General features: G+C 69.2%; 181 protein-coding genes, 1 tRNA gene, 1 other RNA gene and 1 pseudogene (2 of these 184 only partly in view). 79 read left to right on the forward strand and 105 right to left on the reverse strand.

Features of this window, described 5'->3' with window-relative positions:
- On the reverse strand, window positions 1-2,238 hold the 5' portion of the coding sequence (locus tag GGR64_RS11855; RefSeq protein ID WP_260303012.1) for a methyl-accepting chemotaxis protein. Its footprint begins 27 nt before the window's first position; the window shows 2,238 of its 2,265 coding nt (coding positions 1-2,238); it begins with the start codon at window positions 2,236-2,238; its stop codon lies off the left edge, out of view.
- A gap of 134 nt (window positions 2,239-2,372) precedes the next feature.
- The gene (locus tag GGR64_RS11860) at window positions 2,373-3,176 is read right to left on the reverse strand and encodes a YiiX/YebB-like N1pC/P60 family cysteine hydrolase (RefSeq protein WP_160966064.1); all 804 of its coding nucleotides are present in this window, start codon (window positions 3,174-3,176) and stop codon (window positions 2,373-2,375) included.
- 171 nt (window positions 3,177-3,347) lie between these two features.
- Here GGR64_RS11860 and GGR64_RS11865 point away from each other — a divergent pair, with 171 nt between their 5' ends.
- The gene (locus tag GGR64_RS11865; RefSeq protein WP_184646035.1) at window positions 3,348-3,662 is read left to right on the forward strand and encodes a hypothetical protein; all 315 of its coding nucleotides are present in this window, start codon (window positions 3,348-3,350) and stop codon (window positions 3,660-3,662) included.
- 70 nt (window positions 3,663-3,732) lie between these two features.
- On the opposite strand, the gene GGR64_RS11870 is transcribed toward GGR64_RS11865, so the two are convergent.
- Window positions 3,733-4,203: a hypothetical protein gene (locus GGR64_RS11870; protein ID WP_184646037.1), complete on the reverse strand. Its 471-nt coding sequence runs from the start codon at window positions 4,201-4,203 to the stop codon at window positions 3,733-3,735.
- A gap of 398 nt (window positions 4,204-4,601) precedes the next feature.
- Between GGR64_RS11870 and GGR64_RS11875 the strand changes: the two genes are divergently transcribed.
- The 6 genes from GGR64_RS11875 to GGR64_RS11900 all read left to right on the forward strand — a co-directional run bounded on the left by GGR64_RS11875 (window position 4,602) and on the right by GGR64_RS11900 (window position 13,679).
- Complete coding sequence (locus GGR64_RS11875) at window positions 4,602-5,453, forward strand: IclR family transcriptional regulator (protein WP_184646039.1); 852 nt, start codon at window positions 4,602-4,604, stop codon at window positions 5,451-5,453.
- A gap of 104 nt (window positions 5,454-5,557) precedes the next feature.
- The gene (locus GGR64_RS11880; RefSeq protein ID WP_184646041.1) at window positions 5,558-6,964 is read left to right on the forward strand and encodes an MFS transporter; all 1,407 of its coding nucleotides are present in this window, start codon (window positions 5,558-5,560) and stop codon (window positions 6,962-6,964) included.
- Between the two features lie 109 nt (window positions 6,965-7,073).
- Window positions 7,074-8,003, forward strand: coding sequence for a dihydrodipicolinate synthase family protein (locus GGR64_RS11885; protein ID WP_184646043.1), 930 nt, complete (start codon window positions 7,074-7,076; stop codon window positions 8,001-8,003).
- Window positions 8,004-8,286: 283 nt separating this feature from the next.
- Window positions 8,287-9,585, forward strand: coding sequence for a carbohydrate porin (locus GGR64_RS11890; RefSeq protein WP_184646045.1), 1,299 nt, complete (start codon window positions 8,287-8,289; stop codon window positions 9,583-9,585).
- A gap of 288 nt (window positions 9,586-9,873) precedes the next feature.
- On the forward strand, window positions 9,874-10,509 hold the full coding sequence (locus GGR64_RS11895) for a TetR/AcrR family transcriptional regulator (RefSeq protein ID WP_221236192.1): 636 nt from the start codon (window positions 9,874-9,876) through the stop codon (window positions 10,507-10,509).
- Window positions 10,506-13,679 (forward strand): cytochrome P450, encoded by a 3,174-nt coding sequence (locus tag GGR64_RS11900; RefSeq protein ID WP_184646047.1) that lies wholly within the window; start codon window positions 10,506-10,508, stop codon window positions 13,677-13,679. The genes GGR64_RS11895 and GGR64_RS11900 overlap by 4 nt, the downstream gene beginning before the upstream one ends.
- Before the next feature lie 192 nt (window positions 13,680-13,871).
- Here GGR64_RS11900 and GGR64_RS11905 read toward each other — a convergent pair whose 3' ends face one another.
- Window positions 13,872-14,249: a MerR family transcriptional regulator gene (locus GGR64_RS11905; RefSeq protein ID WP_221236193.1), complete on the reverse strand. Its 378-nt coding sequence runs from the start codon at window positions 14,247-14,249 to the stop codon at window positions 13,872-13,874.
- Window positions 14,250-14,346: 97 nt separating this feature from the next.
- Between GGR64_RS11905 and GGR64_RS11910 the strand changes: the two genes are divergently transcribed.
- The 5 genes from GGR64_RS11910 (at window position 14,347) to GGR64_RS11930 (ending at window position 18,061) form a co-directional block, all read left to right on the forward strand.
- The gene (locus GGR64_RS11910; protein ID WP_184646051.1) at window positions 14,347-15,258 is read left to right on the forward strand and encodes an alpha/beta hydrolase; all 912 of its coding nucleotides are present in this window, start codon (window positions 14,347-14,349) and stop codon (window positions 15,256-15,258) included.
- Between the two features lie 21 nt (window positions 15,259-15,279).
- Window positions 15,280-16,179, forward strand: a complete 900-nt coding sequence (locus GGR64_RS11915; RefSeq protein WP_184646053.1) for an alpha/beta hydrolase — start codon at window positions 15,280-15,282, stop codon at window positions 16,177-16,179.
- 81 nt (window positions 16,180-16,260) lie between these two features.
- Window positions 16,261-16,647, forward strand: a complete 387-nt coding sequence (locus GGR64_RS11920) for a hypothetical protein (RefSeq protein WP_184646054.1) — start codon at window positions 16,261-16,263, stop codon at window positions 16,645-16,647.
- A 65-nt stretch (window positions 16,648-16,712) separates the two neighbouring features.
- Window positions 16,713-17,702: an MBL fold metallo-hydrolase gene (locus GGR64_RS11925; RefSeq protein ID WP_184646057.1), complete on the forward strand. Its 990-nt coding sequence runs from the start codon at window positions 16,713-16,715 to the stop codon at window positions 17,700-17,702.
- A gap of 119 nt (window positions 17,703-17,821) precedes the next feature.
- Window positions 17,822-18,061, forward strand: coding sequence for a DUF1653 domain-containing protein (locus GGR64_RS11930; RefSeq protein WP_184447256.1), 240 nt, complete (start codon window positions 17,822-17,824; stop codon window positions 18,059-18,061).
- A gap of 30 nt (window positions 18,062-18,091) precedes the next feature.
- On the opposite strand, the gene GGR64_RS11935 is transcribed toward GGR64_RS11930, so the two are convergent.
- Window positions 18,092-18,247, reverse strand: a complete 156-nt coding sequence (locus tag GGR64_RS11935; protein WP_019796750.1) for a hypothetical protein — start codon at window positions 18,245-18,247, stop codon at window positions 18,092-18,094.
- A gap of 424 nt (window positions 18,248-18,671) precedes the next feature.
- Here GGR64_RS11935 and GGR64_RS11940 point away from each other — a divergent pair, with 424 nt between their 5' ends.
- Both GGR64_RS11940 and GGR64_RS11945 read left to right on the forward strand, forming a co-directional pair.
- Window positions 18,672-19,265 carry a helix-turn-helix domain-containing protein gene (locus tag GGR64_RS11940; protein ID WP_326520329.1) on the forward strand — a complete coding sequence of 198 codons (594 nt, stop codon included), beginning with the start codon at window positions 18,672-18,674 and terminating at the stop codon, window positions 19,263-19,265.
- Window positions 19,266-19,308: 43 nt separating this feature from the next.
- Window positions 19,309-19,935 carry a cytochrome b gene (locus tag GGR64_RS11945; RefSeq protein WP_184646059.1) on the forward strand — a complete coding sequence of 209 codons (627 nt, stop codon included), beginning with the start codon at window positions 19,309-19,311 and terminating at the stop codon, window positions 19,933-19,935.
- Here GGR64_RS11945 and GGR64_RS11950 read toward each other — a convergent pair.
- Window positions 19,932-21,035: an ATP-binding protein gene (locus tag GGR64_RS11950; RefSeq protein WP_184646061.1), complete on the reverse strand. Its 1,104-nt coding sequence runs from the start codon at window positions 21,033-21,035 to the stop codon at window positions 19,932-19,934. The two genes, GGR64_RS11945 and GGR64_RS11950, sit on opposite strands and share 4 nt — an antisense overlap.
- Entirely contained in the window at window positions 21,032-21,763 is a 732-nt protein-coding gene (locus GGR64_RS11955; protein ID WP_160966036.1) for a response regulator, read from the reverse strand. Before GGR64_RS11955 ends, GGR64_RS11950 begins: the two co-directional genes overlap by 4 nt.
- Window positions 21,764-21,911: 148 nt before the next feature.
- Between GGR64_RS11955 and GGR64_RS11960 the strand changes: the two genes are divergently transcribed.
- Together GGR64_RS11960 and GGR64_RS11965 are read left to right on the forward strand one after the other, a co-directional pair.
- The gene (locus GGR64_RS11960) at window positions 21,912-23,066 is read left to right on the forward strand and encodes an efflux RND transporter periplasmic adaptor subunit (protein ID WP_184646063.1); all 1,155 of its coding nucleotides are present in this window, start codon (window positions 21,912-21,914) and stop codon (window positions 23,064-23,066) included.
- 15 nt (window positions 23,067-23,081) lie between these two features.
- A complete protein-coding gene (locus GGR64_RS11965; RefSeq protein ID WP_184646065.1) occupies window positions 23,082-26,213 on the forward strand; it encodes a multidrug efflux RND transporter permease subunit in 3,132 nt (1,043 codons plus the stop codon).
- A gap of 245 nt (window positions 26,214-26,458) precedes the next feature.
- Here GGR64_RS11965 and map read toward each other — a convergent pair whose 3' ends face one another.
- Together map and GGR64_RS11975 are read right to left on the reverse strand one after the other, a co-directional pair.
- Window positions 26,459-27,235 carry a type I methionyl aminopeptidase gene (gene map, locus GGR64_RS11970; RefSeq protein ID WP_184646067.1) on the reverse strand — a complete coding sequence of 259 codons (777 nt, stop codon included), beginning with the start codon at window positions 27,233-27,235 and terminating at the stop codon, window positions 26,459-26,461.
- Complete coding sequence (locus GGR64_RS11975) at window positions 27,232-27,444, reverse strand: ParD-like family protein (protein WP_010340731.1); 213 nt, start codon at window positions 27,442-27,444, stop codon at window positions 27,232-27,234. The genes map and GGR64_RS11975 overlap by 4 nt, the downstream gene beginning before the upstream one ends.
- Before the next feature lie 524 nt (window positions 27,445-27,968).
- Here GGR64_RS11975 and GGR64_RS11980 point away from each other — a divergent pair.
- The 3 genes from GGR64_RS11980 (at window position 27,969) to GGR64_RS11990 (ending at window position 33,276) form a co-directional block, all read left to right on the forward strand.
- Window positions 27,969-29,051 (forward strand): macro domain-containing protein, encoded by a 1,083-nt coding sequence (locus GGR64_RS11980; RefSeq protein WP_260303013.1) that lies wholly within the window; start codon window positions 27,969-27,971, stop codon window positions 29,049-29,051.
- Window positions 29,052-29,306: 255 nt separating this feature from the next.
- Window positions 29,307-30,707 carry a 3' terminal RNA ribose 2'-O-methyltransferase Hen1 gene (locus GGR64_RS11985; protein ID WP_184646069.1) on the forward strand — a complete coding sequence of 467 codons (1,401 nt, stop codon included), beginning with the start codon at window positions 29,307-29,309 and terminating at the stop codon, window positions 30,705-30,707.
- Between the two features lie 16 nt (window positions 30,708-30,723).
- Window positions 30,724-33,276, forward strand: a complete 2,553-nt coding sequence (locus tag GGR64_RS11990) for a polynucleotide kinase-phosphatase (protein ID WP_184646071.1) — start codon at window positions 30,724-30,726, stop codon at window positions 33,274-33,276.
- A gap of 152 nt (window positions 33,277-33,428) precedes the next feature.
- Here GGR64_RS11990 and GGR64_RS11995 read toward each other — a convergent pair whose 3' ends face one another.
- From GGR64_RS11995 to GGR64_RS12025, 7 genes are all read right to left on the reverse strand, one after another.
- A complete protein-coding gene (locus tag GGR64_RS11995) occupies window positions 33,429-34,733 on the reverse strand; it encodes a sorbosone dehydrogenase family protein (RefSeq protein ID WP_184646073.1) in 1,305 nt (434 codons plus the stop codon).
- The gene (locus tag GGR64_RS12000) at window positions 34,726-35,175 is read right to left on the reverse strand and encodes a DUF2231 domain-containing protein (RefSeq protein WP_184447263.1); all 450 of its coding nucleotides are present in this window, start codon (window positions 35,173-35,175) and stop codon (window positions 34,726-34,728) included. Before GGR64_RS12000 ends, GGR64_RS11995 begins: the two co-directional genes overlap by 8 nt.
- Before the next feature lie 125 nt (window positions 35,176-35,300).
- Window positions 35,301-36,476 carry a LacI family DNA-binding transcriptional regulator gene (locus GGR64_RS12005; protein ID WP_221236194.1) on the reverse strand — a complete coding sequence of 392 codons (1,176 nt, stop codon included), beginning with the start codon at window positions 36,474-36,476 and terminating at the stop codon, window positions 35,301-35,303.
- Window positions 36,477-36,551: 75 nt separating this feature from the next.
- A complete protein-coding gene (locus tag GGR64_RS12010; protein WP_184646074.1) occupies window positions 36,552-38,996 on the reverse strand; it encodes a GH92 family glycosyl hydrolase in 2,445 nt (814 codons plus the stop codon).
- Between the two features lie 139 nt (window positions 38,997-39,135).
- Window positions 39,136-42,297 (reverse strand): TonB-dependent receptor, encoded by a 3,162-nt coding sequence (locus tag GGR64_RS12015; RefSeq protein ID WP_184646342.1) that lies wholly within the window; start codon window positions 42,295-42,297, stop codon window positions 39,136-39,138.
- 236 nt (window positions 42,298-42,533) lie between these two features.
- Complete coding sequence (locus GGR64_RS12020; protein ID WP_260303001.1) at window positions 42,534-45,926, reverse strand: GH92 family glycosyl hydrolase; 3,393 nt, start codon at window positions 45,924-45,926, stop codon at window positions 42,534-42,536.
- A 609-nt stretch (window positions 45,927-46,535) separates the two neighbouring features.
- The gene (locus GGR64_RS12025) at window positions 46,536-47,570 is read right to left on the reverse strand and encodes an NADP-dependent oxidoreductase (RefSeq protein ID WP_184646076.1); all 1,035 of its coding nucleotides are present in this window, start codon (window positions 47,568-47,570) and stop codon (window positions 46,536-46,538) included.
- On the opposite strand from GGR64_RS12025, the gene GGR64_RS12030 reads away from it, so the two are divergent.
- Entirely contained in the window at window positions 47,539-48,219 is a 681-nt protein-coding gene (locus GGR64_RS12030; RefSeq protein WP_260303002.1) for a TetR/AcrR family transcriptional regulator, read from the forward strand. The two genes, GGR64_RS12025 and GGR64_RS12030, sit on opposite strands and share 32 nt — an antisense overlap.
- A gap of 83 nt (window positions 48,220-48,302) precedes the next feature.
- Here the strand turns inward: GGR64_RS12030 and GGR64_RS12035 are convergent, their stop codons facing one another.
- From GGR64_RS12035 to GGR64_RS12050, 4 genes are all read right to left on the reverse strand, one after another.
- Entirely contained in the window at window positions 48,303-48,752 is a 450-nt protein-coding gene (locus tag GGR64_RS12035; protein ID WP_160966014.1) for a VOC family protein, read from the reverse strand.
- An 82-nt stretch (window positions 48,753-48,834) separates the two neighbouring features.
- On the reverse strand, window positions 48,835-49,665 hold the full coding sequence (locus GGR64_RS12040; protein WP_160966012.1) for an AraC family transcriptional regulator: 831 nt from the start codon (window positions 49,663-49,665) through the stop codon (window positions 48,835-48,837).
- Window positions 49,666-50,426: 761 nt separating this feature from the next.
- Window positions 50,427-51,110 carry a glutathione S-transferase family protein gene (locus GGR64_RS12045; protein ID WP_184646078.1) on the reverse strand — a complete coding sequence of 228 codons (684 nt, stop codon included), beginning with the start codon at window positions 51,108-51,110 and terminating at the stop codon, window positions 50,427-50,429.
- Window positions 51,111-51,198: 88 nt separating this feature from the next.
- A complete protein-coding gene (locus tag GGR64_RS12050) occupies window positions 51,199-51,945 on the reverse strand; it encodes an SDR family oxidoreductase (RefSeq protein ID WP_184646080.1) in 747 nt (248 codons plus the stop codon).
- A 141-nt stretch (window positions 51,946-52,086) separates the two neighbouring features.
- Between GGR64_RS12050 and GGR64_RS12055 the strand changes: the two genes are divergently transcribed.
- The gene (locus GGR64_RS12055) at window positions 52,087-52,974 is read left to right on the forward strand and encodes a LysR family transcriptional regulator (protein ID WP_326520330.1); all 888 of its coding nucleotides are present in this window, start codon (window positions 52,087-52,089) and stop codon (window positions 52,972-52,974) included.
- 214 nt (window positions 52,975-53,188) lie between these two features.
- On the opposite strand, the gene GGR64_RS12060 is transcribed toward GGR64_RS12055, so the two are convergent.
- Window positions 53,189-54,139, reverse strand: a complete 951-nt coding sequence (locus GGR64_RS12060) for an AraC family transcriptional regulator (protein ID WP_184646082.1) — start codon at window positions 54,137-54,139, stop codon at window positions 53,189-53,191.
- Window positions 54,140-54,236: 97 nt separating this feature from the next.
- Between GGR64_RS12060 and GGR64_RS12065 the strand changes: the two genes are divergently transcribed.
- From GGR64_RS12065 to GGR64_RS12075, 3 genes are all read left to right on the forward strand, one after another.
- On the forward strand, window positions 54,237-54,986 hold the full coding sequence (locus GGR64_RS12065) for an SDR family oxidoreductase (RefSeq protein WP_184646084.1): 750 nt from the start codon (window positions 54,237-54,239) through the stop codon (window positions 54,984-54,986).
- 233 nt (window positions 54,987-55,219) lie between these two features.
- A complete protein-coding gene (locus tag GGR64_RS12070) occupies window positions 55,220-55,723 on the forward strand; it encodes a sigma-70 family RNA polymerase sigma factor (protein ID WP_184646349.1) in 504 nt (167 codons plus the stop codon).
- A 19-nt stretch (window positions 55,724-55,742) separates the two neighbouring features.
- Complete coding sequence (locus GGR64_RS12075) at window positions 55,743-56,399, forward strand: serine/threonine protein kinase (RefSeq protein WP_184646086.1); 657 nt, start codon at window positions 55,743-55,745, stop codon at window positions 56,397-56,399.
- A 495-nt stretch (window positions 56,400-56,894) separates the two neighbouring features.
- On the opposite strand, the gene GGR64_RS12080 is transcribed toward GGR64_RS12075, so the two are convergent.
- From GGR64_RS12080 to GGR64_RS12135, 12 genes are all read right to left on the reverse strand, one after another.
- Window positions 56,895-58,094, reverse strand: coding sequence for a Fic family protein (locus GGR64_RS12080; RefSeq protein WP_221236195.1), 1,200 nt, complete (start codon window positions 58,092-58,094; stop codon window positions 56,895-56,897).
- A gap of 233 nt (window positions 58,095-58,327) precedes the next feature.
- Entirely contained in the window at window positions 58,328-58,780 is a 453-nt protein-coding gene (locus tag GGR64_RS20725) for a SymE family type I addiction module toxin (protein ID WP_221236196.1), read from the reverse strand.
- Window positions 58,781-58,965: 185 nt separating this feature from the next.
- The gene (locus tag GGR64_RS12090; protein WP_184646088.1) at window positions 58,966-60,294 is read right to left on the reverse strand and encodes a hypothetical protein; all 1,329 of its coding nucleotides are present in this window, start codon (window positions 60,292-60,294) and stop codon (window positions 58,966-58,968) included.
- A gap of 666 nt (window positions 60,295-60,960) precedes the next feature.
- Window positions 60,961-61,809, reverse strand: a complete 849-nt coding sequence (locus GGR64_RS12095) for a hypothetical protein (RefSeq protein WP_184646090.1) — start codon at window positions 61,807-61,809, stop codon at window positions 60,961-60,963.
- Entirely contained in the window at window positions 61,806-62,756 is a 951-nt protein-coding gene (locus GGR64_RS12100) for a hypothetical protein (RefSeq protein WP_184646091.1), read from the reverse strand. Before GGR64_RS12100 ends, GGR64_RS12095 begins: the two co-directional genes overlap by 4 nt.
- Window positions 62,753-63,847, reverse strand: a complete 1,095-nt coding sequence (locus GGR64_RS12105) for a GTPase-associated system all-helical protein GASH (RefSeq protein ID WP_184646093.1) — start codon at window positions 63,845-63,847, stop codon at window positions 62,753-62,755. The genes GGR64_RS12100 and GGR64_RS12105 overlap by 4 nt, the downstream gene beginning before the upstream one ends.
- A gap of 13 nt (window positions 63,848-63,860) precedes the next feature.
- Entirely contained in the window at window positions 63,861-65,177 is a 1,317-nt protein-coding gene (locus tag GGR64_RS12110) for a metallophosphoesterase (RefSeq protein ID WP_184646095.1), read from the reverse strand.
- Window positions 65,178-65,289: 112 nt separating this feature from the next.
- A tRNA-Ile gene (locus GGR64_RS12115) sits at window positions 65,290-65,362 on the reverse strand.
- Between the two features lie 363 nt (window positions 65,363-65,725).
- Entirely contained in the window at window positions 65,726-67,909 is a 2,184-nt protein-coding gene (glgB, locus tag GGR64_RS12120) for a 1,4-alpha-glucan branching protein GlgB (protein WP_184646097.1), read from the reverse strand.
- A complete protein-coding gene (treS, locus tag GGR64_RS12125) occupies window positions 67,906-71,259 on the reverse strand; it encodes a maltose alpha-D-glucosyltransferase (protein WP_184646099.1) in 3,354 nt (1,117 codons plus the stop codon). The genes glgB and treS overlap by 4 nt, the downstream gene beginning before the upstream one ends.
- Complete coding sequence (locus GGR64_RS12130; RefSeq protein ID WP_260303014.1) at window positions 71,256-74,357, reverse strand: maltotransferase domain-containing protein; 3,102 nt, start codon at window positions 74,355-74,357, stop codon at window positions 71,256-71,258. Before GGR64_RS12130 ends, treS begins: the two co-directional genes overlap by 4 nt.
- Window positions 74,358-74,990: 633 nt before the next feature.
- The gene (locus tag GGR64_RS12135; RefSeq protein WP_184646103.1) at window positions 74,991-77,342 is read right to left on the reverse strand and encodes a GH92 family glycosyl hydrolase; all 2,352 of its coding nucleotides are present in this window, start codon (window positions 77,340-77,342) and stop codon (window positions 74,991-74,993) included.
- Between the two features lie 131 nt (window positions 77,343-77,473).
- Here GGR64_RS12135 and GGR64_RS12140 point away from each other — a divergent pair, with 131 nt between their 5' ends.
- The 3 genes from GGR64_RS12140 (at window position 77,474) to GGR64_RS12150 (ending at window position 81,202) form a co-directional block, all read left to right on the forward strand.
- Complete coding sequence (locus tag GGR64_RS12140; RefSeq protein WP_184646105.1) at window positions 77,474-78,523, forward strand: LacI family DNA-binding transcriptional regulator; 1,050 nt, start codon at window positions 77,474-77,476, stop codon at window positions 78,521-78,523.
- On the forward strand, window positions 78,520-79,824 hold the full coding sequence (locus GGR64_RS12145) for a sugar MFS transporter (RefSeq protein WP_184646107.1): 1,305 nt from the start codon (window positions 78,520-78,522) through the stop codon (window positions 79,822-79,824). The genes GGR64_RS12140 and GGR64_RS12145 overlap by 4 nt, the downstream gene beginning before the upstream one ends.
- A 91-nt stretch (window positions 79,825-79,915) precedes the next feature.
- Window positions 79,916-81,202 (forward strand): AGE family epimerase/isomerase, encoded by a 1,287-nt coding sequence (locus GGR64_RS12150; RefSeq protein WP_184646109.1) that lies wholly within the window; start codon window positions 79,916-79,918, stop codon window positions 81,200-81,202.
- A 173-nt stretch (window positions 81,203-81,375) separates the two neighbouring features.
- On the opposite strand, the gene rpoD is transcribed toward GGR64_RS12150, so the two are convergent.
- Both rpoD and dtd read right to left on the reverse strand, forming a co-directional pair.
- On the reverse strand, window positions 81,376-83,238 hold the full coding sequence (rpoD, locus tag GGR64_RS12155; protein WP_160965976.1) for an RNA polymerase sigma factor RpoD: 1,863 nt from the start codon (window positions 83,236-83,238) through the stop codon (window positions 81,376-81,378).
- A 114-nt stretch (window positions 83,239-83,352) separates the two neighbouring features.
- Entirely contained in the window at window positions 83,353-83,793 is a 441-nt protein-coding gene (gene dtd / locus GGR64_RS12160; protein ID WP_160966102.1) for a D-aminoacyl-tRNA deacylase, read from the reverse strand.
- A 178-nt stretch (window positions 83,794-83,971) separates the two neighbouring features.
- Between dtd and GGR64_RS12165 the strand changes: the two genes are divergently transcribed.
- Window positions 83,972-84,886 carry a lauroyl acyltransferase gene (locus GGR64_RS12165; protein ID WP_160965974.1) on the forward strand — a complete coding sequence of 305 codons (915 nt, stop codon included), beginning with the start codon at window positions 83,972-83,974 and terminating at the stop codon, window positions 84,884-84,886.
- A 104-nt stretch (window positions 84,887-84,990) separates the two neighbouring features.
- Here the strand turns inward: GGR64_RS12165 and GGR64_RS12170 are convergent, their stop codons facing one another.
- Complete coding sequence (locus GGR64_RS12170) at window positions 84,991-85,512, reverse strand: GNAT family N-acetyltransferase (RefSeq protein ID WP_184646111.1); 522 nt, start codon at window positions 85,510-85,512, stop codon at window positions 84,991-84,993.
- Between the two features lie 283 nt (window positions 85,513-85,795).
- On the opposite strand from GGR64_RS12170, the gene ribA reads away from it, so the two are divergent.
- The 3 genes from ribA (at window position 85,796) to GGR64_RS12185 (ending at window position 89,149) form a co-directional block, all read left to right on the forward strand.
- On the forward strand, window positions 85,796-86,920 hold the full coding sequence (ribA, locus tag GGR64_RS12175) for a GTP cyclohydrolase II RibA (RefSeq protein ID WP_184646113.1): 1,125 nt from the start codon (window positions 85,796-85,798) through the stop codon (window positions 86,918-86,920).
- A gap of 160 nt (window positions 86,921-87,080) precedes the next feature.
- Window positions 87,081-87,620, forward strand: coding sequence for a PH domain-containing protein (locus tag GGR64_RS12180; RefSeq protein WP_221236198.1), 540 nt, complete (start codon window positions 87,081-87,083; stop codon window positions 87,618-87,620).
- A complete protein-coding gene (locus GGR64_RS12185) occupies window positions 87,617-89,149 on the forward strand; it encodes a PH domain-containing protein (RefSeq protein WP_184646117.1) in 1,533 nt (510 codons plus the stop codon). Before GGR64_RS12180 ends, GGR64_RS12185 begins: the two co-directional genes overlap by 4 nt.
- A 22-nt stretch (window positions 89,150-89,171) precedes the next feature.
- On the opposite strand, the gene GGR64_RS12190 is transcribed toward GGR64_RS12185, so the two are convergent.
- The 8 genes from GGR64_RS12190 to def all read right to left on the reverse strand — a co-directional run bounded on the left by GGR64_RS12190 (window position 89,172) and on the right by def (window position 98,339).
- Window positions 89,172-90,206, reverse strand: a complete 1,035-nt coding sequence (locus GGR64_RS12190) for a CDP-glycerol glycerophosphotransferase family protein (protein WP_184646119.1) — start codon at window positions 90,204-90,206, stop codon at window positions 89,172-89,174.
- Window positions 90,206-91,039 (reverse strand): glycosyltransferase family 2 protein, encoded by an 834-nt coding sequence (locus GGR64_RS12195; RefSeq protein WP_184646122.1) that lies wholly within the window; start codon window positions 91,037-91,039, stop codon window positions 90,206-90,208. The genes GGR64_RS12190 and GGR64_RS12195 overlap by 1 nt, the downstream gene beginning before the upstream one ends.
- An 82-nt stretch (window positions 91,040-91,121) precedes the next feature.
- A complete protein-coding gene (locus GGR64_RS12200; RefSeq protein ID WP_184646124.1) occupies window positions 91,122-92,396 on the reverse strand; it encodes an O-antigen ligase in 1,275 nt (424 codons plus the stop codon).
- 54 nt (window positions 92,397-92,450) lie between these two features.
- Window positions 92,451-93,485, reverse strand: coding sequence for a glycosyltransferase (locus tag GGR64_RS12205; RefSeq protein WP_184646126.1), 1,035 nt, complete (start codon window positions 93,483-93,485; stop codon window positions 92,451-92,453).
- 76 nt (window positions 93,486-93,561) lie between these two features.
- Window positions 93,562-95,277 carry a glycosyltransferase family 39 protein gene (locus tag GGR64_RS12210; protein WP_184646128.1) on the reverse strand — a complete coding sequence of 572 codons (1,716 nt, stop codon included), beginning with the start codon at window positions 95,275-95,277 and terminating at the stop codon, window positions 93,562-93,564.
- Between the two features lie 25 nt (window positions 95,278-95,302).
- Complete coding sequence (gene rsmB, locus GGR64_RS12215; protein ID WP_184646131.1) at window positions 95,303-96,622, reverse strand: 16S rRNA (cytosine(967)-C(5))-methyltransferase RsmB; 1,320 nt, start codon at window positions 96,620-96,622, stop codon at window positions 95,303-95,305.
- 168 nt (window positions 96,623-96,790) lie between these two features.
- Complete coding sequence (fmt, locus tag GGR64_RS12220) at window positions 96,791-97,714, reverse strand: methionyl-tRNA formyltransferase (RefSeq protein ID WP_184646133.1); 924 nt, start codon at window positions 97,712-97,714, stop codon at window positions 96,791-96,793.
- 112 nt (window positions 97,715-97,826) lie between these two features.
- Window positions 97,827-98,339: a peptide deformylase gene (gene def, locus GGR64_RS12225; RefSeq protein ID WP_184646135.1), complete on the reverse strand. Its 513-nt coding sequence runs from the start codon at window positions 98,337-98,339 to the stop codon at window positions 97,827-97,829.
- A gap of 138 nt (window positions 98,340-98,477) precedes the next feature.
- Between def and GGR64_RS12230 the strand changes: the two genes are divergently transcribed.
- From GGR64_RS12230 to GGR64_RS12270, 9 genes are all read left to right on the forward strand, one after another.
- On the forward strand, window positions 98,478-99,614 hold the full coding sequence (locus GGR64_RS12230; protein WP_184646137.1) for a LysM peptidoglycan-binding domain-containing protein: 1,137 nt from the start codon (window positions 98,478-98,480) through the stop codon (window positions 99,612-99,614).
- 81 nt (window positions 99,615-99,695) lie between these two features.
- Entirely contained in the window at window positions 99,696-100,850 is a 1,155-nt protein-coding gene (gene dprA / locus GGR64_RS12235; RefSeq protein WP_184646139.1) for a DNA-processing protein DprA, read from the forward strand.
- Between the two features lie 43 nt (window positions 100,851-100,893).
- The gene (locus tag GGR64_RS12240) at window positions 100,894-101,367 is read left to right on the forward strand and encodes a DUF494 family protein (protein ID WP_010340686.1); all 474 of its coding nucleotides are present in this window, start codon (window positions 100,894-100,896) and stop codon (window positions 101,365-101,367) included.
- A gap of 21 nt (window positions 101,368-101,388) precedes the next feature.
- Window positions 101,389-102,111 carry a pilin gene (locus GGR64_RS12245; protein WP_184646141.1) on the forward strand — a complete coding sequence of 241 codons (723 nt, stop codon included), beginning with the start codon at window positions 101,389-101,391 and terminating at the stop codon, window positions 102,109-102,111.
- A gap of 39 nt (window positions 102,112-102,150) precedes the next feature.
- On the forward strand, window positions 102,151-103,092 hold the full coding sequence (locus tag GGR64_RS12250) for an RDD family protein (RefSeq protein ID WP_184646143.1): 942 nt from the start codon (window positions 102,151-102,153) through the stop codon (window positions 103,090-103,092).
- Window positions 103,093-103,330: 238 nt separating this feature from the next.
- Window positions 103,331-105,814: a DNA topoisomerase I gene (locus tag GGR64_RS12255; protein WP_184646145.1), complete on the forward strand. Its 2,484-nt coding sequence runs from the start codon at window positions 103,331-103,333 to the stop codon at window positions 105,812-105,814.
- A gap of 287 nt (window positions 105,815-106,101) precedes the next feature.
- Window positions 106,102-106,662 (forward strand): Sua5/YciO/YrdC/YwlC family protein, encoded by a 561-nt coding sequence (locus GGR64_RS12260; protein ID WP_184646147.1) that lies wholly within the window; start codon window positions 106,102-106,104, stop codon window positions 106,660-106,662.
- 482 nt (window positions 106,663-107,144) lie between these two features.
- Window positions 107,145-107,900: a DUF4124 domain-containing protein gene (locus GGR64_RS12265; RefSeq protein WP_184646149.1), complete on the forward strand. Its 756-nt coding sequence runs from the start codon at window positions 107,145-107,147 to the stop codon at window positions 107,898-107,900.
- The gene (locus tag GGR64_RS12270; protein ID WP_184646151.1) at window positions 107,900-108,562 is read left to right on the forward strand and encodes a DUF4124 domain-containing protein; all 663 of its coding nucleotides are present in this window, start codon (window positions 107,900-107,902) and stop codon (window positions 108,560-108,562) included. Before GGR64_RS12265 ends, GGR64_RS12270 begins: the two co-directional genes overlap by 1 nt.
- A 184-nt stretch (window positions 108,563-108,746) precedes the next feature.
- Here the strand turns inward: GGR64_RS12270 and GGR64_RS12275 are convergent, their stop codons facing one another.
- Window positions 108,747-109,520, reverse strand: a complete 774-nt coding sequence (locus GGR64_RS12275; protein WP_184646153.1) for an SDR family oxidoreductase — start codon at window positions 109,518-109,520, stop codon at window positions 108,747-108,749.
- A 66-nt stretch (window positions 109,521-109,586) separates the two neighbouring features.
- On the opposite strand from GGR64_RS12275, the gene GGR64_RS12280 reads away from it, so the two are divergent.
- On the forward strand, window positions 109,587-109,814 hold the full coding sequence (locus GGR64_RS12280) for a hypothetical protein (protein ID WP_237475266.1): 228 nt from the start codon (window positions 109,587-109,589) through the stop codon (window positions 109,812-109,814).
- An 82-nt stretch (window positions 109,815-109,896) separates the two neighbouring features.
- Here GGR64_RS12280 and sppA read toward each other — a convergent pair whose 3' ends face one another.
- The 3 genes from sppA to GGR64_RS20865 form a co-directional block, all read right to left on the reverse strand.
- Entirely contained in the window at window positions 109,897-111,795 is a 1,899-nt protein-coding gene (gene sppA, locus GGR64_RS12285; RefSeq protein ID WP_160965934.1) for a signal peptide peptidase SppA, read from the reverse strand.
- A gap of 76 nt (window positions 111,796-111,871) precedes the next feature.
- Window positions 111,872-113,242 (reverse strand): MATE family efflux transporter, encoded by a 1,371-nt coding sequence (locus GGR64_RS12290; protein WP_184646155.1) that lies wholly within the window; start codon window positions 113,240-113,242, stop codon window positions 111,872-111,874.
- Window positions 113,243-113,404: 162 nt separating this feature from the next.
- Window positions 113,405-114,868 (reverse strand): hypothetical protein, encoded by a 1,464-nt coding sequence (locus tag GGR64_RS20865; RefSeq protein ID WP_260303003.1) that lies wholly within the window; start codon window positions 114,866-114,868, stop codon window positions 113,405-113,407.
- A 430-nt stretch (window positions 114,869-115,298) separates the two neighbouring features.
- Between GGR64_RS20865 and GGR64_RS12300 the strand changes: the two genes are divergently transcribed.
- On the forward strand, window positions 115,299-117,488 hold the full coding sequence (locus GGR64_RS12300; RefSeq protein ID WP_184646156.1) for a primosomal protein N': 2,190 nt from the start codon (window positions 115,299-115,301) through the stop codon (window positions 117,486-117,488).
- Window positions 117,489-117,607: 119 nt separating this feature from the next.
- Here GGR64_RS12300 and GGR64_RS12305 read toward each other — a convergent pair whose 3' ends face one another.
- The gene (locus GGR64_RS12305) at window positions 117,608-119,341 is read right to left on the reverse strand and encodes a VanW family protein (protein WP_221236199.1); all 1,734 of its coding nucleotides are present in this window, start codon (window positions 119,339-119,341) and stop codon (window positions 117,608-117,610) included.
- A 192-nt stretch (window positions 119,342-119,533) separates the two neighbouring features.
- Here GGR64_RS12305 and GGR64_RS12310 point away from each other — a divergent pair, with 192 nt between their 5' ends.
- Together GGR64_RS12310 and GGR64_RS12315 are read left to right on the forward strand one after the other, a co-directional pair.
- Entirely contained in the window at window positions 119,534-120,838 is a 1,305-nt protein-coding gene (locus GGR64_RS12310; protein WP_184646158.1) for an NAD(P)/FAD-dependent oxidoreductase, read from the forward strand.
- 58 nt (window positions 120,839-120,896) lie between these two features.
- The gene (locus tag GGR64_RS12315; RefSeq protein ID WP_160957604.1) at window positions 120,897-121,514 is read left to right on the forward strand and encodes a trimeric intracellular cation channel family protein; all 618 of its coding nucleotides are present in this window, start codon (window positions 120,897-120,899) and stop codon (window positions 121,512-121,514) included.
- 131 nt (window positions 121,515-121,645) lie between these two features.
- On the opposite strand, the gene rpoH is transcribed toward GGR64_RS12315, so the two are convergent.
- The 6 genes from rpoH to rhlB form a co-directional block, all read right to left on the reverse strand.
- A complete protein-coding gene (gene rpoH / locus GGR64_RS12320; protein ID WP_160965929.1) occupies window positions 121,646-122,524 on the reverse strand; it encodes an RNA polymerase sigma factor RpoH in 879 nt (292 codons plus the stop codon).
- A gap of 218 nt (window positions 122,525-122,742) precedes the next feature.
- Window positions 122,743-123,474, reverse strand: a complete 732-nt coding sequence (ung, locus tag GGR64_RS12325) for a uracil-DNA glycosylase (RefSeq protein ID WP_184646159.1) — start codon at window positions 123,472-123,474, stop codon at window positions 122,743-122,745.
- Between the two features lie 28 nt (window positions 123,475-123,502).
- A complete protein-coding gene (locus tag GGR64_RS12330; RefSeq protein WP_160965925.1) occupies window positions 123,503-124,345 on the reverse strand; it encodes a response regulator in 843 nt (280 codons plus the stop codon).
- 7 nt (window positions 124,346-124,352) lie between these two features.
- Complete coding sequence (gene ftsX / locus GGR64_RS12335; protein WP_184646162.1) at window positions 124,353-125,297, reverse strand: permease-like cell division protein FtsX; 945 nt, start codon at window positions 125,295-125,297, stop codon at window positions 124,353-124,355.
- Window positions 125,294-125,980: a cell division ATP-binding protein FtsE gene (gene ftsE, locus GGR64_RS12340; protein ID WP_160945586.1), complete on the reverse strand. Its 687-nt coding sequence runs from the start codon at window positions 125,978-125,980 to the stop codon at window positions 125,294-125,296. The genes ftsX and ftsE overlap by 4 nt, the downstream gene beginning before the upstream one ends.
- A 73-nt stretch (window positions 125,981-126,053) precedes the next feature.
- Window positions 126,054-127,817, reverse strand: a complete 1,764-nt coding sequence (gene rhlB, locus GGR64_RS12345; RefSeq protein ID WP_184646163.1) for an ATP-dependent RNA helicase RhlB — start codon at window positions 127,815-127,817, stop codon at window positions 126,054-126,056.
- 201 nt (window positions 127,818-128,018) lie between these two features.
- On the opposite strand from rhlB, the gene trxA reads away from it, so the two are divergent.
- From trxA to GGR64_RS12360, 3 genes are all read left to right on the forward strand, one after another.
- Window positions 128,019-128,360, forward strand: coding sequence for a thioredoxin TrxA (trxA, locus tag GGR64_RS12350; RefSeq protein WP_010341563.1), 342 nt, complete (start codon window positions 128,019-128,021; stop codon window positions 128,358-128,360).
- Window positions 128,361-128,600: 240 nt separating this feature from the next.
- Entirely contained in the window at window positions 128,601-130,385 is a 1,785-nt protein-coding gene (gene rho / locus GGR64_RS12355) for a transcription termination factor Rho (protein WP_184646165.1), read from the forward strand.
- Between the two features lie 128 nt (window positions 130,386-130,513).
- Window positions 130,514-131,314: a hypothetical protein gene (locus GGR64_RS12360; RefSeq protein ID WP_184646167.1), complete on the forward strand. Its 801-nt coding sequence runs from the start codon at window positions 130,514-130,516 to the stop codon at window positions 131,312-131,314.
- 67 nt (window positions 131,315-131,381) lie between these two features.
- Here GGR64_RS12360 and GGR64_RS12365 read toward each other — a convergent pair whose 3' ends face one another.
- Window positions 131,382-132,284, reverse strand: coding sequence for an energy transducer TonB (locus GGR64_RS12365; RefSeq protein ID WP_260303004.1), 903 nt, complete (start codon window positions 132,282-132,284; stop codon window positions 131,382-131,384).
- 60 nt (window positions 132,285-132,344) lie between these two features.
- The gene (aceK, locus tag GGR64_RS12370) at window positions 132,345-134,093 is read right to left on the reverse strand and encodes a bifunctional isocitrate dehydrogenase kinase/phosphatase (RefSeq protein WP_184447305.1); all 1,749 of its coding nucleotides are present in this window, start codon (window positions 134,091-134,093) and stop codon (window positions 132,345-132,347) included.
- A 224-nt stretch (window positions 134,094-134,317) separates the two neighbouring features.
- Here aceK and GGR64_RS12375 point away from each other — a divergent pair, with 224 nt between their 5' ends.
- Window positions 134,318-136,705 carry a TonB-dependent receptor gene (locus tag GGR64_RS12375; RefSeq protein ID WP_167087850.1) on the forward strand — a complete coding sequence of 796 codons (2,388 nt, stop codon included), beginning with the start codon at window positions 134,318-134,320 and terminating at the stop codon, window positions 136,703-136,705.
- Entirely contained in the window at window positions 136,680-138,014 is a 1,335-nt protein-coding gene (locus tag GGR64_RS12380; RefSeq protein ID WP_184646169.1) for an aminotransferase class V-fold PLP-dependent enzyme, read from the forward strand. The genes GGR64_RS12375 and GGR64_RS12380 overlap by 26 nt, the downstream gene beginning before the upstream one ends.
- Window positions 138,015-138,086: 72 nt before the next feature.
- Here GGR64_RS12380 and GGR64_RS12385 read toward each other — a convergent pair whose 3' ends face one another.
- The 5 genes from GGR64_RS12385 to GGR64_RS12405 form a co-directional block, all read right to left on the reverse strand.
- Window positions 138,087-140,318: an NADP-dependent isocitrate dehydrogenase gene (locus GGR64_RS12385; protein WP_184646171.1), complete on the reverse strand. Its 2,232-nt coding sequence runs from the start codon at window positions 140,316-140,318 to the stop codon at window positions 138,087-138,089.
- Window positions 140,319-140,769: 451 nt separating this feature from the next.
- Window positions 140,770-141,294, reverse strand: a complete 525-nt coding sequence (locus GGR64_RS12390; protein WP_184646173.1) for a hypothetical protein — start codon at window positions 141,292-141,294, stop codon at window positions 140,770-140,772.
- A 48-nt stretch (window positions 141,295-141,342) separates the two neighbouring features.
- Window positions 141,343-141,636 (reverse strand): LysM peptidoglycan-binding domain-containing protein, encoded by a 294-nt coding sequence (locus GGR64_RS12395; protein ID WP_160965905.1) that lies wholly within the window; start codon window positions 141,634-141,636, stop codon window positions 141,343-141,345.
- A 255-nt stretch (window positions 141,637-141,891) separates the two neighbouring features.
- Window positions 141,892-142,710, reverse strand: coding sequence for an NADPH-dependent 7-cyano-7-deazaguanine reductase QueF (queF, locus tag GGR64_RS12400; protein WP_160965903.1), 819 nt, complete (start codon window positions 142,708-142,710; stop codon window positions 141,892-141,894).
- A gap of 423 nt (window positions 142,711-143,133) precedes the next feature.
- A complete protein-coding gene (locus tag GGR64_RS12405; protein ID WP_184646175.1) occupies window positions 143,134-144,438 on the reverse strand; it encodes a M20 family metallopeptidase in 1,305 nt (434 codons plus the stop codon).
- A 286-nt stretch (window positions 144,439-144,724) separates the two neighbouring features.
- Here GGR64_RS12405 and GGR64_RS12410 point away from each other — a divergent pair, with 286 nt between their 5' ends.
- The 3 genes from GGR64_RS12410 to GGR64_RS12420 all read left to right on the forward strand — a co-directional run bounded on the left by GGR64_RS12410 (window position 144,725) and on the right by GGR64_RS12420 (window position 152,662).
- Window positions 144,725-145,969 (forward strand): efflux RND transporter periplasmic adaptor subunit, encoded by a 1,245-nt coding sequence (locus GGR64_RS12410; RefSeq protein ID WP_184646177.1) that lies wholly within the window; start codon window positions 144,725-144,727, stop codon window positions 145,967-145,969.
- Between the two features lie 191 nt (window positions 145,970-146,160).
- Entirely contained in the window at window positions 146,161-149,394 is a 3,234-nt protein-coding gene (locus tag GGR64_RS12415) for an efflux RND transporter permease subunit (protein WP_184646179.1), read from the forward strand.
- A 148-nt stretch (window positions 149,395-149,542) separates the two neighbouring features.
- The gene (locus tag GGR64_RS12420; protein ID WP_184646181.1) at window positions 149,543-152,662 is read left to right on the forward strand and encodes an efflux RND transporter permease subunit; all 3,120 of its coding nucleotides are present in this window, start codon (window positions 149,543-149,545) and stop codon (window positions 152,660-152,662) included.
- 124 nt (window positions 152,663-152,786) lie between these two features.
- Here GGR64_RS12420 and GGR64_RS12425 read toward each other — a convergent pair whose 3' ends face one another.
- Window positions 152,787-153,461, reverse strand: coding sequence for a lectin (locus tag GGR64_RS12425; RefSeq protein ID WP_260303005.1), 675 nt, complete (start codon window positions 153,459-153,461; stop codon window positions 152,787-152,789).
- Window positions 153,462-153,681: 220 nt separating this feature from the next.
- On the opposite strand from GGR64_RS12425, the gene GGR64_RS12430 reads away from it, so the two are divergent.
- Complete coding sequence (locus tag GGR64_RS12430) at window positions 153,682-154,158, forward strand: hypothetical protein (RefSeq protein ID WP_184646183.1); 477 nt, start codon at window positions 153,682-153,684, stop codon at window positions 154,156-154,158.
- A gap of 85 nt (window positions 154,159-154,243) precedes the next feature.
- Here the strand turns inward: GGR64_RS12430 and hmgA are convergent, their stop codons facing one another.
- The 3 genes from hmgA to hppD form a co-directional block, all read right to left on the reverse strand.
- Window positions 154,244-155,545: a homogentisate 1,2-dioxygenase gene (hmgA, locus tag GGR64_RS12435; RefSeq protein WP_184646185.1), complete on the reverse strand. Its 1,302-nt coding sequence runs from the start codon at window positions 155,543-155,545 to the stop codon at window positions 154,244-154,246.
- Window positions 155,542-155,955: an endonuclease domain-containing protein gene (locus tag GGR64_RS12440; RefSeq protein WP_184646187.1), complete on the reverse strand. Its 414-nt coding sequence runs from the start codon at window positions 155,953-155,955 to the stop codon at window positions 155,542-155,544. Before GGR64_RS12440 ends, hmgA begins: the two co-directional genes overlap by 4 nt.
- Window positions 155,956-156,118: 163 nt before the next feature.
- Window positions 156,119-157,186 carry a 4-hydroxyphenylpyruvate dioxygenase gene (gene hppD, locus GGR64_RS12445; protein ID WP_184646363.1) on the reverse strand — a complete coding sequence of 356 codons (1,068 nt, stop codon included), beginning with the start codon at window positions 157,184-157,186 and terminating at the stop codon, window positions 156,119-156,121.
- A gap of 181 nt (window positions 157,187-157,367) precedes the next feature.
- Between hppD and GGR64_RS12450 the strand changes: the two genes are divergently transcribed.
- On the forward strand, window positions 157,368-157,850 hold the full coding sequence (locus tag GGR64_RS12450) for a MarR family winged helix-turn-helix transcriptional regulator (RefSeq protein WP_160969329.1): 483 nt from the start codon (window positions 157,368-157,370) through the stop codon (window positions 157,848-157,850).
- A gap of 128 nt (window positions 157,851-157,978) precedes the next feature.
- Here the strand turns inward: GGR64_RS12450 and GGR64_RS12455 are convergent, their stop codons facing one another.
- From GGR64_RS12455 to GGR64_RS12465, 3 genes are all read right to left on the reverse strand, one after another.
- Window positions 157,979-158,581, reverse strand: a complete 603-nt coding sequence (locus tag GGR64_RS12455; protein ID WP_160969331.1) for a thioredoxin family protein — start codon at window positions 158,579-158,581, stop codon at window positions 157,979-157,981.
- Between the two features lie 10 nt (window positions 158,582-158,591).
- A complete protein-coding gene (locus GGR64_RS12460; protein ID WP_184646189.1) occupies window positions 158,592-160,115 on the reverse strand; it encodes an oligopeptide:H+ symporter in 1,524 nt (507 codons plus the stop codon).
- Between the two features lie 292 nt (window positions 160,116-160,407).
- The gene (locus GGR64_RS12465; protein ID WP_184646191.1) at window positions 160,408-161,319 is read right to left on the reverse strand and encodes a tryptophan 2,3-dioxygenase family protein; all 912 of its coding nucleotides are present in this window, start codon (window positions 161,317-161,319) and stop codon (window positions 160,408-160,410) included.
- 190 nt (window positions 161,320-161,509) lie between these two features.
- Between GGR64_RS12465 and GGR64_RS12470 the strand changes: the two genes are divergently transcribed.
- The 9 genes from GGR64_RS12470 to GGR64_RS12510 all read left to right on the forward strand — a co-directional run bounded on the left by GGR64_RS12470 (window position 161,510) and on the right by GGR64_RS12510 (window position 176,166).
- A non-coding RNA gene (locus GGR64_RS12470) (sX9 sRNA) lies at window positions 161,510-161,585 on the forward strand.
- A 42-nt stretch (window positions 161,586-161,627) separates the two neighbouring features.
- Window positions 161,628-165,209 (forward strand): lamin tail domain-containing protein, encoded by a 3,582-nt coding sequence (locus tag GGR64_RS12475; protein ID WP_184646193.1) that lies wholly within the window; start codon window positions 161,628-161,630, stop codon window positions 165,207-165,209.
- Between the two features lie 463 nt (window positions 165,210-165,672).
- Window positions 165,673-166,761 carry a pyruvate dehydrogenase (acetyl-transferring) E1 component subunit alpha gene (gene pdhA / locus GGR64_RS12480; RefSeq protein ID WP_184646195.1) on the forward strand — a complete coding sequence of 363 codons (1,089 nt, stop codon included), beginning with the start codon at window positions 165,673-165,675 and terminating at the stop codon, window positions 166,759-166,761.
- Window positions 166,754-167,833 (forward strand): alpha-ketoacid dehydrogenase subunit beta, encoded by a 1,080-nt coding sequence (locus GGR64_RS12485; RefSeq protein ID WP_043094489.1) that lies wholly within the window; start codon window positions 166,754-166,756, stop codon window positions 167,831-167,833. Before pdhA ends, GGR64_RS12485 begins: the two co-directional genes overlap by 8 nt.
- A gap of 1 nt (window position 167,834) precedes the next feature.
- Window positions 167,835-168,185: an SH3 domain-containing protein gene (locus GGR64_RS12490; protein ID WP_184646197.1), complete on the forward strand. Its 351-nt coding sequence runs from the start codon at window positions 167,835-167,837 to the stop codon at window positions 168,183-168,185.
- Entirely contained in the window at window positions 168,182-169,609 is a 1,428-nt protein-coding gene (locus tag GGR64_RS12495) for a dihydrolipoamide acetyltransferase family protein (RefSeq protein ID WP_184646199.1), read from the forward strand. The genes GGR64_RS12490 and GGR64_RS12495 overlap by 4 nt, the downstream gene beginning before the upstream one ends.
- 926 nt (window positions 169,610-170,535) lie before the next feature.
- Window positions 170,536-172,107: a M4 family metallopeptidase gene (locus tag GGR64_RS12500; protein WP_184646201.1), complete on the forward strand. Its 1,572-nt coding sequence runs from the start codon at window positions 170,536-170,538 to the stop codon at window positions 172,105-172,107.
- A 727-nt stretch (window positions 172,108-172,834) separates the two neighbouring features.
- Window positions 172,835-174,799 (forward strand): DUF4034 domain-containing protein, encoded by a 1,965-nt coding sequence (locus GGR64_RS12505; RefSeq protein WP_184646203.1) that lies wholly within the window; start codon window positions 172,835-172,837, stop codon window positions 174,797-174,799.
- An 80-nt stretch (window positions 174,800-174,879) separates the two neighbouring features.
- Window positions 174,880-176,166 carry a DEAD/DEAH box helicase gene (locus GGR64_RS12510; RefSeq protein WP_184646205.1) on the forward strand — a complete coding sequence of 429 codons (1,287 nt, stop codon included), beginning with the start codon at window positions 174,880-174,882 and terminating at the stop codon, window positions 176,164-176,166.
- A gap of 45 nt (window positions 176,167-176,211) precedes the next feature.
- Here the strand turns inward: GGR64_RS12510 and GGR64_RS12515 are convergent, their stop codons facing one another.
- Complete coding sequence (locus GGR64_RS12515) at window positions 176,212-176,541, reverse strand: DUF6172 family protein (protein ID WP_184646207.1); 330 nt, start codon at window positions 176,539-176,541, stop codon at window positions 176,212-176,214.
- A 161-nt stretch (window positions 176,542-176,702) separates the two neighbouring features.
- Here GGR64_RS12515 and GGR64_RS12520 point away from each other — a divergent pair, with 161 nt between their 5' ends.
- Complete coding sequence (locus GGR64_RS12520) at window positions 176,703-177,464, forward strand: SDR family oxidoreductase (RefSeq protein WP_184646209.1); 762 nt, start codon at window positions 176,703-176,705, stop codon at window positions 177,462-177,464.
- 211 nt (window positions 177,465-177,675) lie between these two features.
- Here the strand turns inward: GGR64_RS12520 and GGR64_RS12525 are convergent, their stop codons facing one another.
- The gene (locus tag GGR64_RS12525; protein ID WP_184646211.1) at window positions 177,676-178,308 is read right to left on the reverse strand and encodes an NAD-dependent dehydratase; all 633 of its coding nucleotides are present in this window, start codon (window positions 178,306-178,308) and stop codon (window positions 177,676-177,678) included.
- Between the two features lie 912 nt (window positions 178,309-179,220).
- Between GGR64_RS12525 and GGR64_RS12530 the strand changes: the two genes are divergently transcribed.
- Both GGR64_RS12530 and GGR64_RS12535 read left to right on the forward strand, forming a co-directional pair.
- Window positions 179,221-180,147 (forward strand): carbohydrate kinase, encoded by a 927-nt coding sequence (locus tag GGR64_RS12530; RefSeq protein WP_184646212.1) that lies wholly within the window; start codon window positions 179,221-179,223, stop codon window positions 180,145-180,147.
- Window positions 180,148-180,238: 91 nt separating this feature from the next.
- The gene (locus tag GGR64_RS12535) at window positions 180,239-180,739 is read left to right on the forward strand and encodes an MgtC/SapB family protein (protein ID WP_184447329.1); all 501 of its coding nucleotides are present in this window, start codon (window positions 180,239-180,241) and stop codon (window positions 180,737-180,739) included.
- Here the strand turns inward: GGR64_RS12535 and GGR64_RS12540 are convergent.
- A complete protein-coding gene (locus tag GGR64_RS12540) occupies window positions 180,700-181,326 on the reverse strand; it encodes a ParB-like protein (RefSeq protein ID WP_160969361.1) in 627 nt (208 codons plus the stop codon). The genes GGR64_RS12535 and GGR64_RS12540 overlap by 40 nt on opposite strands.
- Before the next feature lie 477 nt (window positions 181,327-181,803).
- On the opposite strand from GGR64_RS12540, the gene GGR64_RS12545 reads away from it, so the two are divergent.
- Window positions 181,804-183,408, forward strand: a complete 1,605-nt coding sequence (locus GGR64_RS12545) for a GGDEF domain-containing protein (RefSeq protein ID WP_184646214.1) — start codon at window positions 181,804-181,806, stop codon at window positions 183,406-183,408.
- Window positions 183,409-183,503: 95 nt separating this feature from the next.
- On the opposite strand, the gene GGR64_RS12550 is transcribed toward GGR64_RS12545, so the two are convergent.
- Window positions 183,504-184,400 carry a DUF808 domain-containing protein gene (locus tag GGR64_RS12550; protein WP_184646216.1) on the reverse strand — a complete coding sequence of 299 codons (897 nt, stop codon included), beginning with the start codon at window positions 184,398-184,400 and terminating at the stop codon, window positions 183,504-183,506.
- A gap of 129 nt (window positions 184,401-184,529) precedes the next feature.
- On the reverse strand, window positions 184,530-185,276 hold the full coding sequence (locus tag GGR64_RS12555; RefSeq protein WP_184646218.1) for a DUF808 family protein: 747 nt from the start codon (window positions 185,274-185,276) through the stop codon (window positions 184,530-184,532).
- 122 nt (window positions 185,277-185,398) lie between these two features.
- On the opposite strand from GGR64_RS12555, the gene GGR64_RS12560 reads away from it, so the two are divergent.
- On the forward strand, window positions 185,399-187,024 hold the full coding sequence (locus GGR64_RS12560) for a dihydroxyacetone kinase subunit DhaK (protein WP_184646220.1): 1,626 nt from the start codon (window positions 185,399-185,401) through the stop codon (window positions 187,022-187,024).
- Window positions 187,025-187,390: 366 nt separating this feature from the next.
- On the opposite strand, the gene GGR64_RS12565 is transcribed toward GGR64_RS12560, so the two are convergent.
- On the reverse strand, window positions 187,391-188,539 hold the full coding sequence (locus GGR64_RS12565) for a hypothetical protein (protein WP_184646222.1): 1,149 nt from the start codon (window positions 188,537-188,539) through the stop codon (window positions 187,391-187,393).
- An 85-nt stretch (window positions 188,540-188,624) separates the two neighbouring features.
- Window positions 188,625-188,765: a hypothetical protein gene (locus tag GGR64_RS12570; protein WP_184646223.1), complete on the reverse strand. Its 141-nt coding sequence runs from the start codon at window positions 188,763-188,765 to the stop codon at window positions 188,625-188,627.
- A gap of 423 nt (window positions 188,766-189,188) precedes the next feature.
- On the opposite strand from GGR64_RS12570, the gene GGR64_RS12575 reads away from it, so the two are divergent.
- On the forward strand, window positions 189,189-190,880 hold the full coding sequence (locus tag GGR64_RS12575) for an AarF/UbiB family protein (protein ID WP_184646225.1): 1,692 nt from the start codon (window positions 189,189-189,191) through the stop codon (window positions 190,878-190,880).
- Window positions 190,881-190,985: 105 nt separating this feature from the next.
- On the opposite strand, the gene GGR64_RS12580 is transcribed toward GGR64_RS12575, so the two are convergent.
- From GGR64_RS12580 to GGR64_RS12605, 6 genes are all read right to left on the reverse strand, one after another.
- Window positions 190,986-193,373 (reverse strand): DUF3772 domain-containing protein, encoded by a 2,388-nt coding sequence (locus GGR64_RS12580; protein ID WP_160969389.1) that lies wholly within the window; start codon window positions 193,371-193,373, stop codon window positions 190,986-190,988.
- Window positions 193,374-193,697: 324 nt separating this feature from the next.
- Window positions 193,698-194,717, reverse strand: coding sequence for an NAD(P)H-quinone oxidoreductase (locus tag GGR64_RS12585; protein ID WP_184646227.1), 1,020 nt, complete (start codon window positions 194,715-194,717; stop codon window positions 193,698-193,700).
- Between the two features lie 203 nt (window positions 194,718-194,920).
- Window positions 194,921-196,231, reverse strand: coding sequence for a histidine-type phosphatase (locus GGR64_RS12590; protein ID WP_184646228.1), 1,311 nt, complete (start codon window positions 196,229-196,231; stop codon window positions 194,921-194,923).
- 8 nt (window positions 196,232-196,239) lie between these two features.
- The gene (locus GGR64_RS12595) at window positions 196,240-198,744 is read right to left on the reverse strand and encodes a TonB-dependent receptor (RefSeq protein ID WP_184646230.1); all 2,505 of its coding nucleotides are present in this window, start codon (window positions 198,742-198,744) and stop codon (window positions 196,240-196,242) included.
- Between the two features lie 114 nt (window positions 198,745-198,858).
- A complete protein-coding gene (locus tag GGR64_RS12600) occupies window positions 198,859-199,941 on the reverse strand; it encodes a FecR domain-containing protein (protein WP_184646232.1) in 1,083 nt (360 codons plus the stop codon).
- Complete coding sequence (locus GGR64_RS12605) at window positions 199,934-200,449, reverse strand: sigma-70 family RNA polymerase sigma factor (RefSeq protein ID WP_184447340.1); 516 nt, start codon at window positions 200,447-200,449, stop codon at window positions 199,934-199,936. The genes GGR64_RS12600 and GGR64_RS12605 overlap by 8 nt, the downstream gene beginning before the upstream one ends.
- 359 nt (window positions 200,450-200,808) lie before the next feature.
- Here GGR64_RS12605 and GGR64_RS12610 point away from each other — a divergent pair, with 359 nt between their 5' ends.
- Window positions 200,809-201,879, forward strand: a complete 1,071-nt coding sequence (locus GGR64_RS12610) for a pirin family protein (RefSeq protein WP_184646234.1) — start codon at window positions 200,809-200,811, stop codon at window positions 201,877-201,879.
- A gap of 95 nt (window positions 201,880-201,974) precedes the next feature.
- On the opposite strand, the gene GGR64_RS12615 is transcribed toward GGR64_RS12610, so the two are convergent.
- The 5 genes from GGR64_RS12615 to GGR64_RS12635 all read right to left on the reverse strand — a co-directional run bounded on the left by GGR64_RS12615 (window position 201,975) and on the right by GGR64_RS12635 (window position 205,277).
- Window positions 201,975-202,577: a hypothetical protein gene (locus tag GGR64_RS12615; RefSeq protein ID WP_184646236.1), complete on the reverse strand. Its 603-nt coding sequence runs from the start codon at window positions 202,575-202,577 to the stop codon at window positions 201,975-201,977.
- Window positions 202,578-202,808: 231 nt separating this feature from the next.
- Entirely contained in the window at window positions 202,809-203,024 is a 216-nt protein-coding gene (locus GGR64_RS12620) for a hypothetical protein (protein ID WP_026143700.1), read from the reverse strand.
- Between the two features lie 3 nt (window positions 203,025-203,027).
- A complete protein-coding gene (locus GGR64_RS12625; RefSeq protein ID WP_184646365.1) occupies window positions 203,028-203,588 on the reverse strand; it encodes a TlpA disulfide reductase family protein in 561 nt (186 codons plus the stop codon).
- A 347-nt stretch (window positions 203,589-203,935) separates the two neighbouring features.
- Window positions 203,936-204,367 (reverse strand): hypothetical protein, encoded by a 432-nt coding sequence (locus GGR64_RS12630; protein WP_184646237.1) that lies wholly within the window; start codon window positions 204,365-204,367, stop codon window positions 203,936-203,938.
- Between the two features lie 157 nt (window positions 204,368-204,524).
- Window positions 204,525-205,277, reverse strand: a complete 753-nt coding sequence (locus GGR64_RS12635; RefSeq protein WP_160970209.1) for an IclR family transcriptional regulator — start codon at window positions 205,275-205,277, stop codon at window positions 204,525-204,527.
- A gap of 210 nt (window positions 205,278-205,487) precedes the next feature.
- Here GGR64_RS12635 and fucP point away from each other — a divergent pair, with 210 nt between their 5' ends.
- Both fucP and GGR64_RS12645 read left to right on the forward strand, forming a co-directional pair.
- Window positions 205,488-206,795 carry an L-fucose:H+ symporter permease gene (gene fucP / locus GGR64_RS12640; RefSeq protein WP_184646239.1) on the forward strand — a complete coding sequence of 436 codons (1,308 nt, stop codon included), beginning with the start codon at window positions 205,488-205,490 and terminating at the stop codon, window positions 206,793-206,795.
- Window positions 206,796-206,798: 3 nt separating this feature from the next.
- A complete protein-coding gene (locus tag GGR64_RS12645; RefSeq protein WP_184646242.1) occupies window positions 206,799-207,173 on the forward strand; it encodes an L-rhamnose mutarotase in 375 nt (124 codons plus the stop codon).
- Between the two features lie 197 nt (window positions 207,174-207,370).
- Here GGR64_RS12645 and GGR64_RS12650 read toward each other — a convergent pair whose 3' ends face one another.
- From GGR64_RS12650 to GGR64_RS12675, 6 genes are all read right to left on the reverse strand, one after another.
- Window positions 207,371-208,690, reverse strand: coding sequence for an L-fuconate dehydratase (locus tag GGR64_RS12650; RefSeq protein ID WP_184646244.1), 1,320 nt, complete (start codon window positions 208,688-208,690; stop codon window positions 207,371-207,373).
- 264 nt (window positions 208,691-208,954) lie between these two features.
- The gene (locus GGR64_RS12655) at window positions 208,955-209,812 is read right to left on the reverse strand and encodes a fumarylacetoacetate hydrolase family protein (RefSeq protein WP_184646246.1); all 858 of its coding nucleotides are present in this window, start codon (window positions 209,810-209,812) and stop codon (window positions 208,955-208,957) included.
- A gap of 34 nt (window positions 209,813-209,846) precedes the next feature.
- Window positions 209,847-210,593, reverse strand: coding sequence for an SDR family oxidoreductase (locus GGR64_RS12660; RefSeq protein WP_184447347.1), 747 nt, complete (start codon window positions 210,591-210,593; stop codon window positions 209,847-209,849).
- A 31-nt stretch (window positions 210,594-210,624) separates the two neighbouring features.
- Window positions 210,625-211,506, reverse strand: coding sequence for an amidohydrolase family protein (locus GGR64_RS12665; RefSeq protein ID WP_184646248.1), 882 nt, complete (start codon window positions 211,504-211,506; stop codon window positions 210,625-210,627).
- Window positions 211,503-212,534, reverse strand: a complete 1,032-nt coding sequence (locus tag GGR64_RS12670; RefSeq protein ID WP_184646250.1) for an aldo/keto reductase — start codon at window positions 212,532-212,534, stop codon at window positions 211,503-211,505. Before GGR64_RS12670 ends, GGR64_RS12665 begins: the two co-directional genes overlap by 4 nt.
- 192 nt (window positions 212,535-212,726) lie before the next feature.
- On the reverse strand, window positions 212,727-213,407 hold the full coding sequence (locus tag GGR64_RS12675; protein WP_255421567.1) for an HAD-IA family hydrolase: 681 nt from the start codon (window positions 213,405-213,407) through the stop codon (window positions 212,727-212,729).
- A gap of 154 nt (window positions 213,408-213,561) precedes the next feature.
- On the opposite strand from GGR64_RS12675, the gene GGR64_RS12680 reads away from it, so the two are divergent.
- A complete protein-coding gene (locus GGR64_RS12680) occupies window positions 213,562-213,780 on the forward strand; it encodes a hypothetical protein (protein WP_184646252.1) in 219 nt (72 codons plus the stop codon).
- 310 nt (window positions 213,781-214,090) lie between these two features.
- On the opposite strand, the gene glpK is transcribed toward GGR64_RS12680, so the two are convergent.
- The 4 genes from glpK to GGR64_RS12700 form a co-directional block, all read right to left on the reverse strand.
- Entirely contained in the window at window positions 214,091-215,590 is a 1,500-nt protein-coding gene (glpK, locus tag GGR64_RS12685; protein WP_160957681.1) for a glycerol kinase GlpK, read from the reverse strand.
- A gap of 100 nt (window positions 215,591-215,690) precedes the next feature.
- On the reverse strand, window positions 215,691-216,512 hold the full coding sequence (locus GGR64_RS12690; protein ID WP_184646254.1) for an MIP/aquaporin family protein: 822 nt from the start codon (window positions 216,510-216,512) through the stop codon (window positions 215,691-215,693).
- 160 nt (window positions 216,513-216,672) lie between these two features.
- Window positions 216,673-218,187: a glycerol-3-phosphate dehydrogenase gene (glpD, locus tag GGR64_RS12695; protein WP_184447350.1), complete on the reverse strand. Its 1,515-nt coding sequence runs from the start codon at window positions 218,185-218,187 to the stop codon at window positions 216,673-216,675.
- A gap of 292 nt (window positions 218,188-218,479) precedes the next feature.
- Window positions 218,480-219,340: a DeoR family transcriptional regulator gene (locus tag GGR64_RS12700; RefSeq protein ID WP_326520331.1), complete on the reverse strand. Its 861-nt coding sequence runs from the start codon at window positions 219,338-219,340 to the stop codon at window positions 218,480-218,482.
- Between the two features lie 165 nt (window positions 219,341-219,505).
- On the opposite strand from GGR64_RS12700, the gene GGR64_RS12705 reads away from it, so the two are divergent.
- Window positions 219,506-219,979, forward strand: coding sequence for a DUF1456 family protein (locus GGR64_RS12705; protein WP_160970189.1), 474 nt, complete (start codon window positions 219,506-219,508; stop codon window positions 219,977-219,979).
- 192 nt (window positions 219,980-220,171) lie between these two features.
- Entirely contained in the window at window positions 220,172-220,990 is an 819-nt protein-coding gene (locus GGR64_RS12710; RefSeq protein WP_184646258.1) for an HDOD domain-containing protein, read from the forward strand.
- A gap of 72 nt (window positions 220,991-221,062) precedes the next feature.
- Here the strand turns inward: GGR64_RS12710 and GGR64_RS12715 are convergent, their stop codons facing one another.
- Window positions 221,063-222,199 (reverse strand): exodeoxyribonuclease III, encoded by a 1,137-nt coding sequence (locus GGR64_RS12715; protein ID WP_184646260.1) that lies wholly within the window; start codon window positions 222,197-222,199, stop codon window positions 221,063-221,065.
- Window positions 222,200-222,273: 74 nt separating this feature from the next.
- Between GGR64_RS12715 and GGR64_RS12720 the strand changes: the two genes are divergently transcribed.
- Together GGR64_RS12720 and GGR64_RS12725 are read left to right on the forward strand one after the other, a co-directional pair.
- A complete protein-coding gene (locus GGR64_RS12720) occupies window positions 222,274-222,480 on the forward strand; it encodes a hypothetical protein (RefSeq protein ID WP_184646262.1) in 207 nt (68 codons plus the stop codon).
- Window positions 222,481-222,641: 161 nt separating this feature from the next.
- Window positions 222,642-223,070: a hypothetical protein gene (locus GGR64_RS12725; protein WP_184646264.1), complete on the forward strand. Its 429-nt coding sequence runs from the start codon at window positions 222,642-222,644 to the stop codon at window positions 223,068-223,070.
- 130 nt (window positions 223,071-223,200) lie between these two features.
- Here GGR64_RS12725 and GGR64_RS12730 read toward each other — a convergent pair whose 3' ends face one another.
- Window positions 223,201-223,428: a hypothetical protein gene (locus GGR64_RS12730; RefSeq protein ID WP_160970180.1), complete on the reverse strand. Its 228-nt coding sequence runs from the start codon at window positions 223,426-223,428 to the stop codon at window positions 223,201-223,203.
- 309 nt (window positions 223,429-223,737) lie between these two features.
- Here GGR64_RS12730 and GGR64_RS12735 point away from each other — a divergent pair, with 309 nt between their 5' ends.
- A complete protein-coding gene (locus GGR64_RS12735; protein WP_260303006.1) occupies window positions 223,738-224,574 on the forward strand; it encodes a lysophospholipid acyltransferase family protein in 837 nt (278 codons plus the stop codon).
- 47 nt (window positions 224,575-224,621) lie between these two features.
- Here the strand turns inward: GGR64_RS12735 and GGR64_RS12740 are convergent, their stop codons facing one another.
- The 3 genes from GGR64_RS12740 to GGR64_RS12750 form a co-directional block, all read right to left on the reverse strand.
- Window positions 224,622-225,284 carry a DUF6348 family protein gene (locus GGR64_RS12740; protein ID WP_326520332.1) on the reverse strand — a complete coding sequence of 221 codons (663 nt, stop codon included), beginning with the start codon at window positions 225,282-225,284 and terminating at the stop codon, window positions 224,622-224,624.
- 440 nt (window positions 225,285-225,724) lie between these two features.
- The gene (locus tag GGR64_RS12745) at window positions 225,725-226,459 is read right to left on the reverse strand and encodes a hypothetical protein (protein ID WP_184646268.1); all 735 of its coding nucleotides are present in this window, start codon (window positions 226,457-226,459) and stop codon (window positions 225,725-225,727) included.
- A 154-nt stretch (window positions 226,460-226,613) separates the two neighbouring features.
- On the reverse strand, window positions 226,614-227,534 hold the full coding sequence (locus GGR64_RS12750; RefSeq protein ID WP_184646270.1) for a LysR family transcriptional regulator: 921 nt from the start codon (window positions 227,532-227,534) through the stop codon (window positions 226,614-226,616).
- Window positions 227,535-227,689: 155 nt separating this feature from the next.
- Here GGR64_RS12750 and GGR64_RS12755 point away from each other — a divergent pair, with 155 nt between their 5' ends.
- On the forward strand, window positions 227,690-228,394 hold the full coding sequence (locus GGR64_RS12755) for an SDR family NAD(P)-dependent oxidoreductase (protein ID WP_160970174.1): 705 nt from the start codon (window positions 227,690-227,692) through the stop codon (window positions 228,392-228,394).
- A gap of 213 nt (window positions 228,395-228,607) precedes the next feature.
- Here GGR64_RS12755 and GGR64_RS21030 read toward each other — a convergent pair.
- The 3 genes and pseudogenes from GGR64_RS21030 to GGR64_RS20875 form a co-directional block, all read right to left on the reverse strand.
- Window positions 228,608-228,886, reverse strand: a pseudogene (locus GGR64_RS21030) (EAL domain-containing protein); the annotation flags it as partial.
- Window positions 228,887-228,909: 23 nt separating this feature from the next.
- Window positions 228,910-229,572 (reverse strand): CPBP family intramembrane glutamic endopeptidase, encoded by a 663-nt coding sequence (locus GGR64_RS12765; protein WP_184646272.1) that lies wholly within the window; start codon window positions 229,570-229,572, stop codon window positions 228,910-228,912.
- A gap of 183 nt (window positions 229,573-229,755) precedes the next feature.
- A protein-coding gene (locus GGR64_RS20875) for a pyridoxamine 5'-phosphate oxidase family protein (protein WP_260303007.1) crosses the window boundary here: on the reverse strand, window positions 229,756-230,686 show its 3' portion. The gene runs 398 nt beyond the window's last position; only the last 931 of its 1,329 coding nucleotides appear in the window; its start codon lies off the right edge, out of view; its stop codon occupies window positions 229,756-229,758.

The raw sequence follows: 230,686 nt of genomic DNA on the forward strand, positions 1-230,686 counted from the left end.
CGCCGGCACGCCCTGGATCGGGCGCGGCTTGGCCGCCGGTTGTCGCACGGGGGCCGCGGGCTTGGGCTTGGTGGCGGCAACGACCGCACGCACCGCCGGCCTGGCCGGCTGCGGCCTTGCCGCGGGAGCCGGTGCCGCGCTGATGGCGGCGCCGCCGGCGAGGCGGAACACCGCGACCGCGCGTGCCAGTTCCGCCGCCTGGTCTTCCATGCTCTTGGCCGCTGCGCTGGCTTCTTCCACCAGCGCCGCGTTCTGCTGGGTGCCCTCGTCCAGCTGCATCACCGTCTTGCTGACCTGGTCGATGCCGGCGCTCTGTTCGGCGCTGGCCGCGGAGATCTCGGCCATGATGTCGGTGACCCGCTTCACCGAGGCGACCACCTCGGCCATGGTGGTGCCGGCGCGATTGACCAGGGTCGAGCCCTGCTCCACTTCCTGCACGGAGTCGGAGATCAGGGTCTTGATCTCCTTGGCCGCCGCCGCCGAGCGCTGCGCCAGCGAGCGCACTTCCGAAGCCACCACGGCGAAGCCGCGGCCCTGTTCGCCGGCGCGCGCCGCTTCCACCGCCGCGTTCAAGGCCAGGATGTTGGTCTGGAAGGCGATGCCGTCGATCACGCCGATGATGTCGGCGATGCGCGCCGACGCGGCGCTGATCGAGGCCATGGTCGTCACCACTTCCTCGACCGCGCGGCCGCCGTTCTCGGCCACTTCGCCGGTGCTCAGCACCAACTGATTGGCCTGGCGCGCGCTGTCGGCGTTCTGCTTGACCGTGGAGGTCAGCTCCTCCATCGAGGCGGCGGTTTCTTCCAGGCTGGCCGCCTGCTGCTCGGTCCGCACCGACAGGTCGCTGTTGCCGCTGGCGATCTCGCTGGCGGCGGTGTTGATCGAGCCGACCGCGCGCTGGATGCCCTGCACGATGCCGGTCAGTTGTTCGGCGGTGCGGTTGGCGGCGTCGGCGAGCTTGCCGAACGCGCCTTCGTAGCGCACGTCCACGCGCTGCGACAGGTCGCCATCGGCGATCGCGCCCATGATCCGGCCGACGTCGGCCAGGCCGCTGTCGGCCTGCCGCATCAGCCGGTTCAGCGCTTCGACCATTTCCTTGAACGCGAACTCATAGCGCGCCTCGTCGCCGCGCGCGCTGAAGTCGCCGCGGGCCGCCGCATCGGCCAGGCGCGCGATGTCGCCGTTGACCGCCGACAGGTTGGCCTTGACCACGTCCAGCGCCTCGTGCAGCGCGGCGCGTTGCCCCGGCAGCCGACGCATGTCGCGGCGCAGGTCGCCGCGGCCGTACTCGTCCATGATCGCCATCGCCTCGACGATCGCGTCCAGGTGTTCGAACAGCGCGGTGTTCATGCCGTGCGCCAGCGTGCCGTAGTCGCCGGGGAAGTCTTCCGGCATGCGATGGCTGATGTCCTCGCCCTGCTGCAGCCGCACCAGGGTCTGCATCTCGCCGTTGAAACGCTGCAGCTGGGTCTGCATCTGCTGCATGCTGGCCATCAACTGCCCGGTCTCGTCGCGCGACTCCACCTTGATCGAATTGTCGAAGCGGCCGGAAGCGATCGCTTCGGCGGTCCGCGTGGCGCCGCGCAACGGCGCGACGATGGCGCCGGCGATCAACCAGCAAAGACCCACCACCAGCATCACCAGTGCTGCGCCGATCACGGTGAGGACCTTGGTGAAACCCAACGCCTCGGCCTGGATGTCTTCGGCGTACACGCCCATCGCCAGCACCCAGTTCCACTGCGGGTACAGCGCGGCATAGCTGATCTTCGGCAACTGCACCGACTTGCCGGGCTTGGGCGCCTTGTAGTAGGTGAATCCGTCGCCGCTGCGCACCGCGGTCTGGATGTCGCGGTAGACGTACTCGCCGGCATCGCTCTTGTAGCCGCTCATGTCGGTGCCGACCGCGCGCTTGGGATGCATGACGATGTGCATCTGCGGGTCGACGATGAAGAAGTAGTCCACGCCGCCGTTGGTCTTCATGTCGCCGAGCGCGCCCTTGGCGGCCGCCTGCGCCTGCGCCTCGGTCATCTCGCCGCGCTTGGCCAGGTCGGCATAGTGCTGCATCACGCTCAGGCCCATGTCGACCTGGGTCTTGACGGTCTGCTTGCGCGCGTCGATCAGGTTGAGATATTGCAGGCGCGCCGCAGCGACGGCCAGCAGGATCACGCCGAGCGCGATCAAAGCGCACAGCACGACGAACTTGCGGGCCATGGGCAGATTGGCGATACGGCGGCGCAGGAATTGGATCGGATTCATGGCGTCAAGAAAACAGAAACGGGATTTTGTATCGGCCAGCCTGCGGTCGAACTTGAACCGCGCGGCGTTCGTATAGATGAACGCGCACCACAGTTCCGGGCTGGAGACGGTTTCAGTCAGGCCAACGCGGCGTCCAGCGGCGCACTGGCAGGCAACGCGCTTGCGGCCGGCGGCTCCCACACCAGGCGATGGAAGTCGAAGCCGTGCTGCAGGCGCGGCTTGACCACGTTGAAGTACGGCGACACGTCGAAATCGCGCGGCAGTGTCAGGCTGTGATGGCGCGGATACAGGATTTCCGCGTCCTCCCCGGCATCGGCGCCCACCAGCGGCGTCTGGTCGATCTCCGGCAGGATCGGGTAGCGGATCGCGCCGAAGGCCTGCGCCAGCAGGGTCGAACAGATCGCCCGGGTCGGCTCGCCGCTGCCCAGCTCGAGGAAGCGCCGCTTCACCGACGACGGCAACGGCGGCGTACGCACCAGGTAGCGCGCCAGATCGAAGATGTTCTTCAGGTCGTAGCTGTTGCCAACCCGCGAGACCATGTACTCCACCACGGTCTCGATCTCCTGCGCGCTCAACCCGACCGGGCGGCAGATGCGCGTGTGCAGGCCGGCGAACTCGCTCATCCCGACCAGGCGCACGCCGACATTGATGTCGACATCGCAGAACAGCGGCGCTTCCTCGCCGGGAAGCGCGGCCACGTGGTCGCCGATGTACAGCGCCGCGTGCGACCAGGTGGATTGGCTCAGGTACTTGATGGCGGTGGAGAAGCGGCTGTTGCCCTCGACCAGCAGCACGTCGCCCTTGCGCAGCGTGGCGCGCAGCAGGTGCGGCGGGCTGGTCGGCAGCTGCGAACCGTGGCGGCGCGGCTTGGACAAAAACTTGGCCAGGTGACGGCCCAGCAAACGTGGCAAGGACAGCATGCGCGTTCCCCCGAGGGACGGCCGCTTCGGCGAAACGGCTCCGCTAACGTCAATGGCGGCTCTACCTGGGAATTCTTGAGTCGGCCAGATCCACCGCAGCGCCGGCTTGCATGTGGATCACCGCTTCCCGCACACCATCGCGATGGCGCTGCGCTGCGTTAGGATGCCCGCTTGCCCGGCACCACGCCGAGCCCCGGATCAAGGACGACGATGATCGCAATAGCGCTGACGACGATCGGCATCGGCTTCGTCATCGGGGTGCTTTTCGGCGCACGGCATCTGTTCTGGATCGTGCCGGCCGCCGTGGCGTGCCTGTTCGTCTGGGTAAAGCACGCCGGCGCCGAGGCGCGCAACCCCGAGATGGCGGGTTGGATATTTGGCCTGACCTTGATCGCGCTACCGGTGCTGGGGGTAGTGGCTTCCGTCGGGTGGCTCGGTGGCTACCTGCTACGTCGGCAGATTCTGCGGCGAATCGAAAGCAGATGAGCAGCAGCAGCACGCGCCGAACGACTGGCGCCGCGTTCTGGTTGCCGTGGCGGTCACCGGCGCCGCACGGTCAAGGTCGCCGCAGCACAGACAACTCCATCATCTCCGACGAGTTCCGATTCAGATAGATCACGTACGTGCGGTTGCCGCCCGCGTCCACCTCAAGACTGTCGCCAGGCGTGAGCCCAGCTTTCTCGACCACCGTCCCGCCACGTGGCGTAGCACGCAGATGCGCCGTGGCGCCGTCGGTACTCCGCGTCAGATTGGACACGGTCAAGGCGCCGTTCCAGATCGCGCGGCTCTCGCCCGGCAGCAGTGTCATGATCGCCGATGACGCGGCCGCTTCCGGCTTGCATGCCGCGGCCTGCGCCTCGGCCAACTGCCGCTGCAGCGGCTTGACCTCCACGTACTGCACGAAGCCGTAGGTCGCGCCGATCACCACCAACACCGCCGATACCTCGGCGGACGTGCGCTTGAACGAGAGTCCTTGCCACCATTTCTGCGCCGGCGGTGGCGGCGCCTGTCGGGTCGTTCGGGCCATGCATCACGGTATCGGCGCCGCCCCTGCGGTGTCTGCCAGCACGGCTGACAGCGTCGCGCACGGCGGCGTTCGTCTACCGGGCGATACAGCAGCGACGCCGCGTCACTCGCGACAGGCGCCACCTCGAGGTCCGGGCACGGCGCGACATGACGCCGCCGCGCTCACGCAACTCCAGCACGCGGCCTTGGCTTTCGGGGATCTTGGAATCAGGGAGCGGCGTCGGCAGCGCGTACAGCCCACGCAGCATGTTGCGCCGCAACTTGACGCTGTGCGCGTCCAGGCAGACTCTGGGCATGAAATTACGAAATAATTTTCGCAATCCGAAATTCACTTGTCAAGCGACAGGATCAGGTGGGTCGAGCAAGCTGGCGATTCCCCGGGTCCTCCAGGAACTGCAGATGATCAAGACGATTTCCCAGCGCGCGGCCAGCGCCGCGCCCGACGACGGCGACGAGGCCGGGGACAAGAAGCTGCGCAGTACCGTGCAGTCGCTGGCCAAGGGCTTTCGCGTGCTCGAGGCGTTCTCGTCCGAACACGAGGAACTGTCGCTGAGCCAGATCGCGGCGCTGGCCAGGCTCGATCCCGGCACCACCTTCCGCATGCTCAACACCCTGGTCGAGCTGGGCTACGTGCATCGCGTGCCGGAGAGCCGCCGCTTCCGCCTGACCCTGAAGGTGCTCGACCTCGGCTTCCACGCGATCGCCCGCCGCGATCTGCGCAGCGTGGTGCGGCCGTTGCTGCGCACGCTGGTCAGCGACGTCAACGAAGCGGCCAGCTTCGCGGTCCTGCAAGGCCCCGACGTGCTCTATATCGAACGCGTCCGCGCCGGCATCACCCGCCTGGGCGTGGACATCCGCATCGGCACCACGGTGCCCAGCACCCGCACCGCGATCGGCCTGGCGATGCTGGCGCACCTGGCACCGGCGGAAGTGACGCGCGTGACCGGCGTGGACGTGCAGGTGCAGACGCCTGAAATCGACGCGATGCGGCGCACCTTCGACTGCGTCCGCCGCGACCGCTACGTGATCCTGGAGTCGATGCTGACCGAAGGCTTGCGCGTGCTGGCGGTACCGGTGCTGGATGCGGACGACTATCCGCTCGGCGCGATCAGCGTCGCCGCGCCGTCGGTCCGCACCAGCCATGCCGAACTGCTCGACACCGCCCTCCAACCCACGCTGCTGGCCGCCAAGGACATCGCCTTCGCGATCCAGGCCAGCGGGAGTGTTGCCGTGACCGCCCCCAGCACCTGATCCACCCGGGCCGCCGCCCGGTCCTCCCTGTCCGTCTCGCTGCGTGGACGCTTCGGCGCCCGCGCCGGGGTTCCCTTGTCCTGCGAAAGGCAGCCACGATGCTCATGCCCACCACAGCCCCTGCCACCACCGCCAACGCCACCGCCCGCGCGCCGTCCATCGCCGAGGCGCAGGCGGAGATCGGCGCACGCCTCGAACGCCTGCCGATCACCCGCAACGTGTGGTGGGCGCGCAACATCGTCGGCGCCGCCACGTTCTTCGACGGCTACACGGTGATCGCCATCGCCTACGCGATGCCGGTGCTGACCAAGGAATGGCAGCTGTCGCCGGCGCAGATCGGCATGATCCTGTCGGCCGGCTACCTGGGCCAACTGCTGGGCTCGGTGTTCTTCGGCTGGCTGGCCGAGCGCATCGGCCGCCTGCACGTGCTGCTGTTCACCATCCTGCTGTTCGTGTCGATGGACGTGGCCTGCCTGTTCGCCGGCAGCGCCGCGGCGATGATCGCGTTCCGCTTCGTCCAGGGTATCGGCACCGGCGGCGAGGTGCCGGTGGCCAGCGCCTACATCAACGAACTGATCGGCTCGAAGAAGCGCGGGCGCTTCTTCCTGCTGTACGAAGTGATGTTCCTGCTCGGCCTGGTCGCGGCCGGCGGCATCGGCTACTTCCTGGTGCCGGCCTATGGCTGGAAGGCGATGTTCATGGTCGGGTTGATCCCGGCGGCGATCATGATTCCGCTGCGCTTCTTCATGTTCGAATCGCCGCGTTGGCTCGCCTCCAAGGGCCGCTACGACAAGGCCGACGCCATCGTGGCCGAGCTCGAGCGCAGCGCCGAGCGCCGCCATGGCCCGTTGCCGGCGCCGGTCTTCGACCGCACTGCGCTGCCCAAGGCGCAGCGCTCGGATTGGCGCGAACTGTTCGGCAGCGTCTATCGCAAGCGCACCTTGGTGATCTGGAGCCTGTGGTTCTGCTCGTATCTGGTGGCCAACGGCATCATCACCTGGCTGCCGACGCTGTACCGCACGCACTTCGGGTTGTCGTTGCAGCAGAGCATCGCCTATGGCTTCTTCACCTCGCTGGCGGGTGTCGCCGCCGCGGTGGTGTGCGCGCTGTCGATCGACAAGGTCGGACGCAAGCGCTGGTACGGCCTGGCCTTCGTTGCCGGCGGGGTGCCGCTGCTGGCGCTGGCGGCGCTCGGCGGCACCTCGGCGCCGCAGGTGCTGGTGTTCGCGGCGCTGGGCTATGCCGCGGTGCAGACCATCACCTTCTCGCTGTACCTGTACTCGGCCGAGCTCTACCCCACGCGCATCCGCGCCATCGGCACCGGACTGGGCAGCGCCTGGCTGCGCCTGGGCTCGGCCTGCGGGCCGTTGCTGGTCGGCGCGGTGATCGCCGGACTCGGCATCCGCTACGTGTTCGCGGCCTTCGCCGCCGTGCTGCTGGCCGGTGCCGCGGTGACCTGGCGTTTCGCCCTGGAAACCAAGGGCCAATCGCTGGAACAGCTGTCTCCCTGAGCGCATCGCCCGCGCCGCAGCCGGCGCATCACGCGTCGCTTCCGTACCACCCCCGTCGGACCCCGCGTTCGATTCCATCCCCCGTTGATCCAAAGAAGAGGAAATGAGCATGAGTCACATCGACCTGAAAGGCCTGGTTCCCGCGCCGGTCACCCCGTTCACCCGCGACGGCGCCGTCGACTATCCCGCGATCAAGCGCATCGGCGCCTGGCTCGGCGGCATCGATGGGGTCAAGGGCCTGACCGTGCTCGGCCACGCCGGCGAAGGCACGTTCCTGGAGCGCGACGAACAGGCCAAGGTGATCACCGCGTTCCGCGACGCCGTCGACGGCCGCATCCCGATCATCGCCGGCATCACCCTGGAAGGCACCCGCGTGGCGGCCGACGAGGCCAAGCGCGCGGTCGCCGCCGGCGCGTCCGCGGGACTGATCTATCCGTCGCACGGCTGGCTGCGCTTCGGCTACCAGAAGGGCGCGCCGCAGGATCGCTACAAGGCCATCCACGAGGCCAGCGGACTGCCGATGATCCTGTTCCAGTACCCGGACGTGACCAAGGCCACCTACGACCTGGAGACGTTGCTGGAGATCGCCGCGCTGCCGGGCGTGGTCGCGATGAAGAACGGTGTGCGCAACATGAAGCGCTGGGACACCGAGATCCCGGTGTTCCGCAAGGAGCGCCCGAACGTGCCGGTACTGACCTGCCACGACGAGTATCTGCTGCACACCATGTTCGACGTGGATGGCGCACTGGTGGGCTATGGCTGCATCGCCCCGGAACCGCTGCTGGAGATGATCGCCGCCGGCAAGGCCAAGGATTACGCCAAGGCGCGCGAAGTGCACGACCGCCTGCTGCCTGTGACCAAGAGCGTCTATCACCGCGGCTCGCACATGGAAGGCTCGGTGGCGCTGAAGTGGGCGCTGGTCGCGCGCGGCCTGCTCGACCACGCCACGGTGCGTTCGCCGCTGCTGCCACTGGCCGAGGGCGCCGACAAGGAGATCGCCGCGGCGATGGCCGCCGCCGGCCTCGGCAAGGTGGCCTGACCCGCTCGGGTCGAACAGAGGGCCGCGTACAGGCGCGGCCCTCGTCGCAGCGGCAGCCGGCGTGTCTGCACCGTGCCTGCCGCCTGCGTCGCATCGCGCTTGTCGTTGTTGCTCTCGCCGGCTCCCCCACAGGCGTTTCTGTCGACCGCGCGTCGGACGCGCCGAGCGGTCTTCGCGTCGCTGCGTGACTGCAAGCTCCCGCCCTCTCACGTCTTACCCGGTCCGGACCCGCGCCCCACCTGCGCGGGTCAGGTGCCTCCCTTCGTCCGTGGAATCCGCTCCCATGTCGCGCACCCTGTCGCTGCTCGCGTCGGCCGCACTGACGGCCGCCCTCCCCGTATCCGCCGTCGCCGCCGAGACCGGGCAGTGGCTGGACGAGCACGGCATCGCGCCGCGCTTCGTCTGGTCCAACGATTATGCGCGCAACGTCGACGGTGGCCTGTCGCGCGGCGATCGCAATGCCGGCGGCGTGGTCGCCGGCGCGGATCTGGATCTGCAACGCCTGTTCGGCATTCCCGGCGCCACGCTGCACGCCACCGGCGCCTGGTACTACGGCGACAGCCTGTCGCAGCGGCAGATCGGCAATGGCGTCAAGGTGCAGGGCTACTGGTATCCGCAGCAGCAGGCGCAACTGGCGCAGCTGACCTGGGAACAGGTGTTCGCCGACGGTCGCTGGCAACTCGTCGCCGGGCGCATGAACACCACCTGGCAGTTCGCGCGCAGCCGCTACGGCTGCCGCTTCGTCGGCGCCTCGGACTGCCCGTTCCAACTGAGCCAGGCCGATGGCGGTTTCGTCGGCTTTCCCTACGTGAACTGGGGCGCGAAGCTGCGCTACAAGCCCGACGCCAGCTATGTTTCGGTAGGTGCGTTCGAACTGAACCCGCAACGCAAGAACACCCATGGCTTGGACTGGAGCACCGCCGACAGCAACGGCGTGCTGGGCACGCTCGAGATCGGCTACGAACCCGATCCCGCGCGCGGCCAGGGTGCGCCGCGTTACCTCGCCGGCCTCTGGTACAACTCGGCCGACTACAGCGATCTGCGCTACAACCAGGCCGGCGGCTTGCGCGGGCTGGTCGGCGGCCCGGCGCGCCTGTACGACGGCGGTCGCTGGGGCGCGTATGCGATGGGCGAACGCGCGCTGTACCGGCCGCAGGGCATGGCGAGCAAGCGCATGCTGGTCGCCTTCGGCAACATCGCCGCACCGTTCGATGCGCACCAGGTCTACGACCTGCAGGTCACCGCCGGCTTGTACTACAGCGGCCCGTTCGCATCGCGGCCGGGCGACGGACTCGGCGTCATCGCGAATTACTACCGTTTCAGCGCCGACCAGCAAGGCTACATGAACGATCTGCTGCGCAAGCGCGGCGCGGCGCCGGACATCGCGCGCAACGAGGTCATGGTCGAACTCAACTACAGTTATCGCATCGCCCAGTCGCCGCTGTTCCTGGTGCCGAACGTGCAGTACATCGTCCGCCCCGACATCCTTGGCAATCCCGCCGCGCGCCGCGCGCCGGACGATGCACTGGTGATCGGTTTGCGGGTCATGCTCAACATCGGCGGCCTGGGCACGCCGAAGTGACGCCGCACGTGCGGCCCACCGACGCTGGCGCCCGCGACACCCGATCGCCGCGCGACCGAGGCACCGGCACGGCGCCTCGCATTCACCGCATCCGCATCTCCGCGTGATCCAGCCCCGCGCGCCAGGCGCAACTACGCGCTGAACGAGGGCACGAAGCTCGCGCGCAAGTTCATAAATGTACAGCTGGACATTTTTATCGTCGTCACCATGACGACGCCCAAGCCCCACCGCCCTCGTCCTCGTCCTCGCGGCCGCCCGACCAAGGACCAGCCCGATGGCCGCCAGGCCTTGCTGTCAGCCGCATCCGGCGCCTTTGCCCGGTATGGGTTCGACGGCGCCAACATCCGCAGCATCGCGGCCGCCGCGGGGGTGAGTCCGAACCTGGTGCGCGTGCATTTCGGCAGCAAGGCCGCGCTGTGGGACGCGTGCGTGGACCAGTTCGCGCAGGCCCTGCAGCCGCGGCTGGCGGCGATGGCGCAGCTGACCGCGGACGACACGCGCGCGCTGCCGGAGCGGCTGGCGGATGCGATCCTGCTCATGGCCACCTTCTACGACACCCATCCGGCGGTGCGCGACTTCGTGGCGCGGGTGGTCTCCGAACGCCCCGAGCGCGCTGCCGTGGTCACCGAGCGGTTGCTGCGCCCGGCCTATGCCGCCGGCCAGGCGTTGATCCTTGCCGGAATCCAGGCCGGCATCGTCAAGGCGACGCACCCGGCGCTGTTCTTCGTGCTGCTCAACAGCATGCTGAGCCAGCCGCCGGAGTTCCCGCAGCTGCTGGCACGGCTGGCGCCGGAAATCGGGCCCGGCGAGGCGCGGACGCGGCTGGTCGAGACCGTGCTCGCCACCCTGCTGCATGCCCCGCATCCCGGCGTCGATCCCGCACCGATCGCCCCATCGCACTCTCCCCAGGAAGGCGCCCCATGACGCAGGCCATCCCACAACCGCGTTCGCTGCCGCTGCTCGGCAATTTCCACCATCTCGATGCGGATGCACCGGTGCAGAGCCTGATGCGGCTGGCCCAGGTGCATGGCCCGATCTTTCGCCTGCACAGCGGCCCGCTGTCGCTGACCGTGCTGAGCGGACAGGACCTGGTGGACGAGGTCTGCGACGAAACCCGCTTCGCGAAGAAGCTGCACCGTCCGCTGCAGGCCTTGCGCGACCTCGGCGGCGACGGGCTGTTCACCGCCTACAACGACGAGCCCAATTGGGCCAAGGCGCACCGGCTGCTGATGCCCGCGTTCGGTCCGATCGGCGTGCGCTCAATGTTCGGGCACATGGAGGACATCGCCGAACAGATGCTGCAACGCTGGGAACGGTTCGGCCCGGACGCGGTGATCGACGTGGCCGACAACATGACCCGGCTGACCCTCGACACGATCGCGTTGTGCGCGTTCGACTACCGCTTCAACAGCTTCTACCAGAACGAGATGCATCCCTTCGTCGCAGCGATGGTGGGTGCCCTGGCCGAAGCCGGTGTGCGTGCGCGTCGGCCGGACCTGGCCAATCGCCTGCTGGCGCCGGGCCGGCGCCGCTACGAGGCCGACCTGGCGATGATCCGCGGCGTCGCCGACACCTTGATCGCCGAGCGCAGGGCCGACCCCGCCGCGGCCTCGCGCGACGACCTGCTGAACCTGATGCTGTACGGACGCGACCAGGCGACCGGGGACGGACTGTCGGACGAGAACATCCGCTATCAGTTGGTGACCTTCCTGATCGCCGGCCACGAAACGACCAGCGGCCTGCTGTCGTTCGCGCTGTACCTGCTGCTGCGCCATCCGACGGCGCTGGCGCAGGCGCGCCAGGCGGTGGACGCCGCGCTGGGCACGCAGCCGCCGCAGGTCGAGGACCTGGCCAGGCTGCGCTACATCGAACAGATCCTGCAGGAAACCCTGCGGCTGTGGCCGACCGCACCGGCGTTCGCGGTCGCCGCGCGCGAAGCGACCACCTTGGCCGGCCGCTATGCGGTGACGCCGCAGGACACGCTGCTGGTGCTGATTCCCACCCTGCATCGGGATCCGAAGGTATGGGAGGAACCGGAAGCCTTCCGCCCGGAGCGCTTCGCGCCCGAGGCGGCCGAACGGCTCCCGCCCAATGCCTGGAAACCGTTCGGCAACGGCGTGCGCGCCTGCATCGGGCGCGGCTTCGCGATGCAGGAAGCGCAGCTGGTGCTGACGATGATCCTGCAACGTTTCGACCTGGACATGGTCGATCCGAACTACCAACTCAAGGTCGCCGAAACCCTGACCCTGAAGCCGGACGGCTTCCGCATCCGCGCGCGCCGCCGCGCCGATGTCGCGGTGCGCGCGCGCAGCGCGCTGCCGACGGCGCCGCAGAAACCGCTGGCGCCTGCTGCGACGTCGGTCCCCGCCGGCACCGCATCGGGCACGCCGCTGCTGGTGCTGTACGGCGGCAATTCCGGTTCGTGCGAAGCCTTCGCGCAGCGCATCGGCGGCGATGCGGCCGCGCAAGGGTACGCACCGGTGGTCGCGCCGCTGGACGAGCATGTCGGGCGCCTGCCGCGCGACGGCGCGGTGGTGGTGGTCACCTCTTCCTACGAAGGCCAGCCGCCAGACAACGCGCGCCGCTTCGTGGACTGGATCGACACCCTGGCGGCCGGCGATCTGGCCGGCGTGCGCTACGCCGTGTTCGGATCGGGCAACCGGCAATGGGCGCGCACCTACCAGGCGATTCCGAAACGCGTCGATGCCGCACTGGAGGCGGCGGGCGCCACGCGCTTCAGGCCCCGCGGCGAAACCGACGCCGGCGGCGATTTCTTCGGCGGCTTCGATGCCTGGTACGCCGGGCTGTGGACGGATCTGGGCCAGGCACTGGGAAAGGCGGCGCTGGAGCAGACCGCGCACACGCTGGAGGTGGACATCGTCCCCTCCGCCCGACTCGACGCGTTGCGCCTGACCGAGCTCGACCAGGGACGCATCATCGACAATCGCGAACTGGTCGACATGTCCGCACCGTTCGCACGCTCCAAGCGTCACATCGAGATCGCGCTGCCCGACGGCATGCGCTATCGCACCGGCGACTATCTGGCGGTGCTGCCGCGCAACCCCGCCGCGCAGGTCGAGCGCGTGCTGCGTCGCTTCGGCCTCGCCAGCGATACGCAGGTCGTCATCGGCCAGCGTCCTGGCGCCGCCTCCAGCCTGCCCAGCGGCTATCCGGTCGCGCTGGCGCAGGTCCTCACCGACTACGTGGAACTGGCGCAACCGGCCACGCGCGCACAGGTCGCGCAACTGGCAGCCGCCACGCGCTGCCCGCCCGATCGCGACGCGCTGGAAACGCTGGCCGTCGAGCCGGCCTACACCGACGAGGTGCTCGCCAAGAAGACCAGCCTGCTCGATCTGCTGGAGCGTTTCCCCGCCTGTGAGCTGGCGCTGGGTGCGTTCCTCGGCGCGCTGCCGGCGATGCGCGCGCGGCAATACTCCATTTCCTCCTCGCCGCTGCGCGACCCGGCACAGTGCTCGCTGACCGTGGCCGTGCTCGACGCGCCGGCGTTGTCGGGCATGGGGCGACGCCGCGGCGTGGCCTCCACCTACCTGGCCGGCCTGGATGCGGGCGCGCTGGTGTCGGTTGCGGTGCGGCCGTCGCAGGCGAGCTTCCACCCGCCGGAAGATCCGGCCACGCCGATCATCCTGGTCTGTGCCGGCAGCGGCATCGCGCCGTTCCATGGCTTCCTGCAGGAGCGCGCGATCCAAAAGGCCGGCGGCCGCGCCGTCGGCGAGGCGTTGCTGTTCTTCGGCATCGACCACCCCGACGTCGACTGGCTGTACAAGGACGAATTGCGATGCTGGCAGGACATGGGCGTGGTCGATGTGCGCCTGACCTGCTCGCAAGCGCCGCAGGACGGCGTCGCCTATGTCCAGCACCGCATGTGGCAGGACCGCGAGCGCGTGTCGGCGTTGTTCCAGCAAGGCGCCACCGTGTTCGTCTGCGGCGACGGCGAGCACATGGCGCCGGCGGTGCGTGACACCTTCGTACGCATCTATCGCGACAGCATGGGCGTCGGCGCCGACGCGGCCAACGCCTGGGCCGACCGGATGGAACGCGAACACGGCCGCTACGTGGCGGATATCTTCTCGTGACGGCGAGAACGGCCAGGGTGACCTGGCGGACCGCGAGGCAGGCAGCCGCCCACGCATGCGCGCGGCCCGGGCGGCCTGGCTTGCGACCATGCGCCGACCGCGTTCGTGTGGGACAACGCATGCCGCCGAGGCCTTCGCATCGACATCGCAAGGAGGACGACGCGGGGGCTCATCCCGACCGTGTCGACGGGCCTATTCCAGCGGCGGAACGACCCCTTCGGCCAACGTCTTGAGCAGGCGTGCGCGGCGGCGCTCCAGGTCAGCGATCTGCCGCTCGATGGAGGCCAGCCGCTTGCGCTGCGCCGCACTGGTTTCGGGACAGGCGCTGGCGCCCTCGATCATGCGCATGCAATCGGGGAAGGCGCGGATCTCGGCCAGGCTGAATCCGGTGGCGATCATGCGCTGGATCTGCCGGACCTGGACAACCGCCGCCGGCGGAAACGCGCGATAGCCGTTGTCGCTGCGGAACGAGGTCAGCAGGCCGTGCGCGTCGTAGTGCCGCAGCGAGCGCACGCTCGCGCCGGTGTCGCGTGCCAGTTCGCCGATGCTCAGCGTGCGCTGCGAAGTCATGCTGCCCATGGGAAAAAGCATACCATCAGCGGCCATTGACCCTCACACCAGTGTGAGGGTGGAGGCTACCGGGACTCGTCCAACCCTGGAGCGTCCCATGCCCACCCGACCGTTGCACCACGTCCTGTTCGTCCTCGCCTTGGTCACGGCGCTCTGCCTGGCGCCCCTGGCCGCAAACGCCGAAACCAAGCGCTACACCGTCACCGCCGCCGATGGCGTCACCCTGGACGTGCAGGAAACGGGAAATCCCGACGGCCCCGGCATCGTCTTCGTGCACGGGTTGCTCGGCAGCCACCTCAACTGGGACGCGCAGGTGAACAGCCCGCAGCTGCAGCGCTACCGCATGATCACCTACGACCTGCGCGGCCACGGCCTGTCCGGCAAGCCGACCGATACCGCTGCCTACACCGACGGCACGCGCTGGGCGGACGACCTGCACGCGGTCATCGTCGCCAGTCAGGCACGCAAGCCGGTGCTGGTCGGCTGGTCGCTGGGCGGCGCGGTGATCTCCAACTATCTGGCGAAGTTCGGCGACAGCGGCATCGCTGGCGCGGTCTACGTGGATGGCGTGATCGAGCTGAAGCCGGAGCAGATCGTGGCGCATGCGCAGGTCTATCGCGACCTGAATTCGCCGGACCTGAAGACCCACCTGGATGCGGTGCGCGCGTTCCTCGGCCTGTGCTTCCACACGCCGCCGGATCAGGCCACGTTCGAGCGCCTGCTCGCCAATGCCGCGATGGCCTCCTGGGACCTGCAGCGCGCGGTCCAGTCGATGACGGTGCAGGCCGAGCAGGGGCTGGGCAAGGCGCAGGTGCCGGTGCTGTTGCTGTACGGCGAGCGCGACGCGCTGGTACAGGCCAAGCCGACGATCGCCCGGGCCAAGGCCTTGAATCCGCGCATCCGCAGCGTGCTCTATGCGCAGTCCGGGCACGCGCCGTTCCTGGAAGAATCGCAACGGTTCGACCGCGACCTGGCCGGCTTCGTCGACGCCACCACCACCGCGCCTTGAGCGCATAACCACGAGGCCGTCATGTCGATTCGCCACTGCCCGGCACCCAGCGCCGCGTTTCCCGGCTTCAGCCGCCTGCAAGTCGATGCCGGCGGCGTCGCGTTCGCCGGCGCGATCGGCGGTGCCGGCCCGCCGTTGCTGCTGTTGCACGGCTTTCCGCAGACGCACCTGGCCTGGCGGCGGGTGGCGCCGCAGCTCGCACAGGCGTTCACGGTGATCGTGCCGGACCTGCCCGGCTACGGCGCCAGCCGCACCCATAGCGACCAGCCGCGCTGGAGCAAGCGCCGCGTCGGCGAGGCGCTGGTCGCGCTGATGGCGCAACTTGGGCACACGCGCTTCGCCGTCGTCGGCCACGACCGCGGCGCGCGCGCCGGCTACCGCCTGGCGCTCGATCACCCGGACCGGGTCACGCACTATGCGTCGCTGACCGTGGTTCCCACCCAGGACGCCTGGGACGCGATGGACATGCGTCACGGTCTGGCCAGCTTCCACTGGTTCCTGCTCGCACAGCCGTTCGACCTGCCGGAGCGATTGCTGGCCGCCGATCCCGATGCGTTCATCGAGACGGTGCTGGCGCGAATGGCCGGCGGCCTGGATCGCCTCGACCCCGCGGTGCGCGCGGCGTACACGGCGGCATTTCGCGACCCTGCGGTTCGCCATGCGATCTGCGAGGACTACCGCGCCGCGGTAAACGAAGACCTGGAGCACGACGCCGCAGACCGGGCCGCCGGCAACATCCTGCACTGCCCGGTGCTGGTGCTGTGGCCGCAAGCGCAGGCCGCCGCGCCTTCCCCGCTCGCACTATGGCGCCGCTGGGCCAGCGACGTCAGCGGCAAGGCGATCTCCGGCGGGCATCTGCAGCCGGAGTATTCGTCGCAGGAAGTGCTGGCCGAGCTGTTGCCGTTTCTGTCGCGGCCTTAGGGCGTCGGCGTATCCGTTCGTGCTGGTGTATGAGCAGGACCAGCCAAGCGCTGGCCAATCGAACAACATGCCGCGCCGGGCGTGGCGGTCGAGCACGCCAGCGGATCGCTCGCCATCGTGGACCACGGGGATCGTGACGTCGCCGACGTCGCGCTCAGCGGCCTGCCGCCCACCGACCAGGCGCATATCGCCCTTGGCGAGGACCGCCACGTCCTCCTGGTGCTGGCCTACGGCGCCGCCGGCAACTCACTGAGCGCCGTGCTGGACGCATTCGTCGAGGGATTTGCCGAGACCAAGCTGGCGGATGTCGGCAAACCCACGCGGTACCTGTATCCGATGCTGATGGCGATGCTGTCGCACCAGGGATTCGGCAGCGAAACCACGCACGCGCTGGATGTGCACGCACCGACCCGGCAACAGGGGCGCTTGCTGCTGCACGACCTGAAGACCGGCGCCGGCGGCAACTGAGGCAAGCGCGCCTGCGCTGCTAGCGCGTAACCTTGCCCCTTCCACTCCGCCTGGATCGCGCCTCAATGGCCAACCCCTACTACCGCGGCCCCGTCAGCGACCATTTCGACGGCGTGCGCTTCTTCAACCCGGGCCAGCCCACCATCGACAACGCACTGAGCAAGGTCCTGCGCTGGAAAGGCGCCATGGGCGCCGTGCGCTGGCCCGCGCAGGTCCCGGTGACACCCGCGGTGCCGGCGCAGCGGCACGACGGCCTGCGCATCACCATGGTCGGCCACGCCACGCTGCTGATCCAGGCCGCCGGCCTCAATCTGCTCACCGATCCGGTGTGGTCGCAGCGTGCGAGCCCCTCGCAGATCGCCGGGCCCAAGCGGGTGACGGCACCAGGCATCCGCTTCGCAGACCTGCCCCCCATCGATGCGGTCCTGCTGAGCCACAACCACTACGACCACTTCGACCTGACGACCTTGCGCAAGCTGCACGACGCGCACCATCCCCTGTTCGTGATGCCGCTGGGCAACGACGTGCTGTTGCGCAAGCGCGTTCCCGATGCGCGCATCGCGACTGGCGACTGGCATGAGCGGCTGCCGATCGGCGACACCGCGACGGCGACGCTGACCCGCGCCAACCATTGGTCCAGCCGTGGCATCGCCGACCGCAGGATGGCGCTGTGGTCCGGCTTCTTCATCGAGACGTCGCGGGGGTCGGTGTGGTTCGCGGGGGACACCGGCTATGGCGATGGCGCCATCTTCCGCGAGATCCGCGACCGGCACGGCGCGCCCGACGTGGCGTTGATCCCGATCGGTGCCTACGCGCCGCGCTGGTTCATGGCGCCGCAGCACATCGACCCCACCGAAGCGGTGCGGATCTTCCAGGACACCGGCGCGCGGCACGCGCTCGGCATCCATTGGGGCACCTTCCAGCTCACCGACGAAGGCCGTGAGGCGCCGCGCGAGGCGCTGTCCGCGGCACTGCACCTGACGGGCATCGCCGCCGCCGACTTCGTCGCCGCCGAGCCCGGGCAGGCGTTCGACTTCGCCGATTCCGCGCCATAGGGTTCGCACACCGCCATCGCCCGGCGAGCGGCGCGACGCGACATTCGCTCGCCGCGCTACGCCAGTAGTCGCGCGTGGAGCCCGGCTACACTCCACGCCCCACTCTTCCGGAGACCCGCATGCGCGACCTCAGCCCCCTGCCTTCCATCGCCCTGGGCCGCTACCGCCACTTCAAGGGCGGCGAGTACGAGGTGCTGGGCGTGGTCCGCAGCAGCGAGACGCTGGAGCCGCTGGTGCTGTACCGCCCGCTCTACGGCGAAGGCGCGATGTGGGTGCGGCCGTACCCGATGTTCGTCGAGCAGGTGGAGGTCGATGGCGTGCGCCGCCCGCGCTTCGCGCCGATCGACGCGGAGGCCTGAGCACGCGGCCGCCACGTCTGACGCGACGCGCTAGCGCTTGGACGCGCTGTCCACGTCGCTCTTGGTCGCGGCGTGATCCTGCGCCGGGCGGTTGCGGTTCTTCTTGGCGCGCGTCACCAGATACAGCATCGCGGCGATAAGCAGGACGAACAGTCCGGCGACCCAGGGCATCAGCGTGGTGTCCATTCGACACTCCAATTCGGTTGCACAGCGGTCACCAGACCACACACGCAGTGAAGGCCTTGGCTAGCGCGCGAGCGGAGTCGGCACCACGCGCGCATCGCGTGCGCACGACGACCGGATTCATCGGTCGGTCCTGACCCGTTCGATCAGCGCCCCTGCGACGGCCTTCGCGCCAAGCGGCATTACTCCGGTCGCCGCCCATCGCACTCCACACGCCGCGACCGCCGCGCTGTCGGGGCCCGGAACCTGGCAGAGGCATTCGCGGCACACGGCGCACCACCCGAGCGGCACACGCCTTCGGGGCGCAATGGCGTGCCGGCTGGCGCGTCGCCATCCCTGTCGTGCGCGCATCGAACCCAATCGAGGCACATTGACATACGCCCTGTACGCAAATAACGTACACCGCGTATGTGAATGAGATATCCCCGTGCACCAGCGCCGCAGCCGCCGCGAGATGATCGAAACCACCCGCGCCAGCCTGCTGGCCGCGGCGCGGCAGGCGTTCGCCACGCACGGCTTCGCGCATACCTCGATGGACGTGTTGACCGCCGAGGCCGGCCTCACCCGCGGCGCGCTGTACCACCACTTCGGCAGCAAGGACGGCCTGCTCATCGCGGTCATCGAGCAGATCGAGGCCGAGGTGGGCCTGCGCCTGCAGGCGGTGTCCGACGCGGCGCCCACGCCGTGGGACGGCTTCCGCCGCCGTTGCCGCACCTACCTGGAACTGGCGCTGGAGCCGGAGATCCGCCGGATCATCCTGCAGGACGCGCGCGCCGCCTTCGGCGACGTGCCGCCAGCCGCACAGTCAGTGGGGATCGCCGCGCTGCAGGCGGCGCTGGAAGCCTTGATCGCCACCGGCACGGTGGCGCCGCTGCATGCCGGGGTGATGGCACGCATGCTCTACGGTGCGATCACCGAGGCGGCGTTCTGGATCGCCGAGCCCGACGCCGACCTGCATGTGCGGCTGGCCGATGCGCTGGACGCGCTGGACCGGCTGCTCGACAGCCTGCGCGCGCGCTGAGCGCGCCGCGTCTCTTCTTCGCCTCCCACCCAGGACCACGCACATGCACTGGCGCAACACGGCACAGCGCTTCGGCGCCCTCGCCAAGCTGTTCCACTGGACCACCGCCGCCGCCTTCATCGGTGCGTATGCGGTGGTGTACTACGTCATCTGGTTCATGGACGACACCTCGGACACGTCGCTGCCGGTACTCAACCTGCACTGGGTGCTGGGCCTGCTGGTCGGGTTCCTGGTGCTGCCGCGGCTGCTGTGGCGCTGGCTGGACGTGCAGCCGGACGATCCGCCGGGTTCGGCGATGGAACACCGGCTCGCGCACCTGGCACACGTGGGCCTGTACGCGCTGCTGATCGTGATGCCGCTGACCGGCTACATCGGCACCGGCGCGCCGACCGACCTCGGCCTGTTCCGCATCCCCGGCTTCAACGAGACCGCGCTGTTCGCCTGGATCAGCCGCACCTGGCACCTCAGCTGGGAGGCGTTCGAAGCGCCGATCGACGTGGTGCACCACTTCATCGGCAAATGGATCGCCTGGGTGGTGGTGCTGCTGCACGTCGCTGCGGCGCTGTTTCATCACTGGATGCGGCGCGACGATGTACTGACCCGCATGCTGCCGTGGCGCGTGGCGCGTGTGCGCGGCAACGTGTCGCCGCCTGAGGCAAAGCGCGCCTAGCGTCGCTCCGGCACCTGCGCCGCGCGGGCCACGGCCTCCCCTGACGCCAACGGCCAACGCACCTCGAACCGCGTCCCGCTGCCGGCGGGCAGGCACAGCGCATCGCCGCCGTGCGCTACCGCAATCGCCTTGACCACGGCCAGGCCCAGGCCGCTGCCGCCGCTCTTGCGCGAGCGCGACGGATCGCCGCGGCGGAACGCGTCGAACACGCGCGCGGCGATCTCCGGGGCGATGCCGGGGCCGGTGTCTTCCACGAACAGCACGCACTGGTCGGCCTGCGCCTGCACGCCGATCCGCAGCGGACCCGGCTCGGCGTAGTGCTGCGCGTTCTCCAGCAGCGCCATCAGCGCCTGGCGGATGCGCACCGCATCGCACAGCACCTGCGTGCGCAGCGCCAGCGTGGATTCCAACACTAGCCCGCGCGCGTCCAGGCTGGCGGCGAACGCATGCAGCACCGCCTCCACTTCCTGGACAAGATCGGCCGGTGCCGACTGCAATTCCAGATGCCCGCTGTCGGTGAGGCTGAGCACGCGCAGGTCCTCGATCAGCCGGTTCAGGCCTTCGACCTGCCGCAGCAGGCTCTCGAACGCGGCCACGTCCGGCGCGAACACGCCCTCGGCCAGGCCTTGCAGGCGCCCGCGCAAAATCGTCACCGGCGTACGCAGTTCGTGGGCGACGGCGGCATTCCAGAATGCACGCTCGCGGGTCATCGCCTGCAGGCGATCGGCCATGGCGTTGAAGTCGCGCACCAGTTGCGCGGTCTCGCCCAGCGCATGCGCGTCCATGCTCGCGCGCGCATGCAGATTGCCCTGGGCGACTTCGCGCAGGCTGTGCGCCACCGAGTTCAACGGGGTCAGGATGCGCCGCGACAGCCGCACCGCCACCGCCACCGCGATCGCCACGGCCAGCGCCGCGGTGGCGCCCATCCACATCATCTCGACGCGCGACGGCACCCAGGTGTCGGAGATGCTGTCCGGCTGGTAGGCCACCGCCACCGCGTAGAACACGTAGGAGCCGACCACCGACAGCAGGATGATCCACAGCGCCAGCGCGCCCAGCGACAGGATGACCTGGCGGCGCAGCCCGGTGGCGCGACTCATGCGCCGGTTCCGAACCGATAGCCGACGCCGCGCACGCTGGCCGGCGTGCCCTGCACGCCCAGCGCCTCCAGCTTCTTGCGCAGCTTGCTGATATGGCTGTCGATGGTGCGCTCCTGGGTGTCGCCTTCCGGCAGGCAGGCGTCGAGCAGTTCGGCGCGGCTGAACACCCGCTTCGGTGCACGCATCAGCCGCACCAGCAGCTTGAACTCGGTGAGCGTGAGGTCCAGCGTGTGCCGGTCTTCGCCCACGCGCACGCTGGCCTCGTGCTGGTCCAGGTCAACATGGAAAGCGCCCACGCGCAGGCTCCGCGCCTCCTCGGCGCCGTTGCCGCGGATGCGCCGCAGCACTGCCTGCACCCGCGCCACCACCTCGGCCGGATTGAACGGCTTGACCACGTAGTCGTCGGCGCCCAGGCGCAGGCCCATCAGCTTGTCGATGTCCTGGTCCAGCGCGGTGAGCATGATCACCGGCGTTTCGCCGCGGTGGCGCAGTTCGGCCAGCACCTTCCAGCCATCCACCGCCGGCAGTTGCACGTCCAGCAGGATCAGGTCCGGATCCAGCGCCAGGTGCAGTTCCAGCGCGGCGCGGCCGTCGGCGGCGTGGGCGGTGCGCAGCCCGCTGCGCGCCAGGTAGGCGATCAGGATCTCGGCGATCTCGCTCTCGTCTTCGGCGATCAGGACCAGCGGCGCGGACGCGGGCGCGGTGGCGCCCGGAGAGGAAACGGACATGGCGTGGCGGCGAAAGGCGCATCGGCCCGGACGGGCGCGGATCTCCATCATATCTCCACACAGCATCGAACGCCGCGCAACCCGCGGCCGCGACCATGCGCGGCTTTGGCGTCGCCGTATCCGCGGCGGCAGCGACGAGGCACGAGGCATGGGCATGCGGCAACAGGTACGGACTCTGGGAATCGGTGGCGCGCTGGCGTTGGCCCTGGCCGGCTGCGGCGGTGGCGCGCCGCCGCAGGCGGTGGCCGCGCCGGTGCAGGTCACTGCGATGACCCTGCGCCCTGCGCCGATGACGGTGAGCGTGGACCTGCCCGGGCGCGTGGCCGCGGTGCGCAGCGCGCAGATCCGTCCGCAGGTCGGCGGCATCGTGCAGCGCCGCTTCTTCGAGCAGGGCGCCGATGTGCGGCGCGGCGATGCGCTGTTCCAGATCAACCCGGCACCGTTCAAGGCCGAGATGGACACCGCCGCGGCCGCACTGCATCGCGCCCAGGCCGCGCAGGTGCTGGCCGACGTGCAGCATGCCCGGCTACAGCGGCTGGTCGAATCCAGCATGGTCAGCCGGCAGATGTACGACGATGCCGTCTCGCAGCGTACCCAAGCCGCCGCCGCGGTCGCCGAGGCCAAGGCGACGCTGTCACGGCGGCGCCTGGACCTGGCCTTCGCCACCGTCGATGCGCCCATCGACGGCCGCATCGACCAGGCGCTGCTCACCGAGGGCGCGCTGGTCTCGCCCAGCGACAGCGCACCGATGGCGGTGATCCAGCAGATCGACCAGGTCTACGTCGACGTGCGCCAGTCCGCCGCCGACCTGGACCCGCTGGACCCGGCCGCGCACGCGCAGGCCGCTGCCGGCGACGGCCTGCCGGCGCAGATCCTCGACCGTAGCGGCGTGCCCTCGGGGCTGAGCGGGCGCGTGCTGTTCTCCGGCATCAACGTCGATGCCGGCACCGGCGACGTGCTGCTGCGCATCCTGGTCGACAACCCGCAGCGGCGCCTGCTGCCGGGCATGTACGTGCGGGCGCGGGTGCCGCGCGCCCACTACGCGCAAGCGCTGCGCGTGCCGCAGCAGGCGGTCACCCATGTCGGCAAGCATGCGCAGGTGTGGGTGCTGGACGCCAACGCGCGCGTGCGCAACGCGACGGTGCAGCTGGGCGAACTGGTGCAGGGGCATTACCGTGTCGTCGCCGGCCTGCAGGCCGGGCAGCAGGTGGTGGTCGAAGGCATCGACCGGCTCGGCACCGGCACCCAGGTGAAGGCACGCGCGTGGCAGCCGCCGGCCGTCGCCACCGCGGCCGCGGACTGAGCAGGGGACGCCGCCATGCCGCAGTTCTTCATCGAGCGCCCGGTCTTCGCCTGGGTGATCGCGCTGTTCATCGTGCTGTTCGGCACCCTGGCTATCGGCCAGCTGCCGGTGGCGCGCTATCCCTCGGTGGCGCCGCCGTCGGTGTCGCTGATCGCGTCCTACCCCGGCGCCACGCCGCAGACCCTCAACGACTCGGTGGTGAGCCTGGTCGAGCGCGAGCTGTCGGGGGTCAAGAACCTGCTGTATTTCGAGTCCACGGTGGACACCTCCGGCAGCGCGCAGATCACCGCCACCTTCAAGCCCGGCACCAACGCGGAGCTGGCGCAGGTGGACGTGCAGAACCGCATCAAGGCGGTGGAGCCGCGCCTGCCGCAGGCGGTGCGGCAGAACGGCCTGCAGGTGGAATCGGCCGCTTCCGGCTTCCTGATGCTGGTCGGCCTGACCTCGCCCGACGGCCGCTACGACGAAGTGGCGCTCAACGACTACCTGGCGCGCAACATCGTGCAGGAACTGCGGCGTATCGACGGCGTCGGTCGCGTGCAGCTGTTCGGCGCCGAGCAGGCCATGCGCGTGTGGGTGGACCCGGACAAGCTCGTCGCCTACGGCCTAACCATGACCGAACTGGCGCAGGCGATCGAGCAGCAGAACGCGCAGATCGCGCCCGGCCGCCTCGGCGACGAGCCGGCCGTGCGCGGCCAACGCCTGACCGTGCCACTGACCGTGGCCGGGCAACTGACCACGCCCGCGCAGTTCGCTGCCATCGTGCTGCGTGCCGACAGCGGCGGCGCGCGGGTGACCCTGGGCGACGTGGCGCGGGTGGAACTGGGCGCGCAGTCCTATGGCTTCTCCAACCGCGAGAACGGCGCCGCCGCCACCAGCGCGGCGATCCAGCTCTCGCCCGGCGCCAATGCGGTGCGCACCGCGCAGGCGGTGAAGGAACGCCTGGCGGAACTGGCCGCGAGCATGCCAACGGGCATGACCTATTCGATCCCGTTCGACACTGCGCCGTTCGTGAAGCTCTCGATCAAGCAGGTGCTCAAGACCCTGCTCGAGGCGATGGTGCTGGTGTTCCTGGTGATGTACCTGTTCCTGCAGAACGTGCGCTACACACTGATCCCGGCCATCGTCGCGCCGATCGCGCTGCTGGGCACCTTCGCGGTGATGCTGCTGGCCGGCTTCTCCATCAACGTGCTGACCATGTTCGGCATGGTGCTGGCGATCGGCATCATCGTCGACGATGCCATCGTGGTGGTGGAGAACGTCGAACGGATCATGGCCGGCGAAGGCTTGCCGCCGCGGGAGGCGACGACCAAGGCGATGCGCGAGATCACCGGCGCGGTGGTCGGCATCACCCTGGTGCTGACCGCGGTGTTCATCCCCATGGCCTTCGCCAGCGGTTCGGTGGGCGTGATCTACCAGCAGTTCACCCTGGCGATGGCGGTGTCGATCCTGTTCTCGGCGTTCCTGGCGCTGACCCTGACCCCGGCGCTGTGCGCCACCCTGCTGCGTCCGGTCGCGCCCGGCCATCAAGCCAAGCGCGGATTCTTCGGCGCGTTCAACCGTGGCTTCGAGCGCCTGGCTGGCGGTTATGCCACGCGCGTGACCTGGCTGCTGCGACGCGGCGGGCGGGTGATGGCGGTGTTCGCGGCGCTGTGCGTGGCGCTGGTCTTGGCGATGCGCATGCTGCCCTCGGCGTTCCTGCCCGAAGAGGACCAGGGTTATTTCATGACCTCGATCCAATTGCCCACCGGCGCCACCAGCGAGCGCACCTTGGACGTGGTCAAGGCGTTCGAACGGCACGTCGCCACGTGCCCGGCGCTGGCCTCCAACTTGGTGATCCTGGGTTTCAGCTTCTCCGGCTCGGGCACCAACGCGGCCATGGCCTTCACCATGCTCAAGGATTGGGACCAGCGCCACGGCGCCAGCGCGCGCGACGAAGCCGAACGCGCGCAGCAGGCGATGGCCGCCTTGCCCGAAGGCACGGTGATGAGCCTGCTGCCGCCGGCCATCGACGAGCTCGGCACCTCCTCCGGCTTTACCGTGTACCTGCAGGACCGCGGCAACCGCGGCGAGGCGGCGTTGATGGCCGCGCAAGCACAACTGCTGGACCTGGCCGCGCGCAGCGACGTGGTCAGCGATGTCTATGCCGACGGCCTGCCGCCGGGCAAGAGCATTCACCTGGAGATCGATCGCCAGCAGGCCGAGACCATGGGCCTGTCGTTCGCTACGGTGAGCACTACGTTGTCGGCGGCGATGGGCTCGCTGTACGTCAACGACTTCCCCAACGCCGGGCGCATGCAGCAGGTGATCCTGCAGGCCGACGCCGCGTCGCGCATGCAACTGGACGACGTGCTGGGCCTGCGCGTGCGCAGCGACAGCGGAGGCATGGTGCCACTGCGCGAAGTGGTGCGCGCCAGCTGGACCGACGCCCCACAGCAGTTGATGCGCTTCCAGGGCTTCCCGGCCGTGCGCATCGCCGGCGGCGCCGCGCCCGGCGTGTCCAGCGGCGCGGCCATGGCCGAGATGGAACGGCTGGCTGCGCAACTGCCGCCCGGCTTCGCCGTGGCCTGGACCGGGCAATCGCTGCAGGAACGGCAGTCAGCCGCGCAGGCGCCGCTGCTGATGCTGCTGTCGGCGCTGGTGGTATTCCTGGTGCTGGCGGCGCTGTACGAGAGCTGGTCGATCCCGCTGTCGGTGCTGCTGGTGGTGCCGCTGGGCCTGCTCGGCGCGGTCGCCGCGGTGATGCTGCGCGGCCTGCCCAACGACGTGTTCTTCAAGGTCGGGCTGATCACCATCATCGGCCTGTCGGCAAAGAACGCCATCCTCATCGTCGAGTTCGCCCGGCAACTGCACCGCGACGGCCAGGGGCTGGTCGAGGCGGCGACCAATGCCGCACGGTTGCGCCTGCGCCCGATCCTGATGACCTCGCTCGCCTTCGCCCTGGGCGTGGTGCCGCTGATGCTGGCCAGCGGCGCCAGCGCCGAGACCCAGCACGCCATCGGCACCGGCGTGTTCGGCGGCATGGTCAGCGGCACCGTGCTGGCGATCTTCTTCGTGCCGGCGTTCTTCGTCTGCGTGGTGGGGCTGCAGGAGCGCGTGGCGCACTGGCGTGCGCGACGCGGCGGCGACGCGTCAGCCGAGAACTAGACCGGCGCTGCGGCTGCCATTGCGGCAGTCAACTGTCGTGCAGCCGCGACAAGCGAAGCCGAAAGCCGACTGACGCCCTCCGTCGTCGGGACTGAAGTCCCTCCCACAGTGCAGTCCTCCGACAAGGCTGGTGCCGCGCCTGTGGGAGCGGCTTCGGCCGCGACGCGACCAGGCATGACGAGAAGGTCGTCTCCCACCGTTGCGCAGCATCGTTCGCATCCACACCGCACCGTCGATCGCCGTCCTCACTCCACCTGGCACAACGGCACTTCGCCCGGCCGCAAGGTCAGCACCCGCACGCCGCTGGCGGTCACCGCGACGGTGTGCTCGAACTGCGCCGAGAGCTTGCCGTCGCGCGTATGCACCGGCCATTGCTCGGGCAATGCGCGGATCGCCGCGCGCCCCTGGTTGAGCATCGGCTCGATGGTGAACACCATGCCCTCGCGCAACTCCAGGCCGGTGCCGGCGTGCCCGTAGTGCAGGATCTGCGGTTCCTCGTGCATGGCGCGGCCGATGCCGTGGCCGCAGTACTCCTTGACCACGGTGTAGCCATGCGCGCGCGCATGCCGCGCGATGGCGTGACCGATGTCGCCCAGCCGCGCGCCCGGACGCACCGCGGCAATGCCCTTCCACATCGCCTGGTACGCGGCCTGCACCAGCCGCCGCGCCGGATAGCCCACCTCGCCCACCAGGTAGGTGGTGCTGGAGTCGGCGATGTAGCCGTGCTTCTCCAGGGTGATGTCCAGATTGACGATCTGCCCGTGGCGCAGCACATCGTCGGCCGACGGCACGCCATGGCAGACCACGTCGTCGATGGAGGCATTGAGCACGAACGGGAAACCGTACTGGCCCTTGCTCGCGGGCCGTGCGCCCAGTTCGTCCACGATCATTCGTTCGACGAGGTCGTTGAGCTCCAGCGTACTGCGACTCAGCAAGCACATCCCGTCCAGCCGTGCGAACACCTGCGCCAGCAGCCGCCCGGACTCGGCCAGCAGCGCCAGCTCGTCCGGCCGCTTGATCACGTGCGCCCCGGTGTCACCGCCTGCGGCCGCACCCCCGCCGCGCGCAGCTCGCGCGCCACGATGTCCTGGAACGACAGCTCTGGGTTCATCTCGCACAGCATGCCGACCTTGATCCAGAAATTGGCCTGCGCGTTGATCGAACGGCTGGTCACGGTGCAGGCGCGACGCAGTTGGTCGTGCAGGTCGTCGTCGATATTGACGATGCCCATGGTGGCTCCCGATGCGATGAATATATGCATCGTATACGTTTCATATATTACCGGCAAGCCAGCACTCCACTACCCGGCGCAATGCTCCGCATCACGATCGAGCAGCGTTGGCCACCCCGTAGGTCGCCTACCAGATACCAGGGAACCTTCAAGCGGGAGAGGAAGCGCATCTATGGGCGCGGCTTCGTCCGCGACGAGGCATCCCCTGTAACGCCCGTCGCCGAAGCCGCTCCCATGGCAGCGGATCGTTGCCGTTGATCGGCGCCGCCGCATGTTTCCTGGCGTCGCCCGATCTCAGGAAGTGAGACGCCGCAGCCGCATGCTTGCGCGCTCCCCGCTGCTGCCCTGGCCGCCCTGGCTGCAGGACAGCCAGAAGCGCACATGCGCTGACGTCAGCATCCGCCTCCTCGCCCGGCCTGCCTGGGCCAGGCCGTGAATGGCGCCATCCGCACACGCGGCGCCCGGCCCAGTGCGGACATGCGGTCGTCGTTGCCCACGGGATTTCTCCATCGATGGATCGCACCATGCTCAAGGCACGTATCGGCGACCTGTTCGCCAGCCACGCCCACGTCTACGCGAATGCGGTCAATTGCGCCGGCATCATGGGCAAGGGCATCGCGCAGGCGTTCAAGCGGCGCTACCCGGCCATGTTCGAGGACTATGCCGTGCGCTGCCGCGAGGGCCGCGTGCGCATCGGCGAACCCTATCTCTATGCGGAAGCCAGCGGCATCCGCATTCTCAACTTCCCGACCAAGCGCCATTGGCGCTCGCCATCGCGGCTCGAGGACATCGCCGCAGGGCTGGACTATCTCGCCGCGCATCTGCGTGCATGGGACGTGCGCAGTCTTGCCCTGCCGCCGCTCGGCTGCGGCAATGGTGGGCTGGCCTGGGACGATGTCGGTCCGCTGATCTACCGCACGCTGGCGCACCTGCCGGTCGACATCGAGGTCTACGCACCGTACGGCACGCCGCTGGCGCAGCTCGAGCCCGCCTTCCTGTCGCGGCCGGCAAACGCCTCGGCCGAGGGCACCGGCAAACGCACGGCGACCCAGCCGGGCTGGGTCGCGATCATGGAAGTGCTGCGACGGCTGCAAACCCGGCCGGAGGCGCGGCCGATCGGGCGCACGCTGTTCCAGAAGCTCTGCTGGGCCATGACCGAGCTGGGCGTGCCGACCGGGCTGACATTCGGCGATGCCGGTCGTGGACCGCGGCAGGGCGACGTCCGGCCGATCCTGACCGACCTGGCCAACCGCAACTGGCTGCACGAACAGCCGCAGGGACGGACGATGGCGCTGCGCGCGTCGCCGCAATATGACACCGAGCATGCCCGGTTCGCTGCGGCGTATGCGCCCTACGAGGCCGAGATCGCCAAGGCCGTGGACCTGTTCGCGCGCATCAGGAACACCGACCAGGCCGAGGACATCATGACGGTGTTCCAGGCCGCGCGCCGCCTGCAGGCGGCGCATGCCGGGCAACTACCCGATGCACAGCAGCTCCTTGCCCATCTGCGTCACGCACACACGATTGGGGAGTCGGGGGAAGAGCAGCGTGCGACGGCAGCGGCGATCGACACACTGCTGGCGCTGGACTGGATTCGCTTGCGTTGAGCACGGCGCTGCCAGGCGCGCCGCCAAGTGCCTAGTCCGGCGCGATTCGCAGCAAATGACGCCGCGTCGTCGCGGCGGCCACATGCCGACGACGGCCATCCACGGTCGACACGGCTGAGTCGCCGGAGCGCCGACACACCCGCCACCATGCAGGCCGCCGCGCCGGGCCGACAGTTGTCCGGCCACCTGCACGGTCGCCGTACAGCGGCCATGGTCGCACGGTAGACTCACGGCCTTTCTCGCGAAGCCATCACCGTGCTGCTGTCCCTGTCCACCACCACCCAGCCCGCCACCGATCTCGGCTACCTGCTGGTCAAGCATCCCGAGCGCGCCCACGAGGTCACCCTGCCATTCGGCACCGCACGGGTGTTCTACCCGCAGGCCGACGACACGCGCTGCACCGCGGTGCTGATGCTGGACATCGACCCAGTCGGGCTGGTGCGCGGCCGTGGCGAAGCCGAAGGCAGCCTGTCGCAGTACGTCAACGACCGTCCGTACGTCGCCAGTTCCTTCCTCTCGGTTGCGCTCAAGCGCGTGTTCGGCACCGCCATGGCCGGCACCAGCAAGAGCCGCCAGGCACTGGCGGACACGGCCATTGCGCTGGAAGCGGAGATTCCGGTGCTGCGGTGTCGCGGCGGCGAGCAATTGCTGCAGGCCTGGTTCGAGCCCCTCGGCTACACCGTGACGGTTGAACGCCTGCCGCTGGACCCGCGCTTTCCCGAGTGGGGCGACAGCCCGTATGTCCGCCTGCAGCTCGCCGGGACCGTGCGCCTGCAGGACCTGCTGACCCACCTGTACGTGCTGCTGCCAGCCATCGATGGCGACAAGCACTACTACGTCGGCCAGGACGAAATCGAGAAGCTGCTCGACAAGGGCAGCACCTGGCTATCGGCACACCCGCAACGCGAGGCGATCGTCGGCCGCTACCTGCGCCGCCACAAGCCGCTGGTGCGTGCGGCACTGGCGCGCCTGCTGGACGACGAGGAGGAGGCGATCGACGAACAGGAAGTGCGCAAGGAAGCGGTCGAGGACGCGATCGAGCGTCCGCTCAGCCTCAACGACCAGCGTATGCAGGCCGTGGTCGAGACGCTGCGCTCGCTTGGCGCGCGCCGTGTGGTTGACCTGGGCTGCGGCGAAGGCCGTCTGCTCGGCCTGCTGCTCAAGGAGCCGCAGATCGAGCACCTGCTGGGCGTCGACGTGTCGCTGCGCTCGCTGGACCACGCCGCCGAGCGGCTGCACTTGGAGCGCATGCCGCCGGCGCAGCGCCAACGCATTACCCTGGCCCACGGCGCACTGACCTACCGCGATCGCCGCATCGAGGGCTTCGATGCCGCCTGCGCGATCGAGGTGATCGAACACATGGATGCGCCGCGTCTGCCCGCGTTCGAGCGCGCCCTGTTCGGTTTCGGCAAGCCGCCAGCGGTGGTCATCACCACGCCGAACAGCGAATACAACGTGCGCTTCCCGACCCTTCCGGCCGGGCGTTTCCGCCACCCCGACCACCGCTTCGAGTGGACGCGCACGGAATTCCGCGCCTGGGCCGACGGCGTGGCGCAGCGCAACGGTTACCGCGTGCGCCATGCCCCCATCGGCCCAGACGATCCGGAGGTCGGCCCGCCGACCCAGATGGCGGTGTTCACCCGCGACGTGGCCTGACCCTTTCGGCATCCTCATGACAATACGCATTCCCAAGCTCAGCCTGGTCGCCCTGATCGGGCCGTCCGGCAGCGGCAAGTCCACCTTCGCCCGCACCCACTTCCTGCCAACCGAAGTAGTCTCCTCCGACGTCTGCCGCGGCCTGGTCGCCGACGACGAGAACGACCAGACCGCCACCGGCGACGCCTTCGAGGTGCTGTACTTCATCGCGCGCAAGCGGCTCGCCGCCGGACGCCTGACCGTCGTCGACGCCACCAACGTGCGTCCGGAAGACCGCAAGCGTCTGGTCGAACTGGCGCGCGAGTTCCATGTGCTGCCCTGCGCCATCGTGTTCGACCTGCCCGAGCGCGTGTGCCAGGACCGTAACAGCGTGCGCCCGGATCGCAACTTCGGCCCGCATGTCATCCGCAACCAGCAGCAGGCGCTGCGCAAGGGGCTGCGCGGCCTGGAGCGCGAAGGCTTCCGCCATGTCAGCGTGCTGCGCTCGGTAGAGGACGTCGCGTCCGCCGCGATCGAACGCATCAAGGTCTGGAACGACCGCCGCGAGGAGCACGGGCCATTCGACCTGATTGGCGACGTGCACGGCTGCCGCGACGAACTGGTTGCCCTGCTCGGTCGCCTGGGCTACACCGTCGGCGGCACCCGCGAGGCACCCGAGATCGCCGCACCGGAAGGGCGCAAGGCGGTCTTCGTCGGCGACCTGGTCGACCGCGGCCCGGATTCGCCCGGCGTGCTGCGCCTGGTCATGCACATGGTCGGCAACGGCACCGCGTTGTGCGTGCCCGGCAACCACGACGTGAAGCTGCAGCGCAAGCTGGCCGGACGCGACGTGCGCATCAGCCATGGCCTGGCCGAGACGCTGGAACAACTGCAGGCCGAGCCGGAGGAGTTCAGCCGCGAGGTCGCCGCCTTCATCGACAAGCTGGTCAGCCATTACGTGCTCGACGACGGCAAGCTGGTGGTCGCCCACGCCGGCCTCAAGCAGGAATTGCAGGGCCGCACCTCGCAGCGCGTGCGCGAATTCGCGCTGTACGGCGAGACCACCGGCGAGATCGACGCGTTCGGCCTGCCGGTCCGTTCCGACTGGGCGCGCGACTATCGCGGCCCGGCCATGGTGGTGTACGGCCACACGCCGACGCCGGAGCCGGAATGGGTCAACCGCACCATCTGCCTCGACACCGGCTGCGTGTTCGGCGGCAAGCTCACCGCGCTGCGCTATCCGGAGAAGGAACTGGTCTCGGTCGCGGCCGCGCGTGAGTACTACGCACCGGTCAAGCCGCTGCTCCCTGCCGAAGACGCGAGCGCCGCGGCCACCGCGCCGCGCGAGGCATTGCTGCTCGACCTGGACGATGTCGCCGGCAAGCGCGTGATCGAGACTCGCGCCTTCCGCAGCGTCACCATCCGCGAGGAGAACAGCATCGCCGCGCTGGAGGTGATGAGCCGCTTCGCCATCGACCCGCGCTGGCTTGTGTACCTGCCGCCGACGATGGCACCGCCGGAGACTGCCAAGTCCGGCGATCTGCTCGAACGTCCGCAGGAAGCGCTTGACTTCTATCGCCAGGAAGGCATCGCCACGCTGGTGTGCGAGGAAAAACACATGGGCTCGCGCGCGGTCGTCGTGCTGTGCCGCGATGCCGGTGTCGCGCAGCGCCGTTTCGGCATCGGCGACGACGGTCGCGGTGTCGTCTACACCCGCACCGGCCGCCGCTTCTTCGGCGAGCGCGAGCTGGAAAACGCCTTGCTGGACCGCCTCGACGCGGCACTGCAGCGCGCAGGCCTCTGGGAGGAACTGAACACCGATTGGATCGTGCTCGACGCGGAACTGCTGCCATGGTCGGCCAAGGCTCAGGAGCTGCTACGCGAGCAGTACGCGCCCACCGGTGCCGCCGCCACCGCGGCGCTTGCCACCGCGCGCACCTGGCTGGACGCGGCCGCCGCGCGTGGCGTCGATGTGCAGCCCTGGCAGCAGCAGGCGCAGGCCCGCCACGGCGATGCCAGCCGCTTCGTCGACGCCTACCGCCGCTACTGCTGGGAGGTGAACGGCCTGGAGGACCTGAAGATCGCGCCGTTCCACGTGCTGGCCTGCGAAGGCGTGGCCGGCCTGGAGCGCGACCATCGCTGGCACCTGGACGTCGCCCGTCGCCTGGCCGACGTCGAACCGCTGGTGCGCCTGACCCGGCATGTGTTCGTCGACCTTGCGGACGAGGCCAGCGTCGCCGACGCCGTCGCCTGGTGGGAGACACTGACCGCGCAGGGTGGCGAAGGCATGGTCATCAAGCCGGTCGAAGGCCTGGCGCGCAGCAAGCGCGGGCTGGTGCAACCGGCCATCAAGTGCCGCGGCCGCGAGTACCTGCGCATCATCTACGGGCCCGAGTACACCGAACCGCAGAACCTCGACCGGCTACGCCAGCGTGGCCTGCGCACCAAGCAATCGCTGGCCATCCGCGAGTTCGCGCTGGGCCTGGAGGCGCTGCAGCGTTTCGTCGCGCAGGAACCACTGTACCGCGTGCACGAATGCGTGTTCGGCGTATTGGCGCTGGAGAGCGAACCGGTGGACGTGCGGCTTTAACACCCATGTCCGTGCTTTTCCGCAATCCGGCCACGCGGCCGGGTTACCCGCATACCGCACCGCGGCGCCACGACCGGCGCCGCCCGCGATGAGGGCGGCATCGCGTCGGGACTGCGCCGCCCACGTACAGGTGGGCGGCGTCATGCGATCGGTCAGAAACTCACGCGCCACACACTGTTGCCGACATCGTCGGCAATCAGCAGCGCGCCGTCTTTGTCCTGCGCCAGGCCGACCGGGGCACCGAACAGCTGCGACTCGTCTTCCGAATGGAAGCCGCTGACCACGGTCTGCGGCGGACCGGCCGGACGGCCATGCTGGAACGGCACGTAGACCACCTGGTAGCCGCTGAGCGGCGAGCGGTTCCAACTGCCGTGCTCGGCGACGAACGCACCTTCGCGATACTTGGCCGGAAGCGTCTCGCCGCGGGTGAACCACAGGCCTAGCGCCGCCACATGCGAACCCAACGCATAGTCCGGCTTGATCGCCTTGGCGACCAGGTCGGGCCGCTGCTCTTTGACCCGCGTATCCACGTTCTGTCCGTAATAGCTGTAGGGCCAGCCATAGAAGCCACCTTCCTGCACCGAGGTCAGGTAATCGGGCACCAGGTCGGCGCCGATCTCATCGCGTTCGTTGGCGATCGCCCACAACCTCCCCGTCCGTGGCTCCCACTGCAGTCCGGTGGGATTGCGGATGCCCGAGGCGAAGATGCGGCTGCTGGCCGAGGCGACATCCACTTCCAGCACCGCCGCGCGGCGGTACTCCACGTCCAGTCCGTTCTCGCCGATGTTGCTGTTGGATCCGACGCCCACGTACAGCTTGCGTCCGTCCTGGCTCGCCAACAGCGCCTTGGTCCAATGGTGCTCGATGGTGCCGGGAAGATCGGTGAACAATGTGCCGGCCGCGCTGATCTGCGTCTGGCCGGCGACATAGGGAAACTTCATGATGGCGTCGGTGTTGGCGACGTACAGGCTATCGCCGATCAACTGGACACCGAACGGCGAGTGCAGGCCCTGCAGGAACACGTGCCGCTCCCATGTGCCGTCAGCGGCTCTGCGCAGCAGCGTGATGCGGTTGCCGCCCTTGGCGCTCTTGCCGGAGCGGCCCTGGATCAGGCCGGCGATCAGTTGCTTGGGCGTGGTGACCGGCTCCATGCCCGGCGAGTTGGATTCCACCACCAGCACATCGTCGTTGGGCAGCACGTACAGCTGGCGCGGATGCATCAGGCCGCCCGCGATCTTCTCGATCTTCAGCCCGGCCGCCACCTTGGGCGCTTGTCCCTCTTTCCAGCCCACACCCTCGGGAACCTGCATCGGCGGCAACAGGAAATTCCTGGCTTCCGGCAGCGGTGGCGCGTTGCCCGACTGCTGCGTCGGTTCGAGCGCGGCCTTGCCACCGCAAGCGGCCAGGGCGATCGCGCAGGCCAGGGCCACGGCGGACATACATAGGCGCTTAGCCATGGACATACTCCTCATGCAAGGGACGGCGAATGGCGATGAGGACATGCCCGATGGCAAGCAGCACCACCGTGACGACCGAGAGCCAGAGCCCCGCAGGCACCACGGCATACGCATCGCGGCTATGCACGAAGGAATTGAAGATGGCGACGACGATCGCCAGCAGGTTCAACCAGAAGTCGAGCCGCTCCACCGGCAGTGCAGAGCGTCGCGCGGTGATCCAGACCTGCACCAGATTGATCAGCCGCGGCACGATGGCGATGACCAGACCGATCGCGATCAGCCAGGCGGCCGCCTTGGTCCACAGGATCACGCCCGTGCGGGCGTAGACGACGTCGAAGATCAGCGCGGCGACGAAGCAGCCGAATGGAATGGGATTGAGTAGGCCATAAAGGGCATTGGCCACGACGGAACGGCGTGGTGCGGGTGCGGTCTGCGGATGCATGAGACAGCTCTCGACGAAAGGAGGGAGGAGGCGAATCGCCCAGTCACCGTGGGACCGCGGAACACTCCGCTCCGGTGACGCGACCCACTATCTGCCCCTCCACGTCTAGAGGGTGTCGCGATCGGCTAGCGCCTCTTCGGCGCGATCCGCACGCCGCTGCTCTCGCGTACGCACAACGTCACTGGCGCGATGGTGCTGCGTGGTGCGGCGCCTGCCTCCCGTTGTGCGAGCACCAGCTGCGCCGCCTGGCGGCCACGGGCGCGTGGTTGCGCAGCGAGCGTGGTCAGCGCCGGCGTGCTCACCGCGGCCTCGGGGATGTCGTCGAAACCGGTGATCGCGAAGTCCAGGCCCGGACGGATGCCGCGCGCGAGCAGGCCCAGCATCAGGCCCAGCGCGACCGTGTCGTTGTAGCAGACCGCCGCGGTGGGCGACGCGTCGTGGGCAAACAGGTCGCCGTGGCGTGCGGCCGCTTCAAGGCGATTGGGTGCCGACTCGATCAGCCACGCCGGGTCGACCGGCAGCTTGGCCTGCCGCATCGCCTGCGCGTGGCCGGCGCGGCGCTGCCGGCAGGAACTGGAATCGGCATGGCCGCCGTAGAACGCGATACGACGGTGGCCGAGCGCGATCAGATGCTCGGTGGCCAGTTGTGCGCCGCGCTGGTTGTCCAGGCCGAGAAAGCCCCAGTCGTCGGCACCGGCCAGTTCGCGATTGAACAGCAGCACGTTCGCGCGCGCATCCAGCACCGTGTGCAGTTCGGCGACGTCGCTGCCCTCGGCCGGCGACAGGATCACCCCGGCCGGGGTGTGTTCCATCAGCGAACCCAGCACCGCCTGCTGCCGCGCGGGCGATTCGCCGGTGCTGCCGAGCAGGGTCACGTAGCCCTGCTCGCCCAGTGCCTCGTCCACGCCAGCGGCGAATTCGGCGAAGAACGGATTGGCCAGGTCGTTGATGACCAGGGCCACGCAGGTCGAGGTGCGGCGGCGCAGGTTCGCGGCGCCGCGGTTGTAGACGTAGCGCTGCCGTTTCAGTTCCGCTTCCACCCGCGCGCGGGTGTCGGCATGCACCAGCGGGCTGCCGCGCAGCACCAGCGAGACGGTGGCGCGCGAGACGCCGACCGCCTCGGCGATGTCGGTGACGGTCACCACGCGCTGGCGGTCGCGCGCGGCGGCGACCGGTGCGGTCTTTGCGGCCTTTTTCGCCTTGTCCGCATGCTCCGCCGCAACCGGTGCCGCCTTGCGCGCGGCGACCTTGGCAGCGTTGGAGCCTGCGGATCCGGTTCCGGGTGGACGCTTCTGGCGCATCGGATCGATTCCCTTCGGGCGAGGCGCCCAGCCTAAACCATCGGCTGCGCGCGCCTGCCGCGAGACGGCACGGACTCAGCGCCAGCCCAGGCTGGCGGCGGACGGCGGCGCCGCGCACGGCGACATCGGCAGATCCTGCGGCTGCGTCCCCCAACCCTGCGGCTGCGGCGCATCGCGCAGGTCGAAACGCAGGCGGCCGCCTTGATGCAACTGCGCCCAGTCCAGCCACACCGGCGCGTGCGCGCGGCCATCCAGCGACACGCCACCGACGTAGCGCAGCTTGCCGTCACCGGCCTGCGGCGCGTCGATACGCAGCGTGCGGCCCGGCCCCACGTCCAGTTCGACACGCGAGAAGCGCGGCGCGTGCAGCAGGAACTGCCCGGTGCCCGGCACCGCCGGATACAGGCCCATGGCGCTGAACAGATACCACGCCGACATCGTGCCCAGGTCGTCGTTGCCGGTGACGCCGTTCGGCGCATTGGTGAACAACGTCTGCGCCGCATGCAGCACGGTGCTGGTCTTCCACGGCTGGCCGATCAGCGTGTACATCCACGGCGCGTGCAGGTCGGGCTCGTTGTTGGGGTTGTAGCGGAACTGGCTGTAGTAGCTGTACGGCCCCACCACCCATTCCTTGCGCGCAGCGCCGGCCGGGTCGGCCAGCAGCGCGTCGTAGGCGAAGAACGCGTCCAGGCGGCGCGCCGCCTGCTCGGGCCCGTGCATCGCCTGCACCAGGCCCGGCACGTCCTGCTGCGCCAGCCACTGGTACTGCCAGGCCGTGCCTTCGTGGAAGCCGTGCTGCGAGCGCGGATCGTAATGCCCATCCGACGGCGTGTACCACGCGCCATCTTCGGTGCGCGGCCGCGGGAAGCCGGTGAAACCGGTGTCCGTGTCGCGCACGGACGGATCCCACACCGTCCGCCAGTTGCGCCCGCGGCGGTTCAGCACCGCCGCGTCCTCGGCGTGGCCCAGTGCGCCGGCCATCGTCGACAGCGCGCAGTCGGCCAGCGCGTACTCCAGCGTCGCCGAGCCGCCATGGTGCGGGTCGACGTCCATGCCCTTGGACGGGAACGCGCGGTCGTACTGCACGAAACCCTGCGCCAGGTAGTTGGCGTTGCCGGACCGCCCGGCGTGCCGCGAATTCAACGGCGGCATCTCGAAGGCGTTGCGGCGCAGCGCGGCGTAGGCCTCGGCCTCGCGGCCCTGCAGCGCGCCGAAGCGCCACAGGTCGACCAGGAACGGCGTGACCGGATCGCCGGTCATCACGTTGCTCTCGAAGTTGGCATAGCCCCAGCGCGGCAGCCAACCGCCTTGCGCGTTGATCGCCAGGATCGAACGGCCGATGTCCGCGGCGCGCTGCGGCTTGAGCAGGGCCAGCAACTGATTCTGCGCGCGGTAGGTGTCCCACAGCGAGAAGAACTCGTGGTACGTCCAGCCGTCGGCGTGGTGGATGCCGTCGTCGTAGCCGCGGTAACGGCCATCGGCGTCGCTGCCGGTCAGCGGCTGCAACAGGGAGTGGTACAGCGCGGTGTAGAACACCACGCGGTCGTCGCCGCTGCCGCCGCGCACGCGCACGCTGGCCAGTTCCTTGTCCCAGGCCTGCTGCGCGCGGGCGCGCATGGCGTCGAAGCCGAGCAGGCGGCCATTGGCCATGCCCTCGCTGCGCAGGTTGTTGCGCGCGCCCTCGGCATCCACGTGCGAGATCGCCGAGATGGCGGTGACCGCACGGCCCTTGCCCAGGTCGAAAGTGAGCCACGCGCCGCTGGGCTTGCCCTCGCCCTCCATGCCATGGCGCGATCCCGGCACGCCACCGGCCTCGCCCCAGGTGCCGAAGGCCTTGAACGGGCGGTCGAATTCCAGGCGGAACCAGGTGGTGTACTGGTGGCCGCCGCAGAAGCTCTGGGTGACCAGCTTGCCTTCCACCACGCGGTCGCCGACCACGGTTAGCGTGCTGCCGGTGACCGTGTGGCGGGCGTTGGCCTGGCCGATGTTGACCAGCACGTGGCCGTCGCCCGAGGTGGAAAAGGTATAGCGCTCGGCCGCGGCGCGGGTCAGCGCAGTGGCTTCGGCGTCGATGCCGCCGTAATCGGTCAGCCGCACCTTGTAGTAGCCGGCCTGGCCGCGCTCGCCGTCGTGCTGGTAGCGCGCGCCGTAGCGGGTATGGTCGAACGCCTTCGGATCGGCCGTGTCGAAATCGCCGCCGGGACCGATGCGCCCGGTCACCGGCAGCACCGAGACCTGCCCGCCCTGCTCCCAGCAGCCGGCGCCGGACAGGAAGGAATGGCCGAAGCCGCGGATCTGCGGGTCGTCGTAGCGCCAGCCGGCGTAGTGCGCACCGATCGGGCTGACCTGGATCATCCCGAACGGGGCGGACGCACCGGGAAAGGTGTTGCCGTCGTCCTTGCTGCCGATGAAGGTGTTGACCTCGGCACTGGGCCGCGGCACGGCGGCAAGCGCCGGCGTGGCCAGCAGCAAAGACAGGGCGAACGTGCGCAGCACGCAAGGCAGCAGGGACGACGTCATGCGATGGGATCCTGTGGTGAACGGCTGCGTAAACGCGACGGCGCAGTCGTGGACGGCGAAAACGGTAGCCCGGCCGTCGCCGGACCGTCGCGCCCATGCTGTCCGCCGCGCGGCAGGCATGGGCACGACACAATGCAGCCTAGAACTTGTAGGTCAACCCAAGGTACGCCAGCCGGCCTGCGTAGCCACCTGTGTAGAAGCGTGCCCGGGTATCGTCGCCCAGGTGCTGGCGCGACTCCTGCTTGGTCAGATTCAGCACCGAGGCGGTGAGGCTGAGCGCCGGGGTGATGTTGTATGCCGCGTTCACATCGATCTGGTAGTACGGCTCCTCGTAGACGTTCAGCCCGTTGACCAGGCCCTGCACCAGCTCGCCGCGACGGTTGTACGAGGCGCGCAGCAGCAGGCGGTCGGTCTCGTAGAACACGGTGAGGTTGGTCTGGTTCTTGGCGCTGCCGGGCATGGAGGTCTTGCCGACCTCGGTGCCGTCCTCCAGTCGCACCGCCGCCTTGCTGGCATCGTTGTAGGTGTAGTTGAACTGCACGCCGAGCCCTGAGGGCAGCGTGTGCTGCGCGTACAGCTCCACGCCCTGCGACACCGCATCCTGGCCGCCGGCCTGGGTGCTGTAGTTCTGCACCGTGACCGCCTGCCCATTGATCATCATGTTCACGTCGCTGACCACGTCGACAGCGAAGTTCTCCACGTTCTTGCGGAACAGTCCCACGCCCGCCACCGAGCCCGGCTGGAAGTACCACTCCAGCCCCAGGTCGAACTGGGTGGCCTTGTATGGCTGCAGGTTCTTGTTGCTGCCCGAGCCGTACCAGCCCTGCTCGCTGGCGCCGCCGGTCAGGCGCCGGTCGGCCACGTACTCGGGGCTGTAGTACTCCAGGCTGCCCGGCGCGGCGATGTCGTTGTAGCTCGGCCGTGCGATCACCTTCGAGGCCGCCGCGCGCAGCAGCAGGTTCTCGGTCAGGTCATAGGCCAGGTTGAAGCTCGGCAGCACGTCGGTGTAGTTGCGGTCCAGGCCGCTGACCACGAACGACTCGTTGCGCTGCTGCGTGTCCGACAAGCGCCAGTAGCCCTCGGTGCCGCAGTAGGTATCGGCCGGCGCGCCTGTGGGCATGGCAGCGCCCTGCTGGCAGGCCAGCGGGTTGCCGTCGGCGCCGTCGAAGAAGTAGTCGTTGTAGGCGGTCACCTTGTCGGTGGAATCGGCATGCTGGCCGGTGCGCGCGACGCGCACGCCGACGTTGCCGCGCAGGCGCTCGGTGTGGAAGTTGAGCTGCAGGTAGGTCGAATAGATCTTCTCGTCGACGTTGTAGACGAAGTTGTCTTCGCTACGGGTCTGCATCGCGCCGTAGGTGTTGTTCAAGTAACCGATATAGCCGGGGAAGTTGATCGCCGGGAACGCGCTGGATCTCACCCCGCCGGCGAGGTTGTTCATGGAAAACAACAGATCCGGCGAGAACTGCGTGGCCAGCGCGTTGCAGCGCCCGTTCCAGTAACGGTTGTTGTAATCGCTGGGGTCGGTGCCCGGGCACACCCAATAATTGTTGCCGGTGTTGCGATGGACGCCGCCGTCGCGGCGCTTGAGGCCGAACTGCAGCGAGTCGAAGACCTCGCCGTCGATGTGCCAGGTGGTATCGATCTGCGCATACTGCTGCTGATTGGTGTTGCGGGTCCAGGACGAACTGGTCGAACCCAGATCGACCTGCAGGAGGCCATCGCGCAGGTTCTGCATCAGCTCCGGCGAGAACGTCATGGACGGCGTGCCGGTCAGGTCCCAGGCGCTGGCGAAGTTGCCGTTGCTCCAGCTGCCGTCGGCGTTCTGGCGGCGCGGCTTGATCGGCAGGGAGAACTGCAGCTCCGGCCCGCCCTTGGCCCAGGTGCGGCCGGCCTTGAACGCCACGTCCACCTTTTCGCCGCGCCATTCGCCGCCCAGGTCCACCGTCTGCGACAGCGACTTCTCGATGTTGTAACTGCCGGTGATCTGCGGCGTCGGTACCGTGCAGTCGTCCGAGCCCCAGCCGCCGGGCGGCAGGCCGGCCGCGGCGGCCTGGGCTTCGCTGCAGTAATACGCCTTGCCCGGATGCAGGCTGTAGTCGGCACCGGTGACGATGGTGCCGCTGGGATCGAAGCGCAGCCCGTCGAGGAGGCGGCCGCCGCGCCAGTTGCCGTCGCCGTAATAGCGGGCGATGTTCCACTCGGGAATCTTGATGGTGTTGGTCTGCGAGTTCTGCGACAGGTCGAAGCGGAAGTAGTTCGCGGTCAGGGTCAGGTCGTCGGTGGGCTTGAACTGGAAGGTCAGTTGGCCGCCCTTGCGTTCGCGCTCCTCCTGCTTGACGTCCAGGCTGACCGCCGTTGGCATCATGAAGCGGGTGTAGTACTTGCCGTTCTGGTCCCAGAAGCCGGTGCCGCCCCACCAGTTCGAATTGAAGTCCGACGGATTGCCATTCACGTCGACCGCCGGGCCGCCTTCGTCGCGGCCGTACCACTGCCAACTCTCGGTGCTGGCATTCAGCGTGCGCGCAGTGCGCTTCTGCTGCGTGTAGCCGACGAACACGCCGAAGCGGTTGTCCTTGTCGTGCCACGAGTACGAGCCGGAGAACTGGCCGTCGGTCTTCTTGCTGGTATCCGACCACACGCCCTCGGCGGAGACGAAGCCGGAATTGGGCTCCAGCTCCAAAGGACGCCGCGTCTGCAGGATCACCGTGCCACCGATGCCGCCTTCGTCGATACGCGCTTCCGGCGTCTTGTACAGTTCCGCGCTGCCCAGCAGGTTCGAGGGCAGCAGCGTGTAGTTGAACGAGCGCGTCGGGTCGCCGTTGGACTCGGCGGTGGCGATGTAGTTGCCGTTCAATTCGGTGAGCACCAGCTCCGAGGACAGGCCGCGCACGCTGACGTTCTTGCCCTCGCCGCCGTCGCGGCTGATGACCACACCGGGCACGCGCTGCAGCGCGTCGGCCACGTTCTTGTCGGGGAACTTGCCCACGTCCTCGGCGGTGATCACATCGACCACGGCATTGGCGTTGCGCTTCTGCTCCAGGCTCTTCTCGATCGCGTAGCGGTAGCCGGTCACCGTCACCGCATCCAGATTCTTGGCCTCCAGTTCGGCCTGACCGGAGGGCGCCGGCGCGGTGTCGGCCTGCTGGGCGAACGCGGTGGTGGAGGCAGCGGTCGCGCACAGCGCGATGGCGATACCGGCGGACAGCGTGCTGCGCTTGCGCGCGGATGGCATGCACTTCATTTCAATCATCCTCTCCCAAAGATTGATCGGCTGCGCGAGTACGGCCACCGCGCAATCCATGGATCGAGCAGCCTCCGCGTCGCTGTAGAAAACATCCGGCGCCATTGCGGCGAGCCGGCCTTGCGGTTGTTCCCCCCTCTGTCCTGCACCAACTGAATTGGATCGTTCTAATGCAGCGGAAAACTTAAGTACCACAGCGTTCCTCGCAACGCATGCTGCCGCGCAACAGGTCTAGGGCAGGACGTGTCCACCGCAACGTGCGCGCAACAGCACGCGTACGCTGCGTCGCCGCTGCCTCACGGCGCGGCCTGCCGCGTCACCGGCTTCAGCAGCTCGATCTCGGCCAGCGAAACGCCTTCGCCCGCATCCAGGCGCAGGCGGTACGCGCTGTAGGCGCCAGGCTTGGCAATGCGGAACGGCCGCAGTTGCCGCGCCCAGGCGAAGGCCTGCGCGCGTCGATGATCCAGCGTGGTCCATGCGCCGTCGGCGCCGCGGCCCTCCAGCGTCCATGCGAGGCCGGACAACGCGGCGTCGCCGCTGGTCAGCGTGTAGTGCGTGGCGCGCTGCGGCGTCGCGAAGCGCAGATCGACGCTGGCACCTACCGGCAGCGGCAGCGCCGTCGTCGCATCGTCGTCGATCAAGACCGTGGCCTTGGGCTGTCCCTCCAGCGACACCGCAACGGCCTGCGACGCCACATCCTCCAGTCCCTGCGGCGCGCTGCCCAACGGGGTCAACGATGGCGGCAACGTGTCCGCGCCGCTGCCCCAGCGCGACGGCGTCGCGCCCATCACGAACTCCAGCGTGGCGCCGCCGGCGATGTCCTGTTGGCGCAGCCAGGCCTTGTTCCACGGCTTGCCGTTGAGCGTGAGCGACTGCACGTACACGTTGCGCGCATTGTTGTTGCGCGCGATCACCACCAGCTTGCGGCCCTTGCCGAGATCGACCTCGGCCCGCGGGAACGCCGGCGAGCCGATCACGTACTCCGGCGCGCCCATCCGCAGCGGATACAGCCCGAGCATGGCGAACAGGTACCACGCCGACATCTCGCCGTTGTCCTCGTCGCCCGGATAGCCCTGGCCGATCTCGCTGCCCAGGTACAGCCGGCGCAGCACCTCGCGGGTGAGGCGCTGGGTCTTCCACGGCTGTCCCGCCGCCACGTACATCCACGGCAGATGGTGCGAGGGCTGGTTGCTGTGCGCGTACATGCCCATGCGCACGTCGCGCGCCTCGGTCATCTCGTGGATGACGCCGCTGTAGCTGCCGGCGAAGCGCTTCTCCGCGGTCTCCGGCGTGGCGAACAGCTCGTCCAGCCGCGCGGCCATGGCGTCCTCGCCGCCCAACAGCGTGGCCAGGCCCGCAGCGTCGTGCGGCGTGGTGAAGGCGAAGGTCCAGGCATTGGCCTCGGTGTAGTCGCCGCCCCACACGCGCGGATCGAACTTCGACGCAGGCGTGCTCCACTGGCCAGCCGGCGTGCGCCCGCGGAAGAAGCGGGTGGCGGGGTCGAACAGGAACACATAATCGGTGGCCCGCGCCCGGAAGTACTCGGATTCCTCGCGGTAACGCTGCGCCTGCTGCGGATCATTTTCCTGTTGCGCCAGCGCCTGCCCCATCTGCGCCAGGCCGAAATCGTTGAGCGCGCCCTCCAGCGTCCACGACAGCCCTTCGTGCACGTCGTTGGCCGCGTAGCCGCGGTACATCGAGTGGGCCAGGCCCTTGCGGCCGACATTCGACACCGGCGGCACCACCGTGGCATTGCGCAGCGCCGCCGCATAGGCCTCGTGGGCGTCGAACCCGTGCACGCCCTTCAGCCAGGCATCGGCGAAGGCCACATCGGAACTGGTGCCGACCATCAGGTCCGCATGGCCCGGCGAGGACCAGCGCGCCACCCAACCGCCGTCGCGGTACTGCTGAAGGAAGCCATCGATCATCGCTCCGGCCTGCTCCGGCGCGAACAACGCATACGCCGGCCAACTGGTGCGGAAGGTGTCCCAGAAGCCGTTGTTGACGTAGACCTTGCCCGGCACGATCGGCGCAGAGGTGCGCTCGGCATCGCCGCCCATGTTGTCCTTGGACCAACTGTTCTGGTCAGCATGCCGCCAATCGGGATGCGCCGCGTCGCCGACGTTCTCGTGGGCGATATTGGGATACAGGAACAGCCGGTACAGATTGGAGTACACCGTGACCCGCTGGTCGTGGCTGGCGCCTTGCACCTGCACGCGCCCCAGCACCGCGTCCCACGCGTCCTGCGCACGCGCCCGCACCAGCTCGAACCCGGCGTCGCCGATCTCCTGCTGCAGATTGCGTTGCGCCTGCTCCACCGAGATCAGCGAGGTGGCGATGCGCATCACCACGGTGCGATCGGCGCCCGGCGCGAACTTCACGTAGCCGGTCGGACGCCCAGTGGGGATCTTGCCACTGGCGGTCCAGGGACGGTCGAAGCGCGCATACACGAACAGCCGCGTGGCGCCGTTGGACAGCCCGCTGCGCGTGTCGGAGTAGCCACGCAACGTCTGCGTCGCCGCATCCAGTGTCAGCCCGCCGCGCGCGTCGACATTGTCGAACAGCAGATTGGCATCGCCGCCCTCGGGAAAGCGGAAGCGGAAGATCGCGGCACGCTCGCTCGGCGCCAGCTCCGCACGGATACCGTTGTCGAAGTCCACCCGGTACAGATGCGGGCGCGCCTCCTCGCGGTCGTGGCCGAACGACAACGCACGCTTCGCGCGGTCCGCCTCCGGCACGCCGCGCGTGGACGACGGCATCACCTGGAAGGTCTGGCGATCGCCCATCCACGGGCTGGGCTCATGGCTGATCGACAGCGCCTGCAGCCGCGGCCGGTTGTCGTCGCCGTTCTGCTCGTTCCAGCGGTACAGCCAACTCAGCGTCCCCGCATCGGTCGCCGGCACCCAGAAATTGAAGCCATGCGGCATCGCCGTGGCCGGAATATTGTTGCCGCGCGAGAACGTGCCATTGGATTGCGTCCCGCGCGTAGTCACCACCTCGTCGCTGGGCCGCCGCGCCGCCTGCGGTGCTGCCTCGCGGCGCACCGCGACATCGTCGATCCAGCCCGACGCCACCTTGCCGGCCCCAGGCTGTACCTGCAGCTCGATCGCGCGAACGCGCTTGCCGCGCAACGCCGCCACATCGCCCAGCCGCACCTGTTTGAACGCCCACTGCTGCGGATACAGCGTCTTCGACGCCGCCTGCCCCGCCGCACTGACCAGCGCACCGTGCTGATCCTCCACGCTCAACTCGGACAAGCGGCGGCCATCGTCGAACAGCAGATCCACCGCCACGCCGGTCGACGCCACCGTATCGCCATCGACGATCTCCGGCAGCACCATCCACGACAGCACCGTGTCCGGCTCCACCGGCAGATCCACCGCAAACAGCTGCACGTGCCCGGCCGCAGTGGCGCGATAGTGCAGCGCATGCAGCCCGGTGTAGCCCATGCCGGCCTTGGCCGCGTAAGGCTGTTCGGGTCCGTTGCCGATCGCAACCTGCACGCTCGCTTTGTCTGAATGCGTGGCCGATGCAGGCGCAGGTTCGCCCTGCTCGAACGAAGACGCGAAGCCAGCATCGGCCGCGCATGCCGCGCCGCTGCCCGCACACAACAGCGCCGACGCCGCGACGGACGCCAACCACCGGCGCGAAGACTCGGGCAGGTGCGCAAAGCGCGGGCGGATTGACATGGCAGGCTCCCCAAACTCTCTCGGTCGGCTGTGCCGCGACGCGTGGCGTCACGCACTTCCGGTGGCAACGGCGCGCAGTGAAGGCACGCAACGTGGACCGGATCGACCCGATGGATCGCCGCTCGAGTCCGCTCCCGACGCAGTGTCACGACCGCATCCGCACGCGGATACGACGACGACCATCAGCAAACTCGTAGCACGCGATCCCTACCCACCGTTTTCCCCAGGATGCGCTGCATCAACGGCTTTGGATCGATCCAACAACGTTAGATGTAACACGCCTCTTGTGGGGTTGCATGCTGCTTCGCAACAGTTCGTACGCGTATCGATGCTGGATCCGACGTGCCGCGCTAGGTCGGTGGACGGAACGTGCGTTGACGATCGTCATAAGCTTGCGGAAGCTGGTATCAGGGAAGCATGGGGCGGAAGACATCTCCCACTGCATAGGCCTTAGACGCTACCCGGTGGGGATTGATGCAAGGAGGTGCACTCTGGCCTCTGTTCTACTGCGACTGCGCGCGCGGCTCCCTTCAATGACCGAGTCAGCGATCGACGCGGCACCGAGCCGCTACCCCGCTCGATACGGCAGCAACGCCGCGATCGACGGTTTCATTCGACCGTCATCACGATCTTTCCCTGGATGTGCCCCTGCTCCGCGCGCTCGTGCGCTTGGCGCGCCTGCGACAGTGCGAAGGTGCTGTCGATGGCCACGCGCACCGTGCCGGCGTCCAGCAGTGCCGCGAGTTCACCGAGTTGCGCGCCGCTGGAACGCACCTGGGTGGTGGACACCGTCACGCCCAGCGCCGCCGCCGCATCGTGCCCATCGAAGCCGAGCGGGAAAATAGGGAACAGCGCACCGCCACGCTTGAGCGTGGGCAGGAACTTTCCGGCGCCGGCGCCGCCGACCGCGTCCACCACCAGGTCCACGTCGTGCAGCACGTCCTCCGGCGCCGTCTTGGTGTAGTCGATGAAGGTCTCCGCGCCCAACCCGCGCACGAACGCCTCGTGCTTGCCGGAAGCGACCGCGATCACGCGCGCACCTTGCCACCTGGCCAGTTGCAGCGCGAAGTGGCCGACGCCGCCGGCCGCCCCGTTGACCACCACGGTCTTGCCCTGCAATCGCACCGGCGCATGCGGCATGGGCTGCAGCGGATTGGCCACGTCGTGGCCCTGCGCGATCAGGAACTGCCACGCCGTCAGCAACGACATCGGCGCGCCCGCGGCGTGCACGTGGTCGATCCCCGTTGGCTTCAGTGCGACTTCGGACGCAGGCGCGGCGACGTATTGCGCATATGCCTGGCTGCCACCGGCCAAGCCGCTCGGAAAACGCACCATCGCGTACACAGCGTCGCCTGGCGAAAACCCGTCAACATCCTCCGCCACCGCCGCGATCACGCCCGAAACATCCGTGCCCAGGATCAGCGGGAACGTCACCGGCGGCCGCCATTCCGGCGGCAGGCGGCTGTAGCCCTCGCGCAGGTACAGGTCGGGCGGGTTCAGCCCGACCGCATGCACCCGGATCAGCACCTCGCCCGGCTGCAGCACGGGCGTGGGCGCGTCCTCGTAATGGAGCACCTCGGAGCCGCCGAACGCCCGCTGGCGGACCGCTTTCATGGTGCGCGGCGTTTCTTCGGAACTGTGCATGGCGTATCCTGATCGGAACAGTGCTCCGAATATACGGATCACCGCTCCACTTGTAAAGGACAGCATGCGCGCCGACGCCCAAAAAAACTACCAACGCCTGCTGGACGTGGCCCGCGAGGCCTTGTCCGAAGCCGGCGCAGACGCCTCATTGCGCGACATCGCCCGCCGCGCCGAAGTCGGCCTGGGTACCCTGTACCGCCACTTCCCCACCCGCGAAGCCCTGCTCGAGGCGCTGCTGCGCACCGACTTCGAGGACCTGGCGGCGAAGGCCGACACCCTGCGCACGGCAGCAGCCTCGGACCAGGCCCTGCTGGCCTGGCTGGAGGAAATCATCGCCTTCACCCATCGCCAGCGCGGCATCCTCGCCCCGATGATGTCCGCCATCGAAGACGAGTCCTCCGCACTGCACGCCTCCTGCGTGCGGCTACGCTCCGCAGGCGCCGCACTGCTGGCGCGCGCCCAGGCGGACGGCAAGGCGCGCGCCGACATGGACGGCGATGAGCTGTTCGACCTGATCGCCGCGCTGGCCTGGTTGCGGGAACAGCCGTCGCATGCGCAGCGGTCGGAGCGGCTGTTCGAGCTGGTGGCTGGGGCGATCCTTGCGCAACGCGCAACACCTCCGACGACGTCACCGGCTCGGAAGCGGTAAGCAACGCCGAGCGCCGACTCCACGCGCTCGACTTCTTCGCATTTATCGCCGTAGCGAGAACCGATGCCGCGCGGCAGAGACGATCAGGCTTTAGGCGCGGGGAACAGCGCGGTGTAGCGCCGCTGCATTTCCTCCGGCGTCACCGTCTCGATCGCATGGCCGATCAGCCAGCGGTGGCCGAACGGATCACGCACCGTCCCCGAGCGCTCGCCGTAGAAGTGGTCCTGCATGCCGCGCTCGAGCGTGGCGCCCGCGGCCACCGCGTGCGCCACCAGCGCGTCGGCATCGTCTACATGCAGGTGCAGCGTGACCGGGGTGGCGCCCAGGTGTTCCGGGCTGCGCACCCCCATCCCTGGATACTCTTCCGACAGCATCAGCGTGTGCCCGTCGAGATCCACCTCGGCATGGCCGATGCGGCCATCGGGCTCGGTGAGGCGGAACCGTTCGCGCGCGCCGAACGCGCGGGCGTAGAACGCCATCGCGGCGGCGGCATCGCGGACGCACAGATAGGCATAGAGCTCGTGGATGGCCATGGCGACTCCTGAGGTGGACGATGCGCTCCATTCTGGGTGCCGGCGCGCGCGGCGTCTTGTAGCCATTTGACCTGCGCCGCGATCAGCGCGGCACGTGGCGCGGCGCGGCGGGGTCAGCCCGCAGTCGCCAGGCGGACGGCGTCACCCCGGCCACGGCGCGAAAGGTGTTCGCCAGGTGCGCCTGGTCCGCGAAATCACTGGCGGCCGCGATCTCGGCCCAGCCCAGCACCCCGTCGCAGGCCAGTGCGAGCGCATGCGAGAAGCGCTGCAGCCGCAACCACTCGTTCGGCGCCAGCCCCGTTGCCTGGCGAAATAACGCAATGCAATGCCGATGGCTCAACCCGCTGGCGCGCACCATCGCGTCCACGCGCATGCCTGGATGCCAGGGACGCAGCACAACGCCCGCCAGCGCCGGGTGCAGCGCCGCAGGCCGGTCACCGGCACGCCCGGCCAGCCAGCGCTCGAAGACCGCGAGCCGCGCCGGGCCGTCATGGCAGGCATGCAGCGTCGCCAGCAGCGCATCGACCTCGCCGGCAGGCACCAGACATTCCAGCGGCGTGTGGTGCCCCGCCAGCGCGGATTCGGGTACGCCGAGCAGAACCGCGGCCGCCCCGGGCCGCAGCATGGCGCCGACCGAGACCGACGGTTGCGAGACATCGCGCACGTGGTACTCCGTGCGCACGCCACCGGCCACCGCATGGCCCAGGCGATGGCCGCACAGGTCGGCCGCATGGTCGAAGACCTGCAGCGGCGCGCCGCCAACGCGCACCGCGATATGCGTGGCCCCGGTCGGCAGCACGTGCTCGCGCGCAAGCGCCCGCACCACCGACGGGCCGGTCGCAGGGTCGTGCGCCCAGACCGAGGCGACTAGGCCGCGCAACGCCGGAATGGGAAGCCGATGAACCGAAGCCATGCGGTGATGCTACGCCTGGTTCGGCGTGGGTCGATAGCCCCTGCCGAACCGCACACCGCTGGTTGCGAATGCGCCGCGACACAACCCATCCGTTCGCGCGCATTGCATCGGCGAACCGATCTCTCACCGGGTCTCGTACAGCATCGCCATTGCAGTCGGCGCCCGCACCACTGGCCAGAAATGAATGCGGGCGCTGACGGCCCGACGCGCCTCTCTATTCGGCCGTCATCACGATCTGCCCTGGATATGTCCTTGCTCCGCGCGGTCGTACGCCTGTGCGCCTGCGGCAACGCGAAGGTGCTGTCGATGACCACGCGCACCGTGCTCGCATCCAGCAGTGCCGCGAGTGCGCCGAGTTGCGCGCCGCAGGAGCGCACGTGGAGGTGGCACCGTCACGCCCGGCGCGCCGCCGCAGGGTCGTCCATCGAAGCCGAGCGGAAAGATGGGTAACGGCGCGCCGCCGCATGTATGCGTACGCAGGAACCTGCCGGCGCCAGAGCCGCCGATTGCATCCAGCGGCGCATCGACCTCGCCGGCAGCGTGTCGTACCCTGCCAGCGCACCGTCAGCGCCCGGTGGCGACCGGCCTTCGTCCGCCGCTGTCGTGACTTAGTGGGCGGCTCTGCTTGCCTGGTTGCGCAGCAATCACGGCGTGATAGCACTGATTGCTGCGCCGCTGATCGGCAGCCAGCGGCCGATCCGACAGCCCGGTGCCGACAACGGGGGTAAAGACGCGCCTACAGCGCCGCGCGCAAGACATCCTCAGCGCAGCGCGCCCGCGAGCAAGGCGTGCTGGGCCACGAGATGCCGCTGGAATCGGTCGGCGTAATCGTCCGGCACCGCGGAGACGACGCTCGGCCTGTCCGCGAGCGCTGCCCGCCAGGAGGAGACCCGCGGCAGGCCTTCGAAGACCGACCGCGAAACCGGCGCGCGCAGCACGTCGAAATAGCGGAAGACTGGCGCGAACGCCGCATCGACCATGCAAAACGCCGGTCCCATAAAATACGGCCCGTCGTGCAGTTGGCGTTCCAGCCGCAGCAGCTTGTCGCGGAATGCGACGCGCGCGGCGTCGGCGGTCGCGGCATCCTTGGCATTGAGGAACTGCCACGCATTGCCGAGCGCCGCCGTCCCGAACTCCACCCAGGCGCGCTGCTGGGCGCGCGCCAGCGGGTCTCCCGAGAACATCGGAGCGCCCGGCTGCGTCTCTTCCAGGTATTCGCAGATCGGCATGCTTTCGAACAAGACTACTTCCGGGCCGCCCGGCAGCCGGACCTGCAACAGCGGCACCTTGCCGGTCGGCGACAGCGCCAGGAACCACTCCGGCTTGGCGGCCAGATCCACCTGCACGCGCTCGAACGCCACGCCCTTTTCGAGCAGAACGATCGCCGCGCGCTGCACGAACGGACACAGCGGATGACTGACGAGTTTCAAGGAAGGAAGCGACATGACGATCTCTGCAGGCAATGCGAAGAGGGCGACCCGGCCGGGCGCAGCGCGCCCGGCCAGGCCTGCCGGCGATCGGTGACCGCCGCGGTCACAGCGTGCGGCCGCCGTCGACGATGAGTTCCGTCCCCACCGTCCAGCGCGACTCGTCGGAGGCCAGGTACACCACCGCCTTGGCGATTTCCTCCGGCGTCCCGAAGCGGCCCATCGGGATGCTCGCGGCAATGTCCTTGTTGACCTGCTCGCGGTACGCCTCGGGAATGCCCAACTTGTCGTACAGCGGCGTCTCGACCGGGCCGGGACTGACCGCATTGAAGCGGATGCCGCGTCCGAGCAACTCGCTCGAAAGGGTCTTCGTCATGTTCAACAATGCCGCCTTGGTCGCGCCGTACACCGACGAGTTCGGCATGCCCACGTGGACGTTGACCGAGGCATTGAACACCACCGAGGCCGGCGCGGCGAACACCGGCAGCAGCGCCTGGACGAGGAAGTACGGGCCCTTGACGTTGACGGCGAAGGACGCATCGAACGCCTCCTCGGTCCAGCTCTCGGCCGGCGCCCAGACCGACACGCCCGCGTTGAGGAACGCGATGTCGAGCTGCCCGAAGTGCGCGCCGATCGTCTGCGCCAGCTCCTTCTGCGCCGCGACGCTGGCCGAGTCGGCGCGCAGCACCAACACTTCGTCGCCGAGCGCGGCCTTGGCCTTGGCGATGGAGTCGGGGTTCACCCCGGTGACGATGACGCGCGCGCCCTCGGCGAGAAACTGCCTGGCCGTTTCCAGGCCGATGCCGCTGGTGCCGCCGGTGATGAGGGTGCGCTTGCCTGCTAGACGGGACATGGTGTGCTCCTGTGGTTTGCGGTGGGTCGGCCACGTTGGCCGGCCCTCGAAGGGGACGCAGCATGCGCCTATGCCGCCATTGCCATAAGCCGACGTATGCGCATAGCATTCATGCCGATTGCGCATGATTAAGAGCAGACCGTGGACCGCTTCCTGCTGATGACCTGCTTTGCCCGCGCCGTGGAGACCGGGAGCTTTTCCGCGGCCGGCCGCGACCTGGGCATCGGCCAGCCCAATGTCAGCCGCCACGTCGCCGCGCTGGAGGACCACCTGCGCACGCGCCTGTTGCACCGCTCCACGCGCAAGCTCGCCCTGACCCCGGAGGGCGAGCGCTACTATGCCGAGGTCCGCCGCATCCTCGACGCGGTGGACGAGTCCGAGACCTCCCTGCGCGCGGACGTCAAGCCGACCGGGCTGCTGCGCGTGGCATGCCCCACGGCGTTGTCGCACACCTACGTCATGCCCCTCGTACCTGGCTTCCTGCAGCGCTTTCCGGACATGCAACTGGACCTGCAGATCAACGACCGCTTCGTCAACCTGCTCGACGAAGGCGCCGAGCTGGCCATCCGCATCGGCCACCTGGAGAGCAGCGCGCTGCGCGCACGGCGCATCGGCGCATTCAAGCGCGTGTGCGTCGCCAGCACCGACTATCTGGCCAGGCGCGGCGTCCCCCAGGTACCGCAGGACCTGGTCCATCACGAGTGCGTGCTCTACACCCTGCTCGCCTCCGGCGCCACCTGGCGCTTCAGGGACGCGGAGATTCCCGTCACCGGCCGCATCCGCGTCAATTCCCCCGAGGCCTCGCGCGCGTCCGTCAGCGCCGGGCTCGGCATCGGCATCGGCCCGGAGTGGCTGTTCGAGGACGGCCTGAAGTCCGGACGTCTCCAGACCGTGCTCGGCGCCTACGCCGCCCCCTCCGTGCCCATGCACATCGTCTACGCGGCCAATCGCCTGCTCCCGAAGCGCGCCGCCGTTTTCATGGACTTCATCGCCGAGGCGTTCTCGCAGATTCCGCAGCTCAACACATAGCGCGATTCTGCGGGCGCAGCTCTAGCTTCAACGCCTCGCGAGGGATGGCGCAGGGAGCCACGCTAACGGCACGCCCCATCCCTCACTCGCCCGTCGTCTGCTGGCCGTGGTCAGCGAGGTCCAGGCCGAAACCGGCCACCGGGGCGATCCTTGCGCAGCTCGCACCGCCTCCGACGAGAACGTCGGCGCGGAAGTGGTAAGCCGCGCCGAGTGCCTACTCCATGCCCTCGACTTGTTCGGAGACCAACAGCTCGCCGCGCGCAGCGCCGCGGCCGCTTGCGCGCGCGTACTGCGTCGGCGGCTGTCCGACGTGGCGGGCGAACGCGACGCTGAAGGTGCTCGCGGAGCTGTAGCCGACGCGCTCGGCGATCGCGGCGATACCGAACTCGTTGCGGCGCAGCAGGTCCTTGGCCAAGGCCATGCGCCAGGCGAGCAGGTATTCCATCGGCGCCACGCCCACCGTGCGACCGAAGCGCTCGAAGAACGCCGAGCGCGACAAGGCGGCTTCCTTCGCCAAGGCCGCCACCGTCCATGCGCGCGTGGGCTGCGCGTGCATCGCGCGGATCGCCGCGGCCAGGCGCGCATCGGCCAGCCCGCGCGCCAGGCCCGGCGACGCCGCCGTGCCCGCGGCCGAACGCAGCGCCTCGATGAGCAGCACTTCCAACAGGCGCGCGAGCACGACCTCGCGCGCGGGCCGCGCCTCGCGCGACTCCTCGCTCACCAACTGCACCAGCGTGGCGAGCCGTTGCTCGCCATGCACGTAGACCATCTGCGGCAGCAGCGAGACCAGCAGCGCCGCATCCGGCGAGCCGAAACTGCAGTGGCCGGCCAGGATGCGCAAGTCGGTCGGGCCTTCCTGCGTGCCGATCCGGAACACGCCGTTCCCCAGCGCGGCCGGCATGGTCTCGGCCACGTCCGCGTGCGGCGCAAGGCTGAACATCGTGATGCTGTAAGCCGCGGGCACCAGGACGAAATCGCCCGGCTGCAGCAGGATCGGCGCGCCGTCATCGAGCGCCATGTGGCAGCCGCCCTCCAGCACCGCGCAGTAGAAGGGTTGCCCGGCGTCGGAACGCCGGATGCGCCAGGCACCGGCACCGACCACGTACTTGGAGAACCGGGCCGCCGGCTGCAGCAGCGTGACCACCTCGGCCAGGGGATCCACCATCGCTGGACGCTCGCAAACGAATCAAGGACGCTGGATCGTAGCGAGTACGGGAGCCGCAATCTATCGTGGCTCCTCGTCCACGAGCAAAGGAATTCCCTTGAAGACCGTCCTGATCACTGGCTGCTCCTCCGGCTTCGGCCTGGAAACCGCGCGCTACTTCCTCGCCCGCGACTGGCGCGTGCTCGCCACCATGCGCACCCCGCGCGAAGACCTGTTTGCGCCGTCGCCACAGCTGCGTGTGCTGCCGCTGGACGTCACCGACGCGCAGAGCATCCGCGCGGCCGTCGCGGCGGCCGGCCCGATCGACGTGCTGGTCAACAACGCCGGCTTCGGCGCGCCCGCCCCGTTCGAGTTGATGGACATGGACACCGTGCGCGCCCTGTTCGACACCAACACCTTCGGCACGATGGCGCTCACCCAGGCGGTGTTGCCGCAGATGCGCGCACGCGGCGCCGGCGTCGTGGTCAACGTCACCTCCAGCGTCACCTACAAGCCCGTGCCGCTGGTCGGCGTCTACCGCGCGGCCAAGGCCGCGGTGAATGCCTTCACCGAATCGCTGGCAATCGAACTGGCGCCGTTCGGCGTGCAGGTGCGCATCGTGCTGCCAGGATCCTCGGGCGAGACCCGTTTCCGCGACACCGCCCGCACCCGCCTGCACGGCATGGACGATGCGGTCTATGGCGACTTCATGCGCCAGACCCTCGCGCGGATAGCCGACTCCACCGGCCCGGGAACGCGCATGCAGGACGTGGCCGAAGCCGTCTGGCGCGCGGCGACCGATCCGGCGGCGCCGTTGTATCTGCCGGCTGGGGCGGATGCGGTGCAGTGGGCGACGGAGGCGGGTTGAGTCGACGAACGCCTCAGGCGCGTCCGCATGACGCGCCTGGCGGTTGTGGCCCTGGAGGAAACCTCCAGTGGTATCGCCGACGTGCCGCAAGTGATCACCGAGGGCCTCGGGGCCGGGCATCTCCTTGAAATTTCTTGCTGGCGGGGTGTGAGATTCCGTGCGCTGGCGCGAATCATGGTTCCGAGGGGCGCGAAGATCGCGTCGGTGAACCAATGGATACCATCACAACCACCATGACCGCGAACGACGCCAAAGACGCCTTCAGCGCGCTGCTGCAGCGCCATTCCGGCATCGTGTTCAAGGTCGCCGGTAGCTATGCGCGCGGCGCCGAGGACCGCGCCGATCTGGCCCAGGAAATCGCGGCACAGCTCTGGCACGCCTGGCCGCAGTACGACCCGGCGCGCAGCGTCAGCACCTGGATGTACCGGATCGCGCTGAACGTGGCGATCAGCCACCTGCGCAACCGCGAACTGCGGCAGCGGCACGACGCGATGCCGCTGGACGAAACTCTGCACGACGTGGCCGACGGCAACGTCGCAGACCCGGAGAACGAACAGCGGCTTCGCCTGCTACGGGACTTCATCGCCCGCCAGCCGCCGCTCGATCGCGCGCTGTTGCTGCTCTACCTCGAAGACCGCCCGCAACGCGAGATCGCCCAGATCCTCGGCATCACCGAAAGCAATGTCTCCACCAAGATCGGACGCCTGAAACAGCGCATCCGCGACGAATTTCGATAGAGCCGACATGGAGACCACGATGGAACTCGATGACCTCAAATCCGCCTGGCAATCGCTGGACCGCCGGTTGCAACTGGACAACACGCTGAAACTTCACGAACTGCGCGAGCGCAAACTGGACAGGACGCGCGGCAGCCTGCGTCCGCTGTTCTGGGGCCAAATCGTGCAGATGCTGTTCGGCGTTCTCTTCATCCTGCTCGCTTCGCTGCTGTGGATGAGCCAGCCGGCGCACGCCTCGTCCATCGTCGCCGGCGTCTTGGTGCAGGCGTATGGCGTGCTGACGATCGTCGCCGCGGGCGTGGTGCTGGGGCAGATCGGCAACATCGACTATTCGCAGCCGGTGCTCGGCATCCAGAAACAATTGCTGCGAGCACGCACGCTGTACATCCGCAGCGGCATGGTCGCCGGTCTGCCGTGGTGGTTCCTGTGGATCGCGGTCCTGCAGACCTTGGCTGGCCTGAGCGATGTCGATTTGCTGGCCAAGGCGCCCGCGCTGGTGTGGAGCGGCTACGGCATCGGCATCGTCGGCCTGCTGGCGACCTGGTGGTTCCACCGCTGGGCACGCCGCCCTCAACGCGCCGAGTTCGGCCGGAAGATGGACGATTCCTTAAGCGGCGGCAGCCTGCGCCGGGCGCTGGCGCAACTGGACGAGCTACAGCGCTTCGAGCGCGAATGAGGGAGAAGCTGGGGTCAAAGGACATCTCACACTACATAGTTTGACCTTGCTCATTGGGAACTGATGCGAGCAAGCGCACTCTGCCCCCCTGTCTTTGCACGGCAGCGGGCGGCGGAGGCAGTCAGGCCGGCGCCCGCGCCAGGTGCGTCCGCATGATGCATTTGGCAATTCCGGATGCGCACTTTACCACCCACTTGCGCGCAGAAGCCGCATCCGGACTGCAACCGTCCGCTGGCGGTTTCTCGCCAGCTACGCGGCCATCCCTTCGAGCGCGGCGGCAGCCTGCTCGAGTCCGCCCAGGATGGCGTCGGCGACGCGCGGCGAGAAATCGTGCGGCAGGTCCGCGCGTCGGCATTGGGTGGTACCGGTTATCCAGCTAAATGCAAAACACCTGTAAAACAAATAAAGTTCAAATAGCTGATATTCGGGTAATTCGCTTGATGCGTGCGCGATCCTCCCGCGCTGACCCGTGTGCCGAATGGTCGAGCACATACATCACGATAGATCGGCCGGCCGTACTTCGATCGTCGCGCGCGGCGGCTCGAATTCGGTGTCCGCAGCAGCATGCCTCGCATCTGTCGGATCATTCGCCAATTCATAGCTGGTGCTTCTACCGCCCGCCTCCGATTTGCGCAGCACGCCTCGGCTCAGCAAGTCGTTGATGTCGCGCAGCGCGGTATCGCTCGACGCCTTTGTTAGCGCCGCCCACTTGCTGTTGGTCAACTTCCCCTCGAAACCGTCGAGCAGGCGGTTGAGCACCTTGATCTGCCGCGCGTTCATCGGGATGGCCGCCGCCCGCTGCCAGAAGCGCGTCTTGGCCAGCACACGGTCCAGCGTGTGGTGCGCGTCCTCGACGGCACGCTGCAACGTCTGCAGGAACCACAGAAGCCAGGCGGTGACATCAAGGTCACCCTTCTGCGTGCGCTCCAGCACCGCGTAGTACGCGCTGCGTTCGCGCTGGATCTGCGCCGACAGGCTGTAGAAGCGTTGCGGGCTGCCATCGGCACGCACCAGCAACAGATCGCCCACGGCACGCGCGATGCGGCCATTGCCGTCATCGAACGGGTGCAGGGTGACGAACCACAGGTGACCGAGTCCGGCCTTGAGCAGCGCCGGCACGTCCTGGCTGTCGTTGAGCCAGCGCAGGAAGACCGCCATCTCGCCATCGAGCCACGTCGCGGGCGGCGCCTGGTAGTGGACGCGCTGGCGCCCCACCGGACCGGACACAACCTGCATCGGCCCATTGGCGTCGTCGCGCCAGGCAGCCACCTTGAGCCGGCTCAGGCCGGAATAGCCGGTGGGAAACAGCGCGGCGTGCCAGCCGAACAGCCGTTCGGCGGTGAGGGGCTGCACGGCATTGGCGGTGGCGTCCAGCACCATGTCCACCACGCCCTCCACGTGCCGATCGACGGGTGCTAAGGCCGCCACCTCGACGCCCAGCCGGCGCGCCACGGACGACCGCACCGAGGCCACGTTCAACACCTCACCTTCGATGGCGCTGGTCTTGACCACGTCCTCGGTCAGCGCGGCCAGGCTGGCCTGGTCGCGCAAGGCCAGGCTGACATCGGCCAGGCGTCCCAACAGCAGGCCCTGAGCCCGGCTGACGGCCGCCAGCGGCTCGGCCAGCGTCGACAGGCTATAGCGCCAGGTCGGCCAGCCCTCGCGTTGCCAGATGTAGAGCGATTCGCCGCGCATGATGCGGCGATTATGGGAGCGATTCGCCGCAGGCACAATCACCGCAAATTCTGCGGTGATTGGGACAGCTAATCGCCGCACATGGCCAGCATCGCCTCTGGAGCGGACCTAACTGTCGGCCATAGCCGCAGGCGACTCCGCCGAGGGCCTGGCATGTAGCGACGACACGGCCAGACCGCGCCGCCATACACCCCAACGGATTCGGCGCGCGCCGAGCGCCCCGGCAAACCTGCTCAAAGGCCGCAAGGCGATGGCGCTGGCTTGGCCTTGCGCCGCGTCTTCGCCGCACGCGTCGGCTCCGCCGGCACGGCCGTGATCAGCAGGGCGCCCTTGGCCATAGTGATGCGCACCTTGTCGCCCACCGCAAAGCCCAGGCCTTCCAGCCACAGGCCATGCAAGCGCAGGCTGGGCACCTGCCGCCCAACCCGCATGCCATTGCGGTCCACGTCGTAGTGGCGATAGCCGATGGTGCATTGCGTGGGTCGGCGCGAGACCGAGCGCCTGGGCGCGGCGACCTTGTCGGCCTCGGGGCACAACGGCGGGGGCGACGCGGCACCGGGCAGCGGTTCGGCGGCAATCGCATCCAAGGGGTCAGGGGATTCGAGTTTGAGCCAGCAGGGTGGCGCTTTTTTGACGGCGCAGCGAGGGGACTTGGTCTTTGAAATAGCGGCAGCATTACCGGACATGACGTCCTCCATTTGAGTGGGAGTCGCCAAGTGATTTCGGGAGACCAAACCCGGCTGCGGGCTTTGCCGCAGCAAGCAGATAATTGCTCGGCCAAAATAAAATGTCAACAGATAAATCATAATGCCAGTAGACATTTGCAAAACATCTTGCCGGTCCTGGTTAAGTAAAACTGGCTCGATACTGATCAGTACCTCTCCAGTTTCCGGAGATAAGATTTTCCTTTTTTTGTTTCCGCTGCGATCTCGCGGAGTTCAAGGCACAACCGTCTATCGCTAGACAATCCAGAAAAAGCCTTGACTGATAGTCTATTTTCGACAAATCTAGATACGACTGCCAAGCGAAGCCTATAGCACAGATCCCACTGCCTCCACCAATGCACCCAGGGTAGTAATGCAGACAAATTCTCGAACGCTTTGGTAGGAAGTGCGCTGCGCTCCATATCAGAATGAACAGTCTCGAACGAAATCAAGAAAAGTGGTTCGCAGCCCGGGCTTGGTTGCGAGAGCGCAATCGCCATGAGAAGTGACATGAGTGAACTGCGAGAAATTTCTGGAAATCCATCGGAAATATTCTCTACAGCATGCGCCCAGGCGTGTGATCCAGCGGCGATTGCATAACTCAAATCATAGTCGAGCACAAACGCGTAAGCGCTAATTTCATGGCCGGTTCGCACCATGGATAGAACGTCGACGACTGCCATATCCTTAACGACGGAAATCCAAGATTCACCGATTTCGAGAGCTTTCGCAGAAGAACTCGATGCAATTAGATTAAGTACAGAATGAACCACCAAGGCAGGGAACTTAGAGCTGAGTACTAGCGCAGCTTCTGGCAGTTCAATGGAAAGCAGTTGGGGAATTACGCGCGCGGCCAGCTCCGGAGCATTTATGCGAGCTATGGCATCGCTCAGATCTTTAATACTAAGCGCAGATACGTTGCTACTATCGAGAAGCTCGGGGCGCCTTGACAAGAGCGCGGCGCGCGTTAAAGGCGCATTGCTCGTAACCTGAGAGAAATTCTCAGCATCAATCAGAGAACTCAAAGTCTCTAGCAGTCTCTCACCAATCGTAGCTTCATTGGAGACTGCAGCTTCGACGAGGCTGACAACGAACGACGATTTGCTTGGCCATACCGCGGCGATGGCATCGAAAACATCTTTTTCGGGTGCAGGGAATGCCGTACTTTCGACTTTGCGCGAAAAAAAATCAACCACAGTGATTGGATCTGCTTCCGTGACAAGGGAGTCGAATGGGCGGCGCGAGATTAAGTCAGTCTTTAGGACTTTTCCGTCTGCAGGATCTGGTAGCACTTGGCCAGCCCGTGACAAGACCTCAAGGTCCGCAGGGCGTCTGGTTTCATTGTATATTTCGGCTAGGAATTGGTAGCGCTGCCTACCACGGCGCTGGTCATTACCATAACGCCATAGGAAATCTCTAAATCGACCATCGGATGAGCTAAGATCGCGTAAAGCGGTCCACTCCCACTCCTTGATTGACTCATCGTCAAGCAGCAAGCGACCTTCCGTCTCGCTTGAGAATTGCCGAGTTAGCTGAAGGTCGAATTTGCTCTTCCCCGAGATGGAAGAGCGCGCAGGGAGTGCCTCAGAAACACGAGCAGTCCTAAAGGAAAAGCTGCGCCTCAATCTAGGCCACTGCTGGGACCATATAGAAAATATTGCGTCATCAATTCCCTCCGCCCCTGAACCGAGAACACCTCTAGAATCAGACGCATAAAGTGCTCTTAGTACGCGAAGTAATTGACCCTGAGAGGCCCGCTCACTCGACCAGTTGGTAGCATCCCAAAATATGGCACTAGAGTAGGAGCTGGGCGTCAATCCAACATCGGGGCGAGCGAAGAGTTTCCTTAGAGCGCCGAGATCATTAATGCGAGCAATGTCTGCGAAGCTAATCAGCAACGTGTGCGACCATACGCAGCCAGGACGCGGCATCTCTGGAGCTGGCCAAGTGCACATAAGCGCGTAGAGGCGTACAGCGGGTAGAGAAACCCCAGTCCAATAAGGCATGAATCCGCTGTGAGGAAGGCCCTGCACCAAATCGCTGTGCAGCAGCAGTGTGGACACTGCCTCTTGAGGTAGTTCCACAGAAGACGCAAGAAGGCGATGTCCTCCATCGTAGCCGAATAGGCACTGCGCCAATTCAATAGTGCTAGCGCGTGGCACTCAATTCTCCTCGCTCATCCAAATGATGGGCGCGGTCAAATCATGCTTAGTGCCTTCAGGACCCAAACAAAGTACGCGCCGGCTTGGAACCTCGACTTTTATTAAATCTCCCAAATTTCCCGCAAGATCACCACCTTGCGCAGATACACCATATATCCGCACCTCAAAGCTTTCTGAATTGTTTAATAGGAACTGATTCAATAGAGGTAGCTCACGCGCCAACCATGTTTCGGGCGTGATCCCTCCATCGATCAGGTCCCAGGCTGATACACAAACCGCCAACTTCCTTTGGCGACGCTGAAAAGGACGATGTTGTAGGAACTGTAGCAGGTCAACTAAGCGAACTTGAACTGGAACATCCTTATGACTCCATGCTGTGGCCGCAACTGCGTTGACATTAATATCAATTGCCGCATCCGCAACGAGTTCAGGGCCCAAATCTAAAAGCGTGACGCCATCTTGTTGTTTATCAGCTGTCACAAACAATAGAATTCCACCTTCCTCACTGAATCCATCGACATAACTGGTGGAACATGTTCGCGCTACGAACTGATCCTCATATGACTCTCCGGAAAGATCGGGAAAGTAAAGTTCGACTGTATTCCCCGTCAGAGTATCTCGCACGTGTATGCTGACTTTTGCATCCGCTCCACGCGAAGTGCGAGGCACCTCTTGAAATCCCCTCCAAGCCGTGGCGATATCATTGAGGTATGAGTGATCACCTACTAGCTTATCAAGAGTAAGGCGGGTAGAAATCTCGCCAGCTTCAAGCTGATGCCATAGCGCTGCGAGAAAGGTAGTCTTTCCGGATCGTGGCAAACCGATAATAGAGTGAAACAAAGCAGTCATTTTACGGCCTTTGTAGGGACACGCAGGACTAATTTGTCGAATTCGGTCCTAAGCAAAGGAAGCGGTGGAGTATTCGCTTGCTCCCTGCTCTGAGGCTTTGGCGTAAGCCAATCTCTCAGGAGCGTGTCAAGGCCAGATGCGGGTGTGGCTTGACCAGAAGGATCTCTTGCCGTCACAGACCAGAAGGTCAACTCCGACACTCGACTTTCAACGTCACGACGTAGCTCACGGGCGAAGCCGTCCAGATGAGACTGAATCGCCGCCGCATCCTTGGAGCCAGAGATTAGGTCCGCCTTCGTTGTCACAACCTGGACAATCGATCTCCTCCCAATCGCGTCGTTATCTAGGAGCGCGCGAATCATCTGCCTGACAGCATGGATTGCGTTCGAACGCTGCATAGGATTAGCGACTCGCTCGCCATCAAGCAACACTACTACTCTACATGCCTGAGGAATCTCGTGAAGTCTTGATACGAGCGTGGTATTAGCCCGCGCGGATTCATACGTTTCGCCCGCTCGATCGGAAAGAAAGATGTCTGTTCTACTAGTCTGATTTTCGTCAACGAGGGCGAGATGGAAGTAGTGAACATCCTCGTCAAGGGAGGTTCGTGCCGTGTCCGGAACTTCCAGCCCGGAGCTGGCTCTAGAGTAATGCGCGCGACGCTCAAACGCTATCAGCGACTTACTTCCTGCAAAACTGAAGCCACCAAAGGCACCACGAAGAAATCTATCGTAGAGTGCACATATGATAGTACTTTTTCCGCTATTTCTCTCGCCCACGATAGCAACAAAGGTCGCTGCCCTTGCCAGTAAAAATTCACTAACCTCCTTTAGGGTAAGTGCTTCACCTGGACAGAGATTGGCCATGGCCAGTTCTGCCACAGGCTTTAAAGTAATCTCTTCATCGTCGTCATTGTAGACGTCAAATTCTTTATCTTCCTGACTCATGTGCGCCTCGCCATTGCACAGAGCAGGCTTCGCTCTCTAAAGGCCTGAACGGCAAGCGAAATTAAATCAACTTCAGCTTCGGGATCTAGATGTACTGACTTTTTGTATAGATGCAGCCAATGTGCATCGCCTTCAGCCCGGAAGTATATGTTGAGAGCTGAAAGCAAAGGAAAAATATCTGGAAATTTATCAATCACCACATCCAGTTCGAGGAGGCTAGCTTTATCAACTTGCAACCCCTCAGCCACACTCTTGAGGTTCGTGGACGACGCCAGATTGATACCGGCATTACTAAGAGTTCTCTGCATCAACGACTGAGCTGCAAAGGGGCCTTCGGCTGTGAGGCTCATATCTGCCATATCTATACCGCACAAAACCGCCGCGAGACCAGGGGAAATTTCGGCAAAAGCCAAATCCAGGACCCGCGAGTAGCCGCCAATATGCCACCACAGGATATCCACCTCTTGTCTTAGATCCAAAATCTGATGTTCCAGCCCCTGAATTACTCGGCGTACCTGACTTGAAAGACCGCGAAGCGAAGTATGGCCCTCCTCGGCCACCTGCTTGATAAGATTTCCAGCCACTGCCCAATCTGGCTGTGCCTGGAGAGCTCCCGATGCCGTCGATGCTACATTGCTCTTGGCGGGAGGCTTGATTGTATCGAGAGCTCCTCGTGCGCGTTTTCGGTCAGCAATCGAAAGATTCCTAAGCGAAATCAAGGCGACTTGAACAACGTCCGTTGTGATATAGGGTTCTCGCGCACCATTAAATGAGCTGGTTAGCACGATTAACGCGGCCTCAGCATTACCGCTCAGAATCAGCGCCCGCAGAATAGCGGCCGCCAAAATAGCAAACTCCCGGGCATTATCAACAGAGGAAAAGGACGGATCTTCCGATCGAAACGCCTCCAAAAACCAATCTACTTGCTTGAGAGATGAAAGGTCGAAGCACATCCGCACAAGGTCCGGAAATTTATCTGGATCGACATTATCCACCAACGACTCAAAGACCTTAAGACGACGCTCAAATATTTCTGGCAAAACAATGATTCCAGCAGCTTTGTAGTGATCAGCCAAATCAAAGTTACTCATACCTTCCTCCCTTTCAAGCCGACCTCGATCGATCATCGCGCTGAATATCTGCAACCATCCTTGCAAGATTCTCTAGCTTGCCCCTTTCTTTAGCGCGAACAAGGACTCGACGAAACCGCTCAAAATCCGGAAGATTCGCGTCTTGCTCCTCAAAAAGATCTAAGCCACCTGCGATTGCGGACTTTTGACTAAATGTAAGCTTTAGAAAGTTAACGCTCACTTCTCTAATACTATCCATTTCGCCAAAACCTTCGAGTATGCTCGCTGCGTCAGACGCCGACTTGCCGTCACGAATACAAACAGACGTCGAGCCGGTCGGCTCTACAACCTTCGCCACCAGAGGACTCCATGCTTCTAGGGCGATCGACTGCTTAAAAACCGGAGACTGGCCTCTATCAAGCTTCGACCGAAAAAGCCCAGGCCGTTCTTGCCAAACCCGAACAGTGACTTCAATCTTCAAGGATCTATCCAAACCACTTCCGTGGATACTCAGGTCAATCAGGTTGTAGCCTGGCTCCCATCCCTGCTCAGCACGATCAGGATGAGCCGCGCTTGCCGCTATACGGACGCAGTCCCGAAGGACCTCTATTCGATTGGTATGCTCGTGACCAAAGAGCTGGATCTTCGCAATGTCCTGGAGGTTGTCCATCAACTTTGCTCCGTTTCGAAGCCATCGAAATGGATGATGACAAAGCGTCAGGTACTCCACACCCGGCACTCGCTCAAGTTGAAAGCAGGCCGGATCAACAAAAAGATCACCTTCTTTATCTGCTGAACTGGAAACAAACGCAGAATTAAATCCGCACAGTCTCAGTACCGACCCGTCCTCGAACTGCAAGTCCCGCTTTGCGATTGTCCGCTCGGGGGGAAGCAGGTCGCATAAAAAGCGGCCAGCGAACTGATTATATGTCTCAATTGATTCATAAAGAAGACGAGCTTGCTCTCCGTCAGTCAAGATACCGCGCAGGTGAGCATCGAGTCCGATTTGCTCTTGCCCTTTAATATCTCGATGAATTAACTGAACAAGGTTGCGAGCAGCGACTTTTCTGACGACGTCATGATTGCCGGGGATCACGAAGATCGATGACTCCGGAACATCGCATTGAGAGCAGAGAATCTCCAACCATTTCGCCGCGTAGTCGTATTCCTCGCGAGCACCCGCAAATGCAATGTCACCTGACACAAGAATTGCGTCCGGCTTCTTGCCAAGCCTCATACACTCATTGGCGGCATCCCGAAGTAGCTCATTCCGCAGGCTCGCATTCGGATCCATGGCTGTATCTACCTCGCCATGACGGAAATGAATGTCAGAGAGATGCAAAAGCAACATGTTGGCCCCCGTCCCTGATGGATGTCCCGCCTATTGTATGATAGCTCCGAGCCTGATCCACAGGCAGACAAATTATGTCTGCGATAAAAGCCGCCGAGGGGCTTCAACGTAGTGGGCCCACCAGGATTCGAACCTGGAACCAAAGGATTATGAGTCCTCTGCTCTAACCGTTGAGCTATAGGCCCGGACGCGTCCGGAGCGGGCGGGCGATGCGTCGGCCGCCGGCTTGGCGCCTCTGGCGTGCATGCAGAGGAAGGCGCCGAGGCGGGCGTGAGTTTAGCGTCCAGGGTGGTGCCGTGTCTTCTTGGGCTGTCGGTGCGTGTGCAACCGCCGGCTCGCATGCGTGCTGGTACCCAACCCAGGGCAAGGCAGGGCTGCGCCTGATTGGGACACCCCCCCGGCAATCCGCAATGGAAGAGCGTCAGCTCTGATGGTGAGCCGGGAAAGCCCGTCGGGACTGAAGTCCCTCCCACAACAGCCTGCTTTTTCCACAACAGCGCAGCATCGACGGCCGATGCGACGCCGCTAGCCGCTCAACCACCCTCCCCTCAATCCTCCGAGCCCAACACCAGCACCCCCAGCGGCGGGATGGTCAGCACCAGCGAGGCCGGATGCCCATGCGCCCCGACGTTCTCGTTGCGCACGCTGCCGCCGTTGCCGGTGTTGCTGCCGCCGTAGATCTCGCTGTCGGAGTTCAGCAGTTCGCGCCAGCGGCCGGCGCGGGGCACACCGATGCGGTAGCCGTGGTGCACCTGCGGGGTGAGGTTGGCCACCACCAGCAGCGGGGTGTCGCCGCTGCGGGCCTTGCGCAGGTAAGCGAACAGGCTGTTGCCGGCGTCGTCGCCGATGACCCAGGCGAAGCCTTCGGGTTCGTCGTCGCGGGCGTGCAGCGCGGGGTGTTCGGCGTAGAGGCGGTTGAGGTCGCGCACCAGGCGCTGGATGCCGCGGTGATTCGGCTGGTCGAGCAGGTGCCAGGGCAGCGCGGCGTCGTGGTTCCACTCGGTGGGCTGGGCGATTTCGCAACCCATGAACAGCAGTTTGCGCCCGGGGTGGGTGTACATGTAGCCGAGGTAGGCGCGCAGGTTGGCGAAGCGCTGCCAGTCGTCGCCGGGCATGCGGCCAAGCAGGGAGCGTTTGCCGTGCACCACTTCGTCGTGGGAGATGGGCAGCATGAAGCGCTCGGAATACGCGTAGACCATGCTGAAGGTCATCTCGCCGTGGTGGTAGCGGCGGTAGATCGGATCCAGTTCGATGTAGTGCAGGCTGTCGTGCATCCAGCCCATGTTCCACTTGTAGTTGAAACCCAAGCCGCCGTGGGCAAGGTCGGCGGTGACGCCCGGCCAGGCGGTGGATTCTTCGGCGATGGTCATGGCGCCGGGCGCTTGGTCGGCCACCACTTGGTTGAGCCGGCGCAGGAAGGCGATGGTCTCGTAGTTCTCGCGGCCGCCATGGATGTTGGGCACCCACTCGCCGGCGTTGCGGCTGTAGTCGCGGTAGAGCATGGAGGCGACGGCGTCCACGCGCAGGCCGTCGACGTGGTAGCGCTGCAGGAATTCCAGCGCGCTGGCGATCAGGAAGCCGGACACTTCGCGACGGCCGTGGTTGTAGATGAGGGTGTTCCAGTCGCGGTGGAAGCCTTCGCGCGGGTCGGCGTGTTCGTACAACGCGGTGCCGTCGAAATGGGCCAGGCCATGCGCATCGGTGGGGAAATGCGCCGGCACCCAGTCGACGATGACGCCGATGTCCTCGCGGTGGCAGCGATCGACGAAGCGGGCGAAGCCTTCCGGGCTGCCGAAGCGCGCGGTGGGCGCGAACAGGCCCAGCGGCTGGTAGCCCCAGGAGCCGCCGAATGGGTGCTCGGTGACCGGCAGCAGTTCGATGTGGGTGAAGCCCATGTCGGCCACGTAGGGAATCAGCCGTTCGGCCAGCGCGTCCCAGTCGAGCAGGCTGCCATCTTCGGCGTGCATCCACGAGCCGGCATGCACTTCGTACACGCTGATCGGGGCCTGCGGGGCGTGGCGGCGCGCGCGCGTGGCCATCCAGGCGTCGTCGCGCCACTGGAACGGCGCCGGGTCGGCGACGATGGAGGCGGTGCCGGGCGCCAGTTCGGCCTGGCGCGCGACCGGGTCGGCCTTGGGCGGCAGCTCTTCGCCGCGCGGGCCGCGCAGGGCGAACTTGTAGCGCGCGCCGGGACCGACGCCAGGCACGAACAGTTCCCACACGCCGGCCTGGTGACGCAGGCGCATCGGGTGGCGGCGCGCGTCCCAGCTGTTGAAGTCGCCGATCACCGCCACGCGCGAGGCATTGGGTGCCCACACCGCGAAGCGGGTGCCCTGCTCGCCGTCGACCTCGACCACATTGGCGCCCAGCGCATCGGCCAGGCGCAGGTGATGGCCTTCGCCGATCAGGTGCAGGTCGAAATCGCTGAGCTGCGGGCCGAACGCATACGCGTCGGCGGTGTCCTGCTCGCCGCCGGGCCAACGGATGCGCAGGCGGTAGCGGCCCTCGTGCGGCAGCTCGGCATGGAAGAAGCCCTCCGGTCCTTGCTGCAGCGGCACTTCGCTGCCGTCCTCCAGCACCGCGACCACCGCATCGGCACCCGGCTGGTAACTGCGCAGCACCCGCGCATTGCCGAGGCGATGCACGCCCAGCACGGCGAACGGGTCGCCGTGACGGGCAGTGGCGAAGGCGCGTTGCGTCGCGTCGTCCCAGACGTGGACGGCATCACTCATCGAATCGACTCCTGGGGCGCGGGAAAGCGGTCGAGTATGCGCAACAATCCCTGTATGGGCACCATGATCCATGCCGGGCGGTTGGCGGCCTCGTAGCGAATTTCATAGCAGGCCTTCTCGATCAGGAAGAGCAAGGTGGTGGCCTCGAACGCGGCCGGCGCCACCCACGGGTGCGGGCTGGCGTCGAGCACGCCGCGGTAGGCGGCGAGGAACGCAGCGCTGGCGCGACTGCGGAAGGCGGCCAGGAATGCTTCCTGCGCGGTGTCCAGGCCGGCACCCACGCGTGCGGCGGTGCCTTCCTCGCCGCGGGCGGAGACTTCGCTGGCGTAGTCGAGCGAGCGCAGGAAACCGGCGACGTCGTGCAGCGGGCTGGCCTTGGCGCGGCGTTCGTCCAGCGACTTGGCCGGCTCGCCTTCGAAGTCGATCAGTACCACGTCGTCGAAGGCGACCAGGATCTGGCCGAGATGGAAATCGCCGTGCACGCGGGTCAGCAGCGCGCCGGACAACAGCGACGGCGCCTGCTGCAGCCAGGCGTCCAGGCGCGCGCGCTCGGCCAGCAGGCTGTCGACTGCGGCGTGTTCGGCCGGATCGTCGTTGGCCTCGCGATGCGCCAGCAGCGTGTCCCACATTGCCTGCACCTCATGCACCACGCCGTCCACCACCTGCTGCGCGGCGGCCGCGTCCACCGGTTGCGGCACGAACGCGGGCGCGTCGGTGGGCTGCGCCAGCAAGGCATGCAGTTCCGCCAGGCGCCGCCCGACGATCGCCGCAAAGGCGTCGTAGCTCGCCACGATTTCCAGCCGCGCGGCATCGTCCTGCGCGGCATCGTATTCCTCGGCGCTGCGCGACAGGTGATCCAGGGTCCAGCGCCAGGCATCGCCCTGGTTGCGCACGAATCCCTGCAGCAGGGCCAGCGTGGTCTCGCTGCCGTCGGTCTCGACGCGGGCCACATGGCCCAGCAGCGGCGCGGCGTTGGCGTAGCCGAGCGCAGTGAGGCGTTCGCCGATCTCGATCTCCGGGTTGATGCCGGCCGACACGCGCCGCAGGAGCTTGAACACCGCCGCGTCGCCGACGATCAGCGAGCTGTTGCTCTGCTCGGCCGATAGCCAGCGGATCTCCGGGTCGTTCGGAATGTCCACGCGCTGCAGCGCCGGCGTCGGACAGAAGCGGATGCGCTCGGCGCCCGAGGCATTGCCGGCCTCGCCGTCCACGCGCAGTTCCGCGCGGTCGCGCAGCGCGGCGAGCATGCTCAGGGTGAAGGGTTTCAGCGCGAAGGCGTCAGTGAGGTAGCCGACCTCACGGCCATGGCGCACGCGCGCCAGCGCCAGCTGCTCGGCCAGCACGCTCGGCTGCTCGCGCTCCCACACGATGCCCAGCGGCAGGATGTAGTGCTCGTACGCGCCGTCGTCCAGTTCCGCCTCGATTTCCAGCAGGGTCAGGCCGTCGCCGCCGGACAGTGGCGTGCGCCGCGCAATGCGCACGCTGCGCAGGGCGCGATCCTTGGCCGCGAACCAGCGCCGGGTGGACAGCCACGCCGGCAGGATGTCGCGCTCCAGCGTCGGCAGATGCGGCTGCAGGCCGGCACTGTCGACCGTGCTGCGCAGCACCAGGGTCTGGTAGTCGGGCAGCGGCACCGGCGCCGGCACGTGCCAGTCCGGCAGGGTGGCATTGCCGACCAGTTGGAAGGCGTAGAAGCCGAACGCCGGCACAGTGAGCAGATAGGTCAGGCGCCCGATCGGCGGGAAGCTGCCGCCGCCGAGGATGTCCACCGGCACCCGACCCTCGAATTCGGACAGATCCAGCTCCACCGCCTGCAGCGTGTGCGAGAGGTTGGCCACGCACAGCACGGTCTCGTCCTCGTGGCAGCGCAGGTAAGCGAGCATGCGGCGGTTGCCGGGATACAGGAAGCGCAGCGCGCCGCGGCCGAAGGCGCGGTAGCGCTTGCGCACCGACAGGATGCGCCGGGTCCAGGTCAGCAGCGAGTACTGGTCGCGTTGCTGCGCCTCCACGTTCACCGCCTGGAAGCCGTACAGCGGGTCCATGATCGGCGGCAGTACCAGCGCGGCGGGATCGGCGCGCGAGAAACCGCCATTGCGGTCGATCGACCATTGCATCGGCGTACGCACGCCGTCGCGGTCGCCGAGATGGATGTTGTCGCCCATGCCGATCTCGTCGCCGTAGTACAGCACCGGCGTGCCGGGCATGGTCAGCAGCAGCGAGGTCATCAGCTCGATGCGGCGGCGGTCGCGCTCCAGCAGCGGCGCCAGGCGCCGGCGGATGCCGAGGTTGATGCGCGCGCGGCGGTCGGCGGCGTAGGTCTGCCACAGGTAGTCGCGCTCGGAGTCGGTGACCATCTCCAGGGTCAGCTCGTCGTGGTTGCGCAGGAAGATCGCCCACTGGCAGCTCTCCGGGATCTCCGGGGTCTGGCGCATGATGTCGGTGATCGGAAAGCGGTCCTCGCGCGCGATCGCCATGTACATGCGCGGCATCAGCGGAAAGTGGAACGCCATATGGCATTCGTCGGCGTTCTCGCCGAAGTACTGCTGGGTGTCCTCCGGCCACATGTTGGCCTCGGCCAGCAGCATGCGGTCCGGGTATTCGGCATCGAGCGTGGCGCGGATGCGGCGCAGGATGGCGTGGGTCTCGGGCAGGTTCTCGTTGGAGGTGCCGTCGCGCTCGATCAGGTACGGCACCGCGTCCAGACGCAGCCCGTCCACGCCCAGGTCCAGCCAGAAGCGCATCACTTCCAGCACCGCCTCCAGCACCGCCGGGTTGTCGAAGTTCAGGTCCGGCTGATGCGAGTAGAAGCGGTGCCAGAAGTATTGGCCAGCCTCCGGGTCCCAGGTCCAGTTGGACTTTTCGGTATCGCAGAAGATGATGCGGGTGCCGGCGTAGTCCTGGTCGCTGTCGGACCACACGTAGAACGCGCGCTCCGGCGAGCCGGCCGGTGCCATGCGCGCACGCTGGAACCAGGGGTGCTGGTCGGAGGTGTGGTTGATCACCAGTTCGGTGACGATGCGGATGCCGCGCGCGTGCGCCTGCTCCACGAAGCGCTGGAAGTCGGCGATGCTGCCGTAGTCCGGATGCACCGCCATGTACTCGGCGATGTCGTAGCCATCGTCGCGGCGCGGACTGGGATAGAACGGCAGCAGCCAGATCGTGTCCACGCCCAGGTCGGCGATGTAGTCGAGCTTGGAGATCAACCCGGGGAAGTCGCCGATGCCGTCGTCGTTGGAGTCGAAGAACGACTTGACGTGCACCTGGTAGATGATCGCGTCCTTGTACCAGCGCGCATCGCCGGCCGGTGCGCGCGGCTCGAGTTGGGGGGACGACGGCGCGGCGACATTCATGCAGAAACTCCGGCGCGGATGCGCCACAAGGCGAACGGCCGCGACGGATCGAGGCGGATGTGTTGGGTCTTGCCGTGCCAGGTGAAATCATGGCCGTCCCACAGATCGCGCACGGCGACGCTGGCGTGGTCGGGCAGGCCCAGTTCCCACAGCGGCACTTCGATCTGCGCGTTCTGCGGCGCGTACGGGTCCAGGCTCACCGCCACCAGCACCAGACTGCGGCCACGCGCCAAATGTGCGGCGTCGAGGAACTTGCCGAAGTACAGCACCTGGTCGTTGTGGGCGGTGTAAAAACGCGTGCCCAGGTGCGACTGCAGTTCCGGATGCTGGCGGCGCAGCAGGTTGAGGCGGGTGATCTCGTCGACGATGTCGCCCGGCGCGCGCTCGGGCCACACGCGCAACTGGTACTTCTCCGAGTCGAGGTATTCCTCCTTGCCCGGCAGCGGCGTGGCCTCGCACAGCTCGAAGCCTTGATACATGCCCCACAGCCCGGACAGCGTGGTCGCCAGCGAGGCGCGGATCAGATGCCCGCTGCGCCCGCTGTGCTGCAGGAACAACGGATTGATGTCCGGGGTGTTGACGAAGAAGTGCGGGCGGAAGCACTCGCTGGGCACGCCGCTGTTGAGTTCTTCGATGTAGGCCTGCAGCTCAGCCTTGTGCTGGCGCCAGGTGAAGTAGGTGTAGGACTGCGAGAAGCCCACCTTGGCCAGCCGGTACATCGGCTTGGGCCGGGTGAAGGCCTCGGACAGGAACACCACCTCCGGATGGCGCCCGCGCACCTCGGCGATCAGCCATTCCCAGAACGGGAACGGCTTGGTGTGCGGGTTGTCGACGCGGAACAAGGTGACGCCCTCGTTGACCCAGAACAGCACCGCATCGCGCAGCGCGTTCCACAGCGCGGGGACCGCGCCGCTGGCGTAGAAGTCGACGTTGACGATGTCCTGGTACTTCTTGGGCGGGTTCTCCGCGTACGGGATGGAACCGTCGGCGCGCCAGGTGAACCAGTCCGGGTGGTCGCGCAACCAGGGATGGTCCGGCGCGCACTGGATGGCAAAGTCCAGCGCCAATTCCAGGCCGTGCTCGGCCGCGGCCGCGCGCAGGCGGCGAAACCCTTCCAGCCCACCCAGGCCCGGATGCACCTCGGTATGTCCGCCCTCGGCCGAGCCGATCGCGTACGGGCTGCCCGGTTCGCCCGGCTCGGCGCTCACCGCGTTGTTGCGGCCCTTGCGGTTCTTCTCGCCGATGGGATGGATCGGCGGCATGTACAGCACGTCGAAACCCATCGCCTGGATGCGCGGCAGCCGCGCGATCACGTCGTCGAACGTGCCGTGACGCTGCGGATCGCCGCTCTGCGAGCGCGGAAACAGTTCGTACCAACTGGCGAAATGCGCGGCGCGGCGTTCGGCCTCGACCCGGAAGGTCATCGGGTACTCGGTGCGGAACGGCTTGGCATCGGCGCGCGCCATCGCCTCGGCGGTGTCGGGTTCGAGCAGCAGTTGCGCTTTCTCGGCCAGGTCGCTGGTGCGGGCGATGCGCGTGGTGATGGCCTTCAGCCGGGTGGCCAGCGCGCCGCGGCTGCGGCCGCGCGCGGCCTCGACCTGGGCCAGCGCTTCCTGCACGTCAACCGGCAGAAGCGTACCGGCGGCGCGCTTCTTTTCCAGGTCGGCATGGGTGGTGGCGTAGATATCGCGCCAGGCCTCGATGCGGAACTCGTAGCGGCCCAGGCGCTGCAGCGGGAACTCGCCACGCCAGCGGTCGTTGCCGAGCGCGCGCATCGGCGTGCTGGACCAGGTGCGTGCATCGGCGGCGCGCCACAGTAGCGCCACGGCGATGCGATCGTGGCCGTCGCAGAACGCATCGGCCTCCACACAGATCCGGTCGCCGACCGTGCGCTTGACCGGGAACCGGCCGTCGTCCACCGAGGGCGTCACCGACTCGATGCACACCCGCGCCTCGCCGGCGGCAACCTCGGCCGGGGTGCGGGCGCGCGCCGCGGTCAGCACCGGGCGCGCCGGCAGGCTGCGATAGATACGGACTTCGCCCGCTTCCAGGGTGCCGCCCTGCTCGCCCTGGATCGGTTCGCCGTGGTCGCTGAGCAGGCCCTCGCTGTCGCCGAGCAGGCGCAGCAGCGCCGGACCGGGCACCGGCAGCAGGTGATCGCGATCGCTGTTGAGCAGCACCAGCCACGGCGCGGCATCCAGCGGCTCCACCGCCACCGCGGTCAGGGCGCCGTCGCGCAGCAGCGGGCGCAAGCGCAGCGTCGTGTTGGCATCGGGCAGCGGCGCTGCCGGCGTGGACCCGTCGCTCTCGGACAGCGTGTGCTGCGCGTGCCCGGGCTGCGCGTGCTCCGTCAGGATGTCCTGCGCAGCGATCGCCCAGGCGCCGCCGAACGCGGCCGCCAGACGCTGCCGCTGCGCGCGCGGCAGGGGCAGCGCGGAGGCGACAGGCGCGTCGGCATCGACGGTGGCGACCACGCGGCGCGCCAGCGCGCGCAGCGCGCTGTCCTCGTCGAAGAACCAGTCGCCGCGGCCGTCCCACCAGGCCAGCGAGGAGAACGCGGCATCGAAGCCGGCACCGGCCAGGCTGCGCAAGGCGTCCAGGCCCAGCCCAGGCGTCCATGCCAGCAGCCGCGCGTGCGGTGCCTGCGCATGGACCTCGCCGATCAGCGTGCGCCACAGCGCAGCCGGTACGCGCTGCGGCTGCAGCACACGGAAACCGGCCACGCCGCCATGCAGCCAGTCGAGCAGGCGCGTACTCCACCACTTTGCCAAGCCCGCACCCTCCTCGGCGGAGGCGAAGCGGCCCTGGGCGATGTCCGGCGCGGCGCGTTCGGCGCGTGGGTCCGGCAGAGTCGAGCTGCGCGCGCGGAACCAGTGCGGATGTTCCTGCAGCAGACGGCTACCGCCGCCGATCTCGTCGATGCGCAGATCCAGCACGACCTTTAGGCCGTGCTGCTCGGCACGCTGGATCCACTTGCGCAACTGCGCCTGACCTGCCGCGTCGTCGGCCGCCGGATCGTGCAGGCGTCCGTCCGCGTCCTGCGCGAACGGACTGGGGAGGACGATGTGATCGCAGCCCTGCGCCTGCGCCGCCGCCATGGCCGCGTCCAGCACGGCCGCTTCGTGAGAGGGAAAGGGGGACAGCAGGCAGACATGCATTCGGAAGATCCCGTTCGACGAATGAGAAAGGACACGTCGCCTCTGCGCACCGTTGCCGGCAACGCGGATCGCGCCGTCGCATGGCAACGGCACCGGAACGGGATGGGCCTGCACGCTGTCGCGCTCCAGAGATCGCAACGGTGCCGGCGCACCCGGTCCGCGCGATGCGATGCAGCTGCGTCACAAGACCACGAACGCCGCAAATGGAATGTGTGGATGACATTAAATGCGCGTGCATGTGATGCGACGCGCTGTGCCGGGGTGTGGCGGCGCACGCTCCGCGCCGCCACGCACCCCGCTAGATGCAGCAAGAAATTCACGCGATGCTGACGCTCCCGCGTGAGTCGCGCACCGAATCTGCAGCAACGGACGCAGAGGGCTGGGCCATCATCCAAACGCAGATGCGCGCCGGCGCAGCTTCGAAGCACCTTTGAACCTGCTTCCACCACACTCAAGCCGGATGCCGGTGGCCCTGTAGGAGCGGCTTCAGCCGCGACCGAGCTTGACCGGGAACACCTCGTCGCGGCTGAAGCCGCTCCTACAGGACATCTCCCGGAATAGGTGGAGTGCCCTTCATTCGCTCATCGAATAGGCGCGCTCGGCGCCAGCCGCGGCCCAGGCCGTGTTGGGCGTGGCCTGCAGGGTGAAGCGCAGTTCGCCGCCGGCCATGAGTTCCTCGTGGCGCAGGAACGCGCGATTCAGCGGGCGCCCGTTGAGGGTGACGCCGCCGACGTAGGGATGCGCATCGTCCAGGCCGTCGGCGATCACCGTGAAGCGCTTGCCGTTGGGCAGCGCCAGCGTGGCGCGCGGCAGGAACGGGCGGCCGAGGATGTACTGGTTGCTGGCCGGCGCCACCGGGTAGAAGCCCAGCGCGGTGAACACGTACCAGGCCGACATCTGCCCCATGTCGTCGTTGCCGGCCAGGCCGTCCGGACGCGCCGCGTACTGGCTGCGCATGATCTGCTGCAGGCGCGCCTGGGTACGCCACGGCTGCCCGGCGTAGGCATACAGATAGGCGACGTGGTGGCTGGGCTCGTTGCCGTGCGCGTACCAGCCGATCAAGCCGGTGATGTCCTCCATGTGTGCGAACACCTTGGGATCGACCTTGGCGTCGAACACCTGGTCCAGCCGCGCCAGCAACTTGTCGTCGCCGCCATGCGCACGCGCCAGGCCGGCCACGTCCTGCGGCACGTACCAGGAGTACTGCCAGGCGTTGCCTTCAGTGTAGTCGGTGCCGTAGCCGCTGGCATCCGGATCGAACGGGGTGCGGAAGCTGCCGTCGCGCTTGCGCGCGCGCATGAAGCCGGTGCCCGGATCGAAGGCGTTGCGCCAGTTGCCGGCGCGCTTGGCGAAGGTGGCGGCGACCTCGGTGCGGCCCATGTCCTGCGCCATGCGCGCGATGGTCCAGTCGTCGAAGGCGTACTCCAGGGTCTTGGAGGCGGCCTCGCCTTCCTCGTCGATCGGCACATAGCCGAGTTGGCGATACTGGGCGATGCCGTCGTAGGGCCCGTAGTCGGCGCTGGCCACCATGGCCTTGAGCGCGGCATCGGTGTCGTAGCCGCGAATGCCCTTCATGTACGCGTCGGCGATCACCGGCACCGCGTGGTAGCCGATCATGCACCAGGTCTCCAGGCCGTGGAACGCCCACACCGGCAGCACGCCGTAAGGGCTTTCGCGCTGGTGCGCGAGCAGCGAGTTGACGATGTCGTTGGTGCGCTGCGGCGGCTGCACGATGGTCAGCAGCGGGTGCAGCGCACGATAGGTGTCCCACAGCGAGAACGTCGAATAGTGGGTGTAGCCCTGCGCCTGGTGCACGGCGTTGTCCGGCCCGCGGTAGCGGCCGTCGCTGTCCATGAACAGGGTCGGGCCGAGCAGGCTGTGGTACAGCGCGGTGTAGAACTGGGTGCGCTGGGTGGGCGGCGCCTCGACGTCCACCGCGCCCAACGCCTGCGCCCATTGCGCACGCGCGGCGCGACGCACGCCGTCGAAATCCCAGCCCGGCACTTCGGCGTCGAGGTTGGCGATGGCGCTGTCCTCGCTGACCGGCGAGATCGCCACCTTGACCAGCAGCGGCCCGCGCAATGCGTTGCCGAAGTCGAACGACCCCACCAGCTGCCGGCCTTCGATCTGCGCGCGCTGGGTGGGGTCGTTGTCGCCCGGCGGCGGGAAGCCCTTGTAGGGAATGTCCTGCTCGGTGTTGTGGAAGGCGTGGCCGCGCAGCGGCTGCGAGAAGCGCAGGGCGAAGTACAGCTGCCGCCCGGGCGCCCAGCCGCGGGTCTCGCGGAAGCCGGTGACGGTGCCGTCGGCGCGCAGGCGCAGCCGCGACCAGCTGATCTTGCCCGGGTAGTCGTACAGGCTGGTGCGCAGGTCCAGCAGCACGTGCGCCGGCTGGCCGGCCGGATAGGTGTAGCGATGCACGCCGACGCGGGCGCTGGCGGTGAGTTCGGCGCGGACCTTGTAGTCGTCCAGGGTCACCGCGTAGTAGCCCGGCTCGGCGCGCTCGTCATCGTGGCGGAAGCGCGCGCTGTAGCCGCTGCCGGGTGTGTCCGGGTCGCCGCGCTCCAGCCGCACCGCGCCACTGATCGGCATCAGCAGCACGTCGCCCAGGTCGGAGTGGCCGGTGCCGGAGAAATGCGTATGCGAGAAGCCGACCAGGCTGCGGTCGTCGTAGCGGTAGCCTGCCGCCCAGCCGTAGGCGTCCTTGCGCGGCTGGATGCGCGTGTCCGGGCTCAGCTGGACCATGCCGAACGGCACCGTGGCGCCGGGATAGGTGTGGCCCTCGCCGCCGGTGCCGATGAAGGGATCCACCGCCGCCACCGCACGCTCGCCCACCTTGGCGTCAGGTGCCGCGACGGCGGGCGCGGTCGGCCACAGCGCGGCCAGCAGCAGTGCGGCGGCGCCGCCCAGCATCCTCGAGCTGCGCATGGCAGGCTCCCCAGATCGAATCGATCCAAACCGATAGCACAAACCCGCTGCGATGCCTTGCTGCACTGCAAAATGCGGATCGAATCACGACGGCGCAGGATGAGCGACCTTTTGAACCGGTCTAATGCGCCGTGGCGCCGTCTCCTGCCGACAAACGCGTCACCGTGTCCGACATCGCCGCCGCCTGCGGCGTGTCGCGGGCGACCGTGTCGCTGGTGTTGCGCAACAGCCCGCTGGTGCACGCGGACACGCGCGCGCGGGTGGCGGCGGAGATCGCCCGCCAGGGCTACGTCTACCACCGCGGCGCGGCCAGCCTGCGCGGCCGCGCGTCCAATGCGGTGGCGCTGGTGGTCAACGACCTGGCCAATCCGTTCTTCGCCGAGTTCGCCGGCGGCGTGGACGCGGCGCTGGCCGAGGCCGGCTACGTGATGCTGATGGGCAGCACCGGCGAGTCGCCGGAGCGCCAGCAGACCGTACTGGGCTCGCTGATCGAGCACCACCCTGCGGCGATGATCCTCTCGCCCACCGAGAACACCGACGCGGCGCGGCTGCGCCAGTTGCTGGGGCCGCGCCTGCCGGTACTGCTGTTCAACCGCGCGCTGGATGGCGACTGGCCGCTGCTGGCGCTGGACAACCGCCGCGGCGCGCGCCTGGCCACCGAACACCTGCTGGCGCAGGGGCACCGCGCCATCGCCTTCTTCGGCGGCCACCGCCAGTCCAGTTCCTGCGCCGAGCGCCGCGCCGGCTACCGCGAGGCGCTGGCGGCCGCCGGCATCGCGGTCGACCCGGCATGGCTGATCGAATGCGCGCCGACCCGGCTGGAAGCGGCGCGCCAGGCCGGCGCGCTGTGCGCGCGCGACCCGCTGCCGACCGCGCTGGTCTGCTACAACGACGTGGTCGCGCTGGGCCTGGCCAGCGGCCTGGCCGAACGCGGCCGCGTGGCCGGCCGCGACTACGCGCTGATCGGCTTCGACGACATTCCCGAAGCCGCCGTCGCCACCCCGCCGCTGTCCACCGTCGCCGTCGCCCCGCGCGAGCGCGGCATGCAGGCCGCGCGCCTGGTGCTGGACGCGCTGCGCCACCGGCAGGCGTTGCCTGCGCTTACCATCGCCCCCGCCCGGCTGTGCTTGCGCGCCAGCAGCCGGGTCGCCCTCTCGCCCGTTCCCGGAGTCGCTGCATGAGCCGTCGCCCGCTGTCCAACACCGCCGCCATCGCGGTGGTCAGCATGATCTTCTTCACCTGGGGCGGCCTGACCAGCCTCAACGACGTGTTGATCCCGCATCTGAAAGCCGTGTTCCAGATGAACTACGCGCAGTCGATGCTGATCCAGTTCACCTTCTTCGGCGCGTACTTCCTGATGTCGGTGCCGGCCGGTGCGGTGGTGTCGCGGGTCGGCTACAAGGCCAGCATCGTCATCGGCCTGGTGGTGGCGGCGATCGGCGCGGCGATGTTCTACCCGGCCGCGCGCCTGCCCTCCTACCCACTGTTCCTGACCGCGCTGTTCGTGCTGGCTAGCGGCATCACCTTGCTGCAGGTCGCGGCCAACCCGTACATCAGCCTGATCGGCGCGCCGGAGAAGGCGCCGAGCCGGCTCAACTTCGCGCAGGCGCTGAACTCGCTGGGCACCACCGTGTTCCCGTGGCTGATCGGCCCGCTGATCCTGGCCGGCGCGGTGCTCGGCGCCGACCAGCTGGCGGCGATGAATCCCGCGCAGTTGTCCGCCTACCGCGTCGAGCAGGCGCGCTCGGTGGAAATCCCCTACCTGATGCTGGCCGGCGGCCTGCTGTTGCTGGCGGTGTTCGTGCTGGTGATGCGGGTACCGTCGCTGCGCGAGGACAGCGATTCCAGTGCCGAGTCGCATCACAGCTTCGCCGACGCGCTGCGCCACCCGCACCTGCTGTGGGGCGTGGTGGCGATCTTCATGTACGTGGGCGCGGAAGTGTCGATCGGCAGCTTCCTGATCAACTACATCTCCGGCCCCACCACCGGCGGCCTGACCGAAGCCGACGCCAGCGGCTACCTGCCGTTCTACTGGGGCGGCGCGATGATCGGCCGCTTCGCCGGCGCGGCGCTGCTGCAGTTCGTCCCGGCGCGCAAGCTGCTGGCGACCTTCGCCGGCATCGCCTCGCTGCTGCTGATCGCCACCATGCTCAGCACCGGCCATGTCGCGATGTGGAGCGTGATCGCCATCGGCCTGTTCAACTCGATCATGTTCCCGACCATCTTCACCGTGGCCATCGAGCGCCTGGGCGTGCTCACCAGCAAGGCCTCCAGCCTGCTGATCATGGGCATCGTCGGCGGCGCCATCGTGCCGCTGGCGCAGGGCGCGCTGGCCGACGCCATCGGCATCCAGCATGCCTTCGTGATCCCGCTGCTGTGCTACGCCTACATCGTCTGGTACGGCCTGCGCGGCTCGCGCCTGTCGCCCGAGCTGGCGGCGGCCGCGCCCACCACCGCGCCGACCGCGCGCGTGATGCATTGATCCGCCGATCCGTTCCCGGCACGGCGGCCGCCCACGCCGCCGCCGCGCGCCGCCGTCTTCTCCTCCCTCACACAGTTCGCCAGCCGACCGCATGAACCTGCCCGCCACGCCCCTGCCCGACTTCGCCGACGCCGCCGTCCTGCGCGCGCACATCGCCGACACCATGGCCTTCTACCATCCGCGCGCGATCGACCCGGCGGGCGGCTTCTTCCACTACTTCCGCGACGACGGCAGCGTGTACGACGCCGGCCATCGCCACCTGGTCAGCAGCACCCGCTTCGTCTTCAACTACGCGATGGCGGCGATCGAGTTCGCCGATTCGGCGCTGGCCGCCGAGTACCTGGACGCCGCGCGCCACGGCCTGCGCTACCTGCGCGAGGTGCACCGCGATACCGCCAGCGGCGGCTACGTGTGGACCCTGCGCGATGGCGTGGCCGAGGACCGCACCCAGCACGCCTACGGCGCCGCCTTCGTGCTGCTGGCCTACGCCACCGCGAAGAAGGCCGGCCTGGACACCGATGCGTGGATGGACGAGACCTGGCAACTGCTGGAAACCCGCTACTGGGATGCCGCCGCCGGCCTGTACCGCGACGAGGCCACCCCGGAGTGGACGTTCTCCAGCTACCGCGGCCAGAACGCCAACATGCACCTGTGCGAAGCGCTGATCGCCGCTTACGAGGCCAGCGCCGAGCCGCGCTACCTGCAGCGCGCGCTGCTGCTGGGCGACCACATCACCCGCCGCCAGGCGGCGCTGGCCGGCGGCCTGGTGTGGGAGCACTACGACGCGAACTGGCAGGTGGACTGGGACTACAACCGCGACAACCCCAAACATCTGTTCCGGCCGTGGGGCTTCCAGCCCGGCCACCAGGTCGAGTGGTCCAAGCTGCTGGTGCTGCTGCACGGGCACCTGCAGGCGGCCACCGGCACCGCGCCGGCGTGGCTGCTGCCGACCGCGCGCCACCTGTTCGATACCGCGCTGGCGCACGGCTGGGACGCGCAGCATGGCGGCATCGTCTACGGCTTCGCCTCCGGTACCGAGGAAGCGCCGGTGGTCGGCGTACCCGACGTGGCCGCGGCGCCGACCTACTTCTGCGACGACGACAAGTACTTCTGGGTGCAGGCCGAAGCCATCGCCGCCGCGTCGCGACTGCTTGCCGCCACGGGCGACGCCACGTATCGCGACGCTTACGACAAGCTGTGGGCGTATTCCTGGGAGCACCTGGTCGACCACCGCTACGGCGCCTGGTTCCGCATCCTCAGCCGCGACAACCGCAGCTACAGCGACGAGAAGAGCCCGGCCGGCAAGACCGATTACCACACCATGGGCGCTTGCCACGACGTGCTGGCGGTGATGCGCGGTAGCAAGGCGTTCGCGTAAGCGGATGCCGTTGTAGGAGCGGCTTCAGCCGCGACTCGGCGTTCCCGGTAAAGCCCGGTCGCGGCGGAAGCCGCTCCTACAAGGGATGCAGCGCACCGTTCGATCCGGCATCTGCGCCCACAAAAAAGCCCCGCACATGGCGGGGCTTTTTCGTTGTCGCGAACCGCGCTCGATCAGTCGATGTCGAGGAAGCTGCGCAGCTGCTCGGAGCGGCTCGGGTGACGCAGCTTGCGCAGCGCCTTGGCCTCTATCTGGCGGATGCGCTCGCGGGTCACGTCGAACTGCTTGCCGACTTCCTCGAGGGTGTGGTCGGTGTTCATGTCGATACCGAAGCGCATGCGCAGCACCTTGGCTTCCCGCGGGGTCAACCCGGCCAGCACGTCGCGCACGGTCTCGGACAGGTTGATGTTGGTGGTGTTCTCGATCGGGGACTCCACGTTGGTGTCCTCGATGAAGTCGCCCAGATGCGAATCCTCGTCGTCGCCGATCGGGGTTTCCATCGAGATCGGCTCCTTGGCGATCTTCATCACCTTGCGGATCTTGTCCTCGGGCATGTCCATTTCCTTGGCCAGTTCCTCCGGCGTGGCCTCGCGGCCGTACTGCTGGAGCATCTGCCGGGAAATGCGGTTCAACTTGTTGATCGTCTCGATCATGTGCACCGGGATGCGGATGGTGCGCGCCTGGTCGGCGATCGAGCGGGTGATCGCCTGGCGGATCCACCAGGTGGCATAGGTCGAGAACTTGTAGCCGCGGCGGTACTCGAACTTGTCCACCGCCTTCATCAGGCCGATGTTGCCTTCCTGGATCAGGTCGAGGAACTGCAGGCCGCGGTTGGTGTACTTCTTGGCGATCGAGATCACCAGGCGCAGGTTGGCCTCGACCATTTCCTTCTTGGCCTTGCGCGCCTTGGCTTCGCCATACGCCATGGCGCGGCTGATTTCCTTCAGCTCGGCCAGGCTCAGGTAGGTGGCCTGCTCCACCGCGACAGTGGCTTCCTGCTCGGCGATGATCTGGTCCTTGACGTCGCGCAGCGCCGACGACCACTTCTGCTTGCGCTTGAGCGCATCGTCGACCCAGGCCACGTTGGTCTGGTTGCCTTCCCAGGAACGGATGAAGTCCTTGCGCGGCATGCGTGCCACGTGGGTGGCCAGATGCAGCACGCGGCGCTCGTGATCCTTGACCTGGGCCATGGTGTCGCGCAGCTTGCGCACCAGCACGTCGGTCAGCGGCAGCGGCAGCTTCAGGGTGACGAACACCTCGGCGATGTCGTTGCGCAGCTTGGTGACGACCTTGTGCTCGGCGCCGTTCTTGGCGTGGGCCTTCTTGAACTTGGCGTATTCGGTGGCCAGCACTTCCATGCGCCGCGCGACTTCGGCCGGGTCCGGACCGGTCGGGCCGGCATCCTCTTCGGCGGTATCGACGTCGTCGTCGTCGTCATCGTCGGCATCGGCATCGGCGGCGCTGTCGTCGTCGGACACCGCAACCGGCGGCGCCGGCTCTTCCTCGACCAGGTCGTTGAAGCCGACCACGATCTCGGCCAGGCGCTTCTTGCCTTCCTTGTGCTGTTCGTAGTCCTCGAGCAGGGTCTCCACCGCCAGCGGGAACGCGCCCAGCGCGGCCTGCACCTGGCCGAGGCCTTCCTCGATGCGCTTGGCGATGGCGATCTCGCCTTCACGGGTCAGCAGTTCTACTGTGCCCATCTCGCGCATGTACATGCGCACCGGATCGGTGGTACGGCCACCCTCGGTGTCGAGCGCGGTCAGCGCCGCGGCGGCTTCTTCGGCCGCGGTGTCGTCGACTTCGCGGTTGCCGGTGTTGCCGTCGTTGAGCAACAGGGTTTCGGCATCGGGCGCAACTTCATGGACATCGATGCCCATGCCGTTGATCATGCCGATGATGTCTTCGATCTGTTCGGGATCGACCAGATCGTCGGGAAGGTGGTCGTTGACTTCCGCGTAGGTCAGATAGCCCTGTTCCAGGCCCTTGCTGATCAGTTGCTTGATGTCGGATTGCTGGGCAGGACGTTCGTTGGCCATGAGTGCTCGCGCCACCGGCAGGTAGGTGAATGAGTGAACCTAGCATTATAACAGCCCGGACCGCCGCTTGCCGGACGAGGAGCCTGAATGGCTCCGCCAGGAACGCGCCGGCGTCTACGGCCGGAGCAGGAAAGTGACCGGGCCGTCGTTGACCAGGCTGACGATCATATGGGCACCGAAGCGGCCGCTTTCCACCCCTGGCGGGTGTTGCGCGCGGCACAGCTCCAGCAATCGGTTGAAGCCGCGTTCAGCCTCGGCCGGCGGCGCCGCCGTGGTGAAACTGGGCCGCATCCCCGAGCGCGTATCGGCGGCCAGGGTGAACTGACTGACCAGCAGCAAGCCGCCACCGGTGTCGCGCAACGACTGGTTCATGCGCCCACTCGCATCTGAAAACACCCGGTAGCCGAGCAGGCGCTCGGCCATGCGCCGCAGCTTGGCCTCGTCGTCGCCCGGCTCCACCGCCACCAGCGCCAACAGGCCGGGCCCGATCTGGCCCACGACCTCGCCATCGACGCTGACCGAGGCCTGGGTGACGCGCTGGATCAGCGAGAGCATGGCGGTGGGGCCGGGATTGGGGATTGGGGATTTCGCATTGGTCGCGCCCGACGAACGGTTGCGATCGTGCGGCATCATCGCCGAACCGACGGGATTGAGAAAGCGACGAAGCCGCAGCCGGCGCGATCCTCGATGCCGTTCGGGCGGGTCCGACGCGCCGAGCGGATAAACTGGGTCGATGAAACCTGCGACGCTCGCTTCCCTGCTGTACCGCTGCGCCGCCGCCGTGGCGCGCCTGCCGTGGCCGTGGCTGCGCCGCCTGGCCGATGGCCTGGCCGGGCTGTGGCTGCGCCTGGACGCACGCGAGAGCCGGGTGGTCCGGCGCAACCTGGAACTGGCCTATCCGGACCTGCTGCCCAGCGAGCGCGTCGCCCTGCAGCGCGACGTGCTGCGCTCGACCGCGCGGCAGGCGGTCGAGACCCTGCTGCTGTGGACCCGGCCGCCGGAACAGAATCTGGCGCGGCTGCGCCTGCGCCATGGCCAGGAGCTGTACGACGCGGCACTGGCCGCTGGCCGCGGGGTGATCGTGGCCGCGCCGCATTTCGGCAACTGGGAGCTGCTCAACCAGTGGCTGGCCTCGCGCGGCGACATCGCCATCGTCTACCGCGCGCCGGAGTCGGCGGTCGGCGACGCCTTCCTGCAGTTGGTGCGCAGCGGCGAGCGGGTGCGCCAGGTGCGCGCCGAGGGCCCGGCGGTGCGGCAGCTGTTCAAGACGCTGAAGGACGGCGGCGCGGTCGGCATCCTGCCCGACCAGCAGCCCAAGGCCGGCGACGGCGTGTTCGCCCCGTTCTTCGGCGTGCCGGCGCTGACCATGACCCTGGTCAACCGCCTGGCCGAGCGCACCGGCGCGACCGTGCTGTTCGCCTGGTGCGAGCGGGTCGGCAACGACCTGGAGTTCGCCCTGCACGTGCAGCCCGCGCCAGCGGACATCGCCGATGCCGACCCGCTGCGCGCGGCCACCGCGCTCAACGAGGGCGTGGAGCGGGTGGCGCGGCGCGATCCGGCGCAGTACCAGTGGACCTACAAGCGCTACACGCTGCGCCCGGACCCGGCCGAACCCAATCCCTACGCCACCGAGCGCCATCCGCACTAGGGCGTAAGCCCCCCCGAGCATGCGCGGCGTGGGCGCGTTCCGGGAACCAAGACGCACGAGCGCGTGGCTACCTCCTGCCACGGATCGGCCGGACCGCGGTCGCGCTAATCGTCGTGCGGCTGCGCCGGGCCGGCGAGGATGCGCTGGTAGAACGCCAGGTCCAGCCAGCGCCCGAACTTGAAGCCGGCCTCGCGCACGGTGCCGGCGTGCACGAAGCCGAGTTGCTCGTGCAGGGCGATGCTGCCGGCATTGCTGGCGTCGATGCCGCCGACCAGCACATGCACGCCGCGCGCCTGCGCGGTGTCGATCAGCGCCTGCAGCAGTTGCCGGCCCGCGCCGCGGCCGCGATGGTCGCGGTGCACGTAGACCGAGTGCTCGACGCTGTACTTGAACGCCGGCCAGGCGCGGAAGGTGCCGTAGCTGGCGAAGCCGAGCAGGGTGCCGTCGGCGTCCTCCAGGCCCAGCACCGGGAAGTTGCCGGCGCGCTTGGTCGCGAACCAGACCGCCATGCTTTCCGGCGGACGCGGCCGGTAGTCGTACAGGGCGGTGGAGTGGACGATGGCGTCGTTGAAGATCTCCAGGATCGCCATGGCGTGGCGCGGTTCGGTGCAATCGACGAGCTGCATGCGGGGGCCGGAGCGGACGCGATGGCGCACAGTAGCAAGCAACCGGCGGCGCGTGCACACCCCACCCGCACCGGCGTGTTGCCGCAGACGGCGCATTCGGTTGCATCGGCGGCGCGCACACGCGGGCACAGTGCGTTCCATCGCCTGCGGGCTGGCGCGTCAGGCAAAGCGCGCGACAATGGCGCCCAGGCGCCATCAGCGCCCACCGGCACCGCGCCGGCGCCGCCGCGACCGGACGCGGCAGCCTTGAAGCGGCGCCGCCGATCCCCATCTGGAGTCGTGCATGACCAGCCCCACCGCCCCTTCCGCGCACGCCTTCGGCGATCCTGCCGCGATCCGCAGCGAACGCGCGGCATCGGAGTTGCGCGCCGGGCGCCCGGTGCTGCTCGAGGACCGTGCCGGCCACGTCCGTGCGGTCATGGCGCTGGACAGCAGCACCGAACCCTCCTATCGCAGCTTCGCCCAGGCCACCGGGCAGCGGCACTACCTGTTCGTGACCCCGGCGCGCGCGCAGGTGCTGGGCCTGGACGCGCCGCAGGGCGCGCGCATCGCCCTGGCCGGGCAGTCCTACGACGCGCTGGCGGCGCTGGCCTACCTGCGTGACGGCCCGCTGCCGGCGCACTGGCTGCCCGGCGACGCGCTCGATGCCGGCGCCGCCGAGATCGCGCGCCTGGGCCTGCTGCTGCCGGCGATGGTCGCCGCGGAACTGGACGCCGACAGCAGCGCCTTCCAGGGTTGCCAGGCGCTGCAGTTGGAGGACTTGGAGCACGGCTGCGCCCTCGCCGCCTCCGACAGCTACACCCTGGTTACCCGCACCCAGGTGCCGCTGCGCGACCTGGGACCTGGCGAATTCGTGGTGTTCCGCGGCGGCGTGGCGCAGCGCGACCAGGTCGCGATCGTGATCGGCCAGCCCGACCTCGGCGCGCCGGTGCCGGTGCGCGTGCATTCCTCCTGCCTCACCGGCGACCTGTTCGGCTCGCTCAAGTGCGACTGCGGCGACCAGCTGCGCCACGGCCTGGCCAAGCTCAAGGCGCTGGGCGGCGGCGTGCTGCTGTACCTGGACCAGGAAGGCCGCGGCACCGGCATCGCCACCAAGATGCGCGCCTACGGCTACCAGCACGACGGCCTGGATACCATCGACGCCGATGCGCAACTGGGCTTCGGCGCCGACGAACGCCGCTACGGCAGCGCCGTGGCGATGCTGCGCGGGCTCGGCATCGGCCGCGTGCGCCTGCTCACCAACAACCCGTCCAAGGCCGAGCGCCTGCGCGCGGCTGGTATCGAGGTGACCGAGCGCATCCCGGTCACCGGCACGATCACCGCCGAGAACGAAGGCTACCTGCGCACCAAGGCGGCCCGCGCCGGCCACGCGCTGGACGTGGACGCGCTGCTGCGCGCGGCGCGCTGACCCCACGGCGCGGAACGGCGCGCCACACCACACCCCTGGATCGCGCCGGGAACCGCGCGGCGGGCAGCGCACGTCCGCCAGCGGCGCGTTAGGATCGCAGGCCACGCCGCGCGCCCGCGCCCGCTCGCCCCGAGACCCCGACGTGACTGCACCGCCACCCATGGACGACTCCCCCACCGTGCCTGCGCCGAGCGCGGGCGCCACCATGCCGGCGCCCGCGGAGTGGCCGCCGGCGGACTGGCAGCCATTGCCGTTGCGCGGCGCCTGGCTGGCCGCGCTCGGCGGTGGCTGCATGCTCGGGCTCAGCCTGGTGGTCGCAGCCGCCATCGTCGGCCTCAGCCTGCATAGCCTGCATGCACTGGCCCTGGGCGCCGTCGCGGCGGCTGTGGGCAGTCTGTGCGGTGCATGGATCGGCTTCGTCCGACATCGGCGCATCCGCTGGCGGCTGAATGCCCAGGGCCTGGACGTGTTCCGCGGGCGCCTGTGGCAGAGCGAGACGCACGTGCCGATCTCGCGCGTGCAGCACCTGGACCTGCGCCGCGGCCCGCTGGAACGCGCACTGCGCCTGGCCACCCTGGTCGTGCACACCGCCGGCACCCGCCATACCGCGGTCGCCGTGCCCGGCCTGGACCACGCCGACGCCGAACGCCTGCGCGAGCGCCTGGCGCACCAGCTCGACCACGACGACGACGCGCTGTGAGCGGCGGCGCCGACTCCGAACACACGGCACCGGTGCGGCGCCTGCATCCGTGGTCGTGGCTGTTCGTGTTGCTGCAGCACCTCAGGCATTTCCTGCTGCCGTTGCTGGCGCTGCTGGTGTTTGGCAGCCGCGACGGCCACCGCGATCACGCCGATCACTTGGTGATGCTGGCGGTGTGCAGCGGACTGGTGGCGGTGTCGCTGCTGCGCTATCTCACCTACCAGTACCGCATCGGCCGCGACAGCCTGAGCATCCGCAGCGGCTGGCTGGAACGCAGCCTGCGCGAGATCCCGTTCGCGCGCATCCACAACGTGGTGGTGCACCAGTCGCTGCTGCACCGCCTGTTCGGCGTGGCCGAGGTGCGCCTGGAGTCGGCCGGCGGGACCAAGCCCGAGGCGCAGATGCGGGTGCTGCGGCTGGACCAGGCACTGGCGCTGGAACAGCAGATCCGCCACCGCGCGCCCGCCGCCGACACGACCGCCGCCACCGATACCGACGCTGCGCCCGCCGCCGCGCCGGACAGCGAACTGCTGCTGGCGCTGCCCACCGCCGAGGTGCTGCGCCAGGGGCTGATCTCCAACCGCGGCATGGTGGTGCTGCTCACCGCGTTCGGCGCCACCTACCACCTGTTCCCCGAGCGCATGATCTCCAACGCGATCGAGCACTACGGGCGGCAACTGTTCGGCTACGCCACGCACCTGCAACTGGGCTGGATGGCCGGCACGGTCACCTTCGCGCTGATGCTGGCGACGCTGTTGCTGCTGATGCGCGCGTTGTCGATGGGACTGGCGCTGGTGCAGTACCACGGCTTCCGGCTGAGCGAGAGCGAGCGCCGGCTGACCGTGGAACGCGGCCTGCTGACGCGGCTGCGCAGCAGCGTGGCGCGGCGCCGGATCCAGGCCTGGACCCTGCACGAGAGCGTGCTGCAACGGCTGCTGCGGCGGCGCAGCCTGCATATCGAGACGGCGGTGATCCAGGCGCACCACTGGCACGACCACGCCCTGACGGAACTGGCGCCCCTGGCCACCCCGGCCGCCTGCGATGCGCTGCTGCAGCGGCTGCTGCCGCAGATCGCCTGGCCGCCGGCGCACTGGCACGGCATCGCCACGCGCTGCTGGTGGCGGCTGTCGCTGCCGGCGCTGCTGCTGGTGCCGCTGCTGTGCGCGGGGCTGTGGCCCACGCTCGGCGTCTGGGCCGCGCTGCTGCTGCTGTGGCTGCCGTGGTCGGCGTTCAAGTCCTGGCGCCAGGCGCAGCGCATGGGTTACGCGCTGGATGCGCGCTACGTTGCGGTGCGCGGCGGCTGGTGGCGGCGCTGGTGGCGGCTGGCCGAACTGGACAAGTTGCAGGCGCTGCACCTGAGCCGTTCGCCGCTGGACCGCTGGTGCGGCACCGCGACGCTGTGGCTGGACACCGCCGGCGCCCGCCACGGCGAACCGCCACTGCGCATGCGGCTGCTGCCGGACGCGGAAGCACGGGCGCTGTACCGGCAACTGGGCGACGCGCTGGCGCAGCGGCGGCTGCGCTGGTGAACGCGCGCGGCGCTGCGGCGCGTCAGCGCGCGCCGCGGCCCCAGTAGCCGATGCGGCGACGGATCTTCAGCTTGCGCCACAGGTTCAACGGTTTGCGCCGCGGGTTGCGCGCGCCCTCGGCGACGAACTCGTCGATCGCGCGCAGCACGCGCTCGCTGGACTGGCCGTCGCGGTAGGGATGCAGGCCATCGGCGAACTCGCGGATCGCCGCCATCAGTTCCGGCGGCCGCTGCAGCGCGCGGCGGATCGCCGGCTCGAACTGCGCCGGATCGTCGATGTCGATGAGCTGCGGCCCCGGACGGCGGTTCTTGAAGGTCACCACCGGCTTGTAGGTGAGCAGGAACTCGTTGAGCGCGGACGAGGTGTCCGAGCACATCATGTCCACCTGCGGGAACAGCTCCAGGATGTTGTCGTTGTCGGCGAAGTGCAGGTACTCGCTCTCAAGTGCGCGGTAGCGGGCGACCATCGCCGGGTCCATCTTCGGATGGAAGGTGACGATCCAGCGCCATTCGCCGCTGCGCGAGAGCCGCGCGACTTCGTCGTAGAGGATGCCGGCCGCGCTCCACGACGGCGAGAACGTGGAGTGGTACAGGATCACCGGCGGCTGCCGCACCGGCGCTAGGTCCGCGCCGATCTCGCGCATGAACGGATCGATCTTGGGGAAGCCGGTCTCCTTGACCGCGAAGTGGCCGAGCTTGCGCGCCAGCGCGCCGAACGCCGCGGTGTCGCGCGGGCCGGTGGTGCAGTACAGGTCGAAGAAACCACGCACGTAGATGTGCCGCGGCTTGCCGGCGTCGAAGCCGTGGAAGGTCTCGACCTTCACGCCCGGGAAGAAATGCGGCACCGCGTTGCTGGAGGTGATCACCGCATACGGATTCCACGCCAGCACCTCTTCCACCGTCGCCAGGTGGCGCTCGTCGGCGCTCAGATCCTCGGCGCCGGGGCCGTCGAAGAACCACGCCGCCTCGTCGCCGCGCGCGCGGATCGCCGCCTGCAGCGGGCGCAGGATCGCCAGCGCGTAGCGCTCGGATCCGTACAGCAGATAGTGCTTGCTCATCAGTGCTCCAGATCGTGCCGTTGCAGTTGCGCCCGCGCCTGCTCCACCGAGGCCGGGTTGATCTGCATTTCGTAGTAGCGCATGCGCTTGTACAGCGCGTAGCTGGCCGCGGTCTGCGCCACCACCAAGCCGCGCCAGCCGTCGAGGAAGGCCAGCCGCAGCAGATAGTCCTTGAGGAAGGCGCCGGCGAACACGAACGGGCTCTGCCACATTCTCACCGGCTTGCGCTTGTCGCGCCAGCCGAGCGCCTTGAGTTCGGCGTAGCGCAGCACCTTGAGTTGCTTGTGCACCAGGGTCGGGTTGTGCAGATGGTTGAACGGCGGCGCGAACTCGGCGCTGACGCCGTCGAAGCGCAGCGATTCGTGCACCCGCGCATCGCTCCAGCGCGCGCGGCCGCGGTGGTACAGCCGCGCCAGGCGCTCGCCGACCATGGGTTTGTACCAGCGCATCGGCGCGCCCATGTACCAGGTGCTGCGGCGCAGCCACACCGCATCCACGCGGTCCTCGGCGAGCAGCTGCGGCAGCCGCGCCAAGCATTCGGCGCGCAGCGCGTCGGACAGGAATTCGTCCGCGTCCAGCACCAGGATCCAGTCGTGCGCGGCCTGGGTGGAGGCGAAGTTGCGCTGCGGGCCGAAACCCAACCAGGCCTGCTCGACCACGCGCGCGCCGTGCGCGCGGGCGATGGCCACGGTGTCGTCGGTGCTGCCGCAGTCCACCACCAGCTTGTCGGCGGCGAACGGCACGCTGTCCAGACAGCGCGCGATGTTGGCGGCCTCGTTGTAGGTCATCACCACCAGGCTCAGCGGCAGGGTGGTCGCGGCGGCGTCGGCCATGGCGCGCGGTATCCGGAAGTCAGGCGCGGTGCCGGCGGCCGGCGCCAGGCGCCGCGCCGCCCGGCGATGCGGGACCGGCAGTCTACCGGCTTCGCGCGGCGCCTTCAGCGCCCTGGGCCGGCTCCGCCTCGCGCGCGGCCAGCCCGATCAGCACGCCGACCAGCGATACATAGAAACCGGTACTCACCTGGTGCGCGAACATCGACTGGGTCATGCCGCACAGGACGTAGGCCGCCACCACCATGATCCCGGCCGCCGCGGCGCCATGGAAATGCGGCTGCGGCCGGCGCCGGTACAGGCGCAGCAGCAGCCACAGCGGCACGCCGTACACCAGCAGGATCAGCACGGTGCCGGGCAGGCCCTGGGTCGCGCTCCACTCGGCCAGATCGTTGTGCGCATGGCCCAGGTGGCAGCGCTCGACGAACGCCTTCCGGCAGTCAGGCAGGCGCAGCATGGCGTTGTCGAAACGGCCCACGCCGACCCCGACCACGGGGTGCTCGACGAAGGTCGCCGCCGCCACCTGCAAGCGTTCGATGCGCGCGCCGGCCGAGGAATCGCTGTCGCCGCGCTCGTAGCGCTGCACGTCGTGATGCAGCTCGGCCAGGCGGGTCTGCTTGGTCAGCGCCGGCACGCTCAGCACCAGCACCGCCGCCAGCGCGGTGCACGCGCCCAGGATCATCAGCCGCGTCGCGCTGTCGCGCCAGCGCAGGCACAGGGCGCTGACCACCAGCAGCAGCAGCACGCCCAGCCACACGCCGCGGCTGCCGCTGAGCAGGATGACGATGCCGCCCGCCACCACCGCGGCCACGGCCCACGGCCACTGTCCACGCGGCCGGCAGAACACCGCCAGCACCATCAGCATCAGCACCACGTCGGCCAGCACGATGGCGTTGGTCCAGCCCTCGGCGCGCGGCAGGCCCTGCAGCACCTGCACGCTGGCCAGCACCAGGGCGGCGAGGATCCCGAGCAGCGCGCCCCACCACAGCAGGCGCTGCGGCGGCCGCAGCGCATAGGTCCACAGCGCCGCCCACGGCAGCACCAGGAAGCGGGTGCGGTTGTCGATGTCCTTCAGCGGCTGGCCGAAGTACAGCACCGAGCACAGCGACAGCCCGATCACCAGCAGCGCCAGGATCCACAACCAGCGCACCGACGGCTGCATCGGCGCCACCGCCTGGCGCAGTTGCGGCAGTGCCAGCAGGCTGGTCACCAGCAGCAGCAGGCCGAACGGCAACAACCCGCTGGGCATGCTGATCACCAGCGCCGGCAGGCACAGCAGCGCAAGCGCCGCGCCACGCTCGGCCAGGGCCTGGCGGGAGGACGCGGAAACGGCGTGGCGTGGCGCGATGGGCTGGGACATCAAGGAGGGAAGGCCGTGGGGATGGGGTGGTCGGCGATGATCCGGGGCGCTTCCCTAACCCGGCCTGACCTGTTCGCGATCGGCGCCGCGGCTGGCTGGCAAGGCCGGCGGTGGCGTCTCCCCGAGCAAGTCGGCCACGGCCGCGCGCAGGCGCTCGCCGAACTCGCGCCGGCGCGCCTCGAAGAAGCCGCGCGCGGCGGTGCCCAGCGCGTCGCACTGCATCGGCGACAGCGCCAGCGCCTGCGCCATTGCCCGCTCGAGGCCGGCGGCCTCGATCCGGTAGCGCACGCCGAAATTGTCCGGGCCCTCGCCGACCGGATCGATCAGCACGCCGCGCTCGGCGCTCACCAGCTCGTTCATCGGCGCGCCGTCGGTGGTCACCACCACCGCGCCGACGCTCAGCGCTTCCATGATGTAGTGGCCGAAGCCCTCCACCTCGGACGGGCACAGGTGGAAGCGGTGCGCGTTCTGCAGCCGCCGCAGTTCCTGCTGGTCCAGGTAACCGGTCAGGTAGTCGATGTTCTCGGCCTCGATCGGGTGGGACTTTTTCGCGCTCTGCACCACGGTCAGCCGCGGCCACTCGGGGTGCCGCGCCCAGGTCTGCAGCAGCAGCGCGGTGCCCTTGGCCGAACTGCGCCCGGCCACGTGCAGGCAGGCGCGTTCGCGCGGTACCTCAGGACGGTAGCAATCGTCGCTGCAAAAGCCGATGAAGGCGGTCGGCGCCATCGTGGAAAAACGCTGCTCGGCCTGGCGGGTCTTGCACAGCACCTGCGCGAAACGCGGCAGGCGGCGCAGCCACTTGTGCCGGAACCATTCCGGGTTGGGGATCAAGGCATTGCGCAGGCCACTGCCCAGGCAGCGCGGATACACCCGTTCCAGGAAGATCTGCAGGTCGGCGCGCCCGAACAGCAGGCTGCGCAGGAACAGGCGCAGTTCGCGCAGGCGGTTGGCGATGCGCACGGTGCCGAAACCCAGCACCTCGACGCGGTAGCGGCCGGTCTCCCGCAGCAGGTCGGCGACCACCTGCAGGTCGCGGCTGAGGCCGCCGCCGTTGTCGCGGCTGATGACCCGGATCAGGCGTGGCGGCACGCGTGCCCCCCGGCCCGCGCGGCACGCTGGCCTTCAGCGGCACCCGCGCCACGCAGCCGCAACGCGCGGGCGTGGCTCATTCGAGGCGATCCTTGTCCTGCTCGCGCAGGCGATCGAAGTCTTCCTGAGTGGCCACGCAACGGCCATGCACGGCATTGGCCGGGACCAGCCACCAGTTGCGTCGGTTGGATACGCCGGCCAGGACACTGGCGTGACGGTCGACGCAGCCCAGCATCGCCGCCTCCTGCACCAGCAGCCAGCGCCGCTGCGGCGCTTGCGCCTGCCAGGCGATGCCACGGCGCAGTTGCTCTTCCCACGGCACCACGAAACCGAAGGTCGTCGCGGGGCGGTCGGCCATCAGCAGGTTCTGCTCCTTCCAGGCGACCAGGCCGAGTTCGGCATCCGGGCCGATGCGACGCCCGACCGACTCCATCACCCCGCGCGCGGAGCTGGACATGTTGATCAATGGGTACACCAGCAAGCCGGCCATCACCCAGACCATGGTCAGGGTCGAGACCGTCGCCAGTTCCGGGCGGCGCCGCGCGAACATGGCCAGGCTGGCCACGCCCCACAGGCCGATCGCCAGCAGGACCCAGGCCAGCACCTGCACCGTGGCCAGGTCGATGCCGCGGTCTTCCATCATCCGCGCGCGGAAACCATGTCCCAGCAGGATCGCCGCACCGACGCCGCCGAGCGCCAGCGTCAGCAGCGCGGTGAACGCCAGCAGCAGGCGCTTGACCCCGGTCTTGCGCAGCAGCCCGGGGATCAGCGGCCCCATCGCCAAGCACAGCATCGGCAGCGCCGGCAGCACGTAGACGTCGCGCTTGCCGGTCGGGATCGAGAAGAACAGCACCACCAGCGCCCACCAGGCCAGCGGCAGCAGATAGCGCGCATCGCGCCGGCGCAGGCGCCGCGCCCAGGCGGGGATCGCCCACGGCAGCGCCAGCAGCACCGGCAGCCACATGCTCGGCATCACCCCGAAGAAGTACAGCGGCCCGTGCGCGTGGTCCCAGGACTTGGCGTAGCGCCCGGCGGTCTGCCGGAACAGGATGTCGTTGAGGTAGGCGTGGTACTCGGGCGCGTTGCTCGACAGCGCGGTGACCACCATCGGCACCAGCCAGATCGACACCGCCGCCAGGAACGCCAGCGGCCCCAGCCAGAAGCGCGCATCGCGCAGGCCGACCCGCACACCGCGCCAGTGCGCCAGCGACGCCGCCGCGGCCGGCAGCAGCATCAGCAGCGCCAGCACGCCCACGCCCTTGGTGATGGTGCCCAGCCCGGCGGCAAACCAGCCCAGCGCCCACAGCCGCCAGTCCGGCCCGCGCAACAAGTGGCGTAGCAGCGCGTAGTTGGCCAGGGTGATGAAGAACACCACCAGCGGGTCGATCTGCGCCTTCTTCGCCTGGTAGGTGAAGTGGAAGGCGAACAGCAACGCATAGGCCGCGTACATGCCGACGCGACGCGTCCACAGGCGCCGGCCGAGGTCGTAGACGCAGGCCAGCGTGCCCAGCCCGGCCAGCAGCGACGGCAGCAGGAACGCGACCCGCCAATTGCCGAACAGCGTGTAGAAGCTGGCCTGCAACCACATCAGCATCGGCGGCTTGTCCGAGTACAGCTCGGTGCCGCGGTGCGGGAACAGCCAGTTGCCGCTCTCCACCATCTGCTTGGCGACCAGCGCGAAGCGCGGTTCGTCGGCCGGGTGCGGATCGCGCAGGCCCAGGCCGGCGCCGAGCACCAGCACGGCCAGGATGGCCAACAACCAGAACTCTCGGGAGGCGCGGGTCTTCAGCATGGGAAGCGATGATAGCGGGGCCGGTTCATGCCGTCTTGCGGAACCGCGCGTAGTAGAAACCATCGCAGTCCTGTTCGCCGGGGAAGCGCTGGCGGCCACCGCCGGAGGCATGCCCGCAGGCCACGCCCGGGTCCTCCAGCGCCGCGCCGGGTTGCCGCGCCAGCAATGCCTGCACCTGCCGAGCATTCTCGTCCTGCAGCAGCGAACAGGTGGCGTAGACCAACACCCCGCCCGGCCGCAGCACCTGCCAGGCGGCGTCGAGCAGGCGCGCCTGCAGCGCCTGCAGCGCGATCACGTCCTCGCGTCGGCGATGCAGCAGCACGTCCGGCTGGCGGCGCACGATGCCGGTGGCCGAACACGGCGCGTCGAGCAGCACCGCGTCGAACGGCTCGCCATCCCACCAGTCCTGCGGCTGCGCCGCGTCGGCGACCTGCAGGTGCGCCTGCGCACCGGCACCGGTGCGCGCGAAGGTCTCGCCGACCCGCGCCAGACGGCGCGCATCCACGTCCAGCGCGGTCAGGCGCAGGCTCGGGTCGCGTTCGAGCAGGTGCGCGGACTTGCCGCCGGGCGCCGCGCAGGCGTCGAGCACGCGCGCGCCCGGCGTCGGCGCCAGCACGTCGGCGACCTGCTGCGCCGCGCCGTCCTGTACCGAGACGCGCCCGTCGGCAAAGCCCGGCAGGGCGCTCACCGCCATCGGCGTGTCCAGGCGGATGGCATCGGCCAGCAGCGGCGACGCCTGTGCGGCGATGCCGGCCGCGGCCAATTCCTGCAGATAGGCGTCGCGGGTGCCGCGTTGGCGGTTGACCCGCAGCCACAGCGGCGCCGGCTGCTGGCTGGCGGCGAAGATCGCCTCGGCCTGCTGCGGCCAGTCGGCGTGCAACGCGTCGCGCAGCCACAGCGGCCAGCCCGCGTCGGCGGCCACCGCCGGCAGCCCGTCGCGCAGCGCGCGCCGCAGCAGCGCGTTGACTAAGCCGGCCTGGCGTGGCCGATCCAGCGCGCGCGTCGCCTCCACCGTCGCCGACAGCGCCGCGTGCGGCGCCAGGCCCAGCGCATCGAGCTGGGCGAAGCCGGCAAGCAGCAGCCCGCGCAGTTCGGCGTCGCGCTGCGGCAACTGCTTCTGCAGCCACATCCGCAGCGCCGCCTCGTAGGCCGGGCGGCGGCGCAGCACGGCAAAGCAGATCGCCTCCACCAGCGCGCGGTCGCGCGAATCCGGCAGGGCCGGCAATGCCGCGGCCAGCTCGGCCTTGAGCGAGCGGCCGCGGTCGATCACCGCCGTCAGCACGCGGGCGGCGACCACCCGCGGGGCCACGCCCGGCGGCCACGCAGCGGCGGGCGTCATGGTCATCGGCAGACGCTCCAGGACGCGTCATCCGTTCGCGCGCGTGCCGCTTCGTGGTTGCGCGCGGGGAGGGCGGAGATGCGCGAAGCGGTGGCCCGCCCGCACCTCAGCGAGGACGCGGCCAAGGCCGCGCCCGCCTGGCCCAACGCGGCGTACGCAGGCATGGCCGACGCCTCAGGCCAGGACCGGCAGGTCGCGGCGTGCGTTGAGGTAGTCGGCGGCGGTGATCGCCTTGCCGCCTTCGCGCTGCAGCACGCGCAGGCGCAGCGCGCCCTGGCCGCAGGCGATGTCGATGCCCTGCTTGGACGCGGTCAGCACCGTGCCCGGCGGCTGCCCGTGCGCCAGGTCCAGCGCGATCGCGCCGCGCACCCGCACCCGCTCGCCGGCCAGCACTGCCTCGGCGACCGGCCACGGATCGAAGGCGCGCACCTGCCGCGCCAACTGCGCCGCCGGCTGCTGCCAGTCCAGTCGCGCCTGCGCCTTGTCCAGCTTGTGCGCATAGGTGACGCCGTCCTGCGGCTGCGGCTGCGCCACCGGGCGCAGGCCGGCGCGCAGCAGGCCCAGGCCGTCGGCCAACACCTGCGCGCCGAGCGCGGCCAGGCGGTCGTGCAATTGGCCGCCGGTCTCGTCGGCACCGATCGGGGTGCGCTGCGACAGCAGCACCGGGCCGGTGTCCAGCCCCGCTTCCATCTGCATCAGGCATACCCCGGTCTCGGTGTCGCCGGCTTCGATCGCGCGCTGGATCGGCGCGGCGCCGCGCCAGCGCGGCAGCAGCGAGGCATGCACGTTCCAGCAGCCATGGGTCGGGATCGCCAGCACCGCCTTGGGCAGGATCAGCCCGTAGGCCACCACCACGATCAGGTCCGGCTGCAGCGCGCGCAGCGCCTGCAGCGTCTCCGGCGCGCGCAGCGTCTGCGGCTGCAGCACCGGGATGCCGCGCGCCACCGCTTCCAGCTTGACCGGCGACGGGGTCAGCCCGCGGCCGCGCCCGGCGGGCCGGTCCGGCTGGGTGTAGACCGCGACCACTTCATGGCGCTGCGCAGCCGCGCGCAACGACGGCACGGCGAAGTCCGGCGTACCGGCGAAGACGAGTTTCATTGGGCAGGGATTCGGGATTGGGGAGTGGGGATTCGCAACGACGGGGCTCGGCGACCGGAAGGGATCCGATCGCTCTGACGAATCCCCAATTCCGAATGCCGAATCCCGGCCGTCAGGCCACGTGCTTGCGCGCCTTGGCCAGCTTCTTGCGCACCATTTCGCGCTTGAGCGGAGACAGGTAGTCGACGAACAGCTTGCCGTCGAGGTGGTCCATCTCGTGCTGCACGCACACCGCCAGCAGGCCGTCGGTGCTCAGTTCCTGCGGCTGGCCCTGGCGGTCCAGGTAGCGCACCGTGATGGTGTCGGCGCGGGTCACGTCGGCGTAGATGCCGGGGACCGACAGGCAGCCTTCCTGGTACACCTGTTCGCCATCGTGCTGCACGATCTGCGGATTGATGAACACCTGCGGGGCGTTCTTCTCCTCGCTGACGTCGATGACCATGAAGCGCTTGTGCACGTCCACCTGGCTGGCCGCCAGGCCGATGCCCGGCGCGTCGTACATGGTCTCGAACATGTCGTCGAGCAGGCGTTGGAAGGCTGCGGAGGTGACCTCGGCGGCGTCGACCGGCACCGCCTTGGTACGCAGGCGCGGATCGGGGAATTCGAGAATGGGGAGCAGGGCCATAGCGGTACCCAAGATGGGGGCGCCGGACGATTCGGCAAGACCTGCGGATTCTACCCGTTTCTGCGCCCGGCGCTTGCGCCCGCACCAGGGTTCTGCACTATAGTGCGCGAACCTGTTGGGGAATCAGGCTCCGCGCTCATGTTCAATCGACTCCGTACGGTCGTCGCCGTGGCGATGCTCACCGTGGCGACCTACGCTGCTTCCGCCAGCATGGCTGCCGAACACCCCGACACCTACGTGGTGCGCAAGGGCGATACGCTGTGGGACATCGCCGGGCGCTTCCTCGGCAAGCCCTGGCTGTGGCCGGAGATCTGGCAGGCCAATCCGCAGGTGCACAACCCGCACCTGATCTACCCCGGCGACGTGCTCAGCCTGGCCTACCTGGACCGGGTGGCGCACGCCGAGGTCAAGCCGGGCCCGCGCCAGGACGCGCCGATCGACGCGATCCCGCTGGCGCAGGTGGAGCCGTTCCTGAAGAACCTGCGCGTGGTCGACCGCATCGACAACCTGCCCTACGTGGTCGGCACCGAAGACAACCGGCTGCGCGCCACCGACGGGCAACTGGTCTACGCGGTCGGCCTCGGCCAGGCCCAGACCGGGCAGCGCTACGCCGTGGTCCGCCCGACCGTGCGTTACCTGCTGCCCAAGCTCAGCGACGACCTCGACGCCGAAGGCCGCAGCATCCCCGGCAGCGGCAACCTGTGGCAGACCTTCGTGCCGCCGGACAAGCGCCGCGAGTCTCTCGGCTACGAACTGGCCCAGGTTAATATCGGCACCGTCGCCCGCGTGTCCGCCGACGGCCGCCAGGCCACCGGCTTGCTGCTGCAGGACAACGCCCGCGAAGTGCGCGCCGGCGACCGCCTGATCCCGGTCGAGGCGCAGCCCTACGACCTGCAGTTCGTGCCGCATCCGCCGTCCGAGCAGGCGATGGCAGCCGGCCTGCGGGTGCTGGCGGTGGCCGACGCCTTCAGTGCGGCCGGCCCGCGCGACGTGATCGCCATCTCCGGCGGCCGCCGCGAAGGCATCGACAACGGCACCGTGGTGTCGCTGTGGCGCCATGGCACCCGGGTCAACGACCGCGTGCGCCACCCCAACACCTCGCGCGCCGACGACGGCTTCACCGGCGGCAGCGGTACCACCGTGGCGCTGCCGGACGAGTACGCCGCGCACGCGATGGTGTTCCGCACCTTCGACAAGGTCAGCTACGCGCTGGTGATGGACGGCATCAAGCCGACCCGGATCGGCTACGACGTCAAGCACCCGGACGCACGCTGACCCGTCGCCGAGGCATCCCCCTACAGCGATTGCAGACGGCGCCCGAGGGCGCCGTCTGCGTGTGCGGCCTAGGCTGGGCGCATGTCCAGTCCGGCCACCGCCCCCGTCCACACACCCACCGATCCGGCGCTGCTGCGCCTGTCGCTGGCCGGCGGCGCCAGCGCCCCACGCCGGCTGCTGCTGGAACAGCACGGCAGCCCGGCCGCGGCGCTGGCCGCCGGTCCTGCAGGCTGGCATGCCGCCGGCCTGGATACAGCGCAGATCGCCGCCCTGCAGCGGCCCGACCGCACCGCGCTGGAAACCGCCGAGCGCTGGCTGGCGCAGCCAGGTCGGCACCTGCTCGGCTGCCACGATGCCGACTACCCCGCCCTGCTGCGGCGTACGCCCAACCCGCCGCTGGCGTTGTACGTGGACGGCGACCCCTCGGTGCTGTGGCACCCGGCCGTGGCCGTGGTCGGCAGCCGCGCGCCCAGCGCCGGCGGCCGCGACAACGCCTATGGCTTCGCCCTGGCCCTGGCCGCGGCCGGCTTCGCGGTGACCAGCGGCATGGCCAGCGGCGTGGATGCCGCCGCGCACCGGGCAGCGCTGTCGCGCGCGGACGGGCTGACCGTGGCGGTGGTCGGCACCGGTCCCGACCTGGCCTACCCGCGCCAGCACGCCACCCTGCGCAGCCAGATCGCCGAACGCGGCGCGGTGGTCAGCGAGCATCCGCCCGGCACGCCGGCGCGGGCGGGCCATTTCCCGGCACGCAACCGGATCATCGCCGGGCTGAGCCTGGCGACCCTGGTGATCGAGGCCGCCACCCGCTCCGGCGCGCTGATCACCGCGCGGCTGGCCGCCGAGGCCGGGCGCGAGGTGTTCGCCCTGCCCGGCTCGATCCACAACCCGCTGGCGCGCGGCTGCCATCGGCTGATCCGCGACGGCGCCGGGCTGGTGGAAAGCGCCGACGAAATACTGGCAGGCGTTGCGCCCCTGGCCGCCGAACTCGCCGACGCCTTGCGCGGGCGCCTGAACGCCCCCACACAGGGAACCAGCATCGCGCGCGCCGCCGCACCGGCCTTTCCCCATCCCGACTACCAGCGCTTGTGGCAGGCGCTGGGCCACGACCCCATCTGTATGGATTCAGTGATCGCACGCAGCGGATTGACGGCCGCAGCGGCGTCCTCCATGCTGCTGGCCATGGAACTGGATGGCTACGTGGCGGTCGAACGCGGTCGTTACACCCGCAAACCCTAGTTTCTTCACCTCCACAGCGTCTCGCGACGCAGGCCGAGGGGCAATGAAAGAGAGCATTCTGGATGTCCTGCTGTACCTGTTCGAACACTATTTCAGCGAAGACGCGGATCCGGTCCGCGACCGCGACTCCCTCCAGAATGGCCTGATCCAGGCCGGTTTCAGCCCCACCGAGATCAGCAAGGCGTTCGACTGGCTCGACGCCCTGGCCGACCAGCGCCCGGCCGTGGCGCAGCCGCGCATCGATGGCCCGATCCGCATCTACCACGGTCCGGAGCTGGACAAGCTCGACGTGGAATGCCGCGGCTTCCTGCTGTTTCTGGAGCAGCACGGCATCCTCGACAGCGACCAGCGCGAACTGGTGCTGGACCGGGCCATGGCCCTGGACCAGGACGAGCTGGACCTGGACGACCTGAAGTGGGTCGTGCTGATGGTGCTGTTCAACCAGCCCGGTGCCGAGGCGGCGTACGCGTGGATGGAAACGCAGATGTTCGTCGACGAGCCGGAGCCGGTTCACTGAGCCGCTGACGGTCGCGCACGGATGCACGAAGACACCCCCTCCCCGACGCTCTGGTACTACGTCGATGCCGCACGCGAGCGGCACGGCCCGCTGCCGGCGCCCGCCTTGCTGGAACGCCTGCACGACGGTCGCCTGCAGCGCGAGACCCTGGTCTGGCGCGAAGGCCTGCCGGAGTGGCGGCCACTGCACGCGGTCGCCGCCGAGCTGGGCCTGCCCGACGCGCCCGCTCCGCCCCCCTTGCCGCCGCCGCTCCAGGCAGCCGCTCCCGCGGGCCCGGCTGCCGTCGCTGCGCCACGCAGCGGCCTGTCCGGCTGCGCGATCATGGCCATCGTCGGCGCGGTCGGCGGCGTGCTGCTGGTCGCGTTCCTGGGCATCGCCGCCGCGATCGCCCTGCCCGCCTACCAGGACTATCTGGCCCGCGCGAAGGTCGCGCAGGCGCTTGGCGACCTGGCGCCGCTGAAGGACCAGATCGCCGCGTTCGCCGCGCAGGAGCACCGCTGCGCGGTGAACGGCGACACCGGCTTCGGCACCCCGCAGAGCTATGCCGGTACGTCCATCGCGCAGGTGCGGATCGGCCGCTTCGACAACGGCCACTGCGGCCTGGAAGCCACGCTGCGCCTGCCCGAGCACAAGCGCCTGGATGGCAAAGCGCTGTGGCTGGACTACGATGAGCGCACGTCCGCCTGGAACTGCAGTTCCGATCTGGACGACCGCGACCTGCCGGTCCACTGCCGCGGCGGCTGACCGGCGCACCGTTTTCGACTGCAATTCCCGGGGAAAAGAATGACTGAGTGGTACTACGCCGATGCGGCGCAGCAGCGCCATGGGCCGCTTGCGGCCGCCGACCTGCAACAGCGCTTCCAACGCGGCGAGATCGGGCTGTCCACCCTGGTCTGGCGCGAAGGCCTGAGCGAATGGCGCACCCTGGCCGAGTTCGTCGACGAACTCGGCCTGACCCAGGCGCCAGCCCCGGCCCCTGCGCCGGTCCTCTCGGAGGCCGGCGCAGAAGTGCCGCCGCCCGCCCCGACCCCGGCCGTGCCCGACGCCTGGACCGCCCCCGCCGCGGCGACATCGCCCTACGCAGCGCCCAGCGCCGTGCTCGACGGCGGTGTGCGGGTGGTCGGCGGCGGCGAGGTGGTGCAGGCCGGTTTCTGGAAGCGCGTGGCCGCCTACCTGATCGACGCGTTCCTGGTCGGCATCGTCGCCAACGTGATCCAGTTCGTGGTGATGCTGGGCTTCTTCGGGATCAGCGGCTTCGGCAAGCAGCCCGACTTAGCCACCGCCGCCGGCATCGTCATGCTGCTCCTGCTGTACCTGCTGCCGATGGCGATCTCGGCGCTGTACTACGGCCTGTTCCACGCCTCCACCAAGCAGGCCACGCTGGGCAAGATGGCGGTCGGCATCAAGGTGGTGCGCACCGACGGCAGCCGCATCACCGTGGCTCGCGGCGTCGGCCGCTATTTCGGCTTCATGCTGAGCAGCCTGACCCTGGGCATCGGCCTGTTGATGGCGGCCTTCACCGAGCGCAAGCAGGCCCTGCACGACATGCTCTGCGACACCCTCGTGGTGGACAAGTGGGCCTACACCGACCACCCGGAATGGCAGCAGCGCAAGCTGGGCACGGTCACCGTGGTGATCCTGTCGCTGTTCGGCCTGCTGATGGCGGGTGTGGTGCTGCTGGTGGCGCTGGCGATCGGCATGGCCGCCAAGGGCGGCTGGCACTGAGTCCGGCAGGCTCCGGGAGCCGCACTGCCACCTGCACGGCGACCCGGCCGGCCGGCACCGGCTTGACAGTGGGCGCCGGACATGCCCACTAATAAATAAGCGCCGTAGCTGAACGCCCGGGGGTTGCGCCCCGGGCGTCGGCTTCTCTGCAAGACCGCAACGCTTCACTAACCGGAGCAATTGCGCCACCCTACCGCCCCCAGGGCGTCCGCCCACGCCCATCGAAGCCCAACCCGCCATGTCCAAGCACCTGCTCATCGTCGAATCGCCCGCCAAGGCCAAGACGATCAACAAATACCTCGGCAAGGATTTCCACGTCCTGGCCTCGTATGGGCACGTGCGCGACCTGATCCCGAAGGAAGGCGCGGTGGATCCGGACGACGGCTTCGCGATGCGCTACGCGCTGATCGACAAGAACGAGAAGCACGTGGAGGCCATCGCCAAGGCGGCCAAGGCGGCCGAAGACATCTACCTGGCGACCGACCCGGACCGCGAGGGCGAGGCGATCAGCTGGCACATCGCCGAGATCCTGCAGGAGCGCGGGCTGCTCAAGGGCAAGCCGCTGCACCGGGTGGTGTTCACCGAGATCACCCCGCGCGCGATCAAGGAAGCGATGGCGCAGCCGCGGCAGATCGCCGGCGATCTGGTCGACGCGCAGCAGGCGCGCCGCGCGCTGGACTACCTGGTCGGCTTCAACCTGTCGCCGGTGCTGTGGCGCAAGGTGCAGCGCGGCCTGTCCGCCGGCCGCGTGCAGTCGCCGGCGCTGCGCATGATCGTCGAACGCGAGGAGGAGATCGAAGCCTTCATCGCCCGCGAGTACTGGTCCATCGCCGCCGACTGCGCGCATCCCTCGCAGCACTTCAACGCCAAGCTGATCAAGCTCGACGGGCAGAAGTTCGAGCAGTTCACGATCACCGACGGCGACACCGCCGAGTCCGCGCGCCTGCGCATCCAGCAGGCCGCGCAGGGCGCGCTGCATGTCACCGACGTGGCCAGCAAGGAGCGCAAGCGCCGCCCGGCGCCGCCGTTCACCACCTCCACCCTGCAGCAGGAAGCCTCGCGCAAGCTCGGCTTCACCACCCGCAAGACCATGCAGGTCGCGCAGAAGCTGTACGAAGGCGTGGCGATCGGCGACGAAGGCACGGTCGGCCTGATCTCGTACATGCGTACCGACTCGGTCAACCTGTCGCAGGACGCGCTGGCCGAGATCCGCGACGTGATCGCCCGCGACTACGGCATCGCCTCGCTGCCGGACCAGCCCAACACCTACCAGACCAAGTCCAAGAACGCCCAGGAAGCGCATGAAGCGGTGCGCCCGACCTCGGCGCTGCGCACCCCGTCGCAGGTGGCGCGCTTCCTGACCGACGACGAGCGCAAGCTGTACGAGCTGATCTGGAAGCGTGCGGTGGCCTGCCAGATGATCCCGGCCACGCTCAACACCGTCAGCGTCGACCTGTCGGCCGGAAGCGAACACGTGTTCCGCGCCAGCGGCACCACCGTGGTCGTCGCCGGTTTCCTGGCCGTGTACGAGGAAGGCAAGGACAACAAGAGCGCCGAGGACGAGGACGAGGGCCGCAAGCTGCCGGCGATGAAGCCCGGCGACCGCGTGCCGCTGGAACGCATCCTGGCCGAGCAGCACTTCACCCAGCCGCCGCCGCGCTTCACCGAAGCGGCGCTGGTGAAGGCGCTGGAAGAGTACGGCATCGGCCGTCCCTCGACCTACGCCTCGATCATCCAGACCCTGCTGTTCCGCAAGTACGTGGAGATGGAAGGCCGCAGCTTCCGCCCGTCCGACGTCGGCCGCGCGGTATCCAAGTTCCTGTCCAGCCACTTCACCCAGTACGTGGACTACGACTTCACCGCCAAGCTCGAGGACGAGCTCGACGCGGTCTCGCGCGGCGAGGAGGAATGGATCCCGCTGATGTCGCGCTTCTGGGAACCGTTCAAGGAACTGGTCGAGGACAAGAAGGAATCGGTCGATCGCGCCGAAGCCAGTGGCGCGCGCGAGCTCGGCACCGACCCCAAGACCGGCAAGCCGGTGAGCGTGCGCCTGGGCCGCTTCGGGCCGTACGCGGCGATCGGCAGCACCGCCGAGGACGCCGAGGACAAGCCCAAGTTCGCCTCGCTGCGTCCGGGCCAGAGCATGCACACCATCACCCTGGAGGAGGCGCTGGAGCTGTTCCTGATGCCGCGCAGCCTCGGCCAGGACAAGGGCGAGGAGGTCAGCGTTGGCATCGGCCGCTTCGGCCCGTTCGCCAAGCGCGGCAGCGTCTACGCCTCGCTGAAGAAGGAAGACGATCCCTACACCATCGATCTGGCCCGTGCGGTGTTCCTGATCGAGGAGAAGGAAGAGATCGCGCGCAACCGCATCATCAAGGAGTTCCCCGGCAGCGACATTCAGGTGCTCAACGGCCGCTTCGGCCCGTACATCAGCGACGGCAAGCTCAACGGCAAGATTCCCAAGGATCGCGAGCCGGCCTCGCTGAGCCTGGACGAAGTGCAGAAGCTGCTGGAGGAAACCGGCAAGCCGGTGCGCAAGGGCTTCGGCGCCAAGAAGGCCGCCGCCAAGAAGGAAGCTGCGCCGAAGAAGAGCGCAGCGAAAAAGGCCGCCGCCGACACTGCAGCCAAGCCGGCAGCGAAGAAGGCAGTCAAGAAAGCCGCGAAAACCGCCAAGAAAGCGGTGAAGAAGGCAGCGAAGAAGACCGTGGTCAAGGGCAGCTGAGCCGCTCTGCGGATGGCCCAGGGCGGCCCGATGCGCCCCCTCGGATAGGACGAGCGCGGCCTCCGAGCCGCCTTCTCGCGGTGCCCACGGCGTCTCTCAGCGCCTGAAGAACCGCGACACCGCGTTTTTCCGTGGGAGGGACTTCAGCCCCGACGCCTTACCGATAACGCGTCGGGGCTGAAGCCCCTCCCACAGAAAAGCGGCGGGCCGGAGACTTGCGAAAATCCCGAGTCCCGCCCAACCGACCCTCATTGTCCTTAGACGAGGAGGTGCCGCATGATGCGCGCATGACCGACCTGTCCCTGAGCCATGCCGTCGCCGTCCTGCGCAAGGGCGGCGTGATCGCCTATCCCACCGAAGCCGTGTGGGGCCTGGGCTGCGATCCGCACGACGAGACCGCCGTGACCCGCCTGCTGCGGATCAAGCAGCGGCCCGTGGACAAGGGCCTGATCGTGGTCGCTGCCGAACTGGATCCGCTGCGCCCGCTGCTCGACCTGTCGGCCTTGCCGGCGGACCGGCTGGCCGCGGTGCTGGCCAGCTGGCCGGGACCGCACACCTGGATTCTGCCTGCCGCCGCGCACGCGCCGCCCTGGATCACCGGCGCGCACCAGGGCATCGCCGTGCGGATCAGCGCGCATCCGCTGGTGGCCGCCCTGTGCCGGGCCTGGGGCGGCGCCCTGGTGTCGACCAGCGCCAACCGCGCCGGCGAGCCGCCGGCGCGGCAGCGCAGCGAGCTGGATCCACAGTTGCTGACCGCTATCGACGGCCTGATCGATGGCGAGACCGGCGGCCTGGCCCAGCCCACCCCGATCCGCGACGCGGCCAGCGGCGAGATCCTGCGCGCCTGAGGCGCTGGCCTCCGGCGCGGAACGCCGCCGTCCCCTGCATTGACGCCTTGCGGCAATGGCGCGTTCGATCGACCTGAGCGCTTCGCGCATCCGGACCCTCACCCCAACCCCTCTCCCGGTGGGAGAGGGGCTTCGGCTTCTCCCTTCTCCCCTGGGGACCATGGCCCCCTTCTCGGGGGAAGGTGCCCCGCAGGGGCGGATGAGGGTACGGGCGCAGCCTCGGATAGACAGCTCGGCGTGGCGCTTCGCGCCCGGACCCTCACCCCAACCCCTCTCCCGGCGGGAGAGGGGCTTCGGCTTCTCCCTTCTCCCCTCGGGACCATGGCCCCCTCTCGGGGGAAGGTGCCCCACGGAGCGGATGAGGGTACGGGCGCAGCCTCGGATAGACAGATCAACGCGTCGGCACTTCGCGACGCCATGAGTCCCGAATCCCAACACCCACCGCCCTTTCCCTGGCCGCCCAAGGCGCGCAAGATGCGCGCATGCGCCTCCTTCTCCGCCCGTTGCTGCTGCTGAGCCTGTCGCCCTGGATCGGCGCCGGCTGGGCGCAACAGACGCAGACGGTCAGCAGCGATGGCGGCAACACGTCGGTGCGTATCTACCGCTGCATCGCAGCCTCCGGCGCGGTCAGCCTGCAGAACGCCCCCTGCGAGAACGCGCGCCAGCAGCAGGTGCTGGACATGCAGCGGCCGCGCGACCCGCCGCCGCGGCCGACCACCACCATCAGCACCGATCCGGCACGCGCGGAGGCCTCCCCGGCGCCGCTGCCGCAGCGCGAACTCCGCATCGTCACCGTGCAGCCGCCGCAGCCGATGTACGAGTGCGTGACCCCGGAAGGCGCGCGCTACACCAGCGACGACAACGCCGGCAATCCGCGCTGGGTGCCACTGTGGGCCTATGGCTACGCCGAGGGCCCGTACGCGCGGCCGTCCGGGCGTGGCCCCGATGGCCGTCCGCCCGGCCCGCCGGGACCGCCTCCGCACGGTGGCCCGCGCCCGCCCGGACCACCGCCGCCGGGGGTGGCCGCCGGCGCCGGCGTGATCGTGCCGGCCGGCAGCACGATGATTCGCGACACCTGCTCGGCACTGCCCGAGCAGGAAGTCTGCGCACGCCTGAGCGACCGCCGCTGGGAACTGATCCGTCGCTACAACAGCGCGCTGCAGAGCGAGCGCCGTGCGATGGAAACCGAACAGCGCGGCATCGATGCGCGCCTGGCGCGCGACTGCGGCGGCAGCTGATGCGCCGCGCCCTCTGCCTCGCCGTGGCGCTGAGCTGCGCCGGCGCCGCGTACGCCGAACCGGTGGTGTTCTATCGCTGCACCGACGCGCAGGACAACCTGACCATCCAGAACGCACCCTGCCCCAAGGGCATGCGCCAGCAGAAGAAGGTCATGCAAGGCGTCAGCAGCGCCGCGCTGCCGAGCACGCTCGCCGCTAAGCCTGCTTCATCGTCGCCTCCAAACACCAAGAGTGCCGCCACGCCTGCAGACGCATCGGCCCCGGCCGACACCACGGCTGCTGTACCGCCACCGCCACCAATGCTGCCACCGCCGCCGCTGTACACCTGCACCACGCGCGAGCAGCAGTCCTACATCGGCGAGGTCGCCGAACCACCGCCACGTTGCGTGCCGCTGAGCACGACCGACCTGGACGGCGGCCCCAACCAAGCCGGTGGCAGCGCCTGCGAAGTGCTGCGCGACCAGTGCCAGCCACTGCCCACCGAACAGCTATGCGAGGCCTGGAAGAGTTACGTGGCCGAAGCCGAAACACACTGGCGCTTCGCCGTGCCGGACCATGCCGAGGCGCTGCACACGGAGTTCGAACGTCGCCAGCACCTGCTCGAGGGCAGCAACTGCGGTGCGCCGGATCAGCCTGCGCCGGAGCGGACGACCTCGCCCTGACGCGGTTCAGTCGCATCCGCCGCGGATGGGCGCCGGCGCTCGCCGCCATGGCCGGTCCACCACCATGAGCGCGCACATCTTTGTGGGAGGGACTTCAGTCCCGACGACGTATCGCCCGAACGAACTGTGCAGCGCCTTTCGCCTGGCACACCGCGCACGCAGCCGCCATGCAGCGACTGAACCGCTAGAACCCGTAGCGCAAGAAGCCGCCGTCCACCGCGATGCATTCGCCGGTGATGTAGCTGGCCGCCGGCAGGCACAGGAAGCCGACCGCCGCCGCCACTTCCTCCGGTTCGCCGATGCGGCGCATCGGCGTGCGCTCGATCACCTGGTCGTAGTAGTCCGGGTCCGACAGCGGACCGGAGGTACGGCGGGTGCGGATGTACCACGGCGCCACCGCATTGACCCGGATGCCGTCCTCGGCCCATTCGGCGGCGAGGTTGCGGGTGAGCTGATGCAGCGCCGCCTTGGTCATGCCGTAGGGCGCGCCGCTGCGCACATGGGTCAGCCCGGACACGCTGCCGACGTTGACGATCGCCGAGGCCGCATGCTGCGCCAGCAGCGGGTGCGCGTAACGCGACAGTTCGAACGCGGAGAACAGGTTGGTCTCGAAGATGCCGCGCCACTCGTCCTCGATGTAGTCCACCGCCGCCTTGCTGACGTTGCCGCCGGCGTTGTTGATCAGCAGGTGCAGGCCGTCGGCATGGTCCTCGACCCAGTCCAGGATCTCGCGGCGGTCCTCGTCGTCGGCGACGTCGGCGGCCAGTGCCAGGATCTCGCGCTCGGGAAAGGCCTCGCGCAACTCGTCGCGCGCCGCTTCCAGCGCATCGAGGTCGCGCGCCACCAGCAGCAGGTCGGCGCCGAACCCGAGCAGTTCGCGTGCGATCGCCAGGCCGATGCCGGCACTGGCGCCAGTGATCAGCGCGGTCTGTCCGTCCAGCCGCCAACGGTGCTGCATGTGCGTGCCTGTGTGCTCACATGGGAGGCGTAGGATGATACCTCCACCCTCGAGGAGGTCGCCGCCATGTCCGCACCACTGCGCAGGATGACGTTGGCATTGCCGCTGCTCGCAGTGCTGGCCGCATGCAAGCCGACGCCGCCGCAACCGCCCGATGCACCGCCACCGCCGAAGGCCAGCGCGTTGCGCACCGCCATCGCCCAGCCGCTGGACCGCGCCAAGCAGACCCAGGCCACGCTCGACCGCGCCGCGGCGGCGCAGAACGCCGCGCTCGACGCCGCCACGGCGCAATGAAAAACGCCGGCCACTGGGGCCGGCGTTGCAGGGATCAGGCGACGCGCCCGCGAGGGCGCGCCGCCATCGGCTCAGTGCCGGCTCACAGACCGCAGAAGCAGTAGGCCAGCGCCTTCACCGGCGCGCCCGGACGGGTGTCGGCCGCGTCCTTGACGAAGCGCAGCTGGGTGTCCAGCTCCGGCATGCTGCGCGCCAGCAGGGCATGGCCCAGCGCCGAGTCGCTCAGCATCCACACGCCCAGGCGGCTGCCGGCGAACCCGCCGACGAACTGCGCGAACGGCGTGGCCGGCTTCTCCACATAGCGCACCCGGTACTTGTCCGGACCGCCCAGCTTGGCGCGCGCGGCCGCATCGGCCACCGCGTCCTTGAAGCCGCCGAACGCGTCCACCAGCCCGCGCTCCTTGGCCTGCGCACCGCTCCACACGCGGCCACGCGCCACTTGGTCGATGGCCTCGACCGACTTGCCGCGCGCCTGCGCGACCTTGCCGGTGAAGTCGGCATAGCCCTTGTTGATCACCGACTGGATCAGTTGGCCCACTGCCGGATCCATCGGCCGGGTCACGTCGAACGCGCCGGCGAAGCGGGTGGTGCCCACGCCGTCGGTATGCACGCCGATCTTGTCCAGGGTGCGGGTGATGTTGGGGATCATGCCGAAGATGCCGATCGAGCCGGTGATCGTCGACGGGTCGGCGTAGATGCGATCGGCGTTCATGCTGATCCAGTAGCCGCCGGACGCGGCCAGGTCGCCCATCGACACCACCACCGGCTTGCCGGCGGCCTTCAGCGCCACCACCTCGCGGCGGATCTGCTCGGAGGCGAACACTTCGCCGCCGGGCGAATCCACCCGCAGCACCACCGCCTTGACCTCGTCGTCGTCGCGCGCCTGGCGCAGCAGCGCCGCGGTCGACTCGCCGCCGATGCGGCCGGCCGGCTGTTCGCCGCCGCTGATCTCGCCCGCGGCGACCACCACCGCCACCTGCGGCCGCGAATCCACCGGCGAGCGGCGCAAGTCCAACTGCTGCAGGTAGCCGTCCAGGTCGACGTTGCGGTAGCCGGTGTCGGCATCGTCGTCGGCCACGCCGCGCTTGGTCAGCAATTGCTCGACGTCCTCGCGGGTCTTCAGGCCGTCCACCAGCTTCTGCTGCAGGGCGAACTTGGCCAGGTCGCCACCGGCGGCGGCCACGCCCTCGGGCATGGTGTCGATGCCGGCGGTGATCTGCTCGGCGCTGAGCTTGCGCGCCTTGGCGATGTCGGCCACGTAGCGCTGCCACACGTCGTTCATCCAGAACAGGTCGGCTTCCTTGGACGCCGGCGAGGCCGCGTCGAGCACATAGGGCTCGGCGGCGGATTTGTACTCGCCGACCTTGAACAGGTGCACGTCCACGCCGAGCTTGTCCTGCAGGCCCTCGCGGAAGTACTGGCGGTAGCGGCCCAGGCCTTCCAGGGTCATCGAGCCCATCGGGTCCAGGTAGACCTCGTTGGCCTGCGCGGCCAGCAGGTACTGCCACTGGTTCAGATTGTCGCTGTAGGCAACGATCTGCTTGCCGGAGCTGCGCAGGTCCTGCAGCGCGCGCTCCACCTCGCGCATCGAGGCGAAGCCGCTGGGCTGCAGCTTGTCCAGACGCAGCGCCACGCGCTCGATCTTCGGATCGGTCTTGGCCGCCTCGATCGCGCGCACCAGGTCGCGCAACTGGATCTCCTGCGCGCCCTTGTCGTTCATCGCCTTGGCCAGCGCGCGGCTGACCGGGTCGGCGCTGAACTGCTCGACCAGCTTGCCTTCCGGCGCGATCAGCAGCGTGGTGCGGTCGCGCAGCGTCTTGGCGCCGTCGCCGCGCGCCATGGCGAACACCATCACCAGCAGGATCAGCAACAGGAAGCCGAAGAACACCAGGTTGAGGATCAACCGGCGGGTGAAGTTCATCACATCCCACAGGCCGACGAAGAAGTTGGCGACGGGGCTGCGACGCACGGGTTGGTTCATGGAAAACTCCGAAGGGAAGGCGTCTTGCGCCTGCGCAGCATACCGGCTGCGTCAGGCGCCGCACATGCGTCTGAAGTCAGGGGGTCGCCGACGCGGCCAGCAACCGCGCGCTGCTCCAGCGGAAGCGCGCGCCCATCATCACCGCGGCCGCGGTCAGGCCCAGGATCAGGCCGATCCACATGCCCTGCGGTCCCCAGCCCAGCCACAGGCCGAGGCCGGCACCCAGCGGCATGCCCAGGCCCCAGTAGGAACACAGCGCCAGCAGCATCGGCACGCGGGTGTCCTTGAGGCCGCGCAGCGCGCCGGCCGACAGCACCTGCAGGCCATCGGGGAACTGGAACGTGGCCGCGTACAGCAGCAGCGTGGAGGCCAGCGCGGCGACCGCGAGGTCGCTGGTGTACACGCCGACGATGGCGTCGTGGCCGAACAGCAGCACCAGCGCCGACAGCGCCTGGGTGCCGAGCACGATCGCATAGCCGGCCCAGGCCGCGCCGCGCACGCCGACCGCGTCGCCGGCACCGGCGGCGCGGCCGACCCGCACCGTGGTCGCCTCGGCCACGCCCATCGGCACCATGAAGCACAGCTGCGCGACGTTGATCGCGATCTGATGCGCGGCCGCCGGCACCTCGCCGAGCCGCGCGATCAGCAATGCGGTGACGATGAACAGGCCGCCTTCCATCAGGATGGTCACGCCGATCGGCAAGCCGGTCTTCAGCAGCCCGACGATCGCGCGCAGGTCCGGCGCATCGAACTGCGCGAACAGGCGCAACGGCGCAAAGCGCTTGGAACGCGCCAGGTAGATCGCGAAGCACAGCGCCTGCGCCCACATCATGATCGCCGAGGCCATGCCCAGGCCGCCGGCGCCGTGCTCGCGCAGGCCCCACAGGCCGAAGGTCAGCGCATAGCCGAGCGGCGCCAGCAGCAGCAGGCCGCCGAAGCCGAGCAGCATGGTCGGCAGGGTCCAGTGCATGCCTTCGCTGAGGTAGCGCATGCAGAAGTACAGCACCAGCGCCGGCACGCCCCAGCGGATCGCAAGCAGGAAGTCGCGCGCGCCGGGCACGATCTCCGGGGCGATGCCCAGTTGCGGCAGCGCCATCGGCATCACGCTCAGGAACGCGAACATCAGCAGGCCCAGGCCCAGCGACAGCCACAGCGCCTGGCGGAACAACGGCCCGATCTGCACCTGCCGCTTGGCGCCGTCCAGCTGCGACACCGAGGCGGTCAGGGCGATCAGGGTGCCGATCGGGATCATCATCGGCAGCCACAGCAGGGCCGTGCCGACCGTCACCGAGGCCAGCGTGCGGGTGCCGTGGTGGCCGGCGATCACATTGTCGACGAAGCTGATCAGCCCGGTGGAGACGTGCCCCAGGACCAGCGGCAGGGCGAGCTGCGCGGTGCTGCGCAGTTCGCGGCCCCGGACCGTGGCCGGGGTGGAAGACGAAAACATTGCAAGACTCTGGCGATCTCGCCACTGCGGCCGCGCAGACAGCGCCGGACACCGGGTGGCGGAGGCCGCGCATTCTACCCGCTGCGGCGGATCACTGCAGAAGAGCCGGGACCCGGGGCCCGGGACCGGGGACCCGGAAAGCCCAAGCGCCGAACGCGCGGCTCAGCGCGCGGCGCGCTGCTTCAACCAGGCCCCGCGGCTGTCGGTGCCCTGCGCCAGCAGGTCGCGGCGCAAGGCCGCGCGGTCCTGCGGCGGGGTGCGTTGCGACAGCAGCGCCAGATGCTCGCGCTGGTCCGCCGGCAGGCCGCGCAGCAGCCCCAGCAACGCCTGCCGCTGCGCCGCGGGTACGTAGCCCAGCAGCGGCTGCAGCGCCCAGAACTCGGCGCCCAGTTCCGGCCCGAGCAACCAGCCGTGGCGCTCCAGCGCGTCCATCTCGGCGAACTGCGCATGCAGGCTGTGCTGCTGCTCGATCGGCAGGCCGGCGAAGGCCGTGGCGACCTGGCGCAGGCGCGCCTGCGCCGCCGCTGGCAGCGCGTCCCAGGCGGCCTGGCGCGCGCGCAACTGCGCCGGGGTCAGCGCCGGTGGCGTGTTCGCCGCTGCGGCGGGCGCAATGGCCGGGGCCATGGCAGCGGCCGGCGGGTTTTCGGCAGCCTCGGCCAGCTCGGCGGCGCTGGGGGCGCTGCGCTCGATCCGCGGCGGTGGCGCGCCGGCCGCGTACCACGCGTAGAAATCCAGGTCGTAGATCGCCGGCTCCGGCAGCGGCGCCGGCGGTTCGGCCGGCAGCGGCGGCGCGCTGGCGGTGTCCGATTCCGGCGGCAGCACTTCCACCTGCACCGGGCCGGTATCGCCCAGCGCCAGGCTCGCGTCGCTGCCACCGGCCGCGGCGGCGGCACGGGAACGGTGCCACGGCAGGCGGTCCCAGAACACGGTACCGACCAGGGCCAGGACCACGACGGCGATCACCGCTCCGGCCAGGCGCGTGCGCAGGGCCGAGCGCGCCCCGCGGCGGCGCGGACGTGCCGCGGCGGCAGCAGGGGCAGCGGCCTTGGCCGGCGCCGGCGCCGGCGAGGCGGTGCTGCCGGCGATCGCCGCATCGCGCAGTTGCGCCAGGGCCTGCAGCCGCGCCGGCGGCAGGTCGCGCAGGCACTGTTGCGCCGCATCGGCCAGCGCGCGCCAGCCCGCCGCATCCGGACGCCCACCGGCGTCGCGCGGGCAAGCCCGCGCCAGCGCCTGCTGGTAGTCCTCGGTGGACAGCTGCAGCACCTGCGCGGCGAGCGGCTCGTCCAGCCCGGCAACGATGCGCAGCAGCAGCGCCAGGCGGTCGGCCGGCTGCAGGGTGCGCAGATGCGCCAACGGCGCCGGCCAGGCGCCCTCTGCGGCATCGGCCTGGCGCAGGGTCGGCACCGCGCCGAGCAGTTTCCAGAATCGCAGCGGCCAGTCGGCCATCGGCAGCGCCGCGGCGTGGCTGCGGAACGCCCGCATCGCCGCCGCGAGGGCCGGCGTGCCGCGTTCGGGCCGGCCGCTCTGCAGGTCGGCCAGGACCGCGGCGCGGCGTTCGATCCCGCGCAGGAACGCGGCCAAGGCGGGCGGTGCGGCCACGCCGTCGGAAGGGGACGTGGCGGTCATCGGAACTCCATCATCGGCGCGATGATAGCGAGACAGCCGCCACACCGCGCGCTTGACAGCAGCGCCCCGATCGGCTCATCCACGGCCACGGCGGCGGCAGGTTGTGCACAGCGCCAGGATTGGCCTGGGACAGGTCTTGTCAAGCCCCCCGGCAAACCATGTTGCATTCGTGTTTCACGGCCAACTCGTTGTTTTATAAAGAACAAATGCGATTGGCGCTTTTTTGTCCAACTCGTTGCAGAGGCTTGTGAGTCCGTCTTCACGGCGTGGAGCATGCCGGTCATGCACAGCTTTATCCACAGCACGTGTGGATAAATTCGATTCTCCAAGCGGGGCAGCTATTTACGACCGGTTTATCAGTTTGCGGGCAGCAATCGCACGCAACTCCTGGCGCCCGGGACGCGCTTGCGGCGACCGCTAGACTAGGTGGATGCCCTCCCCCGTCGCCACGCTCCGCGTCGCCCTGCCCGTGCCGCTGCCGCAGCTGTTCGACTACCTGCCACCGCCCGGCGGCACGGTCGCCGACGGCGATGTCGGCCGCCGCGTGCAGGTGCCGTTCGGCAACCGCGAACTGAGCGGCGTGGTGGCGGCGATCGGCCAGGTCGAGGACACGGAGGGCCTGCGCGCGGCACTGGCCTGGCTGGACCCGGCGCCGCTGCTGCACGGCGAACTGGCCGAGTCGCTGCGCTGGCTGGCGCGCTACAGCCACGCGCCACTGGGCGAGGTGCTGGCCACGGCGCTGCCGGTACCGCTGCGCCGCGGCGAACCGCTGCCCGACACCCACGCCTGGGCCTGGCGCCTGACCGAGGCCGGCGCCAGCCACCGTGCCCGGCCCGGCACCCGCCCGCACCGCTTCGCCGCGCTGCTGGCGGACGGCGCCATGGACGAGGACCGGCTGGACCAGGCGATGGACGACTGGCGCAGCGCCGCGCGGGCGCTGGCCAAGCGCGGGCATGCCGAACGCATCGCCGTGCCGGCCAGCATGGCGGCGCCGCAACCGCAGCCCGGACCGGTGCCCAATGCCGAACAACAGGACGCGATCGACGCGGTGGTCGCCGCCGCCGGGTTCGCCCCGTTCCTGCTCGACGGCGTCACCGGCAGCGGCAAGACCGAGGTCTACCTGCAGGCCATCGCCGCCTGCCTGGCGCGCGGCCGCCAGGCGCTGGTGCTGGTGCCGGAGATCGGCCTGACCCCGCAGACCCTGGCCCGCTTCCGCGCCCGCCTGGGGGTGCCGGTGCATGCGCTGCATTCCGGCCTCAACGACAACGAACGCGCCCGCGTCTGGGCCGCCGCGTGGCGCGGCGAGGCGCAGGTGGTGGTCGGCACCCGCTCGGCGGTGTTCGTGCCGCTGCCGCAGGCCGGGCTGATCGTGGTCGACGAGGAACACGACGGCAGCTACAAGCAGCAGGACGGCATCCGCTACCACGCCCGCGATTTCGCCCTGGTCCGCGGCAAGGCGCTGGACGTGCCGGTACTGCTGGGCAGCGCCACGCCGTCGCTGGAGAGCCTGCACAACGCCGCCGGCGGCCGCTACGCGCACCTGCGCCTGACCCGCCGCGCCGGCGACGCCAAACCGCCGACGGTGCGCGTGCTCGACGTGCGCAAGCGCCCGCTGCAGGACGGGCTGTCGCCGGAGGTGCTGGCCGGCATAGGCACGGCACTGGCCGAGGGCGGCCAGGTGCTGGTGTTCAAGAACCGCCGCGGCTATGCGCCGGTGCTGCTGTGCCACGACTGCGGCTGGACCGCACCGTGCCAGCGCTGCAGCACCCCGCTGCACGCCACGCCGATGACCGTGCACGCCGGCGGCCGGCGCCTGCAATGCCACCACTGCGGCGCGCGCCAGCCAGCGCCGCTGGCCTGCCCGGACTGCGGCAGCCTGGCCCTGCAGCCGCAGGGCATCGGCACCGAACGCCTCGAAGAGCGCCTGGTGCAGGCGTTCCCGGACGTCCCGGTGCTGCGCATCGACCGCGGCACCACCCAGCGCCGCGATGCGCTGGAGACGCAGCTGGCCACGCTCGGCAGCGCCCCCGGCATCCTGGTCGGCACGCAGATCCTGGCCAAGGGCCACGACCTGCCGCAGCTGAGCCGGGTGGTGGTGGTGGGCATCGACGAAGGCCTGTTCTCGGCCGATTTCCGCGCCAGCGAGAAGCTGGCGCAGCAGTTGATCCAGGTCGCCGGGCGCGCCGGCCGCGCCGCGCGCCCGGGCGAGGTCTGGCTGCAGACCCACCACCCCGCGCATCCGTTGCTGCAGACCCTGGTGCACGGCGGCTACCACGCCTTCGCCGCCGCCGAGCTGGAGCAACGCGAGGCCGCGGGTTTCCCGCCCTTCGCGCACCTGGCGCTGCTGCGCGCCGAGGCCAAGCAGGTCGAACACGCCAACGCCTTCCTCGCCGCGGTGCGCGCGCTGCTGCCGGTGCAGGACGAGGTGCAGCGCTTCGGCCCGATGCCGGCGCCGATGCCGCGCCGTGCCGGTTTCCAGCGCACCCAGTTGCTGCTCTCGGCGAGCACGCGGCGCGCACTGCACGCATTGCTGGACGCGGCGGTGCCGGCGATCCACGCACTGCCGCAGGCACGGCGCGTGCGCTGGTCGCTGGATGTGGATCCGCAGGATCTGTACTGAGGCGGCGACGCGTCCTGCAAGACACCGCTAGAGCAACGACGCGTCGCCGAGCAATTGATGTGACCGACATGCATGGCAGACCCTGGCCTGCAGGCACCCGCAACGCCCTCGGGTTTCGCTCAACCCGCCAGGCCCAAGGCGTCGACCACCTGCGCACGCAGCGCGGCGCTGTCGCCTGCTTCCACGCAACGCCACGCGCCGTCGTCCGCGGACAGGCCGCAGGCGGCGGTGGCGATCACCGGCTTGCCCAGCGCCATGGCCAGCAACAGGCCGCGCGGCTGCTGTTCGATCCAGGCCGGCAGCAGCACCAGCGTGGCCGCGCGTACGCCCTCGGCCATCGAAGCAACCCGCTGCACCGCAATGCCGTTCCAGAAATCCGGCGTCTCCTGCGCGCCGGGCGGCAGCAGCAACAGCACCGGCAGGCCACGCACCGCCTCGCGCAGTTCGTAGGCGCCCTTACGCGCCAGCGCCGAGGCCGCCAGCAGCACCCGCGGTACGGTGTCCGCGTTGACGGCCGCGTGCTCCGCCGCGGCCGCCGTTAGCGCCGGCCGTCGCCATTCCAGCGCGAGACCGCGGCTGCCGGCCAGCGCCAGCAGTGCGCGGTGCGGCGTGATCCAGTGCCGCGCCTGTGCCAGTGCCGCACGCTCGGCCTCGACCAGCGCCGGATCGGCGCGGAAATCGCGCAGGGTGGGACTGTGCGGATGCCGCTGCGCGGCCACGTCCAGGCGCGCCTGCAGCAGGTGCATCGGCAAGGCGGTCATGCACACGTCCCAGCGCCGCCCCTGCAACTCGCCGGCCAGCCACAGCTCCGGCAACAGACTCTGCGGGACCACCAGATCGACGTCGCGCGCTGCCAACCGGCGCCGCAGCGCCTGCAGACGGATGCGCTGCGCACGCAGGCGCGCCTGCGGCAACGGCATGCCGCGCCACAGCCACCAGCGACGCACCAGCGCCGCGTGCAAGGTCGCGACGCTGGTGCGCGGCAGCGCCAGCACACGGTCGCCGGGCTGCTGCCGGCGTCGGCGGTCCTCGGCGAACTCCGGCCAGTCTTCGTCGACCAGCCAGGTGCGGTGCAGGCCGTCGGGGACCGCCGGCGAGTGGCGATGGCAGGCGCTGCGGCCGCAGCGGGTGCAGTCGTTGGCGGCGTCGATGCCGGCCGGCGCGGTGCGTCGCTGCAGCGGCGGCAACGGCAACGCTGCCGGCATCGCGGCACCGCCGCGGATGCGCACGTGCAACGCCTCGCCGTCCAGCCATACCTCCAGCCGCCACGGCGCGACGGCGCGCAGGCGCAGGTCCACGTAGTTCCAGAACACCACCGCGTCACGGTCGCGCTCGGCCAAGGATCCGGCAATCACCTGGGTGTGGCGGTGCCGCTCGACGATCTCCAGGCCCTGCCGCAGCGCCGCGTCGTAGATCGCATTGGACAACTGGCACAGGCCGCCGCCGATCGACGGCACCAGGCAGCCCTCGCGCAGTTCGCGGCCGGCGACGAAGCCGCGGCGGCGGGTGGCGCGGCCGAGCTGGCGCCAGAAGCTGAAGGTCGCACCGGCCGGCACCTCCACGCCATGCAGCGCACGCGCGGCCAGCCGCAGGTTGTGGATCTTGCCGGCCACCAGTTGCGGCGCGGTCTCCTCGCTGGCGGGCCACAGCGCAGTGACCGATTCGGCGGAGGTGCCATCGGCGATCGCCAGGCCGCCATCGCGGCGATGCTTGCGTGGTCCGTCGCGCAGATCGCGCAGCGCGCGGCGTCCTTGCAGCGCGCGGGTCTTGGCCCAGAACAACAGGCTGCGCCAGCGCGACGGCAACGGCGCCTGCGGCGACACCGACACACGCGATTTCACTGTCGCTGACATGACCGTGCGTCCTCCGTGTCGCTGACCGCGCTTTGCATCGCGCTACTATACGAGCATGCAGGTCCGGCCCTCGACGATCGCGCAGCGCCCCACTGGCCGCGCGCGTTTCCGCGGATCGGTGCGCCACGCGCGCCCACGACCGCCACGCCGACATCGGACACCTCCGCTCCCCTCCCCCTCCTGGAGTCCTGCATGGACGACACACGCGTGCCGCACCTGATCGTGGTCGGCGGTGGCTTCGCCGGCTTGTGGGCCACCCGCGCCCTGGCCAAGACGCCGCTGCGCATCACCCTGATCGACCGCCGCAACCATCACCTGTTCCAGCCGCTGCTGTACCAGGTCGCCACCGCCGGCCTGTCGGCGCCGGACATCGCCGCGCCGCTGCGGCAGATCCTGCGCCACCAGGACAATGTCGAAGTACGGCTGGGCGAAGTCGTCCACATCGACAAGCAGGCGCGGCAGGTGCGCCTGGCCGACGGCCAGGCGCTGGACTACGACTATGTGCTGGTCGCCACCGGCGCCACCCACGCCTATTTCGGCCACGACGACTGGGCAGCGCATGCGCCGGGCCTGAAGACCCTGGACGACGCGCTGCAGCTGCGCCGGCACCTGCTGCTGGCGTTCGAGCGCGCCGAAGCGGAAACCGACCCGGCCGCGCGCGCGGCCTGGCTGAGCTTTGCCATCGTCGGCGGCGGCCCCACCGGCGTCGAGCTGGCCGGCACCCTGGCCGAGATCGCCCGGCACACGCTCAAACACGAGTTCCGCCGCATCGACCCGGCCGAAGCGCGGGTGCGGCTGATCGAGGCCGGGCCGCGGGTGCTGTCCTCGTTCCCCGAACACCTGTCGGCCAAGGCGCAGAAGCAGTTGGAAAAGCTCGGCGTGGAAGTGCTGACCGGGGTGCCGGTCGCCGAGATCGACGCCCATGGCTATCGTCTCGGCAGCACCTTCGTGCCGGCGCGCACCGTGGTCTGGGCCGCCGGCGTGGCCGCCTCGCCGCTGGCGAAGACACTGCAGACGCCGCTGGATCGCAGCGGCCGCGTGCAGGTGCAGCCGGACCTGAGCGTGCCCGGCCATCCGGAACTGTTCGTCGCCGGCGACCTGGCCGCGGTGCAGCAGGCCGACGGCCGTCCGGTTCCCGGCGTGGCACCGGCGGCCAAGCAGATGGGCCGGCACGTCGCCGACACCCTGCGCCGACGGCTGCGCGGCGACACCGCCAGCGTGCCGTTCCGCTATGCCGACTACGGCAACCTGGCCACCATCGGGCGCATGGCCGCGATCGTGCACCTGGGCCGGCTGCAGCTCTCTGGCGTGCTGGCCTGGTGGTTCTGGCTGGCCGCGCACGTGTTCTTCCTGATCGGCTTCCGCAACCGCGTGGTGGTGCTGCTCAACTGGGCCTGGGCGTACTGGAGCTACCAGCGCGCCGCGCGGATCATCCTCGGCGATCCGCCGGCAGCGGAGGAAACGCAGGCGCAGGCCGCGCCGCCCGCGGACAGGTGACACTGCACGGTCGGGCTGCGATCCTAGCCGGCCTTTTTGCTGCAGCGCAGTGCCCGTCTTGGCGACCTTCCTGTTCCTGCTCGACCTGCTGGGCACCTTCGTGTTCGCGATCAGCGGCGCCACCGTCGGCGTGCGCCATCGCCTGGACCTGTTCGGCGTGCTGGTGCTGTCGTGCGCGGCCGCGGTCTCCGGCGGCATCGCCCGCGACGTGCTGATCGGCGCCACCCCGCCGGCAGCGCTGGCCGACGTGCGCTACCTCGGCGTCGCCTGCCTGGCCGGGTTGCTGGCCTTCTACCGTCACCACACGGTCGAGCGCCTGCGCAATCCGGTGCAGATCTTCGACGCGATGGGCCTGGCGCTGTTCGCGGTGTACGGCACCAGCAAGGCATTGGCGTTCGGCCTGGGCCCGCTCAGCGCGCCACTGCTGGGCATGCTCAGCGGCATCGGCGGCGGCATCGTCCGCGACCTGCTGGTGGCGCGTACGCCGGTGGTGCTGCAGGCCGAGCTGTACGCGGTGGCGGCCCTGCTCGGCGGCGGCGTGGTCGCCGCCGCGCAAGTGCTGCACCTCCCGCAGCCCTGGGGCCTGGCGGTGGGCGCGGTGCTGTGCTTCGGCCTGCGCTTCATGGCGATCCGCTACGGCTGGCACCTGCCGGTGGCGCGTCCGCCGGAGTCCTAGCCCAGCGTCACGCGCGCGCAGTTGCGCTTGCGCACTCGGCAGTCGCCGCTCCACGGTGCCGCCCAGAGACAAAAGAAAAGGCCCGGCAGTGCCGGGCCTTTCGTGCGTTGCTACTGACCGCCGCAGGCGACTCAGGCGACGAACAGCGCCTTCATCTTCTTCAGCGCATTCGCCTCGATCTGGCGGATGCGCTCGGCCGACACGCCGTACTCGTCGGCCAGCTCCTGCAGGGTGATCTTGCTGTCGGCATCCAGCCAGCGGCGCTTGATGATGTCGCGCGAACGCGCATCCAGTTCCGCCAGGCCTTCGCGTAGCAGCTGCAGCTGGTTGTCCTCGCTGTCGGCGCGTTCGTAGGCCTGCGAGGGATCTTCCTCGTTGGCCATCAGATACGCAGCCGGCGACGGCGGCGCGTGGTCGTCGTCCTCGTCGGACGGCGCATCGAAGCCGATATCGCGACCGGACAGGCGCGACTCCATCTCCATCACCTCGCGCTCGGACACGTTGAGATCCTTGGCCACGGCGGTGACCTCGGCCGCGTTCATCCAGCCCAGGCGGGTCTTGGACTTGCGCAGGTTGAAGAACAGCTTGCGCTGCGCCTTGGTCGTGGCGACCTTGACGATGCGCCAGTTCTTCAGGATGTACTCGTGCATCTCGGCACGGATCCAGTGCACCGCGAAGCTGACCAGGCGCACGCCCATCTCCGGGTCGAAACGCTTGACCGCCTTCATCAGGCCGATGTTGCCTTCCTGGATCAGGTCGCCCAGCGGCAGGCCGTAGCCGTTGTAGCCGCGGGCCACGTGCACCACGAAGCGCAGGTGGGAATGGACCAGTTCGCGGGCCGCGTCCAGGTCTTCCTGGTCGCGATAGCGCACCGCCAGTGCGTGTTCCTCGTCGGACGTCAGCACCGGGATCTGGTGCACGGCGCCGATATAGGCATCCAGCGAACCGAGCGGACTGGGGATCGGGAGGTTGTTGGCAACCAATGCGTTGGAAGTAAGAGTCTGGCTCATAGGGCTCATCTTAGCAGTCTACTAATTGGACTGCTGGGTACAGTAAAAAGTTCCTGTGTTCTATTTACGCAACATATGAATCAGGAATGACACTGCATCACAAGCCGTTGAAACAATCGGGACGCATCGTCATCCCGTTCTCTGACCGCCAAAGTAGCAGCCGGTTCGCGAAAATGGCGTCCACGCCAGGCGACAGCGGCGTGCCGTCCAACCGGGGTTCAGGCGCCGCGCAGCGCCGCCTCCAGCTCCGCGCGCGGCGGCAGGCTCCAGTCGATCGGGGTCGCGCCGCGCCGCCGCAGGTACTCGTTGGCAGCGGAGAAATTCTTGCAGCCGAGGAAGCCGCGGTGCGCCGAGAGCGGCGAGGGGTGCGGGGCCTTGAGCACACGGTGGCGGCGGGTGTCGATGACCTTGCCCTTGGCCTGGGCGTAGCTACCCCAGAGCAGGAACACCAGGCCCTCGCGCTCGCGGTTGAGGGTTTCCACGACGTGGTCGGTGAAGCCCTCCCAGCCCTTGCCCTGGTGCGCGCCGGCACGGCCTTCCTCCACCGTCAGCACCGCGTTGAGCAGCAGTACGCCGCGCTGCGCCCACGGCAGCAGACAGCCGTGGTCGGGCCGGCGGATGCCGAGGTCGTCCTCGATCTCCTTGTAGATGTTCAGCAGCGACGGCGGCACCGGCACCCCCGGCAGCACCGAGAAGCACAGCCCGTGCGCCTGGCCGTAGCCGTGGTACGGGTCCTGGCCGAGGATCACCACTTCCACCCGCTCGAACGGGGTCGCATCGAAGGCGGCGAAGATCTGCCGCCCCGGCGGGAACACCCGCGCGCCGGCGGCCTTGCGCTGGCGCAGGAACGCGGCCAGTTCGCGCATCTCCGGGCGCAGCAGCCAGTCGCCGACCTGCGCCTTCCAGGACGGTTCCAGCTGGATCCGGCTTTCGTCTTCGTTGTTGCTCATCGCTTCCAGGCTCGGGACATCACATCGGTCAGAAGGTCACGGCGATCTCGTCGAGCCGCGCCAGGCGCAACTGGAACAGCACCTTGGTGACCAGCAGGCGCTCTTCGATCGGTTTCTGCACCAGGTCGTTGGCGCCGGCGCGCAGCAGCTCGGACTGGGTGTGCGGATTGCTGTCGCCGGTCATCACCAGCACCGGCATGCGCCGCTTGCCGTAGGCGAAGTCGACGCGGATGCGCTGGACCACGTCGCGGCCGTTGAGCTCGCCCTTGAGGGTGACGTCGGTCAGCACCAGGTCGATGCGGCGGGTGGTGCGGCCCAGCGACTCGGCGGTGAGCAGGGCGAACGCGTCCTCGGCGCTGAGCACGTGCACCACGTGCAGGTGCTGGCGTTCGAGCATGCGCTTGGTCGCCTCGGCCACCACCCGGCTGTCCTCGACGTAGAGGACGGTGGCGCCGGCCACCGGCTGCGGCTGCACGTAGCCGCGGATGAAGGTGGCCAGCGCCTCGTGGCCGAGCGCCTTGTCGAAGTAGTCGGTGACGTACTCGGTGAAGCGGCGTTCGACCAGGTGCTGCTGGGCGTCGCCGGAGACCACGATCACCGGCACGTAGGCCTGCCCGGCGGCTTCGCGCACGCTGCGCGCCAGGGTCAGGCCGTCGCCGTCGGGCAGCCCCAGCGAGGTGGTGACCAGATCGACCGGACCGGCCTCCAGCGCGGCGCGCGCCTCGGCGATGCTGGCGCAGCCGACCACGGTCACGTCGGGCAGTTCGCGGTGCAGCACGTCGGCGATCAGCTTGCGCACCAGCTTGGAGCCATCGACCACCATCACCCGGGGGGCGGCGCTGATCAGATGCTTGAGCTCGTGCCCGGCCATGTGCGCCTCAGGTGTCGGTGGGCCGCGTCTGGCGCAGGAAATGGCCGGTCACCAGCCAGGCGCCGAGCCAGCCCAGCAGCAGGGTGCCGAGCAGGACGAAGCCGGCATGCAGCGCGTCCAGCCCATGCAGCATGAAATGGCTGCCGTAGCTGTCGGCCAGCGCCGCCAGCGGCTGGCCCAGCGCCATCCCCGAGGCGGCGAGCAGGCCCAGCGCCAGCACCCCGGCGCCGAACCCGTACCAGGCGCCCAGGTACAGGAACGGGCGGCGGATGAAGCCGTCGCTGGCGCCGAGCAGCTGCAGCACGCCGATCTCCTCGCGCCGCGACTGGATGTCCAGGCGCACGGTGTTGCCGACCACCAGCACCGCACCGGCGCCGAGCAGCAGCGACAGCACCTGCACCAGGCGTTCGCCGAAATGCAGCCAGCCGTCCAGGCGCTTGCGCCACAGCGCGTCGTGCTGGACCAGATCGGCCTGCGGCAGCGCGGTCAGCGCGGTCGCCAGCGGCGTGTCGTCGGCCGCGGCCGGGGTGACGATCAGCAGCGTCGGCAGCGGGTTGTCCTGCAGCGCGTCCAGCGCCTCGCCGAGGCCGGCGCTGTCGCGCAGCTCGGCCATGCCCTCGGCGGGCGTGCGCAGCGTTACCGCCGCCACGTCGGCGCGGCCGCGCAAGGTCTGCGCCAGCGTCTGCGCCGCGGCGGCGTCGACGTCGGTCTTCAGGAACACGTTGATGTCGCGCGACTGCTGCACGCTGCCGGCGAACTGCTTGAGGTTGTCCAGGGCGATCGACAGGCCCAGCGGCAGGGTCAGCGCCAGCGCCATCACCGCCATGGTCAGCAGCGTCGCCCACGGCTTGCGCATGGCGCGGCCAAGGCTGTAGACGATGCTGTGCAGATGGTGGTCCCACCACACGCCCAACCGCGAGGGCGCCGCGGCGCCGGCATTGCGTGCGCTCATTCGGCCAGGTCCTGCGGGGAGATGTCGTCGATCAGGCGGCCGTGGTCCAGGATCAGCACGCGCTTGCGCATCTGCTTGAGCAGCGCCAGGTCGTGGCTGACCACCAGCACGCTGGTGCCGCGCGCCGGCAGTTCAGCGAACAGTTGCATGATTTCCGCGGCCAGGGTCGGATCGAGGTTGCCGGTGGGCTCGTCGGCGACCAGCAGCCGCGGTTCGCCGACCATCGCCCGGGCGATGCCGACGCGCTGCTGCTCGCCGGCCGACAGCTGCGACGGCAGCGCCTTCTCGCGGTGGCCCAGGCCCATGCGCTCGAGCACCGAGCGCACGCGCTTGCCGATCTCGGCACGGCGGGTGCCGCGCAGGATCAGCGGCAGCGCCACGTTCTCGGCGATGCTGCGGTCGGTGAGCAGGCGGTGGTCCTGGTAGACCACGCCGACCTCGCGCCGATGCAGCGGCACGCGGCGGCCGCGCACCTTCAGCAGGTTGCGCTCGCCGAACAGGACGGCGCCGCGCGAGGGCCGCTCGCTCAGGTGGATCAGCTTGAGCAGGGTGCTCTTGCCCGCACCGGAATGGCCGGTGACGAACAGCATCTCGCCCTCCTCGACCTCGAAGCTGACGTCCACCAGCGCCGCGTGGCCGCCGGCGTACTGTTTGCTGACATTGTCGAACCGCAGAACGCTCATCCGGCGATTATGCCGGAGCGGCCCGGGTGTTCGTCCACCGCGCGCGTCGCACGCGGCGGACGGCCGGTCCGGATCAGGAGCTGGAGACCAGCGAGCGCAGCTTGCGGCCCAGGCGGGTCAGGAACGAATCGTTCTTCGCCGCCGCACTGCGATCGGCCTGGCGCGCGGCCTTGACCGGGGTGGCCACGACCTGCACCGGCTTGGCCGGGGCGGCGGTCGCCGGCGCGGCGCTGCCGTTGCCGGCCGGTGCGCCCTCGGCGCCTTCCAGCGGACGTCCGCCGCGACGGCGGCGGCGCTTGCGCGGCGCACGCTCGCCCTCGACCGCCGGCACAGCACCCTCGGCTGGCGCAGCACGCGGCGGCTTGGGAGCGGGCGCCGGCGCGGCGGCGGCCGGCGCGCTGCCGTCCGCGGCGGCGGGGCTGGCGTCGGCCGGACGCGGCGTGCGCGGACGCCGCGGCTTGCCGTCGGCGCTGCGCGAGGACTCGCCACGGCCGCCCGGGCCGCTGCGGCTGCCGCCGGGCTTGCCGCGACCGCCGCCACGCCGTTGTTCGTCGGCCTCGCGCTGGGCGCGGGCCTCGCGGAAGATCTCGCCGATGCTCTGGTCGTCGTCATCGGCCTCGGCGGCCTCGCCCTCCACCACCGCACGCGGGGTGCGCGGCAGCGCCACCAGCAGCTCGGCGGTGACCGGCTCGACCGGGATCTTCTGCTCGATGTAGGCCTCGATGTCCGGCAGGCTCATCGCGTAGCGCTCGCAGGCGAAGCTGATCGCGTCGCCCTCCTCGCCCAGCCGCGCGGTGCGGCCGATGCGGTGCACGTAGTCCTCGGCGTCGAACGGCAGGTCGTAGTTGTAGACGTACTTGACCCCGTCGATGTGCAGGCCGCGCGCGGCCACGTCGGTGGCCACCAGGATCTCCAACTGGCCCTTCTGGAAGCGGTTGAGCAGGGTCTCGCGCTTCTTCTGCGGCACGTCGCCGGACAGCACGCCGACCCGGTAGCCGTTGCGCTCCAGCGAACGCGCCACCCGCTCGACGAACGCCTTGGTGTTGACGAACACCATGGTGCGCGCGCCCTCGCTGCGCGACAGCAGGCCCAGCAGCAGGGTCAGCTTCTCCTCGTCGGAGGGGAAGTAGATGCGCTGGCGCACCCGCGCGGCGGTGATGCTCTCGGTCTCGACCACGAGCTTTTCCGGCTCGTTCATGTGTTCGTAGGCCAGCTCCAGCACGCGATGGCTGAGGGTGGCCGAGAACAGCAGGGTCTGCCGGGTGCCGCGCTCGGGCATGCGCCGCAGCAGGAAGCGGATGTCCTTGATGAAGCCAAGGTCGAACATGCGGTCGGCTTCGTCGAGCACGCAGATCTCGCAGGCGTGCAGCGACACCACCTTGTGCTGCTTGACGTAGTCGATCAGGCGGCCGGGGGTGGCGATGATCACGTCCACGCCCTGCTGCAGCAGTTCGCGCTGCTTGTCGTAGTCCACGCCGCCGTAGACCAGGGCGAAGCGCAGGCCCAGCTCGGAGCCGAACTTCACCGCATCCTTGTGGATCTGGATGGCCAGTTCGCGGGTCGGGGCCAGGATCAGCGCGCGCGGATCCTCCGGTTTGCGGTCGGCCAGCGCCGGGCGGCTGAGCAGGCGGTTCATCACCGCCACCAGGAACGCCAGGGTCTTGCCGGTGCCGGTCTGGGCCTGGCCGGCCACGTCGCGGCCGGGAAGGGCCACCGGCAGGGTCAGCGCCTGGATCGGGGTACAGCGGGTGAAGCCGGCGCTTTCGAGGCCTGCGAGCAGCGCGGGCTGCAGTTCGAACGCGGAAAAAGTCACATCGGTCAGCGGTTTGTCGCTCATCATTCCATCTTCGTGAGGCCACCCCGCCCGAAGCGTAAGGTCGCGGCTTGCATCGGTCCCGGCAGCGTCGCACACTGGCGTCTTCCATGCCGGGTCGCGCGACAGGGGGAATCCCTTGAGTTCGCCGCGCAATGCCCCAGTTTACCGCAATGCGGCGGCCACCCGGTCCGGCCAGTCGCATTGGCCCAGGAGATACCCCAAGTGAGCGACAAGGTCCTTTACGTCGGCGACGCCGATTTCGATGCCACGGTGCTGCAGTCCGACGAGCCGGTCCTGGTGGACTTCTGGGCCGAGTGGTGCGGCCCGTGCAAGATGATCGCGCCGGTGCTGGACGACCTCGCCGACGCCTACGACGGCCGTCTCAAGGTCGCCAAGGTCAACGTGGACGAGAACCGCGCCACCGCGATCAAGTACCACGTGCGCTCGATCCCGATGCTGCTGCTGTTCAAGAACGGCCAGATCCAGGCCACCCAGATCGGCGCCGTCGGCAAGGGCCAGCTGACCCAGATGATCGACAAGACCCTGGGCAGCAGCGCCGCCTGACGCCCGCTGCCGGCACCGCTCCGCAACCGGAGCGGCGCCGCGGCAGTCCCGTCGGCGTTCATCGCCGGCGGCTGAATCGCCCACAAACGCCTGCTTGCCGTGCTTGCGTGGCGGTGATAGTGTCGATGCATCCGGTGGCATTCGCACACCGCACCCCCTCTGGAAGATTCTCTCCCAGACCTCCTCCCAACCCCGTATGCCCCCACGCTGGGCGCTCGCACTCTTAGCGAGGAACACCACTTGTCCGATCACACCATGTCCGAACCCGGGAGCGCCGACGCCCCCGCCGAGAAGCGCGTGCGCAAGCCGCGCGTCAGCAAGGCCGTGAGCGGCGCGGAAGGCGCCGCCGAGCACGGCGCGCCGGCGCAGCCGAACTTGCCGCTGAACCCCGCGCCCGTCCAGGCCGAAGCACCGCGTCCCGCAGCGCCGGAGTCGGCCCCGGCCGCGAGCGGCGGCCAGAGCCACGGCGGCGGCGACGCGCCGGCCCACCAGGGCGGCGGCCAGGCGTCCGAAGGCGGCGAACCGCGCGAAGGCCGTGAGCCGCGCGACGGCGGCGGCAACCGCTTCAACAACCAGAATCAGAACCAGAACAACCAGAACAACCAGCAGGGCAACCGCCGCGATCGCTTCCGCAATCGCCGCGACCGCGACCGCAACCAGCGCGGCGGCGACCGCTTCCAGGACAACGGCCTGCCCAGCGACAACGGTGCCAACGAGCCGTTCGTGCCGCGCCCGCACGCCAACGTGCCGGAAGGCTTCCCGATCTACTCGCTGAGCGACCTGAAGAAGATGCCGGCGCAGAAGCTGCTGGACATCGCCGAGCAGCTCAACATCCAGGACGGCGTGGCCCGCGCGCGCAAGCAGGACGTGATCTTCGCCCTGCTGAAGGTGCTGACCCGCCACGGCGAAGGCGTCGCCGCCGACGGCGTGCTGGAAATCCTGCCGGACGGTTTCGGCTTCCTGCGCGCGGCCGAGGCCAGCTACCTGGCCGGCCCGGACGATACCTACATCTCGCCCAGCCAGATCCGCCGCTTCAACCTGCGCACCGGCGACCACCTGTCCGGCCGCATCCGCTTCCCGAAGGACGGCGAGCGCTACTTCGCGCTGTCGATCGTCGACACCATCAACGGCGAGCCGCTGGAAGCGAGCAAGAACAAGGTCCTGTTCGAGAACCTGACCGCGCTGTTCCCGCGCAAGCGCTTCACCCTGGAGCGCGGCAACGGCTCCTCGGAAGACATCTCCGGCCGCATCCTCGACCTGATGGCGCCGCAGGGCAAGGGCCAGCGTGCGCTGATCGTGTCCCCGCCCAAGGCCGGCAAGACCATGCTGATGCAGCAGGTGGCCACGGCGATCACCACCAACCATCCGGACGTGCACCTGATCGTGCTGCTGATCGACGAGCGCCCGGAAGAAGTGACCGAAATGCAGCGCACCGTGCGCGGCGAGGTCATCTCCTCGACCTTCGACGAGCCGGCCGCGCGCCACGTGCAGGTCGCCGAAATGGTGATCGAGCGTGCCAAGCGCCTGGTCGAACACAAGAAGGACGTGGTGATCCTGCTCGACTCGATCACCCGCCTGGCCCGCGCCTACAACAACGTGGTGCCGTCCTCCGGCAAGGTGCTCAGCGGCGGCGTCGACGCCAACGCCCTGCACCGCCCGAAGCGCTTCTTCGGCGCGGCGCGCAACGTCGAGGAAGGCGGCTCGCTGACCATCATCGCCACCGCGCTGGTGGAAACCGGCAGCAAGATGGACGAGGTGATCTACGAAGAGTTCAAGGGCACCGGCAACAGCGAAGTGCACCTGAACCGCCGTATCGCCGAGAAGCGCGTGTACCCGGCCATCGACATCAACCGCTCCGGCACCCGCCGCGAGGACCTGCTGATCGAGCCGGAACTGCTGCAGAAGATCTGGATCCTGCGCAAGCTGCTGCATCCGATGGACGAGATCGCGGCGATGGAGTTCCTGCTGGACAAAATGAAGAACACCAAGTCCAACGACGAGTTCTTCGGTTCGATGAAGCGCTGAGTCCAGGCGCCGGTTCGACCGCAACGCCCCGCTTCGGCGGGGCGTTCGCGTTTGTGGCGCCGGCACTGCGCCGCCCCGCGCCTGACGGGCGCGGGGTCCGACGGTCTTTCGACGTGGACGCGGGTGAGATGGGCGCCATTCGCCCCGCCGCGTCCGCCGCCATGCCCACCACTGCCAATAGCGCCGCCAGCAAGGTCGCCCCGGTCACCCTCGGCTTCTGGGTGATGAAGAGTTGCGCCACCACCCTGGGCGAGACCGGCGGCGACCTGCTGTCGATGACCCTGGACATCGGCTATGCGCTGAGCAGCGTGCTGCTGCTGGCGGTGTTCCTGGTCTCGCTGTGGGCGCAGCTGCGCGCACGCCGGTTCCAGCCGTGGCGGTACTGGTGGGTGATCCTGACCACCAGCACCGCCGGCACCACGCTGTCGGATTACATGGACCGCAGCCTGGGCCTGGGTTACGCGCAGGGCGCGCTGCTGCTGGTCAGCCTGCTGGTCGCGGTACTGGCGAGCTGGTGGCTGTGCGAACGCAGCCTGTCGGTCGAGCGGATCGGCAGTGGCCGCGCCGAGGTCTTCTACTGGCTGGCGATCCTGGTCTCCAACACGCTGGGCACCGCGCTGGGCGACTACCTGGCCGACAGCTCGGGGCTGGGCTTCGCCGGCGGCGCATCGCTGATCGCCGCGCTGTTGGCGGCGATCGCCCTCGCCTATGCGTTCACCCGCGTCTCGCGCACGGCGTTGTTCTGGGCGGCGTTCGTGCTGACCCGACCGTTCGGCGCCACCCTCGGCGACTTGCTGAGCAAGCCGGCCGGCAAGGGCGGGCTGGATCTGGGCACGGTCGGCGCGTCGGTGCTGCTGGCCGCACTGTTGCTGGCGGTGCTGGTCGTGTCGACCCGGCGCCGCGGCGGCGATCGCCGCGCGGCGCGCTAGCGTCGGCCGGTCGTTGCCAACGCGGCCAGCTTTGCCGTGCCTGCGTCCAAGCGCACCTGGCCGCCGCTCAGCCGCCCTGCAGCGGCTGCAGCGGCGTCAGCAGGCGCGGGCCGGTGCCGTCGGCCATGTACACGCCGCCGGCCGGCAGCAGGTCCGGCGAGAAGCCGGCCGCATCCTGGCCGGTGATCCACGGCGCACGCTGGCGCGGGCCGGGCACGTAGCTCATCCAGCGGCCATACGCCGACGCTGCGCCCTGGCGGGGCTGGTCGCGCAACGCGTAGTCGACCGGCACGCGCACGGTCCAATAGGGCGCATCCACGTCCTTGCCTTCGCTCGGCGGCCGGAAGGTCCATTTATGGGCCGCGCCCAGCGCGCTCTTGCCCAGCACATCGCGCAGTCGCTGCATTTGCTGTTCGGACGCCACCACACGCAGGTTGACCTGCTCCACCGCGGCATCGGCGACGCGGCCATCGCGGCCCACCTTGAGCACCAGGTACGCCGAACCCGCGGCACCGACGCTGTAGGCCGCTTGCGGATAGGCCGGCGGCTTCATCTGAATCGAGGTCACCACACTGCGATCGTTGGGATCGTAGTGGCTGAAATCGGCGCCACGGATCTCGACCTGGTAGTCATCGCCCTGCAGGCGCTTGGCGATCAGCCGCAGGGTCATCGGCGTGCGCGCCGGCACTGGCTTGCCATCGCGCAGGCCCGGCGCGAACGTCCACTGCATCACGGTGCTGCGGACGAAGTCGACCACGCCCTTGGGCAGGCGCTCCTGCTGGTCCAACGCCAGCGCCGACACCTTGCCGCTGGGCTCGATGTCGATCGTGCCGCTCACCAGCATGCTGCTTTCGATCTGCTTGCGTACCGCGCCGGGCCCGACCCCGTCGGCGGCGACGGCGGCGAACGCCAGCAGCAGCGAGACCATGGCGCTCCAGCGCCACCACGAACGGAGGGATCGGCGGTGCATCGTGCATTCCTTGCTTGAGATGAGGCGCCGATTACAGCGCACTGGCGGCTGGGCGGCAACTCAGGCCAGGCGCAGCGCGTCCGGGTAGGGCGGCGCGTCCGGATAGTCGTCCTCGCGCAGGCGCGTCTGCAGGTCGCGCCACCACTGCGGATCGAACAGTTCGCCATGGGCATGGCGCACCGCCTCCAGCGAGGCCGCGGGCAGGCCCATGAACATCGCGAAGCGCTCCGGGAACACGTCGCGCGGGGCGACATGGAACCAGGGTTCGGCGGCCATCGCCTCTTCCTCGTTGCGCGGCTGCGGCCAGTCGCGGAAGTTGCAGTCGGTGACCAGGCACAGCTCGTCGTAGTCGTAGAACACCGCGCGGCCCTGCCGCGACACGCCGAAGTTCTTCAGCAGCATGTCGCCGGGGAAGATGTTGTTGCGGGCCATGTCCTTGATCGCCTGGGCATAGTCCAGCGCGGCCTCGCGCGCGGCCTCGGCGCCCTGCTCGCGCAAGTACAGGTTCAGCGGGCGCAGGCGCCGCTGCACGTAGCACAACTCGACGATCAGGTCGTCGCCATCCTCGCGCAGGCTGCGTGCGCAACCCTCCATCAGTTCCTGCAGCAGCGCCGGCGCGAAGCGCGCACGCGGGAAGCGCAGCGAACGGTACGGCTGCGCGTCGAGCAGGCGGCCGACGCGATCGAGGTTGAACACCAGCGCGTATTTCTCTTCGACCTCTTCGCGGCTCATCGTCTTCGGATAGGCGAAGCGGTCGCGGATCAGCTTGAACACCAGCGGATAGCTGGGCAGGGTGAACACCGCCATGACCATGCCCGGCGTGCCCTCGGCATGCACCAGCTGTTCGTTGGGATGCGCCTGGAAGTGCCGGAAGAAGGTGCGGAAGCGTTCGGTCTTGCCCTGCTTGGCGCGGCCGAGCATGGTGTACAACTCGTCGATCGGCTTGTGCGGCAGCAGGCTGCGCAGGAACACCACCGCATCACCGACAGTGGACAGATCGGCCTGGAAATAGCTGCGCGAAATGCCGAACAGTTGCGCCACGTCGTTGCGCTTGGTCAGCACCGCTTCGGCGCGGAGGCCCTGCGCGTCGTTGACCAGGGCGATCACGCACGGCGAGAAGCGGTGTTCGCCGAACACGCGGCCGATCAGGTAGGCGCGGCGTTCGCGGTAGAACACGGTCTCCAGCAGTTCGATGCCGCGCACCGGGTTCTCGCCCCAATGCGCCAGATCGTCCTGTAGCCGCACCGCGATGGCCGCCGCGCAGCGCGTGCGGTGCGCGTACGGCACATCGAACCGGTAGTCGCCGAGCACGCGCACGAACGCGTCCACGGGCCGCGCCTCGGACACCACGTAGTTGTGCCGCGCCACCGGGTGGGTGATGGCGTCGGTGGGCTCGATGTCCAGCGCCACGAACTCGATCTGCGCATCCACGCCCTGGGTACGGAAGAAGCGCCGGGTCAGGGTGTTGTAGAAGGTCTTGTACAGCTCCTGGTCGATCAACCCATGCAGTTGCGCGGCGAAGCTGTCGCGAACCTGCGCCCACAGCGTGCGGTCGTGGGCCTGGCCGAGCAGCAGCGCGCGCAGGCGCAGCATGCACTCGCCGATGCACTGGTCGTACAGGGCGATGCGTTCGACCGCATCGTTGCGCGCAGCGTTCCAGTCGCGCGTCTCGAAGCGGCGCCGCGCGCGCCGGGTGATCTCGGCGAAACGCGCATGGTAGTCCTCGAATGCGTCGTGGATGCCGCGTGCCACCGCGATAGCGGCGGGTTGGGGGCATGGGGAGACGGGCGCGTCGTGGGTCTCGGTCATGGGCCGCAGTCTACCCGCAGCGCCCCACCGCTCCCCGGCGCGCCCCGGCGCGCACGGCGCTGCCGCGCCCGCGGTGCCAGCACGATCTGTCGCACGAACCGTCATCGGCACGCAACACACGCGTCAATGGCACGTCGTCATCGGCCGCCAGACTATGCCGATTTCGTCATCCCTGCCGCTCGCCGACCCGGCTCCCATCGCCCCCTCTTTCGTCCGGAGTTCCTTTGAATCGCCTCACTCACCGCCACCTGGCGACCGCCATTCTGGCCCTTTGCGCCGGCGATGCCGCCGCCGCGACGTCCATGCCGGCGGAACCTGCCGACACCCCCAGCACGACCCTGGACAGCGTGGTGGTCACCGGCACCCGCGGCGCCAACCGTACCCAGTTCGGCACGCTGGCGCCGGTGGACGTGATCGACGCGCAGGAGATCCGCGCGGTCGGCAGCGCCGACCTCAACACCGTGCTGGCGGCGCTGGTTCCGTCCTTCGTGGTGCAGCGCCTGCCGCTGGCCGACGGCCAGATCTTCGTGCGTCCGGCCACATTGCGCGGGCTCTCGCCGGACCAGACCCTGGTGCTGGTCAACGGCCACCGCTTCCACCGTTCGGCCCTGCTCGGCGCACGCGGCGCGCAGGCGCCGGACCTGGCGCAGATCCCGGTCACGGCGATCAAGCGCATCGAAGTGCTGCGCGACGGCGCCGCCGCACAATACGGCTCGGACGCCATCGCCGGCGTCATCAACATCATCCTCGACGATCGCATCGGCACCGAGATGGGCGCGGACATCTCCAGGTACAGCGCAGGCGATGGCCTCGCCCGCACCTATTCGCTCAAACGCGGCTGGGATCTCCGCGATGGCAGCCTGGTGGCGTTCGCCGAACACAGCGCCTCCGATCCCACCGACCGCGGCGTGCAGCGCGCCGACGCGATCGCGTTCCAGGCCGCACACCCGGGCGTTGCCGTCCCCGACCCGGTGCAGCGCTGGGGCAAGCCGGAACAGCACAGCACGCATCTGGGGATGAACCTGGATGTGGCGCTCGACGACAGCGTCAACCTCTACGGCTATGCGCTGTTCAACGACGGCAGCGGCGTCTCCGACTTCAACTGGCGCAACCCCGATACCAACGCGTCCATCTACAAGACCACCCCGGCGTTTCCCGGTTTCGACCTGCGCCGCGTGTACCCGGCCGGTTTCACCCCGCGTTACGGCAGCGACTACCGCGACGCGCAGACGCTGGGCGGCCTCAAGGGCGCCTTCAACGAGCGTTTCAGCTGGGACGTCAGCGCCGCCTACGGCATGAACCGGATCGCCTATTCGCTGGGCGATTCGATCAACGCCTCGATGGGACCGGGCAGCCCGACCGCCTTCCACCTGGGCTCTCTGCAGCAGCGCGAGGTCAACCTCAACGCCGACTTCGTCTATGCGCTGCCGCTGGCGATGCTGCAGGACCCGGTGAACATCGCCTTCGGCGCCGAGCGCCGCAACGAAGCCTATTCCATCGGCGCCGGCGATCCCGCCTCCTACGCCATCGGTGCCGGCGCGCGCTACGGGCTGGCGCCGAACGCCAATGGCGCCCCCGGCTTCAGCCCCCAGCAATCGGGCAGCTGGGACCAGACCAGCTACGCCGCCTACGTGGACGTGGAAGCGCCGCTGACCGCGCGCCTGAGCGTCGGTGGCGCGGTGCGCTATGAAGACTTCTCCAGCTTCGGCAGCACCCTCAACGGCAAGCTGTCCGCGCGCATGGAACTCACCTCGTGGCTGGCGCTGCGCGGCGCCTGGTCCAACGGTTTCCGCGCGCCCACGCCGGCGCAGTTGTACAGCACCCAGATCACCCAGGGCCTGGACACGGTGAGCCTGCAGGTCTTCAATGCGGGGCGGCTGTCGCCGCAGGACCCGATCGCCGTGGCGCTGGGCGCCAAGCCGCTGAAGCCCGAGGAATCCGATTCGCTGAGCCTGGGGCTGGCCTGGCAGGCGCCGATCGGGCTGTACGGATCGCTGGATCTCTACCGGATCGCGGTCAACGACCGCTTCAGCACCTCGGCCAGCTTCGCGGTGCCGGCCAATCTGCCCAACCCGATGCACTACACGTCGGTCAACTATTTCACCAACGACTTCGACACCACCACCGAAGGCGCGGACCTGGTGTTCGGCTACCAGCATGCGCTCGGGCCCGGTCGCCTCGGCGCCACCGTGGCCTACAACTACAACCGCACCAAGGTCGACGGCGGCAACACCGCCGTGGCGGCCAATCCGACCCAGCGCATCCTGTTCGAGCAACTGTTGCCGCAGCACAAGGGCAGCGTCGGCCTGACCTGGGACCAGGGACCGCTGCAAGGCCTGTTGCGGGTTCGCTACTACGGCGCCTGGACCGACAGCAGCGGCAACAGCACCGGCGACATCTTCCAGCGCTTCGGCGCGATCGCCCTGCTCGACCTCTCGGCCACCTATGCGCTGAGCGAACGTCTGTCGCTGCGGATCGGTGCGGACAACGTGCTCGACACGTATCCGGACAAGGCCACCTTCCAGGCCAGCCGCGGCCTGGTGTATTCGCGCAACGCGCCCTACGACACCGACGGACGCAACGTCTATGCACAACTCCGCCTGCGCTTCTGATCGGCCCGACCCGCGGCGGCGCGCCCTGCTCGCCGCCGCGCCGATGCTGCCGCTGCAGGACATGCTGCGCCAGGTCGGCAGCCAGGCGCTCGCTGCGCCGGGCGCGATACCGGCAGCACCGACAGGCATCGCGCCGCGGCGCCTGGCGCAGGACGAGGGCTACTGGGCGCAGGTCGCCGCCGCCTACGACGTGGACCGGAACGTCGTCGCGCTGGAGAACGGCTATTGGGGCGCGATGTCGCAACCGGTGCTGCGCACCTACCTGCAGCGCGTGCAACAGGTGAACCGCGACAACGCGCATTACGCGCGCCTGCAGTTCCCCGACGACTACCGAGCCTTGCGCGGGCGCGCCGCCACGGTGCTGGGGGTGGCGCCGGGCGAGCTGGCGCTGACCCGCAACGCCACCGAATCGCTGCAACTGCTGATCGGCGGCTACAACCGCCTGCGGCAGGGCGATGCGGTGCTGTTCGCCGACCTGGACTACGACGCGATGATTGCGGCGATGAAGTGGCTGCGGCAGCGCCGCGGCGTCGAGGCGATCGGCATCGACCTGCCGGAACCGGCCACCCGCCAGAACCTGATCGACGCCTATGCGCAGGCGCTGCAACGCCATCCGCAGGTGCGGTTGATGCTCGTCACCTGCATCAGCCATCGCACCGGCCTGGCGCTGCCGGTCGCCGAGATCGTCGCCATGGCACGGCAGCGCGGCGTGGACTGCATCGTCGATGCCACCCAGGCAGTCGGCCAACGCGATCTGCGCCTGCCGGACCTCGGCGCGGACTTCGTCGGCTTCAATTTCCACAAGTGGATCGGCGCGCCGCTCGGCGTCGGCGGGTTCTACATTCGCCACGACCGCATCCCCGACATCGACCCGCAGATGGGCCAGGAGGGCCCGGCCGACAGCATCGACACCCGAGTGCATACCGGCACCGTGGATTTCGCGGCCCTGCTCGCCCTGCCGCCAGCGCTGGATGTGCACGAGCGCATCGGCGCGGCCAACAAGCAGGCACGGCTGCAATTCCTGCGCGACCGCTGGGTGCATCGCGTGGCCGACCTTCCCGGCCTGCAGATCCTCACCCCCGAGGATCCGCAACTGTACGGGGCGATGACCTCGTTTCGCCTGCGCGGGCAGAACAGCGAACAGCAGAACGCCGCCCTCGCACAGCGCCTGCTGCAGCAGTTCGGGATCATGACCACGATGCGCAGCGGCGCGGCCAGTGGGGCCTGCGTGCGGGCCACACCGGCCCTGTTCACCCGTGTGGAGGAACTGGACCGCTTCGCGCAAGCCCTGCGCCGCATCGCCGGCTAAAGCGGCCGCGGCGCGACCCGGCGCCATGCACCCGCCACCGCGCGCGGCGGTGGCGGGTGCGATCCGGGCGCGTCAGGCCGTCAACGTCGCCAGCGCGTCGTTGAGCGTCTTGCTCGGCCGCATCGCCTTGCCGACCAGTTCCAGGTTCGGGCGGTAATAACCCTGGATGTCGACCGGCTGGCCCTGAACGCCGTTGAGCTCGGCGACGATGGTCGCTTCCTGCTCGGCCAGCTGCTTGGCCAGCGGGGCGAAGCGCGCCTTCAGCGCGGCGTCCTCGTCCTGCGCGGCCAGCGCCTGCGCCCAGTACAGGGCCAGGTAGAAGTGGCTGCCGCGGTTGTCCAGCCCGCCGACCTTGCGCGAAGGCGACTTGTCGTTGTCCAGGAACTGGCCGTTGGCCTGGTCCAGGGTGCGCGCCAGCACGCCGATGGCGGCGTTGTGGTGGCGTTGGCCCAGGTGCTCCAGCGACGCGGCCAGCGCCAGGAACTCGCCCAGCGAATCCCAGCGCAGGTAGTTCTCTTCGACGAACTGCTGCACGTGCTTGGGCGCCGAGCCGCCGGCGCCGGTCTCGAACAGGCCGCCGCCGGCCATCAGCGGCACGATCGACAGCATCTTGGCGCTGGTGCCCAGCTCCATGATCGGGAACAGATCGGTGAGGTAGTCGCGCAGCACGTTGCCGGTGACCGAGATGGTGTCCTCGCCCTTGCGGATGCGCTGCAGCGAGAACGCGGTGGCTTCCACCGGCGGCAGGATGCGGATGTCCAGGCCGTTGAGGTCGTGGTCCTGCAGGTAGCGCTCCACCTTCTGGATCATCAGCGCATCGTGGGCGCGCTGCGGATCCAGCCAGAACACCGCCGGGGTGCTGCTCAGGCGCGCGCGCTCGACCGCCAGCTTGACCCAGTCCTGGATCGGCGCGTCCTTGGTCTGGCACATGCGCCAGATGTCGCCGGCTTCCACCGCGTGCTCCAGCAGCACCGTGCCACCGGCATCGGTGACGCGCACGGTGCCGTCGCTGGCGATCTGGAAGGTCTTGTCGTGGGAACCGTATTCCTCGGCCTTCTGCGCCATCAGGCCGACGTTGGGCACGCTGCCCATGGTCGCCGGGTCGAACGCACCGTGCAGTTTGCAGTCCTCGATCACCGCCTGGTACACGCCGGCGTAGCAGCGGTCCGGGATCACCGCCTTGGTGTCCTGCAGCTTGCCCTCGGCGTTCCACATCTTGCCGGAGTCGCGGATCATCGCCGGCATCGACGCATCGACGATCACGTCGCTGGGCACGTGCAGGTTGGTGATGCCCTTGTCGGAATTGACCATCGCCAGCGCCGGGCGCTGCGCGTACAGCGCCTGCAGGTCGGCCTCGATCGGCGCGCGCTGCGCCTCGGGCAGGCTGGCGATGCGCGCGTACAGGTCGCCGATGCCGTTGTTGGCATCGAAGCCCACCTGCTTGAGCGTGGCGGCGTGCTTGTCCAGCACATCGCGGTAGAACGCCTCGACCACCACGCCGAACATGATGGGGTCGGAGACCTTCATCATCGTCGCCTTCAGGTGCAGCGAGAACAGCACGCCCTGCTGCTTGGCATCGGCGATCTGCGCCTGCACGAAGGCGGCCAGCGCGCGCTTGCTCATCACCGCCGCGTCGATCAGCTCACCGGCCTGCACCGCGGTCTTTTCCTTCAGCACCGACACCGTGCCGTCCTTGCCGACCAGCTCGATCTTGACGCTGCCGGCCTGCGCGATCAGCGCCGAGCGCTCGCTGCCGTAGAAATCGCCGGCGTCCATGTGCGCCACGTGCGACTTGGAGTCGGCACTCCACGCGCCCATGCGGTGCGGGTGCTTGCGTGCGTAGTGCTTCACCGAGGCCGGCGCGCGGCGATCGGAATTGCCCTCGCGCAGCACCGGATTGACCGCGCTGCCCTTGACCTTGTCGTAGCGCGCCTTGGCGTCCTTCTCTTTCTCGTCCTTCGGTTCGTCCACGTAGTCCGGCAGCGCGTACCCCTGCTGCTGCAGTTCCTTGATCGCGGCCTTGAGCTGCGGCACCGAGGCGCTGATGTTGGGCAGCTTGATGATGTTGGCTTCCGGCGTGGTCGCCAGCTGACCCAGTTCGGCCAGGTCGTCGGCGATGCGCTGCTCCTCGCGCAGGTAGTCGGGGAACTGCGAGATCAGGCGGCCGGCCAGCGAAATGTCGCGGGTCTCCACGGCGATGCCAGCGGTGCCGGCGAACGCGGAAACGATCGGCAGCAGCGACTGCGTCGCCAGGTACGGGGCTTCATCGGTGAGCGTGTACAGGATCTTGGGCGTATTCGACATGACGCGACGGATGACCTCTGGCAGGGGGAAATAGGCAGCACCGACAGTACGGCGGCGTATGTTTTCTTGTAGGTTTCGCGATGCCGCCAAACGCGGACATCGGCCGTCCATTGTCGCGTGTCTGCCGGCTGTGGGCAAAGCGCGGGGTGTGATGTGCCGTCGGCAAGCGCTACGCAACTCGGCATCCGTCGGGCGACCGATCTGGCGCCGAATCCGCGCGGGCGTGCATGCCCGATGGCTGTCCTGCGCGACAGCACAGGACATCGCGCAACACACCGTGCTGTACACGACATCAGCCAAGCCGCTATGCAGCGGTCGATGGGCAGCCTGCGCTGGGACGTTCCCATCGCACCATGCATAAAAAAGGCGCAGCCTCGCGGCTGCGCCAGCGTGCCGCACGTGCCGGGAGAGAGGCGGCACGTGCGACGCGTGACCGGGACTCAGCCCAGGATCACTTCACCTGGAACGTCTGCGGCGTTCCCGCCGCCTGGCCGTTGACGGTGACCTCGGCCTTGTACTGGCCGGCCGGCCAGCCCTTGGGATTGGTGAACTCGAAGTTGGTGGTGTCCGCACCGCTGGTATTGAGCGTTTCGGTGCGCTCGCCAGCGGTCTGGCCGTCCTGGAACACCAGCTTGGCGCCGACGTTGGCATTGGTGGCCGAGCCCTCGGTCTTCACCGAGACGATGATCTTGTCCTTGCTGGCGAGCGTGGTCAGCGGCGCGACCGACTTGTCCGCGGCGGCGGCGTTGCCGACCGCGACAGCAGCGACATTCACCGCATTGGCACCCGCAGCGGCCGGCGCCGGCTGTTCCGCCGGGGCCGCGGCCGGACCCGGCATCTGCTCGGTGGGTGCGGACGAGGTGGGATCGGACGACACGTGCTGTTCCTGCTCCTGCTTCTTGCAGCCGGCCAGCGCCAGTGCGCCCACCAGGGCGATCAGCAGCGGCGAGAACGAGGACATCGAACGGGTTTTCATCGGGTCGGGACTCCTGTCGGAAGAGCGGGAATTGGCAATGAGGGCGGGTCAGGCGCCGGCGGGCAGCTTGAGCGTCTGACCGGGATAGATCTTGTCGGGGTCGACGAGCACGTCGCGGTTGGCCTCGAAGATGCGCGTCCAGGCATTGCCGTCGCCGTAATGCAATTTGGCGATCTTGGATAGCGAATCGCCGGGCTTGACCACATACACCTGCTGCACCTGCTCGGCCGTGCTGTCGACCTTGCTCTGCACGTCGGAGAAATCCGCCTTCTGCACGACGTCGGCGGTGGTATCCACCTTGGCGGTGACTGCCGAGAAGTCGGCGCGCTTGTCGCTGTTCATCGCGTGGCTCCCTGCGTGATCGGACGCTGCCACGGTGTCACAGGATTTGTTAAAAAAAGATAGCGCGGCCGTGAACCGCGCGGACGCGGTTCAGGCGCGTAGTGCGCATCGCATGTGGCGACACGTATTGTCGTTCGAGCGATTCGGGACACATGCGCGGCACGCGCGTCGCAGGCACGCTCAGCAATCCGATCGCATGCGGACCGCAGACACAGCATGAGCCGTGCCATGCGGCGAGTACGTCGCCGTGCCTGCCTACTGGCGCAGATCGCGCAGGAAGCTCAGCGGTTCGGCCACATCCGGAGTGGCGCGCCAGGGATTGATGTCCAGGCCGCCGCGGCGGGTATAGCGCGCCTCCACCTGCAGCGACTGCGGGCGGCAGCGCGTCATCAGGTCGTGGAAGATGCGCTCGACGCACTGCTCGTGGAAGCCGGCATGCTCGCGGAAACTGATCAGGTAGCGCAGCAGGCCTTCGCGATCGATGCGGCCGCCGCGATAGCGCAGATGCAGCGAAGCCCAGTCCGGCTGGCCGGTGACCGGGCAATTGGACTTGAGCAAGGCGCTGGTGAGGGTTTCCTCGACCACGTCGCCGGCGGTAGCGGACAGGAAGTCCGGACGCGGCGGGCCGTAGCAATCGATGGCGATGTCCAGCGCGTCCAGCGACTCGCCCTCGCCCAGCGTGTCCATCGGCGGCAGGCCGAACTCCATCGCCACGTCGGCGCCGGCGCGCGCCGACAGGTCGGTGACGATGCAACTGCGCAGCGCTTCGGCGCTGTTGAAGCGCATCGCGTTGAGCGAGTTGAGATAGAGCTTGAGCGACTTGGATTCGATCAGGTTGGGCGAGGCGCACGGCACCTGCAGGGTCGCGGTGGCGACACAGGGCTTGCCCTGCGCATCGAGCCAGCTCAGTTCGTAGGCATGCCAGCGGTCCACGCCGAAAAACGGCAGCGCCGCGGGGTCGAGACCGATCTCGCTACGTGCCGCGGCACGCGGGATGGGAAACAGCAACGCGGGATCGTACTGCGACGGGTAGGCGACCTCGCGGCCGAGGCTGGAATCCTGGGGGGTGTTCATGCGCTGCAGTGTAGCGGGAGCGTTCTGGCTGGGAGGTGTATGGGGCGGGGATTCGGGATTCGGGATTGGCAGAAGCGAAATCGCGCCTACTGGTATCGAGGTGCTTGCGTCGATTCGGTGCTTCGCGCGTCGCGGCGGAAGCCGCTCCTACAGCTGCAGGGCTCGCAGCAGGCGCGATGAGCGTTGTGGGAGGGACTTCAGTCCCGACTGCTGCCGAAGCAGCACCTCGGTTCAGGGCTTCATGCGTCGCGACTGAAGTCGCCCCTCTGTTGTAGGAGCGGCTTCAGCCGCGACAGCCTTCCCGGTAAAGCCTGTCGCGGCTGAAGCCGCTCCTACGGGTGTCCATCCATGCCGGACATGTGAGCGATTCCGCCTACGCCGCTGCACCCACGCCCTTGCGAATCCCCACTCCCCACTCCCCAATCACTGCTTCAAGTAATCCAACGTCACCTGCAGCATGGCGCGCAGGCCGACGTCCAGGGCGGTCTCGTCGAGCAGGAACTGCGGCGAGTGGTTGCTGGGCGCGGTCGCCGGGTCGATGCCGGGGGCGGTGGCGCCGACGAAGAAGAACATCGACGGCACCTGCTGCGCGTAGTACGAGAAATCCTCCGCGCCCATCTGCAGCGGCGGTTCGTAGACGTTGCCGGCGCCCACCACCGCCTGCAGGCTGGGCAGCATGCGCGCGGTCAGTGCCGGGTCGTTGACCGTGGCCGGGTTGCCGTCCTGGTCGGGCACGTGCGCTTCGGCCTTGGCGCCGTGCGCGGCGGCGGTGTGCTCGGCCACGGTCTTCAGGTCGGCGAAGATCTGCTGGCGCATGCCCTCGTCGAAGGTGCGGATGGTGCCGACCATCTCCACGTCGTCGGGAATGATGTTGTAGCGGATGCCGCCCTTGATCGCGCCGAAGCTGAGCACCGCCGGTTGCTTGGACAGGTTGGCGCGGCGGCTGATCACCGTCTGCGCGGCGCCGATCAGGTCGGCGCTGGTCACGATCGGGTCGATGCCGTTCCACGGCGCCGAGCCGTGGGTCTGGCGGCCGATCACCTTAATGCTGAAGCGATCCGAGGCGGCCATCAGCGGGCCGCCGCGCACCGCGATCTTGCCGGCCTGGACGCTGGAGAACACGTGCAGGCCGAACATCGCCTGCGGCTTGAAGTCGCGGAACAGGCCTTCCTTGAGCATCAGCGAGGCGCCGCCCTCCTCGTTGCCCGGCGCGCCCTCCTCCGAGGGCTGGAACACCAGCATGACCTCGCCCGGCAGCTGCGCGCGCATCGCCACCAGCGCCTCGGCGACACCGAGCAGGATCGCGGTATGCGCGTCGTGGCCGCAGGCGTGCATCACCCCCACGGTCTCGCCGCGGTACTCGCCGGTGGCCTTGGAGGCGAACGGCAGGCCGGTCTGCTCGGTCACCGGCAGCGCGTCCATGTCCGCGCGCAGGGCGATCTTCGGCCCGGGCAGCGCGCCTTTGACGATCGCCACCACGCCGTGGTGGGCGATGCCGGTCTGCGGCTTCAGGCCCAGCGCGCGCAGCCGCTCGGCGACCTTGGCGGCGGTGCGCTCCTCGCGGTTGGACAGCTCCGGGTGCTGGTGGAAGTCGCGCCGCCACTCCACCACCTTGGCCTGCAACTTGGCCGCGGCGGCCGTCACCTCCGGGCGCTCGGCGCTCTGCGCCCAGGCCAGGGCGGGGACGGCGAACAGCATCGCGGACAGCAGGCGGGACAGGCGCGGCATGGCAGGTCTCCAGGTCGGGACGTAACGGGCGTTCAGTCAATGTAGTGCATCGGCGGCCGGCCGGGGGCGGCCGTGGATCCCGCCGCGGGGAAAAAACCCTTGCGAATCCGTGTCAACCGATGCACCGCCGGTGCGTTGCGAGAGCGGACGACCGGCTTTGCCCACCCGCGGGGCCTGTCCCTTCAGTCATGGTCCAATCGCAACGCGCCGGCGATATGCTTCCTCGCTCGTCACCAGCCACTGCGGGAGGGCCCTCCACCCCGCCTCGCCACAGGAGTTTCCCCGGATGTCGCGTTTCTGGAAGATTGCGCTGCTGATCCTCGCAGCGGTGGCCCTGGTGGTGGTGGGCACGCGCTTCATGCGCGGCGGTGGGCATCACAAGGGCGGCGGCGCCGGCGACGGCATGGGCGACGACAGCGATGCCACGCCGGTTCCGGTAACGGTGGTCGCCGCGACCAGCCAGACGGTGCCGATCTACGCCACCGCCACCGGCACGGTGACCGCGCTGAGCACCGTCACCGTCAACCCGCAGGTCAGCGGCCAGCTGATGAGCCTGAATTTCCGCGAAGGCCAGGAAGTGAAGAAGGGCGAGCTGCTCGCGCAGATCGACCCGCGCTCGCTGCAGGCCAGCTACGACCAGGCCGCGGCGAGCAAGCGCCAGAACCAGGCGCTGCTGGCCACCGCGCGTTCCACCTTCCAGCGCTCCGACTCGCCGGCCTACCGCCAGTACGTGGCCAAGACCGACCTGGACACCCAGCGCAACCAGGTGGCGCAGTACGAAGCGGCGGTCGCCGCCAACGACGCGCAGATGCGCGCGGCGCAGGTGGAGCTGCAGTACACCCGCATCCTCGCCCCCAGCGACGGCATCGCCGGCATCCGCGGGGTGGACGTGGGCAACATCGTCAGCACCAGCAGCACCATCGTCACCATCACCCAGGTGCACCCGATCTACGTGACCTTCAACCTGCCGGAGATCCAGCTGCAGGACGTGCGCCAGGCGCAGGCGGCGGCGCCGCTGCCGGTGGCCGCGCTGGACCGCACCGATGCGCATCCGATCGCCAGCGACGGCCAGGTCGACGTGATCGACAACCAGATCAGCGCCGACACCGGCACCTTCAAGGTCCGCGCGGTGTTCCCGAACGACGACCGCGCGCTGTGGCCGGGCCAGTTCGTCAACGTGCGCCTGACCCTGCGCACCGTGGCAGACGGCGTGGTGGTGCCGACCCAGGCGGTGCAGCGCGGCCCCAACGGCGACTACGTGTACGTGGTGCAGCCCGACAACACGGTCAAGATGCAGACGGTCAAGCAGGGGGCGGAAGTGGGCGACAGCCAGGTGCAACTGACCGAAGGCCTGAAGGCCGGCGAGCGGGTGGTCACCGAGGGCCAGTTCCGGCTCAAGCCCGGCACCAAGGTGACCGCGCTGAAGCCGGGCGAGGCGCCGCCGGAGCCGACCGAGGCCGAGCTGAAGGCCGCCGAAGGCAAGCAGCAGCAGCGCGGCGGCGGACGCCGCGGCGGCGGCGGGCCGCGCTGAGCGCGTCGCGCCAGCAGGCGACGGTAGCCGTGCCGAGCCCGCGTGGCCGGCACGCGCCGGGTCGCCCGCTGGCGGTGGCGTTCCCGTCCCACGTCGCGATCGCGACGCAGGGTCACGGCCGCCGCTGATTCCGCCGTCTTTCCCGGCGCCGGCACGGCCGCACCGGACTCTCACCAGCAAGGATCTTCCCCGTGGGCTTTTCGACGATCTTCATCCGCCGCCCGATCGCCACCACCTTGCTGATGGCAGGCGTGCTGCTGCTCGGCATCCTCGGCTACCGGCAGCTGCCGGTGTCGGCGCTGCCGGAAATCGACGCGCCCAGCCTGGTGGTGACCACGCAGTACCCCGGCGCCAACGCCAGCACCATGGCCTCGCTGGTGACCACGCCGCTGGAGCGGCAGCTCGGGCAGATCTCCGGGCTGCAGATGATGACCTCCGACTCGTCGGCCGGCCTGTCCACGATCGTGCTGCAGTTCGCGATGGACCGCGACATCGATATCGCCGCGCAGGACGTGCAGGCGGCGATCCGCCAGTCCACCCTGCCCTCCTCGCTGCCCTACCAGCCGGTCTACAACCGGGTGAACCCGGCCGACGCCGCGATCCTCACCCTCAAGCTCAGTTCCGACACGCTGCCGCTGCGCGACGTCAACAACTACGCCGACTCGATCCTGGCCCAGCGCCTGTCGCAGGTGCCGGGCGTGGGCCTGGTGTCGATCGCCGGCAACGTGCGCCCGGCGGTGCGCATCCAGGTCAATCCGGCGCAGCTGTCGAACATGGGCCTGACCATGGAGGCGCTGCGCAGCGCGCTGACCCAGACCAACGTCAACGCGCCGAAGGGCTCGCTCAACGGCAAGACCCAGTCCTACAGCATCGGCACCAACGACCAGCTGTCCAGCGCCGCCGAGTACCGCGACACCGTCATCAGCTACAAGAACGGCGCGCCGGTGCGGCTGTCGGACGTGGCCAAGGTGGTGGACGGGGTGGAGAACGACCAGCTCGCCGCCTGGGCCGACGGCAAGCCGGCAGTGCTGCTGGAAGTGCGCCGCCAGCCCGGCGCCAACATCGTGCAGACGGTGGAGCAGATCCGCGCGATCCTGCCGCAGCTGCAAGGCGTGTTGCCGGCCGGCGTACACCTGGACGTGTTCTCCGACCGCACCGAGACCATCCGCGCCTCGGTGCACGAGGTCAAGTTCACCCTGATCCTGACCATCGGCCTGGTGGTGGCGGTGATCTTCGTGTTCCTGCGCCGGCTGTGGGCCACGGTGATCCCGTCGGTGGCGGTGCCGCTGTCGCTGGCCGGCACCTTCGCGGTGATGGCCTTCGCCGGCATGTCGCTGGACAACCTGTCGCTGATGGCGCTGGTGGTGGCCACCGGCTTCGTGGTCGACGATGCGATCGTGATGATCGAGAACATCGTGCGCTACATCGAACAGGGCAAGAGCGGCCGCGAGGCCGCGGAGATCGGCGCACGCCAGATCGGCTTCACCGTGCTGTCGCTGACCGTGTCGCTGGTGGCGGTGTTCCTGCCGCTGATCCTGATGCCAGGCGTCACCGGCCGCCTGTTCCACGAGTTCGCCTGGGTGCTGAGCATCGCGGTGGTGATCTCGATGCTGGTGTCGCTGACGCTCACGCCGATGATGTGCGCCTACCTGCTCAAGCCCGATGCCCTGCCCGAGGGCGAGGACGCGCACGAGCGGGCGGCGGCGGCCGGCAAGACCACGCTGTGGTCGCGCACCGTGGCGCTGTACGAGCGCAGCCTGGACTGGGTGCTGGGCCACCAGAAGCTGACCCTGCTGGTGGCGCTGGCGACCATGGTGCTGACCGTGCTGCTGTACGTGGTGATCCCCAAGGGCCTGCTGCCCGAGCAGGACACCGGGCTGATCACCGGCGTGGTCCAGGCCGACCAGAACGTGGCGTTCCCGCAGATGGAGCAGCGCACCCAGGCGGTGGCCGAGGCGCTGCGCCGCGACCCGGCGGTGACCGGCGTGGCCGCCTTCATCGGCGCCGGCTCGATGAACCCCACCCTCAACCAGGGCCAGCTCAGCATCGTGCTGAAGCCGCGCAGCGACCGCGACAGCCTGGAAGACGTGATGCCGCGGCTGCAGAAGGCGGTGGCCGGGCTGCCCGGCGTGGCGCTGTACCTGAAGCCGGTGCAGGACGTGACCCTGGACACCCGCGTGGCCGCCACCGAGTACCAGTACTCGCTCTCCGACGTGGACAGCGCCGAACTGGCGACCGAGGCCACGCGCCTGACCGAGGCGCTGCGCAAGCGCCCGGAACTGGCCGACGTGGACAACAACCTGGCCAACCAGGGCCGCGCGCTGGAACTGCGCGTGGACCGCGACAAGGCCAGCGCCCTCGGCGTGCCGATGCAGACCATCGACGACACGCTGTACGACGCTTTCGGCCAGCGCCAGATCTCCACCATCTTCACCCAGCTCAACCAGTACCGCGTGGTGCTGGAAGTGGCGCCGGAATTCCGCACCAGCACCGCGCTGCTGAACCAGCTGGCGGTGGCCAGCAACGGCAGCGGCGCGCTGACCGCCAGCAACGCCACCAGCTTCGGCCAGACCACCTCCAGCAACTCCTCCACCGCCACCGGCATCGGCGCGCAGAACACCGGCATCACCGTCGGCAGCGGCGGCACGGTACCGCTGGCGGCGGTGGCCGAGGCCAAGCAGTCGACCACGCCGCTGGTGGTCAGCCACCAGCAGCAGCTGCCGGCGGTGACGGTGTCGTTCAACCTGGCGCCGGGCTACTCGCTGTCGCAGGCGGTGTCGGCGATCGAGGAGACCCGCGCGCAGTTGCAACTGCCGCCGCAGCTGCATGCCGAATTCATCGGCAAGGCCGCCGAGTTCACCGGCAGCCAGACCGACGTGGTGTGGCTGCTGCTGGCCTCGGTGGTGCTGATCTACATCGTGCTGGGCGTGCTCTACGAGAGCTACATCCACCCGCTGACCATCATCTCCACGCTGCCGCCGGCCGGCGTCGGCGCGCTGCTGGCGCTGATGCTGTGCGGACTGAGCCTGTCGGTGGACGGCATCGTCGGCATCGTGCTGCTGATCGGCATCGTCAAGAAGAACGCGATCATGATGATCGACTTCGCGATCGACGCGCGCCGCGAGGGCGCCAGCGCCCACGACGCGATCCGCCGCGCCTGCCTGCTGCGCTTCCGCCCGATCATGATGACCACCGCCGCGGCGATGCTCGGCGCGCTGCCACTGGCGCTGGGCGACGGCATCGGCTCGGAACTGCGCCGCCCGCTGGGCATCTCCATCGTCGGCGGCCTGCTGCTGTCGCAGCTGGTCACCCTGTACACCACGCCGGTGATCTACCTGTACATGGAACGCGCCTCCGAGCGCGTGCGCGCCTGGCGCGAGCGGCGAGCGGCGCGGCATGCGACGGCGGCGGAGGGGCGGGCGTGAAGCGCCGGGATTTGGGATTGGGGAGTGGCGCATCGTGGCGCGCGTGCGGCGTCGGGTTTCCGGGCATCCCACATGGAGTCACTGAGCCAGTAGCGCGCGGGAATGCCGCTTCCCGAATCCCCAATCCCGAATCCCCAATCCCGGCCCCATGAATATCTCCGCGCCCTTCATCCGCCGCCCCATCGGCACCGCGCTGCTGGCCATCGGCCTGTTCGTGATCGGCATGATGTGCTACCTGCGCCTGGGCGTGGCGGCACTGCCGAACATCTCGATCCCGGTGATCTTCGTGCAGGCCAGCCAGGCCGGCGCCGACGCCTCGACCATGGCCGCCACGGTCACCGCGCCCTTGGAGCGGCACCTGGGCCAGGTGCCCGGCATCGACACCATGCGCTCCTCCAGCTCGGAGGGGAACAGCCAGGTGTTCATGGTGTTCCAGAGCAGCCGCAACATCGACTCGGCGGCGCAGGACGTGCAGACCGCGATCAACGCCGCGCAGGCCGACCTGCCCTCCGGCCTGGCCACGCCGCGCTACCAGAAGGCCAATCCCAACGACGATCCGGTCATCGCCATCGCCCTGACCTCCGAGACGCAATCGGCCGACGAGCTGTACAACGTCGCCGATTCGCTGCTGGCGCAGCGCCTGCGGCAGATCAGCGGCGTGGCCTCGGTGGACATCGGCGGCGCCTCCACGCCGGCGGTGCGGGTGGACGTGAACCTGCGCGCGCTCAACGCCATGGGCCTGACCCCGGACGACCTGCGCAATGCGGTGCGCGCGGCCAACGTCACCTCGCCCACCGGCTTCCTCAGCGACGGCGCCACCACCACCGCCATCGTCGCCAACGATGCGGTGGCCAAGGCCGCCGACTTCGGCCAGGTGGTGATCAGCCAGCAGCAGGGCCGCACGGTGCGTCTGCGCGACATCGCCAACGTCTACGACGGCCAGCAGGACGCCTACCAGGCGGCCTGGTTCGGCGGCAAGCCGGCGGTGGTGATGTATGTGTTCACCCGTGCCGGCGCCAACATCGTGGAGACGGTGGATCGGGTCAAGGCCGAGATCCCGATGCTGCGCACCTATCTGCAGCCCGGCACCAAGATGACGGCGTACTTCGACCGTACCCCGACCATCCGCGCCTCGCTCAACGAGGTGCAGGCCACGCTGATGATCAGCCTGGCGATGGTGGTGCTGACCATGGCGCTGTTCCTGCGCCGCCTGGCGCCCACGCTGATCGCTGCGGCCACCGTGCCGCTGTCGCTGGCCGGCGCGGCGCTGGCGATGCACGTGATGGGCTTCACCCTCAACAACCTGAGCCTGCTGGCGCTGGTGATCGCGATCGGCTTCGTCGTCGACGATGCGATCGTAGTCATCGAGAACATCATGCGCCACCTCGACGAGGGCATGTCGCGGCTGGATGCGGCGCTGGCCGGCGCGCGCGAGATCGGCTTCACTATCGTCTCGATCACCGCCTCGCTGGTGGCGGTGTTCATTCCGATCCTGTTCGCCAGCGGCATGATCGGAGTGTTCTTCCGCGAGTTCACCGTCACCCTGGTCGCGGCGATCTGCGTCTCGGCAGTGGTCTCGCTCACACTGACCCCGGCGTTGTGCAGCCGCTTCCTGTCCGCGCACGCCGAGCCGGAACAACCCGGCCGCTTCGGCGCCTGGCTGGAGCGCATGCACGAGCGCATGCTGCGCGTGTACACCGTGGCCCTGGACTTCTCGCTGCGCCACGCGCTGCTGCTGGCGCTGACCCCGCTGCTGCTGATCGTGGCCACGGTGTTCCTGGCCGGCGCGGTCAAGAAGGGCTCGTTCCCGGCGCAGGACACCGGCCTGATCTGGGGCCGCGCCACCTCCAGCGCCACCGTGTCCTTCGCCGACATGGTCAGTCGCCAGCGCCGCATCACCGACATGCTGATGTCCGACCCGGCGGTGAAGATCGTCGGCGCGCGCCTGGGCAGCAGCCGCCAGGGCTCCAGCGCCAGCTTCAACATCGAACTCAAGCGCCGCGACGAAGGCCGCACCGAGACCACCGCCGAGGTCCTGGCGCGGCTCAGCGCCAAGGCCGACCGCTACCCGGACCTGCAACTGCGCCTGCGCGCGATCCAGGACCTGCCCAGCGACGGCGGCGGCGGCACCAGCCAGGGCGCGCAGTACCGCGTCTCGCTGCAGGGCAACGACAACGCGCAATTGCAGGAGTGGCTGCCCAAGCTGCAGGCCGCGCTGAAGCAGAACCCGAAGCTGCGCGATGTCGGCACCGACGTGGACAACGCCGGCCTGCGCCAGAACATCGTCATCGACCGCGCTCTGGCCGCACGCCTGGGCGTATCGGTCGGCGCCATCGACGGCGCGCTGTACGGTGCGTTCGGCCAGCGCCAGATCTCCACCATCTACTCCGATCTCAACCAGTACAGCGTGGTGGTCAACGCGCTGCCGGACCAGACCGCCACGCCGGCCGCGCTGGACCGCATCTACGTGCCCACCCGCAACGGCACGATGATCCCGCTGACCGCGGTGGCGCACCAGGTGCCGGGCCTGGCGCCGTCGCAGATCACGCACATGAACCAATACACGACGATGGATCTGAGCTACAACCTGGCGCCGGGCGTGAGCACCGGCGAGGGCGATGCGATCATCAAGGCCACCGTCGACGGGCTGCGCATGCCCGGCGACATCCGCATCGCCGACGGCGGCGGCTTCGGTGTGCAGCTGCAGCCGAACTCCATGCTGGTGCTGGTGCTGGCCGCGATCGTGGTGGTCTACATCGTGCTGGGCATGCTCTACGAGAGCCTGGTGCACCCGGTGACCATCCTGTCCACGCTACCGGCGGCGGGCATGGGCGCGTTGCTGGCGCTGTGGGTCACCGGCACCGAGCTGTCGGTGATCTCGATGATCGCGCTGGTGCTGCTGATCGGCATCGTCAAGAAGAACGCGATCATGATGATCGACTTCGCCCTGGTCGCCGAGCGCGAGCACGGCAAGACCCCGCTGGAGGCTGCGCGCGAAGCCTGCATCGTGCGCTTCCGCCCGATCATGATGACCACCATGGTGGCGATCCTGGCCGCGGTCCCGCTGGCGGTGGGCCTGGGCGAAGGCTCGGAACTGCGCCGCCCGCTCGGCATCGCGATGATCGGCGGCCTGCTGATCTCGCAGAGCCTGACCCTGCTCAGCACCCCGGCGCTGTACGTGATCTTCTCCTGCCTGCGCGAACGCTGGTACGCGCGCCGTGCGCGCCGACGCGAGCGCCGCCAGCTTGCTGCGGGGATTCGGAATTAGGGATTCGGGATTCGCAAAAGCGGGTGTCCGTACGGCGTTAGGGCTGGCGTGATCCGCTGTGCCTCAAGCGCTCGATAGAGCCGCCTTTACGAATCCCCAATCCCGACTCCCCAATCCCCGCACCTCAACCACAACCCTCCACGTAATCCACCTGCGGCGGCAGGCCCACGCGCCAGGCGACGGCCTTGCCGGCCGCGTCGGTCTCGAACACCAGCACACCGGGCTGGCTGGCCTCGCCGCGCACGCGCAGCACCTTGGCGCCCTCCACGTACTTGTGCGGCTGCTCCTCCAGGCGGCCGGCGTACAGCGCGCGCAGTTGCGCCAGGTCCATGCCGACCTTGCCGCCACCGGGTGCGGTTTCCTTGGCGGTGCGCACGTCGTAGCGCACCAGCTTGTCGCCTTCGACCATCAGGCCGAACTGGTTGTTGTCCTTGGCCCAGCGCGGACGCAGCACGTAGCAACTGCTGCCGGCACTGGGCTGGCCATCGAGTTCGCCGCCCCAGGCGGCGCGCGCCTGCGCCACTGGCATGCCCAGGCGCAGATCGCCGTAGCCGTCGATGCGCGCCAGTTGCCGGTCGCCCGCGGCCAGGTCCGGCGGAAGCGCCGAGGCCGGCGCCTGCGCCGGCGGCACGTCGCCGTCGGGCTGGTCGATGTCCGGCGGCGGCAAGGCGCCATCGTCGGCCGCGGCGGGCGCCGGCGCGGATGGTGCAGGAGGCGTGGCCGGCGGCGCGGGCGGCTGCCGGTCGCAGGCCACGAGCGCGAGCAGCAACACCGCCACGCCTGGTTGAATCGGCTTCATCGCACTTCCTCGCTGGACCAGCGCATAGGCTAGCGTGCATGCCATCGCGCTGCACGGCATCACTGCCGCGATGCGCTACCGCGCAGGCGCAGCATCCCGGAAAAAGCGTCGATCAAGTCGATGGCAAGGCGGCTACCGGGACCGACACGCCAGCGCATCGCACCTGTCATCGGCATTTCACCGCCGCGAGCCAAACTGCGCGCCTACCGACCCCGCCGCCATGCATCCGCGCAAGACCGCCCTCGCCCTTGCGGCACTGCAATCGCACGATGCGCCGCTGGACATGCGCCAGCGACGCGTACTGATCCTGGCCGACGGCCAGCGCAGCATCGAGGAACTGGTCACGCTGGGCGGACGCGGTGCCGATGCGATCGTGCAAGCGCTGCTGCAGCAGGGCTACCTAGACGACGGCCGCAGCGTCGCCGCCGCGCCGGTGGCGGCGAGCGCGCTGCTCAATGCGCGCATGTATCTGCTGGACCTGCTGCAACTGCAGCGCCATCCGGCCTCGCCTGCCCTGCAGTCGCAATTGCGCGCCGCGCGTGAGGAATACGACACCCTGCGCGCGATCGCGCTGGTGCTACGCACGATGCCGGAGATGACCTCCGAGCGCTACGCGCAGCGCATCCGCGAGCGCGTGCTGGAGATCCTGCCGGCATCGCTGCACGGCGCGCTGACGGCCGCGGCGGAGGCCGCCTGAGCGCAGCGCCGCCGTCCATGGCGGTGCCAGCGTCGGAACGGCAACAGCCTGAGCGGCGCCGCCGCGCCGCCGCGCCGGCGCGTGCTCAGGGCGCGCGGAAGTGCCGGCGCAGGCCCTGCCAGCACTGCTGGTAGTCGCGCTGGCGGTGCGCGGCGTCCAGCGCCTGCGCGGTCGGGCGCAGCACCGCGCGCGTCTCGAACATGAAGGCCATGGTGTCGGCGATGACGTCCGGCCGCGACAGGTCGGCCTGCGAGGCCTTGTCGAAGGTGGCCGCGTCCGGCCCGTGTCCGCTCATGCAGTTGTGCAGCGACGCGCCGCCCGGGGCGAAGCCGTCGGCCTTGGCATCGTAGACGCCGTGCACCAGGCCCATGAACTCGCTGGCCACGTTGCGGTGGAACCACGGCGGCCGGAAGGTGTGCTGCGCCACCAGCCAGCGCGGCGGGAAGATCGCGAAATCCATGTTGGCGGTCCCGGGCGTGTCGCTGGGCGCGGTCAGCACGGTGAAGATGCTCGGATCGGGATGATCGAAGCTGATCGAGCCGATGGTGTTGAAGCGGCGCAGGTCGTACTTGTACGGGGCGTAGTTGCCGTGCCAGGCGACCACGTCCAGCGGCGAATGCCCGATCGGCGCGCGCCACAGGTGGCCCTGGAACTTGGCGATCAGTTCGAACTCACCCTCGTCTTCCTCGTAGGCGGCCACCGGGGTCAGGAAGTCGCGAGGGTTGGCCAGGCCGTTGGCGCCGATCGGCCCCAGGTCCGGCAACCGCAGCAGGCCACCGAAGTTCTCGCACACGTAGCCGCGCGAAGTACCATCGGGCAGCTCCACGCGGAAGCGCACGCCGCGCGGGATCACCGCGATCTCCTGCGGCGCGACCTCCAGCGTGCCCAGTTCGGTGCACAGGCGCAGTTGGCCGAGTTGCGGCACCAACAGCATTTCCGCGTCGGCGTTGTAGAAGAAACGTCCCTGCATCGAGGCGTTGGCCGCATACAGGTGCACCGCCACGCCGTGCTGCGCTTCGGCCGAGCCGTTGCCGGCCATGGCGTACAGACCATCGACGAAGTCCACCGGCGTTTCCGGCAGCGGCAACGGGCTCCAGCGCAACTGGTCCGGCGGCACCGGCCCGCGCTGGAAATCGTTGTGGAACGCGCCGGCGCGCTCGTAGGCGACGAAGCCGCCATGCAGTACCGCCGGGCGGATGCGATACAGCCAGCTGCGGCGGTTGACCCCGCGCGGCGCGGTGAACGCGGTGCCCGACAACTGCTCGGCGTACAGGCCGTGGGCCACGCGCTGCGGCGAGTTCTGCCCGACCGGCAACGCGCCGGGCACCGCTTCGGTGGCGAATTCGTTGCCGAAGCCGGACATGTAGCCGCTGGGTTGGATGTTCATGGCGAGGACTCTTCTGCTTGAAGCCCCTCTCCCACCGGGAGAGGGGTTGGGGTGAGGGTACGGGCACCGACGAAGTACAAAATCGCCTCCAGGACCGCATCAGCTTGCAGCATCACATCGTTGTTCCAGAAACGCAGTACATGCATCCCTTGCGATTGCAGGTAACGAGTTCGCTCGGCGTCGGCCGCTTCCGAATGTTGCGAGCCATCCAGTTCAACGACAAGCCTCAACGCCTCGCAATAGAAATCGACGACGTAAGGCGGCATTGGATGCTGCCTGCGGAATTTCAAGCCAAGCAGGCCTCCGTTTCGCAGGTGGCGCCAGAGCTTTCTTTCCGCATCGGTCATGTCACGGCGCAAACCGCGGGCGTTTCTCAATGTGGTTGTAGGTAATGGCGGATTGAGTTCCATGACTCCACCGTACCCTCACCCCAACCCCTCTCCCGGTGGGAGAGGGGCTACACCGGCTGTCGGAAGTCTCCGCGATGCGCTGTCAGCGTCTCCTAGCTTTGAGCATCCACTGGCCTTGAGCATCCGCTAGCCGCAGCCTCCACCCGCTGCCAGCATTCCGCCGTCAGAGCACGCCGCGCTTCATCTGGTCGCGCTCGATGCTCTCGAACAGCGCCTTGAAGTTGCCTTCGCCGAAGCCTTCGTTGCCCTTGCGCTGGATGATCTCGAAGAAGATCGGGCCGATGCAGTTCTGGGTGAAGATCTGCAGCAGCTTGCGCTGCTTGGTCTCCGGGTCGGCGTCGATCAGGATCTTGTTGCGCGCCAGCCGCGGCACGTCCTCGCCATGGTTGGGAATGCGCTGGTCGATCACCTCGAAATAGGTGTCCGGCGTATCCAGGAACGCGACGCCGGCCGCGCGCATGCGCTCGACCGTTTCGTAGATGTCGTCGGTGAAACAGGCGATGTGCTGGATGCCTTCGCCGCGATAGGCGTCCAGGTACTCGTTGATCTGGCTCTTCGGATCCGACGATTCGTTGAGCGGGATGCGTACCACGCCGTCCGGCGCGGTCATCGCCTTGGACACCAGGCCGGTCTTGGCGCCCTTGATGTCGAAGTAGCGGATCTCGCGGAAGTTGAACAAGCGCTCGTAGTAATCCGACCAGCGCTGCATGTTGCCGAAGTACAGGTTGTGGGTCAGGTGGTCGATGAAGGTCAGGCCGAAGCCGGCCGGGTGCTGGTCGGCGCCGGGCACCGGCTCGAACTCGGTATACACCGAGCCCTTCTCGCCGTACTGGTCGACCAGGTACAGCATGCAGTCGCCGATGCCCTTGACCACCGGTGCCGGCACCGCGCGGGTGTCGGCCTTGTCGGCGATGGCTTCGCCGCCGTTCTCCAGCACCTTGGCGAACACTTCGTCGGCCGGGTGTTGGAAGCGGATCGCGAAGCCGCAGGCACAGGGGCCATGCGCGGCGGCGAAATCGGCAGCGAACGAATCCGGGTCCTCGTTGACCAGGAAGTTGACCCCGCCCTGGCGGTACACGGTGATCGCACGCTGGCGATGACGCAGCACCGCGGTGAAACCCATGCTGCGGAAGTACGCGTGCAACTGCTCGCCCTGCCCGGCCGGCGCGGCGAATTCCACGAACTCGAAACCGTCGATGCCCATCGGGTTCTCGAAGGTGGTGACCTGCATGCCGAGGTTGGCGGGCTGCGACGGATGTTGCGGTTGTGCACTCATGACGCGTCTCCTGGAGGACGGGGGTCGCGGCGGCCGGCCGAAATTTCGGGTGCGGACGGACGCCAGACTCGCGAGAATGGCCGTAGTATCCTCCGTTGTAGTTACAAGTGAAACCACCAGCAAGGTGCAATGCAGCATGACGATCGCCACGCCCGCTCCCACGCCCGACTCGCCCTCCCTGGATCTGGAACGGTTCCTGCCGTACCGGATCAGCGTGCTGTCCAACCGGATCAGCAGCAACATCGCCCGCGTCTACGGCGAGCGCTACGGCATGGCGGTGACCGAGTGGCGGGTGATGGCGGTGCTGGCGCTGTACCCGGGGCTGTCGGCCGGTGAGGTCTCCGAGCGCACCGCGATGGACAAGGTGGCGGTGAGCCGGGCGGTGGCGCGGCAGCTGGAGCGCGGATTCATCCAGCGCGAGACCCATGGCGACGACCGCCGCCGCTCGGTGCTGCACCTGACCCCGGCCGGGGTGGAGGTGTACCAGGTGGTGGCGCCGATGGTGCTGGAGTGCGAACGGCGCCTGCTGGCACCCTTCAGCGAGGACGAGCAGCGGTTGCTGAACCGGCTGATCGACCGCCTGGCGGCCGAGGGCCTGCCGAGCATGACCGGGCGCTGAGGCGCCGGGGCGCGCGGACTGCGCGCCTTTAAACGCTGTAGGAGCGGCTTCTAGCCGCGACTTGGCATTACTGGGAAAGCCCGGTCGCGGCTGAAGCCGCTCCTACGAAAAGCGCGTGCTGCCGCCGCTCAGGGCTTCGGCGGCGCCCACTGCTTGAGGAAGTCCGAGAACTTCTTGCGGTCGTAGCCCTTGTCCTTCTGCAGGTCGCCTACCACCTGCGAATGCAGCAGCTTGCCGTCGGCGTCGAGCACCAGCAGGTGCGGGAAGTCGACGATCTTCGGGTACTGCGCCATGAACGCCTCGTTCTTGTTGGCGTCGCTGACGTTGACCTTGACCCAGACGAAGTTGGCGTCGCGGAAGCTGCGCAGTTCCGCATCGCCCTCGATGAAGGTGTCCAGGGTGTGGCACCAGTCGCAGGCCTCGTTGCCCACGTCGAGCAGGATGCGCTTGCCGCCGCGCTTGGCCTCGACCATGGCGGTGTCCAGGTCGTCGGCCGGGTTGCGCTGCGGATCGAACTGCGCGCCCAGCGCCTTGGCCGCGGCGATGTCGGCGGCGGCCGGCGTATTGCCCGAGGCCACCGGCTGGTTGGGATCGGCCACCGGCGGCTTCTGCACCGAGGTATCCAGCGGCTTGGCCGGCGCCGGCGCATCGGGCGGTGCCGCCGTCTGGCCACAACCGCTCAGCGCCAGCACCGCCACCAGGGCAGCGCACATCGTCTTGTTCATCAGCATTGCCACGTCCTCACTTCACACCATGCATCAGCTTGCTGATCAACGGCGCGATCAGGAACAGCACCACGCCGGCGCCCAGCAGCGCCCAGAATCCGAAGGTATACCCGCCCAGCGCGGAAGACACGGTCATGCCGCCTTCGCCGCTGACATGGCTGGCGAAGATGCCGGACAGGTTGTTGCCGATGCCGGTGGACAGGAACCAGCCGCCCATGCCGAAGCCGACCAGCCGCAGCGGCGCCAGCTTGGTCACCATCGACAACCCGATCGGCGACAGGCACAGCTCGCCCACCGACTGGATGACGTAGACCATGAACAGCGTCCAGAACGGGATCTTGCCGGCGTCGTTGACCAGGCTCGACAGCGCGAACATCAGCAACAGGAAGGCCAGGCCGTTGAACATCAGGCCGAGCGCGAACTTGCGCGAGATCGACGGATTGAAGCGGCCGGCCTTGACCCAGATCCAGGCGATGAGCGGCGCCAGGGTGATGATCGCCAGCGAGTTGACCGATTGGAACCACGCAGTCGGGAAGGTCCAGTCGCCGAACTGGCGGTTGACGATCTCGTCGGCGAGGAAGGTGAAGGAGCTGCCGGCCTGCTCGAAGAACATCCAGAACAGCACGTTGAAGGCGAAGATGATCAGCATCGCGATGACCTTGTCGCGCGCCACCTTGCCGTTGCGGATGCCCTCCACCAGCAGCATGACCGCCAGCGCCACGAACATGGTGCTGAGGATCCACTGCAGCACTTCGGCGCCGGCGGCCAGCGCCAGGTACACCGCCGGGATCGCCACCAGCATGCCCAGCAACACGTAGACCACGCGCATGCCGCCGGCACCGCCCGGCAACGGCGCGCCGATGCCCTTGAGCTGGCGGCGGCCGAACCAGAACCACACCAGGCTGATCAGCATGCCGATGCCCGAGGCGATGAACACCATCTTGTAGGACGGCATCGCCTCGGTGCCGAACACCTTCTCGGCCAGCTGCTGGGTCAGCCACGGCGCGATCATCGCGCCCAGGTTGATGCCCATGTAGAAGATGGTGAACCCGCTGTCGCGGCGCGGATCGGCGACGCTGTACAGCTTGCCGACCATGGTCGAGATATTGGGTTTGAACAGGCCGTTGCCGACCACCACGGTGGCCAGGCCCAGTTCGAAGATCTGCGGGTTGGGCACGGAGATCAGGAACAGGCCGGCGGCCATGACCGCGGCGCCGACCAGGATCGAGCGCTGGTAGCCGAGCACCCGGTCGGCGATGTAGCCGCCGAAGATCGCCGCCGCGTACACCAGCGCCAGGTAGGCGCCGTAGGTGGCGCTGGCCGAGGCCTGGCCCTTTCCCTGGCCGCCATGGAACTGCGCCACGATGTACAGCACCAGCGCCCAGCGAATGCCGTAGAACGCGAAGCGCTCCCAGAACTCGGTCATGAACAGCATCCACAGGGGACGCGGATGACCCAGCAGGGTCTTGAATTCGGGCGGTTGCGCTGACGGCGGCTGCGGTGAGGCGGGGTGGTTCGACGCGACGACGTCAACGCTCATGCGGTGTTCCCTTGCGTATTCAGGATGGGCTGGGGCGGTGCGTCCGGCCAGGCCGGGCAACGCGCGAGGATCACCGAGCGACGCCGTGGCGTCAAATGCGTGGAGAAGCCGGGACGCGGGACCCGGGGCCCGGGACCCGGAAAAAGCGGGACCTCGACGACCAGGGATTCCGGGCGAGAAGGCGATGTCCGCATGCGGTAAGCCAACGTCCACGCGGCACGCCACACGGAAAGACGAAAGCCTCCGACGACGCAGCGCAGCAAGGCCGGGCGGCGTCTGACAGCGCGCTCCATTACGGAGCTTGCGACGCCCCACCCGGGTCCCGGGTCCCGAGTTCCGGGCCCCGGCTCTCCAGCCCCACCGAGGTGCGCACTTCGAACAGTTCCGGGAAGAAGGTCAGCGCCAGCGCCTGCTGCAGGAAGCCGACGCCGCTGGAGCCGCCGGTGCCGCGCTTGAAGCCGATCACCCGCATCACCGTGCGCATGTGGCGGAAGCGCCACAGCTGGAACTGGGTCTCCAGGTCCACCAGGTCCTCGCACAGAGAGTACTCGCGCCAGTAGCGGTCGGTGTTCTCGTAGATGCGCTCGAACACCGGGCGCAGCAGCGGGTCGCTGACGTGCGGCTGTCGCCAGTCGCGGGCGTGGTACGGCGCCGGCACCGCATGGCCGAAGCGGGCCAGGTAGCGCAGGAACTCCTCGTACAGGCTGGGCGCCTCCAGCACCGCCTGCAGTGCCGCCTGGCCCTGCGGGTCGTGGTCGAACACCGGCAGCATCTGCACGTTCTTGTTGCCGAGCATGAATTCGATGGTGCGGTACTGCAGCGACTGGAACCCGGAGGACGGGCCAAGCACGTCGCGAAAGCCCATGTACTCGGACGGGGTCAGGGTCTCCAGCACCGACCACTGCTCGGTCAGCAGGCGCAGCACCTGCTTGCTGCGCGCCAGCACCTTGCGGCACTGCCAGACCTGATCGCGCTGCAGGTGCGCGATCGCCGCGCCCAGCTCGTGCGCCAGCAGCTTCAGCCACAGCTCGGAGGTCTGGTGCTGGACGATGAACAGCAGTTCGTCGTGGTGCGGCGGGTTCGACAGCGGTTGCTGCGCCGACAGCAGCCGGTCCAGGCGCAGATAGCCGCCATAGGTCAGGCGGCCTTCCAGGTCGGTATGGATGCCGGCTTCGAGCGGGCGCTGGTTCTGTTCGACGGGCATGGGCGGCAGGGGCGTTCCGGGCCGGCAAGGGTACCGCAGCGACGAATGTCACACATTGGTCAGCACCCGTTGTCAAACTCCGGCACAATCGTCGGCGGCGCTGGGGGCGCCGTCGGTTCATCTGCGTAAGAGCGGCTGACAAAAGGACTGCGCAGCCACCAGGCAGGCGCGGACGGTGCTCGGAATCCTCATGTGCCACTTGCACACTGCGGTTCCTCCGTGCCGTCCGCCCCCGCCTGGCGACTGCTCGCGACGTTTCGTTAGCCACTCTTACGTCCACGTCTTCAAGGATTGGGGAGATCTTGTTCATGCGAACCATGCTGCTTCGAGCTGCAGTGTTGTCGTGCGCGTTGGGGTGTGCCGGGTACGCCCAGGCGCAGGTGGTCATCAGCCAGGTCTATGGCGGTGGCGGCAACAGCGGCGCCACCTACAAGAGCGATTTCGTCGAATTGCACAACAACGGCAGCGAGGCGGTGAGCCTGGCCGGCTGGTCGGTGCAGTACGCCTCGGCCGCCGGCAGCAGCTGGCAGGTCACTACGCTGAGCGGCAGCATTGCGCCGGGCGGCTACTACCTGGTCAAGCAGGCCGACGGCAGCGGCGGCAGCGCCGCGCTGCCCACGCCCGATGCCACCGGCACCATCGCCATGAGCGGCACCGCCGGCAAGATCGCGCTGAGCAAGAGCAGCGCCGCGCTGAGCGGCGCCTGTCCGGCCAGCAACGCCGACTTCGTCGGCTACGGCAGCAGCGCCAGCTGCGCCGAAGGCAGCGCCCCGACCGCCGCGCCCAGCAACACCCTGGCGGTGCTGCGCGGCAACGGCGGCTGCAGCGACAGCGACAACAACAACGCCGACTTCGCCACCGGCGCGCCGACCCCGCGTAATAGCGCCGCGCCGGTCAGCCTGTGCGGCGGCGGCAACCAGCCGGTGGCCAGCGTGGCCAACGTCAGCCGCGCCGAGGGCGACAGCGGCAGCACCGCGTTCGTGTTCACGGTGACGCTGAGCCAGCCGGCCGGCAGCGCCGGCGTGAACTTCACCGTCGCCACCCGCGACGGCACCGCCACCGCCGGCAGCGACTACCAGGCGCTGGCCGCGACCCAGGTGACCATCCCGGCCGGCGAGAGCAGCGCCGAGGTGCGCGTGCTGGTCAACGGCGACACCAGCAACGAACCCGACGAGACCTTCTACCTGGACATCAGCGGGATCAGCGGCGCGCTGCCGTCCACGCTGACCGCCAGCGGGGTGATCCTCAACGACGACTTCAACCTGGTGCCGATCCACAGCATCCAGGGCAGCGGCGCGCGCTCGCCGCTGGTCGGCCAGGTGGTCGCCACCAGCGGCGTCGTCACCGCGCGGCGCAGCGCCGGCTTCTTCCTGCAGACGCCCGACGCCCAGGCCGACGCCGACCCGCTGACCTCCGAAGGCATCTACGTCTACACCGGCAGCGCGCCGCCGGCCGAGGCCGCGGTGGGCAACGCGGTGCGGGTGCAGGCCACGGTGGTCGAATACGTGCCCAGCACCGACCCCAGCCAGCCGCCGCTGACCGAACTGAGCGCGCCGACGGTGCTGCTGCAGTCCACCGGCAATCCGCTGCCGGCCGCGGTCGAGCTGACCACCCGCTTCCCCGACCCGAACGGCGCCTACGACCAGCTCGAGCGCTTGGAAGGCATGCGCGTCAGCGTGCCCAGCCTGACCGTCAACACCCCGACCCTGGGCAACGTCAACGAGACCAACGCCAGCGCGACCAGCAACGGCGTGTTCCATGCCGTGGTCACCGGCCTGCCGCGCGCCTGGCGCAGCGCCGGCGTGCAGCAGCCCGACGCACTGCCGGACGGCTCGCCGGCGGACGTGCCGCGCTGGAACACCAGCCCGCAGGTGATCGCGGTCGGCAGCGCCGGCCTCGGCGGCGAGCGCATCGACGTGGCCGCCGGCTGCACCGTGCTCGGCGTCAGCGGCCCGCTGGACTACAGCTTCCGCCGCTACACGATCTACCCGGAAACCGCGCCCAGCGTGCAGTGCGACGGCGCCGACCAGCCCAAGCCGGCCCCGGCGCCGCAGGCCGACGACGTCAACATCGCCACCTACAACATGGAGCGCTTCTTCGACGACCAGAACGATCCGGCGATCGGCGAACCGGTGCTGACCGCGGCCGCCTACCAGGCGCGCCTCAACAAGGCCTCGCTGGCGATCCGCAACTACCTCAACACGCCCGACATCCTCGGCACCGTGGAGATCGAGAACCTGAGCGTGCTGCAGACCCTGGCCGAGCGCGTCAACCGCGACGCGGTGGCCGCCGGCCAGCCCGATCCGCAGTACGTGGCCTACCTGCAGGAAGGCAACGACGTGGGCGGCATCGACGTCGGCTTCCTGGTCAAGACCGCGCAGGTCGGCGCCGGCATCGCCCGCGTCGAAGTGGTTTCGGTGAGCCAGGAAGGCAAGGCCGCCACCTGGACCGAGCCCGGCGGCACGGTCAGCCTGCTCAACGACCGTCCGCCGCTGCTGCTGAAGGCGGTGGTGCATTTCGCCGACGGCCGCGCGCTGCCGCTGACCGTGGTCGAGGTGCACCAGCGTTCGCTCAACGGCGCCGAAACCGACGACGCCAGCGGCCAGCGCATCCGCGCCAAGCGCCAGGCGCAGGCGGTGTTCCTGGCCAACCTGTTGCAGGCGCGCCAGGCCGCCGATCCCACCGAGCAGGTGCTGGTGATGGGCGACTTCAACGCCTTCGAGTTCAACGACGGCTACGTCGATGCGATGGGCACCATCACCGGCCTGCCGGCGCCCGACGCGCAGACCGTGGTCGCCGGCGACGGCGCCACCCTGGTCGATCCGGCGCTGTACAACCTCACCCTGCTGTCGACCCCGGACCAGAGCTACTCCTACGCCTACGACGGCAATGTGCAGTCGCTGGATCACATCCTGGCCAACCGCGCGCTGATGCGCTCGGCGCAGATCGCCGGCCTCAGCGAAGCCCATGCGCGGCTCAATGCCGACTTCCCGGCCGTGGCCCGCAACGACGCTAACTCGCCGGCGCGGCTGTCCGACCACGACCCGGCGGTGGTGCTGATCAAGCTCAAGCCGCTGGAGCGCGCCGACCTGAGCCTGCGCGTGAGCGCCGCCAACGCGTCGGTCTACGCCGGCGACACCATCCGCTACAGCATCACCCTGGCCAATGCCGGTCCGGACGCGGCGCGCGCCGCCGCGGTCGCCTTCGCCCTGGATGCAGCAGTGGTCCCGAGCGTCACCGCCGCCCCGGGCTGGGACTGCGCCGCGCCGGAGGTGGCCGCGCAGACCGTGGTGACCTGCAGCACCGCGCAGTTCGCTGCCGGCACCACGCCGCGCTTCGACGTGGCGGTGCCGGCCGGCACCGCCCTGGTCGGGCGCAGCCTGAGCCTGGCCGCGTCGGTGGCCTCGCAGACCGAGGATCCCAACCCCGGCGACAACGGCGGCAGCGCCACGGTGGCGGTGCAGGCGCGTCCGGCCGGCGACCTGGCGGTGTCGATCGACGGCCCGGCCACCCTGCCGTTCCTGGCCTTCTTCGCCGACTACCGCATCGACGTACGCAACCACGGCAATGCGCCGGTGCAGGGCGCCAGCCTGGAGATCGACGGCAGCACCCTGTCCGCCCTGACCGCGCTGGTACCGCCGCGCGGCTGGCAGTGCGTGCGGCAGAACCACGGCCTGCGCAGCGCGCGCTTCCAGTGCCACAGCGGCGCCGACCTGGCGCCGGGCGCCAGCGCCGCGTTCCGCCTGAGCCTGGCGACGCGGCCGCTGCCGGCCGACCGCCAGATCGTGATCGGCGCCAGCGCCGGCTCGACCTCGGCCGATGCCGATCCCAGCGACAACAGCGCGCGCTTCAGCACGCGCGTGGAGGGGCTGCGCCTGTTCGGCCGCTGATCGCGGCGACGGGTGTGCACCAGGAAGGGCGTGGCCTCGCGGCCACGCCCTTTTTTGTTTTTGTTGTAGGAGCGGCTTCAGCCGCGACGGCGTTCCCGGTAAAGCCCGTCGCGGCTGAAGCCGCTCCTACGAGATGACGGCGTAAAGCGATGGGAGGCGCCTCGCGCCGCGCGTACACGTGTGCGCTTTCCGTGCTTGCCCGATGGTCTCCTCGCCGACACGCGCAGCGCACCGCGGACATTGACCACCGCCACCGGTGGACACCTACGCGCACATGAACGGCATGCATCGCAGTGCAACATCCTCGATACCCAACGCCATCAATCCGCAACGCGGCGCGACCACGCTTTTCTTGTGCGGTACGGCATTGCCACGTGCTGCGGTGCACGACGGCTTTTGTGCACGGCTTCCTTAACATGCCGACTCATATCATTTGAAACTTGTTGTCGAGAGCGCCATCGCCATGAGCATCGCCGCCCAGTTCGAAATTGAGTTCCTGCAGTACCTCGACGCGGGCGGCCAGCCGGTCCGCGACGCGCTTCCGGCCGATTCGGCCAACCCGCAGACGCTGCTGGCGCTGTTCAAGCAGATGCTCTACGTGCGCACCTTCGACAGCAAGGCGGTGGCCCTGCAGCGCACCGGCAAGCTGGGCACCTACGCCTCCTGCCTTGGCCACGAGGCCACCCACATCGGCATCGGTGCGTCGATGCGCCGCGGCGACGTGCTGGCGCCCAGCTACCGCGAGTACGGCGCCATGTTCATGCGCGGCGTGCGCCCGCGCGAGATCCTGCTGTACTGGGGCGGCGACGAGCGCGGCAGCGACTTCCAGCGCGATTCCGACGCCGCCCGCGACTTCCCGATCTGCGTGCCGATCTCCACCCAGTGCCTGCACGCCGCCGGCGCCGCGCTGGCGTTCAAGCTGCGCGGCGAGGCGCAGGTGGCGGTGGCCACCTGCGGCGACGGCGGCTCGTCCAAGACCGATTTCTATGCCGCGCTCAACTCCGCCGGTGCCTACCAACTGCCGCTGATCCTGTGCGTGATCAACAACGGCTGGGCGATCTCGGTGCCGCGCAACGCGCAGACCGGCGCGCAGACCCTGGCGCAGAAGGGACTGGCCGGCGGCCTGCACTGCCTGCAGGTGGACGGCAACGACCTGATCGCGGTGCTGGAGGCGATGCGCCAGGCGCGCGAGCGCGCGCTGGCCGGCCAGGGCGGCACGGTGATCGAGTTCATGACCTACCGCCTGTCCGACCACACCACCGCCGACGACGCGCGCCGCTACCGCGACGACGCCGAGGTCAAGCAGGCCTGGGAACGCGAACCGCTGCTGCGCCTGCGCGCCTGGCTGAGCGCGCAGGGCCTGTGGAGCGAGAAAGAAGAAGCCGCGTGGAAGCAGGAATGCGCGCGCCTGGCCGACGTCGAACTCAACGCCTACCTGGAGACCCCGGTGCAGCCGGTGGAAGCCATGTTCGACTACCTGTACGCCGACCCGCCACCGGACCTGCTCGCACAGCGCGCCGAGGCCATCGCCCTGGAGCAGCGCCATGGATGAGCTGAGCCCCCGCCTCGCCGACCACACCGCCGCGCCTGCGGCCGGCACCGCCCACAGCGCCGCCACCGCGCGCGGAGACAGCCCGATGACCAGCACGCCCATTACCTTGATCGAAGCGGTGACCCAGGCGCTGGCCTGGGAACTGCAGCACGACCCGTCGGTGCTGGTGCTGGGCGAGGACGTGGGCGTCAACGGCGGCGTGTTCCGCGCCACCGCCGGCCTGCAGCAGCGCTTCGGCGCGCAGCGCGTGCTCGACACCCCGCTGGACGAGACCACCATCGCCGGGCTCAGCGTCGGCCTCGCCGCGCAGGGCATGAAGCCGGTGGCCGAGGCGCAGTTCGACGGCTTCGTCTACCCGATGGTCGATCACCTGATCTGCCACGCCGCGCGCCTGCGCACCCGCACCCGCGGCCGCCTGCACTGCCCGATGGTGCTGCGCGTGCCGTGGGGCGGCGGCATCCGCGCGCCAGAACACCACAGCGAAGCCAACGAATCCATCTTCACCAACGTGCCGGGCCTGCGCGTGGTGCTGCCGTCCTCGCCGCAGCGCGCCTACGGCCTGCTGCTGGCGGCGATCCGCGAACCGGATCCGGTGATCTACATGGAGCCCAAGCGCATCTACCGGCAGTACAAAGAAGTGGTCGCCGACGACGGCGAGGCGCTGCCGCTGGACGTGTGCTTCGTGCTGCGCGACGGCACCGACGTGACCCTGGTCGCCTGGGGCGCGCAGGTCAAGGAAGCGCTGGAAGCCGCCGACCGCCTCGCCGCCGACGGCATCAGCGCCGAAGTGATCGACGTGGCCACGCTGCGTCCGCTGGACTTCGACACCATCGCCGAATCGGTGGCGCGCACCGGCCGCTGCGTGATCGTGCAGGAAGCCCCGCGCAGCGCCGGCTTCGGCGCCGAGATCGCCGCGCGCCTGGCCGAGCAGTCGATGTACGACCTGGTCGCACCGGTGCAGCGCGTGACCGGCTACGACACCCACATCCCGCTGTTCCGGCTGGAAATGAAGTACCTGCCGAGCACCGACAAGATCGTCGCGGCGGCCAAGCGGGCGATGGCCGCGGGTTGATATGCAGGCACGTCTGATCAGCGATTACCGCGCCGCCTATCCGCATCCGATCCGCATCGCCGCCGGCGAGCGGGTCGCGCTGGGCGTGCGCGACGAGGAGTGGCCGGCGTTCGTCTGGATCACCGGCGCCGCCGGCAGCGCCGGCTGGGCGCCGCTGGCCTGGCTGCAGCCGACCGGCGACGGCCATGCCGTGGCGCTGCGCGACTACGACGCACGCGAACTCGATGCCGCGCAGGGCGACACCGTCGTCCTGCATCACGAATACGGCGACTGGTGGTGGGCCGAGCGCGCCGACGGCGCGCAGGGCTGGCTGCCGGCACGCGACCTGGAACTGCTGGAAGAGACCACATGAGCCAAACCAAGAATTTCAATCTGCCCGACCTGGGCGAAGGCCTGCCCGACGCCACCATCGTCGAGTGGTTCGTCAAGGAAGGCGACACCATCCGGCTGGACGAGCCGCTGGTATCGATGGAAACCGCCAAGGCGGTGGTCGAAGTGCCCTCGCCGGTGTCCGGCAAGGTGCTGAAGCTGGCCGGCGCACCGGGCGACATCGTCGTCACCGGCAGCATGCTGGCGCAGTTCGCGCCCGACCCCAACCTGCCGCAGCGCGCCGAAGGCCAGGACACCGGCCATCACCACGGCGGCGCGGCGCCGGCCGCGTCCGGCAAGGGTGCCGGCACGGACACCGCCGCGGCCGACGATCGCGTGGTCGCCTCCGACGACGGCGGCGAACTGCACGACGCCGACAACGCGCAGGCCACGGGCGAACGCGACGATGCCGGCACCGTGGTCGGCGCGATGCAAAGCTCCAACACCGTGCACAGCGAACAAGCCGTGTCGGTCGGCGGCGTGCGCGCGATGCCAGCGGTGCGCGCCCTGGCCAAGAAGCTGGGCGTGGACCTGGGCCGCGTGCGCGCCAGCGGCGCCGACGGCGCGGTCACCCTGGCGGACGTCAAGCAGGCCGCGACCGATGGCTCGGCGAAGGCGGATGCGAATGCCGGGGCGGCGGTCGCCGCGACCGCACGCGCCCCGCAGGCTGCAGCGAACGCCGCTCCGACGACAGCGGCCCCCTCCGCGCGCACCCCGCTCTCCGCCGCCGGCAAGCCGATGCGCACGCAGCCGCCGGGCGTGGCCGTGCAGGGCCAGCCCGAGCCGCTGAAGGGCGTGCGCCGCAACATGGCGCGGGTGATGGCCGAGGCGCAGCGCCAGGTGGTGCTGACCACGCTCAACGACGATGCCGACCTGCACGCGTGGACGCCCGGCAACGACACCACCGGGCGCCTGGTGCGCGCGATCGTCGCCGCCTGTCAGGCGGTGCCGGCGCTCAACGCCTGGTTCGACGGCGAGGCGCTGACCCGCACCCTGCACGCGCACGTGGACATCGGCATCGCCGTCGACACCGACGATGGCCTGTTCGTGCCCGCCTTGCGCAACGCCGACATGCTCGATGCGCGCGGCGTGCGCGAAGGCATCAACCGCCTGCGCCAGCAGGTGGAGGCGCGCAGCATCCCGGCCTCGGAACTGAGCGGCTACACCATCTCGCTGTCCAACTTCGGCATGTTCGCCGGCCGCTACGCCACGCCGATCGTGGTGCCGCCGTGCGTGGCCATCGTTGCCGCCGGCCGCGCCCGCCATCAGCTGGTGCCGGTGATGGGCGGCGTGGAAACGCACAAGATCCTGCCGCTGTCGCTGAGCTTCGACCACCGCGCCTGCACCGGCGGCGAAGCGGCGCGCTTCCTGCGCGCGATGATCGACGACCTGGCGCTGTCGGCCTGAGCGCGACGGCCACCTTGCATATCCGCCGACCTGCCTGACACCAGGCGGTGCATCTGCTGCGCCCGGAACAGCAGATGCACCACCGATGTGGGAGGGGCTTCAGTCCGACGCGATCAACAAAACAGCGTCGCAGCTCAAGCCTTTCCGCAGCGGATGGCTCGGACGCCACGTGGAGGCGCGCGTACTTTCTGCGGTCTTCTACACATCGCGGGGCGATAGCCGATGAGCAACTCCAGCACAGCGCGTCGGGGCTGAAGCCCCTCCCACAGTGCAATGACCGGGTGCTACGTGAGTGGGGTTGCGTTGCCGATCGCTTCGGCGTGCATTCGGTGCATATCAGGCGACCTGCCTGACACCAGGTAATGCGCATACTGCACATGGAGCAGCAGATGCACCACCAGTGTGGGAGGGCCTTCAGTCCCGACGCGACGCACGGAAAGATGTCGGGGTTCAAGCTCTTCTAGCGTGGATGGCTCGGGGGCCGCCTAAACCCATCCCTGTATTGCTACGGTCTCCGACAAATCGCTGTCCGATCCATCGAGCGATTCGTGCACGGCACGTCGCGGCCGACACCGCTCTCCCAGCGCGCGTTCGAACGTACCGCGACGGGCTCGCTGCACGGAACGGCATCGCATCGCACGCAGGTCGACGTCCGGGTTTCAGGCGTCATGCTGTGATGGCGCGCCGGTCTGCCGCAACGGCGCATCACGCGCCACGCCAGTGTGCAGAGCACATTCGGCAGTCTCGGAAGACTGAACGCAACCTGTCTACCACGCGACGCGGCGGCGCCGTTATGGTCGTTGCACAGGGGGAGGCACTGCGCCGATCGGCCGCATTGCCCCAGTCGTCATGCCACGTCACCGCGCTACGGCCGCTCCGCTGCCGCGTCGGCGTGTCCTTCCTTCTCGCGTTCGAGGATTCCGCTCATGTCCCTGTCGCTTCGTCATCGTCCGTCGGCACTGGTCTCGTCCCTGCTGCTCGCGCTCGCCGCCACTTCCGCCAGCGCCGCGCAGCGCGTGGACCTGCACGCCAAGAACCCGGATACGCTCAGCACCCAGTACCGCAGCGCCGCAGCGCGCGTCGGTGGCATTCCGGCCGCGGCCGCGGTGCGCCATGCCGAACTGATCGGGCTGGATGCCGAATCCGCGCTCACCCTGCTCGGCAGCAGCGAAGATGCCGACGGCACCGTGCACCGCCGCTACCAGCAGACCTTCCGCGGCATTCCGGTGTGGGGCGAACAGGTGATCGTCAGCGAGCGCGCCGACGGCAGCGTGCGCAGCCTGTTCGGCCGCTCGGTGGCCGGGCTGGCCAGCGAACTGCCGGCCACCGCCGCCAATGCCGCCAGCGCGTCGCTGAGCGCCGATGCCGCGCTGACGCTGGCCCGGCGCGTCGCGCTGGGCGCGGCCCAGGCCGAGCGTCGCATCGAACGCGCGCAGGCGCCGCAGATGATCTATCTCGACGACAGCGACCGCGCGCACCTGGCCTACGTGGTGTCGTTCTTCGCCGATGCGCCGCAGGGCGGCGCGCCGAGCCGGCCGTTCGTGATCGTCGACGCGCGCAGCGGCGCCATCCTGAAACAGTGGGACGCCCTGACCACGCGCGACGCCACCGGCCCCGGCGGCAACGCCAAGACCGGCCAGTACGAGTACGGCAGCGACAGCATCCACGGTTTCCTGGAGGTGGACGACAGCTGCCGCATGCAGAACAGCAACGTCAAGTCGGTGAACCTCAACGGCGGCAGCTCCGGCACCACCGCGTACCAGTTCACCTGCCCACGCAACACCTACAAGGCCATCAACGGCGCCTACTCGCCGATCAACGACGCGCACTACTTCGGCGGCGTCATCGAGAAGATGTACCGCAGCTACGTCGGCGTGGCACCGCTGACCTTCCAACTGGTGATGCGCGTGCATTACGGCACGCGCTACGAGAACGCGTTCTGGAACGGCTCGACGATGAACTTCGGCGACGGCAACACGCGGTTCTATCCGCTGGTCAGCGCGGATGTCGCCGGCCACGAGGTCTCGCACGGCTTCACCGAACAGCATTCCAACCTCACCTATTCGGGCCAGTCCGGCGGCATCAACGAGGCGTTCTCGGACATGTCCGGCGAGGCCACCGAGTACTACCTCAAGGGCACGAACGACTTCAAGGTTGGCACCGAGATCTTCAAGGCCAACGGTGCGCTGCGCTACATGGCCAACCCGACGCAGGACGGCAGTTCGATCGACAACGCCGCCAACTACCGCAGCGGCCTGGACGTGCACTACTCCTCGGGCGTGTACAACAAGGCGTTCTACAACCTGGCTACCACCTCGGGCTGGAACACGCGCTTGGCGTTCGAGGTATTCGCCCGCGCCAACCAGTTGTACTGGACGCCCAGCACCACCTTCAATAGCGGCGCCTGCGGCGTGCGCACCGCCGCCAGCGACCTGGGCCGCTCGGTGACCGCGGTCAACAACGCCTTCGCCGCCGTCGGCGTGAGCTGCACGCAGTAGCCCCAGCAGCCCTGCGGGCCCGGCCATCGACAGCGATGGCCGGGCCCGCGGCGACGGAGATCCACAAGGCCGTGCGTTGCGCCGATCCGCGCTGTCACGGTGCTGCCGACGGCACGGTGTCGGTGATGATCACGCGAGTGCCGCGCGCAGCACCGACACGGGGCACGCACGTTCGCAACTGTTTGTCCGCACGGCACGGCATGCACCCGCGGAAGCGGCAGCGATCGGCGCATGGGCCGCACCCGCCTGGCCACCGGCGGTGACGCCATGCCCACGACGGTGCGCTAACGGCGCTGCCCTATACTGCGCGCCCCACTCGACGCCCCATGTCCGCATGCCGGCCGTCTGCATTGCGACGCCGCGCGTGCGACCCGCGACGGCAGACGGCGAGGCCCGCCTGTTCCGTGCCCGTTTTCGTTTTCCCTTCCCTGCGCCCAATGCCGCATTCACCGCCAGCCGCCATCGCGGACGGTGCGGCGCCTGCGCGCAAGCGGATTCTCGGCGCGCAACGACGGCGCCGTCTGCGAGCGCATAGCGCTCCGCACCTGCGCCGCCACGCGCGCGGGGACCGGACCGGGCCTTGCCGCCATCGGCGCGCTGCCGACGCGATCCGCCGTGGCGATACGGCATGCCTGCGTCCCCCGTGTGGGCCGCCAGTTTGCGCCGCGACGGCACCGCATCCGCCTATCACTTCCCTTCCGATCCGAGACGTCCCATGCATCCCGCCATGTCCGTCGCGCAAGCCGCGCGCGCCGATCTGACCCCGTTCCAACACGACCTGCTCGCCCAGCGATTCGACGCGGTGGATGCGCAGTTGCAGACGCTGCTCGCCGCCACTGACGCAGCCGGCGAGGCGAGGCTGTACGCGCGGGTCGTGGATGAGACCGGTGCACTGGCCGCCACCCGTCCCGCTGCGCTGGCAGCCGTGCTGGACGCATGGCAGCGACAGTCTCCGGACAGCCTGGCACCGCGGCTCCTGCGCTGTGCCTTCTGGGAGCGGCGGGCGCTGCAGGCGCGCGGCACCGGTTGGGCCGACGGCGTCGACGAAACGCAGTGGCGGGCGGTGCGCCTCGCGCAGTGGCGCTTGTTTGCAGACGCGCTGCAGTTGATGGTGCGGTTTCCGCTGCCGTGGATCCTCGGCACGCTGCTCACCCGCAGCGTGCAGGCCTTCGGCAAACCGGACTGGTTGACGCACTGGCGGTGCGAGGGCGTGCATCCCAACGACAACGCCACGTTCGATGCGGCGGACGCGCGGGACATCGCGTCCTTGGGCCTGCCCTCCATGCTGCCCGCGCCACTGCACGCGCCGGACGGGAGGCCAGACCCCAGCGCCCCCGTGCCGCCGGCGTGGTTCTGGCTGTCGCTGACCCTGGGCCACAGCGGCCATGGACTGGCAGCCTTGCTGTCCTACGCCACGCTGCAGACCCCACGCTGGGGCGGCAGCCGCGAAGAGATCCTGGCGCTGGCCGAAGGGCCCCTGGCCGCCCGCCTCGACCAAGGCGAACGCCACCGTCTGCGCCTGGTCGCCTGGCTCGACGCGATCGACGTGGACAGCATCGAGACCGACGACGCCGAGGCGGTCGCGCAGGCGGTGCAGCAAGGGCATGCCTTGTTGCACCGCACGCACGACGACGGTGACCGTGCGCAGGTGCATCTGCAGTTGGCGGAGCTGTACAGCTTCGCCGAACGGCCGGACCAGGCCGTTCCCCATCTGGCGGCCGTCGCCGCGTTGCCGGCGCCGTTGCGCCTGGACGATCACCAACTGTTGCGGGCGTTGCATGCCGCGGTGCAGAGCGGACAGCTGCAGGCCGACTGGTTGGGCGCGCTGGCCGCGCGCAGCTGCGCGCAGACGGCGCATGCGGCCGTGCTCTACGGCCTGCTGTGCGATACCGGCTGGGGAGGCGTGCAGCGCGATCCGGCCATCGCCGAGGCGTGGTACCGGCACGCCGCCACGCTTGCACCGTTGCCCGCGCCGGAAGAGGTGTGCCCGTTCAACGACGTCTACTACGCATTCGACGAGCAGGTGCAGCACGGTCCACTGCAACACATGGCCCGCTGCGGCGCCGAGCTCGGCTATCCGGAAATGCAGTTCGCCCTGGGCTATCGCTATTTCGAGGATGAGGACAGCTACGACCCGACGCTGGCGATCCACTGGTACCGGCGTGCGGCCGAACACGGATTTCCGCGGGCCGCGTACAACCTCAGCGTGGTGTACGACCGCGGCATCGAACAAGGCGGTATCGCCGGGCTGGCACCGGATGAACTGGTGCGCCTCTCCAACGACTGCGAGATCGCCTGCCTGGAAGCCACCGCGGCGCTGCCGACGCTGTCCGAACGCGCGAGCCGCCGCGCCAACGCCTGTCTGCACGGCCTGCGCCACTTCCTCGCCCACCACGACGACGACCCGGCGCGGATCGAGCGCGTCCTGGGCGTGCTCACCCGGTTCGCGCATGCCGGCTGGGTGGAGGCCATGCGCGGCCTCGGCCACTTCCACGGCACGACCTCCAATCCAGCCTGGCAGGACTTCGACCGTGCGGTGCGCTGGTGCGAGGCGGCCTGCCGGCTGGTGCCGGACGATGCCGACACCCTGGCGCTACGGCAGACCCTGCAAGGCGACGGCTGGCTGGCGAAGCGGCGCTACGCGCGGGCGGCGGCGCGTGCCGCCGAGCGGGCGACCGACCTGCCGCACTGAGCGCGCCTTCGCCAGTCCGCGCGCGGTCGGCGATACTGCACGCCCGCCGTGACCCGCATGGCCTCGCTGCCCGTCTCCCGATGCCGTTCGCTTCCCTCGGTCTGTCGCCCGCGCTGTATCCCGCCTTCGCCGCTGCGCTCGCGCGCGCCGGGTGGCAGACGCCCACGCCGATCCAGCAACAGGCGGTGCCGCTGATCGTCGCCGGCCACGACCTGCTGGCCATGGCCCAGACCGGTTCCGGCAAGACCGCGGCGTTCGCCCTGCCGCTGCTGCAGGCCTGCGCGCAGGCGGCCAGGCCGGCGCGTTCCACCCGCGTACTGGTGCTGGTACCGACCCGCGAACTGGCGGTGCAGGTCGCCGACACCTTCGTCGCACTGGGCCTGGAACTGCCGCGGCGGCCGCGGGTGGTCGTGGCGGTCGGCGGCGTCTCGATCAATCCGCAGATGCTGGCGCTGCGCGGCGGCGCCGATGTGGTGGTGGCCACGCCCGGGCGCCTGCTGGACCTGCTGGAGCAGCGCGCGCTGCAACTGGACGCGGTGGCGCACCTGGTGCTGGACGAGGCCGATCGCCTGCTCGACCTGGGCTTCGGCGCCGAACTGGAGCGGCTGCTGCAACTGCTGCCGCCGACGCGACAGACCCTGCTGTTCTCCGCCACCATGCCGGCACCGATCGCCGCGCTGGCCACGCGCCTGCTGCGCGCGCCGCGGCGGATCGGCGAAAACGCCGACGCCGCGCCGATTCCGGCGACGCTGCGCCAGCGCGCGATCGAGGTCGACGACGGCCGTCGCCTGGCATTGCTGCAGCATCTCCTGGAACAGGAAGCGTGGCCGCGCGCACTGGTGTTCGTGGCCAGCCGGCGCGATGCCGAACGAGTTGCCACAGCGCTGGCCAAGGCCGGCATCGCCGCGCAGCCGCTGCATGGCGAGCTGGCCCAGGGCCGGCGCCAGCGCACCCTGGACGCGTTCCGCCAACAGCAGCTAAGGGTGCTGGTGACCACGGACCTGGCAGCGCGCGGCATCGACATCGCCGCGCTGCCGGTGGTGGTGAACTACGACCTGCCACGTTCCACCGCGGACTACACCCACCGCATCGGCCGCAGCGCGCGCGCCGGCACCGAGGGCCAGGCGCTCAGCTTCGTCGACGCTGCCAGCGCGGCGCATCTGCGCCTGATCGAGAAACGCCAGGGCGTACGCGTGCTGCGCGAACGCATTCCCGGTTTCGAGCCGACGCAGGCGCCGACCCCGGCAGCCACGCCGGCCACCGAGGCGGCCGCCTCCACCGGCGGCATCAAGGGCAAGCGACCGAGCAAGAAGGACAGACTGCGCGCGGCGCGTGCGCAGGACGGGGAGCCGCCCGCGAGCGGCTGAGCTGCGCCGCGTGGGTCCCGACGCGGCGGGCGCGCCGGATCGCGCTCAGTCCTCGAACGGATCGTGCTCGCGCTCGTCCTGGCCGCCCGTGGCCCGCGGCGGCCGCGTGCACGCGCGGCTGCGGATTTCCACGTAGAACTGATCGCCGCCGGCGGCGACCAGCGCGTCGACCGCACGCAGCAGCTCGGCCGGCGGCAGCACCGCAGCGGTGGCTTCCTCGGTGCCGAACAGGGTGTCGAAATCCCAGTAGTCGGCGCCGGCCGGCAGGGTCTTGCGGCGCTCGCGGCGGATGTACTTGCGGATGTCGTGCTTGGCGGCGTCGAGCAGGCGGTCGGGATGCTTGCCTTCGATGCGGAGCCGGTAGGTCTTCTTCACTGCGGGAAATCCTGGAAAGGGAATGCGGCCATCGCAAGGCGGCGGCGCGGCGGGCGCACCATGGCGGCGCGTGCGACGGCCGCCATGGTGCCAGAAGCGGCCGCGTGCTGCGGATTGCGCGGATAATCGGCACACGCCCCACGGCCACGCAGGAGCCACCGATGACCGATCCATCCGCCTTCGCGGGATACCGCGTGCTCGTCGCTGGCGCCAGCCGCGGCATCGGCCTTGCCATCGCCGACGCCTTCGCCCGGCACGGCGCGGCGGTGGCGATCTGCGCACGCAGTTCCGCGCCGCTGGCCGACGCCGCCACGCAATTGCAGCGCCACGGCCACCCGGTCGCGTCGCAGTGCTGCGATCTGGCCGACGCCGCACAGATCGCGGGCTGGGTGGCGCAGGCCGCCGACGCGCTCGGCGGCATCGACGTGATGGTCAACAACGCCTCCGGCTACGGCCATGGCGACGACGATGCGAGCTGGCAGGCCGGCTTCGACGTCGACCTGATGGCCGCGGTGCGCTGCAACCGCGCCGCGCTGCCGCATCTGCGCGGCAGCGGCCGTGGCTGCATCCTCAACATCAGCTCGATCAACGGCCTGCGGCCGACGCCGCGGGTGCCGGCGTACTCGGCGGCGAAGGCAGCACTGAACTACTACACGACCACGCTGGCGACGCAGCTGGCGCGCGAGCGGATCCGGGTCAATGCGATCGCGCCCGGGTCCATCGAGTTCCCCGGCGGCCTCTGGGAGCAGCGCCGCCAGCAGCAGCCGGAGCTGTACCGGCAGATCCGCGCCAGTATTCCGTTCGGCGCCTTCGGCGCGATCGACGACGTCGCCAACGCAGCGCTGTTCCTGGCCTCGCCGCAGGCGCGCTGGATCACCGGCCAGGTGCTGGCGGTGGACGGCGGGCAGTCGCTGGGCGCCTGAGGCAGGTCGCGTGTGCGGCCACGGCCAGTGCGCGCGAGCGCGTGGCGAAGAGTGTGGGCTGCACGCGATGCGGTGTTGATGTGGCCTGGCGCCGGCGTCGCGCCGCAGACGACCGCTCCTAGGCGGGGCTGCCGCTATTGCATCGCACACGCAATGCTGCGACCTCGCGCGCCCTCTCCAATCCCGAATCCCCACTCCCCAATCCCGGCTCCTAAACCAACTGCGCCGCATCGATCACCTGCACGCCCGGTCGCGGCTGCAGCGCGGCCGCGACCAGCGCCGCGGCGATGCGTTCGGCCGGATTGATCCGGTAGCGCCGCGGCAGCAGCGGCCCGAGCGCCCGCAGCACCACGCTGGCCGCATGTTCGCCGCGGCGCCGTTGCGCACGCTCGCCGCCGATCAGCCCGGGCCGTACCAGGGTCAACGATGGGAAGCCGAGCGCGCGCAGGTCGTTTTCCAGATCGCCCTTGACCCGGTTGTAGAACGCCAAGGACTGCGGATCCGCTCCCAGCGCCGAGTTGAGCGCGAACGCCTCGGCGCCGTGCTGGCGGAGCAGCCGCGCGATCGCCAGCGGGTAGTCGTGATCGACCCGACGGAACGCCTCGCGGGAACCGGCCTGGCGCATCGTGGTGCCGAGCGCGCAGATCGCCGCCTGCACCTGCCACCACGACGCCTGCGCCGGCAGCGCGTCGAAGTCGAGCACCGGGTTGTGCAGCTTGGGATGGTCCAGCTCCAGCGCGCGCCGGGTCGGTGCGATCACTGCGCTGCAGGCCGGGTCGGCCAGCAGCTGGGTCAGCGCGTGGCCGCCGACCAGGCCGGTGGCGCCGGCGAGCAGGATCTTCATGGGGATGTCCTTGGAGGCTGGCGGGGAGGTTCCGACTATCGCAGGGAGGGCGGGAAGGTGCTGTCGGGGACATGTGCGGCGGGGGTGGGTCCCATCAGGCGCTGCGCGCCCTACCCTCACCCCAACCCCTCTCCCGGAGGGAGAGGGGCTATGGGCGCACGGCTGTTCCCTTCTCCCCTCGGGAGAAGGTGCCCCGAAGGGGCGGATGAGGGTACGGCCGCAAGCCAGGCATCCACCTTGGATGAGCATACGAGCGCCAGCCCAGGCATCCGTCCTATACGCCAGCGCGCAGCCACACGCACCAGCACAATGCCGTACGGCTGGCGTCCAGGATCCACGAGGCGCTGCGCGCTCCTACCCTCACCCCAACCCCTCTCCCGGGGGGGGGGAGTGGCTATGGGCGCGCGGCTGTTCCCTTCTCCCCTCGGGAGAAGGTGCCCCGAAGGGGCGGATGAGGGTACGTGCGCCAGCCAGGCATCCACCTTGGATGAGCATACGAGCGCCAGCCCAGGCATCCGTCCTACACGCCAGCGCGCAGCCACACGCACCAGCACAGTGCCGTACGGCTGGCGTCCAGGATCCACGAGGCGCTGCGCGCTCCTACCCTCACCCCAACCCCTCTCCCGGGGGGAGAGGGGCTATGGCGCACGGCTGTTCCTTCTCCCCTCGGGAGAAGGTGCCCCGAAGGGGCGGATGAGGGTACGGCCGCAAGCCAGGCATCCTCCCTAGATAAGGGTACGAACGCCAGTCAGGCTTCCTCCCTAAATGACGGTACGAGCGCCATCCAGGCGGCCACCCCACACGGCAGCCCAGCAGCCCGCTCCCGCACGGTCGCCGCGCCGCAGCAGGTACGCCACAATAGCCGCCCCATCGCGCCGGCCGGCGCGCTGCAACCTGACGAGGAGCGGTTCGATGTTCGTGGTGTGCGGAGAGGCCTTGTACGACATCTTCATCGACGGCTACGCCGGCACCTCGGTCGGAATGACCGCGCGCCAGGGCGGTTCGCCGTTCAACGTGGCGATCGGCCTGGCCCGCCTGGGTGCGCCGTCGGCGCTGTTCACCGGCCTGTCCACCGACCCGCTCGGCCGCCAGCTGCGCGCCACTCTCGAAAACGAAGGCGTGGCCCTGGACTACTGCATCGACAAGCGCGAGGCGACCACCCTGGTGATGGTCGCGCTCGACGGCGGCGGCGTGCCCAACTACGCGTTCTACGGCACCGGCTGCGCCGACCGCGCACTGACCGAGTCCGACCTGCCGACGCTGGACGCACGCGTCGGCGGCCTGCATTTCGGCTCCTACACGCTGGTCGCCGAGACCACCGCCAGCACCTTCCAGGCGCTGGCCGAGCGCGAGCGCGGGCAGCGGCTGATCTCGCTGGACCCGAACGTGCGGCCGACGGTGGAACCGGACATGGCGGTATGGCGCGCGCGGCTGGCGCGCTGGATCGCGCTGGCGCACGTAGTCAAGGTCAGCCAGGAAGACATCGAGTTGCTGTATCCGCAGCAGGATCCGTTCGCCATCGCCCGCAGCTGGCTGCAGCAGGGGCCGTCGCTGGTGGTGATGACCCTGGGCAGCGATGGCGCGGTGGCCTGGCGCGGCGACAGCGAGGCGCGCGTGCCCGGTCGCATGGTGCAGGTGGCCGATACGGTCGGCGCCGGCGACAGCTTCCAGGCGGCGCTGCTGCAGCAGTTGCCCGACCCGGCCGCGCTGGCGGCGCTGGGCAGCGAGCCGGCCGCGCTGGAGCGCCTGCTGCAGTTCTGCGTGGCCGCCGCGGCGATCAACTGCACCCGCGCCGGCGCCAACCCACCGAGCCTGGACGAGGTCCGCGCCGCGCTCTGAAGCCGACCCACGGCACACACGACATGCGCGCGACCGGGTTTCCTATGATGGGCCGGCCGCCCACGGCGTCACATCCACCAGGAGACCTGCCTTGATCGAGCTGTCCGACATCGCCGTGCGCCTGGGAATCGCCGCCCTCGCCGGCGCGGCGATCGGGTTGAACCGCGACCTGCACGGCAAGCCGATCGGAGTCCGCACGCTGGGACTGGTCGGACTGGCCACCGCGATGGTGGTGCTGCTGGCCGACCCGCTCGGCAAGGGCGGCTTCACCGACGCCGGCAGCCGCGTCATCCAGGGCATCCTGACCGGCATCGGCTTCCTCGGTGCCGGCGTCATCTATCACACCCAGAAACACGTCCGGGTGCATGGCCTGACCAGCGCCGCCTGCGTCTGGCTCACCGCCTGCATCGGCATCATGTGCGGCGCCGGCCAATGGCAGATCGTGGCCGTCTCCCTGGCCATCGCCTTCGTCATCCTGTTGGTCGGCGGCCGCGTCGAACGCGCCTTGCACGGGCTCCTGGGCGGCAAGCCGCACCATGCCGCGGCCACCGATCAGTCGTCGGACGACGGCCCGCACCAGCCGGGCAAGTAGCTCGCCTCCCTGCTCTTGGCGAGCGCGAGCGCGGTCTCCATGGCGCGTGCGAAGTCGTCCTTGATGTCGCGGCGCCGCAGCCGGCGGCGGAACAGGTCGGCCCACAGGAATTCGCTGAACGGGGTGGTGTCCTTGGCATAGCCGCCCGCACGGCGCACCTCGCCGGCGAGGCTGCGGTAGGGATCGTCCTTCAGGTCGGCGATCGACGTCGGCATGTCCTTGAATGGGCGGCGCTCGCCCTTGGCGTCGTAGGGATAGGCCCAGCGGCGATGATCCAGCACGCTCCACAGCGCGGCCTTGTCGACGACGCTGAGGTCGGCGATCACCGTGACCAGGATGTCCTTCACCCCTTCGTCGTGCAGCGCCCGCGCCAGGTGGTGATGGTCCACCACGTAGTACTTGCCGTCCGGCCCCAGCACCACCGGGATCATGTGCTTGCCGAGCAGCTCGGCCTGCTTGTGCCTGGAGGCGTGTGCGCGCCAGCGCTTGCGCTTCTCCTTCACCTCGCGCATGCCCACGGTCATCTGCGTCGGGCGCAAGGACAGGATCGGGACAGGGTGCAGCAGCGGTTCGCGGGAATCGGCCATGCTCGGTCTCGGTGGAGGTGGGGCGCGTGTAGCGCTGTCGACGCTGCGGCAGGCACGGCCGCCAGAGTGCCAGTGCCGTGCGCGTCTTGCACGGCGTCCGGACACGCGGCGATCTTTCGGCAAGCCAGGCTTGCTCCCCTCTCCCTCCGGGACCACGGCCCCCTTTTCGGGGGAGGGGCCGGGGGTGAGGGTGCGACAGCTAGGGAACCTCTTCCCCAGACGCCTCCCTAGCCACCCGACCCTCATCCGCCCCTTCGGGGCACCTTCTCCCGAAGGGAGAAGGGACGGGCGACCACGCCGCCTGAGCACATACTCCCCTCTCCCCCCGGGAGAGGGGCTGGGGGTGAGGGTACGACCGCAATGGAGTCTTCTTCACAGACCCACCACCCGCCCGCTCAAGCGCGCGCCGCCGGCGCCGATATCCAGAGCCTGAGCGCCAGCATGGGCGGCGCATTGACTGGGGAGGAGCCGGCCGGCATGTCGGACCAACGCGACGAGCCGCCCATCAGCGGACTGCGCAAACTGCTGTCGCCACGTCGGCGCGAGCCGGCGTCGACGGCGGCCGCGACGCTGCCGGCGCGCGCGCATGGCCATGGGCACAAGCACGGCCACGCGATGGCGCCTGTGGCGGGCGCAACCGACCCGGCCGCCGCCACCGCCGCGCTGATCCGCCTGTTCCAGCAGGCGCACGAGCCGCAAGGCCTGCTCGGCGCCTTCGCCGATGGCATGGCCTCGTTGCATGGCGAACTGGGCGACATGGGCCGGCGCCTGCAATCGGCAGCGAGCAGCGGCGACTGGCCCAGCTATGGCCGCGCGCTGCGCCAGCTGATCGACAAGTACATCCGCACCATCGACATCGAAGACCCACTGGCCGGGCCCAGCGACAGCGAGCGCCTGCGCGACCTGCTGCGGCAGACCGTGGCCGGCGCGCTGGCGGCGCTGCTGCACACCCTGCCCGAGCTGGCCGGCGAGGCCGAGGCCAGCGGCGAGGCGCTGCGCCAGTGGCGCCCTGGGCAACCGCTGGAACCGGTGGCGCAGCAGGTCCGCGAGTTGTGCCACCAGATCGCGTTGCGCGCCAACGACGGCCAGGAGCAACAGGCGCTGTTGCTGAGCCTGTTCGACCTGCTGCTGGAGAATGTCGGCGAACTGCTCGAAGACACCAGTTGGCTGCAGGGCCAGATCGCGGTGGTGCGCGACCTGATCGCCGGGCCGCTGGACCGCTACTCGATCGAGGAGGCACGCGGCAGCCTGCGCGAGGTGATCTACAAGCAGGGGCTGCTCAAGCAGGGCATCGCCGAGTCCAAGAACGCCATGAAGGAGTTGATGCTGACCTTCGTCGCGGACCTGGACGGCATGGCCGCCAGCACCGGCGAATTCCACGACCGCATCGCCGACTACTCGCAGACCATCCGCGACGCGCGCAGCATCGCCGACCTCAACCGCCTGCTGCAGGAAGTGCTGCAGGACACCGGCCACGTGCAGGAGCAGGCGCTGCGCGCGCGCGACCACCTGATCGCCGCGCGCCAGGAAGTGGACGCGGCTGAACAGCGCATCCTGCGCCTGGAGCAGGAACTGCAGGACGTCAGCGGCCTGGTGCGCGTCGACCAGCTCACCGGCGCGCTCAACCGCCGCGGCCTGGAGGACCTGTTCGCGCGCGAACTGGTGCGCACCGAGCGCAGCGCGCAGCCGTTGTGCGTGGCGATGCTGGACCTGGACGATTTCCGCCAGCTCAACGCGACCTACGGCCACCCCGGCGGCGACAGCGCGCTGCGCCACGTGGTGGAAGTGGCAAGCACCACGTTGCGCGCCAGCGACGCCATCGCCCGCTTCGGCGGCGAGGAATTCCTGCTGCTGATGCCGGACTGCACGATCTTCGAGGCCAGCGCGGCGGTGACCCGGGTGCAGCGCGCCCTGGCCCAGCGCGCGGTGGTGCACGAGGACCAGCGCGTGTTCGTCAGCTTCAGCGCCGGCGTCGCCCTGCGCCAGCCCGGCGAAGCGCAGGACGCGCTGATCCGCCGCGCCGACCGTGCGCTGTACGAGGCCAAGAAGGCCGGCAAGAACCGGGTGGTTTCGGCCGACTAGCGCCGGCGGTGCCGGCGCGGGATTCGGGAGTCGGGATTGGGGATTGGCAGAGCGGCGCGCTTGGCCAGCTGTTGCGAATCCCCAATCTCCAATCCCTACTCCCGAACTTTCTTGACGCCCAACACCACCGCCAGCACCACGGCGCCGGCCACGATTCCCACCACGGCATTGCCCAACGCAAGCACCAGGCTGCCCAGGCCGCCGCTCGGGGCGATGCCCTCGATGGCGTGATGCAGCGGGCCGATGCTGTGCACCAGGATGCCGCCGCCGACCAGGAACATCGCCGCGGTGCCGGCGACCGACAGGGTGCGCATCAACCACGGCGCCAGCCACAGGATGCCGCGGCCGATGGTCGCGGCGGCGGCGCCCTTGCGGCTCAGGTACAGGCCCAGGTCGTCGAGCTTGACGATGCCGGCGACCAGTCCGTAGACGCCGGCGGTCATCGCCAGCGCGATCGCCACCAGCACCGCGAGCTGCTGCACGAACGGCACGCCGGCAACCACGCCCAGCGACAGCACGATGATCTCCGCCGAGAGGATGAAGTCGGTGCGGATCGCGCCCTTGACCTTGTCCTTCTCCAGCGCCACCACGTCCACCTGCTGGTCGGCCAGCGCCTGCACCTTTTGCGCGTGACGTTCCGCATCCTCTTCCTTCGAATGCAGGAAGCGGTGCGCCAGCTTCTCCACGCCCTCGAAGCACAGGAACGCGCCGCCGATCATCATCAGCGGGGTGATCGCCCACGGCAGCCACGCGCTGATCGCCAGCGCCGCCGGCACCAGGATCGCCTTGTTGAGCAGCGAACCCTTTGCCACCGCCCACACCACCGGCAGTTCGCGGTCGGCGTTCACCCCGGTCACCTGCTGCGCGTTCAGCGCCAGGTCGTCGCCGAGCACACCGGCGGTCTTCTTGGCCGCGACCTTGGTCAGCAGCGACACGTCGTCGAGCAGGGTGGCGATGTCGTCGAGCAGGGTGAACAGGCTGGCGCCGGCCATGCGGGGATTCCATTCGGGATGAGCGGCGATTCTCGCCGATTCCGGCACGCGGTGGGCTGCCGGCCGCATCGGTCTCCGCCCGGGTGTATCCCATTACCGTCCCCGCGCGCTGCACAACCTGACGTAACGCTACTTGATGAGGCCTTCGGGCGAGGAGGGGAAGATCAATGCGTGTGTCGCGCCGATCGCCGACGCCGCGCCGAGCACGAGCGACACAACCAACGCGAGCAGCGACAGGCCACGCAACAGCCGCGGCGCCAGCGCCAACAGGACGCGCCCGAGCGCCGCGACGCGACCGCCCGCACCGTGCACGCGCAGGCCCAGGTCGGCGAGCAGGACGAGCGCGGCAACCGGTGTGTACATGACCAGTGCCAGCGCAACGGCCATCAGCGCCACGCCGAGCGCGGAAAACGCAAACGGCAGCATGGACAGCACCAGGCCGGTCACGACGATGCACTGGATCGACACGACGACATCGGTCCGCATCGCGCCCTTGAGCAGCCCGGCGATCCGGGCGTCGTCTTCGGCACCAGGATCGGCCGCCGGGCGGCGCCAGGAGCGCGCCAGCCACTCCAGGCTTTCGTAGCTCTGGTACAGCCCGCACAAGCACAACAGCCCCAGCGTCAGCCGATCCGTGACGTTGTCGTGCGTCCCGAACACCGAGAGTGGCGGCAGCATGGCGTAGAGCGCCAGCAACGCCGGCACCAGCGCCAGCTTGCCCAACAGCGCGCGCCCGAACGCCTTGCCCAGTAGCCACCAGGCGCGGCCGATCGGCGCCGCGGCCACCGCCCGCGCTTGTGCCGGGGCCCGGCGCGCAGTCTCGTCCAGCGCGGACGCCAGCGCACCAAGCAAGGTGAACAGGCTGGTGCGAGCCATGCGCGTTCCTGTTGGAAAGGTCGGCGCCATTCTCACCGAGATCGCGTGGCGGCGCCGCGCGCCACAGCATCACCCGCACTCGGCTACCCTGCGGCCCAGCCCCGCACCGCCAAGGAGACGCCATGGACCAGTTCCTCACCGCGCCCCGCGCCATCGTCGACGACGTGCTCGCGGCCGCCGCCATGCTGCAACCGCTGCTGCTCTCCGAGGCCGACAGCGGCACCCGCATCGTGCTGCAGGCTGCGCGCGATCCGCGCCAGGTCGCGGTGCTGTCCGGCGGCGGTGCCGGGCACGAACCGGCCCATGCCGGCTTCGTCGGCCCGGGCATGCTCAGCGGCGCCATCGCCGGCGACCTGTTCGCCTCGCCCGGCGTGGAGGCGGTGCTAGCGGCGATCCGCGCCTGCGCCGACGCGCCCGGCGTGCTGCTGGTGATCAAGAACTACACCGGCGACCGGCTCAACTTCGGCCTGGCCGCCGAGCGCGCCCACGCCGAGGGCATCGACGTGGCCAGTGTGCTGGTCGCCGACGACATCGCCCTGCCCGACGCCGCGCAGCCGCGCGGCATCGCCGGCACGGTGCTGGTGCACAAGTACGTGGGCCACCTGGCGCGCGAGGGCGTGCCGCTGGCCGAACTGGCGCAGCGCGGCCAAGCCTTCGCCGATCGCCTGCTGTCGCTGGGCATGGCGTTGTCCAGTTGCAGCGTGCCCGGCCAGCACGTGGGCCGTCGCGCACCGGAACTGGGGCTGGGCATCCACAACGAGCCGGGTGCGCGGCCGGTGCAGCCGGGCGCGGTGGAAGAGGCGCTGGCGCTGGTGCTGGACCCGCTGCTGGCACAGGCCGATGCCCGCCTCGGTGCCGACGCGCCGCTGGTGCTGATGCTCAACGACCTCGGCGGCTGCTCGACGCAGGAACTGGGCGTGCTGACGCGGCTGGCGCTGCAGCGCATCGGCGTCGACCGCATCGCGCTGATGCCGCTGCCGGCGGCGCTGATGACCTCGATGGACATGCACGGTTTCTCGATCACTCTGGCGCCGGCCGATGCCGACGTGCTGGCCGCGCTGCAGGCGCCGGTGCAGACCCTGGGCTGGCCCGGCGTGCGCGTGCCGCACGCGGCGCAGACCTTTGCTCCGGTGCTGAAGCGCGACGACAGCCACCGCCATGGCGCGCGCGACGCGCAGTGCGCCGCGGCACTGGCCCGCGTGGCGCAGGCGCTGATCGCCGCGCAGGCGGAGCTGGACGCGCTGGACGCGCGCAGCGGCGATGGCGACGCCGGCAGCACCTTCGCCGCCGGCGCGCGCGCCCTGCAGCAGGCATTGGACACCGATGCGCTGGCGACCGGCGATGACGCCGCACTGGCGCGCGGCCTGGCGGCGACGATCGAACACAGCATGGGCGGCTCCAGCGGCGTGCTGCTGTCGATCCTGTTCACCACCGCCGCCGGCGCACTGGCGGACGGCCGCGACTGGGTGCAGGCCCTGCAGGCCGGCGTGGCCCGGATGCAGCACTACGGCGGCGCGCAACGCGGCGACCGCACCCTGCTAGACGCGCTGCTGCCGGCGCTGGACGCCCTGGCGCAGGGCGCCGGCGTGGGCGCCGCCGCGCGCGCCGCACGTGCTGGCGCCGATGCCACCGCACACCTCACCCGCGCTGGCGCCGGCCGCGCTGCCGCGGTGCCCGCGGACGCACTGCGTGGCGTGATCGACCCCGGCGCCGAAGCGGTGGCGCGGGCGTTCGCGGCGTGGGGGTGAAGCGACCGGTCGGGTCGGCCAACGCGGCGCAAGGCAGGTATGGGTAACGAGGGCAGCAGGCATCGTCGGGAACGGCTGTCGCGGCTGAAGCCGCTCCCACGACGAACCCCACATGCGTGGCGTCATCACCGCACACGCACGCAGATTCGCATGCAGTTCAAGGACCATCGCCGGCTGCAGCCTTTGTAGGAGCGGTTTCAGCCGCGACAGGCTTCACCGGGAACGCCCGTCGCGGCTGAAGCCGCTCCAACAGATGGCGCCATCGGGGCTGCAATGGGCTGACCGGGTGCACTGTGGGAGGGACTTCAGTCCCGACCCGTGTAGCCCGGATCGCCAGCGCCCTTCGGCACCACGACCCGCGGCCCGCTACTCCGCCGACGCAGCCTCCAGCACCTTCGCCACCGCCTGCAGCGAGCCGCGCACCGAGCCGGGCTGAAGCGTCAGCGGCTGCACCTTGCCGCGCACCACCACCTCCATGCGCTGCGGCACCCCCTGCGCATTGCCGACGATGCGGTAGGTAGTGTCGCCACGCTCGAAGCTGAGCACGTGCCGGTCCGCGTCGTAGTCCATCGCCTCGCGTTCGGCATCCGGATACAAAAGGTCCACCCGCTGCTGCGCGCCGATCGCGGCATAGAACGGCTTGCTGCTGGCGCCATCGCCGACGTTGGCGAACACCACGATGCGCTTTCCGGCCGGCGCCAGGCGGAACTCGAGCAGGATCTTGCGCTGGCCCACCGCAGTCTCGCCTTCCTCGTCCCACACGTAGTGCATGTCGGGCACGCGCTTGCCGCCACGGTCGCGATACACCGTCTCCTGCTCCAGTCCCGGCCCGTCGCCGCGCGCGTCAAAGACCGTTTCGCTCTCCAGCAGCGGCGCGCCATCGCGGATCGAGTACGTCGCGTACTGGTGCCAGCAGCAGCCGTCCTTGGTCATGGTGTGGATCTCACGCGCCTCGGCATCCACCTGGAACAGGCCACAGTTGCTCTGCGCCAGCTCGGTGAAGCCGGGACTGGCCTCGAAGCCGTCGGCGGTACCCAGATACACCTGGTAGGACGGGCCGTGATAGCAGCTGTTCTGGCCGTCCATCACCGCCAGGTCCTTGATGCCGTCGAAGTTGAAATCGTCGTAGATCAGCACGCTCTGTTCGCCGTACGGCAACTCATGCACGTTGGCTTTGACCTTGGTGCCCTTGGCATCGGTGTCCACCACCAACTCTGGCGAGGCCACTTCGAGCAGCGGCGTGGCGTTGCCGCGGGCAAACACGCGCACGATTCCGGGCCGGAACACCCCGTCGTTGTCCTCGACCTCCAGCGTCGCGCGGTAGCGGTCGGAAAAGTCCTGCAGCTCGTAGCTGCGGCGCTTGCTGGCAGCAAAGGCCTTGTCGTCGAAATCCTCGCCGGCATAGCGCTGGGGCGCGGCCGCGGCGGTCGCGTTCGCCGACAGCAGCACGGCCAGCAGCGCGCACGCGACAAGGACCGCGGCACGACGGACGGCAGGGAAAACGACGACGGGCATGGCAGCGCTCCTGGCAGGTGACAGCGAACTCCCAGAATAAGCCCGGCCGTGGCACTGGAACAGAGGCGGCCGACCGCCTGCGACGTCAGAACAAGGCACGCGCGAAGGAGCGCAGGGCGTTGCGCACCTCGGTGGCGACGCCGGCACCGTCGTCGCCCAGCAAGACCATGACCAGTAGCGCAAGGATCACCACCGCCACCAGCAGCGCGAGCCGACGTCGGCTCATCGGGCCATGGCCACGCCGACACCGCGTGCCTGTGCGCGCATCGCGCCGTCGGGCGGTGCGGTCTCCGGCGCATCGCACCGCTGGCCGCGCCGCAAGCGGGAGCATCGACGCGCTCCGCGCGATATCGCCTGTTCACTCCACCGCATTCCGCTTCCGATCCTCGCTATCGCAACGCGGCAGGATACGACGCATCACCATGACGAGGACGCCATCGCCAGCGCCGGGGGTAGCGCCGACGGCGGCAGACCATGTGCAAGGCCGGGATCGCGCCTGTCGTGTGACAGCGACCATTGCCCCCTTCCCGGCAGCGAATGCAGGCACCTCCCGGCAGCGGCGCCCAGCCGACGCGCGCGGCGGGATTCACCGCGCAACGACCCGGCCATCGCCACACTCGACCGCGCCTACCCTTGCCCGGAGCCCACCTTGAGCGCGACGCCCGACGCGGCCGACACCCCGCACGTGATCGGCGGCCTCAGCCGCCGTACCCAGATCCTGCGCCTGCTGCTGCGCTACCGCAGCTCCGGGGTGTTTTCCGGCATGGACATGGAGACCGCCCAGGGCGAGCACGAGCTGCCGCCGGAAGGCACGCCGGAACAGTTCGTCACCGACCTGGAAGCGTTGGGCCCGACCTTCGTCAAGCTCGGGCAGATGCTGTCCACGCGCCCGGACGTGGTGCCGCCGGAGTTCGCCACCGCCCTGGAGCGGATGCAGGAGAACACCGCGCTGATTCCGAGCGAGCGCATCCGCGAGATCGTCGAGGCCGAACTCGGCGTCGGCATCAACAAGGCCTTCTCCGCCTTCGACGACACGCCGCTGGGCAGCGCCTCGCTGGCGCAGGTGCACCGTGCCGCGCTGCGCGACGGCACGCCGGTGGCGATCAAGGTGCAGAAGCCCGAGGTCGCCGCGCAGGTGCGCTCGGACCTTGAGGTGCTGCGCAGCTTCGCCAACGCCGCCGACAAGCTCACCGGGCTGGGCCGGCGCATCCGCTTCGCCGACTGGCTGGCCGAGTTCGGCAAGGCGCTGCTGGCCGAACTGAACTACGAGGCCGAAGCCGAGAACCTGGCGCGCTTCGGCGAGCACCTGCGGCCGTTCCCGCAGCTGTGGGTGCCGCAGCCGGTGTGGGACCTGTGCAGCCGCCGCGTGCTGACCATGCAGCTGGCCGAAGGCGTGCGCGTGGACAAGATCTCCGGGCTGCGTCGCACCGAGCAGCCGATGGACGACCTGGCCGCGGCACTGGTGCGCGGCTACCTGGACCAGATGTTCGTGCATGGCGAGATCCATGCCGACCCGCATCCGGGCAACCTGCGCGTGCTCGCCGACGGGCGCCTGGCGATCTTCGACCTGGGCATGGTCGCGCACGTGCCGCCGAAGCTGCGCGAGCGCCTGCTCAAGTTGCTGTTCGCGGCGGTCGACGGCCGCGGCGAGGAAGTGGCCGAGGAGACCATCGCGCTGAGCACGCGCCTGGAGGACTTCGACGAGGAGCGCTACCAGCGCGAGACCGGGCAGATGATCGCCCGCTACGCGGCGCACGACGCCATGTCCGAAGGCCGGGTGGTGCTGGACCTGGTGCGCATCGCCACCACCTACGGGCTGCGCACGCCGCCCGAGCTGAGCCTGCTCGGCAAGACCCTGCTGAACCTGGAAGCGGTATGCCGCGCGCTGTCGCCGCACCTGGACACCCGCGTGGTGGTCGAGGACCAGTTGCAGCACGTGATGCGCGCGCGGTTGAAGAAATCGCTGTCGGCGGCCAACCTGGCCAGCGAGGCGATGGAACTGCAGGCGCTGCTGCGCGAAGGCCCGCGCCGGCTCTCGGACATCCTCACCCTGGCCGCGGAGAACCGCCTGCAGGTACGCGTGGCCGGCCTGGAGGAATCGCGGCTGATGGAGAGCCTGCAGAAGATCGCCAACCGCGTCGCCGCCGGCATCGTCACCGCCGCGCTGATCCTGGCCTCCACGCAGATGATGCGCATCGACACCGGCACCAAACTGTTCGGCTACCCGGCGATCGCGATGGTGCTGTTCCTGCTCGGCGTGGTGCTGGGCCTGGGCATCGTGGTCAGCGCGGTGCTGTTCGACCGGCGCATCCGCGCCCGCGAGGAGCGCGGCAGGCGCTAAAGGCCGGGATTGGGGAATCGGGATTGGGGATTCGTAGGAGCGGCTCAGCCGCGACCTGCAGCGCCGGCAGCTGGCGGCCAAAGCCGCTTCGCGCGCCACCAATCCCTAATCCCGGCTCTCCCGCGGCTCACGCAACAGCTTCACTTCCTGCGGCGACTCCAACGCGATGCCTTCCTCGGCCAGGCGCTCCAGCAGGGCGAAGAACAGTTCGCTACGGGTGCCGTAGGTGAGCCGCGGCGAGGCCACGTAGGCGAAGCTGTTGAGGGTGACGTGGCCGTTGGCGATGGAGTCGATGAACACCGACGGCGCCGGGTCGTCCAGCACGCCCGGATGTGCCGCGTACAGCTCCAGCAGCAGCGCGCGCAGCTTGGTCACATCGGTGCCCAGCGACACCGCGAACTGGATCTGCACCCGGCCCAGCGGCCCGGCCAGGGTCATGTTGCGCAGGGTCTTGGTGATCAGCTCGGAGTTGGGCACGATCAGGGTGGAGCGATCGCCGACCTGGATCTCGGTGGCGCGCACGCTGATCCGGCGCACGTCGCCCTCCTGGTCGCCGATCTTGATCCAGTCGCCGATCTTGACCGGGCGCTCAGCGAGCAGGATCAGGCCGGACACGAAGTTCTGGGTGATCGACTGCAGGCCGAAGCCGATACCGACCGACAGCGCGCTGACCACCAGCGCGATCCGCTCCAGGCCGATGCCCAGCGCGGCCAGCGCCCACAACGCCGCCAGGATGATGCCGACATAGCGCGCCACCGTGCTGATCGAGTTGCGCGAGCCGTCGTCCAGTTCGGTCTTGGGCAGATAGGTCTGGGTCAGCCAGCGATGCAGGTACTGCATGACGCCCAGGCCAAGCAGCAACACCAGCACCGAGCGCACGATCGCGCCCGGGTACAGCACCACCTTGTCGCTGACGCGGATGCCGTCGGACAGCAGCGAGAACCAGTCCGAGACGATCGAGACGTTGGTGCCGAACGGCATCAGCAGCGCGCCGATGCCGATCAGCAGCAGCACCACCCGCAGCAGCGCCGAGGTCAGCACCCCGGCCTGCTCGAGCCGGCTCGAGCGCACCCCGAACGCGCCATTGGCGGCGCGGCCGATGCGGCCTTCGCTGGCGAACAGCCACAGCGCGAAGTCGTCGGCGAAGGTCATCAGCAGCCGCACCGCACCGACGATCATGGTGATCCAGATGATCTGCCGGGTGATGAACAGGCCCAGGTGCAGATAGCCCAGCAGCGCCGCGAGCAGCGCCACCACCACCGCGACCTTAACCAGCACCCCGATCAGCGCCAGGGCGCCGCCGTGCTGCCCGGGCGGCGGCGGTTGCGCGTTGGCCAGGGCCTGCTCCGCCGCTTCGGCGTACTGGCGCCGGCGCAGCCGCGACAGACTGGTCAGGGTGGCCAGGATCAGCACGCCGTAGACCAGCGCGATCACCCCATCGGCGGCGACGGTGGCCGAGTCGCTGGTGCGCGCGGCCTGGTTGATCACCAGCAGCATGCTGCTGAGCCAGGCCAGCGCCGCGGTGGCCCAGGTGTACTTGCGCAGGCGCCGCGCGGTGGCGTCGTCGATCGGGAACAGCCGCCAGCTCGGCTGGTTCGGCAGCAGCACGCTGGCGCCGAGCGAACCCATGAACGCCGCGGCGAAGCTGACCACCACGAAGCCGTTGAGCACTGCGTCCAGGCGCTCCGGCACCGCATCGATGCTGCGCAGCGCTTCGGCCAGGGCCAGCGCGGCCAGGCCCGGGGTCAACGTGCCCAGCAGCAGGAACCAGATCGCCAGGCCCGACCGGCGCAGGCGGCTGCCCGGCGCGCGCGACACCGCATAGCGCTTGCCCAGCCAGCGCAGCAGGTAGCGCAGCGGGAACAGCAGGATCACCGCGATGGCGATGCCGAAACCGAGCGCGCCGCTGCCATGCTCGGCGATCGCGTCCTGCAGCGACTGCATGCCGAGGGTGTACAGCGCCAGCAGCTTGGCCTGGTCGTCGGGAAAGTCGTCGGCGATCTGCTTCCACAGCGCCGGCGACAGCGGCGACGGCGAGCGCAGCGACAGCTCCTGGCTGAAATGCTCGGCGCGCACGCGTTCGATCTCGTCGGCCAGTTGTCGTGCTTCCACCACCATCAGCTTGCCGCGCTTGACCCCCGAGTCCAGGCTGTCGCGCTGCTTGGTCAGCGCCTTGCGTTGCGCGGTGATGTCGGGCGAGTCGCCGGTGGCGGCCGGGCCGAGTTGTTGCAGGCGTGCCTCCACCTGCACCAGCTGCGGCGCAAGGGCGTCCACCGCGGTCTGCGCATCGCTGGCGGCGTCGGAGACCTGCGCGACCAGGTCCTGGAAGGCGGTCTGGTTGCCCGCATCCACTTCCTTGCCGCGCGCATCCTTCAGCGACTTGGCGGCGTTGTCCAGCAGGGTCTGCGGATCCGGCGGCGCATCGTCGGTGTCCTGCGGCTGGGCCGAAGCCACCGTCGCGCACAACCACAACAGCAGCAGGACCCAACGCAACAGGGACGACGAGGACGCGGAACGGGGCAGCAGGCGCACGCAGGGACCGGCACAGGCAAGCGCGGACCACCGCGCGTGCGGCGCACTATACGGCGCGGTGGTTGAACCGGGCCAGGGGTGGGCGCGGCGACTGGTGCGGGCACGCGTGTCGCCTGGGCGCACGGGTGCCTGCCGGCCGCCTGTCGCAACCGAAGCGCGCCGCTCATCACGACGGAAGCCTGGCGTAGGAGCGGCTTCAGCCGCGATGAACGTTCCCGGTAACGCCCGTCGCGGCTGAAGCCGCTCCTACGGCGGCAGGCGGGTCGCCGTGACCGATGCCCGGGTTCACTGCGCCGTCGTCAGCACGATCTTGCCGATATGCGCGCTGGACTCCATCAGCGCATGCGCCTGCGCCGCCTCCTGCAGCGGGAAGCAGCGGTCCACCTGCGGCTTGATCCGGCCCTGCGCCAGCAGCGGCCACACCTGCTGCTCCAGCTCGCGCGCGATCGCCGCCTTTTCCATCACCGAACGTGGGCGCAGGGTCGAGCCGGTGTGGGTCAGCCGCTTGGCCAGCAGCGGCATCAGGTCCAGCTCGCGCACCTTGCCCTGCTGGATGCCGATCTGCACGATGCGCCCGTCCAGCGCCGCGGCCTGGTAGTTGCGCGCCAGGTAGTCGCCGCCGATCAGGTCCACGATCACATCGGCGCCACGGCCCTCGGTCAGGCGCATCGTCTCGGCCACGAAGTCCTCCTCGCGGTACAGGATCGCCGCCTCCGCGCCCAGCGCCAGACTGGCCGCGCGCTTGTCGGCCGAGCCGACGGTGCTGATCACCCGTGCGCCGAAGGCACGCCCCAGCAGCGTGGCGACGCTGCCGATACCGGAGGTGCCGCCGTGCACCAGCAGGGTCTCGCCGGACTGCAGGCGGCCGCGCTGGAACACGTTGGTCCACACGGTGAAGAAGGTTTCCGGCACCGCCGCGGCCTCGGTCAGGCTCAGCGCCGCCGGCACCGGCAAGGCATTGCGCTCGTGCACCACCGCGTACTCGGCATAGCCGCCGCCGGCGACCAGCGCGCAGACCTGGTCGCCCAGCCGGTAGCGCTCCACGCCCTCGCCCAGGCCGACCACCTCGCCGGCGAACTCCAGCCCCGGCAACGGCGAGGCACCCGGCGGCGGCGGATAGCTGCCCTGGCGCTGCATTACGTCGGGGCGGTTGACGCCGGCCGCGGCCACCCGCACCAGCAGTTCGCCGCGCCCCGGATGCGGCAACGGCACGCGCACCGGCACCAGCACCTCGGGCGCACCGGGCTGGCGAATCTCGATTGCGGTCATGGTGTCGGGCAGCGCAGCGGCGTGGGTCGGGGACATGGCGGGGTCCTGGCAAGGAGCGCGGCGCACGCAGGCGCAGGCGCGTGGGGGAACCGCGATGATCGACCTTCGCCGCTGAGTGGTCCGTGACGGCGGGCGGCATTCCCGGACCCGGTGGCACGCGTAGGAGCGGCTTCAGCCGCGACAGGCACGACGTAGGAACGCCCGGTCGCGGCTGAAGCCGCTCCTACGGTGCCGCCAAGCTAATCGCCCACCTGCACCGCCTGTGCCGGCCACTCGGTCATCGGCGGCACCGCAGCCTCGACCCGCTGCGGATCCAGCTGCGCCTGCAACGCCGGCAAGGCGATCGCCAGCGGGCAGCGCAGGCGGCCGCCGCAGCCGGGCAACGGCCAGCGCCGCTCGCGCAGGCCGCGGCCATCGAAGCGGTTGGCACGCAGCGCCTGCAACGTCGGCACCACGCTGCGCAGTTGCAGGAAGTCGTGGCCGTCCTGCCGCACCAGTTCCAGCAGCAGCGCGCCGCCGGGCGGATACGCGTCCGGCTGACCGTGCACCAGCGGATCGATGCCGAACAAGCCGGCCAGATGCGCCAAATTGGTGTCGTGCCCCAGCAGCACCAGCGCACGCGTGTCCGCCGGCGCCAGTGCCGCCACCGCCGGCGCTTGCCCGGCCGCCGCCTGCAGCGTCGCCAGCAGGTGCGCGAGCAGGTTGGAGCCGCCGGCGCGTGCCGCCGGCAGCGCACGCTTGCTGTAGCCGAAGGAGGCGTTATGCAGGCCGATCAGCCGCTGCAGCGCCACCGCGTCGGCGCGCCCCCACGCCACTTGCGGCATCGGCAGGCCCTGCGCGTACTCCAGCATCAGGTTCTCGGCCAGGCTGCCGGCGGTCTTCAACGCCTTGGCCGCCTGCGCCGGATCCTGCAGCCGCTGCGGATCGTCCAGGCTCTGTGTCCCCTGCGCGGCGCAGGTCGGGGCGGCGCAGCCGGACAGCACCCGCTGCAACGCGCGCAGGCGGCTGCGGGTGGCCGCGTCCAGGTGCAGCGGTGCCGCGGGCGCATCGTCGTCCTTGTCCTCGTCCTTGCCGAAATGGAACAGCGGGTTGTTCTGCGTCGTCGGCAACGCCAGGTAGTGCGCCCGACAGCCCTGCAGCAGGCCTTCGGTGAAGGCGGCCGCGCTGTCGTGGTTGCGCGGCGTGCTGTCGGCGATCACCAGTGCGCCGGACGCGGCGCAGTCCGGCGCCAGCACCGCTGTGGCCAGCCAGCGCTGCCGGTAGCGCGCGCCCAGCGCCTGCATGCCGCCGGCACCGTGCGCCGTGAGCTGGCCGGGCGCCACCGGCCATTGCGGCCAGGGCTGTGCAGCGTACTTGGCCAGGTCCTGTGGCGATTGCGTCGGTGCGCGCACGCCGTGACGCATCACCACGATCGTCAGGCGCACCTCCGCGGCGGTCGATGCCGCGTCCGCCTTAGGCGATGCGACCGCCGGCCAGGCGACGCTGGCGACGCATAGCCACGCGGCCAGGCGCCATGCGCTGCGCACGCGTGCGAATCGGGAAGCGGACATGGCGGGCCTCAGAACTTCAGCGACAGGTCGAGGAACACGCCGCGCCCGGCCAGGCCGAAGTACAGCGGCTGGTTGTCGGAGGAGCGGGTGCCGGCGTAGCCGATCAGCGCATGCCGGTTCAGCAGGTTGTTGACGTCCATGCTGATCGAGTATCCCTTGAGACCGTAGAGCCCGTGCGTGCTGCGGTAACCTAGCGCCGCGTCCAGGCTGGCGTAACCGCCCAGACGCTGGTCGTTGCCGAACACCGTGGCACCGCTGGGCGTGGTGGTGTTGTCCACGCCGTACTGCGCGCCCACCACCTTTTCCATCAGCGAGCCGAAGTAGCCGGTGCCGCTGTTGTACAGCAGGCCCAGCGCCGCGGTCACCCGCGGCGTGCCGGCCACCTGGGTGCTGCTGTGCTTGTAGGTGGCCTCGTTGTAGCTGGCGTTGGCGTACAGGCTCAGGACCGGCGTGAGCGCGTAGGTGGCCTCGGCCTCGGCGCCGCGGTACACCGCACCGCCACCGTTGACGAAGGCGCTCTCGGTGCCGTTGTCGGTCGTGACCAGGGTCTGGCTGATGTAGTTGCTGAAGTCGATGTAGTAGATGTCGGCGCCGAAGGTCAGGCCGCGCGCGGCATAGCTGGTGCCGAGCTGATAGTTGCTGGTCAGTTCCGGACGCAGGCCACGGGTGCCGTTGAGTTCGATCACGTCGATCGGCGGCGCCAGGAAGCCGCGCGCAGCCTGCACGTAGCCGCTCCAGTGCTCGTTGAAGGCCTGGTGCAGGCTCAGCGACGGCAGCGTGGCGTCGTAGCTGGCCGCGCTGTGCGCGGGCGCCGGCGGCGTGCTCTTGTTGACCTCGGCATCGAGCTGACGCTGCACGCGCGCGTAGCGCAGGCCCGGGCTGAGGGTGAGGCTGTCGCTGAGTTTCCAGTCGTACTGCAGGTACGGCTGCAAGGTGTCGGTGCGGTCGTGCAGCTTGTAGTTGTACAGCGGCCCGTACTTGGTGCCGCTGGCCGCGCCGGTGCTCATGTCCACCGGCAACTGCAGGCGCTCGTCGAGGTTGCGCTCCACCCACACGCCGGTCTGCAACTGGCCCGGGCCGAGATCGCGCGCCAGCCGCAGCACGTCGCCGAAGGCGCGGAAGTCGTTGTCCGAGAGCTTGCCCGGCACGTCCTTGGCGGCCTTGGACAGCTTCTTGCCGGTGGCGCCATAGAAGGTCACACCATTGTCGGCAGCGCTCTCGCTGGTGGGGATGCTGGTCTTGGACGCGGTGTGGTCGAAGCTGTTGTAGTAGACCTTGTTGTCCAGGTCCCAGTCGCCCAGGCGCGTGCTCAGGCCCAGGTAGGTGAAGCTGGAGTAGTAGGCGGCAGCGTTGTAGCCGGTGTAGTTCTGCAGGGTCGGATCGTCGCCCAGGCCGTAGCGCCAGCCGTGCTGCGCGATCTGCGCGCGGGTGGCGCCCTGCACGGTGTTCTGGTGCTCCTGGTTGTAGCTGCTGACGAAGGTCAGCGTGGTGGCCTCGCCGAGGTCGCTGACGGTCTTGAGGAAGGCGTGCTCGCGGCGGTCGTCGGTGCCTTTGAGGTAGGTATCGCTGGCCTCCTTGGACAGGTCGGCGAACAGGCGCGTGTTGCCGATGTGCTCGTCGGCGCTGACGCCGCCGGCCCAGGTGTTCCAGCTGCCGCCGGTGCCGTACACGGTGACGCCGTCCACCTCGCTGGGGTTGCGCGTGCGCAGCGCCAGGGTGCCGCCGAAGGTGGCGTTGCCGATGGTGGCGCCGCCGCCGGGGCCGCGGTCGATCTCGGCCTGACCGAGCACGTGGTTGTTGAAGTAGGCCGAGGTGGTGTGGTGCAGATCGCTGGCATCGCCGAACGGGATGCCGTCGAAGGTGATGTTGAACTGGCCGTCCTGAAAGCCGCGGATGCTGATGCCTTCGTTCTTGCCCAGGCCCGGGCCTTCCGGCGAGGTGGTGACCACGCTGGGCGCGTACTTGATGATGTCGTCGTAGTTCGAATTCAGGCGCAGGCCGTCGCGGATGAAGCGCTCGTCGATCACCGAGGTTGGCTGGCTCGCCTCCAGCGGCGCGGCGCTGGGCGCCAGTGTGTCGACACTGTTGGCGGTGACGTTGATCGGCGCCAGTTCACGCGGGCCGTCGTGCTCGCCGTCGGCCTCGCCGCGCGCCGGCGCGGCACTGCGCGGCGCCCGTGGCGCGGCAGCAGGCGCGGCGGCGGCGACGCTGCTTCGCACGATGGCGACCGAGCCGGGCGTCAACATGCGGTAGTCCAGGCCGGTGCCGGCGAGCAAGGCATGCAGTTGCTGCGGCGGCGCCAGGCCGGCCGGCGCGCCGCTGCTGCGCAGCCCCGTGGCCAGCGCCGGGTCGTACATCAATTGCAGGCCGCTGCTGCGCGCGAACTGGTCCAGCGCCTGCGCCAGCGGCATGGGCGCGATGGCCGACGCGGTGACGGCGGGCGCCGACCAAGCCGGCAGCGAGGACGCACTGCCGAGCAGCAGGGCGATGGAGACGACGAGAGGCTTGCGCATGACGATCACACCGGAGGGGAGGAAGGGCGGGCCCGCGCGTACTGCGCGACGGCCATGCTTCCTAGGAGTGCCCCGGTGCGCCGTGCGGCTACCGTCGATTTCGTGAATTTTTTCTTACAGCGGTGCCGGCGCGCGGCGGATGGTCACCGCGTGCGCATCGCGCTGTACCTGCACGTCCGGCAGGCTGCCCAGATAGGCGACGAAGGCCTCCGGGTCGCGCAGGTGGAACACGCCGCTGACCCGCCGCGCCGCCAGCGCCGGGTCGGCGATGTGCAGCGGCTGGGTGGTGTAGGCGTTGAACAGCCGCGCCACCTCGCCCAGGCTGCGATCCTGCACGCCGACCTGCGCCGGCAGCCAGGCGGTGGCGTCGGCGATGTCGGCATGGTCGCGCAGCGCCAGCACGCGGCCCTGCGCATCCACCCGCGCCTGCTGGCCGCCACCCAGGTCCGCCAGCGTCGGTCCTTCCGACGGCAGGTCGCTGCGATGCCACCACGCCGGGGTATCGCGCGACACCTGCACCCGTCCCTGCAACACGGTGACCCGCGCACCGCCGGCCTGCGGGTCGACCCCGAACACGGTGCCGACATCGCGCAGCACCAGCGTCCCGACGCTGACCCGCAGCGGCCGCGCCGGATCGTGGCCGAGATCGAACACCGCCTTGCCGCGCAGCAGGGCGATGTCGCGGCGCTGCGTGCCGTAGCGCACCGCGATCGCGCCACCGCGGTCCAGGTGCGCCACGCTGCCGTCGTCCAGGGCGACGTTGCGCGCCGCGTCTGCCGGCGCGGCGTATACGGTCGCCGGTACCGGCGTTGGCGCGCTCAGGCGCAGCGCCAGGCCGGCCACGGCCAGCGCCAGAAGGGCCGCCACCGCTAATGGCCAGCGCCTGCGCCGTGGCGCGACACGACGCGGATTGCGCGCCATCGGCATTGCATCCACATCCGGGCGCAACGGCACCACCACCGCCCCGCTGCGCAAGGCATGCGCGCGTAGCTGCGCACTGCTGGCCTGCTGCGCCTGCGCCGCGGACGGCAGGTCGCCATGCAGCCGCGCGATGTCGAGATAGGCGGCCACGTGCGCCGGCGATTGCCGCAACCAGGCCAGGAACTCGGCCTGCCGCGCCGGCGACAGCGCGGTCTCGCGCTGCGCCAGGTACCAGTCCGCGGCCGCCTCGGCGCTACGCTGCGACTCCTCACGCATAGCGCGCCATGCCCTGCCGGCACACCGCCAGGCCCTTGATGATGTACTTCTTGACCATGTGGCTGGAGATCTGCAGTTGCTCGGCGATCTCCTGGTAGCCCAGTTCGTCGCGATAGCGCAGCACCATCGCCGCGCGGCACTTGGGCGGCAGCCGCGCCATCAGCTCGGCCAGGCGCTGCCGGCGCTGCGCGCGGTGCACCTGCGCATCGGCCTCGCACGGCACCGCCAGCCGGTCCAGCACGTCGTCCAGGCAGGTGTCGCGCTGGCTGCTGCGCTGATGCAGCAGCGCGTGCTCGCGCATCAGGTTGGCGGCGATGGTGAACAGGTAGGCTTCGGGATTGGCGATCTCCGGCGCGTGCGCCTCGCTGCGCTGCAGGCGCAGCCACACTTCCTGCAGCAGGTCGTCGGCATCCCAGGCCTCGGCGCGGCGCTTGCGGAAGTAGCGGCTCAGCGACGGCCGCCATTGCAGGAACAGCCGCGACAACGCCGGCAGGGGTTCGGAACGCACCAGCCACTCGCAGTGCCGGCGCCATCGGCAGCCGGCGATTCGGAAAGGCGCGATGCTCGTCGCCGGCGATGACAGTCCGATGACGCATGGGTCGTGCGGGCGCAGATGAGCGGTTGCGCCCCAGCAAGCATTCAGTTCACGGCACCGACTGCCGGGTTCGCTGGATCGGCGCATGCGACGCGGCCGGTCACCGCGCCTGCGCCATCGCCATCGCCATGGACGCGGCGGCGGCGCATCCCAGCGTTTCCCGTGCGGGACAGGATGTCCTTCGGACCGGCCTTCCGTTCCCTCGGCACCGCCCCATATCGTGAAGATTGCCGCACCCATCCTCGGGCGGCGTTCGCACGAAGGATCTCTCCATGACCGACCCCATCGTCCAGATCAAGCCGCTTGGCTTCCCTTGGGACACGATCGACCCGTTCCTGTTCTGCGTCTACCACGACGATGCCTACCCCGCCGGTAACGGCGCGATGGGGCCGGCGGCGTCCCTGCACGGCCGCGCCATCGGCCAGGACTTCAGCCGCAAGGACGGCTGGAGCATGTATCACGGCGAGGAGATTCCCGGCTTTCCCGGTCATCCGCACCGCGGCTTCGAGACCGTGACCATCGTGCGCAAGGGCCTGATCGACCATGCCGACTCGCTCGGTGCGGCGGCGCGCTTCGGCGCCGGCGACGTGCAATGGGTGACGGCCGGCGCGGGCATCGTCCATTCGGAGATGTTCCCGCTGCTGGACACGGCGGCGCCCAACCCGCTGGAACTGTTCCAGATCTGGCTCAACCTGCCGGCGCGCAACAAGCTGGCCGCGCCGCACTTCACCATGTTCTGGTCGGAAGACCTGCCGCGCTTCACTGCCACCGACGACGCCGGCCGCACCACCGAGGTGGCCTGCGTGGCCGGCCGCATCGGCCCGGTCGACGCCGCGCCCGGCAGCGCCGGCGGCCCGCTCGCGCCGCCACCGGATTCGTGGGCCGCGCAGGACGACGCCGATGTGGCCATCTGGACGATCCGCATGGCACCCGGCGCACGCTGGACCCTGCCCGCCGCGCAAGGCCGCGGCACGCGCCGCAGCCTGTACTTCTTCAAGGGCGCAGCGGTGACGGTGGGCGGACGCCCGGTGACCCGCCACGCGGCGATCGAGTTGCGCGCCGATCAGGCGGTCGAGTTGGTCAGTGGCGACGGCGAGGCGAGCGAGTTCCTGGTGCTGCAAGGCCGACCGATCGCCGAACCGGTGGCGCAACACGGTCCGTTCGTGATGAATACCCAGGCCGAGATCGCCCAGGCCATGGCCGACTATCGCCGCACCCAGTTCGGCGGCTGGCCATGGCAGGACGAGGCGCCGGTGCACGGCAGCGACCCGACCCGCTTCGCGCGACATCCGGATGGGCGTGAGGAGTGGCCGGCGCCGCACGCGGTCGCCGCCAACGGCTAGGGCGTGTCACCGATTCCCGAGGCCCCAACGCTGCGCGTCGCTTCGCGCCGTACCCTCACCCCAACCCCTCTCCCGACGGGAGAGGGGCGATGCGCTCAATAGCGGGCCGAGGCCAGCGCCTGCGCGCGCTCCAGTTGCTCGGCGATGCGCTTGCGCGCCTGCTGCAGTTCCTGGCGGGTGGCGTCTTCCTTGGCCGCCGGCACCAGTTCGGCATCGATCACCGACAGCGCATCGGAGTACTGCCGTACCACGGCCGCCGCGTAGGCGTTCATGTAGGCGGAGTTGTCCTTTTCGTCGCCAAGCGCCTGCAGCTGCGCACGGCCCTTGGCCACCTGTGCGGCGATCTTCTCGGCATCGCCGGGTCCGCCCTTGCCGGCCGTGGCCGGGTCGGCGTCGTGGTGCACGGCGATGGTTTCGCGGGCGAAGTCGGCCACGGTCTTGCTGACGTCACGCGACAGCGCCTGCTTAGACAACGCCACCACATTGCCCTCGAGCACCTGCAGCATCGCCTTGGCCGAGGCGTCGCCGCCGATCGGCGCGCGCCCGCTTTCGCCACCGACCGGTGCGGCCGTAGGTTCCGGCGAGGTCGCCGGTGCGGTGCGCGAGGCCTGGTCGCCGGGCTTGCCGCAGCCGCTCAGTGCTACGGCGGCGAGCGCCGCGAACAGGGACAGGCGGACGGGATGAAGAGGTGAGGTCATGGAACGCTCCTGGTTGGTCTGCGTTCCACCATGCCCAGCCAGCGCGCAAACCTGCGTGAATCGTCGGCGGCTGGTCGTGACGCAGTGCGCGATCGCGCGCACCAGGAGCGCCTTGCAGGCTGGCCGGGTGATGACGGAGCGCAACGCGGCGGATGCTCGCTGCGCTCCGTGAGCGCCGCCATCGCAGCCCCGATGCCGGAGCCGGCCTGGCGCGACCGGCTCCGGCACGGCTCAGCCGCAGCAGTAGCAGACCAACGGCTTTCCGGGCCCGCCCGGCCCCAGCTCGCCGCCGAACGGCGCGCACTCCTGCTGGCAGGCCCAGGCGCTGCAGGCCGCCTCCTTCTCGATGCCGTCGCCGGCGGTCGCCTGCACCGCGCCGAAGCCCATGCTGGCCAGGAACACGGCCGCAAGCATCCCGTTGCGTAACGCTGTCCAACGCTGTTTCATGGCTTACTCCTCGATGGTTGCCAAGGCCGGCGGCACATCCGTGCTGCGCACTGCGGCCATCAGGTCCTGCATCCGCTCCGTGGTATCGAAGACGCCGACGCGCGCATAGCGCACGCGTCCCTCGCGGTCCAGTGCCAGCAGCGTCGGCACGTTGCGCGCGCGGAACAGCATCAGCGCGCGGCGATCGGTCAAGGTGGTCACCGGAAACGTGAAACCGTGCTCGGCGGCGTAGCGCCGCGCCTGCTCAGGGCTGCAGTGGCACACGCCCAGTACCTGCACGCCCGGCTGCTGCGTGGCCAGACGCTGCGCCGCCTGCACCACGTGCGACGCCGAGCGCCTGCAGTACGGGCAGGTGGTGGTGAAAAAGAACAGGACCTGACGCTCGGCGGTCGGCACGCCGAGCGTCAGCGGCGTGCCATCGACCGCGGCGACATCGATGCGTGGCACGTACATGCCCAGATACGGCTCGGTGGTGCGGGTGACGAACCAACGCCGTTCCTCGCGCAAGCCGCGGTTCTGCCAAGCCAGCACCAGCACCAACGCGCAGGCCGCCAGCAGCGCCAACCAACTCCAGGGAAACCGCCGCGCCATGCCGTGTGCCCGTGTCGCCGTGTTCCGTGCAGGCTGCGCAGCCGGGGCGCGATGGTCAACGCTTTGCGCGCGCGTGCAGCGAATGCGCGATCAGGCTGGGGATCGAGTCACGTGCGCCATGGGCGCGCATTCCAGCGGTGCACGGCGTCGGCGCACGCGCAGCGCAACTGCAGCGTGGACATGCGCGGCGCGCTTGCTCACAACGTGCAGACGCCGCGTTCACTGCCGTTAGCCACAGTGCACTGCATCGCCGATACGACGCCCGCAACGCAGGCGAGGCGGCGCATCGCATCGGTACCGCACTGGATGCCACACATGAATCAGGACGCATCCTGCGCGCCGAATGCACGCCGACAGGCCTTGCGATCGAACTGCAGGGCGGCGCGCATGCGCTGTTCGGTGAGCGGGCGCACGACCCAACTCACCTCCAATTCGCCACCACGGGACAGGACCGTGGGAATCGCCAGAAACCAGCGTGCACCGGGACCGCGGCAGTACCAGAACGCATCGCCTTGATTGACGACTGGGCTATCCGGCAAGAACGACAACCGCTGAGTCGTGCGGATGAACTGTTGCGCCTTCTTCACTATCTGCAGATCCACGCCGCGCAGAGCGGCGCCGTCGCTGTTGAAAGACAGGTGGCGAAACGACGCCATCAACAGGGTATCCATGCGGCGCTTGTTGTACCGATGGAGGACTACCGCCAGCAGCGCCGCGACCGCGGCGAACAGATAAAAGATCGCGTTCGCCATCACTCGCCCTCAGTCACCCGACCATCATGACCGATGCGCAGCGACACAGGCATGCGCCGTTATCACGGGCAGTTATCCGCACACGACACAAGACGCGATCGCACTTCCTGCAGGAAAACCTCCGCCACGGCACACCGGCAGACGTCAGCCACGACGCCTACGCCAACGCGGCACTGATCTGCGCCGCGGCATCGCAGACCGCGCGCATCGCCGCCTGCGCATCGATCGGTTGCGGGCGGCGTTCGATGAAGGGCACGGTCAGGGTGTAGCGGGCGATGCCGTGTTGCAGGATCGGTGCGGTCAGGTCGATCACGCCGACCACCGCCTCGCTGGGATGGATGCTGTAGCCCAGCGCGCGCACCTCTTGCGCCGCGGCCAGGAACGCGGCGCGGTCGTACGCCACCTCGCTGGCGTCCAGGCGTTGCAGCAACTGCGCCTGCGCGTCGGCCGGCTGGAACGCGAACAGCACCAGGCCGGAGGTGGAGTGCGCGAACGGACGGCGGTGGCCGGGACGCACCACCAATCCCAGGTCGCTGGGCACGTCCATCTGTGCGATGACCACGATCTGGTCGTCCGACGGCGCCACCAGGTGGCAGGGCTGGCGGATCGCGTCGGCCAGCGCGCGCATCACCGGCAGCGCCACTTCGGTGACGTTCTGCACCCGCGGCTGCTGCATGCCGAGCATGAACAGGCGATTGGTCAGCGTGTAGCCGCCCTCGCCCGCAGCCCGGGTCAGGTAGCCGCGCTCTTCCAGCACCTGCAGCATGCGGAAGATCTCGCCGCGCGAACGGCCGATGCCCTGCGAGATCTCGCCCATGCTCATCGGCCGCGCATCGCGCGCCAGCAGCTCCAGGATGTCCAGCCCCTTGTCCAGGGCGGGCGCACGGTACTTGGGCAAAGGGGTGGTCATTCCGTCGAGGACCCGGTAGCTGGTGAAGAGGACTAGGGTACAGGGACGCCGCACCGGCTCGCAGCGCTGGCGCCTGCGCTGCGTGGTCGGCGGCTGCACCTCCATGCAAATATGAACTCAAATTTTATATTTGCATGGCACTCGCCGGCGCAGTACGCTCCGCCGACAATCCGAACGCGACGCGGCACACCTTGGGAGGGGTAGGCGGCAATGCACTACAGCAGCGAACGCGCCACGCCGGCGCCCGCCAGTCTCACCCGGACCGCGCTTGCGCCATTGGTCCTGATCGTCAGCCTGTTCTTTCTGTGGGGCATGGCGAACAACCTCAACGACATCCTGATCAAACAGTTCAAGAAAGCATTCGAACTGACCGACCTGCAGGCCGGGCTGGTGCAGAGCGCGTTCTACCTGGGCTACTTCGTGTTCGCGATCCCGGCGGCGATGTTCATGCGCCGCTACAGCTACAAGGCCGCGGTGGTGCTGGGCCTGCTGCTGTACGCGGTCGGCGCGTTCCTGTTCTACCCCGCCGCGCAGGTGCACACCTACTGGCTGTTCCTGCTGGCCCTGTTCGTCATCGCTAGCGGCCTGGCATTCCTGGAAACCACCGCCAACCCGCTGGTCACCGTGCTCGGCCCTGCCGAGGGCGCGGCGCGGCGGCTCAACCTGGCGCAGGCGTTCAATCCGCTGGGCTCGATCACCGGCATCCTGGTCGGCCAGCACTTCATCCTGTCCGGCGTGGAGCACACTCCGCAGGAACTGGCAGCGATGGCGCCGGCCGCGCGCGAGGCCTTTTTCTCTGCCGAGTCGCTGGCGGTGCAGACGCCGTACCTGATCATCGGAGCGGTGGTGCTGCTGTGGGCGCTGCTGATCGGGCTGACCCGCTTCCCGGCCACCCGCGCAGGGGGCGACAGCGCCCACACCGGCGGCTTCGGCCAGTTGCGGCGCAACCGCCGCTTCGTGTTCGCGGTGATCGCGCAGTTCTTCTACGTCGGCGCCCAGGTCGGCATCTGGAGCTACCTGATCCGCTATCTGCAGGACGGCGTGCCCGGCACCCCGGAGAAGACCGCCGCCGATTTCCTCACCGTCTCGCTGGTGCTGTTCATGGCCGGCCGCTTCATCGGCACCGCGCTGCTGCGCTTCCTGGCGGCAGCGCGGCTGCTCGGCGTGTTCGCCCTGCTCAACCTGCTGCTGTGCGCGGTGGCGGTGGCGCTGCCGGGCTGGATCGGCCTGTATGCGCTGGTCGCCAGCAGCCTGTTCATGTCGGTGATGTTCCCGACCATCTTCGCCCTGGGCCTGGACGGACTGGACGACGACGCGCGCAAGCTGGGCGCCTCGCTGATCGTCATGGCGATCATCGGCGGTGCCGCGCTGACCGCGGTGATGGGTGCGGTGTCCGACCATGCCGGCATCCACTGGGCGATCACGGTGCCGGCGCTCGGCTTCGCGGTGATCCTCGGTTTCGCGCTGCATGCGGCGCGACACCGCGTGGCGCCCCTTCCCTCTGCCCGCGGAGCCTGAGCCATGCCGCGCCATTGCTACCTGCTGGACCTGCACGACGACCCGGCGCTGATCGCCGAGTACGAACGCTGGCACCGTCCCGACACCGTCTGGCCGGAGATCGTCGCCTCGCTGCGTGCCGCCGGCATCCGCGAGCTGGACATCCACCGCTGCGGCGACCGCCTGGTCATGCTGATGGAGGTGGACGAGGACTATTCGCCCGCGGCCAAGGCCGCCGCCGACGCGACCAATCCGCGCGTGCAGGCCTGGGAAGCGCTGATGTGGCGCTTCCAGAAACCCTTGCCCGGGTCGGCGCCCGGCGAGAAATGGCGCGAGGCGCTGCAGATCTTTTCGCTGCAGGCGGCGCTGGCGGAACAGGAGCGCAAGAGCACGGGCTGAGGCGTTTGCGAGAGGGACGTCCGTCCCGACGGCTGCTGCGGCCGGTGGGTTGATCGGCTTCGCTCGTCGCGGCTGAAGCCGCTCCTACGAGAGCGTCGGCGCAGCGCGGATCGCACACGTAGGAGCGGCTGCAGCCGCGACCGCTTCAACGCAGCCGGTGCGCTTCCGTCAGCGGAAACGCACCTACCCCGCAAAACTCAGGCGTCCTGCGCCGCCAGATCCGCACTCCAGAACGGGCCATCCGGATACAGGAACTCGCTGACCGAGGTGGCATGCATCTCGGCCGAGAAGCCCGGCGCCGTCGGCGCCAGATAGCGGCCGTGCACGATCCGCACCGGATCGACGAAGTGCTGGTGCAGGTGATCGACGAACTCGATCGCGCGGTCTTCCATCTTGCCGGTGATGGCGACGAAATCGGCCATCGCCAGATGCTGCACCAGTTCGCACAAGCCCACGCCGCCGGCATGCGGGAACACGCGCACGCCGAACTTGGCCGCCAGCAGCAGGATCGCCAGGTTCTCGTTGACGCCGCCCACGCGGGCGGCATCGATCTGGATCAGGTCCACCGCGCCGGCCTGCAGCAACTGCTTGAACACCACCCGGTTCTGGGTGTGCTCGCCGGTGGAGACCGGCACCGGCGCGATGCCGCGGCGGATCGCGGCATGGCCGAGCACATCGTCGGGGCTGGTCGGCTCCTCGATCCAGGCGATGTCGAACTCGGCCAGCCGGCGCATCCAGGCGATCGCCGGGCCCACGTCCCAGCGCTGGTTGGCGTCCACCGCCATGGCGATGTCCGGGCCGATCGCTGCGCGCGCCAGGCGGCAACGGCGGATGTCGTCCTCCACGTTGGCGCCGACCTTGAGCTTGATCGTGCGGAAGCCGTCGGCCACCGCCTCCTTGGCCAGACGTACCAGCTTCTCGTCGGAATAGCCGAGCCAGCCCGGCGAGGTGGTGTAGGCCGGATAGCCCTGGTCGAGCAGGGTCTGGATGCGCTCGGCGCGCAGCGGTTCGGCGTCGCGCAACATGGCCAGCGCCTCGTCCGGAGTCAGCGCGTCGCTGAGGTAGCGGAAGTCGATCGCGTCCACCAGTTGCTCCGGCGACAGCTCGGCGATGAAGCGCCACAGCGGCTTGCCGGCGCGGCGCGCGGCCATGTCCCAGGCGGCGTTGACCACGGCGCCGATGGCCATGTGCATCACACCCTTTTCCGGGCCCAGCCAGCGCAGTTGCGAGTCGTCGGTGAGGCTGCGCGCGAAACCGCCCAGATCGCCGATCACCGTCTCCACGTCGCGGCCGACCACGTGGTGCGCCAGTGCCGCCACCGCCGCGCTCTGCACGTCGTTGCCACGGCCGATGGTGAAGGCCAGGCCGTAGCCGGCGAGACCATCGTCGGCATCGGTGCGCAGGCGCAGATAGGCGGCCGAATAATCCGGATCCGGATTCATCGCATCGGAACCGTCGAGTTCGCGCGAGGTGGGGAAACGGACGTCGAAGGTCTCGAGCGCGACGATTTTGCTCATGGGGATCCTGGTCGATGAAGCGGTGGGAAAGTCAAAAAAAGCGGTGAAACAGCCCCTCTCCCCCCGGGAGAGGGGTTGGGGTGAGGGTGCGGGAGTGCAGGACTACCACAGCCCTCCGGAACACGAACGAAGCAAGCGCACGCGGACGTGGCGCTCCTGTACAAGCGGAGCCACAGCGGGATGGGTTGCGAGGTGGCTTCGCCCCTACCCTCACCCCAACCCCTCTCCCGGAGGGAGAGGGGCTTTTTCTCTCGCGTCTTGCAGCTACTGCGCGTCGCGCGGATGCGCGACGACGGCCTGGTGTTGCTCGCCCAGGCCTTCGATGCCCAGCCGCATCACGTCGCCCGGCTTCAGGTACACCTGCGGCTTCTGCCCCAGGCCCACGCCCGGCGGCGTGCCGGTGCTGATCACGTCGCCCGGCAGCAGGGTCATGTAGCGGCTGATGTGGCTGACCAGCTCGGCCACGCCGAACACCATCGTGCGGGTGCTGCCGTTCTGGTAGCGATGGCCATTGACCTCCAGCCACATCGACAGGTTCTGCGGATCCGGCACCTCGTCGGCGGTGACCAGCCATGGGCCGATCGGGCCGAAGCCGTCGCAGCTCTTGCCCTTCACCCACTGCCCGCCGTGCTCGAGCTGGAACGCGCGCTCGGACAGATCGTTGATCACCGCATAGCCGGCGACGTGCGACAGCGCGTCCTCCACCGACACGTCGCGCGCGGTATCGCCGATCACCACGCCCAGTTCCACTTCCCAGTCGGTCTTGAGCGAACCGCGCGGGATCGTCACCGTGTCGTTGGGGCCGCTGATCGCGCTGGTGGCCTTCATGAACAGCACCGGCATCTCCGGCACCGCCATGCCCGACTCGGCGGCGTGATCGGCGTAATTGAGCCCGACACAGATGAACTTGCCGACGCGACCCACGGCCGCGCCATAGCGCACCTCGCCGTCCACCTGCGGCAGCGTGGCTGGATCGAGCGCGCGCAGCCGGGCCAGACCGGCGGCGGTGAGGTGCTCGCCGGCGACGTCGTCGATCACCGCCGAGAGATCGCGCAGGTGGCCGTCGGCATCGAGCAGGGCCGGGCGTTCGTGGCCGGGTTCGCCGTAACGCAGCAGTTTCATGGGGAAATCCTCTGTCGGAAATGGGACGGCGCGGTCAGTTCGACCAGCCGCCGTCGATGATGTGGGTCTGGCCGGTGGTGAACGAGGATTCGTCCGAGGCCAGGTACACCACCAGCTGCGCGATCTCGCGCGGGTCGCCGAGGCGGCCCATCGGCTGGCGGTCGGTGAAGCTCTTCCACACCGCCTGCTCGTCGCCGCCCAGCGCCTTGACCCGCTCGCCTAGCGACGGCGTCTTGATCGTGCCGGGGCAGATCGCGTTGCAGCGGATGCCCTTGGCCACGTAGTCGGCGGCGATGGCCTTGCTCAGGCCGATCACCGCCGCCTTGGTCACGCCGTAGGCGAAGCGGTTGGGCACGCCCTTGATGCTGGATGCCACCGAGGACATGTTGACGATGCTGCCACGGCCCTGCGCGAGCATGCCCGGCAGCACCGCCTGGCACAGGTAGTACATCGCATCGACGTTGATCGCGAACGAGCGCTTCCAGGCCGGCGTGTCGCAGTCGAGGATGCTGCCCTGGTGCACGTAACCGGCGCAGTTGAACAGCACGTCGAAGGTCGGCTGCGCCGCCACCAGCGCCTGGATCGCGGCGGCATCGGTGACATCCAGGGTCTGCGTGACGATGCCATCGGACTCGGCGGCCAGCGCCTGCAGCGCGGCGGCGTCGATGTCGGTCGCCAGCACCTGCGCGCCTTCGCGCGCGCAGGCCAGTGCGCTCTCGCGGCCGATGCCGGCGCCGGCGGCGGTGATCAGGCAGCGCTTGCCTTGCAGACGGCCGCTCATGCGCGGCTCCCGGAAATGGACACGAACGTGGTCATGGGGCGGAACTCCAGGTCGGGGGGAAAGCAATCGGATCGGACAGGCGATAGACGCGCCGCGCATTGCCGGCGAACACCGCCTCGGCGGCGCCGGCGGCATGCTGCGCGACCCAGGCCTGCGCCAGCGCCATCCAGGCGGCGTAGTCGGTACGCTGGGTGAGCACCGGCCAGTCGCTGCCCCACAGCAGCCGCTGCGCGCCGAAGCAGGCGAACAGGTGCGCCACGTAGGGGGCAAGCGCGGGATCGTCGATGGCGGCGTCGGCCGGCAGTTCGGTGAGCAGGCCGGACAGCTTGCACACCACGTTGGGGTACTGCGCCAGGTGCGCGAGGCCGTCGGCCCAGGCCTGGAAGCCGGCAGCGCCGATGGCCGGCTTGCCGGCGTGATCCAGCACCACGCGCAACTGCGGATGACGCTGCAACCGCGCCAGCAACGCCGGCAGGTGCAGCGGCCGCACCAGCGCGTCGAAGACCAGGTCGTGCTGCAGCAGCGCATCGAAGGCCGCGTCCAGCTGCGAACGCGCCAGCCACTGCGGATCGGCCAGATCCTGCACCATCGGCCGCAGCCCCTTGATCAGGCCTGCGCCTTCGGCGCACAGCGCGGCGATGCGCGCGGCGACGTCGGCCGCCTCGAAATCCACCCAGCCGACCACGCCGACGATGCGCGGCTCGGTCCGCGCCAGCTGCAGCAAATAGCGGGTTTCCGCCTCGCTTTGCGCCGCCTGCACCGCCACCAGCGCGGTCACGCCGTGCGCGTCCAGCGTCGCGGCCAGGTCCTCGGGCAGGTAGTCGCGGTACAGCACGCCCAGCTCCGGCGTCAGCCAGGCATAGTCGCCACGCGCCAGGCGCCAGAAATGCACATGGGCGTCGATCGCGTTCACGGCGTCGGCACCGGCGCGCGCAGCAGGCCGTCGTCGCGGAACTGTTGCCACAACGCAGCGGGAATCGACGCGCGCAGGCGTGTGGCGGCGCTGGCCACTTCCGCCGGCGTGCGCATGCCGGCGACCACCGTGCTCACCGCCGGATGGGCCAGCGGGAACTGCAGCGCCGCCGCACCCACGTCGACACCATGCGCCGCGCAGGCCGCGAACAGGCGCTGCGCGTGCTGCAGCGTGGCCGGATCCACCGGCGCGTAGTTGTAGGTCTCGCCCGGCCCGCGCGCGTCGCTCAACAGGCCGGAGCTGTACGGCCCGGCGACCAGGATGCCGACCTGCCGCTGCAGCGCCTGCGCCATGATCCGCTGCGCGGCATGCTGTTCGAGCAGGGTGTAGCGGCCGGCCAGCATCACGCAGTCGAGCGGGAACAGCGGCATCAGTTCCACCGCCGCGTCCTCCTCGTTGACGCCGATGCCGATCGCCCGGCACGCGCCCTGCGCCTTCAGCGCGGCCATCGTCGGCAAGGCCTCGTCCAGCGCCTGCCGCAGCATCGCCGGATGGCGCTCGCCGTGGGTCAGGCGGCCGATGTCGTGCAGCAGCAGCACATCGATGTGATCGGTGCCGAGCCGCTGCAGGCTGCTCTCGAAGGCACGCAGCACGCCGTCGCGGCTGTAGTCGAACTCGGCGCGGCGCCCGGCCACGGCGAAGCCCTCGCGCCCCGGCGCCGCCGCGGCGTCGTCGTAGACGCAGCGCCCGACCTTGGTCGAGAGCGTGTAGCTGGCGCGCGGCAGCCCGCGTAGGCCCTGCCCCAGGCGCTGCTCGCTCAGCCCATAGCCGTAGTACGGCGCGGTATCGAAATGGCGGATGCCGGCGGCATAGGCGTCGGCCACCGCGGCCAGCGCCACCGCGTCGTCCACCTCGGCGTACAGATTGCCGATCGGCGCGGCACCGAAGCCCAGCGTGGACAGGTGCACGCCGCTGGTGCCCAGCGGGCGCGGCGCCAAGGCGTCGGCGGCGGCAGCGTTCAGCGCCATGCGCGCACGCCCGGCATGACAGCCACAGCGGATCGCCCACGGACGCGCGAGGGACGGTAGCTGCTGGGGTTGCGCATGGCACGCCTCTGCCCGGGATCGGGCGCGATGAGTTAAGGCCGCAGCATGCACGCCCAGGATGGCAACGGGCGCCGCGACTGTTCGCCTATGAATATAGCAATCACAAGTGAACAATCAACCTGCAGCGCAGCAATCACCCTCTCGGCGTTCGGACGACAGCACCAGCGCCGACAGCGCGTCCGGCCGCTGCAGCAAGGGCAGCGGCGTCTGCGGTTGCAAGGCGGCCGGCAAGGTGTAGCCCCAGGCGACGCCGGCGAAGGCGATGCCGGCCTGCCGCGCGGCCTCGGCGTCGCGGATCTCGTCGCCCACGCACAGCGCCCGCGCGGCGGGAACGCCGCAGGCGCGCAGGCTGGCGCGCAGTTTGCGCCGCTTGCCCAGCACCGCCGCACCGCAGCGCACGTCGCGGAACTGCGCGAGCAGCGTGGGACCGAGCACGCGCTCGACGTTGGCGCGGCTGTTGGACGTGACCAGCGCCAGCTGCACGCCGGCCTGCGCCAACTGCGCGAGCAGGTCGGCCACGCCATCGAACAGCGCGATGCGCTCGATCTGTTCGCTCATCAGGGTGCGCATGCGCCGCGCCACCGCCGGCACCCGCCACCAGCGCAGGCCGCTGCGCGCCATCAGTTCGCGCGCGCTCAGGCTGCGGATTTCCTCCAGCCGCTCGACGTCGAAGCGGCGGAAGCCGAATTCGTCGGCGACGCCGTTGATGGTCGCCAGAAACCAGGGGAAGGAGTCGGCCAGGGTGCCGTCGAAGTCGAAGATGACCAGGTCGTAGCGGTGCATCGGCATCAGCATGCCGGAGCGCCGGAGTCTCCGCCAGCGGCGTGCGTTGCCTGCCGCGACCATCGGGCGCGCGGATTGGCCCGCCCTTCATCCGCCGTTGCCGTGCGCTTCACCCGCACGCGTCGGCGCAGCGCGCACGCTGGCGACTCATCGCAAGGAGACGCCCATGCATATGCAGAGTCCCAATCCCGGCCAGGATCCGCAGCAGCCACCGAACGAGGTGCCGGGCCAAGTACCGAACCCCGGCGTGGACCCGACCCCGGACCGCCCGATCGACCCGATCCCCGACCAGCCGACCGATCCGACCATCCCGCCGATCCAGGACCCGGTCGGCGGCGTGGATTCCCCGGTGCCGGGCCCGCGCGGGCCGACGCAGTACGTCTAGGCACCTGCAAGTCACGATTGACGTCGCTGGATTGCGGCCAGCGCCACTGGCGTGGGTGTTGCGCAATTTCGGCTGTACCAGCGCGGCTGGGCTTTCATGGGAAAGCCCTGTCGCGGCTGAAGCCGCTCCTCCAATTCCTACGCGTTTCGTGCGCGGCCGGCATTCGCCGCTTTCGACGCATGCGGTGACAAAGCACTTCAGCGAAAATTCTTGTGTAGGAGCGGCTTCAGCCGCGACCATGCACCTCAGGAACGACCGGTCGCGGCTGAAGCCGCTCCTACAAATGCACGTGTCGCGCCAGGCGCCCGCCTCAGCGAATCCGGAACCCCATCGTCGCCTCCACTGCCTGCTGCCAGCCGGCGTACAGGGCTTCGCGGCGCTCGGCCGGCATGTCCGGCTCGAAGCGGCGGTCCACCGCCCACTGCTGGGCGATCTCGGCGCGGTTCTTCCAGAAGCCGGTGGCCAGGCCGGCCAGGTAGGCCGCCCCCAGCGCGGTGGTCTCGGCCACCTCCGGGCGCAGCACCGGCACGTCCAGGATGTCGCTCTGGAACTGCGCCATGAAGTCGTTGGCGATGGCGCCGCCGTCGGCGCGCAGTTCCTTCAGTTCGATGCCCGAATCGACCTGCATCGCGGTCAGCACGTCGCGGGTCTGGTACGCCATCGATTCGAGTGCGGCGCGGATGAAGTGTTCCTTGGTGGTGCCGCGGGTCAGGCCGAATACCGCACCGCGGATGTCGCTGCGCCAGTACGGCGCGCCCAGGCCGACGAAGGCCGGCACGATGTACACGCCGTCGTTGTCGCCGGCACGTTCGGCATAGGCCTGCGAATCGCTGGCCTTGCCGAGCATGCGCAGGCCGTCGCGCAGCCACTGCACCACCGAGCCGGCGACGAAGATCGCGCCTTCCAGCGCATACTCGACCTTGCCGTCCACGCCCCAGGCGATGGTGGTGAGCAGGCCACTCTTCGAGGCCACCGCTTTCTCGCCGGTGTTCATCAGCATGAAACAGCCGGTGCCGTAGGTGTTCTTGGCCATGCCCGGTTCGAAGCAGGCCTGGCCGAACAGCGCCGCCTGCTGGTCGCCGGCGATGCCCGCAATCGGCACCGCGTGGCCGTAGAAATACTGGCCCTGGGTGTTGCCGTAGATCTCGCTGGACGAGCGCACCTCCGGCAGCATCGAGGCAGGGATGTCGAGCATCTGCAGCAGCTCTTCGTCCCAACGCAGTTCGTGGATGTTGTACAGCAGCGTGCGCGAGGCGTTGGTGTAGTCGGTGACGTGCACCTTGCCGCCGGTGAGGTTCCAGATCAGCCAGCTGTCGATGGTGCCGAAGGCCAGTTCGCCACGCTGCGCGCGCTCGCGCGCGCCCTCGACGTGGTCGAGGATCCACTTGACCTTGGTGCCGGAGAAATACGCATCGATCAGCAGGCCGGTCTTGGCTCGCACCATGTCCTCGTGCCCATCGGCCTTGAGCTGGTCGCAAATGTCCTTGGTCTGCCGCGACTGCCAGACGATCGCGTTGTAGATCGGCTGGCCGGTGGCGCGGTCCCACACCACCGCGGTCTCGCGCTGGTTGGTGATGCCGATGCCGGCGATCGCGCTGGCGTCCACCTGGTGGTTGTTGAGCAGCTCGGTGATCGTGGTGTAGACGCTGGTCATGATCTCGCGCGGGTTGTGCTCGACCCAGCCCGGCTGCGGGAAGATCTGCGAGAACTCGCGCTGGGCCATGCCGACGCTGCGGCCCGCGCGGTCGAACAGGATCGCGCGCGAACTGGTGGTGCCCTGGTCGATGGCCAGGATGAATTGCTTTTCCATCGGAGACTCCTGCGGGATGCACGCCGCGCGCACGGGCGCGGCGCCAACGGGGAAGAGGGAGGCGCGCACGCCGCGCGCGAAAACGAACGCGCAGCCGGCGCTAGCCGCGGCGCGCGGCGGCCTGTTCTTCTTCCAGCGCCTTCACCCGTGCCGGCAGGAACGGATAGATCAGCAGCTGGTAGGCGGCGCCACCGATCACACCGCCGATCAACGGGCCGACGATCGGGATCCACCAGTAGTTGTCGGCCGACGGCAGCGCCGAGGAGCCCCAGCCGGCGACGTAGGCGAACAGGCGCGGGCCGAAGTCGCGGGCCGGATTGATCGCCCAGGCTTCCAGGTAGCCCATCGAGGCGCCGATGGTGGCCACCAGCAGGCCGATGATCAGCGCACCGGAGTTGGCGGTGGGCGCGGCCTCGTTGTAGCGCTCGGTGATGGCGAAGATGCCGAAGATCAGAAACGCGGTCAGGACCACCTGGTCGCGCAGCGCGTGCATCGGCGTGATCGCCAGGCCCGGCGCGGTGAAGAACACCCCGGCCGCGCCGCCACCGGCGCGGGTGAGATGCTGGGCCTGGTTGTAGTGGTCGATCACCGGCGCGAACAGCAGGTAGACGATCCACGCGCCGAGGAATGCGCCGATCACCTGCGCGACCCAGTACGGCAGCACCTTGGGCCATGGAAAGCCGCGGTACAGCGCCAATGCAAGCGTCACCGCCGGATTGGCGTGGGTGCCGGACACCGAGCCGGTGACGTAGATGGCGATGGTCACCGCCAGGCCCCAGGCGATGCACACGCCCCAATAGGCGTGCTGGTAGGGGCTGGGGTCGTAGAGCACGTACATGCACGCCACCGAGCAGCCGAAGGCGATGATGATCAGCATCGCGATCGCCTCGGAAATCAGTTCGCCTATCAGTTGCCGGTTCATGCCCGTGCCTCCCGGCCTGCCGTCGTTGCCGCTGTCGATCCACCCATGCCTGCCACCCTCCACGGTTGCGTCCAGGTTCGTGCGCCGCGGCAGGGGCCGGGCGCAGCGCGATTGTGCACGCGCCGCCGCGACCCGAACCGGGCCGGCGGCAGCGTTTTCGTCAAGCCGGTGCCGCGGCCAGCGTGGCCGGGGCCTGTTGCAGATAGGCGACCAGGCGCTGGCGGTCGGCGTTGTCCACGCGCAGGCCGAGCTTACTGCGCCGCCACAGCAGGTCCTCGGCGTCCACCACCCACTCGTGCTGGCGCAGGTAGTCGACCTCGGCCTGGTACAGGTCGGCACCGAAGTGCTGGCCCAGGTCCTGCAGCGAAGCGGCGTCGCCCAGCAGCGTTTCCGCGCGGGTGCCGTAATTGCGCGCCAACCGCTGTGCGGTGGCCTCGGCCAACCACGGCCGCGCCGCGCGCAGTTCGCGTGCCAGCGTGGCGATGTCGTTGCGCTCGCCACCGGGCAGCGGCGCGCCATGTGCGGTCCAGGCCGGCGCCTTGCGCCCGGCATGCGCGGTCAGCCGGTCCACCGCCTCCTCGGCCAGCTTGCGGTAGGTGGTGAGCTTGCCACCGAACACGTTGAGCAGCGCCGCGCCGTCGCGCGTGTCCAGTTCCAGCAGGTAGTCGCGGGTGACCTCGGCGGCGTTGTCCTCCTCGTCGTCGAGCAGCGGGCGCACGCCGCTGTAGCTCCACACCACGTCCTCGGGAACGATCTGCTTGCGGAAGTAGCGGTTGGCCGCCTCGCACAGATAGCGCGTCTCCTCGCCGTCGATGCGCGGCGCGGCCGGATCGGCACGGTAGTCGACGTCGGTGGTGCCGATCAGGGTGTAGTCCTGCTCGTAGGGAATGGCGAAGACGATGCGCCGGTCCGGCTGCTGGAAGATGTAGGCGTGGTCGTGCTCGAACAGCCGCGGCACCACGATGTGGCTGCCCTTGACCAGGCGCAGCGCGTGGTCGTGGCCGACGTGCGCCACCTCGTCCAGGAACTGCACCGCCCACGGCCCGGCGGCATTGACCAGCGAACGGGCGCGCAGTTCCTCGCGGCGGCCGTCGGCGTGCTGCAGCTGGACCTGCCACAGGCCGTCGACGCGGCGCGCGCCGACGCAGCGGGTGCGGGTGAGGATGCGCGCGCCGCGCTGCGCGGCGTCCATCGCATTGAGCACCACCAGCCGCGCGTCCTGCACCCAGGCATCGGAATAGACGAAGCCGGTACGGAACTCCTCGCGCAGCGGCGCGCCCACCGGATGCGTGCGCAGCGCCAGGCGCCGCGAACCCGGCAGGGTGCGGCGGCCGCGGCCGAGGTGGTCGTACAGGAACAGGCCGGTGCGGATCATCCACGCCGGGCGCAGGTGCGGCTGGTGCGGCAGCAGGAAGCGCAGCGGCCAGATGATGTGCGGGGCCAGCCGCAGCAGCACCTCGCGCTCGGCCAGGGCCTTGCCGACCAGGGCGAACTCGTACTGCTCCAGGTAGCGCAGGCCGCCGTGGATCAGCTTGGTGCTGGCGCTGGAGGTATGCGCGGCCAGGTCGTCGCGCTCGCACAGGCACACCGACAGGCCGCGGCCCACCGCGTCGCGGGCGATGCCCACGCCGTTGATGCCGCCACCGACCACCAGCACATCGTAGGTCTCACGCATAGCCGACTCCGGAAGTGTCGTGTCCGGCTCGGCGACAGGGGCCGAGCGCAGGACTGAGGACGAAAAGATCGTAAACGAACATTTCCGAACATATCACGCTGCAGTGCAGCGTGACGTCGACCGCGCTCCAGAAACCGGCTAGAAGCCCCTGCGGCTCAGGCTTGAGACAGCCAGCCAGGCATACGGCACCGCCGTGGCGTGCCGAACCCGCCACATCACGCAACATTAACGAAACAATTCGAACACCGACTCCAACCTGCCATCCTGACGTCGGAGCCAGGGCCGGCCCCACTCAATCCGCAGGTTCGTCCAGCGCCGGCGCACCCGGATCGGCAGCAGCGCCGTCGGCGACGAACACGCGGGTGCCGGCCGCGTCCAGCACCGCGGCCAGCTCGGCCGGCGGCGCGCGGTCGGTGAACCAGGCATGCACCCGCCCGATCGGCCCCAGCCGCACCATCGCGTTGCGGCCCAGCTTGCTGTGGTCGGCGGCCAGGAACACCTGCCGCGAGTGCTCGATGATCGCCTGCGCCACCCGTACCTCGTGGAAGTCGAAATCCAGCAGGGTGCCGTCGGGGTCGATGCCGGAAATGCCGATCACGCCGAAGTCCACCTTGAACTGGCGGATCAGTTCGATGGTCGCCTCGCCGGTGACGCCCTGGTCGCGGCCGCGCACGCGCCCGCCGGCCACCATCACCTCGAAGCTGGGATTGGCGCTCATCATCACCGCGACGTTGAGGTTGTTGGTGATCACGCGCAGGCCGCTGTGGCCCATCAGCGCGCGCGCCACGTCCTCGTTGGTGGTGCCGATGTTGATGAACAGCGAGGCGTCGTCGGGAATGTGCTGTGCCAGCAGCGTGGCGATGCGCCGCTTCTCCTGCGCCTGCAGCGACTTGCGCGCCGCATAGGCGAGGTTCTCCACGCTCGACGGCAGGCTCACCCCGCCGTGGTAGCGGCGCAGCACACCGGCCTCGCATAGCAGGGTCAGGTCGCGACGGATGGTCTGCGGCGTCACCTCGAAACGCGCTGCCAGCCCTTCCACCTCGGCATAGCCCTGCTGGCGCACCAGCGCCACCAACTGCTCCTGGCGCGGATTGAGCGCGGCCACCGCGCTCGGCTTGGGAATCGAATGGTCCATGCGCCGATGATGGCGCATGCGCGAGCGGATGCAACCGCGCCGCGACGACGCAGGGCGCCGCGACGCGTGCATACCCTCGGTGAACCGCAACCCTGGCCTGGGCATGCGCGGTCTACGCACTGATGCGGACCAGCGCCTAGACTAGCGCCCCTCGCCGGGCCTCCCGGCACTCCCGCACCTGCCATGCTCAACAACGACATCCTGCGCTCCATCCGCTACATGCTCGACCTGAGCGACCAGAAGATCGTCGATCTGGCGCACCTCGCCGATCCCGCGTTCCCGATCGACAAGGCGCAGATCCCGGCGTGGCTGAAGAAGGAGGACGAAGAGGGCTTCGTCGAATGCAGCGACGCGGTGCTGGCGCATGTGCTGGACGGACTGGTGTTCCACTACCGCGGCCGCGACGAGAGCCTGCCGCCGCGCCCGGTGGAAGCGCGCATCACCAACAACGTGGTGCTGAAGAAGCTGCGCGTGGCGTTCCAGCTCAAGGACGTGGACATGCACCAGATCTTCGACGCGGCGGGTTTCCCGGTCTCCAAGCCGGAACTGTCGGCGCTGTTCCGGCAGCCGGAGCACAAGAATTTCCGCCTGTGCGGCGACCAGTTGCTGCGCAACTTCCTCAAGGGCCTGACCCTGCGCGTGCGCGCCGGCGGCTGAGCCGGCGCCGGCCTCGGGCGTGGCGCCGAGTGCCGCGCACCACACCGTGGCGCATGGACACGGCCACCGCCGCAGCGCCTGCAGTCCACACGCCGTGCATCGCGAATCGGTAGGATGCGCGCATTCCGCCACCGTGGCGGCACGACCGGCTACCGGCCCTGCCCGCCCCCCGTTCCATTCCGAGGGTCCCCCATGAAGCTAGAGGCGCTGTTCGACCAGTTGCACACCCTGCCGACCATTCCCCAGGTGGCGCAGGACCTGATCCTGCAGTTCGATGCGCCGGGCACCAGCCTGGACGCGGTGGCGCGCAACATCGAGCGGGACCCGGTGATCGCGGCCAAGGTGCTGCGGCTGGCCAATTCGGCGCGCTTCCGCGGCGCGCGCGACTCCACCACGGTGGAAGACGCGGCGCTGCGCCTGGGCTTCAACACCTTGCGCACCCTGGTGCTGGCCTCCTCGGTGACCGGCGCGTTCCATGCGCCGGCGCATTTCGACCTGCGCGCGTTCTGGCTGCACAGCTTCGAAGTGGCCGGCGTGTGCCGGCTGCTGGCGCGGCAGAAGGGCCTGGACGCGGAGACCGCCTTCACCTGCGGGATGATGCACAACATCGGCGAACTGCTGATCCAGACCGGCGCGCCCGACTACGCCGCGCAACTGCATCCGGACGCCTCCTCCAGCGGCCGCGCCGCCGACGAGACCGTGCAACTGGGCTTCGGCTACCCGGAAGTGGGCGCCGAGCTGGCGCGGCGCTGGCAGCTGCCGCAGGTGATCCAGACCGCCATCGCCTTCCAGGCGCGGCCGCTGCAGGCGCCGGAAGGCGAGGCGATGCCGAAGCTCGTCGCCCAGGCGGCACTGGTCGCCGACGCGCTGGAGCGCCACGGCGGCGCCAACGACCAGGCGCGGCAGGCGGTGACCGGCCCGCTGATGGACGACGTGGACCTGGACGCGCTGTTCGCCGCGCTGCCGGACGTGATCGAGGCCGATCGCGCGTTTACCGAGATGTTGAAGTAAGACAAGCCAGCGGGGACGCGGCGACAGCAAGGGATCAGCCTCTTCCCCGCTTCGCCGCACCCTCATCCGGCGCTACGCGCCACCTTCTCCCGGCGGGAGAAGGGAGGGTTTGCGGCGTTTGCCACCGCGCGAGGACGTCGGCGGCACCGGAGTGCTAGCGCGCGGCGTGCGCGCTTTCGGCGTCTTCGCGGTTGTCGTCTTTGTTGCGCGTGTCTTCTTTGTTGCCTGCGCTGGCGTCGTCGACTTCGCCTTGGTCCTGGCCGTCGTCTTGCCCTTGGTCCGCGCTGCCGCCTTCTTCGGCAGCGACGTCGCGCCAGACGTGGAGGTACGCGTGGTCTTCTTCGCCTTGCCGCCCCTGGCCTTGCCTGCATCGCTCTCGTCACCGCGCCGCGGCTTGGCCGACGCCGCGGCGGCACCGCGGGCCGATGCCGCGCCCAGCGCAACCCAGGTCGGCGCATGGTCGCTGGCGTGCGGCAGGTCGCGCACCCAGCGGTCCACGCCGGCGTCGCGCAGGCGTGCGGCCAGCGGCGGATTCAGCAGCAGGTGATCGATGCGCAGCCCGGCATCGCGCTGCCAGTGCTGGCGAAAATAATCCCAGAACGTGTACACGTGGCGCTCGCCGTGCACCTCGCGCAGGCTGTCGGTCCAGCCCTGCGCCAGCAGCTCGGCATAGGCCTGGCGGCTTTCCGGTTGCAGCAGCGCATCGCGTCGCCAGGACGCCGGGTTGTAGATGTCCGCATCGGTGGGCACCACGTTGAAGTCGCCGATCAAGGCCACCGGATGCGGCAGCGCCACCAGTTGCTGCGCATGCCGCTGCAGCCGCGCGAACCAGTCCAGCTTGTAGTCGAACTTCGGGCCGGGGCGCGGATTGCCGTTGGGCAGGTACAGGCAGCCGACCAGCACGCCGTGCGCCATCGCCTCGATGTAGCGGCTCTGGGTATCACGCGGATCGCCGGGCAGCCCGCGCCGGCTCTCCACCGGGTCGCAGCCCTTGGCCAGCAGCGCGACGCCGTTCCAGCTCGACTGGCCCATCCACACCGCGCCGTAGCCGGCGGCATGCAGCTCGGCGAGGGGAAAGCCCGCATCCACGCTCTTGAGCTCCTGCAGCCCGACGATGTCCGGCGCCTCGCGCTGCAGCCACTGCAGCAACTGCGGCAAGCGGCTGCGGATGCCGTTGACGTTGTAGGTGGCGATCTTGAGCGTTTTCATCCGGCGCGCCTGCAGAACCTGCCATCACCTTCGCCCGGCTACCCTCGCCGCATCGTGAAAACGGGAGCCGCCGCATGACCCCGCTCGACAAACCCTTGCGCCGCGAACTGGACATCGACGGCGTTCAATACACCCTGACCGTGGACCCGGACGGCCTGAAGCTCACCGAAAAGGGCCGGCGCAAAGGCCTGGAATTGCGCTGGAGCGCGCTGGTCAGCGGCGACGCCGCCTTGGCCACCGCGCTGCAAGCGTCATTGACCGATCGACCGGGCAAGCGCTGAGCGCAAGCGCGGTCGGCGCGCCCCCGCGCAACGCGCAGACAGGGCCGCCGATGGTGCTATCGTCGCGCCATCGGCAACCAGCAAGGAGCGGGCGGATGCACAGGCGCAACGGTGGTGCTGTCGGGAACAGTCGGAGACACGCTCGGTGCGCCGGATGGGTCATGGGCCTGCTGCTGCTCGCCCTGCTGCCGCTGGCGGTGCACGCCGCGCCGGACGTGCCGGACAGCCTGCGCGTGTCTAGTACCAGCACCTACGCCCCGGGCACGCCCGAGTGGCGGCAGGTGCGCGACTGGCTGGCGCAGCAAAGGACACGCAAAGACGTGATGAGCATGGGGAATCTTGACCGTCTCGGCCCCATCGTCCTGACCTACGTGAGGATGCTGCACGGCGTTCAGACCCGCGCGCCCGAACCGCTGCCGCTACCCGACCAGGGCACGCCAGACGACAGCATCGCCATCGCCAGTTGCATCGGCGGCGTGAGGCAGTCCTGGCTCTACAGCGTCGAGACACGCCCCGCGGGTGCGTGGCTCCTCACGTCCTTCGCAACGTCGCAGACTGCGGATTGCAAGCAGGCCGACAGCACGCACTGAGCCTGCAAGCTGCACCGGTCCCGGCCGCTGCGTCAGGTCGCATCGCGTCACTCGCTCTTGCTACGCCGTGGCGAGGCATGCCGCGACGGACGCTCTCGGTAACGCCTCGTCGCGGCTCACGCAGCGCGCATCAGATCGCGCGCGCGTCGGCGGGTTGCGCATTGGAGCTGGGGCCGTAGGACAGCCGGTAGTGCTGCGGGTTGTTGTCCCCCGTCTCGGTCGCCGCCGCGGCGACGATGTCGACCTTGAATTGGGTTTCCTCCGCATGGCTATGCAGGTAGCGGGTGTAAGTCCGCGCCCAGTTGGTTGGATCGTCGAGACGTTCGGCGCGGATCTTCTTCCAGACGGGATACGACATGGCATGGACTCCTGAGGTTGGTGGAAGGACCTGCATCTGCCAGCGCGATGCCGGCGTGCGATGCCATGGTTGTGCGTACCGCGACCAGGACCAATCGGCACACGCCTGATCTTCGTGGCACCACGATGCGACGGCTCGACCCGCGCCCAGCGCATCTGCAGTGAGGCCGGTGGCGCAGCGAACAATCGGAGCCTCGCCAACGGGACTTGAAGACAGTCGCTTGCAGCGCTGCCGAAGACGCCAGGCTCGGCTACCATCGCCGCGGGCGCGCCAGCGCGCGCCGACCATCTTCCCCAGCCACTGCCGCCCATGCCCGCCGCCGCTCCGCCCCGCCCCGCCGCAGGCGCCCTCGTCGGCCGCCTGCGCAGCATCGTCCGCATCGCCATCTGCATGGTCGCCAGCCTGCTGCTGATACCGCCGCAGTGGCTGTTGATGCGCCTCACCCGCGGCCGCGGTGCGTTCGTGCTGCCGCGGCTGTGGTTCGGCTGCCTGCGGCGCGCCCTGGGCATCCGCGTCGAGGTGGTGGGCGCGCCGCGCGATACAGGCGGGACGCTGTTCGTCGGCAACCACGTCTCCCACTTCGACATCGTGGTGCTGGGCAGTCTGCTGCGCGCACGCTTCATCGCCAAGAACGACATGGAGCGCTGGCCAGGCATGCGCCATATCGGCGCGCTGGCGCAGACCGTGTTCATCAGCCGGCGCCGCCAGGATGCGGCCGCGGTGGCCGCCGCCGTGGCCGCGCAGCTGCGCCCGGATCACGACGTGGTGCTGTTCGCCGAAGGCACCACCTCCTCCGGCGAACGGGTGGCACCGTTCAAGTCCAGCCTGTTCTCGCTGTTCCTCAGCGCCGAACCCGGCGCCCGGCAATGGACCCTGCAGCCGTTCACCCTGGAGGTGCGCAGCGTCGACGGGCAGCCCATCGCGCAGGGCGGCGATCGCGATGCCTATGCCTTCTACGGCGAGATGCAGGCCGGTGCGCACGTCGCGCACTTCCTGCGCCTGTCCGGCGCCGTGGTCCGTGTGACCTTCCACGCCCCGATCGCGGTGGCGCCGGGCAGCGACCGCAAGGCGCTGGCCGCGCAGTTGCATGGCATCGTGGCGTCGGCGCTGCCTGCCTCCACGCCAGCGGATACCGCTGCGACCTAGGCCGGCGAAGCACGGCCGCGGGCGCGCGCGCAATGCCCGATGACGCGTCAGTGCGTGGTGTCCGGCACCACCGGCTCCGGCAGGCGCACCACGGCGTACTGTTTGCGGAACTCCATGGCGCCCAGCGCCGGCCAGGTTTCGGCATAGTGGCGCAGGCACGCCACGCCTTCGGGAAAGTCCTCGCCGTTGACTCGGCAGTCGGCCGCGACTTCGCCGTCGGCATCGCGCGAGGCGAACAGGCGGATCCCGAGCATGCGCTGGTCCCGCTGCAGCAGCGGCATCAAGGCGTCCAGGCTGTTGGTGAACAGGCAGCACGGACAGAACGCATGTTCCGTGTCGTCGCCCGCCGCGGCCCTGGCCGCGTCGCCATTCATGTGCGCCACCGGCCCCAGCACCACCGTGCGCCGCACCGCCGCCTCGGCTGCGGCCGAGGCAGCAAACTCCATCTGCAGCGTCATGCAGCGGGCATCGGCCGGCGCCGTCACCGCCTCCGACAGCGCCACCAGATCGGTCCGCGCCCAGGTCGTGAAGCCAGACGCCAAGCTCGCTTCGGTGTCCTCGCCGATGGAATGCTGGAACTCGACGATCCCATCGGGAAACAGGCTGCGGTGATGCACGCGGATGCAGCTCGCGGTCCGCACGCCGTTGCGCAGTTCGGCCATGTCCACCAGTTCGGTGAGCAGTTGCAGACCGTTGTCGAGCACGACCACATCGTCGTGCAAGGTCGCCGCATGTCCCTCGCGCTGCAGTATCTGCAGCAACAGCTGCTGCAGTGTGTGGCCCGCTTGCGCGTCGGGCGCGACCTCCGCCCCTGCAGCATCGTGGGTGGCATCGGCCCCGCGCGGCGAGGTGCGGGACAACAGGCGTCGCAGTCGGTCGATCATCCTTGCTCCAGGGCTTCCAACGCACAGTCGGTCGTCGGAAGTATGCGCAGTCGCCCGCGGCGACGGCAACCGGCGCCACGCGCGTCACGGCCGCCGACGGATGCATGGTGGGCACCAGCGTGCGGCGCCGTTGCGCTGCCGCGTCGGTCGCAGGCGCATCAATGCCGGCGCGCCGCGTCCCGCGTCGACTCACGCAGCGCGCGGCGCCGCACGCAGGCGGCGCCATGGCAGCGCGTGCCTGCACGGCACCCGGCGCCAGCGCGGGCTCAGTCCCGAGCCGCCTCGCACAACTTGCGGTTGAACCAGGTGGACTTGGCGATCGGCAGATAGGCGTCCCAGTCGCTGGGCGGCAGCATGGTGCTCTGCTTGTCCAGTTCCGCCTGGAACGAGGCCTCGTCGCGGCTGCGGCCGGCCATGGTGCCGTCCAGCGCCGCCAGGCACTCCTTCGGCCTGCCCAGGCGCAGCAGGGTGATGGCGCGGTCGTTGGCGAAGCGGTCGCGATCGAGCCAGTTGAAGACGCCACCGCACTCGCCTTCGAACGCCTGCATGCCGGCCAGCGCCTCGGCATAGCGCTTGCCGCGATAGTCCTTCAGATACGCCTCGCGCCGCCGGCTGCTGGCCGCGGCGGTGCAGCCGGCAGGCAAGCGCAGGTAGTCGCCCTCGAAGCTGGCGCGCATGCCGCAGTAGTCGCGGCAGCTTTCCTGGGTCAACGCGGCCACATCGAACCCACCCGGCACCGGCTTGAAGGCGAGCTTGCACGGCACGTCGCCGGCATCGTTCACCTCCGCCTTGTCGCCCTGCAGGGTGCCCGACAGCGAGCAGGTATGGCCGTTGGCGCCGACCGACAACAGGTCGAACTGGCGTACCCCGCCCTTGTCGGTGACCCGCATGCTGCCCCAGCCTTCCTTGGTGGCGTACTCGCCGGGCGTGGGGCCGGCCGCCGCCGCGCCGAACGTCACCAGCCACACCAGCATCGCGCTCCATCCGTATCGCCGTGTCATCGCCTGTTCCCGCCTTCGATCAGAGCCGGCAAGTGTGCGGCATCGCTGCGGCGGCGGGCCAGTGCCGGGGTCGCATCCCCGCAGCGACGGCCTGTACGCGCGCTACTTCCTGCGCTCACCCAGAACTGACGGCGCTTGCCACCTCCCGCAAAGATCAGCGCAGCGGCATCCGCGCACGGAACTCGGCCAGCACCAACGCACGCAGCCAGCGATGCGCCGCATCGTGCTCCAGGCGCGGATGCCACAGCATCGACACGGTGATGGGCGCGGTGGTCACCGGCAGCGCGAACGTATGCGCGGGTTCGCGCAGGGTGTCGGGCTGTGCCGCCATGAACGAGGCCGGCACCAGTGCGATCAGGTTCGAGCCGCGCGCGACCGCCAGCGCGGCGGAAAAACTGGGCACCACGGTCGCGACATGGCGGACCAGGCCGAGCTGCTGCAGCGCCTCGTCCACCGGCCCCTGCGCCCGCCCGCGCCGCGAGGCCACGACGTGGCCGAACGCCACATAACGCTGCGCACTCACCTCCCGGTCGCCCGCGAGCGGATGGCCGCCGCGCACCGCGCCGACGAAGCGATCGCGAAACAGGCCCTGCACGCGTACCTCCGGCCCCATCGCGCCCAGCACCCCGATTTCCAGATCGGCCAGGCCCTCGCGCAGCGGCCCGGCGGTCTTCTGCGCCTTGGCGACGAACTGCAGGCGGACCTGCGGCGCCGACGCCGCCACCGCGGCAACCAGCATGGCCGCGAACGCCTCCACGAAGGCGTCATTGGCGCGCACGGTGAAGGTGCGCTGCAGCGTCGCCAGGTCCAGGTCGGCCGGTGCCGGGCGCAGCACGGCGCGTGCGGCTTCCACCGCATCGCGGGCGCGCTCGCGCAGCTGCAGGGCATGCGGCGTTGCCACCATCGTGCCGCCCGCGCGGACCAGCAGCGCATCGCCGGTCGCCTCGCGCAGCCGGGTCAGCGTCCGGCTCATCGCCGACGCGCTCAACCCCAGCCGCCGCGCGGCACCGGCGACGCTGGCTTCCGCCAGCAAGGCGTCGAGGGCGATCAACAGATTCAGATCCGGTTCCGGCATACGCGCTTCCCGACAGTGGCGATGGACACAGGCGTCCGACGCAAGGCGTCAATGCATCCGGCGCGCGTTCCGCAGGGCGACACGCACGCCTAGAGTGCGCAGACCGCCGGTAGGCCTCGCATGCCGAGGCCGCGCCGGCCACGAGGAGACACACCATGATCCACACCCCTGCACACAAAACCGTCCTGCTGATCGGCGCCTCGCGCGGCCTGGGCCTAGCGATGGCCGAAGGCTACCTGAGACGCGGCTGGCGCGTCATCGCCACCGAGCGCGCCGGCACGCCCAGCGCGCTGCACCACCTGGCCGTGGCGCATCCGCAAATGCTGCGCATCGAGTGCATCGACATCACCGACCCGGCGCAGCTGGCCGCGCTGCGTGCACGCCTGGAGGGCGAGGTTCTGGACCTGCTGTTCGTCAACGCCGGCGTCAAGAACGACGACCGCGAGACCGTCGCCGATGTCGCCACCGAAGAATTCGTCCGGGTCATGGTCACCAACGCGCTGAGCCCCATGCGCACCATCGAAACCTTGCGCGACCTGGTGCGCGACACCGGCACCATCGGCGTGATGTCGTCCGGGCAAGGCAGCATCGCCAACAACAGCAACGGCCAGTACGAGATCTACCGCAGCAGCAAGGCGGCACTGAACATGCTGATGCGCAGCTTCGCCGCCCGCCACCGCGACAGCGCCCGCACCTTGCTGCTGATGGCGCCCGGCTGGGTGCGGACCGACATGGGCGGACCAGAGGCGCGCCTGTCCATCGACGACAGCATTCCGCCCCTGCTCGACACCATCGACGCCGCTTGCGGCCGCGGCGGGCTGCACTACCTGGACTACCTGGGCCGCGTGGTGCCCTGGTAAACGGCGCCACGCGTACCGGTGGCGAGCCGTCGCCGCAGCGGCACGCCATCGTGCCGCATCGCGTCTACCACCTCGAACGACGGCGTACCGCCACTCAGCCAACCTCCCGCGACGCCAGGGCCAACGCGGCATCCTCCGACAGCGGCCGCGACAGGAAATACCCCTGAGCTCGCGCAAGGCGTCCAGCTCCTGCGCCGTCTCCACGCCTTCGGCCACCACCTGGGTGCCGATCTCATGGGCGAAGTTGGTCAGCCCTTTGGCCAGCGCGCGGCGGCTGCGGTCGGAATGGATGCACTGGGTGATGCTCATGTCGAGCTTGATGACGTCCGGCTGCAACTGCAGGATGTGGCGTAGCCGGCACCGGCACCGGCACCGGCATCGTCCACCGCCACCTGCGCGCCGCGCTCGCGCAGCGGCGCCAACGCCTGCGCCAGCAGGCGGGCGCGCTTTCGGTCGGGCGACACCAGCGTACGCAATCACCGCAGCGCACATCACACGCCGGTCCGCTCAGCGCATCAGGTGTAGGCCATCAGCCCCAGCAGATCCAGCCCGGCATGCGCCACGATCGCCGGCCACAGGCGCCCGGTGCGCGCCACCCACCAGCCCAGGATCAGCCCCACCACCAGGATGCCGATGGTGCCGACCGGTCCCTGGTACAGGTGGTACGACGCGCGGATCGCCACGCTGACGTTCACCGCGAACGCCGGGCTGTGCCGCCGCTCCAGCGCGCGGATCACGTAGGCGCAGACGAACACCTCTTCGAAGATCGGATTGAGCAGCGAGACCAGCACCACCATGCCCGCCGACAGCGGCCCGGCCACCATCGCGTCCATCGACGGATTCAGCTCCGCCGCCACGCTGTCCTTCAACAGGTGCAACGGATAGGTCGCCACCAGGCAGGCGGCCAGCAGTGCCAAGCCAACGCCGAGATCCCGCGTCTGCCATTGCAGCCCCAACGCCTGCGGCGTCCAGCCGCGGAACCACAACGTCGGCAGCAACACCGCCAGCACCAGCAACTCGTAGAACACCGTGCCCCAAAGACTGGCGTCGGAAAAAGACGGCTCCACCACCGGCGCCAGCACCGCCAGCGCACTCCAATAGATCGGCAACCCGAACGCCACCGCTACCACCAGCAGCAGTTCGCCCCATCCGCCTGACGGCTCCGCACGTCCCCGCATCCACGCTCCCCTGCCGTTCGCTGCGCCCCGGAAAGGGCGTCGCCGCCGCTTTCCACCAGGGGCGCACCCTAGCAGGGCGGCATGACCGGGAAAACCGGTGACCGAATCGACCGGCGGCATATAGTTCCCCGAGGCGAGGCGAGGCGCTGCGTACGCGTCGCCCGCACATCCGCTCCAGTCGCGTTAGTACAACGAGTCCCGGGTGCGCTGCGGCAATTCCCGATCGTAGGTGTCGGCGTCGAACGCGCCATCGGCCAGATGCGCGTGCATGGTGCCAGGGCTGGGCAAACGATCCCGCGGCAGGTGCCGCATCGGATCCCACAGCTGCGACCGCACGATCGCCCTGGCGCAGTGGAAGTACACCGCCTCGATGTGCACCATGATCACGCTGCGCGGCAAACGCTCGCCGACCGCGAACCGCGCCAGCAGGTCCGGATCGACCCGGATCTCGGCGCGGCCGTTCACCCGCAAGGTTTCGCCGATGCCGGGAATCAGGAACAACAGCGACAGCCGCGGATCCTGCAGCAGATTGCGCAGCGTATCGACGCGGTTGTTGCCCGGCCGGTCCGGCAGTGCCAGCGTGCGCGCATCCAGCACCTGCACGAACCCCGGCGCATCGCCGCGCGGCGAGCAGTCCAGTCCTTCGTCGCCGGCCGAGGCCAGCACCACGAACGGCGAGGCGTGCACGAACGCCTGGTAGTCGGCGTTCAGATGGTCGAGTTGCTTGCGTACTGCGCGCTCAGCGGGCTGGCCGTAAAGGGCTTCTAGGGTTGCGACGCTGATGATGCGATGTACGGAGGAGTCTTGAAGCGAGGTGGGCGATGCCGTCTCAGTCGACACGTCCGCCTTGGCAGCGCTAGCATTGGCAATCGCCGCAGCAAGCACGCTTTCGTACAGGTGCAGACGCAGACGGAACCTGGCGCCCAGCCAGCTGATCATCCAAAGGATCGCAGCGAACAGCGCCAGCATCGCCAGCCACGCGGGCAAGACCAAAAGATCGCGCCAGTTGCGCAGGACAACGAATAACGACAGGCACAGTGGCAGCAAGCCGAGCTTGTCCAAGCCGCCGACTAGCAGACCGAGCTTGGAGACCAGACGTTCCTGCGCCATCTTG

Source organism: Xanthomonas sp. 3307 (assembly GCF_014199735.1).
Classification (GTDB): domain Bacteria; phylum Pseudomonadota; class Gammaproteobacteria; order Xanthomonadales; family Xanthomonadaceae; genus Xanthomonas_A; species Xanthomonas_A rydalmerensis.

What these genes read in the sequence shown, in the direction of transcription:
- GGR64_RS12530 (WP_184646212.1), top strand. Translation starts at nt 179,221, where the DNA reads ATGTTCGTGGTGTGCGGAGAGGCCTTGTACGACATCTTCATCGACGGC.
- GGR64_RS12585 (WP_184646227.1), bottom strand. Translation starts at nt 194,717, where the DNA reads ATGTCCCCGACCCACGCCGCTGCGCTGCCCGACACCATGACCGCAATC.
- GGR64_RS12020 (WP_260303001.1), bottom strand. Translation starts at nt 45,926, where the DNA reads ATGTCAATCCGCCCGCGCTTTGCGCACCTGCCCGAGTCTTCGCGCCGG.
- GGR64_RS11860 (WP_160966064.1), bottom strand. Translation starts at nt 3,176, where the DNA reads ATGCTGTCCTTGCCACGTTTGCTGGGCCGTCACCTGGCCAAGTTTTTG.
- glgB (WP_184646097.1), bottom strand. Translation starts at nt 67,909, where the DNA reads ATGAGTGATGCCGTCCACGTCTGGGACGACGCGACGCAACGCGCCTTC.
- GGR64_RS12730 (WP_160970180.1), bottom strand. Translation starts at nt 223,428, where the DNA reads ATGTCGTATCCCGTCTGGAAGAAGATCCGCGCCGAACGTCTCGACGAT.
- GGR64_RS12660 (WP_184447347.1), bottom strand. Translation starts at nt 210,593, where the DNA reads ATGAGCGGCCGTCTGCAAGGCAAGCGCTGCCTGATCACCGCCGCCGGC.
- GGR64_RS12465 (WP_184646191.1), bottom strand. Translation starts at nt 161,319, where the DNA reads ATGCCCGTCGAACAGAACCAGCGCCCGCTCGAAGCCGGCATCCATACC.
- GGR64_RS12300 (WP_184646156.1), top strand. Translation starts at nt 115,299, where the DNA reads ATGCCCTCCCCCGTCGCCACGCTCCGCGTCGCCCTGCCCGTGCCGCTG.
- GGR64_RS12705 (WP_160970189.1), top strand. Translation starts at nt 219,506, where the DNA reads ATGCTCAACAACGACATCCTGCGCTCCATCCGCTACATGCTCGACCTG.
- ung (WP_184646159.1), bottom strand. Translation starts at nt 123,474, where the DNA reads ATGAGCAACAACGAAGACGAAAGCCGGATCCAGCTGGAACCGTCCTGG.
- GGR64_RS12130 (WP_260303014.1), bottom strand. Translation starts at nt 74,357, where the DNA reads ATGGCGGCGGCGCAGGCGCAGGGCTGCGATCACATCGTCCTCCCCAGT.
- GGR64_RS11980 (WP_260303013.1), top strand. Translation starts at nt 27,969, where the DNA reads ATGCTCAAGGCACGTATCGGCGACCTGTTCGCCAGCCACGCCCACGTC.
- GGR64_RS12045 (WP_184646078.1), bottom strand. Translation starts at nt 51,110, where the DNA reads ATGTCGCTTCCTTCCTTGAAACTCGTCAGTCATCCGCTGTGTCCGTTC.
- GGR64_RS12645 (WP_184646242.1), top strand. Translation starts at nt 206,799, where the DNA reads ATGCCGCGCCATTGCTACCTGCTGGACCTGCACGACGACCCGGCGCTG.
- GGR64_RS11945 (WP_184646059.1), top strand. Translation starts at nt 19,309, where the DNA reads ATGCACTGGCGCAACACGGCACAGCGCTTCGGCGCCCTCGCCAAGCTG.
- GGR64_RS12595 (WP_184646230.1), bottom strand. Translation starts at nt 198,744, where the DNA reads ATGCGCAAGCCTCTCGTCGTCTCCATCGCCCTGCTGCTCGGCAGTGCG.
- GGR64_RS20725 (WP_221236196.1), bottom strand. Translation starts at nt 58,780, where the DNA reads ATGTCCGGTAATGCTGCCGCTATTTCAAAGACCAAGTCCCCTCGCTGC.
- GGR64_RS12270 (WP_184646151.1), top strand. Translation starts at nt 107,900, where the DNA reads ATGCGCCGCGCCCTCTGCCTCGCCGTGGCGCTGAGCTGCGCCGGCGCC.
- GGR64_RS11890 (WP_184646045.1), top strand. Translation starts at nt 8,287, where the DNA reads ATGTCGCGCACCCTGTCGCTGCTCGCGTCGGCCGCACTGACGGCCGCC.
- GGR64_RS12425 (WP_260303005.1), bottom strand. Translation starts at nt 153,461, where the DNA reads ATGAAGCCGATTCAACCAGGCGTGGCGGTGTTGCTGCTCGCGCTCGTG.
- GGR64_RS12310 (WP_184646158.1), top strand. Translation starts at nt 119,534, where the DNA reads ATGGACGACACACGCGTGCCGCACCTGATCGTGGTCGGCGGTGGCTTC.
- GGR64_RS12750 (WP_184646270.1), bottom strand. Translation starts at nt 227,534, where the DNA reads ATGCCGGAACCGGATCTGAATCTGTTGATCGCCCTCGACGCCTTGCTG.
- GGR64_RS12600 (WP_184646232.1), bottom strand. Translation starts at nt 199,941, where the DNA reads ATGCGTGAGGAGTCGCAGCGTAGCGCCGAGGCGGCCGCGGACTGGTAC.
- GGR64_RS12010 (WP_184646074.1), bottom strand. Translation starts at nt 38,996, where the DNA reads ATGACGTCGTCCCTGCTGCCTTGCGTGCTGCGCACGTTCGCCCTGTCT.
- GGR64_RS12765 (WP_184646272.1), bottom strand. Translation starts at nt 229,572, where the DNA reads ATGCGGGGACGTGCGGAGCCGTCAGGCGGATGGGGCGAACTGCTGCTG.
- GGR64_RS12475 (WP_184646193.1), top strand. Translation starts at nt 161,628, where the DNA reads ATGCGAACCATGCTGCTTCGAGCTGCAGTGTTGTCGTGCGCGTTGGGG.
- GGR64_RS12210 (WP_184646128.1), bottom strand. Translation starts at nt 95,277, where the DNA reads ATGCTGAAGACCCGCGCCTCCCGAGAGTTCTGGTTGTTGGCCATCCTG.
- GGR64_RS12245 (WP_184646141.1), top strand. Translation starts at nt 101,389, where the DNA reads ATGCACGAAGACACCCCCTCCCCGACGCTCTGGTACTACGTCGATGCC.
- GGR64_RS12735 (WP_260303006.1), top strand. Translation starts at nt 223,738, where the DNA reads ATGCCCGCCGCCGCTCCGCCCCGCCCCGCCGCAGGCGCCCTCGTCGGC.
- GGR64_RS11915 (WP_184646053.1), top strand. Translation starts at nt 15,280, where the DNA reads ATGTCGATTCGCCACTGCCCGGCACCCAGCGCCGCGTTTCCCGGCTTC.
- GGR64_RS12450 (WP_160969329.1), top strand. Translation starts at nt 157,368, where the DNA reads ATGACGATCGCCACGCCCGCTCCCACGCCCGACTCGCCCTCCCTGGAT.
- GGR64_RS11925 (WP_184646057.1), top strand. Translation starts at nt 16,713, where the DNA reads ATGGCCAACCCCTACTACCGCGGCCCCGTCAGCGACCATTTCGACGGC.
- GGR64_RS12070 (WP_184646349.1), top strand. Translation starts at nt 55,220, where the DNA reads ATGACCGCGAACGACGCCAAAGACGCCTTCAGCGCGCTGCTGCAGCGC.
- GGR64_RS12690 (WP_184646254.1), bottom strand. Translation starts at nt 216,512, where the DNA reads ATGAACCGGCAACTGATAGGCGAACTGATTTCCGAGGCGATCGCGATG.
- GGR64_RS12550 (WP_184646216.1), bottom strand. Translation starts at nt 184,400, where the DNA reads ATGGCCGGCGCCAGCCTGTTCACCCTGCTCGACGACATCGCCACCCTG.
- GGR64_RS12540 (WP_160969361.1), bottom strand. Translation starts at nt 181,326, where the DNA reads ATGGCCGATTCCCGCGAACCGCTGCTGCACCCTGTCCCGATCCTGTCC.
- GGR64_RS12565 (WP_184646222.1), bottom strand. Translation starts at nt 188,539, where the DNA reads ATGCCCGTCGTCGTTTTCCCTGCCGTCCGTCGTGCCGCGGTCCTTGTC.
- glpK (WP_160957681.1), bottom strand. Translation starts at nt 215,590, where the DNA reads ATGGAAAAGCAATTCATCCTGGCCATCGACCAGGGCACCACCAGTTCG.
- GGR64_RS12105 (WP_184646093.1), bottom strand. Translation starts at nt 63,847, where the DNA reads ATGAGTAACTTTGATTTGGCTGATCACTACAAAGCTGCTGGAATCATT.
- GGR64_RS12420 (WP_184646181.1), top strand. Translation starts at nt 149,543, where the DNA reads ATGAATATCTCCGCGCCCTTCATCCGCCGCCCCATCGGCACCGCGCTG.
- GGR64_RS12165 (WP_160965974.1), top strand. Translation starts at nt 83,972, where the DNA reads ATGAAACCTGCGACGCTCGCTTCCCTGCTGTACCGCTGCGCCGCCGCC.
- treS (WP_184646099.1), bottom strand. Translation starts at nt 71,259, where the DNA reads ATGAATGTCGCCGCGCCGTCGTCCCCCCAACTCGAGCCGCGCGCACCG.
- GGR64_RS12135 (WP_184646103.1), bottom strand. Translation starts at nt 77,342, where the DNA reads ATGCGCAGCTCGAGGATGCTGGGCGGCGCCGCCGCACTGCTGCTGGCC.
- GGR64_RS11955 (WP_160966036.1), bottom strand. Translation starts at nt 21,763, where the DNA reads ATGTCCGTTTCCTCTCCGGGCGCCACCGCGCCCGCGTCCGCGCCGCTG.
- GGR64_RS12725 (WP_184646264.1), top strand. Translation starts at nt 222,642, where the DNA reads ATGGGCCTGCTGCTGCTCGCCCTGCTGCCGCTGGCGGTGCACGCCGCG.
- ftsX (WP_184646162.1), bottom strand. Translation starts at nt 125,297, where the DNA reads ATGAGCGCACGCAATGCCGGCGCCGCGGCGCCCTCGCGGTTGGGCGTG.
- GGR64_RS12075 (WP_184646086.1), top strand. Translation starts at nt 55,743, where the DNA reads ATGGAACTCGATGACCTCAAATCCGCCTGGCAATCGCTGGACCGCCGG.
- GGR64_RS12525 (WP_184646211.1), bottom strand. Translation starts at nt 178,308, where the DNA reads ATGAAGATCCTGCTCGCCGGCGCCACCGGCCTGGTCGGCGGCCACGCG.
- GGR64_RS11880 (WP_184646041.1), top strand. Translation starts at nt 5,558, where the DNA reads ATGCCCACCACAGCCCCTGCCACCACCGCCAACGCCACCGCCCGCGCG.
- GGR64_RS12675 (WP_255421567.1), bottom strand. Translation starts at nt 213,407, where the DNA reads ATGCTGATGCCGATGCACCGCTACGACCTGGTCATCTTCGACTTCGAC.
- GGR64_RS11950 (WP_184646061.1), bottom strand. Translation starts at nt 21,035, where the DNA reads ATGAGTCGCGCCACCGGGCTGCGCCGCCAGGTCATCCTGTCGCTGGGC.
- GGR64_RS12180 (WP_221236198.1), top strand. Translation starts at nt 87,081, where the DNA reads ATGGACGACTCCCCCACCGTGCCTGCGCCGAGCGCGGGCGCCACCATG.
- GGR64_RS12080 (WP_221236195.1), bottom strand. Translation starts at nt 58,094, where the DNA reads ATGCGCGGCGAATCGCTCTACATCTGGCAACGCGAGGGCTGGCCGACC.
- GGR64_RS12545 (WP_184646214.1), top strand. Translation starts at nt 181,804, where the DNA reads ATGTCGGACCAACGCGACGAGCCGCCCATCAGCGGACTGCGCAAACTG.
- GGR64_RS20865 (WP_260303003.1), bottom strand. Translation starts at nt 114,868, where the DNA reads ATGACCGCCACGTCCCCTTCCGACGGCGTGGCCGCACCGCCCGCCTTG.
- GGR64_RS12755 (WP_160970174.1), top strand. Translation starts at nt 227,690, where the DNA reads ATGATCCACACCCCTGCACACAAAACCGTCCTGCTGATCGGCGCCTCG.
- queF (WP_160965903.1), bottom strand. Translation starts at nt 142,710, where the DNA reads ATGAACACCCCCCAGGATTCCAGCCTCGGCCGCGAGGTCGCCTACCCG.
- GGR64_RS12650 (WP_184646244.1), bottom strand. Translation starts at nt 208,690, where the DNA reads ATGAGCAAAATCGTCGCGCTCGAGACCTTCGACGTCCGTTTCCCCACC.
- GGR64_RS12590 (WP_184646228.1), bottom strand. Translation starts at nt 196,231, where the DNA reads ATGTCCGCTTCCCGATTCGCACGCGTGCGCAGCGCATGGCGCCTGGCC.
- GGR64_RS12510 (WP_184646205.1), top strand. Translation starts at nt 174,880, where the DNA reads ATGCCGTTCGCTTCCCTCGGTCTGTCGCCCGCGCTGTATCCCGCCTTC.
- GGR64_RS12460 (WP_184646189.1), bottom strand. Translation starts at nt 160,115, where the DNA reads ATGAGCGTTGACGTCGTCGCGTCGAACCACCCCGCCTCACCGCAGCCG.
- GGR64_RS12700 (WP_326520331.1), bottom strand. Translation starts at nt 219,340, where the DNA reads ATGCGCCATCATCGGCGCATGGACCATTCGATTCCCAAGCCGAGCGCG.
- GGR64_RS12000 (WP_184447263.1), bottom strand. Translation starts at nt 35,175, where the DNA reads ATGCATCCGCAGACCGCACCCGCACCACGCCGTTCCGTCGTGGCCAAT.
- GGR64_RS12385 (WP_184646171.1), bottom strand. Translation starts at nt 140,318, where the DNA reads ATGTCGAATACGCCCAAGATCCTGTACACGCTCACCGATGAAGCCCCG.
- GGR64_RS12495 (WP_184646199.1), top strand. Translation starts at nt 168,182, where the DNA reads ATGAGCCAAACCAAGAATTTCAATCTGCCCGACCTGGGCGAAGGCCTG.
- GGR64_RS12060 (WP_184646082.1), bottom strand. Translation starts at nt 54,139, where the DNA reads ATGGTGGATCCCCTGGCCGAGGTGGTCACGCTGCTGCAGCCGGCGGCC.
- GGR64_RS12720 (WP_184646262.1), top strand. Translation starts at nt 222,274, where the DNA reads ATGACCCCGCTCGACAAACCCTTGCGCCGCGAACTGGACATCGACGGC.
- GGR64_RS12015 (WP_184646342.1), bottom strand. Translation starts at nt 42,297, where the DNA reads ATGGATTGCGCGGTGGCCGTACTCGCGCAGCCGATCAATCTTTGGGAG.
- GGR64_RS12715 (WP_184646260.1), bottom strand. Translation starts at nt 222,199, where the DNA reads ATGAAAACGCTCAAGATCGCCACCTACAACGTCAACGGCATCCGCAGC.
- GGR64_RS12360 (WP_184646167.1), top strand. Translation starts at nt 130,514, where the DNA reads ATGGGCGCCATTCGCCCCGCCGCGTCCGCCGCCATGCCCACCACTGCC.
- GGR64_RS12555 (WP_184646218.1), bottom strand. Translation starts at nt 185,276, where the DNA reads ATGGCTCGCACCAGCCTGTTCACCTTGCTTGGTGCGCTGGCGTCCGCG.
- GGR64_RS12025 (WP_184646076.1), bottom strand. Translation starts at nt 47,570, where the DNA reads ATGCACAGTTCCGAAGAAACGCCGCGCACCATGAAAGCGGTCCGCCAG.
- GGR64_RS12145 (WP_184646107.1), top strand. Translation starts at nt 78,520, where the DNA reads ATGAGCCGTCGCCCGCTGTCCAACACCGCCGCCATCGCGGTGGTCAGC.
- GGR64_RS12280 (WP_237475266.1), top strand. Translation starts at nt 109,587, where the DNA reads ATGTCCGCACCACTGCGCAGGATGACGTTGGCATTGCCGCTGCTCGCA.
- GGR64_RS12500 (WP_184646201.1), top strand. Translation starts at nt 170,536, where the DNA reads ATGTCCCTGTCGCTTCGTCATCGTCCGTCGGCACTGGTCTCGTCCCTG.
- GGR64_RS12390 (WP_184646173.1), bottom strand. Translation starts at nt 141,294, where the DNA reads ATGAAAACCCGTTCGATGTCCTCGTTCTCGCCGCTGCTGATCGCCCTG.
- GGR64_RS12670 (WP_184646250.1), bottom strand. Translation starts at nt 212,534, where the DNA reads ATGGCGCTGAACGCTGCCGCCGCCGACGCCTTGGCGCCGCGCCCGCTG.
- GGR64_RS12255 (WP_184646145.1), top strand. Translation starts at nt 103,331, where the DNA reads ATGTCCAAGCACCTGCTCATCGTCGAATCGCCCGCCAAGGCCAAGACG.
- GGR64_RS12365 (WP_260303004.1), bottom strand. Translation starts at nt 132,284, where the DNA reads ATGCACCGCCGATCCCTCCGTTCGTGGTGGCGCTGGAGCGCCATGGTC.
- GGR64_RS12260 (WP_184646147.1), top strand. Translation starts at nt 106,102, where the DNA reads ATGACCGACCTGTCCCTGAGCCATGCCGTCGCCGTCCTGCGCAAGGGC.
- rpoH (WP_160965929.1), bottom strand. Translation starts at nt 122,524, where the DNA reads ATGAGCCAGACTCTTACTTCCAACGCATTGGTTGCCAACAACCTCCCG.
- GGR64_RS11885 (WP_184646043.1), top strand. Translation starts at nt 7,074, where the DNA reads ATGAGTCACATCGACCTGAAAGGCCTGGTTCCCGCGCCGGTCACCCCG.
- GGR64_RS12630 (WP_184646237.1), bottom strand. Translation starts at nt 204,367, where the DNA reads ATGGCGAACGCGATCTTTTATCTGTTCGCCGCGGTCGCGGCGCTGCTG.
- fmt (WP_184646133.1), bottom strand. Translation starts at nt 97,714, where the DNA reads ATGAAACTCGTCTTCGCCGGTACGCCGGACTTCGCCGTGCCGTCGTTG.
- GGR64_RS12250 (WP_184646143.1), top strand. Translation starts at nt 102,151, where the DNA reads ATGACTGAGTGGTACTACGCCGATGCGGCGCAGCAGCGCCATGGGCCG.
- def (WP_184646135.1), bottom strand. Translation starts at nt 98,339, where the DNA reads ATGGCCCTGCTCCCCATTCTCGAATTCCCCGATCCGCGCCTGCGTACC.
- GGR64_RS11975 (WP_010340731.1), bottom strand. Translation starts at nt 27,444, where the DNA reads ATGGGCATCGTCAATATCGACGACGACCTGCACGACCAACTGCGTCGC.
- GGR64_RS12380 (WP_184646169.1), top strand. Translation starts at nt 136,680, where the DNA reads ATGCACAACTCCGCCTGCGCTTCTGATCGGCCCGACCCGCGGCGGCGC.
- GGR64_RS12395 (WP_160965905.1), bottom strand. Translation starts at nt 141,636, where the DNA reads ATGAACAGCGACAAGCGCGCCGACTTCTCGGCAGTCACCGCCAAGGTG.
- dprA (WP_184646139.1), top strand. Translation starts at nt 99,696, where the DNA reads ATGTCCAGTCCGGCCACCGCCCCCGTCCACACACCCACCGATCCGGCG.
- GGR64_RS12405 (WP_184646175.1), bottom strand. Translation starts at nt 144,438, where the DNA reads ATGCCGCGCCTGTCCCGCCTGCTGTCCGCGATGCTGTTCGCCGTCCCC.
- GGR64_RS12520 (WP_184646209.1), top strand. Translation starts at nt 176,703, where the DNA reads ATGACCGATCCATCCGCCTTCGCGGGATACCGCGTGCTCGTCGCTGGC.
- GGR64_RS12040 (WP_160966012.1), bottom strand. Translation starts at nt 49,665, where the DNA reads ATGGCTTCGGTTCATCGGCTTCCCATTCCGGCGTTGCGCGGCCTAGTC.
- GGR64_RS11995 (WP_184646073.1), bottom strand. Translation starts at nt 34,733, where the DNA reads ATGGCTAAGCGCCTATGTATGTCCGCCGTGGCCCTGGCCTGCGCGATC.
- GGR64_RS12440 (WP_184646187.1), bottom strand. Translation starts at nt 155,955, where the DNA reads ATGGAACTCAATCCGCCATTACCTACAACCACATTGAGAAACGCCCGC.
- GGR64_RS11905 (WP_221236193.1), bottom strand. Translation starts at nt 14,249, where the DNA reads ATGACTTCGCAGCGCACGCTGAGCATCGGCGAACTGGCACGCGACACC.
- GGR64_RS12095 (WP_184646090.1), bottom strand. Translation starts at nt 61,809, where the DNA reads ATGACTGCTTTGTTTCACTCTATTATCGGTTTGCCACGATCCGGAAAG.
- GGR64_RS12110 (WP_184646095.1), bottom strand. Translation starts at nt 65,177, where the DNA reads ATGTTGCTTTTGCATCTCTCTGACATTCATTTCCGTCATGGCGAGGTA.
- GGR64_RS12560 (WP_184646220.1), top strand. Translation starts at nt 185,399, where the DNA reads ATGGACCAGTTCCTCACCGCGCCCCGCGCCATCGTCGACGACGTGCTC.
- dtd (WP_160966102.1), bottom strand. Translation starts at nt 83,793, where the DNA reads ATGCTCTCGCTGATCCAGCGCGTCACCCAGGCCTCGGTCAGCGTCGAT.
- GGR64_RS12150 (WP_184646109.1), top strand. Translation starts at nt 79,916, where the DNA reads ATGAACCTGCCCGCCACGCCCCTGCCCGACTTCGCCGACGCCGCCGTC.
- fucP (WP_184646239.1), top strand. Translation starts at nt 205,488, where the DNA reads ATGCACTACAGCAGCGAACGCGCCACGCCGGCGCCCGCCAGTCTCACC.
- GGR64_RS11910 (WP_184646051.1), top strand. Translation starts at nt 14,347, where the DNA reads ATGCCCACCCGACCGTTGCACCACGTCCTGTTCGTCCTCGCCTTGGTC.
- pdhA (WP_184646195.1), top strand. Translation starts at nt 165,673, where the DNA reads ATGAGCATCGCCGCCCAGTTCGAAATTGAGTTCCTGCAGTACCTCGAC.
- GGR64_RS12615 (WP_184646236.1), bottom strand. Translation starts at nt 202,577, where the DNA reads ATGACCTCACCTCTTCATCCCGTCCGCCTGTCCCTGTTCGCGGCGCTC.
- GGR64_RS12035 (WP_160966014.1), bottom strand. Translation starts at nt 48,752, where the DNA reads ATGGCCATCCACGAGCTCTATGCCTATCTGTGCGTCCGCGATGCCGCC.
- GGR64_RS11935 (WP_019796750.1), bottom strand. Translation starts at nt 18,247, where the DNA reads ATGGACACCACGCTGATGCCCTGGGTCGCCGGACTGTTCGTCCTGCTT.
- GGR64_RS12240 (WP_010340686.1), top strand. Translation starts at nt 100,894, where the DNA reads ATGAAAGAGAGCATTCTGGATGTCCTGCTGTACCTGTTCGAACACTAT.
- glpD (WP_184447350.1), bottom strand. Translation starts at nt 218,187, where the DNA reads ATGCGTGAGACCTACGATGTGCTGGTGGTCGGTGGCGGCATCAACGGC.
- hmgA (WP_184646185.1), bottom strand. Translation starts at nt 155,545, where the DNA reads ATGAACATCCAACCCAGCGGCTACATGTCCGGCTTCGGCAACGAATTC.
- GGR64_RS12610 (WP_184646234.1), top strand. Translation starts at nt 200,809, where the DNA reads ATGACCGACCCCATCGTCCAGATCAAGCCGCTTGGCTTCCCTTGGGAC.
- GGR64_RS12275 (WP_184646153.1), bottom strand. Translation starts at nt 109,520, where the DNA reads ATGCAGCACCGTTGGCGGCTGGACGGACAGACCGCGCTGATCACTGGC.
- GGR64_RS12410 (WP_184646177.1), top strand. Translation starts at nt 144,725, where the DNA reads ATGTCGCGTTTCTGGAAGATTGCGCTGCTGATCCTCGCAGCGGTGGCC.
- GGR64_RS12635 (WP_160970209.1), bottom strand. Translation starts at nt 205,277, where the DNA reads ATGACCACCCCTTTGCCCAAGTACCGTGCGCCCGCCCTGGACAAGGGG.
- GGR64_RS12170 (WP_184646111.1), bottom strand. Translation starts at nt 85,512, where the DNA reads ATGCAGCTCGTCGATTGCACCGAACCGCGCCACGCCATGGCGATCCTG.
- GGR64_RS12455 (WP_160969331.1), bottom strand. Translation starts at nt 158,581, where the DNA reads ATGCTGATGAACAAGACGATGTGCGCTGCCCTGGTGGCGGTGCTGGCG.
- GGR64_RS12030 (WP_260303002.1), top strand. Translation starts at nt 47,539, where the DNA reads ATGGTGCGCGGCGTTTCTTCGGAACTGTGCATGGCGTATCCTGATCGG.
- GGR64_RS12100 (WP_184646091.1), bottom strand. Translation starts at nt 62,756, where the DNA reads ATGAGTCAGGAAGATAAAGAATTTGACGTCTACAATGACGACGATGAA.
- GGR64_RS12505 (WP_184646203.1), top strand. Translation starts at nt 172,835, where the DNA reads ATGTCCGTCGCGCAAGCCGCGCGCGCCGATCTGACCCCGTTCCAACAC.
- GGR64_RS11870 (WP_184646037.1), bottom strand. Translation starts at nt 4,203, where the DNA reads ATGGCCCGAACGACCCGACAGGCGCCGCCACCGCCGGCGCAGAAATGG.
- GGR64_RS11965 (WP_184646065.1), top strand. Translation starts at nt 23,082, where the DNA reads ATGCCGCAGTTCTTCATCGAGCGCCCGGTCTTCGCCTGGGTGATCGCG.
- GGR64_RS12290 (WP_184646155.1), bottom strand. Translation starts at nt 113,242, where the DNA reads ATGTTTTCGTCTTCCACCCCGGCCACGGTCCGGGGCCGCGAACTGCGC.
- GGR64_RS12305 (WP_221236199.1), bottom strand. Translation starts at nt 119,341, where the DNA reads ATGTCAGCGACAGTGAAATCGCGTGTGTCGGTGTCGCCGCAGGCGCCG.
- rsmB (WP_184646131.1), bottom strand. Translation starts at nt 96,622, where the DNA reads ATGACCATGACGCCCGCCGCTGCGTGGCCGCCGGGCGTGGCCCCGCGG.
- GGR64_RS12330 (WP_160965925.1), bottom strand. Translation starts at nt 124,345, where the DNA reads ATGGCCGGGCACGAGCTCAAGCATCTGATCAGCGCCGCCCCCCGGGTG.
- GGR64_RS11960 (WP_184646063.1), top strand. Translation starts at nt 21,912, where the DNA reads ATGGGCATGCGGCAACAGGTACGGACTCTGGGAATCGGTGGCGCGCTG.
- GGR64_RS12745 (WP_184646268.1), bottom strand. Translation starts at nt 226,459, where the DNA reads ATGACACGGCGATACGGATGGAGCGCGATGCTGGTGTGGCTGGTGACG.
- GGR64_RS12710 (WP_184646258.1), top strand. Translation starts at nt 220,172, where the DNA reads ATGAAGCTAGAGGCGCTGTTCGACCAGTTGCACACCCTGCCGACCATT.
- rpoD (WP_160965976.1), bottom strand. Translation starts at nt 83,238, where the DNA reads ATGGCCAACGAACGTCCTGCCCAGCAATCCGACATCAAGCAACTGATC.
- ribA (WP_184646113.1), top strand. Translation starts at nt 85,796, where the DNA reads ATGACCAGCCCCACCGCCCCTTCCGCGCACGCCTTCGGCGATCCTGCC.
- GGR64_RS12485 (WP_043094489.1), top strand. Translation starts at nt 166,754, where the DNA reads ATGGATGAGCTGAGCCCCCGCCTCGCCGACCACACCGCCGCGCCTGCG.
- sppA (WP_160965934.1), bottom strand. Translation starts at nt 111,795, where the DNA reads ATGAACCAACCCGTGCGTCGCAGCCCCGTCGCCAACTTCTTCGTCGGC.
- GGR64_RS12005 (WP_221236194.1), bottom strand. Translation starts at nt 36,476, where the DNA reads ATGCGCCAGAAGCGTCCACCCGGAACCGGATCCGCAGGCTCCAACGCT.
- GGR64_RS11900 (WP_184646047.1), top strand. Translation starts at nt 10,506, where the DNA reads ATGACGCAGGCCATCCCACAACCGCGTTCGCTGCCGCTGCTCGGCAAT.
- GGR64_RS12230 (WP_184646137.1), top strand. Translation starts at nt 98,478, where the DNA reads ATGTTCAATCGACTCCGTACGGTCGTCGCCGTGGCGATGCTCACCGTG.
- GGR64_RS12195 (WP_184646122.1), bottom strand. Translation starts at nt 91,039, where the DNA reads ATGGCCGACGCCGCCGCGACCACCCTGCCGCTGAGCCTGGTGGTGATG.
- GGR64_RS12265 (WP_184646149.1), top strand. Translation starts at nt 107,145, where the DNA reads ATGCGCCTCCTTCTCCGCCCGTTGCTGCTGCTGAGCCTGTCGCCCTGG.
- GGR64_RS11875 (WP_184646039.1), top strand. Translation starts at nt 4,602, where the DNA reads ATGATCAAGACGATTTCCCAGCGCGCGGCCAGCGCCGCGCCCGACGAC.
- ftsE (WP_160945586.1), bottom strand. Translation starts at nt 125,980, where the DNA reads ATGAGCGTTCTGCGGTTCGACAATGTCAGCAAACAGTACGCCGGCGGC.
- GGR64_RS12190 (WP_184646119.1), bottom strand. Translation starts at nt 90,206, where the DNA reads ATGAGCAAGCACTATCTGCTGTACGGATCCGAGCGCTACGCGCTGGCG.
- GGR64_RS12620 (WP_026143700.1), bottom strand. Translation starts at nt 203,024, where the DNA reads ATGAAACAGCGTTGGACAGCGTTACGCAACGGGATGCTTGCGGCCGTG.
- GGR64_RS12655 (WP_184646246.1), bottom strand. Translation starts at nt 209,812, where the DNA reads ATGAAACTGCTGCGTTACGGCGAACCCGGCCACGAACGCCCGGCCCTG.
- GGR64_RS11930 (WP_184447256.1), top strand. Translation starts at nt 17,822, where the DNA reads ATGCGCGACCTCAGCCCCCTGCCTTCCATCGCCCTGGGCCGCTACCGC.
- aceK (WP_184447305.1), bottom strand. Translation starts at nt 134,093, where the DNA reads ATGACCGAGACCCACGACGCGCCCGTCTCCCCATGCCCCCAACCCGCC.
- GGR64_RS12680 (WP_184646252.1), top strand. Translation starts at nt 213,562, where the DNA reads ATGCATATGCAGAGTCCCAATCCCGGCCAGGATCCGCAGCAGCCACCG.
- GGR64_RS12490 (WP_184646197.1), top strand. Translation starts at nt 167,835, where the DNA reads ATGCAGGCACGTCTGATCAGCGATTACCGCGCCGCCTATCCGCATCCG.
- rhlB (WP_184646163.1), bottom strand. Translation starts at nt 127,817, where the DNA reads ATGAGCGACAAACCGCTGACCGATGTGACTTTTTCCGCGTTCGAACTG.
- GGR64_RS12430 (WP_184646183.1), top strand. Translation starts at nt 153,682, where the DNA reads ATGCATCCGCGCAAGACCGCCCTCGCCCTTGCGGCACTGCAATCGCAC.
- GGR64_RS12050 (WP_184646080.1), bottom strand. Translation starts at nt 51,945, where the DNA reads ATGTCCCGTCTAGCAGGCAAGCGCACCCTCATCACCGGCGGCACCAGC.
- GGR64_RS12200 (WP_184646124.1), bottom strand. Translation starts at nt 92,396, where the DNA reads ATGTCCCAGCCCATCGCGCCACGCCACGCCGTTTCCGCGTCCTCCCGC.
- GGR64_RS11990 (WP_184646071.1), top strand. Translation starts at nt 30,724, where the DNA reads ATGACAATACGCATTCCCAAGCTCAGCCTGGTCGCCCTGATCGGGCCG.
- hppD (WP_184646363.1), bottom strand. Translation starts at nt 157,186, where the DNA reads ATGCAGGTCACCACCTTCGAGAACCCGATGGGCATCGACGGTTTCGAG.
- GGR64_RS12570 (WP_184646223.1), bottom strand. Translation starts at nt 188,765, where the DNA reads ATGAGCCGACGTCGGCTCGCGCTGCTGGTGGCGGTGGTGATCCTTGCG.